General features: G+C 68.0%; 208 protein-coding genes, 1 tRNA gene and 1 riboswitch (3 of these 210 running past the window's edge). Of the genes, 113 read left to right on the top strand and 96 right to left on the bottom strand.

Annotated elements, in window-relative coordinates; translation table 11 throughout:
• Window positions 1-72: the 3' end of an MFS transporter gene (locus tag ACQPYH_RS02625; protein ID WP_432885990.1), read on the top strand. It extends 1,140 nt beyond the left edge of the window; the window shows 72 of its 1,212 coding nt (coding positions 1,141-1,212); the start codon falls outside the window, past its left edge; the stop codon is at window positions 70-72.
• On the opposite strand, the gene ACQPYH_RS02630 is transcribed toward ACQPYH_RS02625, so the two are convergent.
• Both ACQPYH_RS02630 and ACQPYH_RS02635 read right to left on the bottom strand, forming a co-directional pair.
• A protein-coding gene (locus tag ACQPYH_RS02630) for a dihydrofolate reductase family protein (protein WP_432885993.1) crosses the window boundary here: on the bottom strand, window positions 1-521 show its 5' portion. Its footprint begins 46 nt before the window's first position; only the first 521 of its 567 coding nucleotides appear in the window; the start codon lies at window positions 519-521; its stop codon lies off the left edge, out of view. The two genes, ACQPYH_RS02625 and ACQPYH_RS02630, sit on opposite strands and share 118 nt — an antisense overlap.
• Window positions 522-582: 61 nt before the next feature.
• The gene (locus ACQPYH_RS02635) at window positions 583-906 is read right to left on the bottom strand and encodes an ArsR/SmtB family transcription factor (protein ID WP_130445872.1); all 324 of its coding nucleotides are present in this window, start codon (window positions 904-906) and stop codon (window positions 583-585) included.
• 231 nt (window positions 907-1,137) lie between these two features.
• On the opposite strand from ACQPYH_RS02635, the gene ACQPYH_RS02640 reads away from it, so the two are divergent.
• Together ACQPYH_RS02640 and ACQPYH_RS02645 are read left to right on the top strand one after the other, a co-directional pair.
• The gene (locus ACQPYH_RS02640) at window positions 1,138-2,406 is read left to right on the top strand and encodes an aspartate kinase (protein WP_134106040.1); all 1,269 of its coding nucleotides are present in this window, start codon (window positions 1,138-1,140) and stop codon (window positions 2,404-2,406) included.
• A gap of 5 nt (window positions 2,407-2,411) precedes the next feature.
• Window positions 2,412-3,509: an aspartate-semialdehyde dehydrogenase gene (locus tag ACQPYH_RS02645; protein ID WP_432885997.1), complete on the top strand. Its 1,098-nt coding sequence runs from the start codon at window positions 2,412-2,414 to the stop codon at window positions 3,507-3,509.
• 166 nt (window positions 3,510-3,675) lie between these two features.
• On the opposite strand, the gene ACQPYH_RS02650 is transcribed toward ACQPYH_RS02645, so the two are convergent.
• Together ACQPYH_RS02650 and ACQPYH_RS02655 are read right to left on the bottom strand one after the other, a co-directional pair.
• Window positions 3,676-4,665 carry a helix-turn-helix domain-containing protein gene (locus tag ACQPYH_RS02650; protein ID WP_432886000.1) on the bottom strand — a complete coding sequence of 330 codons (990 nt, stop codon included), beginning with the start codon at window positions 4,663-4,665 and terminating at the stop codon, window positions 3,676-3,678.
• A 601-nt stretch (window positions 4,666-5,266) separates the two neighbouring features.
• Window positions 5,267-5,584 (bottom strand): hypothetical protein, encoded by a 318-nt coding sequence (locus ACQPYH_RS02655; protein ID WP_432886003.1) that lies wholly within the window; start codon window positions 5,582-5,584, stop codon window positions 5,267-5,269.
• 447 nt (window positions 5,585-6,031) lie between these two features.
• On the opposite strand from ACQPYH_RS02655, the gene ACQPYH_RS02660 reads away from it, so the two are divergent.
• The 16 genes from ACQPYH_RS02660 to ACQPYH_RS02735 are packed head-to-tail and all read left to right on the top strand — an operon-like array spanning window position 6,032 to window position 24,044.
• On the top strand, window positions 6,032-6,898 hold the full coding sequence (locus ACQPYH_RS02660) for an ABC transporter permease (protein WP_432886006.1): 867 nt from the start codon (window positions 6,032-6,034) through the stop codon (window positions 6,896-6,898).
• Window positions 6,885-7,703 (top strand): ABC transporter ATP-binding protein, encoded by an 819-nt coding sequence (locus ACQPYH_RS02665; protein WP_432886009.1) that lies wholly within the window; start codon window positions 6,885-6,887, stop codon window positions 7,701-7,703. The genes ACQPYH_RS02660 and ACQPYH_RS02665 overlap by 14 nt, the downstream gene beginning before the upstream one ends.
• A gap of 3 nt (window positions 7,704-7,706) precedes the next feature.
• A complete protein-coding gene (locus ACQPYH_RS02670) occupies window positions 7,707-8,801 on the top strand; it encodes a glycosyltransferase (protein WP_432886012.1) in 1,095 nt (364 codons plus the stop codon).
• Window positions 8,798-10,120: a glycosyltransferase gene (locus ACQPYH_RS02675; RefSeq protein WP_432886015.1), complete on the top strand. Its 1,323-nt coding sequence runs from the start codon at window positions 8,798-8,800 to the stop codon at window positions 10,118-10,120. Before ACQPYH_RS02670 ends, ACQPYH_RS02675 begins: the two co-directional genes overlap by 4 nt.
• Entirely contained in the window at window positions 10,117-10,860 is a 744-nt protein-coding gene (locus tag ACQPYH_RS02680; RefSeq protein WP_432886018.1) for a hypothetical protein, read from the top strand. The genes ACQPYH_RS02675 and ACQPYH_RS02680 overlap by 4 nt, the downstream gene beginning before the upstream one ends.
• Window positions 10,861-10,870: 10 nt before the next feature.
• The gene (locus ACQPYH_RS02685; protein ID WP_432886020.1) at window positions 10,871-12,046 is read left to right on the top strand and encodes a hypothetical protein; all 1,176 of its coding nucleotides are present in this window, start codon (window positions 10,871-10,873) and stop codon (window positions 12,044-12,046) included.
• Complete coding sequence (locus ACQPYH_RS02690) at window positions 12,043-12,654, top strand: acyltransferase (RefSeq protein ID WP_432886022.1); 612 nt, start codon at window positions 12,043-12,045, stop codon at window positions 12,652-12,654. Before ACQPYH_RS02685 ends, ACQPYH_RS02690 begins: the two co-directional genes overlap by 4 nt.
• Complete coding sequence (locus ACQPYH_RS02695; RefSeq protein WP_432894308.1) at window positions 12,651-13,742, top strand: DegT/DnrJ/EryC1/StrS family aminotransferase; 1,092 nt, start codon at window positions 12,651-12,653, stop codon at window positions 13,740-13,742. The genes ACQPYH_RS02690 and ACQPYH_RS02695 overlap by 4 nt, the downstream gene beginning before the upstream one ends.
• A 2-nt stretch (window positions 13,743-13,744) precedes the next feature.
• Window positions 13,745-14,746, top strand: a complete 1,002-nt coding sequence (locus ACQPYH_RS02700; protein ID WP_432894310.1) for a Gfo/Idh/MocA family protein — start codon at window positions 13,745-13,747, stop codon at window positions 14,744-14,746.
• Between the two features lie 2 nt (window positions 14,747-14,748).
• Complete coding sequence (gene wecB, locus ACQPYH_RS02705) at window positions 14,749-15,801, top strand: non-hydrolyzing UDP-N-acetylglucosamine 2-epimerase (protein WP_432886024.1); 1,053 nt, start codon at window positions 14,749-14,751, stop codon at window positions 15,799-15,801.
• 4 nt (window positions 15,802-15,805) lie between these two features.
• Window positions 15,806-17,014, top strand: a complete 1,209-nt coding sequence (locus ACQPYH_RS02710; protein WP_432886026.1) for an acyltransferase family protein — start codon at window positions 15,806-15,808, stop codon at window positions 17,012-17,014.
• 25 nt (window positions 17,015-17,039) lie between these two features.
• Window positions 17,040-18,341 carry a nucleotide sugar dehydrogenase gene (locus ACQPYH_RS02715; protein ID WP_432886028.1) on the top strand — a complete coding sequence of 434 codons (1,302 nt, stop codon included), beginning with the start codon at window positions 17,040-17,042 and terminating at the stop codon, window positions 18,339-18,341.
• Window positions 18,338-20,962: a glycosyltransferase family 4 protein gene (locus ACQPYH_RS02720; RefSeq protein WP_432886030.1), complete on the top strand. Its 2,625-nt coding sequence runs from the start codon at window positions 18,338-18,340 to the stop codon at window positions 20,960-20,962. Before ACQPYH_RS02715 ends, ACQPYH_RS02720 begins: the two co-directional genes overlap by 4 nt.
• Window positions 20,963-20,974: 12 nt before the next feature.
• On the top strand, window positions 20,975-22,114 hold the full coding sequence (locus ACQPYH_RS02725) for a glycosyltransferase (protein WP_432886032.1): 1,140 nt from the start codon (window positions 20,975-20,977) through the stop codon (window positions 22,112-22,114).
• Window positions 22,115-22,161: 47 nt separating this feature from the next.
• Window positions 22,162-23,133, top strand: coding sequence for a hypothetical protein (locus ACQPYH_RS02730; protein ID WP_432886034.1), 972 nt, complete (start codon window positions 22,162-22,164; stop codon window positions 23,131-23,133).
• A gap of 17 nt (window positions 23,134-23,150) precedes the next feature.
• On the top strand, window positions 23,151-24,044 hold the full coding sequence (locus tag ACQPYH_RS02735) for a hypothetical protein (protein ID WP_432886036.1): 894 nt from the start codon (window positions 23,151-23,153) through the stop codon (window positions 24,042-24,044).
• On the opposite strand, the gene ACQPYH_RS02740 is transcribed toward ACQPYH_RS02735, so the two are convergent.
• Complete coding sequence (locus tag ACQPYH_RS02740; RefSeq protein WP_432886037.1) at window positions 23,993-24,835, bottom strand: helix-turn-helix transcriptional regulator; 843 nt, start codon at window positions 24,833-24,835, stop codon at window positions 23,993-23,995. The genes ACQPYH_RS02735 and ACQPYH_RS02740 overlap by 52 nt on opposite strands.
• A 102-nt stretch (window positions 24,836-24,937) precedes the next feature.
• Between ACQPYH_RS02740 and ACQPYH_RS02745 the strand changes: the two genes are divergently transcribed.
• Complete coding sequence (locus ACQPYH_RS02745) at window positions 24,938-25,684, top strand: SDR family oxidoreductase (protein ID WP_432886039.1); 747 nt, start codon at window positions 24,938-24,940, stop codon at window positions 25,682-25,684.
• Between the two features lie 45 nt (window positions 25,685-25,729).
• Here ACQPYH_RS02745 and ACQPYH_RS02750 read toward each other — a convergent pair whose 3' ends face one another.
• Together ACQPYH_RS02750 and ACQPYH_RS02755 are read right to left on the bottom strand one after the other, a co-directional pair.
• A complete protein-coding gene (locus tag ACQPYH_RS02750; RefSeq protein ID WP_432886041.1) occupies window positions 25,730-26,605 on the bottom strand; it encodes a hypothetical protein in 876 nt (291 codons plus the stop codon).
• Window positions 26,606-26,663: 58 nt separating this feature from the next.
• Window positions 26,664-27,659: an SPFH domain-containing protein gene (locus ACQPYH_RS02755; RefSeq protein WP_432886043.1), complete on the bottom strand. Its 996-nt coding sequence runs from the start codon at window positions 27,657-27,659 to the stop codon at window positions 26,664-26,666.
• Window positions 27,660-27,738: 79 nt separating this feature from the next.
• On the opposite strand from ACQPYH_RS02755, the gene ACQPYH_RS02760 reads away from it, so the two are divergent.
• The 3 genes from ACQPYH_RS02760 (at window position 27,739) to ACQPYH_RS02770 (ending at window position 29,736) form a co-directional block, all read left to right on the top strand.
• Complete coding sequence (locus ACQPYH_RS02760) at window positions 27,739-28,416, top strand: NUDIX hydrolase (protein WP_432886045.1); 678 nt, start codon at window positions 27,739-27,741, stop codon at window positions 28,414-28,416.
• A 114-nt stretch (window positions 28,417-28,530) separates the two neighbouring features.
• Entirely contained in the window at window positions 28,531-29,184 is a 654-nt protein-coding gene (locus ACQPYH_RS02765) for an SDR family oxidoreductase (protein WP_432886047.1), read from the top strand.
• Between the two features lie 36 nt (window positions 29,185-29,220).
• Entirely contained in the window at window positions 29,221-29,736 is a 516-nt protein-coding gene (locus ACQPYH_RS02770; RefSeq protein ID WP_432886049.1) for a hypothetical protein, read from the top strand.
• Window positions 29,737-29,836: 100 nt separating this feature from the next.
• On the opposite strand, the gene ACQPYH_RS02775 is transcribed toward ACQPYH_RS02770, so the two are convergent.
• From ACQPYH_RS02775 to ACQPYH_RS02820, 10 genes are all read right to left on the bottom strand, one after another.
• Complete coding sequence (locus ACQPYH_RS02775) at window positions 29,837-30,742, bottom strand: carbohydrate kinase family protein (RefSeq protein ID WP_432886051.1); 906 nt, start codon at window positions 30,740-30,742, stop codon at window positions 29,837-29,839.
• A 95-nt stretch (window positions 30,743-30,837) separates the two neighbouring features.
• Window positions 30,838-31,467, bottom strand: coding sequence for a CoA transferase subunit B (locus ACQPYH_RS02780; protein ID WP_432886053.1), 630 nt, complete (start codon window positions 31,465-31,467; stop codon window positions 30,838-30,840).
• Between the two features lie 2 nt (window positions 31,468-31,469).
• On the bottom strand, window positions 31,470-32,228 hold the full coding sequence (locus tag ACQPYH_RS02785) for a CoA transferase subunit A (RefSeq protein WP_432886055.1): 759 nt from the start codon (window positions 32,226-32,228) through the stop codon (window positions 31,470-31,472).
• 90 nt (window positions 32,229-32,318) lie between these two features.
• Window positions 32,319-33,251: a hypothetical protein gene (locus ACQPYH_RS02790; protein WP_432886057.1), complete on the bottom strand. Its 933-nt coding sequence runs from the start codon at window positions 33,249-33,251 to the stop codon at window positions 32,319-32,321.
• Between the two features lie 44 nt (window positions 33,252-33,295).
• Window positions 33,296-33,994, bottom strand: coding sequence for a carbohydrate-binding family 9-like protein (locus ACQPYH_RS02795; RefSeq protein WP_432886059.1), 699 nt, complete (start codon window positions 33,992-33,994; stop codon window positions 33,296-33,298).
• Entirely contained in the window at window positions 33,987-34,391 is a 405-nt protein-coding gene (locus tag ACQPYH_RS02800; RefSeq protein WP_432886062.1) for a hypothetical protein, read from the bottom strand. Before ACQPYH_RS02800 ends, ACQPYH_RS02795 begins: the two co-directional genes overlap by 8 nt.
• A gap of 9 nt (window positions 34,392-34,400) precedes the next feature.
• On the bottom strand, window positions 34,401-35,021 hold the full coding sequence (gene lipB / locus ACQPYH_RS02805; RefSeq protein WP_432886065.1) for a lipoyl(octanoyl) transferase LipB: 621 nt from the start codon (window positions 35,019-35,021) through the stop codon (window positions 34,401-34,403).
• A gap of 9 nt (window positions 35,022-35,030) precedes the next feature.
• On the bottom strand, window positions 35,031-36,332 hold the full coding sequence (locus tag ACQPYH_RS02810) for a DnaJ domain-containing protein (RefSeq protein WP_432886068.1): 1,302 nt from the start codon (window positions 36,330-36,332) through the stop codon (window positions 35,031-35,033).
• Window positions 36,333-36,403: 71 nt separating this feature from the next.
• A tRNA-Pro gene (locus ACQPYH_RS02815) sits at window positions 36,404-36,480 on the bottom strand.
• 9 nt (window positions 36,481-36,489) lie between these two features.
• A complete protein-coding gene (locus ACQPYH_RS02820) occupies window positions 36,490-37,443 on the bottom strand; it encodes a metallophosphoesterase (RefSeq protein WP_432894312.1) in 954 nt (317 codons plus the stop codon).
• 32 nt (window positions 37,444-37,475) lie between these two features.
• Here ACQPYH_RS02820 and ACQPYH_RS02825 point away from each other — a divergent pair, with 32 nt between their 5' ends.
• The 7 genes from ACQPYH_RS02825 to ACQPYH_RS02855 all read left to right on the top strand — a co-directional run bounded on the left by ACQPYH_RS02825 (window position 37,476) and on the right by ACQPYH_RS02855 (window position 44,605).
• On the top strand, window positions 37,476-37,943 hold the full coding sequence (locus tag ACQPYH_RS02825) for a GatB/YqeY domain-containing protein (protein ID WP_432886071.1): 468 nt from the start codon (window positions 37,476-37,478) through the stop codon (window positions 37,941-37,943).
• Window positions 37,944-38,035: 92 nt separating this feature from the next.
• Entirely contained in the window at window positions 38,036-38,344 is a 309-nt protein-coding gene (locus ACQPYH_RS02830) for a hypothetical protein (RefSeq protein WP_432886074.1), read from the top strand.
• Between the two features lie 221 nt (window positions 38,345-38,565).
• Entirely contained in the window at window positions 38,566-42,699 is a 4,134-nt protein-coding gene (locus ACQPYH_RS02835) for a hypothetical protein (RefSeq protein WP_432886077.1), read from the top strand.
• 2 nt (window positions 42,700-42,701) lie between these two features.
• A complete protein-coding gene (locus ACQPYH_RS02840) occupies window positions 42,702-43,010 on the top strand; it encodes a hypothetical protein (RefSeq protein WP_432886080.1) in 309 nt (102 codons plus the stop codon).
• A gap of 3 nt (window positions 43,011-43,013) precedes the next feature.
• Window positions 43,014-43,442: a hypothetical protein gene (locus ACQPYH_RS02845; protein ID WP_432886082.1), complete on the top strand. Its 429-nt coding sequence runs from the start codon at window positions 43,014-43,016 to the stop codon at window positions 43,440-43,442.
• A 293-nt stretch (window positions 43,443-43,735) separates the two neighbouring features.
• Window positions 43,736-44,146, top strand: a complete 411-nt coding sequence (locus ACQPYH_RS02850) for a DUF2690 domain-containing protein (RefSeq protein WP_432894314.1) — start codon at window positions 43,736-43,738, stop codon at window positions 44,144-44,146.
• 18 nt (window positions 44,147-44,164) lie between these two features.
• A complete protein-coding gene (locus ACQPYH_RS02855) occupies window positions 44,165-44,605 on the top strand; it encodes a hypothetical protein (RefSeq protein WP_432886085.1) in 441 nt (146 codons plus the stop codon).
• A 46-nt stretch (window positions 44,606-44,651) separates the two neighbouring features.
• On the opposite strand, the gene ACQPYH_RS02860 is transcribed toward ACQPYH_RS02855, so the two are convergent.
• From ACQPYH_RS02860 to ACQPYH_RS02875, 4 genes are all read right to left on the bottom strand, one after another.
• A complete protein-coding gene (locus ACQPYH_RS02860) occupies window positions 44,652-46,991 on the bottom strand; it encodes a penicillin-binding protein (RefSeq protein WP_432886088.1) in 2,340 nt (779 codons plus the stop codon).
• A gap of 192 nt (window positions 46,992-47,183) precedes the next feature.
• Entirely contained in the window at window positions 47,184-49,475 is a 2,292-nt protein-coding gene (gene lon, locus ACQPYH_RS02865) for an endopeptidase La (protein WP_432894316.1), read from the bottom strand.
• Between the two features lie 149 nt (window positions 49,476-49,624).
• Complete coding sequence (locus ACQPYH_RS02870) at window positions 49,625-50,746, bottom strand: ArsA family ATPase (RefSeq protein ID WP_432886091.1); 1,122 nt, start codon at window positions 50,744-50,746, stop codon at window positions 49,625-49,627.
• The gene (locus ACQPYH_RS02875; RefSeq protein ID WP_432886094.1) at window positions 50,743-51,693 is read right to left on the bottom strand and encodes an ArsA-related P-loop ATPase; all 951 of its coding nucleotides are present in this window, start codon (window positions 51,691-51,693) and stop codon (window positions 50,743-50,745) included. The genes ACQPYH_RS02870 and ACQPYH_RS02875 overlap by 4 nt, the downstream gene beginning before the upstream one ends.
• A gap of 84 nt (window positions 51,694-51,777) precedes the next feature.
• On the opposite strand from ACQPYH_RS02875, the gene ACQPYH_RS02880 reads away from it, so the two are divergent.
• From ACQPYH_RS02880 to ACQPYH_RS02895, 4 genes are read left to right on the top strand one after another with little or no spacing between them, the layout of a single operon-like run.
• The gene (locus tag ACQPYH_RS02880) at window positions 51,778-51,939 is read left to right on the top strand and encodes a DUF4177 domain-containing protein (protein WP_130386959.1); all 162 of its coding nucleotides are present in this window, start codon (window positions 51,778-51,780) and stop codon (window positions 51,937-51,939) included.
• The gene (locus ACQPYH_RS02885) at window positions 51,936-52,397 is read left to right on the top strand and encodes a RidA family protein (RefSeq protein WP_432886098.1); all 462 of its coding nucleotides are present in this window, start codon (window positions 51,936-51,938) and stop codon (window positions 52,395-52,397) included. The genes ACQPYH_RS02880 and ACQPYH_RS02885 overlap by 4 nt, the downstream gene beginning before the upstream one ends.
• A gap of 7 nt (window positions 52,398-52,404) precedes the next feature.
• The gene (locus ACQPYH_RS02890; RefSeq protein WP_432886101.1) at window positions 52,405-53,292 is read left to right on the top strand and encodes an NUDIX hydrolase; all 888 of its coding nucleotides are present in this window, start codon (window positions 52,405-52,407) and stop codon (window positions 53,290-53,292) included.
• Window positions 53,289-54,050: an MBL fold metallo-hydrolase gene (locus ACQPYH_RS02895; protein WP_432886104.1), complete on the top strand. Its 762-nt coding sequence runs from the start codon at window positions 53,289-53,291 to the stop codon at window positions 54,048-54,050. The genes ACQPYH_RS02890 and ACQPYH_RS02895 overlap by 4 nt, the downstream gene beginning before the upstream one ends.
• Here ACQPYH_RS02895 and ACQPYH_RS02900 read toward each other — a convergent pair whose 3' ends face one another.
• Window positions 54,051-54,728 (bottom strand): Crp/Fnr family transcriptional regulator, encoded by a 678-nt coding sequence (locus tag ACQPYH_RS02900; protein ID WP_130445909.1) that lies wholly within the window; start codon window positions 54,726-54,728, stop codon window positions 54,051-54,053.
• 259 nt (window positions 54,729-54,987) lie between these two features.
• On the opposite strand from ACQPYH_RS02900, the gene nth reads away from it, so the two are divergent.
• From nth to ACQPYH_RS02930, 6 genes are read left to right on the top strand one after another with little or no spacing between them, the layout of a single operon-like run.
• Window positions 54,988-55,638, top strand: a complete 651-nt coding sequence (nth, locus tag ACQPYH_RS02905; RefSeq protein WP_432894318.1) for an endonuclease III — start codon at window positions 54,988-54,990, stop codon at window positions 55,636-55,638.
• Window positions 55,635-56,234 carry a TlpA family protein disulfide reductase gene (locus tag ACQPYH_RS02910; protein ID WP_432886107.1) on the top strand — a complete coding sequence of 200 codons (600 nt, stop codon included), beginning with the start codon at window positions 55,635-55,637 and terminating at the stop codon, window positions 56,232-56,234. The genes nth and ACQPYH_RS02910 overlap by 4 nt, the downstream gene beginning before the upstream one ends.
• Window positions 56,231-57,007, top strand: a complete 777-nt coding sequence (locus tag ACQPYH_RS02915) for an NUDIX hydrolase (RefSeq protein WP_432886110.1) — start codon at window positions 56,231-56,233, stop codon at window positions 57,005-57,007. The genes ACQPYH_RS02910 and ACQPYH_RS02915 overlap by 4 nt, the downstream gene beginning before the upstream one ends.
• Window positions 57,004-58,176, top strand: coding sequence for a MarP family serine protease (locus tag ACQPYH_RS02920; protein WP_432886113.1), 1,173 nt, complete (start codon window positions 57,004-57,006; stop codon window positions 58,174-58,176). The genes ACQPYH_RS02915 and ACQPYH_RS02920 overlap by 4 nt, the downstream gene beginning before the upstream one ends.
• 42 nt (window positions 58,177-58,218) lie before the next feature.
• Window positions 58,219-58,716 carry a SigE family RNA polymerase sigma factor gene (locus tag ACQPYH_RS02925; protein WP_432886116.1) on the top strand — a complete coding sequence of 166 codons (498 nt, stop codon included), beginning with the start codon at window positions 58,219-58,221 and terminating at the stop codon, window positions 58,714-58,716.
• A gap of 1 nt (window position 58,717) precedes the next feature.
• Complete coding sequence (locus ACQPYH_RS02930) at window positions 58,718-59,353, top strand: hypothetical protein (protein WP_432886119.1); 636 nt, start codon at window positions 58,718-58,720, stop codon at window positions 59,351-59,353.
• Here ACQPYH_RS02930 and ACQPYH_RS02935 read toward each other — a convergent pair.
• From ACQPYH_RS02935 to nhaA, 3 genes are all read right to left on the bottom strand, one after another.
• The gene (locus tag ACQPYH_RS02935) at window positions 59,322-60,167 is read right to left on the bottom strand and encodes an alpha/beta fold hydrolase (RefSeq protein WP_432886122.1); all 846 of its coding nucleotides are present in this window, start codon (window positions 60,165-60,167) and stop codon (window positions 59,322-59,324) included. The genes ACQPYH_RS02930 and ACQPYH_RS02935 overlap by 32 nt on opposite strands.
• 80 nt (window positions 60,168-60,247) lie before the next feature.
• Entirely contained in the window at window positions 60,248-60,691 is a 444-nt protein-coding gene (locus ACQPYH_RS02940) for a phage holin family protein (RefSeq protein ID WP_432886125.1), read from the bottom strand.
• Window positions 60,692-60,743: 52 nt separating this feature from the next.
• A complete protein-coding gene (gene nhaA, locus ACQPYH_RS02945; RefSeq protein WP_432886128.1) occupies window positions 60,744-61,958 on the bottom strand; it encodes a Na+/H+ antiporter NhaA in 1,215 nt (404 codons plus the stop codon).
• 251 nt (window positions 61,959-62,209) lie between these two features.
• On the opposite strand from nhaA, the gene ACQPYH_RS02950 reads away from it, so the two are divergent.
• The gene (locus tag ACQPYH_RS02950; RefSeq protein ID WP_432886131.1) at window positions 62,210-62,656 is read left to right on the top strand and encodes a CBS domain-containing protein; all 447 of its coding nucleotides are present in this window, start codon (window positions 62,210-62,212) and stop codon (window positions 62,654-62,656) included.
• A 16-nt stretch (window positions 62,657-62,672) separates the two neighbouring features.
• The gene (locus ACQPYH_RS02955; RefSeq protein ID WP_432886134.1) at window positions 62,673-63,962 is read left to right on the top strand and encodes an SLC13 family permease; all 1,290 of its coding nucleotides are present in this window, start codon (window positions 62,673-62,675) and stop codon (window positions 63,960-63,962) included.
• Here ACQPYH_RS02955 and ACQPYH_RS02960 read toward each other — a convergent pair.
• Window positions 63,944-64,630 carry a haloacid dehalogenase type II gene (locus tag ACQPYH_RS02960; protein WP_432886137.1) on the bottom strand — a complete coding sequence of 229 codons (687 nt, stop codon included), beginning with the start codon at window positions 64,628-64,630 and terminating at the stop codon, window positions 63,944-63,946. The two genes, ACQPYH_RS02955 and ACQPYH_RS02960, sit on opposite strands and share 19 nt — an antisense overlap.
• Before the next feature lie 49 nt (window positions 64,631-64,679).
• Here ACQPYH_RS02960 and ACQPYH_RS02965 point away from each other — a divergent pair, with 49 nt between their 5' ends.
• Window positions 64,680-65,261: a TetR/AcrR family transcriptional regulator gene (locus ACQPYH_RS02965; protein WP_432886140.1), complete on the top strand. Its 582-nt coding sequence runs from the start codon at window positions 64,680-64,682 to the stop codon at window positions 65,259-65,261.
• Here the strand turns inward: ACQPYH_RS02965 and ACQPYH_RS02970 are convergent.
• Window positions 65,254-66,201: a glutathione S-transferase family protein gene (locus ACQPYH_RS02970; RefSeq protein WP_432886143.1), complete on the bottom strand. Its 948-nt coding sequence runs from the start codon at window positions 66,199-66,201 to the stop codon at window positions 65,254-65,256. The two genes, ACQPYH_RS02965 and ACQPYH_RS02970, sit on opposite strands and share 8 nt — an antisense overlap.
• Window positions 66,202-66,401: 200 nt before the next feature.
• Between ACQPYH_RS02970 and ACQPYH_RS02975 the strand changes: the two genes are divergently transcribed.
• Window positions 66,402-67,160 carry a GntR family transcriptional regulator gene (locus ACQPYH_RS02975; RefSeq protein WP_432886146.1) on the top strand — a complete coding sequence of 253 codons (759 nt, stop codon included), beginning with the start codon at window positions 66,402-66,404 and terminating at the stop codon, window positions 67,158-67,160.
• Window positions 67,161-68,060: 900 nt separating this feature from the next.
• On the opposite strand, the gene ACQPYH_RS02980 is transcribed toward ACQPYH_RS02975, so the two are convergent.
• Together ACQPYH_RS02980 and ACQPYH_RS02985 are read right to left on the bottom strand one after the other, a co-directional pair.
• Window positions 68,061-68,612 (bottom strand): AAA family ATPase, encoded by a 552-nt coding sequence (locus ACQPYH_RS02980; protein ID WP_432886149.1) that lies wholly within the window; start codon window positions 68,610-68,612, stop codon window positions 68,061-68,063.
• Window positions 68,612-69,286: a sugar isomerase domain-containing protein gene (locus ACQPYH_RS02985; protein WP_432886152.1), complete on the bottom strand. Its 675-nt coding sequence runs from the start codon at window positions 69,284-69,286 to the stop codon at window positions 68,612-68,614. Before ACQPYH_RS02985 ends, ACQPYH_RS02980 begins: the two co-directional genes overlap by 1 nt.
• Window positions 69,287-69,479: 193 nt before the next feature.
• Between ACQPYH_RS02985 and ACQPYH_RS02990 the strand changes: the two genes are divergently transcribed.
• A complete protein-coding gene (locus tag ACQPYH_RS02990) occupies window positions 69,480-69,923 on the top strand; it encodes a MarR family winged helix-turn-helix transcriptional regulator (RefSeq protein WP_350853007.1) in 444 nt (147 codons plus the stop codon).
• Window positions 69,924-69,925: 2 nt separating this feature from the next.
• On the opposite strand, the gene ACQPYH_RS02995 is transcribed toward ACQPYH_RS02990, so the two are convergent.
• Entirely contained in the window at window positions 69,926-70,075 is a 150-nt protein-coding gene (locus ACQPYH_RS02995) for a hypothetical protein (protein WP_432886156.1), read from the bottom strand.
• Between the two features lie 253 nt (window positions 70,076-70,328).
• On the opposite strand from ACQPYH_RS02995, the gene acs reads away from it, so the two are divergent.
• Entirely contained in the window at window positions 70,329-72,263 is a 1,935-nt protein-coding gene (acs, locus tag ACQPYH_RS03000) for an acetate--CoA ligase (RefSeq protein WP_432894320.1), read from the top strand.
• 27 nt (window positions 72,264-72,290) lie between these two features.
• On the opposite strand, the gene ACQPYH_RS03005 is transcribed toward acs, so the two are convergent.
• Window positions 72,291-72,818, bottom strand: a complete 528-nt coding sequence (locus tag ACQPYH_RS03005) for a hypothetical protein (protein WP_432886159.1) — start codon at window positions 72,816-72,818, stop codon at window positions 72,291-72,293.
• Between the two features lie 50 nt (window positions 72,819-72,868).
• Between ACQPYH_RS03005 and ACQPYH_RS03010 the strand changes: the two genes are divergently transcribed.
• From ACQPYH_RS03010 to ACQPYH_RS03020, 3 genes are all read left to right on the top strand, one after another.
• Window positions 72,869-73,309, top strand: a complete 441-nt coding sequence (locus ACQPYH_RS03010; RefSeq protein ID WP_432886162.1) for a hypothetical protein — start codon at window positions 72,869-72,871, stop codon at window positions 73,307-73,309.
• Between the two features lie 129 nt (window positions 73,310-73,438).
• Complete coding sequence (asnB, locus tag ACQPYH_RS03015; RefSeq protein ID WP_432886165.1) at window positions 73,439-75,280, top strand: asparagine synthase (glutamine-hydrolyzing); 1,842 nt, start codon at window positions 73,439-73,441, stop codon at window positions 75,278-75,280.
• 53 nt (window positions 75,281-75,333) lie between these two features.
• Window positions 75,334-75,753, top strand: coding sequence for a MarR family winged helix-turn-helix transcriptional regulator (locus ACQPYH_RS03020; protein WP_432886168.1), 420 nt, complete (start codon window positions 75,334-75,336; stop codon window positions 75,751-75,753).
• A 390-nt stretch (window positions 75,754-76,143) separates the two neighbouring features.
• On the opposite strand, the gene ACQPYH_RS03025 is transcribed toward ACQPYH_RS03020, so the two are convergent.
• The 9 genes from ACQPYH_RS03025 to pseB form a co-directional block, all read right to left on the bottom strand.
• Entirely contained in the window at window positions 76,144-79,722 is a 3,579-nt protein-coding gene (locus ACQPYH_RS03025; protein ID WP_432886171.1) for a discoidin domain-containing protein, read from the bottom strand.
• Window positions 79,723-79,905: 183 nt separating this feature from the next.
• Entirely contained in the window at window positions 79,906-81,522 is a 1,617-nt protein-coding gene (locus ACQPYH_RS03030; RefSeq protein WP_432894322.1) for a solute symporter family protein, read from the bottom strand.
• 29 nt (window positions 81,523-81,551) lie between these two features.
• A complete protein-coding gene (locus tag ACQPYH_RS03035; protein ID WP_396403095.1) occupies window positions 81,552-81,896 on the bottom strand; it encodes a DUF485 domain-containing protein in 345 nt (114 codons plus the stop codon).
• A gap of 83 nt (window positions 81,897-81,979) precedes the next feature.
• Window positions 81,980-82,816: a class I SAM-dependent methyltransferase gene (locus tag ACQPYH_RS03040; RefSeq protein WP_432886175.1), complete on the bottom strand. Its 837-nt coding sequence runs from the start codon at window positions 82,814-82,816 to the stop codon at window positions 81,980-81,982.
• A 38-nt stretch (window positions 82,817-82,854) separates the two neighbouring features.
• Window positions 82,855-83,601 carry a cytidylyltransferase domain-containing protein gene (locus ACQPYH_RS03045; protein WP_432886178.1) on the bottom strand — a complete coding sequence of 249 codons (747 nt, stop codon included), beginning with the start codon at window positions 83,599-83,601 and terminating at the stop codon, window positions 82,855-82,857.
• A complete protein-coding gene (locus ACQPYH_RS03050; protein ID WP_432886181.1) occupies window positions 83,589-84,404 on the bottom strand; it encodes a hypothetical protein in 816 nt (271 codons plus the stop codon). The genes ACQPYH_RS03045 and ACQPYH_RS03050 overlap by 13 nt, the downstream gene beginning before the upstream one ends.
• Window positions 84,404-85,801 (bottom strand): hypothetical protein, encoded by a 1,398-nt coding sequence (locus ACQPYH_RS03055; protein ID WP_432886184.1) that lies wholly within the window; start codon window positions 85,799-85,801, stop codon window positions 84,404-84,406. Before ACQPYH_RS03055 ends, ACQPYH_RS03050 begins: the two co-directional genes overlap by 1 nt.
• 10 nt (window positions 85,802-85,811) lie before the next feature.
• Window positions 85,812-86,936: a UDP-4-amino-4,6-dideoxy-N-acetyl-beta-L-altrosamine transaminase gene (pseC, locus tag ACQPYH_RS03060; RefSeq protein ID WP_432886187.1), complete on the bottom strand. Its 1,125-nt coding sequence runs from the start codon at window positions 86,934-86,936 to the stop codon at window positions 85,812-85,814.
• A gap of 2 nt (window positions 86,937-86,938) precedes the next feature.
• Complete coding sequence (gene pseB / locus ACQPYH_RS03065; RefSeq protein WP_432886190.1) at window positions 86,939-87,922, bottom strand: UDP-N-acetylglucosamine 4,6-dehydratase (inverting); 984 nt, start codon at window positions 87,920-87,922, stop codon at window positions 86,939-86,941.
• Between the two features lie 134 nt (window positions 87,923-88,056).
• Between pseB and ACQPYH_RS03070 the strand changes: the two genes are divergently transcribed.
• Window positions 88,057-89,073: a PseG/SpsG family protein gene (locus ACQPYH_RS03070; protein ID WP_432886193.1), complete on the top strand. Its 1,017-nt coding sequence runs from the start codon at window positions 88,057-88,059 to the stop codon at window positions 89,071-89,073.
• Here ACQPYH_RS03070 and ACQPYH_RS03075 read toward each other — a convergent pair.
• Complete coding sequence (locus ACQPYH_RS03075; RefSeq protein WP_432886196.1) at window positions 89,066-91,294, bottom strand: hypothetical protein; 2,229 nt, start codon at window positions 91,292-91,294, stop codon at window positions 89,066-89,068. The two genes, ACQPYH_RS03070 and ACQPYH_RS03075, sit on opposite strands and share 8 nt — an antisense overlap.
• Before the next feature lie 95 nt (window positions 91,295-91,389).
• Between ACQPYH_RS03075 and ACQPYH_RS03080 the strand changes: the two genes are divergently transcribed.
• Genes ACQPYH_RS03080 through ACQPYH_RS03100 form a run of 5 tightly spaced genes read left to right on the top strand, consistent with a single transcriptional unit; the run spans window position 91,390 to window position 99,205 of the window.
• Window positions 91,390-92,142: an N-acetyltransferase gene (locus ACQPYH_RS03080; RefSeq protein WP_432886199.1), complete on the top strand. Its 753-nt coding sequence runs from the start codon at window positions 91,390-91,392 to the stop codon at window positions 92,140-92,142.
• Window positions 92,143-92,186: 44 nt separating this feature from the next.
• On the top strand, window positions 92,187-94,469 hold the full coding sequence (locus ACQPYH_RS03085; protein ID WP_432886202.1) for a glycosyltransferase family 2 protein: 2,283 nt from the start codon (window positions 92,187-92,189) through the stop codon (window positions 94,467-94,469).
• Window positions 94,469-95,293, top strand: coding sequence for a hypothetical protein (locus tag ACQPYH_RS03090; RefSeq protein ID WP_432886205.1), 825 nt, complete (start codon window positions 94,469-94,471; stop codon window positions 95,291-95,293). The genes ACQPYH_RS03085 and ACQPYH_RS03090 overlap by 1 nt, the downstream gene beginning before the upstream one ends.
• On the top strand, window positions 95,286-97,061 hold the full coding sequence (locus ACQPYH_RS03095) for a hypothetical protein (protein ID WP_432886208.1): 1,776 nt from the start codon (window positions 95,286-95,288) through the stop codon (window positions 97,059-97,061). The genes ACQPYH_RS03090 and ACQPYH_RS03095 overlap by 8 nt, the downstream gene beginning before the upstream one ends.
• Window positions 97,058-99,205, top strand: coding sequence for a glycosyltransferase family 2 protein (locus ACQPYH_RS03100; protein ID WP_432886211.1), 2,148 nt, complete (start codon window positions 97,058-97,060; stop codon window positions 99,203-99,205). Before ACQPYH_RS03095 ends, ACQPYH_RS03100 begins: the two co-directional genes overlap by 4 nt.
• 109 nt (window positions 99,206-99,314) lie before the next feature.
• Here the strand turns inward: ACQPYH_RS03100 and ACQPYH_RS03105 are convergent, their stop codons facing one another.
• Window positions 99,315-100,469 carry a class I SAM-dependent methyltransferase gene (locus tag ACQPYH_RS03105; protein ID WP_432886214.1) on the bottom strand — a complete coding sequence of 385 codons (1,155 nt, stop codon included), beginning with the start codon at window positions 100,467-100,469 and terminating at the stop codon, window positions 99,315-99,317.
• A 575-nt stretch (window positions 100,470-101,044) separates the two neighbouring features.
• On the opposite strand from ACQPYH_RS03105, the gene ACQPYH_RS03110 reads away from it, so the two are divergent.
• Window positions 101,045-101,644, top strand: coding sequence for a hypothetical protein (locus ACQPYH_RS03110; RefSeq protein ID WP_432886217.1), 600 nt, complete (start codon window positions 101,045-101,047; stop codon window positions 101,642-101,644).
• On the opposite strand, the gene pseI is transcribed toward ACQPYH_RS03110, so the two are convergent.
• On the bottom strand, window positions 101,641-102,693 hold the full coding sequence (pseI, locus tag ACQPYH_RS03115) for a pseudaminic acid synthase (protein ID WP_432886220.1): 1,053 nt from the start codon (window positions 102,691-102,693) through the stop codon (window positions 101,641-101,643). The two genes, ACQPYH_RS03110 and pseI, sit on opposite strands and share 4 nt — an antisense overlap.
• A complete protein-coding gene (locus ACQPYH_RS03120; protein ID WP_432886223.1) occupies window positions 102,693-103,199 on the bottom strand; it encodes a GNAT family N-acetyltransferase in 507 nt (168 codons plus the stop codon). The genes pseI and ACQPYH_RS03120 overlap by 1 nt, the downstream gene beginning before the upstream one ends.
• A 98-nt stretch (window positions 103,200-103,297) precedes the next feature.
• Here ACQPYH_RS03120 and ACQPYH_RS03125 point away from each other — a divergent pair, with 98 nt between their 5' ends.
• Window positions 103,298-104,875, top strand: a complete 1,578-nt coding sequence (locus tag ACQPYH_RS03125) for a glycoside hydrolase family 10 protein (protein ID WP_432886226.1) — start codon at window positions 103,298-103,300, stop codon at window positions 104,873-104,875.
• Window positions 104,876-104,878: 3 nt separating this feature from the next.
• Here the strand turns inward: ACQPYH_RS03125 and ACQPYH_RS03130 are convergent, their stop codons facing one another.
• Window positions 104,879-107,299 (bottom strand): hypothetical protein, encoded by a 2,421-nt coding sequence (locus ACQPYH_RS03130; protein WP_432886229.1) that lies wholly within the window; start codon window positions 107,297-107,299, stop codon window positions 104,879-104,881.
• Window positions 107,300-107,473: 174 nt separating this feature from the next.
• Between ACQPYH_RS03130 and ACQPYH_RS03135 the strand changes: the two genes are divergently transcribed.
• Genes ACQPYH_RS03135 through ACQPYH_RS03145 form a run of 3 tightly spaced genes read left to right on the top strand, consistent with a single transcriptional unit; the run spans window position 107,474 to window position 109,714 of the window.
• Window positions 107,474-107,725, top strand: coding sequence for a phosphopantetheine-binding protein (locus tag ACQPYH_RS03135; protein ID WP_130445950.1), 252 nt, complete (start codon window positions 107,474-107,476; stop codon window positions 107,723-107,725).
• Window positions 107,722-108,975, top strand: a complete 1,254-nt coding sequence (locus ACQPYH_RS03140) for an AMP-binding protein (RefSeq protein WP_432886232.1) — start codon at window positions 107,722-107,724, stop codon at window positions 108,973-108,975. The genes ACQPYH_RS03135 and ACQPYH_RS03140 overlap by 4 nt, the downstream gene beginning before the upstream one ends.
• Window positions 108,968-109,714: an SDR family NAD(P)-dependent oxidoreductase gene (locus tag ACQPYH_RS03145; protein WP_432886235.1), complete on the top strand. Its 747-nt coding sequence runs from the start codon at window positions 108,968-108,970 to the stop codon at window positions 109,712-109,714. Before ACQPYH_RS03140 ends, ACQPYH_RS03145 begins: the two co-directional genes overlap by 8 nt.
• Here ACQPYH_RS03145 and ACQPYH_RS03150 read toward each other — a convergent pair.
• Window positions 109,678-111,171: an MFS transporter gene (locus ACQPYH_RS03150; protein WP_432886238.1), complete on the bottom strand. Its 1,494-nt coding sequence runs from the start codon at window positions 111,169-111,171 to the stop codon at window positions 109,678-109,680. The two genes, ACQPYH_RS03145 and ACQPYH_RS03150, sit on opposite strands and share 37 nt — an antisense overlap.
• 124 nt (window positions 111,172-111,295) lie before the next feature.
• Between ACQPYH_RS03150 and ACQPYH_RS03155 the strand changes: the two genes are divergently transcribed.
• Window positions 111,296-111,895: a TetR/AcrR family transcriptional regulator gene (locus ACQPYH_RS03155; RefSeq protein ID WP_432886241.1), complete on the top strand. Its 600-nt coding sequence runs from the start codon at window positions 111,296-111,298 to the stop codon at window positions 111,893-111,895.
• Here the strand turns inward: ACQPYH_RS03155 and ACQPYH_RS03160 are convergent.
• Window positions 111,855-112,373 carry a dTDP-4-dehydrorhamnose 3,5-epimerase family protein gene (locus ACQPYH_RS03160; protein ID WP_432886244.1) on the bottom strand — a complete coding sequence of 173 codons (519 nt, stop codon included), beginning with the start codon at window positions 112,371-112,373 and terminating at the stop codon, window positions 111,855-111,857. The two genes, ACQPYH_RS03155 and ACQPYH_RS03160, sit on opposite strands and share 41 nt — an antisense overlap.
• The gene (locus tag ACQPYH_RS03165) at window positions 112,370-113,575 is read right to left on the bottom strand and encodes a DUF2786 domain-containing protein (RefSeq protein ID WP_432886247.1); all 1,206 of its coding nucleotides are present in this window, start codon (window positions 113,573-113,575) and stop codon (window positions 112,370-112,372) included. Before ACQPYH_RS03165 ends, ACQPYH_RS03160 begins: the two co-directional genes overlap by 4 nt.
• A gap of 154 nt (window positions 113,576-113,729) precedes the next feature.
• Here ACQPYH_RS03165 and ACQPYH_RS03170 point away from each other — a divergent pair, with 154 nt between their 5' ends.
• Window positions 113,730-115,121, top strand: coding sequence for an FAD-binding oxidoreductase (locus ACQPYH_RS03170; RefSeq protein WP_432886250.1), 1,392 nt, complete (start codon window positions 113,730-113,732; stop codon window positions 115,119-115,121).
• Here the strand turns inward: ACQPYH_RS03170 and ACQPYH_RS03175 are convergent.
• From ACQPYH_RS03175 to ACQPYH_RS03190, 4 genes are all read right to left on the bottom strand, one after another.
• The gene (locus ACQPYH_RS03175; protein WP_432886253.1) at window positions 115,096-116,067 is read right to left on the bottom strand and encodes a GNAT family N-acetyltransferase; all 972 of its coding nucleotides are present in this window, start codon (window positions 116,065-116,067) and stop codon (window positions 115,096-115,098) included. The genes ACQPYH_RS03170 and ACQPYH_RS03175 overlap by 26 nt on opposite strands.
• Window positions 116,068-116,107: 40 nt before the next feature.
• Window positions 116,108-117,136, bottom strand: a complete 1,029-nt coding sequence (locus ACQPYH_RS03180; protein WP_432886256.1) for an alpha/beta hydrolase-fold protein — start codon at window positions 117,134-117,136, stop codon at window positions 116,108-116,110.
• Between the two features lie 16 nt (window positions 117,137-117,152).
• Window positions 117,153-118,835, bottom strand: coding sequence for an arginine--tRNA ligase (gene argS, locus ACQPYH_RS03185; RefSeq protein ID WP_432886259.1), 1,683 nt, complete (start codon window positions 118,833-118,835; stop codon window positions 117,153-117,155).
• Window positions 118,836-118,952: 117 nt separating this feature from the next.
• Window positions 118,953-121,100: a bifunctional glycosyltransferase/CDP-glycerol:glycerophosphate glycerophosphotransferase gene (locus ACQPYH_RS03190; RefSeq protein WP_432886262.1), complete on the bottom strand. Its 2,148-nt coding sequence runs from the start codon at window positions 121,098-121,100 to the stop codon at window positions 118,953-118,955.
• Between the two features lie 99 nt (window positions 121,101-121,199).
• Here ACQPYH_RS03190 and ACQPYH_RS03195 point away from each other — a divergent pair, with 99 nt between their 5' ends.
• Entirely contained in the window at window positions 121,200-121,973 is a 774-nt protein-coding gene (locus ACQPYH_RS03195; protein ID WP_432886265.1) for a Fic family protein, read from the top strand.
• Between the two features lie 271 nt (window positions 121,974-122,244).
• Here the strand turns inward: ACQPYH_RS03195 and ACQPYH_RS03200 are convergent, their stop codons facing one another.
• The gene (locus ACQPYH_RS03200; protein ID WP_432886268.1) at window positions 122,245-123,054 is read right to left on the bottom strand and encodes an HAD family hydrolase; all 810 of its coding nucleotides are present in this window, start codon (window positions 123,052-123,054) and stop codon (window positions 122,245-122,247) included.
• Between the two features lie 403 nt (window positions 123,055-123,457).
• On the opposite strand from ACQPYH_RS03200, the gene ACQPYH_RS03205 reads away from it, so the two are divergent.
• Together ACQPYH_RS03205 and ACQPYH_RS03210 are read left to right on the top strand one after the other, a co-directional pair.
• Complete coding sequence (locus ACQPYH_RS03205) at window positions 123,458-125,137, top strand: chitinase (protein WP_432886271.1); 1,680 nt, start codon at window positions 123,458-123,460, stop codon at window positions 125,135-125,137.
• Window positions 125,138-125,139: 2 nt separating this feature from the next.
• Complete coding sequence (locus ACQPYH_RS03210; RefSeq protein WP_432886274.1) at window positions 125,140-126,048, top strand: helix-turn-helix domain-containing protein; 909 nt, start codon at window positions 125,140-125,142, stop codon at window positions 126,046-126,048.
• Here ACQPYH_RS03210 and ACQPYH_RS03215 read toward each other — a convergent pair.
• Together ACQPYH_RS03215 and ACQPYH_RS03220 are read right to left on the bottom strand one after the other, a co-directional pair.
• Entirely contained in the window at window positions 126,045-126,494 is a 450-nt protein-coding gene (locus ACQPYH_RS03215) for an aminoacyl-tRNA deacylase (protein WP_432886277.1), read from the bottom strand. The two genes, ACQPYH_RS03210 and ACQPYH_RS03215, sit on opposite strands and share 4 nt — an antisense overlap.
• Window positions 126,491-127,711, bottom strand: a complete 1,221-nt coding sequence (locus ACQPYH_RS03220; RefSeq protein ID WP_432886280.1) for an MFS transporter — start codon at window positions 127,709-127,711, stop codon at window positions 126,491-126,493. Before ACQPYH_RS03220 ends, ACQPYH_RS03215 begins: the two co-directional genes overlap by 4 nt.
• Window positions 127,712-127,782: 71 nt before the next feature.
• Here ACQPYH_RS03220 and ACQPYH_RS03225 point away from each other — a divergent pair, with 71 nt between their 5' ends.
• A complete protein-coding gene (locus tag ACQPYH_RS03225) occupies window positions 127,783-128,670 on the top strand; it encodes a LysR family transcriptional regulator (protein ID WP_432886283.1) in 888 nt (295 codons plus the stop codon).
• A gap of 88 nt (window positions 128,671-128,758) precedes the next feature.
• Entirely contained in the window at window positions 128,759-129,553 is a 795-nt protein-coding gene (locus tag ACQPYH_RS03230; protein WP_432886286.1) for a hypothetical protein, read from the top strand.
• 35 nt (window positions 129,554-129,588) lie between these two features.
• Here ACQPYH_RS03230 and ACQPYH_RS03235 read toward each other — a convergent pair whose 3' ends face one another.
• Window positions 129,589-131,133 (bottom strand): cellulose binding domain-containing protein, encoded by a 1,545-nt coding sequence (locus ACQPYH_RS03235; protein WP_432886289.1) that lies wholly within the window; start codon window positions 131,131-131,133, stop codon window positions 129,589-129,591.
• A gap of 30 nt (window positions 131,134-131,163) precedes the next feature.
• Window positions 131,164-132,888, bottom strand: coding sequence for a glycosyl hydrolase family 18 protein (locus ACQPYH_RS03240; RefSeq protein ID WP_432886292.1), 1,725 nt, complete (start codon window positions 132,886-132,888; stop codon window positions 131,164-131,166).
• 205 nt (window positions 132,889-133,093) lie between these two features.
• On the opposite strand from ACQPYH_RS03240, the gene ssd reads away from it, so the two are divergent.
• From ssd to ACQPYH_RS03285, 9 genes are all read left to right on the top strand, one after another.
• Window positions 133,094-134,170 carry a septum site-determining protein Ssd gene (gene ssd / locus ACQPYH_RS03245; RefSeq protein WP_432886295.1) on the top strand — a complete coding sequence of 359 codons (1,077 nt, stop codon included), beginning with the start codon at window positions 133,094-133,096 and terminating at the stop codon, window positions 134,168-134,170.
• A gap of 35 nt (window positions 134,171-134,205) precedes the next feature.
• Complete coding sequence (locus ACQPYH_RS03250; RefSeq protein WP_432886298.1) at window positions 134,206-135,381, top strand: TadA family conjugal transfer-associated ATPase; 1,176 nt, start codon at window positions 134,206-134,208, stop codon at window positions 135,379-135,381.
• On the top strand, window positions 135,378-136,196 hold the full coding sequence (locus ACQPYH_RS03255; protein ID WP_432886301.1) for a type II secretion system F family protein: 819 nt from the start codon (window positions 135,378-135,380) through the stop codon (window positions 136,194-136,196). The genes ACQPYH_RS03250 and ACQPYH_RS03255 overlap by 4 nt, the downstream gene beginning before the upstream one ends.
• Entirely contained in the window at window positions 136,189-136,905 is a 717-nt protein-coding gene (locus ACQPYH_RS03260; RefSeq protein ID WP_432886304.1) for a type II secretion system F family protein, read from the top strand. The genes ACQPYH_RS03255 and ACQPYH_RS03260 overlap by 8 nt, the downstream gene beginning before the upstream one ends.
• A 90-nt stretch (window positions 136,906-136,995) precedes the next feature.
• On the top strand, window positions 136,996-137,379 hold the full coding sequence (locus ACQPYH_RS03265; protein ID WP_432886307.1) for a DUF4244 domain-containing protein: 384 nt from the start codon (window positions 136,996-136,998) through the stop codon (window positions 137,377-137,379).
• Between the two features lie 69 nt (window positions 137,380-137,448).
• Entirely contained in the window at window positions 137,449-138,345 is an 897-nt protein-coding gene (locus ACQPYH_RS03270; protein WP_432886310.1) for a TadE family type IV pilus minor pilin, read from the top strand.
• Window positions 138,342-139,067, top strand: coding sequence for a pilus assembly protein TadG-related protein (locus ACQPYH_RS03275; RefSeq protein WP_432886313.1), 726 nt, complete (start codon window positions 138,342-138,344; stop codon window positions 139,065-139,067). Before ACQPYH_RS03270 ends, ACQPYH_RS03275 begins: the two co-directional genes overlap by 4 nt.
• A 183-nt stretch (window positions 139,068-139,250) precedes the next feature.
• Complete coding sequence (locus ACQPYH_RS03280) at window positions 139,251-139,871, top strand: response regulator (RefSeq protein WP_432886316.1); 621 nt, start codon at window positions 139,251-139,253, stop codon at window positions 139,869-139,871.
• Between the two features lie 201 nt (window positions 139,872-140,072).
• Window positions 140,073-140,402 carry a hypothetical protein gene (locus ACQPYH_RS03285; protein WP_432886319.1) on the top strand — a complete coding sequence of 110 codons (330 nt, stop codon included), beginning with the start codon at window positions 140,073-140,075 and terminating at the stop codon, window positions 140,400-140,402.
• A 682-nt stretch (window positions 140,403-141,084) separates the two neighbouring features.
• On the opposite strand, the gene ACQPYH_RS03290 is transcribed toward ACQPYH_RS03285, so the two are convergent.
• From ACQPYH_RS03290 to ACQPYH_RS03325, 8 genes are all read right to left on the bottom strand, one after another.
• Window positions 141,085-142,332: a CehA/McbA family metallohydrolase gene (locus ACQPYH_RS03290; RefSeq protein WP_432886322.1), complete on the bottom strand. Its 1,248-nt coding sequence runs from the start codon at window positions 142,330-142,332 to the stop codon at window positions 141,085-141,087.
• Window positions 142,333-142,490: 158 nt separating this feature from the next.
• A complete protein-coding gene (locus ACQPYH_RS03295) occupies window positions 142,491-143,765 on the bottom strand; it encodes an ABC transporter ATP-binding protein (RefSeq protein WP_432886325.1) in 1,275 nt (424 codons plus the stop codon).
• Complete coding sequence (locus ACQPYH_RS03300; protein ID WP_432886328.1) at window positions 143,765-144,586, bottom strand: carbohydrate ABC transporter permease; 822 nt, start codon at window positions 144,584-144,586, stop codon at window positions 143,765-143,767. The genes ACQPYH_RS03295 and ACQPYH_RS03300 overlap by 1 nt, the downstream gene beginning before the upstream one ends.
• Window positions 144,583-145,491 (bottom strand): carbohydrate ABC transporter permease, encoded by a 909-nt coding sequence (locus tag ACQPYH_RS03305; protein ID WP_130445980.1) that lies wholly within the window; start codon window positions 145,489-145,491, stop codon window positions 144,583-144,585. The genes ACQPYH_RS03300 and ACQPYH_RS03305 overlap by 4 nt, the downstream gene beginning before the upstream one ends.
• Window positions 145,491-146,921: an extracellular solute-binding protein gene (locus tag ACQPYH_RS03310; RefSeq protein ID WP_432886333.1), complete on the bottom strand. Its 1,431-nt coding sequence runs from the start codon at window positions 146,919-146,921 to the stop codon at window positions 145,491-145,493. Before ACQPYH_RS03310 ends, ACQPYH_RS03305 begins: the two co-directional genes overlap by 1 nt.
• 597 nt (window positions 146,922-147,518) lie before the next feature.
• On the bottom strand, window positions 147,519-148,286 hold the full coding sequence (locus tag ACQPYH_RS03315) for a hypothetical protein (RefSeq protein WP_432886336.1): 768 nt from the start codon (window positions 148,284-148,286) through the stop codon (window positions 147,519-147,521).
• Window positions 148,287-148,603: 317 nt separating this feature from the next.
• Entirely contained in the window at window positions 148,604-149,005 is a 402-nt protein-coding gene (locus tag ACQPYH_RS03320) for a hypothetical protein (protein WP_432886339.1), read from the bottom strand.
• Between the two features lie 35 nt (window positions 149,006-149,040).
• On the bottom strand, window positions 149,041-151,350 hold the full coding sequence (locus ACQPYH_RS03325; RefSeq protein ID WP_432886341.1) for a DEAD/DEAH box helicase: 2,310 nt from the start codon (window positions 151,348-151,350) through the stop codon (window positions 149,041-149,043).
• Between the two features lie 173 nt (window positions 151,351-151,523).
• On the opposite strand from ACQPYH_RS03325, the gene ACQPYH_RS03330 reads away from it, so the two are divergent.
• The 8 genes from ACQPYH_RS03330 to ACQPYH_RS03365 all read left to right on the top strand — a co-directional run bounded on the left by ACQPYH_RS03330 (window position 151,524) and on the right by ACQPYH_RS03365 (window position 161,264).
• Window positions 151,524-151,883: an STAS domain-containing protein gene (locus ACQPYH_RS03330; protein ID WP_272948965.1), complete on the top strand. Its 360-nt coding sequence runs from the start codon at window positions 151,524-151,526 to the stop codon at window positions 151,881-151,883.
• Window positions 151,884-152,107: 224 nt separating this feature from the next.
• Window positions 152,108-154,411 (top strand): sodium-translocating pyrophosphatase, encoded by a 2,304-nt coding sequence (locus tag ACQPYH_RS03335; protein WP_130445984.1) that lies wholly within the window; start codon window positions 152,108-152,110, stop codon window positions 154,409-154,411.
• Window positions 154,412-154,538: 127 nt separating this feature from the next.
• Window positions 154,539-155,741 (top strand): DUF4142 domain-containing protein, encoded by a 1,203-nt coding sequence (locus ACQPYH_RS03340; protein WP_432886346.1) that lies wholly within the window; start codon window positions 154,539-154,541, stop codon window positions 155,739-155,741.
• A 270-nt stretch (window positions 155,742-156,011) separates the two neighbouring features.
• Window positions 156,012-157,004 (top strand): ABC transporter ATP-binding protein, encoded by a 993-nt coding sequence (locus tag ACQPYH_RS03345; protein ID WP_432886349.1) that lies wholly within the window; start codon window positions 156,012-156,014, stop codon window positions 157,002-157,004.
• 1 nt (window position 157,005) lies between these two features.
• Complete coding sequence (locus ACQPYH_RS03350; RefSeq protein ID WP_130445987.1) at window positions 157,006-157,770, top strand: ABC transporter permease; 765 nt, start codon at window positions 157,006-157,008, stop codon at window positions 157,768-157,770.
• Between the two features lie 173 nt (window positions 157,771-157,943).
• Window positions 157,944-158,738, top strand: coding sequence for a DUF2785 domain-containing protein (locus ACQPYH_RS03355; protein WP_432886353.1), 795 nt, complete (start codon window positions 157,944-157,946; stop codon window positions 158,736-158,738).
• A gap of 317 nt (window positions 158,739-159,055) precedes the next feature.
• Window positions 159,056-160,360, top strand: a complete 1,305-nt coding sequence (locus tag ACQPYH_RS03360) for a cytochrome P450 (RefSeq protein WP_432894324.1) — start codon at window positions 159,056-159,058, stop codon at window positions 160,358-160,360.
• A 367-nt stretch (window positions 160,361-160,727) separates the two neighbouring features.
• Window positions 160,728-161,264 carry an NUDIX domain-containing protein gene (locus ACQPYH_RS03365; RefSeq protein WP_432886356.1) on the top strand — a complete coding sequence of 179 codons (537 nt, stop codon included), beginning with the start codon at window positions 160,728-160,730 and terminating at the stop codon, window positions 161,262-161,264.
• Here the strand turns inward: ACQPYH_RS03365 and ACQPYH_RS03370 are convergent.
• On the bottom strand, window positions 161,251-162,066 hold the full coding sequence (locus tag ACQPYH_RS03370) for a TIGR03619 family F420-dependent LLM class oxidoreductase (protein WP_432886359.1): 816 nt from the start codon (window positions 162,064-162,066) through the stop codon (window positions 161,251-161,253). The genes ACQPYH_RS03365 and ACQPYH_RS03370 overlap by 14 nt on opposite strands.
• Before the next feature lie 207 nt (window positions 162,067-162,273).
• Here ACQPYH_RS03370 and ACQPYH_RS03375 point away from each other — a divergent pair, with 207 nt between their 5' ends.
• Window positions 162,274-163,830: a diguanylate cyclase domain-containing protein gene (locus ACQPYH_RS03375; protein WP_432886362.1), complete on the top strand. Its 1,557-nt coding sequence runs from the start codon at window positions 162,274-162,276 to the stop codon at window positions 163,828-163,830.
• A 39-nt stretch (window positions 163,831-163,869) separates the two neighbouring features.
• Window positions 163,870-165,438 (top strand): diguanylate cyclase, encoded by a 1,569-nt coding sequence (locus ACQPYH_RS03380; RefSeq protein WP_432886365.1) that lies wholly within the window; start codon window positions 163,870-163,872, stop codon window positions 165,436-165,438.
• Here ACQPYH_RS03380 and ACQPYH_RS03385 read toward each other — a convergent pair.
• Both ACQPYH_RS03385 and ACQPYH_RS03390 read right to left on the bottom strand, forming a co-directional pair.
• Window positions 165,432-166,883, bottom strand: a complete 1,452-nt coding sequence (locus tag ACQPYH_RS03385; RefSeq protein WP_432886368.1) for a DUF7059 domain-containing protein — start codon at window positions 166,881-166,883, stop codon at window positions 165,432-165,434. The genes ACQPYH_RS03380 and ACQPYH_RS03385 overlap by 7 nt on opposite strands.
• Before the next feature lie 43 nt (window positions 166,884-166,926).
• The gene (locus ACQPYH_RS03390) at window positions 166,927-170,580 is read right to left on the bottom strand and encodes an NPCBM/NEW2 domain-containing protein (RefSeq protein WP_432886371.1); all 3,654 of its coding nucleotides are present in this window, start codon (window positions 170,578-170,580) and stop codon (window positions 166,927-166,929) included.
• Between the two features lie 157 nt (window positions 170,581-170,737).
• On the opposite strand from ACQPYH_RS03390, the gene ACQPYH_RS03395 reads away from it, so the two are divergent.
• Complete coding sequence (locus tag ACQPYH_RS03395; protein WP_432886374.1) at window positions 170,738-172,117, top strand: hypothetical protein; 1,380 nt, start codon at window positions 170,738-170,740, stop codon at window positions 172,115-172,117.
• Between the two features lie 285 nt (window positions 172,118-172,402).
• Window positions 172,403-175,054 carry a type I DNA topoisomerase gene (topA, locus tag ACQPYH_RS03400; protein WP_432894326.1) on the top strand — a complete coding sequence of 884 codons (2,652 nt, stop codon included), beginning with the start codon at window positions 172,403-172,405 and terminating at the stop codon, window positions 175,052-175,054.
• 6 nt (window positions 175,055-175,060) lie between these two features.
• Here the strand turns inward: topA and ACQPYH_RS03405 are convergent, their stop codons facing one another.
• Window positions 175,061-175,474 (bottom strand): hypothetical protein, encoded by a 414-nt coding sequence (locus tag ACQPYH_RS03405; RefSeq protein WP_432886377.1) that lies wholly within the window; start codon window positions 175,472-175,474, stop codon window positions 175,061-175,063.
• Window positions 175,475-175,580: 106 nt separating this feature from the next.
• On the opposite strand from ACQPYH_RS03405, the gene ACQPYH_RS03410 reads away from it, so the two are divergent.
• Window positions 175,581-176,012 (top strand): Fur family transcriptional regulator, encoded by a 432-nt coding sequence (locus tag ACQPYH_RS03410; RefSeq protein ID WP_432886380.1) that lies wholly within the window; start codon window positions 175,581-175,583, stop codon window positions 176,010-176,012.
• A gap of 66 nt (window positions 176,013-176,078) precedes the next feature.
• A complete protein-coding gene (locus ACQPYH_RS03415) occupies window positions 176,079-178,850 on the top strand; it encodes a glycoside hydrolase family 2 TIM barrel-domain containing protein (RefSeq protein WP_432886383.1) in 2,772 nt (923 codons plus the stop codon).
• A 101-nt stretch (window positions 178,851-178,951) separates the two neighbouring features.
• Here ACQPYH_RS03415 and ACQPYH_RS03420 read toward each other — a convergent pair whose 3' ends face one another.
• The 3 genes from ACQPYH_RS03420 to ACQPYH_RS03430 are packed head-to-tail and all read right to left on the bottom strand — an operon-like array spanning window position 178,952 to window position 181,081.
• Window positions 178,952-179,359, bottom strand: coding sequence for a type II toxin-antitoxin system VapC family toxin (locus ACQPYH_RS03420; protein WP_432886386.1), 408 nt, complete (start codon window positions 179,357-179,359; stop codon window positions 178,952-178,954).
• Entirely contained in the window at window positions 179,356-179,631 is a 276-nt protein-coding gene (locus ACQPYH_RS03425) for a type II toxin-antitoxin system Phd/YefM family antitoxin (RefSeq protein WP_432886389.1), read from the bottom strand. The genes ACQPYH_RS03420 and ACQPYH_RS03425 overlap by 4 nt, the downstream gene beginning before the upstream one ends.
• A 37-nt stretch (window positions 179,632-179,668) precedes the next feature.
• On the bottom strand, window positions 179,669-181,081 hold the full coding sequence (locus ACQPYH_RS03430; protein WP_432886392.1) for a PLP-dependent aminotransferase family protein: 1,413 nt from the start codon (window positions 181,079-181,081) through the stop codon (window positions 179,669-179,671).
• 63 nt (window positions 181,082-181,144) lie between these two features.
• Between ACQPYH_RS03430 and ACQPYH_RS03435 the strand changes: the two genes are divergently transcribed.
• The 5 genes from ACQPYH_RS03435 (at window position 181,145) to ACQPYH_RS03455 (ending at window position 187,377) form a co-directional block, all read left to right on the top strand.
• On the top strand, window positions 181,145-182,239 hold the full coding sequence (locus ACQPYH_RS03435) for a pyridoxal phosphate-dependent aminotransferase (RefSeq protein WP_432886395.1): 1,095 nt from the start codon (window positions 181,145-181,147) through the stop codon (window positions 182,237-182,239).
• Window positions 182,240-182,248: 9 nt separating this feature from the next.
• On the top strand, window positions 182,249-184,234 hold the full coding sequence (gene tmk / locus ACQPYH_RS03440; protein WP_432886398.1) for a dTMP kinase: 1,986 nt from the start codon (window positions 182,249-182,251) through the stop codon (window positions 184,232-184,234).
• Window positions 184,231-185,439, top strand: a complete 1,209-nt coding sequence (locus ACQPYH_RS03445) for a DNA polymerase III subunit delta' (protein WP_432886404.1) — start codon at window positions 184,231-184,233, stop codon at window positions 185,437-185,439. Before tmk ends, ACQPYH_RS03445 begins: the two co-directional genes overlap by 4 nt.
• Before the next feature lie 138 nt (window positions 185,440-185,577).
• The gene (locus ACQPYH_RS03450; protein WP_130446002.1) at window positions 185,578-186,246 is read left to right on the top strand and encodes a DUF4190 domain-containing protein; all 669 of its coding nucleotides are present in this window, start codon (window positions 185,578-185,580) and stop codon (window positions 186,244-186,246) included.
• Window positions 186,247-186,273: 27 nt separating this feature from the next.
• A complete protein-coding gene (locus tag ACQPYH_RS03455) occupies window positions 186,274-187,377 on the top strand; it encodes a DUF4190 domain-containing protein (RefSeq protein WP_432886407.1) in 1,104 nt (367 codons plus the stop codon).
• Here ACQPYH_RS03455 and ACQPYH_RS03460 read toward each other — a convergent pair whose 3' ends face one another.
• Window positions 187,378-187,941: a hypothetical protein gene (locus ACQPYH_RS03460; RefSeq protein ID WP_432886410.1), complete on the bottom strand. Its 564-nt coding sequence runs from the start codon at window positions 187,939-187,941 to the stop codon at window positions 187,378-187,380.
• Window positions 187,938-188,435 (bottom strand): SigE family RNA polymerase sigma factor, encoded by a 498-nt coding sequence (locus ACQPYH_RS03465; RefSeq protein ID WP_432886413.1) that lies wholly within the window; start codon window positions 188,433-188,435, stop codon window positions 187,938-187,940. Before ACQPYH_RS03465 ends, ACQPYH_RS03460 begins: the two co-directional genes overlap by 4 nt.
• Before the next feature lie 92 nt (window positions 188,436-188,527).
• Here ACQPYH_RS03465 and ricT point away from each other — a divergent pair, with 92 nt between their 5' ends.
• Window positions 188,528-189,622: a regulatory iron-sulfur-containing complex subunit RicT gene (gene ricT, locus ACQPYH_RS03470; RefSeq protein WP_432894328.1), complete on the top strand. Its 1,095-nt coding sequence runs from the start codon at window positions 188,528-188,530 to the stop codon at window positions 189,620-189,622.
• Entirely contained in the window at window positions 189,619-191,160 is a 1,542-nt protein-coding gene (locus ACQPYH_RS03475) for an alpha/beta hydrolase (RefSeq protein ID WP_432886416.1), read from the top strand. Before ricT ends, ACQPYH_RS03475 begins: the two co-directional genes overlap by 4 nt.
• Here ACQPYH_RS03475 and ACQPYH_RS03480 read toward each other — a convergent pair.
• A complete protein-coding gene (locus ACQPYH_RS03480) occupies window positions 191,157-191,789 on the bottom strand; it encodes a hypothetical protein (RefSeq protein ID WP_432886419.1) in 633 nt (210 codons plus the stop codon). The two genes, ACQPYH_RS03475 and ACQPYH_RS03480, sit on opposite strands and share 4 nt — an antisense overlap.
• An 89-nt stretch (window positions 191,790-191,878) precedes the next feature.
• Here ACQPYH_RS03480 and ACQPYH_RS03485 point away from each other — a divergent pair, with 89 nt between their 5' ends.
• The gene (locus ACQPYH_RS03485) at window positions 191,879-192,223 is read left to right on the top strand and encodes a sterol carrier family protein (RefSeq protein ID WP_432894330.1); all 345 of its coding nucleotides are present in this window, start codon (window positions 191,879-191,881) and stop codon (window positions 192,221-192,223) included.
• Between the two features lie 62 nt (window positions 192,224-192,285).
• Here the strand turns inward: ACQPYH_RS03485 and ACQPYH_RS03490 are convergent, their stop codons facing one another.
• On the bottom strand, window positions 192,286-193,077 hold the full coding sequence (locus ACQPYH_RS03490; RefSeq protein ID WP_432886422.1) for a hypothetical protein: 792 nt from the start codon (window positions 193,075-193,077) through the stop codon (window positions 192,286-192,288).
• A gap of 185 nt (window positions 193,078-193,262) precedes the next feature.
• On the opposite strand from ACQPYH_RS03490, the gene ACQPYH_RS03495 reads away from it, so the two are divergent.
• Window positions 193,263-194,549, top strand: a complete 1,287-nt coding sequence (locus tag ACQPYH_RS03495) for an MFS transporter (RefSeq protein WP_432886425.1) — start codon at window positions 193,263-193,265, stop codon at window positions 194,547-194,549.
• A gap of 13 nt (window positions 194,550-194,562) precedes the next feature.
• Window positions 194,563-195,525: a hypothetical protein gene (locus tag ACQPYH_RS03500; protein WP_432886430.1), complete on the top strand. Its 963-nt coding sequence runs from the start codon at window positions 194,563-194,565 to the stop codon at window positions 195,523-195,525.
• Between the two features lie 83 nt (window positions 195,526-195,608).
• On the opposite strand, the gene ACQPYH_RS03505 is transcribed toward ACQPYH_RS03500, so the two are convergent.
• The gene (locus ACQPYH_RS03505) at window positions 195,609-197,144 is read right to left on the bottom strand and encodes a PLP-dependent aminotransferase family protein (protein ID WP_432886433.1); all 1,536 of its coding nucleotides are present in this window, start codon (window positions 197,142-197,144) and stop codon (window positions 195,609-195,611) included.
• Between the two features lie 28 nt (window positions 197,145-197,172).
• Between ACQPYH_RS03505 and ACQPYH_RS03510 the strand changes: the two genes are divergently transcribed.
• Genes ACQPYH_RS03510 through ACQPYH_RS03520 form a run of 3 tightly spaced genes read left to right on the top strand, consistent with a single transcriptional unit; the run spans window position 197,173 to window position 199,630 of the window.
• Window positions 197,173-197,973: a methyltransferase gene (locus tag ACQPYH_RS03510; RefSeq protein ID WP_432886437.1), complete on the top strand. Its 801-nt coding sequence runs from the start codon at window positions 197,173-197,175 to the stop codon at window positions 197,971-197,973.
• Window positions 197,970-198,110, top strand: a complete 141-nt coding sequence (locus tag ACQPYH_RS03515) for a hypothetical protein (RefSeq protein ID WP_432886445.1) — start codon at window positions 197,970-197,972, stop codon at window positions 198,108-198,110. The genes ACQPYH_RS03510 and ACQPYH_RS03515 overlap by 4 nt, the downstream gene beginning before the upstream one ends.
• 32 nt (window positions 198,111-198,142) lie before the next feature.
• Window positions 198,143-199,630 (top strand): CHAD domain-containing protein, encoded by a 1,488-nt coding sequence (locus tag ACQPYH_RS03520; protein WP_432886448.1) that lies wholly within the window; start codon window positions 198,143-198,145, stop codon window positions 199,628-199,630.
• Between the two features lie 281 nt (window positions 199,631-199,911).
• Here ACQPYH_RS03520 and ACQPYH_RS03525 read toward each other — a convergent pair whose 3' ends face one another.
• From ACQPYH_RS03525 to ACQPYH_RS03565, 9 genes are all read right to left on the bottom strand, one after another.
• Window positions 199,912-201,543, bottom strand: a complete 1,632-nt coding sequence (locus ACQPYH_RS03525) for a solute symporter family protein (protein WP_432894332.1) — start codon at window positions 201,541-201,543, stop codon at window positions 199,912-199,914.
• An 11-nt stretch (window positions 201,544-201,554) separates the two neighbouring features.
• Entirely contained in the window at window positions 201,555-201,887 is a 333-nt protein-coding gene (locus tag ACQPYH_RS03530) for a DUF485 domain-containing protein (protein WP_134105906.1), read from the bottom strand.
• 174 nt (window positions 201,888-202,061) lie between these two features.
• On the bottom strand, window positions 202,062-203,600 hold the full coding sequence (locus tag ACQPYH_RS03535) for a cation acetate symporter (RefSeq protein WP_432886451.1): 1,539 nt from the start codon (window positions 203,598-203,600) through the stop codon (window positions 202,062-202,064).
• Complete coding sequence (locus ACQPYH_RS03540; RefSeq protein WP_432886454.1) at window positions 203,601-203,981, bottom strand: hypothetical protein; 381 nt, start codon at window positions 203,979-203,981, stop codon at window positions 203,601-203,603.
• Entirely contained in the window at window positions 203,978-204,724 is a 747-nt protein-coding gene (locus ACQPYH_RS03545) for a LytR/AlgR family response regulator transcription factor (RefSeq protein ID WP_432886457.1), read from the bottom strand. Before ACQPYH_RS03545 ends, ACQPYH_RS03540 begins: the two co-directional genes overlap by 4 nt.
• Before the next feature lie 9 nt (window positions 204,725-204,733).
• Window positions 204,734-205,858: a histidine kinase gene (locus tag ACQPYH_RS03550; RefSeq protein WP_432886460.1), complete on the bottom strand. Its 1,125-nt coding sequence runs from the start codon at window positions 205,856-205,858 to the stop codon at window positions 204,734-204,736.
• A 17-nt stretch (window positions 205,859-205,875) separates the two neighbouring features.
• Entirely contained in the window at window positions 205,876-206,607 is a 732-nt protein-coding gene (locus ACQPYH_RS03555) for a metallophosphoesterase family protein (protein ID WP_432886463.1), read from the bottom strand.
• A 55-nt stretch (window positions 206,608-206,662) separates the two neighbouring features.
• Complete coding sequence (locus ACQPYH_RS03560; RefSeq protein ID WP_432886466.1) at window positions 206,663-207,889, bottom strand: hypothetical protein; 1,227 nt, start codon at window positions 207,887-207,889, stop codon at window positions 206,663-206,665.
• Window position 207,890: 1 nt separating this feature from the next.
• Window positions 207,891-209,051 carry a hypothetical protein gene (locus ACQPYH_RS03565; RefSeq protein WP_432886468.1) on the bottom strand — a complete coding sequence of 387 codons (1,161 nt, stop codon included), beginning with the start codon at window positions 209,049-209,051 and terminating at the stop codon, window positions 207,891-207,893.
• A gap of 113 nt (window positions 209,052-209,164) precedes the next feature.
• Between ACQPYH_RS03565 and ACQPYH_RS03570 the strand changes: the two genes are divergently transcribed.
• A complete protein-coding gene (locus tag ACQPYH_RS03570; protein ID WP_432886471.1) occupies window positions 209,165-210,592 on the top strand; it encodes a serine/threonine-protein kinase in 1,428 nt (475 codons plus the stop codon).
• On the opposite strand, the gene ACQPYH_RS03575 is transcribed toward ACQPYH_RS03570, so the two are convergent.
• Entirely contained in the window at window positions 210,589-211,524 is a 936-nt protein-coding gene (locus ACQPYH_RS03575; protein ID WP_432886474.1) for a hypothetical protein, read from the bottom strand. The two genes, ACQPYH_RS03570 and ACQPYH_RS03575, sit on opposite strands and share 4 nt — an antisense overlap.
• 117 nt (window positions 211,525-211,641) lie before the next feature.
• On the opposite strand from ACQPYH_RS03575, the gene ACQPYH_RS03580 reads away from it, so the two are divergent.
• The 4 genes from ACQPYH_RS03580 to ACQPYH_RS03595 are packed head-to-tail and all read left to right on the top strand — an operon-like array spanning window position 211,642 to window position 215,813.
• Window positions 211,642-212,976, top strand: a complete 1,335-nt coding sequence (locus ACQPYH_RS03580) for a dipeptidase (protein ID WP_432886477.1) — start codon at window positions 211,642-211,644, stop codon at window positions 212,974-212,976.
• Window positions 212,977-213,019: 43 nt separating this feature from the next.
• On the top strand, window positions 213,020-214,141 hold the full coding sequence (locus tag ACQPYH_RS03585) for an NAD(P) transhydrogenase subunit alpha (RefSeq protein WP_432886480.1): 1,122 nt from the start codon (window positions 213,020-213,022) through the stop codon (window positions 214,139-214,141).
• Window positions 214,141-214,446: an NAD(P) transhydrogenase subunit alpha gene (locus ACQPYH_RS03590; protein WP_130446026.1), complete on the top strand. Its 306-nt coding sequence runs from the start codon at window positions 214,141-214,143 to the stop codon at window positions 214,444-214,446. The genes ACQPYH_RS03585 and ACQPYH_RS03590 overlap by 1 nt, the downstream gene beginning before the upstream one ends.
• Window positions 214,443-215,813, top strand: a complete 1,371-nt coding sequence (locus ACQPYH_RS03595; RefSeq protein ID WP_432886483.1) for an NAD(P)(+) transhydrogenase (Re/Si-specific) subunit beta — start codon at window positions 214,443-214,445, stop codon at window positions 215,811-215,813. The genes ACQPYH_RS03590 and ACQPYH_RS03595 overlap by 4 nt, the downstream gene beginning before the upstream one ends.
• Before the next feature lie 351 nt (window positions 215,814-216,164).
• Here the strand turns inward: ACQPYH_RS03595 and ACQPYH_RS03600 are convergent, their stop codons facing one another.
• Window positions 216,165-217,160, bottom strand: a complete 996-nt coding sequence (locus tag ACQPYH_RS03600; protein WP_432886486.1) for a helix-turn-helix domain-containing protein — start codon at window positions 217,158-217,160, stop codon at window positions 216,165-216,167.
• Between the two features lie 8 nt (window positions 217,161-217,168).
• The gene (locus ACQPYH_RS03605) at window positions 217,169-218,152 is read right to left on the bottom strand and encodes a helix-turn-helix transcriptional regulator (protein WP_432886489.1); all 984 of its coding nucleotides are present in this window, start codon (window positions 218,150-218,152) and stop codon (window positions 217,169-217,171) included.
• 337 nt (window positions 218,153-218,489) lie between these two features.
• Between ACQPYH_RS03605 and purF the strand changes: the two genes are divergently transcribed.
• Complete coding sequence (purF, locus tag ACQPYH_RS03610; protein ID WP_432894333.1) at window positions 218,490-219,977, top strand: amidophosphoribosyltransferase; 1,488 nt, start codon at window positions 218,490-218,492, stop codon at window positions 219,975-219,977.
• A gap of 82 nt (window positions 219,978-220,059) precedes the next feature.
• A complete protein-coding gene (gene purM, locus ACQPYH_RS03615; RefSeq protein ID WP_432886492.1) occupies window positions 220,060-221,133 on the top strand; it encodes a phosphoribosylformylglycinamidine cyclo-ligase in 1,074 nt (357 codons plus the stop codon).
• 173 nt (window positions 221,134-221,306) lie between these two features.
• On the opposite strand, the gene ACQPYH_RS03620 is transcribed toward purM, so the two are convergent.
• The 3 genes from ACQPYH_RS03620 to ACQPYH_RS03630 all read right to left on the bottom strand — a co-directional run bounded on the left by ACQPYH_RS03620 (window position 221,307) and on the right by ACQPYH_RS03630 (window position 223,423).
• Entirely contained in the window at window positions 221,307-221,492 is a 186-nt protein-coding gene (locus tag ACQPYH_RS03620) for a DUF3073 domain-containing protein (protein ID WP_130387089.1), read from the bottom strand.
• 194 nt (window positions 221,493-221,686) lie between these two features.
• Complete coding sequence (locus tag ACQPYH_RS03625) at window positions 221,687-222,499, bottom strand: ABC transporter permease (protein ID WP_432886495.1); 813 nt, start codon at window positions 222,497-222,499, stop codon at window positions 221,687-221,689.
• Between the two features lie 33 nt (window positions 222,500-222,532).
• Window positions 222,533-223,423: an ABC transporter ATP-binding protein gene (locus ACQPYH_RS03630; protein ID WP_432886498.1), complete on the bottom strand. Its 891-nt coding sequence runs from the start codon at window positions 223,421-223,423 to the stop codon at window positions 222,533-222,535.
• A gap of 142 nt (window positions 223,424-223,565) precedes the next feature.
• On the opposite strand from ACQPYH_RS03630, the gene ACQPYH_RS03635 reads away from it, so the two are divergent.
• Entirely contained in the window at window positions 223,566-224,756 is a 1,191-nt protein-coding gene (locus ACQPYH_RS03635; RefSeq protein ID WP_432886501.1) for a sensor histidine kinase, read from the top strand.
• The gene (locus tag ACQPYH_RS03640) at window positions 224,753-225,409 is read left to right on the top strand and encodes a response regulator (protein WP_396403200.1); all 657 of its coding nucleotides are present in this window, start codon (window positions 224,753-224,755) and stop codon (window positions 225,407-225,409) included. The genes ACQPYH_RS03635 and ACQPYH_RS03640 overlap by 4 nt, the downstream gene beginning before the upstream one ends.
• A gap of 157 nt (window positions 225,410-225,566) precedes the next feature.
• On the opposite strand, the gene ACQPYH_RS03645 is transcribed toward ACQPYH_RS03640, so the two are convergent.
• Both ACQPYH_RS03645 and ACQPYH_RS03650 read right to left on the bottom strand, forming a co-directional pair.
• A complete protein-coding gene (locus ACQPYH_RS03645; protein ID WP_432886504.1) occupies window positions 225,567-226,412 on the bottom strand; it encodes a C40 family peptidase in 846 nt (281 codons plus the stop codon).
• Window positions 226,412-226,579, bottom strand: a riboswitch (cyclic di-AMP (ydaO/yuaA leader). It overlaps the preceding gene by 1 nt.
• 299 nt (window positions 226,580-226,878) lie before the next feature.
• Window positions 226,879-227,838: a pyridoxal-phosphate dependent enzyme gene (locus tag ACQPYH_RS03650; RefSeq protein WP_432886507.1), complete on the bottom strand. Its 960-nt coding sequence runs from the start codon at window positions 227,836-227,838 to the stop codon at window positions 226,879-226,881.
• A gap of 213 nt (window positions 227,839-228,051) precedes the next feature.
• On the opposite strand from ACQPYH_RS03650, the gene ACQPYH_RS03655 reads away from it, so the two are divergent.
• Window positions 228,052-228,414 carry a YciI family protein gene (locus ACQPYH_RS03655; protein WP_130446038.1) on the top strand — a complete coding sequence of 121 codons (363 nt, stop codon included), beginning with the start codon at window positions 228,052-228,054 and terminating at the stop codon, window positions 228,412-228,414.
• Window positions 228,415-228,476: 62 nt separating this feature from the next.
• Here ACQPYH_RS03655 and ACQPYH_RS03660 read toward each other — a convergent pair whose 3' ends face one another.
• Both ACQPYH_RS03660 and ACQPYH_RS03665 read right to left on the bottom strand, forming a co-directional pair.
• A complete protein-coding gene (locus ACQPYH_RS03660) occupies window positions 228,477-228,662 on the bottom strand; it encodes a YegP family protein (RefSeq protein ID WP_130446039.1) in 186 nt (61 codons plus the stop codon).
• Between the two features lie 80 nt (window positions 228,663-228,742).
• Window positions 228,743-228,948, bottom strand: partial view of a TetR/AcrR family transcriptional regulator gene (locus ACQPYH_RS03665; protein ID WP_432886511.1) — the end only. It continues 457 nt past the right edge of the window; 206 of the gene's 663 nt are visible here — the last part of the coding sequence; its start codon lies beyond the right edge, outside the window — the gene reads right to left on this strand; it ends in the stop codon at window positions 228,743-228,745.

A 228,948-nucleotide genomic window follows, 5' to 3' on the forward strand; every position in this document is an offset into this window, starting at 1 on the left:
TCCCTGCTCCGCGTGCCGCCCCATCGGCCGGCCGAGACAAGTGCAGTGGAGGGTACGGCGGTTGCGGCGTAGCGCACCCGGTAGTTCGCCTCGAGTACGCCGCCGTCGCGCGCGCACATCGATATCAATCGCAGCGGACGGCGATCCAGCAGCATGCCCCGGCCCGCGGCGATCGGGTGGATGAGCAGCGAGACCTCGTCGATCAGTCGCCACCGCAGCAGCGAGCGGACCAGCGACAGACTGCCGATCACGTGCAGGTCGTCGCCCGGCACTGCCTTCAGGGCGGCGAGCACGCGGCGGGTGTCGCCCTGCAGCATCTCGGTGCCGGGGCGGGCGACCACGGGACGGGATCCGATCACGAGGTTCCGGGTGTGCTCGAGGCCGGCCAGCGTTCCGGCGTACCGCTCGAACGTCTTGCGGCCGAGCAGCACCGTGCTCGCTCCGGCGACCAGCTCCCCGAGGGCCTGCCGGGGCTCGGTGAGCCACTGCTCCGGCCGTTCGACGATGCCATCTTCGGACATGCACAGCCTGGCGACGATGTTCCGCATACCAAGCCAGATGCAAACTCCGGCCCGAAGGTTGTCAGTCCTTCCGGCGGCCGCGGTGCAGCTCGGTCTCGAGGGCGTCGAGGCGGTTGATCCAGAACTTGCGGTACCGGTCCAGCCAGGTGTCGATCTCGCGCAGCGGGCCGGGGTCGACGGCGTACAGCCGCCGGGTGCCGTCGACGGTCACGGTCGCGAAGCCGTTGTCGCGCAGTACCCGCAGATGCTGGGAGACGGCCGGCTGGCTGATGCCGAACTCCGCGCCGATCGTGCCGGCGATACTGCCGGCCGGCAACTCGCCGTCGGCGAGCAGCTCAAGGATCCGGCGCCGGACTGGATCGCCGAGAATGTCGAACGCGTGCACCGGGCAAGTATTTCAGCGATGACTTATATGAACAAGTCGCCGGACGGTTTGCGGTTGGCGACGGCCGGTCCCGGGGAACCTTCCCGTACTGACGGTGATCTGCCGGACGGGTCGCCCGGGTGCTGGTCGGCCGGTAGGCAACGGTCAGGTCACGGCTAGAATGACCGACGAGACTACGCCTGGTGCAACGCCGCACGGCGTACCGCAACCAGTGGTTTGAGGAGAAACACTGTGGGACGCGTCGTACACAAGTACGGCGGTTCTTCGGTCGCCGACGCCGATTGCATCAAGCGCGTGGCCCAACGGATCGTCGCGACAAAGAAGGCCGGGAACGACGTCGTAGTGGTGATCTCCGCCATGGGCGACACCACCGACGAACTGATGGACCTGGCCCAGCAGGTCTCTCCGCTGCCCCCGCCGCGCGAGCTGGACATGCTGCTCACCTCGGGTGAGCGGATCTCCGCCGCGCTGCTGGCGATGGCGATCGCCAACCTGGGGTACGAAGCGCGCAGCTTCACCGGCTCGCAGGCCGGCGTGATCACGACGTCCGCGCACGGCAACGCGCGCATCATCGACATCACGCCCGGCCGGATCGAGGGCGCCCTCGGTGAGGGCCACATCGCGATCGTGGCCGGTTTCCAGGGCGTTGCCCAGGACACCAAGGACATCACCACGATGGGCCGCGGCGCCTCCGACACCACCGCGGTGGCGCTGGCCGCCGCGCTCGAGGCGGACTACTGCGAGATCTACACCGACGTGGACGGCATCTTCACCGCGGACCCGCGGATCGTGCCGGCCGCCAAGCACATCCCGAAGATCTCCTACGAGGAGATGCTCGAGATGGCCGCCTGCGGCGCCAAGGTGCTCCACCTGCGCTGCGTCGAGTACGCGCGGCGCTACAACGTCCCCGTCCACGTGCGTTCCTCCTTCTCGCAGAAGGAAGGCACCTGGGTCGTCGATGCCAAGGAAATGGATGAGATGGAACAGGCGATAATCTCCGGCGTGGTCCAGGACCGCAACGAGGCCAAGATCACGGTCGTCGGCGTACCGGACAAGCCCGGTGAGGCGGCCCGGATCTTCGAGACGGTCGCCGGCGCCGAGACCAACATCGACATGATCGTGCAGAACGTCTCGGCCATCGCCACCAACCGCACCGACATCTCCTTCACGCTGCCCCGCGTCGACGGCGCCCGGGCGATGTCCGCCCTCGCCCGGATCAAGGACGAGGTGGGCTACGAGCAGTTGCTGTACGACGACCAGATCGGCAAGGTCTCGGTCGTCGGTGTCGGAATGCGCTCGCATCCGGGCGTTTCGGCGAAGTTCTTCTCCGCACTCGCGAACGCGGGCGTGAACATCGAGATGATCTCCACCTCGGAGATCCGGATCTCGGTTGTGGTGGACGAGAACCTGGTGGATGCTGCCGTGACCGCGGCGCACACCGCATTCGATCTGGACGACGAGCACACCCAGGCTGTCGTGTACGGAGGAACTGGACGGTGACCCCTGTGAGCGCTGTGGAGAACACGATCGAGGACCGGGCGGGCCTGCCATCGCTGGCGGTGGTCGGTGCGACCGGGGCCGTCGGGTCGGTGATGCTGACCCTGCTCTCGACCCGGGAGAACGTCTGGGGAGAGATCCGGCTGATCGCGTCCGAGCGCTCCGCGGGTAAACGGTTGAAGGTCCGCGGCGAGGAGGTCGAGGTCGTCGCGATCAGCGAGGACGCCTTCGACGGGATCGACGTGGCGATGTTCGACGTACCGGACGAGGTGTCCGCGCACTGGGCGCCGATCGCGGCCGCCAAGGGTGCGGTCGTGGTGGACAACTCGGGCGCGTTCCGGATGGACCCCGACGTACCGCTGGTGGTTCCGGAGGTGAATGCCGAGGCGGCCCGGAACCGGCCGAAGGGCATTATCTCCAACCCGAACTGCACGACGCTGTCGATGATCGTGGCGATGGGTGCGCTGCACCACCGCTACGAGCTCGAGCAGCTCGTCGTCGCGTCATACCAGGCCGCGTCGGGTGCCGGGCAGTCCGGGATCGACGCGCTGTACGACCAGCTCGCGAAGGTGGCCGGCAACCGCGAGCTCGGCAGTACGCCGGGTGACGTGCGGCGGGTGGTCGGCAACGACCTCGGTCCGTTCGCGGCGCCGCTCGCGCTGAACGTCGTGCCGTGGGCCGGCTCGCTCAAGGAGGACGGCTGGTCGTCGGAGGAGCTGAAGGTCCGCAACGAGTCGCGCAAGATCCTCGGCCTGCCGGACCTGAAGGTGTCCGCGACCTGCGTGCGGGTCCCGGTCGTCACCACGCACTCGTTGTCGGTGCACGCGCGGTTCGTCCAGGAGGTCGACGCCGACGGCGCCCGGGAGGTACTGCGGGATGCTCCCGGCGTGCTGCTGTTCGACAACCCGGCCGAGGGCGAGTTCCCGACGCCGGCCGATGTCGTCGGCACCGACCCGACCTGGGTCGGCCGCATCCGCAAGTCCCTCGACGACCCGAACGCCCTGGAGCTCTTCGTCTGCGGCGACAACCTCCGCAAGGGCGCGGCGCTGAACACGGCCCAGATCGCCGAGGTAGTAGCCAAGGAGTTCTCTCCGGCGAAGGCCTGACCCCAAACGCAAAAGCCCAAGCACCCGCCCCCTCGCTTCGCTCGGGGGCGGGGTTGTTATGGGCCGGCCCGGCTGGTGGGCGGGGCTGGGTTGTTGTGGGGCCGCCCCCGGCGGGCGGGGGCGGGCCGGGGGGTGCATGGCGCTGCTGACGCCTGCTGGATGCGTTCTAGAGCCAGTTTTCGCGGGCGGCGTGGAGGGCTAGTTGGAAGCGGGTGCTGGCGCCGGTGCGGTTCATCAGGCGTTCTAGGTAGCGGAAGAACGTGCGGCGGCTGATGCCTAGCGTGCGGGCGATGGTGTCGTCCGCGGCGCCGGTTGCCAGGAGTGCGAGCAGGCGGCGCTCGATCGGCTCCAGGCGGTCGTCCTCGGTGCCGACGGACGCGTGCAGCGGCAGCGCGTTGCGCCAGCACAGCTCGAACATCCCGATCAGCGCGGTCAGCAGGCTGCTCGGCCGGATGATCAGCAGCGAACGGTTCACCTCGGTGTCGCGCACCGACATCGAGACGTAGGCGATCGACCCGTCGATGATCGTCAGCTTCGCCGGTACGTCGGGCAGCACGCGAGCCTGCTCGCCCGCCTCCACGCACGGGAGGATGTTCTCGGTCAGGTACCCCGGCACCTCGACGGACTCCGGCGAGTACACGACCCGGTAGGCGACGCCACGCTTCAGGTGGTCGATCTCCTCCTGGTTCGGACCGCCGATGTAGTACGGCGGGGAGTCGATGGCCAGGATCTCGCGCTGCGCGCCGCCCTTGATCTGGTGGATCCGCTCGACGATCGCGCTGCCGGTGACCACCTCGATCAGGTGCGTGGTGGACTCGTTGTGCACGGTCCGGCGGAACTCGTCGTACGCGTTCAGGACGTCGATGCGGGCCTGCTTCAGCTCCGACTCGCGGCGCAGCGTCAGGGCCTCCAGACCGGCGTCCGGGGGCACCGGCAGGTAGCGGGAGTGGTCCGAGCCCGACCGCCGGGCCAGGCCGGCCTGCACGAGTCCGCTCAGAATGGAGTCGATCGGGTGCTCCCGGTCAGCGACCGCGTCGTCCAGTTCGGTGATCGACGACGGTCCGGTCCGCAGCAGGTGCTGGTAGACCTCGATCTCGTCGTCGTTGAGCCCGAGCACCTTCAAATGGCCGGCACGCTCCGTGTCGGTTGTGCTCACGTTGCTCCCCTCCCTTCCCAGTGCTGTCACCGTCCGCTACCGTCCCTCAAGCGTAAATGGGGCGGTCCAGCGCCGTCGGCACGGTCCGTGTCGACGTGTATGCGTGCAGCGATATTTGTTGTTCGATCAACATTCTTGTGCCGTGTCACCATCTGGCCACCATTTCCGCGCAGTTGTGAGCGAGAATTGAGGTCCAGCAGCCCGGCGACGGACCACCTGAGCGCCGCCGGGCTGCTGTTCCAATTCTGGCCTCTGTTCGCTGTCTCGTCAGCGGAGCCTGTTTCGGTTGGGTCTCGATCCCGGCGCATCGGTGCCCTCGCACTTCCGTGCCATCACCCGCTGTGCTGAAGGGTGTACAAACTGTGGCATCTCCAATCGTGAGGCCGATCAGGAGGAGAAGCCCGATGCGACCGGTTCCGCCGTGTGCCGCAACCGCTCGTGTCGATGCTGCCGTCCCCAGCGCGCTGGCATCTTTGCAGGGATTCCAGCCGTCGCTGTCCTCCGCCGGCCTCCGGTCCGTCTCCACACCTGCTGCGCGCACCTGTCGGCGTCCGCAGCCGCTCTGGGGACGGACTGGAGGGCTCGTCTCCCGCTCCCACGCCTACTGCGCGGCACTCGGCACGGCACCTCGCCGCACGGGTGCAAAGGCCACGATGCTCCGCATCGAGACCTTCGCCCCCGCACGCCGATGCACCGCGCCGAGCACCTGCTCGCGACGGCGTGGGAGCGGGAGACGAGCCCTAGGCGCGATGACCGCCGCCCTGGTCATCGTGCCGGCTGATCCGGTATGGCCTGCGTCCGCTTCCGCCCAGCGCGGACGCTGCCCCGGATCGACGGTGGAACCCCGGGAGGTGCAGACCGGTGCTCCGTGGATGGTGAGGCTGTCCATGGGGAGCGCGGATGTGATGTTGCGCGTCACGTCCTCCGCCCGGCTCGCTCCGGCCAGGAAGCATCTTCCGGGGTCCCGCCGATAACACCTGACTCCTGTTTTCACAGCAGTCACGGGACCGGTGTGGCAGGTCACGTCAACTTCGCGTCGGTGCGTAGCGTCGTACCCATGAATTGACGGCGATTTGACTTGGCTGCAAGGCGTTTTGGTCGGCGCCGCCTGTCAAATGTATATTCCGGATAACGATCGGCGAAGGACGACTCAGGTGTTGCTGACGCAGTGTCGTACGGGGTTTCGTAGCCGTCTGTACGTCGTTGCTCACTAAGGAGGACCGCTGTGTCGTCGGCGTTGAAGCCGATCCGCTACTCTGCTTCCCGGTCTGCGTGGCACGCCGCCGTACCCCGGGCGGCAGTCGCCGAAACCCAGGTGCTCGGCCATCGTGGATCAAATTTTCCGGCAGAGAGAGGCGTCGCCTGAATGAACGCGACTAGCGTCGACGAGGAGTTCAACCCGTCGGTGCACGTGTACGAACCACACAAGGTCGGCCTGCCGGCCATGCGCCCGTACTTCAAGGCGCTGTGGCAGCGGAGAGAGTTCGCAGCGGAGATGTCCCGGACCAACATCCGGGGTGCCCACACGAACACCTTCTTCGGTCAGGTGTGGCTGGTGCTGAACCCGCTGCTGCTGGCTCTGGTCTACTACCTGCTCACCGACATCATCGCCGGTGGCGCAACGAAGGTGGACGCCGGACTGCGGTTCGCTCACATGTGCGGCGGCCTGTTCGCCTTCTACTACTTCTCGGGTGCGATGACGGCCGGTGCGGCCAGCGTCGTCGGCGGCGGCAAGCTGCTGATGAACCAGTCGTTCCCGCGGATGCTGCTCCCGCTGTCCGCGGTGCGGACGGCGTTCTTCCGCTTCCTGCCCACGCTGGTCGTGTACCTCGCGATCCACGTGATCGTGGGGCAGAAGCTGCACTGGCAGATGCTGCTGGCGCCGGTGTTCCTGGTCCTGCTGACGATCTTCGCGGCCGGCATGGGCATGATCTTCGCCGCGCTGCAGGTGTACTTCCGCGACACCACCAGCTTCCTGCCGTACTTCGTGCGGATCTGGCTGTACATGTCGCCGGTGCTCTGGTTCGCCGAGCAGGCGCCGGCGAAGTTCAAGGGCTTCATCCAGTACAACCCGCTCTACTCGTTGCTGGGCGGCTGGACCGACCTGCTGGTCAAGGGCCACGTCCCGGAGTGGAAGATGTGGGCGGGAGCCCTGGTGTTCGCGGGCGCGGCGTTCGTGATCGGCTCGTTGTTCTTCATGTCGAGGGAGCGTGAGTTCGTTGTCCGTCTCTGAGACCGAGAAGAAGCCGATGCAGAAGAGTCAGTCCGGTGTGACGGCCGTCAAGGTGCAGGACGTGTCGATCACGTACCGCACCACGTTCGAGCGGGTGCCGACCTTCAAGAGCGCGATCATCCGGCTCGGCCGCGGCGAGCGCGCAGTACGCGAGGTCAAGGCCGTCCAGAACGTGTCCTTCGACGTCAACCACGGCACCACGATCGGCATCATCGGCGCGAACGGCGCCGGCAAGTCGACGCTGATGCGCGCGGTGGCCGGCATCCTGCCGCCGACGTCGGGCCGGATCGAGGTGCACGGCCGGGTCTCCACGCTGCTGTCGCTGGGCGTCGGCTTCAACGCCGCGCTGTCCGGCAAGGAGAACGTGGTGCTGGGCGGCCTGGCGGCCGGCCTGAGCCGCAAGGAGATCGAGGCGCGGTACGAGGAGATCGCCGAGTTCGCCGAGCTCGGTGACTTCATGGAGATGCCGATGCGGACGTACTCGTCCGGCATGTTCAGCCGGCTGGCGTTCTCCGTCGCGGTGCACATGGACCCGGACATCCTGCTGATCGACGAGGCCTTGTCCGCCGGTGACGCGTCCTTCAAGACGAAGGCCGCGGCCAAGATGGGCGAGCTGGTCTCGAACAGCCGGACGATGTTCCTGGTCAGCCACGCGATGAGCAGCGTCCGCGAGATGTGCAACGACTGCATCTGGCTGCACAAGGGCAAGTTGATGATGCGCGGCGAGCCCAACGAGGTCATCCAGGCCTACACCAAGTTCCTGCAGGTCGGGGAAGAAGAAGCCGTCTCACTCGAGGACCTCTGAGCGATGTCACCCAGCACGGCGCCGGACGTGGGGATCATCACGACCGGTCACGACGTGGCCGACGCGCGCCTGCACAAGATCACCGCGGCCCTGCAGAAGCTCGACCTCACGGTCGAGCTCTGGGGTCTCGGTGAGGCGAGCGGCGGGCCTGCGGGTGCGGTCGTACACGCCGGGCCGCGCGGCACGATGGTGCAGCGGCTGGCCCGGACCGCCGTGCTGCCGTGGCGGACCAAGGCGAGGGTGGTGATGACGGTCGATCCGGACATGATCCCGATCGCCCGTCTCGTCACCGGCCTGCGGCGGCGCAAGCTGGTCGTCGACGTCCACGAGGACTACGAACGACTGCTGGCCGACCGCGCCTGGGCCAAGGGCCCGGCCGGCCTGCCGGCCCGGTTGATCGTTCGCGCCGGTTCGAAGCTGGCCGCGGGCGCCGACCTGACCGTGGTCGCCGACTCGCACCTGGCGCCGCACCAGGCAAAGCACCGCTTGGTGGTCCAGAACCTTCCTGACCACGGCTTCCTGGCTCCGGCCCCCGCGACCGGCACACCGCGCGCTGTGTACGTCGGTGACCTGCGGGCCAGCCGTGGGCTGTTCGACATGGTCGAGACCGTCGCTGCGGCGCCGGAGTGGTCTCTCGACCTGGTCGGCCCGGTCGCACCGTCGGACCGGGACAAGCTCGAAGCCCGGATCCAGGAGCCTGAGCTGGCCGGCCGCGTCCGGCTGCACGGACGCCAGCCACCCGCGGACGCCTGGCGGATCGCACAGGGTGCCTGGGCGAGCCTGGCCATGCTGCAGCCGACCCCGGCGTTCATCGAAGCGATGCCGTCCAAGATCTACGAGTACCTCGCCAGCGGTCTTCCCGTGCTCTCCACCCGGCTGCCCCGGCAGACCAGGGTGATCGAGGAGTCCGGCGGCGGAGTCCTGGTGGACTCGGTGGCGGAGGCCGCCGAGACCTTGCGGCGCTGGTCCGCGGACCCCGGTGAGCTGGAGAAGTTGCACGACCATGCACTGCAGTGGGCGGCTGAGCACCTGCCGACCAACACGCCGTACGACGACCTGGCCGACGCGATTCTCAATCTTTTAAGAGGAAGTGCATGACCGACCGCCCTCACCTGCTGTACGTCGCCTGGGGCTTTCCGCCCTGCCGGGGCGGCGGTGTCTACCGGGCACTGGCCACGGCCAACCGGTTCGCCGCGCTCGGCTGGAAGGTGACCGTGCTGACGGCCGACCGCGACACGTTCTTCCGGTTCACCGGTGCGGACCTGACTCTCGAGGAGCGGGTCGACCCGTCCGTCGAGGTCGTCCGGGTGCCGTTCGAGTGGCCGATCCTCGAAGCCGATCTGCGCAAGTGGTCCAAGCGCCGGGCGCAGAACCCGAAGCTGTGGAGCAAGTGGCGCACCAAGCAGGACCAGATCCCGTTCCCGGAGACCGGGTACGGGCCTTGGCGCTCGGTGCTCGAGAAGGCCGCCGAGCAGATCCACAAGGCGCACAAGGTCGACCTGACCGTCGCCACCGCGAACCCGCATGTCGCGTTCACCGCGGCGTACCACCTGCACAAGAAGTTCCAGGTGCCGTACGTGATGGACTACCGCGACGCGTGGCTGCTGGACGTGTTCACCGGCGACCGGCTGCACGAGCCGAACAGCCGCGCGGCCAAGTGGGAGAAGAAGCTGGTCGATTCCGCTCGCGAGGTCTGGTTCGTCAACGACCCGATCAAGGAGTGGCACGAGAAGCTCTACCCGGCGCACGCGTCGAAGATGCACACGGTCGCGAACGGGTTCGACCCCGACCTGGTGCCGGATACCCAGGACCGCGGTGCGGTCACGGATCGCCCGCTGGTCTTCGGGTACGTCGGCACGGTGTCGCCGAAGGTGCCGCTGGCCGACTTCGTCGAGGGCTGGAAGCTCGCCAAGGAGCAGTCCGCGGAGCTGGCCGGCGCGAAGGCCAAGATCTACGGCTACCTCGGGTACTACGCACAGCCGCGGGCCGACATGCTCGCGACGATCAACAGCGCCTCCGAGGCCGGGGTCAGCTACGAGGGCCCGGTCGGCAAGGCCGAGATCGCCAAGGCGTACGACGAGTTCGACGCCCAGCTGCTGATGCTGGGCAAGGGGCGGTACGTGACCAGCGGCAAGGTGTTCGAGTACCTCGCGACCGGGCTGCCGGTTGTGTCGGTGCACGACCCGGAGAACGCGGCGTCCGACGTACTGCGGGGTCATCCGTTGTGGTTCCCGGTGTCGGACGTGACGCCCGAGGCGATCGCGGCGGCGCTGGTCGAGGCGGCGCACGCGGCGCGGACCGCGGACGAGGGGATCCGGGCGAAGGCGCGTGAGTTCGGTGCGTCGTACCGGCGGGACCTGCAGCTGGATCCGCGGATCGAGTCGCTGGCTGCGTCTGTGAAGGGGGTTGCGGCATGAACGCCGTCGTACTGCTGTCCACGCGGCGGCTTCCGCCGACGTACTTCGACCAGGTCCGCGAGGACCTCGGCGACCAGAACATCACCATCGACGTCGTCGGCTGGGTAGCCCCGTCCGCGTGGGTCGCTGACAAGGTCAACACCTTCACCCTCATCGGCCCCGGCCGGATGCCCGCCCAACCGGCGCCCGAGCCGGAGCCGGCTGTCGAAGCATCCGACGAAGCCCCGGACGCCGTCATCGCGCCTGAAGCGGTCGCAGCCCCAGAGACAGTCGTCGCCGACGAGGCGAAGATCGCCCCGGCTGCCGCTGAGGTCGCCGCCGCAGGCAGCTCCTCCGCAGCGCCGAGCGCCGCTGCGCCGACTGCAGCTCCTGCTGCGGCGAAGCCGCGGCCTACTGGGGCCAAGCGCGTGGTGAAGGCGGTTGAGTGGCGGGCTCGGAAGGCGCGGAAGGTTGCTGGGCGGATGTTGCCTAAGGCAATTAAGGCGTCGGCGCCGGTGAAGTTCCTGCGCGGGCAGCGGGCGACGAACGATCTCGGTAAGAACTACTGGGAGCGCGTGCTCAGCCGGCGTGACGTGATGGCGACCATCGACAAGGCCGACGTGGTCGTGGCGCTGGATGCCGGTGCGATCTGGGCCGGCTGGAACCTCGGCCAGCGGAAGGCGAGCACCCCGGTGGTGCTCGGTCTGCCGGCCGCCCGCCGTGAGTTCGACCAGTTGAAGGCACCAGCAGGTAATGGGTGACACGACGACGATGAGTATCCGCGAGCACCTGCCGGCGCCGCTGGCCCGGACCGCGGGAGCGGTCCGGCGGCGGCTCCGGGGCTTGCGGTACTCGTTCACGCAGCTGCCGGCGTTCCCGCCGGCAGCGACGACGCCGGTGCGGATGTGGGTCGGACCGACCAACTCCGCCGGTCAGGGCCACGCCTGGGCACAGGCTGCTCTGACTCTGCCCGACGTCAGCGCCGTCTCGTTCACCCTGCAACGCAAAGGTCAGTTCGAGTTCAAGAACGACTACGGCGTACCGCTGGCCTGGTTCGGCCAGAAGCGCTGGCAGCGCGCCCAGCAGCAGCACATCCTCTCGAACTACACGCACGTGATGGTCGAGTCCCTGCGCCCGGTCTTCGGCTCCCGCGGGTACGCCGACGCATCCCCCGACATCGAGGCGATGCTCGCGAAGGGCACCAACGTCTCGCTGCTCTTCCACGGCTCCGACATCCGCCTGCCCAGCCGGCACGCGAAGCGCGAGCGCTGGTCGCCGTTCAGTCCGGGTGACGAGCTGACCGAGCGGCTGGAGGCACAGGCCCGCCGGCACGCCGAGCTCGTCGAGTCGCTGAACCTTCCGGTCTTCGTCTCCACGGTCGACCTGCTGGACGACGTACCGAACGCGCAGTGGCTTCCGGTCGCGATCGACCCGGCGCCCTGGCAGCAGGCGGCGCGGCCGCTGTTCGGCCACGACAAGCCGGTCGTCGCTCACGTTCCGTCGAACGCGAAGCTCAAGGGCACCGAGGAGATCGACGCCGTCCTCACCGCATTGCACGACAGCGGACAGATCGAGTACCGCCGCATCACCGGCGTACCGCACAGCGGCATGCCGGCCGTGATCGGCGACGCCGACATCGTTGTCGACCAACTCCGGATCGGTCTGTACGGCGTGGCGGCCGCTGAAGCCCTCGCCGCCGGGCGGATCGTCGTTTCGTACGTCGGTGACGGCGTGCGCGAGCGTGTGCGTAGTCTGGCCGGGCGAGAGGTGCCGATCGTGGAGGCGGATCCCGACACCCTGGGTGATGTCGTCAGCGGTCTGATCGCCGATCGTGACGCCGCCGCCGAGCGGGCGGCTGCCGGTCCGGGCTTCGTGACGGAGCTGCACGACGGACGCCGCTCGGCCGAAGTACTGAAACCCTGGCTGACCCAGAAGGAGACCCTGTGACGTCCCGCATCGCGCCGTCCGCCGACGTCGACGACAGCGCCAAGATCGGCGACGGTTCGTCGGTCTGGCACCTCGCGCAGATCCGCGAGAACGCCGTCCTCGGCAAGAACTGCATCGTCGGCCGCGGCGCGTACGTCGGGACCGGGGTCCAGATGGGCGACAACTGCAAGATCCAGAACTATGCGCTGGTGTACGAGCCCGCCTCGCTCGAGGACGGTGTGTTCATCGGACCGGCCGTCGTGCTCACCAACGACTACTTCCCGCGCGCGGTGAACCCGGACGGTTCGCCGAAGAGCGGGCACGACTGGGAACCGGTCGGGGTGACGATGAAACAGGGCTGCTCGCTCGGTGCGCGCAGCGTCTGCGTGGCCCCGGTCACCATCGGTCGCTGGGCCACTGTCGCCGCCGGTGCGGTGGTGACCAAGGACGTGCCAGACTTCGCGCTGGTCGCCGGGGTTCCGGCTCGTCGGCTCAAGTGGGTCGGCAAGGCCGGAGTTCCGCTGCTCGACGTCGGGAACGGCGAGTGGAAGTGCCCGAACACGGGCGAGATGTACATCGAAACCGACGGGCGGCTGCGGCCGGCCGAAGAAAATCTGGAGGAGAACTGATGGTGCAGCCGATTCCGGCCGCGAAGCCGATCATCGGGAAGGAGGAGCGCGAGGCCGTCGACCGTGTCATGCAGTCCGGCATGCTGGCCCAGGGCCCCGAGGTAGCGGCGTTCGAGCAGGAGTTCGGCGCAGCGCTGGTCTCCGGCCGTGCGTGCGTCGCGACGAACTCGGGCACGTCGGGTCTCCACCTCGGCCTGCTGGCCGCGGGCGTCGGACCGGGTGACGAGGTCATCGTCCCGTCCTTCACCTTCGCCGCCACCGCGAACAGCGTCGCGCTGACCGGCGCCACCCCGGTGTTCGTCGACATCGAGCCGACGTACTTCTGCCTGGACCCGAAGGCGGTCGAGGCAGCGATCACCGAGAAGACCAAGGCCGTCATGCCGGTGCACCTGTTCGGTCACCCGGCCAACATGACCGCGCTGCAGGCGATCGCCGACAAGCACGGCATCCAGATCTACGAGGACGCCGCGCAGGCCCACGGCGCCACCTGGAACGGCGCGCCGGTCGGTAGCTTCGGCGAGTTCGCGATGTTCAGCCTCTACCCGACCAAGAACATGACGTCGGGTGAGGGCGGCATGAACTCGGTCGCGAACGCCGACATCGAGCGCCGGATGCGGCTGTTCCGCAACCAGGGCATGCTCAAGCAGTACGAGAACGAGGTCGTCGGCCTGAACAACCGGATGACCGACCTGCACGCCGCCATCGGCCGGGTGCAGCTGACCAAGGTCGGCGGCTGGACGAAGCAGCGGCAGGAGAACGCGGCCTTCCTGGACGCGAACCTCGCCGGTGTCGGCATCCCGGCCGTGGCCGACGAGGCCAGCCACGTGTACCACCAGTACACGATCCGCGTGACCGAGGACCGCGACGGCTTCGCCAACGCGCTGCGGACGGAGTACGGCGTCGGCTGCGGCGTGTACTACCCGATCCCGAACCACCGGCTCCCCTCGTTCCAGCGCGAGCTGGACCTGCCGGAGACCGAGAAGGCCGCGGCCGAGGTGCTCTCGCTGCCGGTCCACCCCTCGCTGTCCGAGGATGACCTGAACCGGATCGTGGCCGCGGTGAACACCGTGGCGAAGGCGGGTGCGTGACCATGGCGAACCTGCGTGCGGGCCTGATCGGCCTGGGCATGATGGGACGGCACCACGCTCGCGTGCTGGCCTCCCTCGAGGGCGTCGACCTGGTCGCGGTCGCCGACCCGGGCGGTGACAAGTTCAACGTGGCCGGCGGTCGTCCGGTGCACGAGAACATCGAGCAGCTGATCGCCGAGAAGCTCGACTACTGCATGGTCGCGGTGCCGACGCAGTACCACGCCGAGATCGCGAAGTCGCTGGCCGAGGCCGGCGTGCACGCGATGATCGAGAAGCCGCTGGCCGGCTCCTCGTCCGAGGCGACCGAGATCGCGAAGGCGTTCGAGGCGGCCGGACTGGTCGGCGCGGTCGGTCACATCGAGCGGTACAACCCGGCGCTGCAGGCGCTGCGGGTGCGCCTCGAGGCCGGCGAGCTGGGCGACATCTACCAGATCACCACGCGTCGCCAGGGCCCGTTCCCGGCGCGCATCGCCGACGTCGGCGTGGTGCTCGACCTGGCCACCCACGACATCGACCTGACCGCCTGGGTGACGCAGTCGCCGTTCGTCACGGTGTCCGCGCAGAGCGCGCACAAGTCGGGCCGGCAGTACGAGGACCTGATCGCGGTGACCGGCAAGCTGGCCGACGGCACCGTCACCAGCCACCTGGTCAACTGGCTGTCCCCGATGAAGGAGCGTCTCACCGTCGTCACGGGTGAGAAGGGCGCCTTCATCGCCGACACCCTGACGGCCGACCTGTCGTTCCACGCGAACGGCACCGTGCAGACCGCGTGGGACGACGTCGCGCACTTCCGCGGTGTCAGCGAGGGCGACATGATCCGGTACGCGATCAGCAAGCCTGAGCCGCTGAAGACCGAGCACGAGGCCTTCCGGGACGCCGTCCTGGGCAAGGAAGCCGACATCGTCACGCTGCAGCAGGGTCTGACCACCGTCGCGGTGGCCGAGGCCGTGATCCAGTCTGCGGCCGAGGATCGAACCATCAAGGTCGCCGGGGAGTCTGCTTAACCATGAAGGTTCTGAGTGTTGTCGGGGCTCGCCCACAGTTCGTGAAGCTGGCGCCCGTCGCGGAGGCTTTTGCCGCGACGGAGCACCAGCACGTGATCGTGCACACCGGGCAGCACTACGACAAGAACATGTCCGACGTGTTCTTCGCCGACCTGCGGATCCCGGCCCCGGACGTCCACCTGGGCGTCGGGTCCGGGAGCCACGGCGTCCAGACCGGCGCGATGCTGGCTGCGATGGACGCCGTACTGGACGAGCACAAGCCGGACTGGGTGCTGGTGTACGGCGACACGAACTCGACGCTCGCCGGCACGCTGTCCGCGGTGAAGATGCACCTGCCGGTCGCGCACCTCGAGGCCGGACTGCGCTCGTTCAACCGGGCGATGCCCGAGGAGCACAACCGGGTGCTGACCGATCACGCGGCCGACCTGCTGCTCGCGCCGACCCAGGTCGCGATGGACCACCTGGCGAACGAGGGCCTGAAGGACAAGTCCCGCCTGGTCGGCGACGTCATGACCGACGTCTGCTTCCGGGTCCGCGACGCGGTGCAGGACAAGCCGCTGGACCTCCCGTTCAAGCAGGGCGAGTACGTCGTCTCGACCATCCACCGGGCCGAGAACACCGACGACCCGGCGCGACTGGCCGGCATTGTCGACGGTCTGGCGGCGGCCGGTTCGCCGGTGCTGCTGCTGGCCCACCCCCGCCTGGTCGCGAAATGTGCGGAGCACGGCATCAAGCTGGAGCGTCCGGACGGTTCGCTGCACGTCCGCGAGCCGCTGGCCTACCCGGAGATGGTCGCGGCCGTCCTCGGTTCGGCCGGTGTGGTGACGGACTCCGGCGGTCTCCAGAAGGAGGCCTTCCTGCTCGGCCGGGTGTGCACCACGCTGCGCACCGAGACCGAGTGGGTCGAGACGCTGGACGACGGGTGGAACGTGTTGACATCCGACGTGAGTAAGCTGCCCGAGTTGGCCGCACGGCCGGCTCCCACGGGGGAACGCCCGATGCCCTACGGCGACGGCCACGCTGCTGAGCGTGTCGTAGCCACTCTCGCGGAGTAACTACATGACGAAGGCCGCCGAAGAGAACCAAACGCCGTCGACCCAGGAGCTGCCTGGGTCGACAGATGTGGGGACCCCGCCGCCCGGCGCGCCTGTCAGTGCCTTCCCCGGGGAGTCCGGCACACCGCCGGCCTCCCGCGTGGGACGGTTGCCACGAGTCGAGTCGCTCACCGGCCTGCGCTGGTGGGCGGCCTTCTTCGTGTTCTGCCACCACATGACCAACCTGGCGCCGCTGCCGATCTTCGACTTCCTGAAGTTCGGCACCTCCGGCGTCACGTTCTTCTTCGTCCTGTCCGGCTTCGTGCTCACCTGGTCTGCCCAGAAGGGCACAAAGATCCGGACATTCTACCGGCGCCGGTTCGCCCGGATCTTCCCGCTGTACTTCCTCACCCTGATCCTCGCGTTCTTCGTCTTCTACCGGGTCGACCCGCCGGCCGGGATGTCCTGGATCAAGCCGATCTCGATCAGCGTGCTGCTGCTGTCGACATTCCTGCTGCACGGCTGGTCGAACAACCCGACCGTCCTGTACGGCGGCAACCCGGCGGGCTGGACGCTGTCGGTCGAGGCGTTCTTCTACGCGTACTTCCCGTTCGTCTGGCGGGCCACGCAGCGGCTGAAGACGGCCGGCGGCCTGATCCTCTGCGTCACGGTGATCGTGGTGGGCGGTGCGTACCGACTGGCGCTGTTCCATCACAAGGACGTCGTACCGATCCTGCCGCAACCGATCCTGCATTCGGTGGCGTTCCTGTTCGGTATCGGCCTGGCGATCTCGCTGCGGTCCGGCTGGAAGCCGCGGATCCCGGTGTGGTTCGCGTTCCTGGTCACCGGCGGCGGTCTGTACATCCTCTGGTACTCCGGTGTGCACGCGGCCACGTTCCCGGGCGCGATCACCATGGGCCTGTGCCAGAAGGAGATTCTGACCTTCCTGTACGGCTTCCTGATCCTCGCGGTCGCGTCCCGCGACACCCGCGGCGGCCGGTCGCTGCTGCGCAGCAAGCCGATGGTCGCGCTCGGCCAATGGTCCTACGCCTTCTACCTGGTGCACGCCACGATCCTGTACGCGATCAAGGAGCACCACGGTGTGGCCGGCCCGATCGGCTGGTCCAACCTGACGTGGTACGCCGGTGTCCTCGTCCTCTCGATCATTGCCTCGTGGCTGCTCTACAAGTTCGTCGAGCACCCGCTGGAACGGAAGCTCCGGGGCCCCCGATGAAGAATCACTACCTAGTGGAGAACCTGTGCGTGTCAGTGTTGTTGCCTTAGGCAAGATCGGACTGCCGTTGGCGGTCCAGTTCGCGTCCAAGGGTCATCAGGTCGTCGGCGTCGACATCAACGAGAAGTTCGTCGAGATGGTGAACGCCGGCAAGGAGCCGTTCCCGGGTGAGGCCCACCTGCAGGAGTTGCTCGCCGAGACCGTGGCCGACGGCCGTCTGCGGGCGACCACGGACTACGCGGACGCCATCCCGAACAGCGACGCGGTCGTCGTGGTCGTGCCGCTGTTCGTCGACGAGAAGACCGGCGAGCCCGAGTTCGGCTGGATGGAGAACGCGACCCGTTCGCTGTCCGAGCACCTGAGCCCCGGCACCCTGGTCAGCTACGAGACGACGCTCCCGGTCGGCACCACCCGCAACCGGTGGAAGCCGATGATCGAGGAGATCTCCGGTCTGACCGAGGGCACCGACTTCCACCTGGTGTTCTCCCCGGAGCGGGTCCTCACCGGCCGGGTCTTCGCGGACCTGCGCAAGTACCCGAAGCTGGTCGGCGGTCTGTCCGAGGAGGGCGCGAAGCGCGCCATCGCCTTCTACGAGGCGGTGCTGGACTTCGACGAGCGTCCCGACCTGCCGCGGGCGAACGGCGTCTGGGACCTCGGTTCCGCCGAGGCGTCGGAGCTGGCGAAGCTGGCCGAGACCACCTACCGCGACGTGAACATCGGCCTGGCGAACCAGTTCGCCCGGTTCGCCGGCGAGAACGGCATCGACGTACATGCCGTCATCGAGGCGTCGAACTCGCAGCCGTACAGCCACATCCACCGGCCCGGTATCGCGGTCGGCGGCCACTGCATCCCGGTCTACCCGCGGCTGTACCTGTGGACCGACCCGGAGGCAACCGTTGTCCGGGCCGCCCGCGAGGCGAACGCCGGTATGCCGGACTACACCATCGGCCTGCTCGAGGGCGCCTTCGGCGAGCTGAAGGGCGCGAAGGTGGTCGTGCTCGGCGCGGCGTACCGTGGTGGCGTGAAGGAGACGGCGTTCTCCGGAGTCTTCCCGGCGGTCGAGGCGCTCAAGGCGCGCGGCGCCGAGGTGTCCGTGCACGACCCGCTGTACACCGACGAGGAGCTCCAGGGGCTCGGCTTCACGCCGTACACGCTGGGTACTCCGGTCGACGCGGCCGTGCTGCAGGCGGACCACGCGGACTACGCGCAGCTGAGCCCGGCAGACCTGCCCGGCGTCCAGGTGCTCGTCGACGGTCGTGACCGCACCGACCCAGCACGCTGGGCGGGTGTCCGTCGGATTGTGATCGGAAGGTCGGTCAGCCAGTGACAACTGCCGACCTGCGGGTCGTGATGATGGTCGCGAACGACGTCACCAACGACAGTAGGGTCCGCAAAGAGGCCGCAGCACTGGCCGAGACCGGAGCAGAGGTAACTGTGCTCGGGGTCTCGGCCAGCGGCCTGCCGTCGAGGGAGATGCTCGACGGCGCGCTGATCGTCCGGGTGGCGGTGCCGTTCGCACTGCGTGAGGAACGGAAACGAAGCCGTACGGCGCGACGCAACTGGCGTCCGCCGTTGGTGGGGTACAAGTACCGCGCAAGCTACGTGGCGCGCAGCGAACGGATCCAGGCCGAGCTGAAGGAGCTCAAGGCCGACTCCGGGCATGCGATCGCGCGGGCGAAAGCGGGCCAGGGAAATCCGCTCAAGTTCAAGGCCGGCGTCGGCACCCGCCTGCTCCGCCGGGCGCGCTGGAAGGCCGCCGAGCGGGCCAGCTGGGTCCGCAAGGGCGTGGGCAACAAGGCCGATGCGCCGTTCAAGTTCAGCTGGCGGGCGTACGACGGTGTGCTGCACCGGCTGCCCTGGCCGGCGCCGTGGCGCAAGCTGCACCCTGAGGCGCTGGACCTGGAGGTCGCGTTCGGCGACCTGATCGACCGCCTCGAGCCGGACGTGGTGCACGCGCACGACATGCACGTGATCGGTGTCGCCACCCGCGCCGCCGGCCGCGCGAAGCTGCGTGGCCGCACGCTGAAGGTGGTCTACGACGCGCACGAGTACGTCGCGGGCCTCTCGCAGTACGGCGCGCGCACCCGGCGTTCGATCGCGGCCTGGGCGAACCACGAGCGCGAGTACATCGGCGACGTCGACCGGGTGATCACCGTCAGCCCGGCGATCGCGACCCGGCTGCAGGCCGAGCACAAGCTCAAGCTCAAGCCGACCGTCGTGATGAACACGCCGAACCCTGCTGATGTGTCGGTCGAGGTGTCCGACATCCGCAGCCAGATCGGCCTGGCTCCCGACGTACCGCTGCTGGTTTACAGCGGAGGGGTGACGCGCGCGCGTGGCATCCACACCGCCGTACAGGCGCTGGTCGACCTGCCGGACGTGCACCTGGCCGTTGTGTGCGTGCCCGGTGTGGCGACGGACGCCGTACGCGCGCTGCAGACGCAGGCTGTGCAGCTCGGGGTGCAGGACCGTCTGCACTGCCTGGACCCGGTCGGGCCGGACGAGGTGGTGGCGTTCCTGCGTACTGCGGACGTCGGGCTGATCCCGATCCTGCGGTACCCGAGCCACGAGATGGCGTTGCCGAACAAGCTGTTCGAGTACGCGTTCGCCGGTCTGCCGGTAGTGGTCAGCGACATGCCGAGCATGAAGGAGTTCGTCGACCGCACGCGCATCGGCGAGGTCTTCACCGCCGAGGACACCAGGGACCTCGCGGCCAAGGTTCGGGCGGTGCTCGCGGACCTCGACAGCTACCGCGAGCGGGTCGCGGACCCGGTGTACCAGCAGGAGGTGTCCTGGGCCGGCCAGGCTGCCAACCTGCGCGCGCTGTACGGCGAGCTCACCGGGCGTCAGCTGGACGTCGTCCGCCGGGGCGGGCCAGTGGAGAAGAAGCGGCCGCACCTGCTGATCGGTCCGGTCAACAGCGCCGGCCAGGCCTGGCTGTGGGCGACCGCGGTCGAGCGCGAGGTGCCGGACGTCAAGGTCGAGTCGCTGACCACGGGCAGCGGCACGTTCGATTTCAAGGTGCACCGCACCGGGACCTACAAGCAGTACCGGACCGACCTGCGCTGGCAGCTCGAGCTGACCGCGTACGCGTTGCGCGAGGTCACCCACGTGCTGTTCGAGGCGGGCCGGCCGATGTTCGGTCAGCTCCGCGGGCAGATGTGGACCACCGACGTACCGATCCTCGAGCAGGCCGGGATCAAGCACGGCGTGCTGTTCCACGGCTCGGAGATTCGCGACCCGGCCATGCACCGGGCGCGCTACCGGTACTCCCCGTTCCGCAACCCCGACGACGAGCTGACCCAGCGGCTGCAGTCCGGCAACGACAACATGCGCCGGCACCTGCAGGGGTACGACGGCCCGGTCTACGTCACCACGCCGGACCTGCTGGAGTTCGTCGAGAACGGCATCTGGATCCCGCTGGCGGTCGACGTCGAGGGATTCGCGTCGAATCGGCCGGTGCTCGAGCGCGAGGTTCCGGTGGTGCTGCACGCGCCGTCGGCCAGCGCGCTCAAGGGCTCGGCGTACGTCGACCCGGTGCTGACCGATCTGGACGCGCGCGGCCTGATCACGTACCAGCGGGTGCAGGGTGTGCCGCACGCGGAGCTGGCCGAGATGGTGAAGGACGCCGACATCGTCGTCGACCAGATGCTGCTCGGTTCGTACGGCGTCTTCGCCTGTGAGGCGATGGCCGCCGGCCGGGTCACCGTCGGCCACATCGCGGACCCGGTCCGGGACCTGCTGCCGAGTGATCTGCCGATCGCCGAGGCGACGCCGGACGACCTGTCCGAGGTGATCGAGCGGCTCGTCAGCGAACGCGACTCAGCCCGGAAGATCGCCGACGCAGGCCCCGGCTACGTCCGGGATCTGCACGACGGACACCGGTCGGTCGAGGTGCTTCGGCCGTTCATCAACAACGAGCTCACCCCACGTGAGGCCGGCGAGTAGGTGCGGATTCTGATGATCGCGCAGTCCCCGATCGCCGGGGACTCGCGGATCCTGCGGGAGGCCACGGCGCTGGCCGCGGCCGGTCACACGCTGCACGTGATCGGCCGCGACGTCCCCTCCGGTTTCGAAGTGGGACCGGGGATCACGGTGGAGTCGGTCTCCCGCTCCTCAGGTCTGCGGAGCGGGAACGGCGGTCTGGCGGTCGGCCACGGGCGGAACGGGCCGAAGGTGCTGGTGCAGCGCTTCGGCCGGTGGCTGCTGTTGCCGGAGCACCGGAACCGCACCGAGAAGCATTGGCGTACCGCTGCGGCTTCGGTTGTGGCTGCGGCGGGGCCTGTTGATGTCGTGCACGCGCATGACTTCAACACGTTGGAGCTTGCCGCGGAGTACGCCGAGAAGTGGTCGGCTTCGCTGGTCTATGACAGCCACGAGCTGTGGTTCGACCGGGCGCTCCCGGGTCGGCCGACGCCGTTGTGGCGGGCGCGCGGGCGGCGGTACGAGGTTTCGCTCGCGTCGCGTGCACGGGTCGTGTTCACGGTGTCCGACGGGATCGCGGAGCGGTTGCGTTCACGCGGGTTGTCCGACGTACGCGTCGTACGGAACACGTTCCCGCGCGCTGACGACGTACCGCCGGCGCCGGATCGGCCGGATGGGCTGTTGTACGCCGGACGCGTCGGCGCCGGCCGGGATCTGCCGACGGTCGTTGCTGCGGCGCGGCAACTGTTGCCGTTCCGAACTGTGTTGATGGGGTCGGTGGATCCCAACTATCGCTTGGATCTGGGCCCGGTGGAGACGGTCGCGGAACGCTCGATCGACGAGGTCGACGACACGCTCCGCACCTACGGCATCTCGCTGGTGACGCTCACGAACACTTGCGAGAACCACCGCCTTGCCCTTCCCAACAAGCTCTTCCACGCGGTCCGCGCCGGCGTTCCGGTCGTCGCCGCCGACCTCCCCGAGCTGCGCGCGGTCGTCACGCAGTACAAGCTCGGCGGGTTGTACGAGCCCGGCAACGCGCAGTCGCTGACCGACGCGGTCCGCTCGGTGATCGACAACTACAGCACCTACACCGACGGCATCCGCAACGCCGCCGCCGAGCTCAACTGGGAGCACGACGCAGCCACCCTCACGGCCGCCTACGCCGAATTCTGACAACCTTTCGTGCTCGCTCTGTATCAGAGTGGGTGAGAGGGGTGGACATGAATCGACGACTGACTGCTTTGGCGGGGTGCGCGGCGCTCGCGCTGACCGCTTTGATGCCCGCGGCTGCACACGCCGCGAAACCTGACCCGACCAAGCCCGGGGCGACGGTGCCGGGTACCAACAAGAAGATCACCCAGGCACAGGCCAACGCCTGCTTCGTCTGGCAGGGTGGTGTGACCGCGAGCGGCGCGCACCACTTCTCCGACCCGACCGCGACGACGCCTCCGACGCTGCCGGACGACTGGACCAGCCCCGGGGTGTACGCGCCCGGCCAGGTCCGCCTGAGCGCGCGGCAGACCATCGAGCCGGACATCTCCGGCACCGACCGCTCCGGGTACGTCGTGATCGGCGACTCGCTCTACTACAGCTACTACCAGGAGTACGGCGACGGCACGATCGACAACAAGTCGCTGAGCCGGGTCGGCGGCGGCTGGGGCAGCTTCACGTTCCTGGAGACCTCGGACTACGAGAGCCCCGACAACGGGACGAAGAAGATCTACCGGTCGACGTCGTACGCGCTGCGCAACGACGGCGTGCTGTACCGCTGGAACATCGGCGAGAAGGGCTGGCGGGCCAGCGGGTCGTACCCGGGCTTCTCGTCCGTCAAGACGATGACGCTGATCGCCAAGACCCCGACGTACGACACCTTCCTCGCGAACACCCGCGGCGGGGCGCTGTACACGATCCGCATCCCGGCTGCGTCTCCGATGAAGCCGATCGTGAAGCAGGTCCGCACACGCACCTGGCAGGGCTTCGAGACGCTGTCGGCGATGGGCTGCGGCCAATACGGCACGCTGCTGCTCGGCATCGACAAGGACACCAAGAAGAACTACCTGTACGCCGTCGGCCACGCGAACGGCCTGTCCACCGTCATCCAATCCCGCGGCGAGGTATCCGGCGACTTCACCGACCCGGTCAACTTCCGCTGGGTAACCATCCCGGTCTACGACACCGCGAACGGCGAATGATGCGTAAGGCGGCAGGATTGACCGGTTTAGCCGGACTCCTCCTGGCCGCGGTGGTGCCGGTGAACGCGCAGGCGACCGGCGCCACCACGACCGCTGCGTGCAACGTCTGGCTGGGATCGGTGGCGGCAACCGGCCTCCAGCGGGAGCTGATGGTGACCGCGAACATCCCGCCGACGATCCAGCAGGGCCAGGACCTGGCGGTCTACAAGCCCGGACAAGTCCGGCTCAGCGCTCGGCAGACGTCTGAGCCCGGACCGGGAGGCACCGACCGCTACGGGTACGTCGTCATCGGCGACGCGCTCTACGAGAGCCGCTACCGCACGGACATGACCGGCGGTCTCGACCCGTCGAACCCGCCCGGCCTCGGCCGGATCGGTGGTGGCTGGACCAACTTCACCGCAATCGAGCTCGCCGACTACGCGAGCCCGGACGGCAGGATCAGCCGCACAGCGTTTTACGGACTGCGCAACGACGGCGTCCTGTTCCGCTGGAACCGGGTGAACGGCGTACTGCGGGCCGGCGGTTCCTATCCGGGATTCGCGTCGGTCAAGTCGATGGCGCTGATCGCGAAGACGCCCACGTACGACACGTTCCTGGCCAACACCCGCGGCGGTGCGCTGTACACGATCCGGATCCCCTCGGCCTCGCCGATGAAGCCGATCGTGACAGCGGTCCGAACCCGCACCTGGCAGGGCTTCGAGACACTCTCGGCGATGGCGTGCGGCAAGAACGGCACACTGCTGCTCGGCATCGACAAGGACACCAAGACCGCCTACCTGTACGCCGTCGGCCACGCCAACGGCACGGCGACCGTGATCCAGTCCCGGGGCCCGGCCCCCGGCACCTTCGACGACCCGGCCTACTTCCGCTGGGCCCCGATCCCACCCTTCGACGTCGCCAACGGCGACTGAGTCGTTCGAGAGTCGAGCCAGGTTTTGGTGGTCGTGTCGGCGGGGGTGTAAGTGAGGACGAACTGGCCGGTGTCGCCCGGGAGCTGGAGGGGCTCCAGGGTGAAGGTTAGGGGGCCGGCCAGTGGATGGTTGAGGGTCTTCGGGCAGTGGGAGCGGTTCTGGACGTCCTGGGAGAGCCAGAAACGCTCGAAGTCGGGGCTGGCGGTGCGGAGTTCCTGGACCAGCGCCGCCAGCTCCGCATCCTCGGCGTACTCCGCCGACGCTCGGCGGAGGAGCGCGACCGCGTCCTCGGCGACGGCTTCCCAGTCCGCGTAGTACGAGCGCGACGAGGGATCCAGGAAGTAGTGCCGGGCGAGGTTTCGTTGCGCTGGATCCTCGAAGTCGGCGATCACCGACAAAGCGGCGGAGTTCCAGGCGAGCACGTTGCTCAGCCGGTCGACGACGATCGCGGGCAGATCCTGCATCGCGTCGAGCATCGCCTTCAGTTGTGGGCGGACCGGGGCCGTCGGAGGTACGGCGGGCGGGGCCGCGCAGGCCAGCGAACGCAGGTGATCGCGCTCCGCCTGATCCATCCGAAGAGCGTCTGCGACGGCAGTGAGCACCGCGACGGAAGGATTTCCGGCGCGACCTTGCTCGAGGCGGATGTAGTAGTCGACGCTCACGTTGGCCAGCAGCGCGACTTCCTCGCGGCGGAGGCCGGTGACGCGACGATCCGGCCCTGGCCGCAACCCGACGTCCTCAGGCCCTACCCGGGCCCGCCTGGTCTGCAGGAACTCTCCCAGTGCACTCACCCGTCCAGTATCCCCAGGGCATTCAATGCACTGGGTGGTACTCCCAGACCTACGGTCGAAGCGGATCTTCTGAGCCACGGCCACGCGGCGGACAGTAGACCCATGAGTACTTCACGCATCGCGCTCGTCACCGGCGCCGCCAGCGGAATCGGTGCCGCTATCGCCACTCGTCTCGCCGCCGACGGCGCATCCGTCGCCCTGCTCGCCCGCCGTCGCGACCGCCTCGAGAAGGTCGCCGCGCAGATCGCCGAGGCCGGCGGTACGGCGTTCGTCGTACCGGCGGATGTCACGTCGGAAGAATCCGTGGCCGAGGCCGCAGCCCAGGTGCAGGAACGTTTCGGCGACCTCGACCTGCTGGTGAACAACGCCGGGCTGATGTCCGTCGTCCCGTTCGCCGACGGCCCGCTCGCGGACTGGCGTCGTACCGTCGAGGTCAATCTGACCGGCGTCATCACCGTCACGCACGCCTTCCTGCCGGCGCTCAGACGGTCGGCCGCGACCCGGACGACCGATCTGATCAACGTGTCCTCGCTGGCCGCGGACCGATTCAACCCGGGCATGGCGGCGTACGGCGCCTCGAAGGCAGGTGTCAGCCACCTGACCCGGACGCTGCGGGCCGAACTCGCCGGCGAAGGCATCCGGGTGACCGCCCTCGAGCCCGGCATGATCGACGGCACCGAACTCGCCGACAGCTTCCCGACCGACCTGCGATCGATGGTCGACGACCTCCGCACCAGCCTCCCCGCCGTCCCGGTGAGCGAGGTCGCCGAGCTCGTCGCGTACGTCGTCAGTCGTCCGCGGGAGGTGAATCTGCCGCACCTGATCATCCAACCGTCGAAGGAGATCTAGCACCCGTTCATCCGCCGCACCGCAGGCTGAGAACGCCAGGCCCCTTCAGACGACGAGGTGCAGCTTCACCGTGGCGACGGTGACCTCGATGCGCTGACCCCAGGTCGCGGTGAGGGTGTCGGACTCGATTCCGTCGCCGAAGACGACCAGGTCGGACTCGGCCGTGATCGTCAGCGAATCCGGTGCCTTCAGCAACCCTTCGGTGTTGTCGGTGCCGGTCGCCGGTGATGGCCAGGCCTCGCGGACGAACCAGCACAGGATCGGATCGGTCGGGGCCGGCAGGCCGAGCGGACTGTGTCGTTCCTGCCAGGCGGATCGGCACCAGCCGGTTGATCCGGTGCCGGTGCCGACCAGGATCCCGGACGACGACTGCCGCTCAGGCAGGCCGTCGGGCGAGCTGAGGCGGTAGCGCGCGGACTGGTGCGTACGGTGGCCGACGTACACCTCGTTCAACGCAAGGAGTTGCTGGCCGTCATCGGTGCTCGCGGCAACCATCGTCCGTTCGGCGACGGTCCGAGTGCTGAGCAGGTCTGCGATCGCGTCCGGTTCGTGCGGCACGAGTACGCCGGGGTTGCGGGCCGGCTCGGGGTTGATACCGATCACCGGCTGACCGTCGAGGTACTTCGCGACGTTGGCGACCAGGCCGTCCTGGCCGACTGTGATCACCACGTCCTCCGGCCCGAACCCGAACCTGTCGAGATCGTTGCGCTCGGCAACAGCTCGGCGCCAGTCCAGCGGGATCGCCGCCGACACCGTGGCCAGCGCGTCCTGCTGGGCCTGGTGCCGCGCGTCGAGCTCGGCCAGGTCGCGCCCGCGCCCGGCCAGGAAGAAGCCGGCCTGCTGCCGCGTCCCGTGCCGGGCGACCAACTCGGTCAGCTCGGTCGCCCGATGCACGATCACCGCCCTGGGTGGGAGGCTCATGAGGAGCCTCCCGTGGCGGGCCGCCCCCGGCGCGGCCCGCCCGCACGTGGCCCCCGGGTCATGCCGTCTGCCCGGTGAGCTTGGTCAGGAGCGGGGTCAGCAGGTCCGGCGTCAGGTTCAGCGTGCCGATCTCCGGCAGCGCTCCCTGCTTGATCGCCAGCGCGAGGATCACGCCCTGGTCCAGGTCGGCGTACGCCTCCAGCAGGGCCTTCTCCGCAGCGGCCTCCGCGGCGCCGATGACCCGCTTCGCGTCGGCCTCGGCCTGGCTCAGCGTTCGCTGCTGGCTCGCTGCCGCCTCGGTCGTGATCGCCTCCGCCGCTACGGCTTCGGTCGCGCGCAGCCGCTCGTTCTGACCGCGCTGGTTGACGAGCTGCTCCTCGCGGCGGGCGAGCTCGATCTGGTTCTGCAGCTCGTTCTCCGCGATCGAACGCTCCCGCTCGACGGCCATCGCGCGACGCTCGTACGTCGCCTTGTCCGCGGCCTGCTGCACCATCTCGCGGGTCGGCGTCTGCAGCGCCTTCTCGACATCTCGCTCCGCCCGTACGGCGACCACGCGCACGTCCTCGACGCCGATGCCCAGACTGGTCAGGCGGTGGTCTTCACGCAGACCAGTGCCGACTGCCTGGCGCAGCGACGTCATGCCCTCGGACAGAGCCTCGGTCAGTGACATCCGGGCGAGCAGGTCCAGCGCAGTCTGCTGGGCAAGCTCGGTCAGCAGACCGCCGAGCTGCTCGAGCGGAGTAGCTCGCCACAGCCCGGTGTCCGGGTCGATCCCGAAATCGAGCCGGCTGGACGCCAGCGCCGGGTCGGTGACGCGGTACGTCACGCTCGCCTGCACGGCGACGTCCTGGAAGTCCTGCGTGCGGCCGTGGAACAGCAGCGGCTGCTCGCGGTCGTCGATCGGGATCTCGCTCAGCGACGAGTTCAGTGCCCGGAACCAGAACGCCTGGCCGGCGCCGTCGTGCGCGACCTTGCCGTTGCGCAGGTGCCGCACGTGGGTGGTCGGGTTCGCTCGCAGGTGGCTGATGAAGCGGAACCGGGTGATGTCTGCCATCTCTTCGTTCTCCTTGTCGTCACTATGACGATAAGTCCGGAGATGACTTCTCGTCAAGATGACGATTAGAGTGGGTTCCATGGACTTCGAGCCGCTCGGCCTGGCCGCCGACCTGGTCATCCTGACCGTGCGCGACGGTCGCCTCCAGGTGCTGCTGATCCGCCGGGGCATCGCGCCGTACCAGGGTCGGTGGGCGCTGCCCGGCGGGTTCGTCCGGCCGGACGAGGACCTCGAGGCGACCGCCCGCCGTGAGCTGGCCGAGGAGACCGGGCTGTCCTCGGAGCGGATCCACCTCGAGCAGGTCGCGACGTACGGCGCTCCTGATCGCGACCCGCGCGGCCGCGTGGTCAGCGTGGCGTACCTGGCGCTGGTGCCGGATCTGCCTGCGCCGGTCGCCGGGTCGGACGCGGCGTCGGCGCACTGGGTCGAGGTCGCCGAGGTCGATGCCGGGCGGCTGGCATTCGACCATCACCGGATCCTGGCGGACGGCGTCGAGCGGGCCCGCGCCAAGCTCGAGTACTCGCCGCTCGCGACGGCGTTCTGCCCGCCGGAATTCACAATCTCCGAGCTGCGCGGGGTCTACGAGGCGGTCTGGGGTACGCCGCTCGACCCGCGCAACTTCCACCGCAAGGTCACCAAGACCGCCGACTTCGTCGTACCCGCCGGCAGCACGACAACCCGCGACGGCGGCCGCCCCGCCCAACTCTTCCACCGCGGCACCGCCACCACCCTCCACCCACCAATGACCCGAGCCTGAGTCCCACCGCGCGCACGGCGTGGGGGTGGGGGGCGGGGCGGAGGCTTGGGTTGAGTTCAGGTTTGGTTGAGGTGGTTGCCTGGGTGGATGACCTTTGCCGGACGACATGTTGTTGTGACTGGAGCTGGACGTGACACCGGCCGCAAGGTCGCACTTGCGTTTGCCGCTCGTGGTGCTCAGGTGCTTGCCGCGGCTCGCACGCTGTCTGCCGCCGAGGAGACGGTCGCGCTCATCCGCGCAGCAGGCGGTACGGCGAGCGCCGCCGTACTCGACCTCTCCGACCCGACCTCGGTCGAGCAACTCCGCGTCGACCGCCTGGACATCCTCGTCAACAGCGGCGCCCGCTACCTCGCCGGCGAGGCGACCCCAGAAGACATCGCCGACACCATCGCCGGCGCAGCGACCGGCACCGTCCTACTCACCGAACGCCTGCTCCCACTCCTGCGAGCCTCAGGCCACCCCGACATCGTCAACCTGATCTCCGCCGCCGGCGAACCCCGCCACCACCGCTCCGAAGCTCACCCAGCCTTCTACGCCGCCAAACACGCCCAGGCCGGGTACGCCGAAATCCTCTCCGAACGCCTTCGCCCGGAGGGCATCCGCGTCATCTCCCTCTACCCGCCAGACTTCGTCCAGGACGGGCCGAGGGACGCCACCTCAAACCTCACCGCCCAGTCGGTCGTCGACTGCGTCCTCTTCGCAGTAAGCCAGCCCCGCGACTGCTTTATCCGAGCCTTCCACTTCGAACAGCTGGCTCTTCGGTCGTGACTTTGTGCTGTCGTAGCAGGCACTTAGAGTTCACACATGCCTCAGCACGTGTTCGTCGACGAGAGCAAGACCAATGGTCTTCTCGTGGCGGCGGTCATCTGTCCGGCAGCTGAGGTGAACGAACATCGCCGAACGATGGCCAGCCTGCTGATGCCTCGCGAACGGCGGATCCACTTCACCAAGGAGTCTCCGGCGAGACGGCGGAAGATCCTCGCCGTCATCGCCGAGATCGGCCTCGTGGCGCGCCTTTACCAGGCGGAGAGGAACGACATCGCCGCCCGTCGGAGTTGTCTGTCGGCCTTGGTCGAAGACATCGCGGGCTCGGCGGAGCGGTTGGTGGTTGAGCGGGACGAGTCAACCGTGACTGTGGACAAGCAGGTGCTGTTCCACGCTGCGCGGCGGCACGACTGCTCGGACAGCCTGCAGTACGAATTGCTCGCGGCGCACACGGATCCGATGTTGTGGACGCCCGACGCGGTTGCTTGGTCCTGGGTGAAGGGCGGGGAGTGGCGTGACTTCGTCGCGCCGTACTCGACCGTGGTCCGGGTTTAGACGCGCGAAACCCGGCTCGCCAACCGTCCGGATGACTGCCGGGTTCACTTCCCGAGGGCTACTGCCCTGAGCTACCCACGATCATACAGACCCCGCACCTTCACAGCGCATCTCGGCTTCGAACAGCTAGGTCCTCGGCGGTGATGAGGTTGGTGTGGGTGCCGGGGGAGGCGCAGGCCCAGGCGCCGGCGATGGTGCCGGCCAGGGCGGCGTCGGGCCAGGGGGCGCCGTCGAGGTAGCGGGCCAGGAAGGCGGCTACGTAGGCGTCGCCGGCGCCGTTGGTGTCGATGACGGGACGGTCGGGGAAGGCGATGGCGGGGAAGTGGCGGGCAGGTTCGCCGCGGACGTGGAGGTAGCTGCCGTCGGCGCCGGCCATCGCGACGACGACCTCGGCGCGGCCGTTGGCGAGGATCCACTCGACGCCGTCGGACGGGAGGGAGCTGGTCGAGACGAAGACGATGTCCGAGGCGGTCGCGAAGTCCTTGTGGTGGTCGTTGCGGCCGTCCCAGTCGTGCAGGTCGGTGGAGATCGAGCGGTCGGCGGCGATCGCGTCGCCGAGGGCGTCGCGGGCGAAGTCCATGATCGAGACGTGGACGTGCTGCGCCTGGCGCATGACCGGTCGCCACAGGCCCGGGTCGACGCGCAGGCCGGCCGGGTGGCGTCCGTCGTACATCGAGAGCCGGCGGCCGTCCGGGCTGACCAGGTTGACCGATCGACGGGTGCCGCTCGGGTGCAGCGCTACCCGCAGCGGGAGGCCCAGCTCCTGGTATGTACGGCGGATGCGGGCGCCTTCGGGGTCGTCGCCGATCACGTCCACCAGACCGGCGTTCAAGCCGAGCAGGTGGCAGCCGAGCGCGACACCGTGCCCGGTGTGCCCCAGGTACGACTCGATCGGATCGACCGCGATCGAGTCGGCATCAGCCAACGGCAGGCTCGGCACCCGCACGATCGTGTCGATCCCCACTCCACCAATTACCAGCACGTCCAACTCCACGGGTCCCGTCATACCCGACTTTCGCCAGGGATTACAGGTGTCTTTCGGAAGCTGAACGCATAGTTGGGCTGCCGCGCACAGTCAGTCCGTGCTCAATCGCCGAAAGTTCACCGCTTGATCGGGGCGCCGGTCTTGTCCTGGAGTTCGTCGAAGGTGACGCCGTCGGCGAGCTCGACCAGCTGCAGGCCGTCGTCGGTGATGTCGAGTACGGCGAGGTCGGTGATGATCCGGTTGACGACGCCGCGGCCCGTGTACGGCAGGTCGCACTCCTCGAGGATCTTGTGCGAACCGTCCTTGGCGACATGCTCCATCAGCACGATCACCCGCTTGGCGCCGTGCACGAGGTCCATCGCGCCGCCCATGCCCTTGACCATCTTGCCGGGGATCATCCAGTTCGACAGATCGCCCTTGGCCGAGACCTGCATCGCGCCCAGGATCGCCGCGTCGATCGCGCCGCCGCGGATCATCCCGAACGACAGCGACGAGTCGAAGAACGACGCACCGGGCAGCGTGGTGACGGTCTCCTTGCCGGCGTTGATCAGATCCGGGTCCTCCTCGCCCGCGACCGGGTACGGCCCGACGCCGAGGATGCCGTTCTCGGACTGCAGCACGACGGTGACGCCGTCCGGGATGTAGTTCGGGACCAGCGTCGGCAGGCCGATGCCGAGGTTCACGTACGAGCCGTCGTCCAGCTCCGCGGCTGCCCGCGCCGCCATCTGCTCACGGGTGAGTGGCATGCTCAGGCCTCCGTCTTCTGTACGGTCAGCTTCTCGATCCGCTTCTCAATATCCTTGCCAACGGCAACCACACGCTGGACGTAGACCCCGGGCAGATGGATCGAGTCCGGGTCCAGCTCACCAGGCTGGACCAGCTCCTCGACCTGCGCGATCGTCACCCGGCCGGCCATCGCGGCCAGCGGGTTGAAGTTGCGCGCGCTCCGGTCGAAGACCAGGTTCCCGTGGGTGTCGCCGCGAAGGGCGTGCACGAGCCCGAAGTCCGTGGTGATCGAGTCCTCCAGCACGTACGTCGTGCCGTTGATCTCCCGCGTCTCCTTCGCCTCCGAGGCCTTCGCGACCGAGCCGTCCGCGTTGTACTTCTGCGGCAGCCCGCCCTCCGCGACCTGCGTGCCGACACCGGCCAGCGTGTAGAACGCCGCGATCCCGCAACCGCCGGCGCGCAGTTTCTCGGCCAGCGTGCCCTGCGGCGTCAGTTCGACCTCCAGCTCCCCGGTCAGGAACTGGCGGGCGAACTCCTTGTTCTCCCCGACGTACGACGAGGTCATCTTGGCGATGCGCTTGTCGGCGAGCAGGATGCCCAGGCCCCAGTCGTCGACGCCGCAGTTGTTCGACACCACGCTGAGCCCGCTCACCCCCTTGTCGTGCAGAGCGCTGATCAGCTGCATCGGGTTGCCGCACAACCCGAAGCCCCCGACCGCGAGGCTCGCCCCGTCCCCGATGTCCGCCACCGCTTCCTGCGGCGACCCGTACGTCTTGTCCATCAGCTGCTCCGTTGCAGTCGTCGGTGCGGATTCGCTCCCGACTCTAACCAGCCGTACCGCCGGCCGCGATGTGGCTGGCACCACACCGTCCTAGGCGGAGGCCTCTGAAGCGTTCAGCACGCGGAGCTCGTGCAGGGCCTCGAAATGAGCGTCCTCGAGGTTGGGGAGCGTCAGGACCGCCGAGAGGTGCGTGCGAGCGGCTGGAGCGTTGCCGGAGTGCCGCGCGGTGCGTGCCAGGCCCAGCCTGGCGGCTGCGACGGTTTCTGTGAGGTCAGCGTGCTCGCCGATGGACAGTGCCCGGCTGTAGTCCGCGTGAGCGTCCTCCAGCTTGCCCAGCCGCCGGTAGAGCTCAGCGCGCTCGCACAGCAGCAGCGCGGTCTCCTCAGCGAGGCACAGCTGCTCTGCGAGCTCCAGCGCCTCCGTGGTGACGTCCAGCGGCTCGTCGACGACCTGGCGGAGCGAGCAGAGCGCCAGGAACATGCCCCAGCGGTCCTCGAGCATCCGGAAGCGGCCCAGCGCCGTACGCAACGCCTGCGCCGCATCGGCCGGCGCAGCCGCGGTAAGGCCCGGATAGCCTCGGCAGAGCTCCACGGCGGCCCGGGCCCACGCGTCGCCGGCCTCGTTGCGCTCCAGCACCTCCTCGACCACACCGGCCGGCTCGAACGGTCCGAAGACCAGTGACCAGAGCAGTACGGTCACGGAGTACTGGAAGGGGCCGGTCGTCGTCAGGACGATCTGCTGGGCGCGCTCCAGTTGCTCCTGCTCCGCCGAGCCGGCGCCGTGGATGACGGCGAGCAGGTACTCCTCGTCCAGCCCGACCGGGACGGTCCGGCCGAGCATGCTCAGGACCCGCTCAGCCGCGGCCGCTGCCTCGTCCTGGAGCCCGTTGGACCACCAGTACGCCGAGTAACGCGCAACGAGCCGGAGGGCGGTCCGCAGGTCGCTTTCACACGCGCGCTCGATCGCGCTGACGACCTGGTCCGCCTCCAGACTGTTCGGTCCTCCGGAGCCCCCCAAGTTCACGTACCTCATTGTTGCGCGGCCCTGTTAACGCCACGTCACAGGGGTCAGAAGCGCAGCACACCCCAGGTGGCCGGACGGTGCATGTCCTCGATGCCCTGCGGCGCCCAGACCCAGAACTCGATCTGCTCACCCTTCACGTACGCACCGTCGACGACCTCGTGCGGCCACTCGCACCGCATCAGGTTCATCCGCCACTCGTCACCCGGGTTCGGCGGGGTCGCCCGACCCCCGTTGTACGGCGCCAGATCAGCCCACGGTACGGCGAGTTCGACCGACCAGGCGGTGTCGGTGTCGGATGGGTCGTTGACCGTGCCGTCGAGGTGGATCGCCGTCCGCAGACCGGGCAGGTTCGTCGGGTCGATCGGCAGGCCGCCGTCGACGTACGGCTTGGGCAGCGTCAGCTCCCAGATCGTGCCGAGCGGGTTGATCTCGAACTCGTAGTAGTTCAGCCCGTCGCCGTCCGGGTCCAGGAACAGCTCGAAGTTGTTCTCATGGAAGAGCTTGCTGTTCTTCTCGGTCATCGTCGACCACAGGTGCGGCTCCTCGAGCAGGCCGCCGACGTACAGGTACCGGTCGTCGTACATCAGCTTCGCCCGGGTCCGGAACCGCGGCGCGGGGCCGTCGTGGATCGGGACGAAGTCGGTGGTCCAGGGCGCGGCCTCCCAGGCGGGATCGGTCAGGGTGCCGTCGAGATTCGGCGCGGTCGCGGTCCGCGGGCACTCGTAGACGGGCAGGTCAGGCATCGGCACGCTCCAGCAGTCTGGCGATGAGATTGGCGAGCAGGAAGGTGATCGCGGTCACGGCCGGTACGACGGCGATGATCCACGGCGAGTCCAGATGACCGGTCAGGAACGCGATCACGAGCGCCACCATGAAGGCGACCCCGAGGAACGGGACCAGTTTCGGGTGCGGTATCGCCAGCCGGCTGAGGGCGAGGCCGCCGAGCACCATCGTGACGACCACGATGACGACCAGAAGCGGGAGCCCGAGGGCACCGCAGTTCGTGGTGTCGCGGAACCGGTCGCAACTGCGCTCACTCAGCCAGACGAAGGCGATCGTCGCGAACCCGCTCAGCAGGCCGACAACGGCCAGGATCAGCGCCGGCGGCAGCGGCGGGGCGTCGTACCGTCCCTGACTCATTCCCGAAGGCTATCGGGCTCCCAGGGAGTTCGCGATCGCGTCACGCACCGCCGCGTCGGTAGGCGTGGGTACGCCGCGTTCGGCCGCGAGCTCGGCCAGCGAGGTCATCGTGACGTCGTGCAGCCCGCAACTCGTGAATGTGTGAAACACGGTCATGTCGGGATCGACGTTGACCGAGAAGCCGTGGCTGGTCACGCCGCGCCGGATCCGCATCCCGATCGAGCACAGCTTGCGGCCGTCCTCGGTCCACACCCCGACCAGGCTGCTCGCGCCCTTCGGCGTTTCCCGGCGTACCAGCGGGAAGCCGAGCGAGCCGAGCGCGTCGATCAGCCCGTTCTCGACCCAGCGGACGATGTCGACCGGCCCGCGCTGCTTCAGGTCGATGACCAGGTACCCGACCAGCTGGCCCGGTCCGTGGTACGTCGCGAAGCCGCCGCGATCCACTGCGATAGCCGGAGTACCGGCGGGCAGGTCGTCCGGGGACGTCCGAGGCCCGTGCGTGATCACCGGCGGATGGCTCAGCAGGAACAGGCGGTCCTCGGCCTTGCCTTCGATCCGCTCCTCGACCCAGCCGCGCATGTCCTTCGCGGCGACGTCGTACTCCACCTCACCCAGCTCAACTCGCTGCATGCTTTCAGCCTAGACATACGGCGCGCGGTGCAAGATGTCGTACAGCGTCAGGCGGTCGAGCAGGAGGCCCTCCGGCTGCAGCCAGGCCTGGAGTTGGCTGGCCGCGGTCTGCGCGGGCAGGCAGGTGATGGCGGCCTCGGACCCCAGCGCGGCAGTGATGCCGCCCTGGCCGTCGACCGGCGGGTGGACGACCAGGAAGCCGCGAACCTCGACCGGGTCGAGCCGCTTCCGCCAAGCGGCGACGGCGGAGTCCAGACCTGACACCGGGCTGTCGAGGGGTACGCCGTTCAGCTGCAGCGCGCCGTACACGTCCAGCGTGTAGTGCCCCGGCGGGCCGACGACCGATGAGATCAGGGCGACGCGATGGCCGTTGAGGAGCAGGTGGCTGACCGCCATGTCGCCGATCCGCGCGCCATGCACCAGCTTCGACGCCGGGAGCGCCTCGACCACCGAGTCCAGGAGTCGGGCGGTGCGCCGATGCCGCAGTACGTCGGCCGGCGCGATCCACGCCGTACGTCCGTCGTCGACCAGCGGCTCGCCCGGACGGCCCCAGAGGTTGAAGTCGTACGTCGCCGTCGCGTCGATCGCCCGATCCAGTTTGTGGACCTTCGACCAGCGGCCGGTGAGGAACCGGACGAGCACCAGGCCGACGAGGAGCCCGATGATCGCGACCCGTTCGAGCGCAGTGATCCCGCTCTTCGACGACGGGAACAGCACCACCAGGAAGCCGATGCCGATCAGGATGCCGAACGCCTTGATCACGCCGCGGAGCGGGATCCGGCGGCTCCAGTGCGGCGGCATCGCGACCACGATCATCCCGACGATGCCGACGGCCAGGACGATGTCCCAGGTGTCGTGGATCCCTGAGCTGAGGAACACCCCGATGATCAGGAGGCTCCAGACCACCAGGGACACGAGTGCGGGGATCTTCCAGCGGCCGAACGGCGGCAGGACCTCGATGCTGCCGGCGAGCGGCGGCTGTGACGGCGCCTGCTGCTGAGACGACGTCTGTGTCTGCGTCCAGGTGAAGGGATCCGGCGCGGGCTCCGGCTCCGGCTCGGGTTCGGGGCGCGGGGTGTACGTCGGCTCCTCGTACGTCGGCGTACTCGTCTGGCCATCCAGCGTGCGGTCGTACGCCGCGCGCTTGGCAGGATCGCCGAGCGTCGTCCACGCCTCCTGCACGAGCCGGAACAACGCAGCGTTGCCGCCCTGGTCCGGGTGGACCTGACGAACCAGGCGCCGGTACGCCGACTTGATCTCCGCCGTCGTGGCGGTCCGCTCGACGTTCAGCACCTCGTAGTGGTCAGACACCCCAGCGCACCTCCACGACATGCCCTAGTACGCACTCAGGGCCAGCCACCTAAGTGACTGGCCCTGAGTGTTGGTCGGGCTGACAGGATTTGAACCTGCGACCTCTTCGTCCCGAACGAAGCGCGCTACCAAGCTGCGCCACAGCCCGAAGTCGCGGTTAGCTTACATGGGCCGAGCGCCCGGACGAAATCGGGTTAATCCGTGGGACGAGGGTGAGCAGCGTCGCCTCCGGCCGGCACGCGAATCGCACCGGCGCGTACGGCGAAGTACCGAGGCCGGCCGACACGTGCAGGGCTGCCTGGCGGCCGTCGTACCCCCAGGTGGACAGGCCCTTCACGCGGGACGTGTCGAGGTCGCAGTTGGTCACCAGCGCGCCGTACAACGGCACCGCCAGCTGACCGCCGTGCGTGTGACCCGCGAGGACCAGGGGATACCCGTCGCCGACGAACCCGTTCAGGACCCGCTGGTACGGCGCATGCGTGACGCCGACGGACAGGTCGGCCGTCGGGTCGATCTCGCCTGCGACCTCGTCGTACCGGTCGCGCTTGATGTGCGGGTCGTCGGTGCCCGCGAAGTCCAGGCGCAGGCCGTTGACCTTGAGGGTCGCCTTGGCGTTGTTCAGGTCCGTCCAGCCGGCGCCGGTGAACGCGCGGCGCATCTCCTCGTACGGCAGGTCGGGGCCGTGCGGCTTGTGGCGCTGCTTGTGGGCCGGCAGCAAGTACTTGCCCGGGTTCTTGAAGTGCGGCTTCCAGTAGTCGTTGGAGCCGAACACGAAAACGCCGGGCAGGTCGAGCAGATCGCCGCACGCGCGGAGCAGCGGGCGGACCGAATCCTCGTGCGAGAGGTTGTCGCCGGTGTTGACGACCAGGTCGGGCTCGAGCGCGGCGAGCTCGTTGACCCAGCGGATCTTCTTCTCCTGCGTCGGCCACAGGTGCAGGTCGGACAGGTGCAGCACCCTCAGCGGGTCGCTCCCCGCGGGCAGCAGCGGCACCGTGACTCTGCGCAGTGTGAACCAGCGCACCTCGATCGCAGCCGCGTACGCGACGCAGGCAGCACCCACGGCACCCACGACGGCCGTGGTCTTCAGGGTGGTACTGGCGATCCCGCGCAAGCTCATTCCTCCAGCCTGCCACAATCGTGGTCATGTCCAACTCCGGAATGAAGCAGCGCCTGCACGACGACATGACCGCGGCCTTGAAGGCACGCGACGATATCCGCAAGTCGACCCTGCGGATGGCGCTCACCGCGATCACCAAGGCGGAGGTGGCCGGCAAGGAGGCCCGCGAGCTCAGCGACACCGAGGTCGTCGACGTGCTCAGCTCCGAGGCGAAGAAGCGCCGCGAGTCCGTCGTCGCCTACCGAGACGCCGGCCGCGCCGAACTCGCCGACAAGGAACAGGCCGAGGCGGACATCCTCGCCGAGTACCTCCCCGAGCAGCTGACCGAGGACGAGATCAAGGTCCTGGTCACCGAAGCCATCGCCACCACCGGCGCCGCCGACCTGGGCCCCCGAGGCATCGGCAAGGTCATGGGCGCCCTCCAACCCAAGGTCAAAGGCAAAGCCGACGGCGGAGCCGTCTCCGCCGAAGTAAAACGCCAACTCGGCGCCTGAGTAAACCACCTCTGCAACAACCTGCAATTTCCTGCGGAGTCGTTGCTACGTCAACGGCAGATCCCTACCTTTCTTGTGGATGCATCGCCCGGATGCAGACAAGGGGGACCAGTGTCATACCGCCGAAAGATCATTTCCGCCGTCATTGCCACTGTGCCCGTCACGGCCGGTTCGATTCTCGGTGCGGCGCCGCCTCGGCCGCGCCGTGCACCTATTCCGCGTGCAACGGCCTGGACCCGGAAACCACCGGCTCCGCGAACGACGCCGTCGCGAAGCTGGATCTGTTGTCGATGTACGGCGGCTACCTGGCCGAGCTCGGGTGGTCGCCGAGCTGTCAAGCGTTCTGCACCAGGCTGCGCTACGACCCGAGCACCTCAGGTGGCACCGGGGAGTACGCCTAGCTCGCGGGCGGTGTCTACGACAGCGCCGGCACCCCGGTCACGAAGATCGTCTACACCTCCGACGCCAACGGTGGTCCGTACTGGACCAAGATGATTTCCCAGGCCTACCCGTGGGAACGGTTCTGCGTTGTCGACGCATGTCACGACAACGGCTGCAAGATCACGACCTTGTGAGTATTTGAACAGTCTTTCTGTCCGCCCTTACAGGAAAGGCTCCGCCGATGTTCGCCCGCTCATTTCGTCATGCCCTTTTCCTGGTCCTGCTCGCCCTGATCTGCGGCGTCGCCGCCCTGGGCGCACCCACCGCCCAGGCCCACGACGACCCCGATCACCCGGCGACTGCTCCGCCCGGCGGCCCATCCGTCGCGCCGGCCGCCGGTTCCGGCGTACAGACCGTCAGCCCGAGCTGGTGGAAGGGCGACGACGTCTTGATCACCGGCCGCGGCACAGCGGACGGGTACACGGTCTACATCGCTCTGGAGAAGGAGAAGTACGTCCTTCGTCCGTTGGCGACCATTCGGCCGGCCGGGTACGACGGTGACGACTGGCTCGGCTACACCTGTCTGACCGGCGATCGGCGGTTCGCCGTCGCCACGGTGATGCCGCGGTGGGCGGTCAACGTGCCGCGGTTGCGGGATCGTGGTGCGCTCGCGTACGTCGTTTCGACCGCGAACGGCAAGATCTGGCCGCTGGCCAACGAGGTGGCGTTCAAATACCACGCCACGAACTGCGGAGCGGGCTCGAAGGTGGCGCTGATGCGCAACCTCGGCGACGACCAGCAGCAGAGCGAAGTCCTCGTCGCAGACGCAGCGAACAGGCGAGTGGCCAGCCTCGGGATCGTGAAACAGCAGCTGACCTCTCCGGTGCCGGACGGCGCGGCCGCCGTTGCACTGGGACGCGGCGGCATCCTCGCCGTACAGCCCGGTGGGAAAACCGCGCTGCGGACCAAGATCGTGGGCGGAGTACCGTACCGGCTGGTCGCGAGGGGTGCAGGGCAGACTGTCGCCGTACTGCGTGGCGACGCCGTCGATGCCTACGCCGTTCAGGGATCCGACCTTCTGCTCGCCGGCTCGGGTGACAAGAGCAGCGCGCAGATCTACGCCTCGGAGTCCGCGGCTCCTCGCTTGGCAGGTCTTCGGGCACCGGCCAAGCGCTCCATCGCGGCGAACTTGGTCTCTCGGCCGCATCTTGCCGCGAGCGACGGGTCCGGGGTGACTGCGCGTGACCTCGCCGTGGACGCGGTGAGCGCCGAGAACAAGGTCGTTCTGGCCACCACTACCGTGGGATCGACCAACCAGCGCACGGTTGCTCCGGGCGAGCCGGAGTCGGAGAGCACCCAGGCAACACCCGCGGCGGAGGAGAAGCGACTGTTCTCGGCAACGACCGGACAGCTCCTCGCCGGCCGCTTCCCGGCCGAGTCGGCCGCGTCGGTGACCGAGGCCGTCCCGGCGACGGTCACCAAAGCCAAGCAATTCGCCCCGGCCGGAAACTTCACCACCCCGAAATGCGGCGTGCCGCGGAACGAGCCGACCCGGATGGCGTACGGCGCGAACGACGTGCAAGCCAGATGGGCGGTGGAGCAAGCGAGCCGCAACTCGCTACCGACCCGTCCCGCCGACTACCTGAAGAGCGGGCTGCCGTCGTACAACCCGAGCAGTGACTTCGGGCTGCAGGCGATCAAGCCGTCCGGTGGGAATGTGCCGCCGGCCGTCTTCAACGGGGTCCTCGCGCAGGAGTCGGCGTACCGCCAGGCGTCCCGGCGCACGCTGCCTGGCTCCGGTGGCAACTCGGTGATCGGCAACTACTACGGCGCCGGCGGCACGCTCGACGTCATCGACTACAACAACGCGGATTGCGGCTACGGCATCTCCCAGGTGACCTCCGGGATGGCGGCCTCCGAGACCTCGATCACGCCCAACGGCAAGGCAAAGATCGCGATCGACTACGCCGAGAACATCCAGGCCGGCATGAACATCCTGGTGAAGAAATGGAACCAGTTGCAGGACGCGGGTATCAAGCTGAACAACAGCGACCCGGCCGCGGTCGAGAACTGGTACCTCGCACTGTGGGCGTACAACTCCGGTGTCCAGCCGGATGCACGCTTCGGCAACACGACAGGATGTACTCCGAGCCCAAGTTGCACCGACGAGTTCGGCAACTGGGGCCTGGGCTGGAGTAACAACCCGCGAAACCCCGACTACCCGCCGACCCGTAACGTCTTCCTCCGCGCCACGTACGCCGATGCGGAGCACCCGTCGGACTGGCCGTACCAGGAGCGGATCATCGGATGGGCCGAGACACCGATCAAGAACTACCTGGGCGAGGACGCGTACCAGCCCGCGGCGCCGGGCACCAACTACCCGTACCCGAACATCAACACGTTCTGTACCGCCGCCAACTCGTGCGATCCGGCGACGGCGACCGGCTGCACGCGCACCGACTACCGGTGCTGGTGGCATCTCCCGGTCAGCTTCAAGAGTTGCGCACCGCTGAACCTCTGCGACACCTCGGCCTTCACCACCGCCTCCGGGGCGGCTGAGCCCTCGGCCCCCAACCCGTGGGAGCCGGCCTGCAACTCCGAGCTCGGGCCGGACGCGATCATCGTCGACGACATCCCGGATCCGTCGAAGAACATCTTCTGCCCGAACCGCAACTGGACCAATCAGGGCACCTTCAGCTACGAGGTCGGCAAGGACACCTCCGGGGCTCCGCTGGGCGTCATCGACTTTCACCAGGCTGCTGTCGGGTTCGGCGCGCACATGTTCTTCACGGGCAACCGGGTCGCCAGCGACACCGCGCACAAGGTCACCGGAACCTGGAAGCCGAGCAACCTCGCCGGCGGGTACCTGGTCCGGGCGCACATCCCACGCGCAGGGGCGAGCGTCTCGTCAGCGGTGTACAAGATCACGACCGCCGACGGCAGCGTCAGCGAGAAGGTGATCAACCAGCATGAGCACTTCAACCACTGGAAGACGCTGGGAGCCTTCCAGTTGGGTCCCAACGCCCAGGTGCAGTTGACGAACGTCACCCGGGACGACGTCATCGGGGGCGCCGGTACGCTCGCGTTCGACGCGATGGCGTTCATCCCCGTGTTGGGCGTCCCGGTCACCGAGGACGTCGATGCCTACGCCTACTTCGACCCCGACACCGACGTCACCACCTCCGGTACGACGTCGTGGCTGTCCGGACCGATGGCAGGCCCGCAGGCGCTGTACGAGTGGGGTGCCGAACGGGCGCCTGGACTGATCCAGGACGGAGGGCCCGCGACCAGGCTCATGGGCACCGTGTGGCGCGACGAGAACCAGGCCGCCCACGACAGCCCGGACGCAGATGACGACGGCATGAGCCCGGCTGTCCTGCTGGGCGAGGCGAACAAGCTCGAGTACCGGCCGACAATCGCCGCCAAACCGCCGGAGTTCGACACCGATGCCGACGCGTACAAGGTGCGGACCACCGCGAGGGTCAGCTTCGTCAGGACTGGTGTCAACGAGATCCTGGAGGGATCGGCGGATGTCGACTACGACCAGCGGGCAGGCAACACCTACCTGCCGCGGCTGATCACCGACTTCTTCGGCGCGGTCGCGCAGGACTACGCGATCCCGAAACCGGACCTCAGTTACTCGACGACGAATTTGAACACCTTCGACCACCAGATCAGGTCGGTCACCGCCAACACGACGTTCTTCCCGGCGCGTGCCTTCAAACCTGCCGGCAGAGCACCGCTGCTGGTGAACGAGGCCGGTCAGCCCGGGTCGGACTGCATCTTCGCGATCCACACCTTCGGCGGGGTGGACGGGTTCCGCCCGATGCTCGGCGTCGGCTACGTGTCGAGCCGGGTCGAGGCCTGGAAACAGCAGATCGCCGATCGCACGGACATCCCGGCCTCCGTGAAAAACGTGGCGAAGGACATCTACGACGTCTGGTTCGACACCGGCGCCCTGAACGGGGCTCCGCCGGCATCGGTCTTCAATCAAGCGCCGCCGATCTGGCAGGAGCTGGCTTTCACAGTGTGCGCCAACGGCGACCTGGTCGCCCCGCAGAGCCAGGGACATGTACTGCGCGCGTCCTGGATGACGGACCAGTACCTCTACCGGAACGGCAGCGCCATCGAGAACACCGGCGAATGGCGGTATTCGCCCGATCCTCTGATGCGAGGAGATTTCGTCAAGTTCAGCCGGATCCCCGATCCCGGCAGCCTCTGGGACAACCCGTTCGGCGACTGCGACACCGACACCGGCAGGTCGGGTAATCCCTGGGGCCTCATCGCCGGGTTCAACTCCCCAGGCGTCGACCCATCGAGCGTGCACTTCTGCATCGACAAGGACCTCGGCGTCGACCCGGACGCGGGTGGCTGACCGTGGCGCTCTGGCTCTACATCCTGAGTGTGCCGGTGCCGGGTCTGCTGCTGGCCTGCGTTCCGGTTCGGCGAGCGCGCTGCAACGCGCTCGCCGAGCCGGCGGTGCGCTGGAAGTACCTGCTCAGGCTGACGATTCTCGCTGCGGTTCCGATCGTGCTGGCAGCAATCGCGCTGTCGCACGTCCTGGACAACACCGACTCCAAGCAGTTCTGGCTGGTCGCCTGCGTCCCGGGCCTCGCGCTGGCAACTGTGCGCCTCGCAATCGAGGCCAGACACCTGAAGAAGTTCCGTCCACGTCCTGTGAGGTGAACAATGCGATTCCTGAAAGTGCTTCCAGCAGGTGCGGTGATGATCACCGCCGTCTTCGCGCTCGGTGCTCCAAGCGCGTACGCAGTCGGCTGCGTCGGCGAGTCCTGTTACAACAAGGGACCCGTGTCGATGGGATGCACCAAGGATCAGCGCTCGATAGCCAACAGCGGCTGGAGCCTTCAGGTCTATTACTCGCCTGCGTGTCAGGCGGTCTGGGCGATCGCTTTCACGGATTCCTCGTGGGATCACTGTGTCTCCATCGATCTCGAACGAGCACGTAGTGACCGGATCGTCCAAGGCAGGCTGACCCAGGAACTGTGCCCCGAGGAAGCCTCCGACTGGACGAACATGTTCCCGAAGGGCTGGTACTTCCGTGCCGTGTACAACGACCCGGTTCAGGACGACTTCTATACGCCGTGGGTCTTTCGTTGACCTTCACTAATGCCTCTCTCCGGCACCCTGTAGGTCTGGTCACGTTCCGTCGATGTTCTGTGAGGTGAACCGTGCGGTTCCTGGAGGTGCTTCTGATAGGTGCAACGAGACCTATGTCTACTCGTCCGTCTGCCAGGTGGTCCGTGCGATCTCATTCTCCAGGTTTGACGCGGATCACTCTTGTCAAACGACACTGGTCAACATCAGGGAAAGGATGGCGCGTGTCCGAAAGACCCTGGTGACGGAAATTTCAACAGTCAGGCGCCGTAGTTACGGTCTCGGCCTTGAACGCAGTGCCGGCGCAGGCGGCTTCGTGTACCTATGCCGCATGTGGCGGCCTCGACCCGGAAACCATCGGCTGTTCGAACGATGCCGTCACGAAGCCGGACTTGTTGGCGACCTATAGCTTGTATTTGGTGGAACTCAGGTGGTCGCCGAGTTTCCACGCGTTCTGGACGCGCATCCATCCGAAAGAGTCCGGAGGCGGTAACGGTACATATGCCTACATTGCAGGTGGTGTCTACGATGCCAATGGCACTCCCGTCACGAGGATTGTTTATACCTCTAATCCCGCTGGGTCAAGCTGGACGAAAACGACCTCTCAGGCGTATCCGTGGGAGAGATTCTGCGCATTTGCTACAGGTTATGGCTCGGGATGCAAAATGACCACTTCGAAGCTATCTGATCGGTCTCTCTGTCCGTGATCTTGAAGGAGGCGTTCGATGAAGAAACACCTGAGTGCTGCATTAGCGATGATTTGCTCCGTTGCCGGTCTGACGGTTGTGACTTCCCAGACAGCCAGCGCAGTCGGCTGCGTCGGAGAGTCGTGCTACAACAAAGGGCCTGTTTCGATGGGGTGCACGGCCGATCAGCGGTTGATCTCTGACCCGCGATGGAGCCCCGACCTGCAAATCTTGTACTCGCCGGCGTGCCAAGCTGCCTGGGCAGTCTCGCTTGCGCCTCCCCTGGACCAGTGCATCGCTGTACAGATCGAGCGGTCGCGGAGCGATCACATCGTGCAGGCACGGCTGTCCCAGGAGTTCTGCCCTGAAGAGACCAAAGAGTGGACGAACATGATGCCACGTGGGTGGTACTTCCGGGCCGTGTGGAACGACTATTCACCGGGATATTCGGACTTGTACACACCTTGGGTGTTCCGCTGATGGAATGACAAAGGGCCTCGTCCGGTTGGACGAGGCCCTTTGTCGTCTACCCGTGGCCGCGGCCGCCGCCGCAGTTGGGGTACTTCGGGTTCCACGGTGGGCAGTTCGGGTTGATGGTGGTCGGACCGCCCGGCGGTTTGGTCGTGTTCTGCGGTGGCTTCGGATCGTTCTTCTTGCTGCCGTTGGAGACGTAGATCGTCACCAGGGAGCCGTCGGGGGCGCCGTCGCGTTGGCGGGGGTCGGTGTAGGCGACCGTGCCGGCGGTCTCCTCGGAGTTGACCGTGCCGCTGGCGATCGCGACGTCGAAGCCTGCCTGACGGAGCTTGTTTGCGGCGTCGTCGGGGTTCATGCCGTTGACGAACGGGAGGCTCTTCACGTCGCCGCGCTGGATCTTGTCGGACGGCGCGACGAAGTGCGTGGTCGGGTAACCCTGCAGGGCGGCCTTCATCGCGGCCTCCCAGATCGGACCGGCGGTGCCGGAACCTGTCGGGTCGTGGATGCCGTGACCGTTCAGCGTCTGACCCTGCAGAGGCGAGTACGGCAGCGAGGCGTCGGCCACCGTGGCGGCCGCGGCGAGCCTGGTCGAGTAACCGGCGTACCAGACAGCCTTGGCATCGTTGATGGTTCCGGTTTTACCGGCCAGGTCGCTATTGCCGAACTTCAGCTTGCCGCCGGTGCCGTTCGGCTCCATGACCTGGTGCAGGACCGCGTTCACGCCGTCGGCGACCTCCGGTGCCAGCGCCTGCTTGCAGTCCGCGCCGCGCGTGTTGATCGACTTTCCGGCCGAGTCCTTCACCGAGGTGACCACCCACGGGTTGCAGTACATGCCGCGCGCGGCGAAGGCGGCGTACGCGCCGGCCAGCTGCAGCGGGGTGACCAGGTCGACGCCCAGCGTCATGGACGGAACCTGCTGCAGCGGTCCCAGCGACTGGGCGTTGTACATGCCCAGGGAGGCTGCGATCTTGGCGATCGGGCACAAGCCGGTCCGCTGCGAAAGCTGCAGGAAGTAGGTGTTGGTGGACTTCTGCGCGGCCTGGATCATCGTCGGATCCGGGACGTTCGACGTCGAGTTCTTCGGCGAGTAGTCGTCCGGGGTCTTCACCGTGCCGTTGCAGGTGCTGAACTTCGTGCCGCCCAGCGGCAGCGGGCTGGGCGAGTTGATCTTGTAGGTGAGCGGAATCCCCTTCTGGATCGCCGCCGCGATCGTGAAGGCCTTCATCGTCGAGCCGTTCTGGAATCCGCCGAACCCGCCCGCGTAGGTCTTGGGTGCGTTGTAGTTGTACGCCGTCTGGCCGCGCTTGCTGCCGTACTTGCGGCTCTGCGCCATCGCCTTCACCAGACCGGTGCCCGGCTCGACGATCGTGATCGCCGCGATCGCCTGGTCGGTCGGCTTCGAGTGGGTGTCGATCGAGCGTTGCGCGTCGGCCTGGATCTTCGGGTCGAGCGACGTCCGGATCGTCAGGCCGGCGGTCTTCAGGTAGTTCGCGCGGTCGGTCTTCGTCTTGCCGAACGCCGTGTTGTTCTCGAGCTCGGAGACGACGTACTCGCAGTAGAACGGGTACGGGCCGTTGCCGCAGCCGAGCTTGTTCGAGCGGACCTTGGCCGGGTTGATGACCGGCGTCTTCAGCGCCGAGTTGGCCTGGGAGACCGAGATGACGTGGAGCTCGAGCATCCGCTTGATGACCACGTCGCGGCGGTCCTTGGCGCGCTTGGCGTTGTTGGTCGGGTCGTAGCCGGTCGGGTTCTTCACCAGGCCGGCCAGCATCGCGGCCTGCGGCAGCGTCAGCTGGGAGGCGTTCACCGAGAAGTAGTGCTGGGCCGCGGCCTGGATGCCCCACGCGCCGTCGCCGAAGTTGGCGAGGTTGAGGTACTTCTCCAGGATCTCCTGCTTGGAGTACTGCTTCTCGACCGCGATCGCGTACCGCAGCTCGGCGACCTTGCGCTGGTAGTTGTCGGCGGTCGCATCAGCGACCTCCTCCGGCGTCTTCGCCTTCTCGACCAGGCTGATCTTCACGTACTGCTGGGTGATGCTCGAACCACCCTGCTGCACCGAACCGGCGGACTGGTTCTGCAGCAGCGCGCGCAGCGTGCCCTTGAGGTCCAGCGCGCCGTGCTCGTAGAACCGGTCGTCCTCGATCGCGACGATCGCCTTCTGCATGATCGGCGCGACCAGCGCGAGCTTGACCGGCACCCGGTTCTGCTCGGCCAGCGTCGCGATCACGGATCCGTCCGCGGCCAGGATGGTGCTCTTCTGTTTGAGCGGCACCTCGTCGAACTGCTGCGGCAGGTCTTGCAGAGTGGTCGATGTCTTCTCTGTGGTGAACCCGGCGAGGCCGGCGAACGGGATGGCGAGACCGGCGGCCAGGGCCCCCGAAAGCACGCTCACCCCAAGGAACAGAACCACAGATTGGACGACTCCCCGGTCACCCTTTTCCCTGACGCGCATGGTTATAGAGACTACGGGATGCGCTGTTTGGGTTACCGCTGCGCGTATGACTTCAGTCACACTGGCTGGACAAAGTTCATCCAAAAGAATGAGGGCCCGAGCATCGCGCTCGGGCCCTCGATCTGTACTGCGTTACGCGGCGTACTGGTGCGCCTGTACCTCGGCCGGCTCCAGGGCCAGCTCCAGCACCTCGCGGACGTCGCTCACCGGGTGAACGGTCAGCTCCGCGAGCACGGACGCGGGCACGTCCTCCAGGTCCGGCTCGTTCCGCTTCGGGATCAGGATCGTGGTCAGCCCGGCCCGGTGGGCGGCGAGCAACTTCTGCTTCACCCCACCGATCGGGAGCACCCGTCCGGTCAGCGACACCTCACCGGTCATCGCGACCTCCGAACGGACCGGCCGTCCGGACAGCAGCGACGCCAGCGCCGTCGTCATCGTCACACCCGCCGACGGGCCGTCCTTCGGGACAGCACCGGCCGGTACGTGGATGTGAGTGTTGCGCTCGGCCAGGTCGCCTACCGGCAGCCCCAGCTCCGCACCGTGTGAGCGCAGGTACGACAGGGCGATCTGCGCCGACTCCTTCATCACGTCACCGAGCTGTCCGGTCAGCGTGACTCCGGTCGGGCCGGTCTCCTTGTCAGCCAGCGACGCCTCGATGAAGAGCACGTCACCACCCGCACCGGTTACTGCCAGTCCGGTCGCCACACCCGGAAGCGCCGTACGCTCGGCCGACTCCGGAGTGAACTTCGGCGAACCCAGGTACTCCTTCAGGTTGTCGCCGCCGATGGTCAGCGCGCCGAGCTCCTCGCCCAGAGCCAGCTTCGCCGTCACCTTCCGCAGTACGCGGGAGATCGACCGCTCCAGCTGCCGTACGCCGGCCTCCCGGGTGTACTCACCCGCGAGTACCCGCAGGGCCGAGTCCTCGATGGACACCTCGTCCGCCGTCAGGCCCGCCCGCTCCAGCTGACGCGGGAGCAGGTGGTCACGGCCGATGATGACCTTCTCGTCCTCGGTGTACCCGTCCAGCTGCACCAGTTCCATCCGGTCCAGCAGCGGCGCCGGGATGGAGTCCAGCACGTTCGCAGTGGCCAGGAAGACCACGTCGGACAGGTCCAGCTCGACCTCCAGGTAGTGGTCCCGGAAGGTGTGGTTCTGCGCCGGGTCCAGGACCTCCAGCAGCGCGGCCGTCGGGTCGCCCCGGTAGTCCGCACCCACCTTGTCGATCTCGTCCAGCAGTACGACGGGGTTCATCGAACCCGCCTCGGTGATCGCCCGGACGATCCGGCCCGGCAGCGCACCGACGTACGTACGCCGGTGACCGCGGATCTCGGCCTCGTCCCGCACACCACCCAGAGCGACCCGGACGAACTTCCGTCCCATCGCACGGGCCACGGACTCACCCAGCGAGGTCTTACCCACACCAGGAGGACCGACCAGGGCCAGTACGGCGCCACTGCGGCGTCCGCCGACCACTCCGAGACCACGGTCCGCGCGGCGACGCCGTACGGCCAGGTACTCGGTGATGCGCTGCTTCACGTCGTCCAGACCGGCGTGGTCCGCGTCCAGCACGGCCCGCGCCTCGCGGATGTCGTAGCTGTCCTCGGTCCGCTCGTTCCACGGCAGCTCGAGAACGGTGTCCAGCCAGGTACGGATCCAGCCGACCTCGGGAGACTGCTCGGCAGTCCGCTCGAGCTTGTCGACCTCGGAGAGCGCGGCCTTGCGGACGTGCTCCGGCAGGTCGGCCGCCTCGACGCGGGCCCGGTAGTCCTCTTCCTCGGACTCGGCCTTACCGTCCAGCTCGGCCAGTTCCTTGCGGATCGCGGCCATCTGCTGGCGCAGCAGGAACTCCCGCTGCTGCTTCTCCATACCCTCCTGGACGTCCTTCTGGATCGTCTCGGAGACCTCGAGCTCGGCGAGGTGGTCCTTCACCCAGCCGATCAGCTTCTCGAGCCGCTCGGACACGTTCGCGTTCTCGACCAGCCAGGACTTCTGCTCGTTGTTGAGGTACGACGCGTAGCCGGCCAGGTCGGACAGCTCGGAGGGGTCGTCGACCTGCTTGATGGAATCGATGACCTGGTACGCACCGCGACGCTGCAGCACGGAGGTCGTCAGAGTCTTGTACTCGCGGGCCAGCTCGACGGAGCGGTCGTCGGTGATCTCGTGCATCACCGTCGCGCCCACCCAGAGCGCCGCACCCGGTCCGGTCGTCCCGGCGCCGATGCGGACCCGCTGGGTCCCGCGGATCACGGCCGCCTGGGCACCGCCCGGCAGCCGGCCGATCTGCTCGATCTCACCGAGCGTTCCGGCCTTGGCATATTTACCGTCCAGCCGTGGCACCAGGAGCACCTGGTCCTGACCCGCGGCCTGCGCGGCGTCGATGGCCGCCCGGGCCTCGCTGTCGGCGAGTCGGACCGGCACGACCATTCCCGGCAGGACCACGACGTCGTCCAGCGGCAGTACCGGAAGATTCAACGTATCGGTCACGCTGTCACACCCTTTTCCAAGTTGAGTCTGACAGGCTCAACCATGGGTGTAAGCAAGTAATTCCCGGCGTTCGCTGAGGGTGAAACGAATCACGCGGTGAGCAGGTCGCCGATCTGGCGTAGACCGGTCAGGTCGTGCACATCGTCGGCCAGGGCCGGCACTTCGACGGTCCGGATCGCGCGGTGGCCACGGCGGAAGCGGTCGGCGCGGCGGTGGTCGCCCACGACCTGTTGCATCTTGTCCGCGTGCAACCGCAGTACTGCGGCCGTCAACGGCGACTTGTCCGCTTCCTCGAGCTTCTCGGCTGCAGCCAGTGACCGCTCCGCCGACAATTCCGTGGCCTGCGAGTTCGTCACCCGGTTCAGCACGACGCCGGCCAGCGGCATTCCCTCGGCCCGCAACCGCTCGGCGAAGTACGACGCCTCGCGCAGCGCATCGTTCTGCGGGGCGGCCACCACGAGGAATGAGGTGTGCGGCTCCCGCAGCAATGCGACCGTCTGCTCGGCCCGCTGCCGGAACCCGCCGAACAACGTGTCGAACGCGGCGACAAACGTTTGTACGTCGGTCAGCACCTGCGCGCCGAGGACCTTGTTGAGCACCGACATCGCCATGCTCACGCCGGCCGACATCAGCTTGAACGGCCCACGCGCCGGCGCCAGCAGCAACCGGAGGAAGCGGCCCTCGAGCAGCGATGCCAGCCGCTCGGGCGCGTCCAGGAAGTCCAGCGCGGACCGCGACGGCGGGGTGTCGACGATGATCAGATCCCAGTCGCCGGTCTGCTCGGCCTGCTGGTGCAGCTGGCCCAGCTTCTCCATCGCCATGTACTCCTGCGTCCCCGCGAACGACGAGGAAAGCGCCTGGTAGAAGGGATTCGCGAGGATCTGCTCGGCCTTGTCGGGCGTTGCATGCTGCAGGACGACGTCGTCGAACGTCCGCTTCATGTCGAGCATCATCGCGTCCAGCCGCCCGCCGTTCGCGGCCTTCACCCCGGCCACCGCGCGCGGGGTGTTGTCCAGCTCGGTCAGCCCGAGCGACTGCGCGAGCCGCCGCGCCGGGTCGATCGTCAGTACGACGACCTTCCGCCCGCGCTCCGCCGCGCGCAGCCCCAGCGCCGCGGCCGTGGTGGTCTTGCCGACCCCGCCCGCACCGCACGTGACGATGATCCGCGTCCCCGCATCGTCGATGAGCGCATCCAGATCGAGCTCTGTCATGCGCGCAACTCCTCGGCCAGGTCGAACAGGGCGCCGTGGTCGATACCCTCGGGCTGCAACTCCAGCTCGACGACTTTCTTGCCCAGGGCATCGATCCGGTCGCGGTTCTCGCGTTCGAGCCCGACCCGGATCGCGTGGTCGTGCGCCTCGGTCGCGAGCGTCTCGACCAGGTCGGCGCCGATCGTGATCCCGGCCGCCTTGAGGCCTCGCGTCAGCTCGGCGGTGGGCAGTTTCTCCTTCACCGCAAGGGCAAGCGCGTCATCGTCGAGCGGGCTGTTGCGGACCATGTTCACCACGATCGACCCGATCCGCAGATCGATCTTCTCCAGCTGTTCGACCGCGTCCAGCGTCTCCTGGACCGGCATCTCCTCGAGCAGCGTGACCAGGTGGACGCGGGTGACGTCCGAGCGCAGCATGCCCATGATCGCGTCCGCCTGGTTGCGGATCGGTCCGACCTTGGCCAGTCCGGCGACCTCGTGGTTCACGTTCAGGAAGCGTCCGATCCGCCCGGTCGGCGGGGCGTCCAGCACCACGGCGTCGTACGCGAGCCGCCCGTGCGCCTTGCGGCGGGTCGCCTCGTAGACCTTGCCGGTGAGCAGTACGTCGCGGAGCCCCGGGGCGATCGTGGTGACGAAGTCGATCGCGCCGACCTTCTCCAGCGCTTTCCCGGCGCGGCCGAGGTGGTAGTACATGTCGAGGTACTCCAGCAGCGCGGCCTCGGCGTCCACGGCCAGCGCGAACACCTCACCGCCGCCGGGGCCCTGCGCGATCCGGCGTTCGACGTACGGCAGGGGAGGTACGTCGAACAGCTGGGCGAGTCCTTGGCGGCCCTCGACCTCGCAGAGCAGGACCCGCTGACCTTCGTCGGCCAGCGAAAGAGCCATCGCGGCCGCAACAGTCGTCTTCCCGGTCCCCCCTTTACCGGTGACCACGTGCAGTCGCGCCATAGGTCCCAGGGTAGGACGTGTCCCAGAGCACACCGTTCCTGACCGGGGCGGTGGGGCGGGGAAGGTATCAGTAGAGTCCCCTTCATGAAGAAGTTCGAGTACTTCACCGCGCCGCTGCTGGTCCACTCGACCAAGGAGATCCTGGACAACTTCGGCCAGGACGGCTGGGAGCTGGTCCAGGTCGTCCCGGGGATGAACCCGGAGAACCTGGTCGCCTACTTCAAGCGGGAGATCGAGGACAAATGAGCCACCCCGAGGAGAAGCTCGCCGAGCTCGGCCTGAAGCTGCCCGACGTGGCCAAGCCAGTCGCCGCGTACGTCCCGGCGGTCCGGACCGGTGACCTCGTCTACACGTCCGGTCAGCTGCCGCTGCGCGAGGGCACGCTGATCGCCACCGGCAAGGTCGGCGGCGAGGTCAGCGCCGGGGTCGCCAGCGAGTGCGCCCAGCAGTGCGCGCTGAACGCGCTGGCCGCGGTCAAGGCCGAGATCGGCGACCTGGCGAACGTGAAGCGCATCGTCAAGGCGGTCGTGTTCATCGCGTCCACGCCCGACTTCACCGGTCAGCCGCAGGTCGCCAACGGCGCCTCCGAGCTGTTCGGCCAGGTCTTCGGCGAGGCGGGGCAGCACGCCCGCAGCGCGGTCGGCGTACCGGTCCTGCCGCTGGACGCCCCGGTCGAGGTCGAACTCATCGTCGAGGTCGGTTAACCCGATCGTGCGGGACCTGAAGTCCGAACTGATGACCGGCCGGATGGCCGAGACGGCCCTCGAGCACGTCCGGGCTGGTCGTACGCCGGTCACCTCCCGCCCCGCCTCCACCGTCATCCTCCTCCGCGACACACCGCCAGCAGGCGGAGAGCCGGCGGCAGGAGCCGGTGGTGGGGAGTCGGCGGCGGGATTCGCCTCTGGGCCGGAGGTCTACTTGTTGCGGCGGCAGCGGACTATGGCGTTTGCGGCTGGGATGACGGTGTTTCCGGGCGGGCGGGTCGATCCGGCCGACTCGGCGATCGCCGGCTCCTGGTCGGGTCCGCCGCCGGAGGACTTCGCCGCCCGGCTCGGGTGCTCTGCGGAGCTGGCGGCGGCGTATGTCGCCGCCGCCGTCCGTGAGACGTTCGAGGAGTCGGGCGTCCTGCTCGCCGGCCCGTCGAGCGAGACGGTGGTCGGCGACACCACCGGCGCGGACTGGGAGGCCGACCGGGTGGCGTTGGAAGCCGGACAGCTGACGTTCGCCGATTTCCTCCAGCGCCGCGGGCTCGTCCTCCGCGCGGATCTGCTCCGCGCGTGGGCGCATTGGATCACGCCGGAGTTCGAGCCCAAGCGGTACGACACCGCCTTCTTCGTCGCCGCGCTCCCAACCGGTCAGCTGACCCGGGACGTGACGAGCGAGTCCGATCAGGTCGCGTGGGTCAGGCCGGGAGACGCGGTGGCCGCGGTCGACGCGGGCGAGACGCTCATGCTGCCCCCGACGTACCTGTGCTGCCGCGACCTCACGCAGTACGACGACGTCGCCGAGGTGCTGGCCGGTGCAGGCGACCGTGAGATCCGGACGATCATGCCGACTGTGCGGATCGACGGCGATCAGGCTTATCTGGAGACGACATGACCGAGTACGCGACGCTCGTGCGGGCGGACAATCCCGGCCCGATGACGCTGGACGGGACCAACACCTGGATCCTCAAGGCGCCGGACGGGGAGCGCTCGGTCGTCGTCGACCCCGGCCCGATGCTCGAGGAGCACCTCACCGCGGTCCTGGAGGCGGCCGGCAAGGTGGCCGTCGTACTGCTGACGCACAAACACCCGGACCACTCCGAGGGCGCTGCCTGGTTCGCCAACCGGGCCGGTTGCGGCGTACGGGCCGTGGATCCAGCCTTCCGGATCCCGACCGATCACGCCCACGGGCTGTCCGAAGGCGACGTGATCACCGCCGACGGCCTGCGGATCGAGGTCCTGCCGACGCCCGGCCACACGCTCGACTCGGTCTGCTTCTGGCTGCCGCAGGACGGCTCGCTGCTGACCGGCGACACGGTCCTCGGCCGCGGTACGTCGGTCGTCGCGCACCCGGATGGTGCCCTGGGCCCCTACCTCGACTCCTTGAACAGCCTCCGCGCCTTCGCCAACTCATCGGCCGGCGTGGCGCGCCTGCTGCCAGGCCACGGGCCCGTCATCGACGACCCCGCCGCCGTACTCACCTACTACCTCGACCACCGCGAGGAACGCCTGAACCAGGTCCGCGCGGCCGTCGCCGAGGGCCACACCACGCCCGAGGCGATCGTCGAACACGTCTACGCCGACGTGGACAAGACCCTCTGGCCCGCCGCCGAACGCTCGGTGCGGGCCCAGCTCGACTACCTGAACCGCTAGCTAGCGCGCCCGCCGCTGCAGGCGGTCGACGTCGAGCAGTACGACGGAGCGCGGCTCCAGGCGGACCCAGCCTCGGGAGGCGAAGTCGGCCAGCGCCTTGTTCACGGTCTCGCGGGAGGCGCCGACCAGCTGGGCCAGCTCCTCCTGGGTGAGGTCGTGGTGGACGTGTACGCCGTCGTCGGCGGTGCGCCCGAACCGGCTGGCCAGGTCGAGCAGGGCCTTGGCGACCCGGCCCGGCACGTCGGAGAAGACCAGGTCGGCCACCACGTCGGAGACCTTGCGCAGTCGCCCGGCCAGCTGCAGCAGCAGGCCGCGGGCCACCGCGGGGCGCCCGTCCAGCCAGCGGAGCAGCTCGTCATGGGTCAGCGACATCAGCTGGGCGTCGGTGACGGCGGTGACGGTCGCGGACCGCGGTCCCGGGTCGAACAGCGACAGCTCGCCGAACATCTGGCCCGGGCCGAGCACGGCGATCAGGTTCTCCCGGCCGTCGGCCGACGTACGCCCGAGCTTGACCTTGCCCTCGACCACGACGAACAGCCGATCACCCGAGTCGCCCTCGTGGAACAGCACCTGGCCGCGCCGCAGCCGGCTCTCGGACATCGATGCGGCCAGGGCGTCGGCCGCCTCGTCGTCGAGCTGACTGAACAGCGGTGCCTGTCGGAGCACTGCGGCATCCACTTTGGGCCTCCTAGGACCTTCGACCACGACTGCGGGCGGGGGATCTGCCCCGTCCGGCACCGGGTCGTTCACACCCGGTCGCCACAAAACCGTAGCCCCTCGGGTGTCGGCACCGCCACGTAGGCTTGCCTCCATGCCATCCCCGCGTGTCGCGGAACCAGTCCCGGGAGCCCTCCCGACGGTCTCGCTGAACCTCCCCCGCAAGGCCCCCGTGGTCGTCGACGAGACCCATACCCAGCTCGTCCGCCGGGCCCGCAAGATGCACAAGGTGCTCACCGACACCTACCCGGACGCCCACTGCGAGCTGGACTTCGCCACCCCGCTCGAGTTGCTGGTGGCCACGATCCTGTCGGCCCAGACCACCGACGTCACGGTGAACAAGGTGACCCCCACGCTCTTCGCGAAGTACCCGACCGCCCTGGCGTACGCCGAGGCCGACCGGGACGAGATGGAGGCCATCCTCAAGCCGACCGGCTTCTTCCGGGCCAAGACCAACAGCGTGATCAAGCTCGGCCAGGCCCTGGTCGACGACTACGACGGTGTCGTGCCCGGCAAGCTGACCGAGCTGGTGAAGCTCCCCGGCACCGGCCGGAAGACGGCCAACGTGGTCCTCGGCAACGCCTTCGGCGTCCCGGGGATCACGGTCGACACGCATTTCGGCCGCCTGGTCCGCCGGTTCGGCTGGACCGCCGAGGAGGACCCGGTCAAGGTCGAGCACATCATCGGCGAGCTCTTCCCGAAGAAGGACTGGACGATGCTGTCGCACCGGCTGATCTTCCACGGCCGCCGCCGCTGCCACGCCAAGAAGCCGGCCTGCGGTGCCTGCCCGATCGCCCAGTGGTGCCCGTCGTACGGCACCGGCCCGACCGACCCCGAGGTCGCCGCGAAGCTGGTGAAGGTCCCGGCGTGAACCTCCCGGCACGATCGCGTACGACGTCCCGCCGCCGGCCACTGGTCTGTGCGGCGACGGGCGTCGCGCTCGCGATCCTGCTGGCAGCGTGCGGCACGGAGAAGCCGGGAGCCACGTCGACAGCGACCCCGGTCGCAGGCTCGGACAAGCTGATGGCGTGTCCGTCGACGCCCTCGAAACCGCCGACGACCAACGGTCTACCGGACGTCAGCCTGCCGTGTTTGGGCAGCGGCCCGGACATCCGGCTCGCCGACCTCCGCGGTCCGCTCGTGATCAACGTGTGGGCGCAGTGGTGCGGTCCGTGCCGCGACGAAGCGCCGTACCTGGCCGAGCTGGCCAAGGCGGGGACGGTCAAGATGCTCGGGATCGACTACGACGACCCGCGGCCGGAGCTGGCGGTGAAGTTCGCGACCGACGAAGGGCTGACGTATCCGCACGTCGTCGACCGGGACAAGGCGATCCAGCGTGCGTTGAAGATCGGCGGTCCGCCGCTGACCGCCTTCATCGACTCTGACGGCGCTGTCGCCTTCGTGCATCGCGGCGTACTCACCTCGCAGCAGCAGCTCGATCAGCTGGTGGAGGAGCACGCGCGATGACGTTCGATGTGGAGATCCCGGACTGGCTGCATCCGTTGGCGAAGGCGTCCGATGACGTCGACCCGAACCAGTTGTCCCGCTTCCTGCCGCCGGACGATCCGTCGGTGCGCAAGTCCGCCGTCCTCATCTTGCTTGCTGAGGGCAACGACGGGCCCGAGGTGCTGCTGACCGAGCGGGCGTGGACGTTGCGCAGTCATGCCGGGCAGATGGCGTTCCCCGGCGGCGGCGCCGATCCCGAGGACGGGACCGGTGACGAGGGTCTGGTCCGCACCGCCTTGCGCGAGGCCGAGGAAGAGACCGGGCTGGACCCGGCCGGCGTCGTACCGTTCTCGATCTGGCCGGCGCTCTGGGTGCCGGTGAGCAACTTCGGGGTGTCGCCGGTGCTCGCGTGGTGGCGGGAGCCGTCGCCGGTCGCGGTGGTCGACCCGGCCGAGGTCGCGTCGGTGCACGAGGTGCCGATCAGCGCGCTCGCCGACCCGGCGAACCGGATCAGCTGCGTGCACCCGTCCGGATTCACCGGGCCGGCGTTCGTCGTCGACGACCTCTACATCTGGGGATTCACGGCCGGCTTGCTGGATAAATTGCTCCTTCTCGGCGGATGGCGCCGCGACTGGGACCCCTCGGTCGTCGTACCGTTGCCCGACCGACTGGTCGAGGCGGCCTGGCGGAGCGAGGGGCGACGGCCCGAGGACGTGCGGCGGATGACCGCCATCGAGCACGATCTCGGCGGCGAGCACAAGGCGCACGGTGACAAGTCGGAAGGCGTGGAATGAGCTGGCTCGACTGGGCGGTGCTCGGCACCGCGGCACTGGTGGCGATCTCGGGGTACGTCGAAGGGTTCGTGCTCGGGGCCTGCGCCACGCTCGGCCTGCTCGGCGGCGCCGCGATCGGCGTCTGGGGCGTCCCCAAGATCCTGGACCACTTCTCACCGAGCGTGACGGTGTCGTTCGCGGCGCTGGTGCTGGTGGTGGGACTGGCCGCGCTCGGGCGAATGCTCGGGGCGATGGTCGGGACCAGGGTGCGCAACCGGCTGTCCTGGAAACCGATCCGGTTCCTCGACGCGCTCGGTGGCGCCGCGCTGGCCGCCGCCTCCGTGCTGATCGTCGCCTGGGTGCTCGGTGTCGCGGTCAGCGGCGCACGGATCCCGAGCGTGACGTCGGCGGTCCGCGGGTCGCAGGTGCTGGCGAAGGTCGACGAGGTCCTGCCGGACAGCGCCGATCGCGCGTTGCAGTCGTTCAACGACGTGGTGAACACCGATCTGTTCCCGCGGTTCCTCGACCCGTTCGTGCCGGAGCGGATCCGGGAGACGCAGCCGCCGGACAGCGCGATCGCGCGGCAGCTGCCGGTGCGGTCGGCGTACACGCGGATCGCGAAGGTGACCGGGGTCGCGAGTTGTTCGCGCGGCCTCGAGGGCAGCGGGTTCGTGTACGCACCGCAGCGCGTGATGACGAACGCGCACGTCGTCGCCGGGGTCAGCTCGCCATCGGTCGAGGTGAACGGGAAGAAGTACGACGCCAGGGTCGTCGTGTTCGACCCCGAGACCGACATCGCGGTGCTCTACGTGCCGAACTTGAAGGAACAGCCGCTGACCTTCGACTTCGCGGGTAAGGCCGACGACTCGGCGGTCGTGCTCGGCTACCCGGAGAACGGCCCGTTCGACTCCGAGCCGGCCCGGATCCGCTCCGAGGAACGGCTCCGCGGTCCCGACATCTACGGCGACAAGACCGTCACCCGCGACGCGTTCTCGATCTGGGCCTCGGTCCGCCCCGGCAACTCCGGCGGCCCGCTGCTGTCCTCCAAGGGCACGGTGTACGGCGTGGTCTTCGCCGCCTCGGTCGAAGACAACCGGACCGGCTACGTCCTCACCGCCGAACAAGTCTCCACCGACGCCCGCACCGGCACCACCGCAACCCAAGAGGTCTCCACCCAGTCCTGCACCTGATGCAGCAGAATCCGCCGTACGCCGCATTGAAGGGGTGTGACGGTGACGACGAAGGCGCTCCCCTTCGATGAACTGGTGCAGTCGAGCGAACGCCGGCTGCTGCGGCTGGGGCTGATGCTGAGCGGCAGTCTGCACACCGCCGAGGATCTGGTCCAGGCGGTCTTCGCGCGCGCACATCGCCGCTGGGACCAGATCGGCGTACTCGAACACCCTGAGGCGTATCTCCGCACGATGGTGGTGAACGAGTACCTCAGCTGGCGCCGTCTCCTGAAGAACCGCGAGGTACCGCTCGCCGAGCCGATCGAGCGGCCGACCACCGAAGACCTCAGCGCCCGGCAGGCTCAACGCGACGCCACCTGGCAACTCCTGTCCGGCCTGCCCCGCAAACAACGCGCCGTCCTGGTGCTGCGGTACTACGAGGACCTGCCGGACAGCGAGATCGCCGAGATCCTCGGCGTCGCACCTGCCACTGTCCGGTCGAACGCCGCCCGCGGGCTGGCGACCCTGCGCGAAAACCTGCCCGCCGAGGAGGAGAACTGACATGTCCAGGCTGACCGACGACGAACTCGGCGTCCTGCTCCGCGAGACCTTCACCGAGCGCGAGGACCTCGCCGATCAACTGCCCGAGGAAACCAGGCGCGCGCGTCGGGCGCCGGTCCTGCTCGCCGCCACGGTTCTCGCCGTCGTCGCCGGGGTCCTGTACGGCGTCCATCGCGCCGCCGCACCGGATCCGGTCGAGCCGGCCGCGACCGCCGCCGATCGCACCAGCCGGGACGCGCGGGTCTGGGCGCTCGCGATCGAGACGATCGTCCGCAAGGACGAGCCGAAGACCGGTTGGACGAAGGCGATCGTGATGGACCTGTCCGACGTCGGGAACCACCATCTGCGGAAGGGCCCGTCGATCTCCGGGCAACAGCGCAAGCTGATGGGCGCGATCGTGCACCCGACGGTGCCGCTCCAGTTCGCGGACGACGATCCTTCGCCGGCCGCGGTGACCTGTCCCGACCCCCGAGCGGCTGTGCTTCAGGTCAGTGACGTGGTCGAGAAGAGCGGTCATCTCGAGGTCAGCGTCGGGATCTTCTACGGCTGCACGCGGGCGGAGACGGCGAAGTACAAGATCGAGCGCAAGGGTCAGGATTGGGTCGTCACCGCGAACCTGGGTCAGTGGGGGAACTGACACCGCGCAGCCAGTCGACCAGCAGCGTGTTGAACAGGTCCGGCGTCTCCTCGTGGGGGAAGTGGCCGGCTGGGGCGATCAGCTCGTAGCGCAGGGGTGCGGTGACCAGTTGCGGCGGAGTGGTCGCTGTGGGGGAGATGGCGGTGTCCTGTGCGCCGTGGAGCTGCAGCACGGGTACGGCGACCGGCGTACGCATCCTGTGTGAGTACTTGCGGCCGTCCGGGCGTAGCCGTGAGCGAGCGAACCAGCGGTGGTACTCGAGGGCGCAGTGCGGCGCCGGCCAGACCTGGAGTGCTGCCCGGTAGCGGCGAGCCGCCTCCGCGTCGGGGAAGGAGGCGTCCGGCGCGGCCCAGGCGCGAAGGAGGCCCTCGATGTGGATGCCGTCCTGCGCCAGCAGCCGCCGCTCCGGAAAGATCGGCAGCTGGAACCATGCCGTCCGGCTCAACGCCTTGGCTCGGCCGGCGCGGGCCAGCACGAGCGGGTGTGGCGCCGACACGGCGGCCAGTCCGCGGACTTGCCGGGGTGCGAGTACTGCGGCGGACCAGCCGATGAAGCCGCCCCAGCCGTGCCCGACGACCACTGCGTCGGTGGCACCGAGAGAGCGGATCACGCCGGAGACGTCAGCTGCCGCGGTGTACGGATCGTATCCGCGGGGCGTCTTGTCGCTGGCGCCGTACCCGCGCAGGTCCATCGCCACCGCGCGGTAGCCGGCGGCCGCGACCACCGGCAGTTGGTGTCGCCAGGCCCACCAGAACTCGGGAAAGCCGTGCAGGAACAGAACGAGCGGGTCGTCCGCCGCGCCGCACTCGGCCACATGGAACCGGGCCCCGTTGGCCGCGACCAGTGAGTGCGACCAGGGGCCGTCGACCAGCAGGTCGACGACTCCCGCCGGGCTCAGCGCCGTACGCCCGGCTCAGGCAAGGCCGCGTGCTCCTCGTCGCCCTTGCCGATCGCCTTGAGCACCTCGACCGACTGCTTCGAGGTCTCGATCGTCCGCTCCGGACCCTTCGCGCTCTTCAGTGCGCGCATCCCGATGAAGACCAGGATCGCGCCGATCAGCAGGTAGGCGCCGGCCACGATCAGGAACGCGATGGCCGGGTGCAGACCGGCGGCGGTCAGACCGTACGCCGCGGCGATGCTCAGCAGGATGACCGCGAGCAGCGCCAGGAATGCAGCCGCCGCGAACATGCCGGCGCCGGTCCCGGCCGCGATCGCGGTCTTCTTCAGCTCGGTCTTGGCGAGCTCGACCTCGCTGCGGACCAGGCTGGACAGTTCCTTGCTGGCATTCGCGACAAGCTGGCCGACCGTGGGCCCGTCCCCGTTCTGCCCCATCGACATCGCAACTCCTTCCCACACGTCCGTGACCCGACACTACAGTCCGTACCCGTGGTCAATCGGCGTACGCGCGGTTTCGGCGAGCCAGCAGGAGCGCCGCGATCAACGCGGCCAGCACCGAGGCGACCAGTACGGCGGCCTTGGCGCGCTCGACCTGCGCAGCATCGGATCCGAAGGCGAGCTGGGCGATCAGCAGCGCGACCGTGAAACCGATACCGGCCAGCACGGAAACCGCGGCGACATCTCGCCAGGCCAGGTCGGAGTTCAGCTCGGCCCGCGTGAAGCGTGCGGTCAGCCAGGACCCGCCGAACACGCCGATGGATTTGCCGACCAGTAGCCCGGCGACCACACCGATCGCGACCGGGTCGGTCAGCATCTGCCGTACGGCGGACCCGCTCAACGTCACGCCCGCTGCGAACAGCGCGAACACCGGTACGGCGAGGCCCGCGGACCACGGCCGCAGGCGGTGCTCGATCCGCTCCGCAGGGGCGTGCTTCTCGCCGGGATCGGCGACGACGCGGGTGACGAGCCCGAGCGCGACGCCGGCGATCGTCGCGTGAATGCCGGACTCGTGCATGAACCACCACGTCGCGAGAGCGATCGGTACGTAGAGGAACGGCGTACGGACGCGGCGTCGCTGGAGGAAGTACCAGAGCGCGATCAGGACGATCGCGGCGAGCAGCGAGAGCAGGTGGAAGCCGTGTGAGAAGAACACCGCGATCACGAGGATCGCGCCGAAGTCGTCTACCACCGCCAGCGTGAGCAGGAACGCGCGCAGAGCACTCGGCAGCGACGACCCGACGATCGCGAGCACAGCCAGTGCGAACGCGATGTCTGTTGCGGTCGGCACCGCCCAGCCGTGCGGTTTGCCGTCTTTCGCGACCAGGTTGGTGATCAGGTAGATGATTGCCGGGAGCACCATTCCGGCGATCGCGGCGGCCACCGGGACGACTGCCTCGTTGAGCTTCGACAGGGTTCCGACGACGAGCTCGCGCTTCAGCTCGACACCGGCCAGGTAGAAGAACAACGCCAGGGCCCCGTCGGACGCCCAGGCCTCGACCGTCAGCGGGCCGAGCTGCGCGTCGCGGAGGTGGTGGTACGCGTCCTGCCACGGCGAATTCGCCCAGACCAGCGCGATGACGGCCGCCGCGAGCAGCAGCAACCCGCCGGTCGTCTCGGCGCGCAACGTGTCGGCGAGGAAGGCACGCTCGCTGCCGAGGATGCGCGGGAAGGCGCGTTTGCGTTGCCGGATCCGTGGGTGCTCGCTCATGGACGGCCCTTCATTCGGGGTCGGTCGGACGGACTGCCGACCAGACTTCCCGGCGCACCAGCCCTCATCCTAACGGTTGGTGTTTGCCCGTGGCAGCTTGTTGCGGCAGGGTTGGGCCCGGTGCGCCGGGAAGTCTGGTCGGCAAACTCGTGCCCAGATCCGGGGTACGAGTCCGCTGCGATTGCCCGAGAGGTGCCAGAGCCCTGTGAGAGACATCACCGGACCACGCGGACCCGGCGTACGCTGCGAGCGTGCGCGGAGAGCAGATAGCCGAGGACTTCCCGGTGGTCGGGCTGGACGACGACGCCCGTCAGGCGGTCGAGCTGCTGGCGTCGCACCGGCTGCCCGGGCTGATCGTGGCGCAGGCCGACGGCAGCCCGTGCTGTGTGCTGCCGGCCTCGCAGGTGGTCCGCTTCCTGGTCCCGTCGTACGTGCAGGACGACCCCTCGCTGGCCCGGGTGATCGACGAGTCGCTGGCCGATCGGGTCGCGGACAAGCTGGCCGGTCTCACCGTCCGCAAGCTGCTGCCGGACGAACCGCGGGAGATCCCGGTCGTCAACCACGACGACACGATCCTGGAGATCGCCGCCGTGATGGCGCGGCTGCGCAGCCCGCTGGTGGTCGTCGTCCGCGACCGGCACATCCTCGGCGCGGTCACCGCGTCCCGCCTGCTCGAGCTGGCCGTCACTCCGCACTGACCCACGGGACGGCCGGATGACGGTCGTCGCGGTCGCGGTGTTCGTGATCGCCTACGTGCTGATCGCGACCGAATGGACGCACAAGCTGCTCGCCGTACTCGGCGCGGCCGGGGTGCTGTTCGCGCTCGGGGTGACCGACTCCGAGCACGCGTTCTACTCCCCGGACACCGGCATCGACTGGAACGTCATCTTCCTGCTGTTCGGGATGATGGTGATCGTCGGCGTGCTCCGCCGTACCGGGGTGTTCGAGTACGTCGCGATCTGGGCCGCCAAGCGGGCCAAGGGATCGCCGTTGCGGATCATGATCCTGCTGACCCTGATCACCGCGACGGCGTCCGCTTTCCTGGACAACGTGACCACGGTGCTGCTGATCGCACCGGTCACCCTGCTGGTCTGTGACCGGCTCGGGATCGACCCGGTCCCGTTCCTGATCGCCGAGGTGATGGCGTCGAACATCGGCGGCGCCGCGACCCTGATCGGTGACCCGCCGAACATCATCATCGGCAGCAAGTCGGGACTGACCTTCAACGACTTCCTGCTGAACCTAACGCCGCTGGTCGTGATCGAGCTGGTGGTGTTCTGCCTGGTGCTGCCCTGGCTGTTCAAGGGCTCGTTCGCCGTCGACCCCGAGCGGGTGAACGATGTGATGCGGCTGAACGAGCGGGAGGCGATCGAGGACCGCACGCTACTGATCAAGAGCGGGGCCGTGCTGCTGGTCGTGTTCGTCGGCTTCGTCGGGCACTCGTTCCTCAACATCGAGCCGTCGATCGTGGCGCTGCTCGGCGCCGGTGTGCTGGTGCTGATCTCGAAGGTGCCGACCCGGCACTACATGGCCGCGGTCGAGTGGCAGACGCTGCTGTTCTTCGCCGGGTTGTTCGTGATGGTCGGCGCGCTCGTGAAGACCGGGGTGATCGCGAACCTCGCGGATCGGCTCGGCTCGGTCATCTCCGGGCACGCCCTGCTGGCCACGATGCTGATCCTGGTCGTCTCGGCGATCCTGTCCGGCGTGATCGACAACATTCCGTACGTCGCCACGATGAGTCCCGTCGTACTGGAGCTGACCAAAGGGATCGCCGATCCCGGGCAGGCGCACGCGCTGTGGTGGGCGCTCGCGATCGGCGCCGACTTCGGCGGCAATGCCACCGCGGTCGGCGCCAGCGCGAACGTCGTGGTGATCGGCCTCGCGCTACGGGCCGGGTCACCGATCAGTTTCTGGGCGTTCACCCGCAAGGGCGTGGTGATGACCGCGATCACGATCCTGGTCGCCGCGCCGTACCTCTGGCTGCGCTACTTCGCCTTCTCCTGAAGGCCATCCGCGGTGAGCTTCTGGGCCAGCGCTTCGAAATCGGGTGCGACGACGTCCGGTGCGAGGAACGACTTCGGGTACGGCGTTCCGCGCCGGTCGACGTACAACCCCTGAAGGCCGGCCCGGCGGGCGCCGTCGATGTCCCACGGGTGGACCGCGGCGAGCCCCATCCGTTCCACGGGCACCCCGCAGACCTCGGCGGCGTACCGGTAGGCGTCCGCGTGCGGCTTCCAGCGCTGGGGTGTGGCGACTCCGAGGCGCTGCTCGAGGTACGGCATGATCCCGCCCTTCTCGAAGACCTGCTTCGACATCGCCGCCGACCCGTTCGTCAGCGTGACGATCCGGATGCCGGCCCCATGGATCCTTTGCAGTCCCGGTTGGACGTCGGGGTGCAGCGGCAAGCGGGTGAATCCGGAGAGCACGCTCGCGACCGTCTCGTCGTTCGGCTCGATCCCGACGGCGATGAGCTGCGCCTCCAGGAGTTCGGCGGCGAGTTCGCGGAAGTCGGCGTACGCATCGACCGCGGTCAACGCGAACCCGTCCCGCAGCGTCGCCGCGAACCACGCGTCGAGGCTGTGCCGGGGTAGGCCCACCGCCTCGAACCCGTCCCGCAGCGGCTCCATGTCCGTCAGGGTCTCGTTGACGTCGAGCACCAGTACGTCGATCATCACGACTCCTCATATCTTGGATCGGTCGTTCCAAGATATGATGCCGGGTATGGCGGATGTCAAACATTTCGACGAGGCGGAAGCGCTGGCCACGGTCGAGCAACTGTTCTGGCGTCGTGGGAGCGCGGCCACCGGGATCCAGGACGTGGTCGCGGCGACCGGGCTGAGCCGGTCGAGTCTGTACAACGCCTTCGGCGGCAAGGACTCGCTCTATGCGGCGGCTGCACGCCGGTACCTCGAGCACCGGTCGCGGCCGATGTTCGACCAGTTGGCTGCGGACGGCCGTGGGTTGGCGGCGGTGCGGGCATTCTTCGATCGGCTGCTGCGGATGCGGCTGTCGGGGGAGTACGCCGGGTGGGGCTGCATGATGGCGAACGCGAACGCCGAGAACCCGCCGGACGCCGTAAGGACGGTGCTCGCGGAGCATCACGCCGTACTGCGGGATTCGCTGGCAGCTGCGTTGACGGTTGCTCAGAGCAACGAGGAGTTGCGGTCCGGGGTCGAGGTTGCGGGCGCGGCGGAGCTGCTGACGCTGCTCGCGTACGCGGTGAACCTGCGTTCACGATCCGGTGCGACGCGGGCCCAGCTCAGGTCGGCGGTCACCGCGGCACTGGCTGCGCTGGCTAGCTGATCCAGACGCGCGGATCGGGGCCCTTCGGGATGATGCCCGTCGGGTTGATGTTGTGGTGGGTGACGTAGTAGTGCCGCTTGATCTGGTCGAAGTCGACGGTCTCGCCGAAGCCGGGGCGCTGGTACAGGCGGCGCGCGTACGCCCACAGGTTGGGGAACTCGGTCAGCTTCTGCCGGTTGCATTTGAAGTGCCCGTGGTACACCGCGTCGAAGCGGACCAGAGTCGTGAACAGCCGGATGTCCACCTCGCGGAGCGTGTCACCGAGCAGGTACTCACGGTCCTGCAGCCGTTCCTCGAGTACGTCGAGACGCGCGAACAGGGCGTCGTACGCGGCGTCGTACGCCTCCTGGCTGGTCGCGAAACCGCAGCGGTAGACGCCGTTGTTCACGTCGCGATAGATCTCGTCGATCAACTGGTCCATCTCTTGGCGCTCGGCCGGGATCAGTTGTGGGGCGTCGGGCTTGTGGAAATCGGTCCACTCGGTGGAGAGGTCGAGCGTGATCTGTGGGTAGTCGTTCGTGACCACGTCGCCGGTGTTTGTGTCGATGATTGCCGGCACGGTGACGCGTCCGTCGTACGACGGGTCTGTGCGCAGGTACGCCTCGGAGAGGAACTTGATGCCGAGCACCGGGTCGGTGGCGTCCGCGTCGAGGGTGAACCGCCAGCCGCGCTCGTCGCGGACCGGGTCGACGATCGCCAGGCTGATCGCGTCCTCCAGGCCGAGCAGCCGGCGGACGATGACGGACCGGTGCGCCCACGGACAGGCCAGGCTCACGACCAGCCGGTACCGCCCCGGCTCGACCGGCCAGCGACCTTGATCATCGGGGCCTTCGCCCGGCCGCGAGGCGGAGTCTCGGGTGATCCGGCCGGTGAATCTGTTGCCCTGCCGCTTCCATTCGCCTGCCGATGACGTCTCCTGCACGAACTGTCCCGAGGCCATAACGATAAAACTACCCCTGCTGCGAATTGGCTGGGCCTGTGGATCGTCACTGGCCGTGAGACGGCACAGGACGTTACAGTCGGGCTGACAAGGTCGTTCGGGACAAAGTGGTCACGAGCGTCTTGCGCGGTACGACTGACCGCGGCCCGCGTACCCCGGCAACCGGTTTGCCGGGCAGATTCCCAGGGATACTTGAGCTCATGGCCCGCCCACGGAACAACCCCGGCGATCTCGCCGAGCTCCCTACCGAGCTGCGGACCGATCGTCCGAAGGGTGACCAGATTCGCGAGATTCTGGAGAACCTCACCCGCTCGCTGGCCGTCGGCACCGTGCTGCCGTCCGAACGCGTCCTGGCCGAGCGCTTCGGCGTGGCCCGGATGACGGTCCGGCAGGAAGTGGACCGGGTCGTGGCCGAGGGCCTGGCCAACCGCCGCCCCGGCGGCGGCACTTTCGTCTCCGAGCCCCGCCCGTCGCGGATGCTCGCCTCGTCGTTCACCCAGGACATGATCAACCGCGGCATCCAGCCCGGCGCCAAGGTCCTCGAACACCGCGTCGGCGCCGCCGACGAGGACCTGGCCCGCGAGCTCGAAGAGCCGATCGGCACCCCCGTCCTGCACCTCATCCGCCTCCGCACCGCCGACGGCGACCCGATGGCAATCGAACGCACCGCCCTCTCCCTGCAGCGCTACCCCGGCCTCGACGACATCGACTTCGCCGAGAAGTCGCTCTACACCGAACTCTCCACCCGGTACGGCGTAACCCTCGGCATGGTCTCCGCCTCCATCGTCGCCGCCCCACCGGAGCCCGGAGACGCCGAACTCCTGGAGATCGACAACTCCACCCCCTGCCTCATCATCACCTCAGCCCCCCGCACCGCCACCGACCAGGTCATCGAATTCGGCCGCTCGGTCTACCGCTCAGACCGCTACGACATCACAGTCGCCTACCGCGCCACCTGAGGTCTCGGGGAAGGTAGCCAGCCCCTCGCGTGCTGGCAGCCAGCCCCCGCACGCTACGCAGCCGCCACTCCTCGCTCCGCTCGTCGCCGCGGCTGCTTCGCGCGCAACCCGCCCACCCCCCGGCTACCGCCGGTGCATCCTTTCCGGCTATCGCCGGGTGTTGCGGGCTACCGCCCGCGGTCGACTGCTAGCTGGTCCGTCCCGCGTGCTTGTTGATTGCGGTGGCGGGGAGTGGGACCAGCCCCGCGTGCTACGCGGCCGCCTCTCGTCGCTGCGCTCCTCGGCGCGGCAGCTCCGCGCGCTGCCCACCCACCCCCGGGCTCATCGCCCGGAACATTCCTTTCCGGCTATCGCCGGGACTTCCGGCTGCCGCCGGGACTTCCGGCTGCCGCCGGGACTTCCGGCTGCCGCCGGGTTGCCGGCTTATCGCCGGGTGTCCGGCAGGCGTCGCGATCTGCGGGCTGCCGCCGCGTTCTGCTCGCTGACGCTCGCGTGTGACTGCTAGCTCGGCGTCTTGTTCGCCGGGCGACTGCGGGGGGACTGGCCCGTCCCGCGCGTGCTTCGCAGCCCCGCCCGCTCCCGGACGCCTGCCCCACGATCGGCTTCACCACGATCGCGTTCACGACGGGACGCCGGCCTAGGCGCTCACTCGCGAGCGCCGCGAGCGAACCGCGGGCGCCAGCCCGCCACTTGCCGGCGATAGCCGGAAACCCCGGCGGCAGCCGGAGACCGCGGCGGCAGCCGGAGACCGCGGCGGCAGCCGCAGATTCCCGGCGATAGCCGGAAGGGATGCACCGGCGGTAGCCGGGGGGTGGGCGGGTTGCGCGCGGAACAGCCGCGCCGAGGAGCAACGCGACGAGAGGCGGCTGCGGAGCACGCGGCGGAGTCCTCTCGCGGGGGCTAGAGCTCGAGGTAGGTCTCGACCTCGGTCAGGATTAGGTCTATTGGCTTTGCGGCGTCGACCCGTAGGTAGTCGTTGGTTGGGCGTTTTGTTCGTTGGAGCCAGGTTTGGAATAGCTGTTCGCCGTCGGTGTCTGTGTCGCCTGCGTCTACGACATGCAGGTTGATGGCTCGGCGTTGGCTTCGGAGCGGGACGCGGGTTCTCAGCCGATCATCGATCAGCGTGAGGTCGTCCGTGTGGGATTCGACGTACTTGTAAGCGACCTCCCGCTCATCAGCAATCGCCCGCCCCGTCTCAAGAATCTCGTCGTACCCGCACGGGCTGTCGATCACCACGCTCAAACCCTGGTCCAACACACTTCGGGCCAGCGAATACATGACCGGATACGCAACCCGGCCGCTCGCCTCAACGGATACGCCACCGTCGAGCACGGCACTCCGGATGACATCGAGATCCACGACGATCGCGCCGTACCGCGAGCCGACCTGGCGGGCGATCGTGGATTTCCCGGATCCCGGAAGGCCGGACATCTGCAGCAGGAATTGCCTCATCACACGTTCTGACTGCGGAGGACGTTCGGGGTTTCGCCGCGCTCCGCCAGGCGCGCAACGACCTCGACGGTCAGCGCCTGCACGAGCATCGCTCCCACCATCGTCGACGTCGCGCCGGTGAGTTCCGGCGACCCCGGGACCTCGATCAGCGCGTCCCCAGGTACGCCGCAGTTGTCGATCACCACATCCGCGGTCTCGAACAGCCGCTGACCGCCCGGCGCCCGCGAGGTCGTGGAGGTCGTGTGCGCAAGAGACGTCAGCGCGATCACCTGCGCACCCCGCTGCCGTGCACCGAGAGCGAACTCGACCGGTACGGCGTTCCGCCCTGAGTTCGAGGCGATGAGTACGACATCGCCGGACTCCACCTGATTGATCTCCAGCAGAACCTCGGCCAGCCCAGGCAGCCGCTCAAGCAGCGAGCTCTTCTGCAACCCCTCGTGCAGCATCAGTCCCGGTTCGAGAATCGCCCGTACGTCGGCCAGCCCGCCGGCGCGCCCGTACAGCTCCTCGGCCAGCGCGTGACTGTGCCCCGTCCCGAATGCCCAGAACCGCTTCCCGCCGGCGAGCGCCTCCGCGACCAGCCCCGCCGCCACCCGGATCGCCCCGAGTTGCGTCTCGGCCGCCTGGTGCGCGATCGCCAACGCCTTACCGAAGTACTCCTCAGCCCCAGCCATACCCCGAACCTATCGCCCCCGCGTACCAGCCCGCGAGCAACCCGACTAGACCACTATTTCCGGCGACCGCAGCATCACCCGTCGGCGGAGGACCGGAATCTTGCTCACCGCAACGACGGGCCGCGGGCGAATCGTAGGTGCGGCCAACGCTGAGGTCACGGACGACGGCCCTGTCTCCGCTTAGACTGCCCGGGTGGACGAGCAGACTCCGACCGCCCTGACTCAGTTGCCGAGCTGGCTGCTGACCCAGAGTGCGGCCCAGGCGCACCGGATCGTCACCGAGTCGTTCGCTGCCGGGGGTGCGCGGGCGTACCACTTCCGGCTGCTTGCGACCCTGGTGGAGTTCGGTCCGGCCAGTCAGGCAGAGCTCGGGCGGCGCAGCTGCATCGACCGCAGCGACGTAGTTGCCGCGCTCAACGAGCTGGAGGGCGAGGGGTACGTCGAACGCAGCCCGGACCCGGCCGATGCCCGGCGCAACATCATCACGATCACCACGGCCGGCAAGCGCCAGTACAAGCGGCTCACGAACCTGGTCGGCAAGGCGCAGGAGGAGATCTTCGCGCCGCTCTCGGCCACCGATCGTGCCCGGCTGACCACGATCCTCACCAAGCTCCTGGGCTATCACCAGGACCTGTAGGACTACATGTCCGGCAGCTGGGCGCGAGCCGCCCGCTGAGTACGGCGTACGCGCAGTTCGCGAGCGTGGACCCGCCGGCGCGCGGCCCGCGAGATCTTCCGGCGTTCCTCGGTCAAGGGGGTCGGCTGGGAGTCGGTCTGCATCGCGTTCACGTCAGGTCCGATGCGCGGTCGGCCGCAATGGTTCCGCCGTACGCCGAATTTCTGCTCCGCCGGGCCCGGAATTGGTCCTGTTCGGCGCAGATTCGAAACGACTCGGCGATACCCCGGTTCCGTGGCAGAGTCAGCGTTGGTAGAAAGGTAGCCGGGCGCGCCGGCGCGCCGAAGCCAGCGATGAGGAGTCGTCGACGTGACGAATGCAGAGTCACCCCAGCCCGAGGCCCAGTCCGAGGCGCTGTCGAACCTGATGCACGAGGAGCGCCGCTTCGAGCCGCCCGCCGAGCTCGCCGCGAACGCGAACCTCAAGGCCGACGCGTACGAGCGGGCCGCGGCCGACCTGGAGGGGTTCTGGGCCGAGCAGGCCAAGCGCATCACCTGGGCCACCGAGCCGACGGAGACGCTGGACTGGAGCAACCCGCCGTTCGCCAAGTGGTACGCCGACGGCAAGCTGAACGCGGCGTACAACTGCGTCGACCGCCACGTCGAGAACGGTCTCGGCGACAAGGTCGCGTACTACTTCGAGGGCGAGCCCGGTGACACCCGCGAGATCACCTATGCGCAGCTCAAGGACGAGGTCAGCAAGGCAGCCAACGCGCTGCTCGAGCTGAACGTCCAGGCCGGCGAGATCGTCGCGATCTACATGCCGATGATCCCCGAGACCGTGGTCGCGATGCTCGCCTGCGCCCGGATCGGCGCGCCGCACACGGTCATCTTCGGCGGCTTCTCCTCCGAGGCGCTGAAGGACCGGATCCTGGACTGCGACGCTCGCATCGTGATCACGTCGGACGGCGGGTACCGCCGGGGCGCGCCGGCGGCGCTGAAGCCCGCGGTCGACGCCGCGCTGGTCGATTGCCCGGACGTGCGCAACGTGCTTGTGGTGAAGCGCACCGGCCAGGAGACCGCGATGGTCGAGGACCGCGACCTGTGGTGGGAGGACTTCGTCGCAAAGCAGTCCGCGGACCACACGCCCGAGGCCTTCGACGCCGAGCACCCGCTGTACGTGATGTACACCTCCGGCAGCACGGGCAAGCCGAAGGGCATCCTGCACACGACGGGCGGCTACCTGGTCGGCACGTCGTACACGCAGTGGGGTGTATTCGACCTCAAGCCGGACACCGACGTGTACTGGACCGCCGCCGACATCGGCTGGGTCACCGGCCACAGCTACATCGTGTACGGCGCACTCGCGAACGCGACCACCTCCGTGCTGTACGAAGGCACCCCGGACACCCCGCACCAGGGCCGCTGGTGGGAGATCGTGCAGAAGTACAAGGTGTCGATCCTGTACTGCGCTCCGACCGCGATCCGCACCTTCATGAAGTGGGGCGCGGACATCCCGGCGAAGTTCGACCTGTCGACGCTGCGGGTGATCGGGTCGGTCGGCGAGCCGATCAACCCCGAGGCGTACATCTGGTACCGCGAGAACATCGGCGGGAACAAGGCGCCGGTCGTCGACACGTGGTGGCAGACCGAGACCGGTATGCACATGATCTCGCCGCTGCCGGGCGTGACCGCCGGCAAGCCGGGCGCCGCCATGAGGGCGATCCCGGGCGTGTCGGTCGACGTGGTGGACGACGCCGGCAACTCGGTGCCTGACGGGTCCGGCGGGTACCTCGTGATCACCAAGCCGTGGCCGGCGATGCTGCGGACGCTGTGGGGCGACGACCAGCGCTTCATCGACACGTACTGGTCCCGCTGGCCGGGCATGTACTTCGCCGGCGACGGCGCGAAGAAGGACGAGGACGGCGACCTGTGGCTCCTCGGCCGCGTCGACGACGTGATGAACGTGTCGGGTCACCGCTTGTCCACGACCGAGATCGAGTCCGCCCTGGTCTCGCACCCGAAGGTGGCCGAGGCCGCCGTCGTCGGTGCCTCCGACCCGACCACCGGTCAGGCGATCGCCGCCTTCGTCATCCTCCGCTCCGAAGCTGGTGACGGCGGCCCGGACGTGGTCCAGGAGTTGCGCAACCACGTAGCCAAGGAAATCGGCCCGATCGCCAAGCCCCGCCAGATCATGGTCGTCTCCGAACTCCCCAAGACCCGCTCCGGCAAGATCATGCGCCGCCTCCTCCGCGACGTAGCCGAAAACCGCGAGGTAGGCGACGTCACCACCCTCGCCGACTCCACCGTCATGGACCTCATCAAAACCAACCTCGCCGCCGGCAAATCCGACGAAGAATAAGCGTTGGTATTCGACGGGCCCTCGGTTCTATCGGGGGCCCGTTGTCTTGGGTTCTTCGAAGAAGCTTGGGAGGGCCTCGAGGGTGGTGACGGTGGGCGGCGGGAAGTGGTGTTGGGGGCCGTTGGGGCCTTCTTCGGGGCGGCGGAGGTAGTGGTGGATGAATTGCTGGGTTTTGGTGAGGGCGGTGGCGCATTGGGATGCGGTGAGTCTGCCCTCGCGGAGGGCGTCGCCCAGCTCGTCCAGGTCGAGGATCTGGTAGCGGTCCACCGCGGGTGGGATCAGGAAGTCGACGTACGTGTCGTGCACGATCAGGCCGGCGTCGGTCGGTTCGATTTCGACGACGTCGACGTACCACCAGCCTTCGATCTGATCCTCGAAAACCGCGGGCTTGGTCAGTTGGACACCCTCGCCGAGCAGGAGGAAACACCGATCGACCGTCGGCCGCCCCGCCACCTGGTACTCGGGCAGGATCTTCACGTCGTACGCGACAACATCCCCGATCCGCCGCCCAGGACACCACTGCCCGCTTCGATGAAACACCTGGATCTCGTCCACCGCGTGACTCTTTCACAGGCGTGGACCCGGGTGGGGCTTATTTTCGGGGCATGACGGCGGTGCTTGCGATCATTCACGCGGGGTTGGCTGCGGCGTGGGTCGGCGGTATGGCGTACTCGTTGTTCGTGGTGCAGCCGAAGCTGAAGCGGTACTTCGGAACAGACAACGACGGGCGCGAGCAGCTCACCGCAGTGATTGCCTCGGGCAACCGGTGGAAGGTGGTCGGGCTGATCGGCGCGATCGCGGTCACCGGGATCGCGATGCTTCTGATCGACCACCACGACTGGTGGATCCACGCGGTGAAGGGTCTGCTGCTGCTGATTGCCAGCGGGATCTTCTGGTACGTCTCCTGGCGCCACTGGCCGCAGCGCGTGTTCGCGACCGCGGCCGAGCTCCCGGCACTTCAACGGCGGCTCATCATCCTCGCAACTACGATGCTCGCCCTGGCCGGATCAGCCTTCGCGCTCGGCGTTCTCGCAGTACACCTCTGAACCGGCCAGCTTAGGCGCGGCGGCCGTCGCTGGCGCTGAGAGGTTGGTCACGGAAACGATCGCTTGTGTCACTCATTGCGAGAAATACATTGGAATGGAATGCATCTCGCGAGGGAGAGGAGCGACCGTATGTGTGGCATCACCGGGTGGGTGGCGTACCGGCAGGATCTCGGCGCGGAGCGGGAGGTCGTCGACGCGATGACCGAGACGATGTCGTGCCGCGGGCCGGATGCGAGAGGCACCTGGTACTCGCGGCACGTCGCGCTCGGGCACCGCAGACTCGCGGTCATCGACCTCCCCGGCGGCGAGCAGCCGATGACCACCGAGGTCGCCCACGACGGGCGCACGGTCACACTCGGGATGGTCTACAGCGGTGAGGTCTACAACTACACCGAGCTGCGCGACGAGCTCCGCCGCCGTGGGCACGCGTTCACGACCGACTCCGACACCGAGGCCGTTCTTCGTGCGTACGTCGAGTGGGGTACTGCGTTCGCCGAGCGGCTGAACGGGATGTACGCGCTCGCCATCTGGGACCCGCGGACCGAGACCCTGGTGATGGTCCGCGACCGGATGGGTATCAAACCGTTCTTCTACTACCCGACCGCGGACGGGCTGCTGTTCGGTTCCGAGCCGAAGGCGATCCTGGCCAATCCCGCCGTACCGGCCGTCGTCGAGGCCGAGGGCCTGCGCGAGCTGCTCACGGTGTCGAAGACGCCCGGCAAGTCGCTGTGGGCGGGGATGTTCGAGGTCGAGCCGGGCACGGTGATCACGGTCGACCGCGCCGGCATCCACCGCAGTACGTACTGGCGCTTGGAGACCCGGCAGCACATCGACGACCAGGACACCTCGGTCGCGCACATCCGCGAGCTGCTCGACGACATCACGCGGCGGCAGCTCGTGGCCGACGTACCGCGGTGTGTGCTGTTGTCCGGCGGGCTCGACTCCAGCGCGATCACGGCGCTCGCGGCCGGTCAGCTCGCAGAGGAGGGGAAGAAGGTCCGCAGCTTCGCGGTCGACTTCGTCGGGCAGGAGGAGAACTTCCAGCCGACAGAGCTCCGCGGTACGCCGGACACGCCGTACGTGCATGACGTCGCGGATCTGGTGCACTCGCAGCACTCGGACATCGTGCTCGACAACGCCGTACTGACCGATCCGGAGATCCGCCGGAAGGTGGTCCGGGCGAACGACGCGCCGCTCGGCGGGGACATCTTCAACTCGCTGTACCTGCTGTTCGCTGCGATCCGGGAGCAGTCGACGGTCGCGCTGTCGGGCGAGTCGGCGGACGAGGTGTTCGGCGGGTACCTGTGGTTCCACGACCCCGAGGTGCGGAACCGGCCGATGTTCCCGTGGATCGCCTATGCGTTGTCGCGGCGGGAGAGCGGTCAGGTCCACGTACTGCGCAAGGACGTGCTGAAGCAGCTCGATCTCGGCGGGCACCTGCGGGACCGGTACGCCGAGGCGGTGGGCGAGGTCGAGCGGCTCGAAGGGGAGTCCGACGACGAGTGGGCGATGCGGAAGGTCTGCTACCTGCACCTCACCCGGATGGTGCGGATCCTGCTCGATCGGAAGGACCGGATGAGCATGGCGGTCGGGCTCGAGGTGCGGGTCCCGTTCTGCGATCACCGGTTGGTTGAATACGTATACAACACTCCGTGGTCGATGAAGACGTTCGACGGGCACGAGAAGAGCCTGCTGCGGGCGGCGACCAGCGACGTACTCCCGCAGTCGGTGGTGGACCGGCGCAAGTCGCCGTACCCGCAGACGCAGGACCCGGCGTACATCGAGGCGCTGGCGGGCCAGGTCCGCGAGCTGGTGGCGGATCGTCACCCGGTGTTCGAGCTGGTGGACCGGGAGACCGTCGATCAGGCGGCGCGGTCCGCGGAAGCCGTGGGGCGGCGCCAGTTGGAGCAGACACTGTCGCTGGCGACCTGGATTGACCTGTATCACCCGGACATCAAGGTTTCGCTGTAGGAGTTGTTTGGCTGGCTGTGCCAGGATGGCGCTTCCCCTCGGAGGTGATCGACATGGCGGCGGCGGAGACTCTGCTACTCCTCGTGAGCATGCACCGGATCGTCAGGCACCTGCGCCGGAGCAGGACCACCGCGGTCATGCACCCGACGCAATTCCTGGCGCTGATGCTGATCGCCGACGAGCAACCGATCCGGATCGGCGAGATCGCCACCCGGGTCCCCTGCTCCCAACCCACCGCGACCACAACGGTCGCCGCCCTGGAACAAGCAGGCCTGGTACGCCGCGAGCCGGACCCGGTCGACGGCCGCGCAACCGCCGTAGTCCTCACCGACGCCGGCGCCGCCACAGTCCAAGCCTCCGGCCAACAAGCCGCCGACGAACTCTCCAGCCTGCTCAACCGCCTGGACGACACCGATCGAGCCCTCGTCCTAAAAGCCGGCCAAGCCCTCTCCCGAATAACCAAAGACCTATAACCAGGGCATCCCGGGGCAGATAACAGAAAACGGCTGCCGAACCCGTCGGCAGCCGCTAAGGTAGTAATTGCTCGCGGAGAGAATAGTCCCTTGAAGTGGACCCGGCAGCTCACCGGACGGTGGACGAGCCGGGTCTCGCGCTTTCGGCCAGGGGTGAGCTTCACACGTGGACAGAGCGGTTGTCCGGCGTGACGCCGGGGCATCTCGGGGCAACCTGGGGCAGATTGGAGAATGCCCCAGACGCCCGCAAAACAAGGGCTTATGGTGGTGGTGCCTCGGGATAGAAGAATCCCTTGGAAGTTGGCCGGGCAGCCTACCGGACGGTGGGCGAGCGCGGTCCGCGCACAAGGGAGCCGCCGGAGGGGACGAGTCTCCGGCGGCTTCCGGTTGTTAGTGGCGGTTGATGGTGAAGGTGGTGGTTGTGTTTTGGATGTCGGTGGTGTTGTTGGTGAGGGTTAGGTTGTTGAAGGTGGCGGAGCCTACTGCTGGGCCTTGGCCTGGTTCTGGGAGTTCGTTGGCCCAGATGCCGAAGCCGGACTTGGAGTCGAAGGCGTCGCCGGACTTTCGGGCTCCGGTGATTGTGGTGTTGGTGAAGATGGTGTCGGCGACCGGGAACTGTGGTTGGCCGCCGACGTAGTTGGTCTGGAACATGATTCCGCTGTACGTCGGATCGACGACGTCCAGGTCATTGACGCGAATGCCTTGGAAGACCTTCGACGCCGAGAAGATCCACACTCCGGGGAAGGCTTGATTTCCCCAGAAATGTCCGCCGGAGCGCACCACCGAAGCATTCTCGAACACGGTCGGCGGCGTCGCGCCGAAGCCGTTCATCGGAATGCCGAAGTCGAGCGAACTGATCGTGATCCCGGGGTACGTGAGCATGTCCGCCGCGTACAGATTCCGGAAGATGTTGTTGGTCCCGCCGTACACCGCGAAGCCGGCCGCACGCCATGTCAGTGACGCGGACAGGTTCTCGAAGACGTTGTCTCGGACCTCCCCGCCGCCGTTGTCGGTGGCGTTGAAGAGCGCGAAACTGTCGTCTCCGGTCGACCGGGCGTCGTTGTTGCTGACGGTGTTCCCGGCCGATCCGTTCGTCATGTTGATGCCGTCGGCGAACGTGTCCCGGATCCGCGAGTTCTTGATCACCGAGTTGTCGGTGTTCGCGCCCCAGTACATGCACATCTGATGCTCGACCCAGATGTTGTCGATCGTCATGTTCGACGTACCCGCGAAGTTGAACACCTTCCCGGGGCCGTCGTTGCGGCTGTCGTAGTTCCCGAAGTACGAGAATCCGCTGAACGTCGACCCGTTCGCCGACGACTGCGAATCGAACCCGACGTCGGTGTTCGACTGGTTCTGCGGCGCCACGAACCGCGTGAACCACGGCCCCGCCCCGACGACCCGAATCGCACGGCCGTAGACGTTGAACTTCGACGACGTCTGGTACTCACCCGCCGGCAGGTACACACCCTGCAGCGTGGTGTCCTGCCGCACCCGGTCGAGCGCACTCTGCACGTCCTGCTGGGTGAACCCGGCCGGCGTCACATACCCGGCGCCCGGATTCGCAATAGCCGTAGCAGCCTCGGTGTCGATGAAGTCGATCGAGTACGTCGAACCGTTCGACGGATCCTTCTGCAGCCGGATCTTGGTCCCGGCCGGATACGTTTGGTCGAGCATCAGATTGGCTTCGTCGTAGATGTGCCGGGCCGGCCCCGATCCGGGCGAGTTGTTCGGCGACGCCTCCGCGCCGTACAACCAGGCGTACTTCGATGTCAGTGGCAACGTCTTCGCGAAGCTGCCGTTGATGTACACGCTGATCGACGAGCTCTGGCCGCCGCCGCCGGAGGAGTCCGGCATCGAGAACCGCGTGACAAGCGTGTTCGTCGACGCTCGCGTGGTGAACTCGACGTACGAACCGTTCGAGTTGAGCGTCACCGCACGCCGACCGGACGCCTCGCCGGCCAGGTCGCCGATCGTCCGGTTCGGGCCGATGACGGCCGCGCCACCGCCGACTGAAGCGTCCTCGGCCTCGAGGTGGTCGTACGGCATGTTCGCACCACGACCGACGAACAGCGGCCGCTCACTCGTGTTGTTCGTCCGCTTCACAGGCAGTTCGTTGGCGTCGTCTGCAATCACCACGCGCACGGTGTAACGCCCGTTCGCCGCCGTCCAGTTGCCCAGAGCAACAGCAGAAGTGGTTGCACCGGCCGCGATCGCACCGTTGTACGAACCGGTCAGCGTCGTGACCACAGACGACCCGTTCAGCACCGTCAGCGTGATCCCATGCGCACCAGACGCAGAGGCGACACTGCCTTGGTTCTTCAACGACACCGAGAAGGCGACCGAGTTGCCCGCCGACGGGTTCCCCGGCGTCCAGTTCACAGCGGCCGCGACCAGGTCGGAACTCGCAACCGGCGTCACCACGAGCGGCCCGGAAGCGGCCGCGGTGTTGTTCCCGTCGTTCTGCTCGATCACCGTGTTGGCCTCGTCGACCTTGGCGCTCAACGAGTACGACCCCGCGTCGCGCGTTCCGATCGACGCGCTGACCGTCGTCGACGCCCCGGCCGCGAGGGCGCCGACCGCCGCCGTACCGACCTTGGTCGCGCCGAGGTAGAAGTTCACGTCGGTCGCCGCGGAGCCCGCCGTACCGCCGTTGTTCACCGTCGCGCGGACCGTGATCGCGTCCGTCTCAACCGGCGACGTCGGCGTCCAGCTGACGCCCGACAAGGTGAGGTCCGGGTTCGGTGCCGGTACGCCGAGCACCTGCAGCTCGGCGACCTGTCCCGCCGGTGCGCCGGTGTTCCCGGTGAAGTTCAGCCGTACGTCGGCGACCCGCGCCGTGACCGGGATCGTGACGCTGTTGCCGCTCGACGGGTTGAAGGCATACGACGCCGAGGCAACGATCGTGGTGAAGGATGACGAGCTCTGCTCGCGGCCCAGGATCGAGAACGTCTGAGTGCGAGGACCCCACGCCGCGTCCGGGTTGAGCCGGACCACGATCGAGCTGAGGTCCGCGTTCGCGCCGAGCTGCGTGGTCAGCGTCGCCGGGTTGGCGTTGCCCTCCCAGTACGTCGTCACGTCGTCGTCGTTCGCGTTCGCCGGCACGTAGGTGAACGTGTACCCGGACGCGGTGATCGGCTTGTGCAGCGCAAGGTTGCTGCCCGGACCGCCGCTGCCGTTCCGCGTGACCGTGTTGCTGTTCGCCGATTGGTTGCCAGCAGCATCCTTTGCGCGAACGAAGTACGACACCGACGCGTTGGCCGGCTGGTTGTCGGTGTACGTGAGCACGTTGCCGGCCACGCTGGTGCGGAGCTGACCGTTCGCGTAGACGTCGTACCCGGTGACACCGACGTTGTCGGTCGAGGCGTTCCAGGTGAGGCGGATCTGGCCGGCGCCGGGCTCGGTGAAGGCCAGGCCGCCCGGGGCGGTGGGAGCCTGGGTGTCACCGGTCGCTGGCCCGTAGACCTCGAGCTCGGACAGTTGCCCGGCCGGCCACCCGGTGTTCGCGGTGATCCGGATCCGGACGTACCGCGTGGTCGCCGTGCCGAAGTCGACCGTCACGGTGTTGCTGGGCGGGCTGAACGTGCGCGCCGCAGAGGCGGACAGGTCGGTGAAGTTCTGCCCGTCGACGCTGCCCTGGACCGCGAGGGTCTCGTCGCGGGCACCCCAGCTCGCGGTCGGCAGCTTGAGCACGACCTGGTTGGTCGCGACGGACGACCCGAGGTCGACCTGAACCCACTGCGGGAACGCGTTGTTGGCGCTCTCCCAGTAGCTGCTCTGATTGCCGTCGGTCACGTTCGACGCGACGTAGGTCTGGGTGCTGCTACTGGCCGAGGCCGCTTTGCCGGCGGCGAGATTGGTTCCGGCGAGTACGGCGGCCTGGGCGGCGGGCGCCGGCCGGACGAGGGGTGCCGCTGCGAGACTCGCAGCCAGCAAGGCGGTCAGAAACCGCCATCTCGGAATACGCATGGGCCTCTCCTGGTGGGCGGGTCAGGGAAGAGCTGCCGCGCAGGAGTTCAAAACTTTCGCTGACTTGCTCATTTCTTGCGCGGCGATGGCTCATTGTTACGGCACCATCACGCAGGCGTCAACGGTTCAGGAACGACGAAGGCCCGGCTCGCACGCAGCGAGCCGGGCCTTCGAGGAACAGCGTCAGTGCTTGGCGGGACCCTCCGCGCCGGCGCCGGTGAGCGCGCGGACCGAGAGCTCCTTGTAGCGCTCCTCGCTGGACTTGTCCCGGCCGAGGTACGTGCCGAGAATGCCGAACAGGAAGCCGAGCGGGATCGACACGATGCCCGGGTTCGACAGCGGGAACCAGTGGAAGTCGGTGCTGGTGATCATCGACGTCGGCTTGCCCGACACCACCGGCGAGAACACCACCAGGACGACCGCGGAGATCAGACCGCCGTAGATGCTCCAGGTCGCGCCCGCGGTGTTGAACCGCTTCCAGAACAGGTTGAACAGCAGCGCCGGCAGGTTCGCCGAGGCCGCGACCGCGAACGCCAGCGCGACCAGGAACGCGATGTTCAGCTTCTGCGCCGGGATCGCCAGCGCGATCGACACCGCACCGATCCCGATCGCCGCGAACCGCGCCACCCGCAGCTCGGACTTCTCGGAGGGCTTCTCCTTCGCGATCACGTTCGCGTAGAGGTCGTGCGCGAACGACGACGCCGAGGTCAGCGTGAGCCCGGCGACCACCGCGAGGATCGTCGCGAACGCGACCGCCGCGATCAACGCCAGCAGGATCGCCCCGCCGATCGAACCGGCCCCACCGCCGACGGACTCCGCCAGCAGCGGCGACGCGACGTTGCCCTTGGACTCGGCCACCGCCGAACCCTTGCCGGTGTCGAGCAGCGCCGCAGCGCCGAACCCGAGGGCCAGCGTCATCAGGTAGAACACGCCGATCAGGCCGATCGCCCACTGCACCGAGCGCCGGGCAGCGCGCGAGTCCGGCACGGTGTAGAAGCGGATCAGGATGTGCGGCAGACCCGCCGTACCGAGGACCAGAGCGAGGCCGAGGGACAGGAAGTCGATCTGGCCGGTGAGGTCCTTGCCGTACAGCAGACCGGGCTGCAGGAACGACTCGCCGTGGCCGGACTTCGCCGCCGCCGAGCCGAGCAGGTCCGAGATGTTGAAGTGGAATTTCAGCAGTACGAGGAACGTGATCACGACCGTGCCGGCCATCAGCAGGACGGCCTTCACGATTTGCACCCAGGTGGTGCCCTTCATACCGCCGATCGTCACGTAGATGATCATCAGCGCGCCGACCAGGACGATCACGGCCGCCTTCAGGCCCTCGCTCTTCACGCCGAGCAGCAGCCCGACCAGCGAGCCGGCGCCGACCATCTGGGCCAGCAGGTAGAAGATCGACACCACGATCGTCGAGGTGGCGGCCGCCGTACGAACCGGCCGCTGCTTCATCCGGAACGCGAGCTGGTCGGCCATCGTGAAGCGGCCCGAGTTCCGCAGCAGTTCTGCGACCAGCAGGAGCGCGACCAGCCAGGCGACCAAGAACCCGATCGAGTACAGGAAGCCGTCGTACCCGTAGAGGGCGATCTGGCCGGAGATGCCGAGGAAGGACGCCGCGGACATGTAGTCGCCCGCGACGGCCAGACCGTTCTGCGGGCCGGTGAACGAGCGGCCGCCGGCGTAGTAGTCGGCCGCGGTCTTGTTCTGCCGGGACGCCCACCAGGTGATGTACAGCGTCACGGCAACGACCGCGCTGAACAGCGAGATCGTCAGCGCCCGGTTACCCGGCTCTGCTGCCATCGGAATGGCCAGGGGGATGAGAAGCGAGTTCACCGGCGGCGCTCCCTCTTGTACTTGGCGTTCAGGCCGTGGGCCAGCGGATCGAGCTTGCGGTTGGCGAACCGGCCGTACAGCGCCGCGATCACGAACGTCGACACGAACTGCAGCAGGCCGAAGATCAGCGCGACATTGATGTGGCTGTCGCCGATCCGGTGGCTCATGAAGCCGCGGGCCCAGTTGTTGCAGGCGACGTAGGCCAGGTACCAGGCCATGAAGGCGATGGTCCACGGCACCACGAAGTTCCGGTAGCGCCGTTTCAGCTCGGTGAAATCGGCCGCCTCGTGCACAGCCTCGTATGCGCGGGCATCCCGCTCACGCACCGCCTGGTCGTCCATCAGATCCCCTTTTGCCCGCGACACGAACAGATGCACGTTAGCCGCAAGTCTCCGTTTTGTGACCTACCGCAACCAAAACGTTTCTAGAGATGCGGTGCGACCGGCCCGTCGACGGTACGGCGGTAGTTGGCGAACTCGCTGGGATGAGCCCGGAAACAATCGGTGAAATACGGCATCCGCAGGGCCTCGGGGGGCCGGGCGGTGTTCTCGTAGATCAGCTCGATCTGGTCGAGGACCTGGTCGCGCCGGGTGTCCTTGAGTACGGCGACCCGCGAGTGCGACTGGGCCAACTGCCGCAGGCCCTCGCGGTTCAGGTCGTGCCAGTGCCGGAACCGGACGAACTCCGGCGTGGTGAACAGGTTCGACTGGTCGAGGATCGGCACTGGGTCGAACCGGTCGCTGCCACCGACGCCGTCGCCCTGGATGACCTGGAAGATCCGGCGGACCCACGGGACCACGGTGTCCGCGTTGTTCCAGAGCAGCCCCAGTACGCCGTTCGGCCGCAGGACACGGGCGATCTCCGGCAGCGCGCGAGCGTGGTCGAACCAGTGGAACGCCTGCCCGACGATGACCGCGTCGACCGAGGCGTGCGCGAGCGGGATCGATTCCGCGGCGCCGACCATCGTGTCGATGCCGGAGCGCCGGCGGCAGACCTCGAGCATCTCCTGCGACGGGTCCACCGCGATCACGTCGTGTCCGAGCTCCGCGGCGACCGCGGCGAGCTTGCCGGTGCCGGCCCCCAGATCGAGGACCTGAAGTCCACGCCCGGGGCCGAGGATCCAGGTCAGCGCCTCGGGCGGGAACGTCGGCCGGCCGACGTCGTACGCCGCCGCGACGGCGCCGAACGCCTTCGCCCGGGCCGCGTGTGCGCCGTTGGCCGGGGTGTCCGCGGCATCCCCGGCTGGATCATCGGTGGTCATTACCGTAAATCATGCCGTAGTGGACGGCCTGTGTGCTGTCACTCGCCGAGCTTCTTCTGCTCGATGTGCGCGTTGAGCGCGGCCAGCTCCGGGTGGGCGTCCAGGATCGCGACCAGTTCGGCGCAGCTGAGCCGGGGTGCGTCGAAGTCCTCGATGAGGGCGTCGAGCAACTTCCAGTCGTCGGCGGTGTCCAGTGTCAGCCGGTACTGCGCTGCGTTCTTGGAGCCGCCCGACCAGGGCAGATTCAGCAACCGCATCTCGCCGGACCGGTTCTGATGCAGGTACGGCGTGACGTGCTCGCGGTCGGCCTTGAGCGTCGCCTTCGCCTCCGCGTCGTACAACCGGGCGGTGGAGAAGATCTCGAAGTCCATGCCGCGCGGGTAGGTCCGCTCCAGGCAGTTCGAGATGTACAGGTCGAGGTCGTTCTCGGCCCGCCACCGATCGACGCCCGCGGCAACGATCTCCGGGTCGATCAGCGGACAGTCGGACGTCACCCGGACGATCGCGTCCAGCTCGTGCTCGCGGGCGGCGCCGGCGAACCGGCTCAGTACGTCGTCCTCGCTGCCGCGGAACACCGGGATGCCGTCCTCATGACACACCTGCACCACCAGGTCGTCGTGGACGTTGGTGGTGGTGGCAACGATCACCGGCAGGCCGGTGCGGCTCAGCCGATCGAGGTGGTGCTCGAGGTACGAACGGCCCGCGACGCTCAGCAACACCTTGGCCGGCAGCCGCGTGCTGGTCACGCGCACCTGCGTGATGATGCCTACCTTCAGAGGTTCCATCGGAACATCTCCCGGATCTCGGCCGGACCGGCGACATGGTCGACGCCCAGCTCTGTTTCGGTGAACTCACGCGCGACCGCCGCCGGGACGAACGGCTGGTCGAGCTCCGGCCACAGCCGTTTGATCCGCGCCTGGCCGCCGAACGACGGGTGCTCGTTCTCCAGCACCATGGGATCACCGTAGACCCCGGGCTGCAGGCCGAGCGAGGCGCCGTACAGAACGGCGGAGCTGAGCCGGTTGGACGCGACCCGCTCATGCTTGCGGAGCTCGCGAAGCTGGTTGACCAGGAACTTGGCGTTGGTACGCCGCCAGTGGAGGCCGCGGTAGCCGTGCGTGATGACGCGGAATCCGGCGTCCTTGTAGACGTTGCGGATCGCCGGCTTGTCGTACTCGTTCCAGTACAGGCAGACGGTGACCGGGCCGGTCTCGTGCTCGTTGATCGAGGCAACGATCCGGCCGTGGTCGCCGAGCACGTGCTGGCCTTCCCAGCCGTGGAACGGGTAGAAAATGGTGCCCTTGGCACGTTTCGCGGGGGTGGCGAGCTCCGGGTGCACCTTGAGCAGGTACAGCCAGACCGAGCCGATCACCGAGTAGTTGCGCAGGCCCAGCGCGTGCCCGCGGCGGCGGACGCTGTCGGACCAGACGAACTTCGGCATCCCCGGCGCGAAGTTCGTGCCGTGCGCGAACCCGTCGAGGATGTTCCAGCCGTGCTGCAGGTAGCCCCAGATCCGCGGTGGCTTCGAGAGTCCGGCGTACGACGCCATGATGTTGGCGTGGCCGTAGAAGTGGTTGGCGTGGTGCATCAGCGCCGGACCTTCCGCAGTACCCGCTTGAGGCGGCGGCGGATGACGCGAGCCGGGTTGAGGACGGCGTGGCCGACGCGATACGGGAGCGAACGACGGATGCCGCTGACGGTCCCTTCGAAGAGGATCGCGCGGGCGCTCGCGTGGGCAAGCTCGTCGGCGAGCCTGGCGACTGTCGCGAGCTGCTCGGCGCTGCCGCGCGGGCGGATCACTTCGTCCGGGGTGAACTCCTGCTCCGGCACGGTGATCCCGGCCATTGCGGCCAGGCGCGCTGTCAAGGCGTGCGGGTCGGCTGCCGCGGGCCATGGTTGCCGGGAGCCACTTTCCAGCGCCCGCTTCGCGAACCGCGCCAGGTGCTCCACGATGTCGAGCTCTTGCGGCTCCCCGAACAGCCGGTACGACGCCCCATCCAGAATCACGTTGTCCGGCGAGCCTGCGCCTCCCGCCGCCAGCCAAGCGACGTACCCGGGAATCACCCGCCGAAGCTCCGCCTGATCATCACATCGCAGGGCCGCCAAAAGGTGCTCCTCCAACAAAACACCTTCGCCCTCGGGCACAACCCCTTCAGGCAACACCGCCGGAGTGTCCGCCCCCACCACGAAGTACCAAGCCGGCGCCAACTCCACCCCCAGCCCAGCCGCACCCGCATCAAGCACCACCCGATACGGATCCATCAACACGGGCCCTTCGTTGCACGCAGCAACCGCTCGCGCGGCGACAACACCGGCAAACCGGTCAACCGCCCCGAGCGCAACCTCCGCCCGAGTCAACGACGGAAACACCGCATAAGTCTGTACACCGGCGAACCCGGCTGCCTCGAGCGCGGCCGTCAGCGGCTTCAACCCAGCAGGCGCGCGATCACCAATCTCCCGCCCCCAGTCCTCATCCCGCGGAATCGCCGCCCCAACATCAGGCTGCACCAACCGCTGAACCCCAAACCCGTTCTCGGCCCCGACCAGCAACCGCCCACCAGCCGCAAGTCGCCCTGCGAGCCGCCCAAGCGCCTCATCCCACCCGAAGCCAGCCGTATCGGGCCCCACCAACCGATCCAGCCCATCCAACACAACAACCACGTCATACCCACCGCTCTTTTCGTCGAGCGCGAAGTGGTCGATTGAGCCGCAGTAGACCTGGCCTTTGGTTTCGGAGAGCAGTTCTGCGAGTTCTTCGGCGTCTGGGGCTGAGCGGACCAGTAGGTCCACCGACGCCACCTGGGAAGCGACAGCGGTGATGAGGTCGGCGGCGTGGGGGCCGGCGATCAGGACGGAGTCCTCCGGCTGGAGGGTGGCGGCCAGGAGTGCCGTCGCGGCGGGTCCGGCGGCCGCGGGGCGGGCGTCGCCCGGGTGCAGGTCCGACCAGTTGAGCATCTCTCCGCCGATCAGATTCGATCGGGTCACATCACTCACGTTAGCTAACCAACTCCACGAGGGTTTCGATCACTCGGTCTACGTCACCGTCGGTGAGGGCCGGGAAGAGCGGTAGCGACAGCTCCTCGGCGTAGTACCGTTCCGCGTTCGGGCATAGGCCGCGCTGGTAGCCCTGCCGCGCAAACACGGGATGCCAGTAGACGGGAATGTAGTTCACCTGTACGCCGATGCCCGCCGCCCGCATCCGCTCGAAGACCTCGCGTCGGCGGCCGCCGAGCACCCGGATCGGGTAGAGGTGCCACATGGGATCGACGCCGTCGCGCTGCACCGGCGTACGCAGTCCTTCCACATCGGCGAAGGCCTTGTTGTAGCGCGCAGTGATCTCCGTGCGGCGGCGCTTGAACTCCGCGAGGCGGGCGAGCTGTGAGAGGCCGAGCGCTGCGCCGAGGTCGGTGAGGCGGTAGTTGACGCCGTACTCGTGGACCTCCTGGTGCCACGGGCCCTCGTCGGTGAGCTCGAAGCGTGCAGGGTCGCGGACGAGGCCGATGAAGTGGAACTCGTGGGCGCGCTGAGCGACGGCGGGGTCCTTGCAGACGACCGCGCCGCCCTCGCCGGTGGTGAGGTTCTTCGTCGGGAAGAACGACATGGTGGTCACATCGGCGAGGTCGCCTACCGGGCGGCCCTCAAAAGATCCGCCGACCGAGTGGGCCGCGTCGGCCAACGTCCGAGCGCCGACCCGATCCGCCAACGCCTGCAAAGCGGGGTAGTCGGCGGCTTGGCCCGCATAGTCGACCGCAGCGATGACCCTGGAACGGTCAGAAAGCGAGGCCTCGACAGCCGCAGGATCCAACAACGCGGTGTCGTAGTCGACGTCGGCAAAGACGATGCGAGCGCCGAGCATGGCAGCGCAAGAAGCCGTGGCTACGAAGGTCATCGGCGTGGTGATGACCTCGTCGCCCGGTCCTACTCCGAGGGCGGCGTACGCGATGTGCAGCGCCGCCGTGCCCGACGTACAGCTGACGGCGCGATGTCCGCCGGCGAGCTCCGACACCGCCTCCTCAAAGGCAGTAACCGCAGGCCCGGTGGTGAGCCAGTCACCCCGCAGTACTGCGGTGACCGCCGCGATGTCCTCTTCCGAGATCGACTGGCGTCCGTACGGAAGCACGGTCAGACGTCGCTCTCGAGGATCTTCCGGATCTCCTCGATCGAGTACCACTGGTCGTTGGTGTCCGACGCGTAGTGGAAATCGCCCGCGACCGGCCGACCGTCGGCGGGTGGCTCGTAGCCCCACGTAGCCAGGTCGGGCTGCAGCACGAAGCGGTTGCCGAGGGACAGCGCGCGGCGACCTTCCTCCGGGCTGATCATCTCCTCGTGCAGCTTCTCGCCCGGGCGCAGGCCGACGTCGTGCATGGTCGCGCCCGGCGCGATCGCCTCGGCCAGGTCGGTCACCTTCATCGACGGGATCCGCGGCACGTACAGCTCGCCGCCGGTCATCAGGTCGAACGAGTCGACGACGAACTCGACCGCCTCCGGCAGCGTGATCAGGAACCGGGTGCAGCGCAGGTCGGTGATCGGCAGCGACTGGCCGGCCGCGTGCAGCGCGCGGAACTTCGGGATGATCGAGCCCCGGCTGCCCATCACGTTGCCGTACCGCACGACGCTGAAGCGGGTGTCGTACGCCGCCGCGTAGTGGTTGCCGTTGATGAACAGCTTGTCCGCGGTCAGCTTGGTCGCGCCGTACAGGTTGATCGGGCTCGACGCCTTGTCCGTCGACAGCGCCACGACCCGCTTCACACCGCAGTCGATCGCCGCCTCGATGACGTTCTGCGAGCCGATCACGTTGGTCTGGACGAACTCCCACGGGTTGTACTCACCGCTGTCCACCTGCTTCAGCGCCGCGGCGTGTACGACGTAGTCGACCCGGTGCATCGCCCGCAGCAACCGGGATCGGTCGCGGACATCGCCGAGGAAGAACCGCAGCCGCGGGTCGTCGCCGAACAGCTGGCGGACCTCCCACTGCTTCAGCTCGTCGCGGCTGAAGACGATGATGCGGCGCGGGTTCAGCTGGTCCAGGGCGTGCCGTACGAAGCTCCGGCCGAACGACCCGGTGCCGCCCGTGACCAGGATGTCTGAGCCGGTAAGGATTGACACGCGAGCGGGACCCTTCTGACGGACAGTTCCGAACCGCACACACGCGGTACGGACCTCGAAACAATAGCTGCCCCGTGAGCAAGCCCTTCAATCCACCGTCTCAGGCCGGCGTGATCAAACGTACGCTGTGCGCCGTGAAACGCGTCGGAGTGCGATGTGATGTGGGGCCCGCCCGGGGCATCGGGCACGTGATGCGCTGCCTCGCGCTCGCCGAGGAGGTACGCCGCCGCGACGTCGAACTGCTCTTCATCTGCGACGCGCACACCGTGCCGTGGGCGGCGGACCAGATCGCAGCGCGCGGCATCGACGTACATCCGGCGGTCTGGACACCCGCCGAGCATCTCGAGCTCTTCGAACAGCTGGGCCTCGACGCGATCGTCTTCGACTCCTACGACCTGGACGCATCCGTCTACTCGGCGGCCCGGGCGCTTCCCACGCTGGCGATCGTCGACGGCGACTTCCGGGGCGCAGCGGCGGACGTTTTGGTCGACCAGAACCTCGCCGCAGAGCTCGACCATCCCACGCTGCCGCGGGACTCGGTCCGGCTGGCCGGTCTGCCGTACGTGATGATCCGCGACGAGGTCCTCCATCACCGTCCGGCCCAGCCGCCCATGGCCCGGCAGACCGCAGTACCGAAGGTGTTCGCGTTCTTCGGTGGCACAGATGCCTTCGGCGCCGGCCCGTACGTCGCACGCGCGCTAGCGGCGACCGGCCTGCCGTTCGAGGCCACCGTGGTCGCGCCCAGTCCCGATCTGGCCGCACGGATCGCCGCGGTCGAGCTGCAGCCGCATCAGCACCTCCGGATCATCGGTCCGACCAATCAACTGGCCGCCGAGGTGCGTGCCGCTGACCTGACCATCAGTGCGTCCGGTACGTCGACCTGGGAGCTGCTGTGCCTCGGGGCGACGACCGGACTGGTCTGTGTGGTCGACAACCAGGTCATGGGCTACGAGCGCGCAGTCGGTACCGGTGCGGCGGCTGGGCTGGGTCTGTTGAGCGCACTGGAGACGGACACGTCATCCGCCGTCGCGATACTCAAGCGATTGCTCACCGACTCGTTGGAGCGTGGCAGGTTGGCGACTGCGGGCTGGCAGCTGGTCGACGGTAGAGGGCGGGAGCGGGTGGCCGACGCCCTGCTGCAGCTCATTTGAGTTCGTAGATCGTTGCGTCCAGAGTGGCGTGGCGCAGCCGGACGTAGTTGCGGAGCGCGGGCGACACTCCGCCGGCGCGGGTGTCGGCGTACAGCCAGCGCACGCCGGCCTGGCGTAGTCGCTCGATCGACGCGGGCGTAGGTGACTTGAAGGCGATGTCGTTGGCGGCCAGCTCGCTGCTGTCCCAGTACGGGATGAGGCTCGGGTTGCCGCCGGTGGTGAGGGCGATCCGGTTGGCCTGGTTGGAGTACGACCAGCCTTCGATGAGCACTGGGCGCTCCGACAACGCAGCCAGCCAGAAGTGCCGGCTGTCACAGATGCCGTTGCGTTGGATGATGCAGTGCGCGTTGGTCGCGACCAGATCGCCCGGCGTGCTGTTGCGCTGAAGCCACTGCGCAGCACCTGCTTCAGCAGCCGTAGCACCGCCGCGGAACGGATGCGCGAAGACCAGATTCGATGCTTTGTCCGACACGAACGCCTGCAGAGGCACCAGCGCTGCGCCGATCATGCACGCTGCGACCGCAGCACCCAGCAACGCGATAAAGAAGTTGCCCGGCCGACCGGTCAGCTTCCAGACAACGGCCACCAGCACAGCAACTCCCAGGACGGCCGCCAGCGTCCACAGCCATGGTGCCTTGATACCGGGCAGATCAGCGGACTGCCATCGAGCGATCGCCAGCGCGACCAGACCGAGCAGTCCGGCCGCACCGACGAGCACCACGGCCCGCCGATCGCCGAGCCGCCCGACCAGGTTCGCCAGCCCGACAGACGCCAATACGGCGACCACGGGGAACGCCGTACGCAGGAAGTAGAGCTGACTGACACCCGACTGGGTCGTCAGCAACGTCCCCAGCAACCCAGCGACCACGAAGCCGGCTAGGAACACCGCACCGGTGTCCCGCCAGCGACGGCCGAGGAAGAACACCCCTGACGCGGCCAACGCCCAACTCAGCAGAGTCGTTGCCCCAGACAACAACTGTGCATGCGGATTCGAGTGCAGCAGCGGGTACGGCGCCAGCTGCACGAACGTCTCGAACGGCTTGATCTCCGTCCCCCACGTGCTCCCGCCGAAGATCGTGATCAACGCCGCCACGAACACCGCGAGCGACAACAATCCACCCCAGAACGCAGGCCGAGTACTCCGCCGCGCCAGCCCCAACTGCAGGAACGCGAACGCGAACCCGACGCCCACCAGCGGCAGGATCGTCGACTTCGCCCCGGCCGCAACCAGCGCGAGCAGCACCAGCAACACCCACCGGCTGCGTGGCTTGCCGTCGGACCGCAACACATCCACCGCCACGATGCACACGGCCAGTGCGATCAGTACTCCGAGGTTCTGCGTCGGACTCAGGTACGCCGCGACCGCAGTCGACACGCCGCCCAGCCCAGCCCCGGCCAGCGGCTGCATGGCACCACCGAGGCCAGCGACGAACACAGCGAGCGGCCCGGCCCACGTGGCGCCCGACTCCGCCGTCGGAGCGAGCCGGGTGGTCAGTGCGAACACCAGCCCGCAGCCAGCGAGGAACAGCGGCAGCCAGCTCAGTGAATGGATCAGATCGGTCAGATCGATCCGCGTACCCCACTGCGTCGCAGCCGTCGCCTGGTGGAAGAACGTGTGGTACTTCATCGGCTCCCCGCCGAGCCAGAACGTCGAGATCGGTACGTCGTACTTCGCACTCGCGGCCAGCGCCTGCTGGAACGCCAGATCCGGGTACGCCCGCAACGGATCCGTGTACGCCGGGAGGAACTGCCCCGGACCCCGCCGGTACACGATCAGCAGCACCACTGCGGTCGACGCCGCGAGCAGCCACGCCTGCAGCGGTCGCAGCGGCTTCTCGACCCGTCGCCAGACCCGCGCTCGGGCGTCACTGTCGACGAACGCGACCACCAGCACGACCGGCGCCCACACCCACGACCACGCCTGCAGACCGATCGACGCACTGGCCAGGTAGACCAGCACCTGCCCGGCCGTCCCGACTGCGAACCCCGCGGACAGGTCCTCGACCAGGTTGCGCCCGTACCCGCCGATCAGCCGCCACAGCGCGAAACCTGGCAGCATGACCACGACGCCGGTGAACAGCACGAACCGGACGAGCTCGAAGAACGTCGCATGCAGCGCGAGCAGGACCAGCGCCAGCACCATGACGGTCAGCCCGGCGACCAGACCGGAAAGGGAAGGCCCCGCAGTACGCGGCCCCCGCCGCCTCGCTCTCGCGCGCATGCCGTAACACTAATGTGAATTTCGCCCCGGAGCGTGCCCGGCGATTCACGGGTGGTCACCGCCAGGCCACCGCCATGCCTTAAGCTCGACGCCCTATGAGTTGGTACGACGCTCTCGAGGCCGGTGAGCTGACCGTCCGGCCGTCCGTTGACGCGGCGAAGCGGTTCGGGGTCTCGATCGACCGGATGTCCGTCTCGGCGTCGGCCGGCACGCCGCTCGCCGAGGTGCTGGGCGCGGTCGAGGCGTCGACCGCTGACGTGATCGTGCTGCGCTACCCGGCCCGCGAGACCACCTGGTTCGCCGCGCTGGCCAGCGGACCGCGGCAGGCGCTGCTCGCCGACACCGTCGTCTACTGGTCGCTGCCGACCGGCAAGGGCCGCCGCCCGGCGCCACTGGCCGGATTCAGCGCGCAACTCGAGCCCGCTGCCGACGACGATCTGGTCGACGACCTGGTCGCGGACGTCTTCGGCGACTCCGGCAATCACTACTGCGCCAACCCGATCTTCGACCGGACGCTCGCGCTGGCCGGTCGGCAGGACTGGGCGCGGCGGCGTATCGCCGACGCAGGTGCCGTCGTACTGCGGGGTCCGGACCGGCGGGTGCTCGCGCTCGCGGCGATCGACCAGCAACGCTCGTGGACCGAGATCGAGTTGGCCGGCGTCGTACCGGCTGAGCAGGGCCGCGGGCGGTACGGTCACCTGCTCGCCGCGATCGAGGACGCGTGTACGTCCCGGCGGCTCGTCGTCTCGACGCAGGGCCACCAGACCGGCATCCAGCGGATCTGGGCACGTTACGGGTTCGAACCCGTGCATAACCTCCTGACGGTTCACCTCGTTGCCGCTACGTAGTCCCCTGGGGCCCGCGTACTGCTGTCGAGGGAGGAAACACCGGAGTGACGCCGCGGCTGAGCGTGGTGGTGCCCTTCTACGGCGTCGGCGACTACCTCGGAGACTGTCTGGAATCGATTGCCCGGCAGGCATGGTCCGACTTCGAGGCGATCCTCGTCGACGACGGTTCCCCGGACGACAGTGCCGTCGTCGCCAAAGAATTCTGCGCCCGGGACCCGAGGTTCCGGCTGATCCAGCAGGACAACGCCGGCCCCGGACCTGCCCGCGACCGCGGTATCAGCGAGGCGACCGGTGAGTACTTGGCGTTCGTCGACGGCGACGACCTGGTCTCGCGGTACGGATTCGCCGCCCTGGTCCGGACCCTGGACCGAACCGGTTCAGACTTCGCCGGCGGCAACGCGCGGCGGTTCAACAACAGCTTCGGCGTCCGGCCGTCCTGGCTGCACAAACAGCCGTTCGCACGGGTCCGGCACGCCACGCACGTGACCGAGTTCCCCGACCTGGTCCTGGACCGGATGCTCTGGAACAAGGTCTACCGCCGCTCGTTCTGGACCGAGTACGGCTACACGTTCCCCCCGATCCGCTACGAGGACTACCCGGTCGCGCTCAAGGCGCACCTGGACGCAGTCACCGTGGACACGATCACGCAGGCCGTCTACTACTGGCGAGAGCGGGAGTCCGGCGAGTCGATCACCCAGCAGAAGTTCCAGCTTGGCAACATCCGCGACCGGGTCACCTCGGCCGGCATGGTGATCGACCTGGTCGAGAACGCCGTACCGGTGGTCCGCCGCCGTACGCACGCGCACCTGGCGCAGATCGACGTACTGACGCTGATGTCCGCGTTCGGCACCGTCCCGGTCGAGGAGGAGCAGCACCTGGTCGACCTGTCGCGCGAGCTGCTCGACCGCATCGACACCGACGTACTGGCTGTCACCCATCGGTACGACCGCATCCAGCACGCTGCTCTTCGCGCCGGGGATGTCGAGCTGCTTCGTCGGCTCGCGGTCTTCCGCAACTCCGGCGGGCTCCGCGGCGGCGCTCGGGCCGTTCCGCGCGGCAGGCGTTCGCGGCAGTTCGACTACAACTACCCGGGGCAGGGCGAGACCGTCGTACCGCGGCGGCTGTACGGGCTGCGCGAGCAGGACCTGACCCTCGCGACGAGCGTGCGCGAGGTCGTCTGGGTCGACGGCAAGCTGTCGGTCAAGGGCACCGCCGAGATCCGCCACCTGGAGACGGATCGCTCGTCGAACCTGCAGATCGCCCTGGTCGTCGACGACACCTCACATCCCCTCGAGGTACGCCGGTATGCCGCGCTGGACCTGCACGGCGACAAGTCGCTCGTGGGATTCGAAGTACTGCTGGATCCTGAACTGCTCGCTCGCTGCACGGGCGCGCCCGCGCACTTCGAGGTGCGGATGCGGTCGGGGCGGCGGGACCGGAAGGGCATGCTCGGCGGCCAAGGACCGGGGAGTCCCGGTTGGGCGCCGGGTGCGTGGATCGACGAGACGAACTGGATCCAGCCGGGGCCGGGCAAGTACGGCTGGTTCTCGCTGCGGCGGTTGACGGACCCGTGCCGGTTGACTGCGGTCGAGCAGACCCCCGACGAGCTCGTGCTGCACGGTCGGGCGTCGTTCGACGAGCCGGAGCTGCACCTCAGCCGGCCGGTCGTCGGCGGTGAGGAAGAGATTCCGCTGCAGGTCGACGGGCGTGACTTCACCGCCCGGCTGCCGATCCGGGACATCCTCGCGGCGGCGAACCACGACGATCCCTTCGGCCAGCGGACGACCCGGTCGTTCCGGGTTCACGGTCCGGATCGGCAGCAGCGCGTGCTGCTGTGGACGGCCGGCGACTCGGCCGTCTCGCGCGTCGTCGACGATCGGGTCGTCACGCTGACCCGGTCGACCGGCGGGTATGTGAACCTGCACGAGTCGCCGATCCGGACGACCGCGGCCCATGCTGTTGCTGAGGGCAATCAGCTGGTCGTGCGCGGGTCCGAGGGCTGCGACGTCACCTTCAGCTGGCGGCGGTACCTGGCCGACTCCGACGATCACCTGGACGTCGTGTGCCGTCGTACCGTGGCCGCGGACGGGTGGTCGGCCGCGGTCGACGTCGACGCGTTGATCCCGGTGACGGCGGTGAAGCTGTCGGTCGACCCGCTCGCCGCACTGGCCGACTGGATCCTGTTCGCAACCTCCCCCGACGGTGCGGCACACGCCGTACAGTGCGAGCCCTTCCTGTGCAGCCGGTTGCCATTGGCAATCACACACGGGACGCACGCGCTCGCCGTCCGACCCCATGCCGGCACTCTGCACGTCGAGGTGCGCTGATGCATCATCACAACCACTACTACGGTCAGACGCACATCCTGTCGCGGTACGCCGGGTTCGACTTCGACCACCCGCCGCGGCTCCGGGGATACCTGCAGCACGGCTGGAACATCGGCTGCGGCTGGAACCCGGTGCACGAGTTCTACGACGGCGCCTGGCGGTTCACCTGGAGCGATGCGCCGCGGCGTCGCGGGCACGCGCTCGGCCGGCGGAACTACCACAGCATCGGTGCGCCGTTCCTCTACCTGACAGAGCTCGAGCCGGAGAACGAAGAACCTGTCGAGCGTGAGGGCACACTGTGGTTCCTCTTCCACGGGTGGGAGGGCGGCAAGATCCACGGCGACCACCGGCGGCTGATCGACGAGATCCGCGAGACCGAGGACGGTCCGGTCACGTTCAGCCTGTACTACACGGAGTACGACCGGCCTGAGGTGCGCGGGTTCTACGAGGACGCCGGGTTCCGCGTGGTGTCGTTCGGGCGGCGCGGGTTCTCGTACGAGGGGACCGATCGGCGCTTCCTGTTCAAGCAGCTCGCCGAACTGCGCAAGCACAAGCGGGTCGCGGCCAACCGGCTGTCGACCGCGATCTTCTACGGCATCGCGGCCGGCTGCGAACCGGCGGTGTACGGCGATCCGATGGAGATGGAAGGCGAGAACCCGCTGTTCGGCGGGCAGAGCCGGATCGAGCGGCTGTGGCCCGAGCTGCTCGGCAAGTCGATCGACCTCGAGGCCGCCCGAGCCACCACCGACCTCGAGCTCGGAAAACCCTGGATGATGCCCGCCGCCGAACTGCGGAGCCTTTTCGATTGGAGAGAGCGTGTCTGACGTCCAGGTGGTCCTCGGTGAGATGCAGCCGTGGACCGATCACACGACGCCGCGGCCGGCGCTTGCGGCGCTGCTGACCGACGTGGTCCCGGCCAATCGCCGGACGCTGATCCTCGGGCCGCATGCGCCGCAGCAGATCGAGTCCGTGCTGGCGCACTCATCCGAGGTGACGATCCTGGTCCGCTCGGTCGCTGACGCGCAGCAGCTCGGCGAGGACTTCGGCCCGTGCCTGCAGGTGATTGCGGGCGCACTGGACGGGCTGGAGGGCGAGCCATACGACGTCATCATCGCGACCGACGGCTTGGATCGGGTCCTGGGCTACGACAGCACCGACCTGTCGTGGACGGAGCGGCTCGCTGCGTTGTCCCGGCTCGCGGCGCCGGACGCGGTCGTCGTACTGGCGCTGGAGAACGAGTTCTCGCTCCTGAACCTGCTGGACAGCCGGCCCGCGCACGAGCGCCATGGCGACGACGAGTGGCGCCCGCTCCACGACGACCCCACCCGCCCGGTCTCCGTCGACCAGCTGAAGGCTGCCCTGCCGTGGCGAGCCGAGGTGTACGCCGACTTCGCGTCTCGCACCTTCATTCGCGCCGATGTTTCCGCCGCCGCCCGTCCCGGCGAATTGCCGACCCGCTTGGCGGTCGGTGCGCTCGAGTCGGACGACACCCCGCTCTTGTCGCCCGCCGCTGAAGGGGTCGACACGGCTGCACGGGCGGGCCTACTGGGCTCCATCCCAACGGGCTGGTTGGCGATCGCCGGAGCCGGCGCCACGCATGACGTCTACGCCCAAACTGCCCAGGCGGTCCTGTCCGCCGACCAAACTCTCACCGGCTGGGACACCACAAGCACCATCGGCCCATCGACCACTGAATCCACCGGCTCCGGCTCCGGCTCCGGCGAGCCTGCGAGCTCTGGCTCCGCCGGAGCCGCCTCCTCGGGTGCCCCAAGCGCCGAGGCTTCCAGCGCCTCCGCTCCGCGCAGCGCACTCTTGTTCGACCCGTCCGTCGTCCCGACGACGATCCCCTCGGGTGTCTCGGTTGAGACCGTGCTGTTCCGGCTTGCCGCAGCTGAGGACGTGCCGGCCTTCCGCAAGTTGGCGGCCGACTTGGGTGAGTGGGTGACTGAATCGCGCGTGATCGTGCGGTGGGACGACATCATCTTCGACGGCGAATCCTTCGCGTCCGGTGTCTCGCCGTGGGTGGCCCAGGACTGTGTGGACAAGGACGATCTCCTGGCGGCTGCTTGGGTGCGGTTCCAGGATCGGTTGATGGGGCAGCATCGGCGGCATCCGTGGCCGCCGTGGATGGTGGGCGACGACCTGGTGTCCGCGTGGCTCGGGATGTCCGGGGTCGAGCCGCCCGAACAGCTCCAGGCGACCTCACCCGACACCGCACCGGCGACCGCGCAACAAGTTGCTCGCGGCAAGGAGTTGGCGGCGGCGCTGGACGTCGTACTCGAGACCCGCACGGGTACGGTCGACGTACGCACGGCTCTGGCGGCGGCCGAGGACGCCAAGCAGGAGCTGTTCGAGCTCAAGGGTCACGTGTACGGACTCGAGCGGACGCTCGGCTTCCGCAACAAGGCGATGAAGACGCGCGAGAACCGCATCCGCGAGCTCCGCGGCCAGCTGCAGCGGCTCACGAGCGCCCACGAGCGCATCCGCGGTTCCAGGACGTACGCCGTCTCGCGGGTGATCTTCCACGCCGCCCAGGTCCGCAAGCCCAAGACAGTTGCCCGCAAGCTCGCCCGCCGGATCCGGAAGCGATGAGCAGTCCCCGCCTGACTGTGGTGGTGCCGTTCTACAACGTCGGCGCGTACATCGGGGACTGCCTGGACTCGATCGCGCGACAGACCTGGGGCGATTTCGAGGCGATCCTGGTCGACGACGGTTCGCCGGACGACAGCGCCGTCATCGCGAAGGAGATGTGCGCCCGCGACTCGCGGTTCCGGATCGTCGAGCAGGACAACGCTGGGCTCGGTCCCGCCCGCAACACCGGGGTGGAGCACGCGACGGGGGAGTACCTCACGTTCGTCGACAGCGACGACCTGGTGACCCGGCACGGCTTCGGGCTGCTGATCAAGTCGCTCGACCGGACCGGTTCGGACTTCGCCGGCGGCAACGCGCGACGGTTCAACAACAGCTACGGCGTACGGCCGTCGTGGCTGCACGGGCAGACGTTCACCGAAGACCGGTTCGCGACGCACATCTCGGAGACACCGCAGCTCGTGCTCGACCGGATGGTGTGGAACAAGGTCTACCGGCGGTCGTTCTGGGACGAGTACGGGTCCCGCTTCCCGGCGATCCGGTACGAGGACTACCCGGTCACTCTCAAGGCGCACCTCGACGCGGTCACCGTCGACACGATCGCGGCGCCGGTGTACTTCTGGCGCGAGCGCGAGTCGGGTGACTCGATCACGCAGCAGAAGTTCCAGCTCGCGAACATCCGCGACCGCGTCGCCTCGGCGGGCCTCGTGCTGGACGAGATCGAGGACGCGCTGCCGGAGATCCGCCACCGGGTGCACGCGCACTTCCGCCAGATCGACCTGCACTCGATCCTGTCCGCGTTCGGCACGGTCCCGCCCGAGGAGGAGCAGCACCTCGTCGAGCTGACGAGCGAACTCCTCGGCCGGCTGGACGACGCCGTACTCGAGACCTCGCCGCGGGTCGCCCAACTGCAGTATGCGGCCGTCCGCGCAGGCGACGTCGAGCTGCTGCGCCTGGTCGCCCTCGACCCGGACGCCGCGCAGGAGCAGTTGCCGCTGACCAAGACCGACTTCACGCTCGCGACGAGCATCCGCGAGGTGACCTGGATCGACGGAGAGCTGTCCGTGCGGGGCACCGCCGAGATCCGTCACCTGCAGTCCAAACCGTCGAGCCTGCGGATCGGTCTCGTCATCGCGGGCCGGAACCATCGACTGCCGGTACGCCGGTTGCCGGCGACCGACCTTCGCGGCGAGGAGAGCCTGGTCGGGTTCGAGGTCCGTGTCAGCCGGGAGCTGCTCGCCAAGTGCCCGGCGGGCCCTTCGCAGTTCGACGTACGGATGCGTGTGGGCGGGATCCGCTGCCGGGACATGCTGCGTGGGCAGAAGGCCGGCAGCCCGGGATGGCCGCCGGGGATGTGGATCGACGGAACGAGCTGGATCCAGCCGGGTCCGGGCAAGGAAGGCGCATTCGCCGTACGGCGGTTGGCGGACCCGTGCCGGCTGACCTCGGTCGAGCAGACGCCCGATGCGCTCGTGCTGCACGGCCGGTCCGCGTTCGACGAGCCCTCGTTGTTCGTCAGCCGGCCGTTGTCGGGCGGCGAGGAGGAGCTGCCGCTCGAGGTGCACGGGCGCGACTTCACCGCGCGGCTTCCGATCCGGCCGATGCTCGAGGAGATCAACCCCGACGATCCGTTCAGCCAGCGGACGACGCGGGCGTTCCGGATGCGTGGGCCGGAAGGCCGCGAGCAGGTGCTGCTGTGGACGGCGGGCGACCGGTTGGTCTCACACGCCGAGGGTGGTCGCGTCGTCATGCTGACCAGATCGACCGGCGGCTACGTGAACCTGCACGAGTCCCCGATCCGGATGACCGCAACCGCAGCAGTTGCTGCTGGCAACATGTTGGTTGTGCGGGGCCCTGATTGGGGTCACGTCGACTTCAGCTGGCGACGGTACCTGCCTGATTCCGACGACCACGTGGACGTTGCGTGCCGACGTACCGTGTCCGACGACGGCTGGGCTGCTGTCGTCGAGATGGCGGCTTTGGAACCGGCAGACTGGATCCTCTTCGCGACGGCCCTGGACGGTACGTCGCATGCCGTCCAGTGCGAGCCGTTCTTGTCCAGCCGGTTGCCGCTCATGATCACGCGCGGGCGGCACGCGTTCGCCGTACGTCCGCTCGCCGGCACCTTGCATCTCGAGGTGAGCTAGCGCCTCCCCGCCCGGCGCAGTCTGGTGGGTATACCCACCAGACTGTGGGTTGGCCAACCTGATTCCGGTTGGCCAACCCCCTTTTTCGTGGGCATACCCACCAAACCGGCTAGCGTCGTGCGACGAGGAGTTGGTGGGTGATCGGCCAGTCGAGCGCGGTGCCGTCGGGAGTGGTGATGGAGGCGACCGGCGCGATGCGGTTGTCGATGACCCAGTCGTTGCGCCACGCCTTCGACGCCGGGTCGACCGTGAAGCCGGCGCGCTCGGCGACCGCGGACCAGCCGGCGAAACTCAGGCCGCAGAACTGTTCATGCGTCTCGCTCAACCAGTTGTCGACGTAGTCCTTGCGGGTCAGGAAGTCCATCGCGTCGGCCAGCCGGAGCGTGAGCTTGTCGCCGGTGACGTCGAACTCGAAGGCGACTTTGGCGTTGCGCCGGAAGTCGTGTGCGAACTGGAAGAACCGTGCGCGGGTCGAGAGCTTGGTGATGTACGCCGCTGGATCGTCGAGCAGTTCGAGTTCGGTGACGTCTTGCGGGTTCTCGCCGTCGCTGTCGTCGAGCTGGAGTACGACCGGGCGGTCGGGCTCATCGGGGCCGCAGACGTCGGAGTTGATCCAGACGCCGTGCGGTGCCGTGTGTGCGAAGAGCGCGTCAGCGAAGCGCTGGACCGTGTCGGGACGCGAGCCGTCGGCGTACGACCAGATCTCGTGGGTGAGTGCGAGCGTCAGCGTGGTGTCGATCGACCGCGGCGGGAAGACAGTCGAGCCGAGCATGTTGCGTTGGTAGAAATAGACGTTCGGGTTGGTGAAGAGGCCCTGCTCTTTCTTGTGCACGCATTCGGCGTACAAATGCCGAGCGACCTCAACGCCGATCAGATCCGATTCGTGAAAGCGCGGGTCCGCGTCGACCAGTTGTAGGGTCGCGCCGGTCGCGCAGCCGATGTCGAGAATGCGTCCGGGGCGGACAAAGCCCTTTATCTGCTGCCATTTCCGGTCCGTTGCGGTTTCGAACGCGTCTGCGTACGTCTTGTAGTCGCGGGTCGTGGTGAGCCCGCCGTCGTCGCCCACCACCGGGTCGTTCACGCACCGCGCGACGTACGCGTCCAGGGCGTACCGCTCAAACACATCCACGGTCGCGGGATGCGCCAGTTCCTTCCACTGATCATTGCCCTCAGCAATCATCAGCAACACGTCCCAAGGCCGCGCGACACCCTCGGGCTCGACCCCGATCACGCTGAACCCGAGCTGCTCGTACAACTTACTCACCGCCGGCGTAGAACAAGCCACCACCGTATTCCCCGGCGTCAACCGCACAAGATCATCGGTCCCCGCCTCGATAGCCTTCACCGTCACTTCAGCAAAGTCATCCGTAGGCGGCGTATCCACCACCCCCACCACCAACGACCGAATCCCACTCGCCACACTCAACCGCTCGATCGCAGCTTCCCGCCGATCAAACGCCACCGGATTCCGCTTCGTCGTCTGATGATTAGCCGACGTAACCGCCCAAACCACCGTCCGGTCGGTGAATTGAGCCAGGAACCGCGCCTGGAAACGGGTCAACACATGATGCCGCCCCGGAAACAACAAGTACTCGCTCACGCCGCGCCCTTCCCCGCTACCATGCCTCGACACCACATGATCCCAGGAGGAGGGGCCTCGGGATGCACCCCCTGACGCGCCAGCTAGCTGTCGCTGTTTGCTTGCTGCTGGCCCTTTCGGCCTGCACCAGCTCGACATCTGCGACCCCACCAAGCCAGGTCCCGTCGACATCAGCCCCGTCGAGAACGCCTCAGCCGCCCGAGCCGACGGTCTACGTGCAGCCGTCGTACCGGTACACCGTGTTCGACTTCGAAGCTCTGCCACGGGTGCGGTACGGGAGAGCCAGGCTCGAATGGTCAACCGTGATCTGGCCGGTGAACCGGACGCCGACGCCGAGACCCGACCCGTTGGCCGGGCACTCGGTCGAGCCCGAGGTTTGCCGGACCCTGATTCGCACCGGTGGGGTCACCTCAGACATCGGGGAAGTGGTGCCGTCGGACACCCCGGGGGCCGACGCGCAGACCGGGATAACAGCTCCGGTCAACGGCCAGTACCCATTGGCCGACGCCATGATCGTCGACCTGACCGGAGCGGCAGCGGACCGATACATCGACCGGTACGGCAAGACGCCCGCCGGGTGCGCGAACATCCTGGTCGACGGCACCCAGCGCGCGGCCGTCATTGACCGGCCGCTGACCGGGTTCGGAACGCGGTCCCGCTATCTGACCCGCAGCTACCCGCTGGCGGTTGGGCGGTGGACGGAGCGGATCCTGCTCTATCGCACTCCGACGTACCTGATGGACATCCGGGTGTATGGTCCCGGCGGATCGGACGCCGGGTTTCAAGCGTTCGCGCGGCAGGTTCGCGACCTGGTCAAGGCGAACCTGAAAACTACCTAGAGCAGGTCCCAGGTCAGTGGGGTGCCGGCCTTGGCGGCTGTGCGGAAGGGGCGGCCGTTGACCTGTTGGAAGAGGTCGGGGGCTAGGCCGCCGGCGGGGCGGATGGAGCGGACGTTTTCGGGGGTTATGGGGTCGCCGGCTTGGACGTCTCGGGTGACGTAGAGGGAGCGGCGGAAGCGGAGGACGTTTTCTTCGGCTTGTTTCGGGCCGATGACCGGTTTGCCCAGTGAGAGTTGGGCGACGCGGGTGCTTTCGACGAGGAGCTCGAGTTCCCACGGTTCGAGTGAGAACGCGGAGTCGACGCCGCCGTCGACCCGCTTCAACGTCACGTGCTTCTCGATCACCGTTGCGCCGAGCGCCACGGCAGCCACGGCCGCGCCGATGCCCATCGTGTGGTCCGACAGGCCGACCTGTACGCCGAGGGCGTCGCGCAGGACCGGGATGCCGCGCAGGTTCGACTGCTCGGGCGGGGCGGGGTAGCTCGCCGTACACGACAGGACGATGATCTGCTCGTTGCCGGTCGAGCGCGCGGCCCGGACCGCGGCGTCGATGTCGGTCAGCGTCGCGGAGCCGGTGGAGATGATGATCGGCTTCCCGGTCTCGGCCATCCCCCGGACGAGCGGAAGATCACCGATCTCGTTCGACGCGACCTTGTACGCCGGGACGTTCAGCTTCTCGAGGAAGTCGATCGCGGTCTGGTCGAACGCGGACGAGAACGCCACGAGCCCGAGCGACGTCGCCAGCTCGAAGATCGGCTCGTGCCAGGCCCACGGGGTGTGCGCCTCCTCGTACAGGTCGTACAGCCGCGCCTCGCTCCACAGCTCGTGTTCGACCGGCAGCCGGAACGCCGGCAGGTCGAGGTCGAGCGTCATCGTGTCCGCGGTGTACGTCTGCAGCTTCAGCGCCTGCGCGCCGGACTCCGCGACCGCCCGGACGATGTCCAGCGCACGCGCGAGATCGCCGTTGTGGTTGCCGGACATCTCGGCGATGACGAACGGCTGGTGATCCGGCCCGACCGGCACGCCGCCGATCTCGATGGTGGTGCTCATCATTTCCCCTGGGTTCTACGGTCCTGCTTGCGCAGGCTGATCGGTATCACGGTGAGTTCGCGCCCATCGGCGTACCGGACCTCCGGCGTACCTTCGACGAAGCGGAAGCGCCGGTTCATCTGCCGGACCACCGCGTTGTGCTCGAGCACCTCGCCGGCGAGTACGTCGAGGCCGAGCTCGTCGAACGCGTACGCCGTGGCCTCGCGCATCACCTCGATCCACGCCGGCAAGGTCTCCCCGCGCTCGGCGAGCCCGTCGGCGTCCAGGAAGAACCCCCACGCCCCGGACACGCCTTCGAGGTCGAAGAAGTTCACGACGCCGGCGGTCTTGCCATCCCGTTCGTAGATCAGGACGCGGCGGCTCGGGTCCTTCGACGTCTTCGCCCACCACGCAGCGTGTTCGTCCGCGGAGATCTCGTGCGATGTGATGCTGACGTCACGATTGGCCTGCTGGTTTCGCAACCGCCGGATGATGTCGACATCGGCTTCAGTAGCGGTGCGCAGCATGTACCTAACCTAGCGCCATCTCAGCAAGCACTGTTCTTCAAGCGGCTTGATGTGTAAACATCTTTCGACTTCACGATGAATGACGGTCGGAGAGTGACATGAGAGTCTGGCGAGCAATGGGTGTTCTCGGTGTGGCGGCGGGCCTGGTGCTCGGCGGTCTGACAGGTACGGCGTCGGCCGCGCAGGCGCCCGCGGACCAGCAGAAGTGTGCGCCGAGCGCGACCACTCCGCTGCGGCAGTTCCGGGCGAGCTGGATCTCGACGGTGGTGAACATCGACTGGCCGTCGAAGACCGGTCTGAGCGCCGCGCAGCAGCAGTCCGAGCTGATCGGCTGGCTCGACGACGCAGTACGGCAGCACCACAACGCGGTCATCCTGCAGGTTCGCCCGACCGCGGACGCGTTCTGGCCGTCGAAAGTGGAGCCCTGGTCGCAGTACCTGACCGGAACGCAGGGCGGCGATCCCGGCTACGACCCGCTGGCGTTCGCGGTCGCCGAGGCGCACAAGCGGAACCTCGAGCTGCACGCCTGGTTCAACCCGTACCGGCTCTCGATGGGCACCGACATCAACGCGCTCATCCCGACGCACCCGGCGCGGCTGCACCCGGACTGGGTCGTCACGTACGGCGGGAAGCTCTACTACAACCCCGGCATCCCGGCCGCTCGCAAGCTGGTCGAGGACGCGATCATGGACGCGGTCTCGCGGTACGACATCGACGGCGTGCACTTCGACGACTACTTCTACCCGTACCCGGTGGCCGGCCAGACGTTCGACGACGCCGCGACCTTCGCGCAGTACGCCGACGGCTACACCGACCTGCAGGCCTGGCGGCGGCACAACATCGACCTGCTGATCCACGAGCTGACCGAGAAGATGCACGCGATCAAGCCGTGGATCAAGTTCGGCATCTCACCGTTCGCGGTCTGGCGGAACAAGGCGACCGACCCGGAGGGCACCGACACCACGGCCGGCGTCCAGACGTACGACGACCTCGCGGCGGACACCCGCAAGTGGGTCCGCGAGGAGTGGATCGACTACATCGTCCCGCAGGTCTACTGGGCCGGCGGGTTCGCACCGGCCGACTACAACAAGATCGTCCCGTGGTGGGCCGACCAGGTCCGCGGTACGCACGTCCACCTCTACATCGGCGAGGCGACGTACAAGGTCGGTACGTCGACGCAGTCGCCGGACTGGTCGGACCCGCAGGAGCTGAGTGACCACCTGGCGTTCGACAGCGCGATCCCCGAGGTGAAGGGCAACATCTACTTCTCCGCAAAGGACGTACGCGCGGACCGGCTGGGTGCGACCACTCTGCTCAACAACACCTGGTACACCAAGCCGGCGCTGATCCCCGCGATGCCCGCACTCGACTCACGCCCGCCGCTTCCCGCGCACGCGGTCCACGCCTCGCGCACTGCGAGCGGCGTACAGCTGAAGTGGTCGCGCACATCAACGGACACCACGTCCTACGCGATCTACCGCCGTGAGCTCCTGGGCAGCGACCACTGCCCCGACAACGACGCCCGCAACCTGCTCACAACCCTCCGCTCCACCGGCGCCGCCCAGTCCTACGTCGACCCAACCGCAACCCCCGGCAAGGCCTACCTCTACACAGTCACCGCCCTAGACCGCCTGTCCAACCAAAGCATCGGCATCCCAGCCGTCTCGCTCCACTGAGTCCTACGGGCTTCTGACTCCCGGCGTGGTGGTTTGCTGCGTCGGGAGGGAGCCTGTGGGGGAGGTTGGCAGGGTGCCGGTTGGGAGGCTGCCTGTTGGGAAGGGCTGGGTTTGCTGGGTCTGGCCTGGGGGCTGGCTGGTGGTCGGGAAGCTGGATGTGCTGGTCGGGCTGGTTGGGAAGCTGGGGGTTTGGGTGGGGGTGCCGGTCGGGGAGGGGGTTCTTGTGGGGAACGGGTTTTCCGGCGGGGGCGGGTAGATCTGGTAGACGCGGACCGTGCCCAGCTGGAACCTGAGCTCGGTTAGCTTGTCCAGGTTCTTCGGGGGTGCGCTGACTCGTGCGTCGAGCAGCAGCCATTGCACGTCGTACTTCGTGCGCAGCGTCTCGATCAGCTGGCGGGTGGGGTTGCTGAACACCTCGTCGTTGATCTGCAGCTGCTCCTGGTCCGAGTACGGCCCCTGCACGCCGGCGGGATAGGTGTCGTCGACACGGGTCTGGTACGACCACCCCTCGACCAGCACGCGCCGCTCGGCGTACCCGGCGATCCAGTACGACCCGGTCTGGCAGTGCGACGCCCGCGCCTGGTGGCAGTGCACGTTCGTGGCGATCCGGTCGTCCGACCCGGAGTTGCGCCGGATGAACCGGGCCGCCTCGATCCCGCCCGGCGCGATCGACGCGTACGACGTCAACGGCGGGCTGGCGAACTTCCGTACGGACGCGACCGTCGGCGACACCGTCGTACCCACCAGCACTGCCACCGCGATGACAGCCCAGGTACGCCGGGAGCCGCGCAACACCAGCCCGAATACGCCGATGCCGATTGCAGCGATCACCAGCGCGACAACGAGGCCCTGGCCGAAGCAGTTGCTCGCCGTACACGACGTGTCCGAGCGGTAGCGACCCCAGTAGATGGCAGCCGCGCCGATCGCGAGTGCGACGGCAGCCATCCAGTACTGACGCCGTTCCAGCGACCCAAGCCCCCACGTCGCAAGCAATACGCCGAACATGAACCCGGTCCGCACGAAGAACAGTGGCGTCTCACCGCGATCCGCCAACAGCGACGCACCCAGCACCGCTGCAACGAATCCGGCCAGCAGGAAGACCACCATCGGGTCGCGCGCCACCCGCCGCTTGATCAGCAACGCGCCGACAACAGGCATCACCCACCCGACCACAACAACCGCAGCGATCACCGGGACAGCGGATCCGCCGCCCATCCGATCCGCCAGGCTGTCGAACGTCGCCCCCGGATCGAACCGCACGCTCGACGCCGCACCACGCAGTACGAAGAAGAACGTCAACGCGTACGCCGCCGCGACGCCCACGCCGAGCACCAGCGCCCGCAGATTGAGGCGGCCGGCCCGGACCGTCAGATAGATCCACGCAACCGCCAGACCGGTCGCGTAGACGGGCAGTGCGGTCGCTTTGGTCAATGCCAGCGCGGCAACGAGCACACCGGCCGCAACGTAGAGCCGAAACAACTCACCTCGCGTCTTGGGCGACTGGCGCCGCAGAAGCAACGCAGTGACCGCGATCAGCGGCAGCAGCAACACCGTGGAGAACGCCTGCGGCGGATTGGTCAGCTGTCCAAGGGAAAACGGCCCGTCCGCGAACACCCGGTCAGACACTGCCCACGGCCAGGCAACCAGATCGCCTCCGGCCACCACGAGCCCTGCAGCGATCGGTGCGGCCACAGCACGACCAGTCAGCATCATCCCGACCGCGGCCGCACCCAGCACCGTCAACAGGATCCAAGCGAACGGCACCATCCGATGCGTCAGTACGTCGAGCGGCACACTCGTGATCCAGTGGACGGACGCGATGTGGTCGTACGCCGTCCAGTGGCTCGTCAGCCAGTCGCCATCGGCGTACGGGACACGCGGCGGGAAGTGATGCGTCACTTCACCCGCCAGTGCGAGGTTGTGCGGTGCATCCGAGTTCGGCCGCAGCGCCTCCGACCCGTCGAGCGGGATGAGCCGCGACCCGACACGTACGAACCACGCGGCCGCGACGCCGACCGCGACCATCGCACCGGCGATCGACCACCACGGCGTCGGCCGCTCGGGCAGCTTGCGCCGCGGCAACGCCCGCCACACCCCGAGCGCCAGCGCCGGCATCAGCAACGCGGCGAACGGCATCTTGAACAGCATGCCGATCGGGTAGAGCAGCGCCTCGACGGCCAGGCCGAACGCAGTACCGAGGACGATGTCGGCCGAGAACCACCCGACGCCGCCGGTCAGCCGGCGCCAGAACATCGTGCCCGGTACGACGATCACGACCAGCAGATAACCGAGGTACGCCGCGGGCATCCAGGGCGGATGCTCCTGCAGCGCCACGAACCAGGCCACTGGCAGGACGGGCAGGCTCGCCAAGGCTGCGATCCGCTTGCCACGTCCCGCGGCACGGCGCCTGCCCGCTCTGATCATCGCGCAAGTGTATGAGTCCGACGAGTCGCGTTCGTGGCCGGTGAGCCGTTTACCACCGTGAAGTTCGCATTTACACTCAGTAACCTCCCAGACCCCTCAGCCGCCCGGGAGGTCCCGATGGTCAAACGGTTGACAGCCTGGGTGCCCGATGGTGACCCGCTAGGCTTCGGGACTATGAGTTCGGTGGCGCGGGGTCGGGTCAGGGAGATGATGGGTGAGGTGATGACGGCCCAGGGCCGGTCATTGCCGACCGACGACACAGCGGATCTCCGCGAGATCGGGTTCCGATCGCTGGACTTCTCCGAGCTGGCCCTCCGGGTGGAGGACGAGCTCGGCGACGAGCTGAACTTCGATGCCCCTGGGCTGCGCCGGATCGCGACGGTCGGCGACGTACTGGACTTCATCGAGCATCTTCAGTCTGCGTGACGGCCGCCGTGACCAGCCGCCGCCGGACCACCGCCCTGATCGGTGACGACAACACTGTCGTCGTCGCCGGTAAGCGCCTGACCTGGCGGACGCTGCACAAGCTGCCGCAACTGCCGTCGCCCGCAGCAGTCCTCGTCGACAGCGGCGCCGACGCGCTCGCCGCACTTCGCCACCATGCGGTCCACGGCACCGAGTTGCTCGTCGCCACCGAGTCCCGCGTCGACATGCGGATGCGCGAGGAGCTGGGCGAGTCCGGTTTCGCGATCGTCCTGCCCGATGGGGAAGTGACCCCGGCCAAGCTGAAGCGCGTCGAGGAGTCCGGCCGCGCCTGGCTGCTCACGTCCGGTTCGACCGGTCGCCCGAAACGCATCGGCCACACTCTCGAATCTCTGACCACGGTCACCGGGGATCAACCGCCGCGCACCTGGCTGCTGCCGTACTCGCCCGGGACCTACGCGTGGTGGCAGGTCGTCACGCTCTCGCTGACCCAGGCCGACCAGGGCCTGGTCGTGATCGAGCCCAGCGAGCTCGACGAGTGGCCGGCGATCGCGGCCGAGCACGGCGTCACAGCCGCCTCGGGTACGCCGACCTTCTGGCGGCAGGCCATCTACCGCGACGCCGAGGCGCTCGCCGCCGTACCGCTGGAGCAGATCACTCTCGGCGGCGAACCGGTCGACCAGGCGATCCTCGACCAGCTGCGCGAGATCTTCCCGAAGGCCCGGATCTCCTGGATCTACGCGTCCTCCGAGGTCGGCGCCTCGATCGTGGTGCACGACGGTAAGGCTGGGTTCCCCAAGTCCTGGCTGGACCGCGAGCCCGATCCGGAGCGTCCGATGCTGACGGTCCAGGGCGACGAGCTGGTGATCCGCTCGCCGCATCACGGCGCGGGCCTGGTCGGCGCCGTACACACCGGCGACCGGATCGAGTACGACGGCGACCGCGTGCTGATCACCGGACGCCTGGACACCGACGAGATCAATGTCGGCGGATCGAAGGTGTCGGCGGGCGTGGTCCGCAACGTGCTGATGGGTCATCCGGGTGTCTCGTGGGCGCGGGTATTCGCGCGCAAGGCACCGTTGGTCGGCCGGATGGTCGCGGCCGAGGTCGTCCCGAACCGTGCGCTCGGCCCGATCACGGACGCCGACCTGGTGCTGTGGTGCTCGACCCGGCTGCCCGATTACGGCGTACCCCGGAGGATCAAGTTCCTCGACGAGATCCCGCAGAAGGAAACCCTGAAGAGTGATGTCTGAAGTCAGTCTTGTCCCGCCGGCCTCGGTCGTGCTGGTGTCGGGCGGCTCGCGCGGTCTCGGCCTGGCGATCGTCACCGACCTGCTCGCAGCCGGACTGAAGGTCGCCGCGTTCGCCCGGACCGTCACGCCGGAGCTCGCAGCGCTCAGCGAGAAGTACCCGGACCACCTGCACTACGGCTCGGTCGACATCAACGACGCCGAAGCCGGTCAGGCCTTCGTCAAGCAGGTCGAGGAGGTCCTCGGGCCGATCGATGCCTTGGTCAACAATGCGGCGATCGGCCAGGACTCGTTGCACGTCCACACCTCGGCCGATCACCTGGCCGAGATCATCCGCACCAACCTGACGTCGCCGTTGATCCTGACCCGCTTCGTCCTGCGCCGGATGCTCGCCAGGGGCCTGAAGGGCCGGATCGTCAACATCACCTCGATCTGCGCGCAACGCGGCTATCCCGGCCTCGTGGCCTACTCGGCCACCAAGGGCGGCATGGACGCGGCCACCCGCTCACTCGCTCGTGAGCTCGGTGGCCGCATCCTCGCCAACTCGGTCGCGCCGGGCTTCTTCGCCTCGGAGATGTCCGCGGTCCTAGGTCAGACCCAGCTCGACCAGATCGTCCGCCGTACGCCGACCGGTCACCTGACCGAGCCGGAGGACGTCCTGCCCGTGGTCCGCATGCTCCTGCTGGAGAACACGAACATCAACGGTCAGGTGCTGGTCGTGGACGGCGCCGCCTCCATCTGAGTCAGGCTCTCGACCGGCTCCGGTTCGGTGCGGAACCAGTTCCACGGGCGGACGCTGATCACGATCATCGCCAGGCTCAGCCCGGCGTACACCAGCGAGCCGATGAAGGCCGCGTGGACGCCGTCGACCAGGACCTCCCGCGGTACGACCGAGGTCGAGTTGCGGCTCGCCGTACCGAAGATCGTGACCAGGATGCCGAGGCCCAGTGCGCCGCCGACCTGCTGGACCACGTTCAACATTCCGGACGCCGCGCCCGAGTCCTGCGGTGCGACACCGGAGATAGCCCGGCCGACCAGCGGGATGAAGATCATCCCGGCGCCACCGCCGAACAGCAGCAGCGGACCGACCACGTCGTGCAGGTAGGTGCTGTGTGCGTCCAGTCGAGTCAGCCACACCGTGCCCAGTGCGACCAGCGTCGACCCGGTCAGCATCAGCTTCGCCCCGTCGATCCGGGCGACCAGCCGCGGTACGACGCGTGACGCGGTGAACAGCAGACCGGTCATCGGCAGGAAGGCCAGACCGGCAGCCAGCGGGCTCAGCTCGAGCACGCCCTGCAGGTACTGGGTCAGGAAGAAGAACATCCCGAACATCGTCCCGACGACGAGCAGCATCGTCAGGTACGACGTCGACCGGGCGGCGGACTTGAACAGCCGCAGCGGCACGATCGGGTGACTGACCCGGCGCTCGATCAGGACGAACGAGACCAGCAGCACCACGCCGACCGCGAAGGAGGCCAGTACTTCGGCCGACGTCCAGCCGGCCTCAGCGACCCGGATGAAGCCGTAGACGAGTGAGGTGATGCCGAGCGTCGACGTGAGCGCACCGGCCACGTCGAACCGACCGGTCTCAGGCTCGGTCTCGGTCAGCACGCGTCGTGCGGCGAAGACCAGCGCGATGCCGATCGGGACGTTCACGAACAGGCCCCAGCGCCAGGACGCCCACTCGGTCAGCATGCCCCCGAGGACCAGGCCGACGCTGCCGCCACCGGACGAGACGAGGCTGTAGTAGCCGAGCGCCTTCATCCGCTCGGGGCCTTCGCGGTACGTGAGCATGAGCAGCGTCAGCGCGGCCGGAGCGGCGATGGCGCCACCGATGCCCTGCAGTACGCGGGCGGCGAGCAGCAGCTCCGCGTTCGGCGCGAGACCGCCGAGCAGCGAGGCGAGCGTGAAGACACTGATACCGGTGATGAACACCCGGCGACGGCCGAGCAGGTCGCCGGCGCGGGCGCCGAGCAGCAGCAGACCGCCGAACGCGAGTGCGTAGGCGTTCTGCACCCACGACAGGCTGGACGGGCTGAAGTGCAGGGCCTGCTGGATGTGCGGCATCGCGATATTCACCACGGTGCCGTCGAGGATCACCATCAGCTGGGTGACCAGGATGACTGCGAGAACTACCCCCGGCCGCCGAGCGGGCGTGCCGGATCTGGCGCCGGCCGGCGCCGCGGCTGTTGCCGACATATTGCTCCTTACCCCGGAGGGGTTACAGTTGTGAGAGGAAAGCGGAGCGCTCCTCCGGATACGATACGGAGGCATCCTCCGCTTTGCAAGCGATATTCTGGGCGGACCTGTGCGAGGAGGTTGGATGGCGCCGCAACCGCTGCCGTGTGCGCGGCCGAGCCGTGCGGACGCGGCCCGGAATTACGACCGCCTGGTGACCGCCGCCCGGGAGACCTTCGCCGAGCACGGCACCGACACCTCGCTGGAAGAGATCGCCCGCCGCGCGGGCGTCGGCATCGGCACGCTGTACCGCCGGTTCCCGAGCCGGACCGCGCTGCTCGAGGCGGTCTACGTCGAGGAGATCCAGTCCGTCTGCGATCGCGCGTACGACTTCGACCGTGAGTTGGAGCCGTTCGATGCGCTGGCCGCGTGGCTGCGAAGCTTCCTCGGGTACGGCCTGTCCAAGGGCACCCTGGCCAGCGAGCTTACGGTTGCCCTAGGCAAAGACTCGCCGTTCTTCAAGGCCTGCAAGGTGAACGTGCAGGAAGCCGGGAAACTCCTGCTGGACAAGGCGAAAGCCGCCGGTGAAGTGCGGTCGGAGCTCGAGCTGGCGGATGTGATGCGGCTCGTCGGCGGAATCAACATGGGTCGCGACATCGAGCCCGAGCAGGCGAACCGCTTGCTCGACATCGTGCTGTGCGGGCTCAGGCCCGCTGCTCCCGCAGCTGCGCCAGCGAAGGGTTAGCCGCGTCCCGCTCGGTGTAGTTGAGCTCCTGGACCGGCCACTCGATCGCCAGCTCCGGATCGAACAGATCCACGGCGACTCGCTCCGGAGACCAATGCGAGTTCACCAGGAAGTTGTACGTCGTGTGCGGCGTCACCGTGCAGAACGAATTCCCGACGTCACGCGGCACATACAACGCCTGCTCCGGACCGAGCTCGAACGTCTCCACCCGGCCGAAGGTCTCGTTGTCCCGCAGGTCGACGATCGCCGCGAACACCCGGCCCGATGACGGGGACATGTACTTGTCCCACGGCTCGGCATGGATGCCGCGGACGATCCCGGCTTCGGCGAAGTACGCGACGTTGTGCTGTACGACGTCCATCCCGAGCTCGGCCAGCTTCTCGCGGTGGAAGTTCTCCTTGAACCATCCGTCGTCGTTGGGCTTCACCTCCAGCGCGATCCGCAGTACTCCGGGGATCGTGGTCTCCTCGACCTTCACCGGCGCACCTGCCGGCGGGCGTCGAGCTGGGCCTGGTCGGCGGCGGTCAGGCCTGCGTGCCATCCGGCGCCGTTGGTGATGCGCGTCCGCCGGGTCGTCGTGTTCGGGAACAGTTGCGCGAACAGCGCGTCCGCCTGCTCCTCCCGCTTCGCCAGCACCGGCAGCAGCCGACCCGCATCCGCTTCCGGTACGGCGGCCTGGGTCGCGGCGGCGGTCTGCTCCAGCCGCTCGCCGATCCGCAACGCATACGCCATCAGGAACGACTGCCGGAACGACCGCGTCCTGGACTCACCCCGATGGCCGATGTGCTTGCCAGCGGCAATCATCGCCCGATTCGCCTGCACGAGCAGGGAGGTGCTGAGGATCTCGGTGTGCTGCAGATCCACCTCGGCGCCGACGATGGTGACCACGGCCAGGTCGTCGATCACGACCGTCCGGCACCGGTTCGCCGAGGCGACCGCGCCGACCAGTTGAGCCTTGGCGGAGACGTACGGCGTCTCGACCCACAGCCGCCGCGCAGCCGAGTCGTCCGGGATCTCCACGTCCGCCTCGACCAGCGCACTGTCCAGCGAGAACTTGGCCATCAACTCCTGCGCCTTCCCGGACAGCGCCTCCGCCTCATCCGGGAACTCGGTCGCCTCCGCCTTGGCGAGCAGCGCGCGAATCCGCGCCAGCATCTTCCCGTTCGCCGGCACGACGTGGTGCGCCTGGCGGACCGTCGTACCAGGCAAGGGAAAGATCCGAGCCAGCACCGGGAGCGTCTGGAGGAAACCGGCCAGGGACAGCGCGTGGTGCAAGGTGAGGTAGCGGCCGACGCGGGCACCGGCGGCCCACGCGGTCAGGCTCAGCGCGGTGAAGGGCTGAGGCACGCCCAGGTCAATCAGTTGCTCGAGCCAGCGAGAGTCGATCGTCGCGGCCTTGTATCCCACGTGTTCAGCGGAGATCGCGGCCAGCAGCAAGGGCTCGACGCCCGGATCGAGACTGCGACGGCCGTGCTGTGCGACATCAGCGGGTGTCCAGCCGCGCTCCCATGTGGTGCGGAGGAGGCCGGTGAGGAACGCCTGCAGGCAACGATCCACCTGCGCCTGGTCGCGTTCGTCGTACGCGCCCAGGCGGGCCAGGTGTTCGTCGGCGCGATCGTCGCGCACCGCCACGACCGCGGCCGTGATCGGTAACAATCGCAGGATTTCCTCGTCACTCACGTCGTCGAGTCTGACACTCACCGAAGTTCCTGCCCAAACGGGAATCCGTTCCCTTGTGGATAACCCCCGTCACTCTGCAGGCTGCCCGAAAGGACGCTGACGCAGCGGAGCCGGGCACCTAGCCTGGCGGCAAGACATCGGGGAGGGGACTGTAATGACGCAGACTGTGGGGGAACTGCGCGCGGCCGTGAGCGGAGCCGTGTTCGCACCGGAAGATGACGGGTACGACACGGCACGCCGGCTGTGGAACGCGGAGCACGTCCGGGAGCCGGCGGTGATCGCCCAGGTTCATTCAGCCGAGGACGTGCAGGCAGCCGTCCGGTACGCGGTGGCCGAGGGGCTGGAGATCGCCGTACGCGGCGGTGGCCACAGCATTGCCGGGCTGTCGTCGGTCGACGGCGGACTGATGATCGACCTGAGCCGGCTCAACCAGGTCACGGTCGATCCCGAAGCGCGGCGTGCCCGCGTCGGCGGCGGAGCGCTGCTGCGGGATCTCGACGCTGCTACGCAGGCGCACGGCCTCGCCGTGCCGGCCGGGCTGATCGGCCACACCGGTGTCGGCGGGCTGACGCTCGGCGGCGGCATGGGCTGGCTGACCCGGATGCACGGGCTCACCATCGACAACCTGGAGTCGGTCCAGCTGGTCACCGCGGACGGCAGCATCGTGCGGGCCGCGGAGGACGAGAACACGGACCTGTTCTGGGCCGTGCGTGGTGGCGGCGGCAACTTCGGCGTGGTCACCGAGTTCGAGTTCCGGCTGCACCAGGCCGGGCCGATCGTGAACTTCGGCCTGGCGTTCTGGGGGCAGGACCAGGGTGCGGAGCTGCTCCGGGCGGCCCGCGAGGTGATCCCGGCGCTGCCGCGTGAGGTCAACGTGGTGATCGCTGCCTTGAACGCGCCGCCGGCGCCGTTCGTCCCGGAGGAACACCACTTCAAGCCAGGGTTCGCGCTCGTGGTGGTCGGGTTCGGTTCGCCCGAGCAGCACGCCGACGCGGTGGCTCAGCTGCAGGCAACGCTGCCGCCGCTGTTCCAGATCGTCACGCCGATGCCGTACGTCGCCGTACAGCAGTTGCTCGACGAGGCGAACGGCCCAGGCATGTACCACTACGAGAAAGGCGCGTACCTCGAGACGCTGTCCGACGAAGCGATCGACGTGTACACCTCACAGCAGGTGCACAAGACGTCGCCGATGTCGGCCGCGATGATCTACCACCTCGACGAGGGCTATCTCGAGACCGACGACGACGCCACCTCGTTCGGCGGGCAACGGACCGAGCGCTATGCGATGTTCATCATCGCCACTGCGCCCGTTCTCGAAGCCCTCGAGCCGGAGCGCGCCTGGGTGCGGACCTTCTGGGACGCCATCCAGCCGCACGCGGTCAACATCGGCAGCTACGTGAACGGCATGGCCGATCCGGACCCGGCCCGGATCCGGGCGTCGTACGGCGACAAGTTCGAGCGGTTGGTGGAGCTGAAGCGGAAGTACGACCCCGACAACGTGTTCCACCGGAACCAGAACATCAACCCAGCGGCAGTTGGTAGCTGATGAACTTCTTGTGAGTGACGAAGCCGAGGCCCTCGTACAGCCCGAGGGCTCCGGTGGGGTTGTCGGCGTCGACGCCGAGCGCGGCCCGCTGGTACCCGGCCTCTGCGGCCTTGGCGAGCACCTTCGCCAGGGCCGCACGGGCCAGTCCGCGCCCGCGGTAGGCACGCCGGGTGCCGACCTGACCGATGTACAGCTCCCGGACCCCGGTCACCTCGGTGTCGGCGTCCCACTCGAAGGCGTTGACGTACGCCGCGATGGTGTCGCCGTCGAGGACGTAGTACGACTGCTGGCCGCGGAAGTTGCGTGAGCCGATGCTCCGGGCTCGCCACGCCTCTGGAGTGGGTGGCGACCAGCCCCAGTGGTCGGAGAAGGCCTCGTAGTGGGCCTGCCGCAGCGCCTCCTCGTAGGACGTGTCGTACGACCTGAGCTTGAGTCCGTCGGGCACCGGCGCGTCGGGGACCGGCTGGTCGAGCGGCCGGCGCATGTCGAAGAAGTAGCGCTCCTCCTCGAAGCCGAGGTTGCGCAGCATCTGGTTCGCACCGGCGTTGGTGTCGCTCACGCCGGTGCCGACCAGACCGGGGGAGTCCGGGTGCGTGGCCGTGTGCACCTCGCCGGCGCGCTGGATCAGCCAGCGCATCAGCGTCGTGCCGAGGCCCTGCCGGCGCCATTCCGGGTGGATGGCGCCGTCGGTGTTGACCCGGTCCACGTCCACCACGGCGGACTTCCCGTACACGATGCCGTAGCCGATCATCCGGTCGCCCGACCACAGTCCGATGGTGTCCCGGGCCAGGTCGAGGTTCGGATGCTCAAGCTCCTCGGTGAGGTCCTCAGGGCCGAAGTTCTCCCCGTTCTGGTCGACACTCTCCTTGGCGGCCACCAGCTCCGCCCACGCTTCGACGTCACCCTTGTCGATCGGGCGCGCCTGAATCCCCTCCGGCCAACTCATGGCACGAAGGTACGACGTCCATGGTGCCAAGGCACGTCAATTAGCTCAGTTGTTCGGCGAGCCATCGCACCGCCAAGGGATAGCGGTACTCGATACCGCCGTGGGTGCCCTCGAACAGCTCGAAGTGGATCCGTCCGTCCGGTAGACCGGCCTGCTGGGCGGCGCGGTGGAACGCGGTCGCGCCCAGGTCGAGGTAGTACTCGTCCTGCTTGCCCGCATCGATCCACACTGCACGCAGCGAGCGCAGCGCATCGGCGTACTGCGGCTCCTTGACCATCTCGACCGGGTCCCGCGACAGCCAGCGCGCCCAGACCTCCGGGACGATCGACCCCAGGTCGTCGAACGGCAGTAGTACCGTGCCGTCGGGCTCAGCGGAGTACGCCGACGCGTAGCCGTACATCTCCAGCAGGTGCAGGTCCTCGTTCGTCGTACGGCCGGTCCGAGTGGCCAGCTCCTCGAAATATTTCTCGTAGCTGCCGTCGTACTTGTCCCGCAGCGTCCGCGCACGCTCCGGGAACTCCGGCCGGTAGCAGACGTCGAAGAGCGCGTCACCGGCGTGGGTAGCCAGCGCCCCGAACACGTCCGGCCGCAGCAACGGCATCACCATCGCCGTGTACCCGCCACTCGACTTGCCGGTGACGGCGCGGTGGTCGCGGTCGGGGATGGTCCGGTACGTCGCGTCGATCCACGGCACGATCTCGTCGCACAGGTACGACTGGTACTGCCCGGTGCCGGGTGAGTCGAGGCACTGGCTGCCGCCGTACTTCGTCCAGGAGTCGACGAACACCACTACTGCCCGCGGCACGCTCTCGTCCGCGAACATCGCGTCCAGCAGCTCCGGGTACGGCTGGCGGAACGGAGTCCGGTTGAACCACATCCCGACGTGACCGGTGTACCCCATCGTCACGTAGATGGACGGGTAGCGGTCCTCCGACTCGTCGTACCCCGGTGGCAGGTAGACCAGCACCGGACGCTCGTGCGGATCGCCGAGCGGGTTCCCGCGCAGCAGTTCGCTCGTGAACGTCAGTTGGTCCAGGCGTCCGTTGAGTTCAGCCGACCACGGCAGCATCCGTACCTCCAGTGAGTCACATCGCGTCAGGGGCCTCGATACCGAGTAGGCCGAGTCCATCCTGCAACACGGTGCGGGTTGCGGTGCAGAGGGCGATCCGGCTTGCTCTGGTCGTGCCTTCGCTGCCGAGAACCGGGCACAGCTCGTAGAAGGTGGAGAGGGCGGACGCTACGTCGTACAGATAGGTGCAGAGTCTGTGCGGCTGGAGCGTCTCGGCGACCTGTGCGGCGGTCGCTGCGAAGCCGGTGAGGAGGAGGGCCAGCCGCTGCTCGGCGGGGTCCTTGAGTTCGGTGACCTCTGTCGACGCCTCAGCCTTGGACAGGAGTCTGGTGAGCCGGGCGTGCGCGTACTGGAGGTACGGTCCGGTGTTGCCGGTCATCGCGACCATCCGGTCCAGGTCGAACACGTAGTCGTTACCCCGGTCGCTCGACAGGTCGGCGTACTTGACCGCGCCGATACCGACTGCCCGTGCGGTTGCAGTCCGGTCGACGCCGTCTCTGCCTTCTAGTAGCGAGTCGGCCCGGGCAACTGCACTGTCCAGTAGTTCGACCAGCTTGACCGTGCCGCCGGCTCTTGTTTTGAAGGGCTTTCCGTTCGGTCCGAGGACGGTGCCGAACTCCACGTGCTCTGCCGGCACGGTCTCCGGTAGCCAGCCGGCCGTCCGGGCCAGGGTGAAGATCATGTCGAAGTGCAGCGCCTGCCGGTGGTCCACGACGTACACGATCCGGTCGGCGTGCAGGGCGCTGATCCGGTGTCTGATCGCGGCCAGGTCTGTTGCGCTGTAGCCGAATCCGCCGTCGGACTTCCGGACGATCACGGGGAGCGGACTCCCATCGCGGCCCAGGAATCCGGGGAGGAACGCGCACATTGCGCCGTCCGATTCGGTCAGGAGGCCCTGGTGGTCGAGTTCTGCGACGATCTGCGGGAGGTCGTCGTTGTAGGCGCTTTCGCCGACTACGTCTTCTCTTGCCAGGTTTGAGCCGAGCAGGGCGTAGACCTTCTCGAAGTCATCCAGGGAGACATCGACCATGTGTTGCCAGCCGGCCAGCGTCTCCGGATCGCCGGACTGTAGTTTGACGACCCGCAGTCTGGCCTTGTCGGCGAAGTTGCCATCAGCATCGAAGTGCTTCCGAGCCCGCTCGTACAGGTGCTGCAATCCCTCCAGATCAAGGGATTCCGCGGTCCTGCCCTCCTCGAGGAGCTGCTCGATCATCATCCCGTACTGCGTTCCCCAGTCGCCGACGTGGTTCTGCCGGATCACGTCGTACCCGACGTACGTCAGCACGTTGCACAGCGCGTCGCCGATGACCGTCGACCGGAGATGACCGACGTGCATCTGCTTCGCGACGTTCGGCTGCGAGTAGTCGACGACGACCCGCTGGCCGTTGCCGGTAAAGGATTCGGGCTCGTTGACGGCCTTGGCCAGTGTCGACGGCAGCAACGTCAGGTTGATGAAGCCGGGTCCGGCGATGGACGGCTTCTCGCAGAGGTCGTCGATCTGCAGTTTCTCGATGAGGCGCGCGGCGACGTCCCGCGGAGACAGCTTGAGTGCATTACCGATCCGCAGGGCCAGATTGCTCTGGTAGTGGCCGAACTCCGGCTTGGTCGCCGCCCGCAGTTCCGGGTCGTACGGCGTACCGAAGGCGGCCTCGGCGGCAGCGGACAGTCTGGTGGCAAGGACAGGCAGAACTGCGGACATAACGGGGTCCTTCGAAGAGACGCGACTGGAACAGGCTGGGGTGTTCAGACAGCGCGTCGTCGTCGCAGGCTGAAGCTCACGCGCGCGGCGTGGATGGGCTTCAGGCTGATCGACATGTCAGCCATTATGCACGAAGTACGCCGAGGGTGCCGGTGACCGGTCGGCCAACGGCACGATCGCCGGTACGTCGGTCTCGCCCAGGAAAACCCGCCGTACGACGCGCCCGGCCGCCTGCCCGTCGTCGAACTCGCAGAACTTCTCCCGGTAGAGGTGCCGGTGCTTGGCCGCCTCCGGCGTCGCGAACGTGCCGTTCCGCAACGCGGCGAACAGCTCGTCGGACGACCGCGCCACCACCCCGGGCGGGAAGTCGGCGACGTCGAAGTACGTCCCGCGCCGGCCGTTGTAGAAGCCTTGGTCCTCGACGTGCAGCATGATCGGCCGGTCGAGGTTCGCGTAGTCGAAGGTGATCGACGAGTAGTCCGAGATCAGTACGTCGGCCGCCAGCATCAGGTCCTCGACCCGCGGGTGCCGGGACACGTCGATCACCTTGCCGTCATGCAACTCCGGTGCCTTGGACAACGAGTAGTGTGTCCGCACCATCACCCGGCCATGGTCGCCGGCGGCGTTCGCCAGCTGGTCCAGGTCGAGCTGGATGCCGCTGCCGCCGAGATCCATCAGCCCGGTCGGCAGGCGGACGGAGTCGACCCCGTCGCGGAACGTCGGCGCGTACAGGATCACCAGGTGCGAGTCGTCGTACCCGAGGCTCGCCCGGATCGCCCGGACCTCGTCGAGGGTCGCGGTGAGCAGCCGGTCGTTGCGCGGATAGCCGTACTCGAGCTCCTCGAAGTACGCCGGGTAGGTGCGTTCCCAGATCTCCGAGGAGTACCGGTTCGAGGAGAGGTTGTAGTCCCAGCGGTCGACCTCGCGCATCAGCTCTTCGAGGTCCAGGCCCTTCCCGGCCTGCGGGAAGTTGCGCAGATCGGTGCCCATCGTCTTGAGCGGCGTGCCGTGCTGGGTCTGCAGGTGGATCTGGCCCTCGCGCTTCTCGAGCTCCTTCGGCCAGTTCATGTTGCTGATGAAGTACGTCGCCTTGCTGAGCAGCTTCTCGTACGCCGGGGAGTCCGCGACGACGTACTCGATGCCTTCCGGGATCGCGCTCAGGTGATCGTTGTCGACCACCCACACCCCGCGAATGTGCGGCGCGAGCTCGGCCGCCTTCTCGTAGATCGCCCGCGGGTTGCAGGCGTACTGCTTGAACCAGTACGCCGTGTACGCGGCCAGGTTGGGGTCGAGCTTGCCGCGGCGCAGCATCTTGCGGACCGTCTTGCGCGGGCTCTGGCCGTGCAGCATCCGCGAGCTGAGCTTGAGGGTCGAGTACGTCGCGTAGTCGTCGTGGATCAGCAGCCAGCGTTTGAATCCGCGTGCCGTCCGGTCAGTGGTGTAGCCCTCGGGCTTCCAGCGCTTGGCGAACGCGTGGGCCGCGTGGAAGAACTCGGCCCGGTCGTCGGTGTCGATCCGCTCCGGCTTCGCGAGTACGGCGACGATGTGGTCCAGCGACCGGTCGAACACGAACCTGCGCCAGCCGGCCAGCTCCGGGTCGGACTGGATGAACGCGTGCACCCGGTCGTACTGGTCGAAGATGTCCCACTGCCGGCGCCCGCTGGTGGCGTGGATGTTGCCGCCGGTCCGGTGCTGCCGGTAGTGCACGACGACCCGGTCCAGGGTGGCGATGCGCTCGGCGGTCAGCATCGTCGAGTACGTCCAGGGCGCGTCCTCGTAGAAGCCGGAGGTGAACGCGAAGCTGTGCCGGGTGAGGAACTCCCGCCGGTACGCCTTGTTCCAGACCACCTCGAGGAAGGTCAGGAAGATCGGCCGCTCGGCCGCGGTGAACACCCCGGCGCCCTCCCGCGCGAACGCCTCCTGGCGCTGACTCGCGACCACGCGGCCGTCCCAGAAGATCCGCTCGTAGCCGAACAGCACGATGTCCGGCTCGTTCGTGTTGTCGATCCGGGCGGCGATCGCGTCCAGCGAGCCCGGCGTATAGCTGTCGTCGGCGTCCAGGAACAGCACGTACTCGCCGCGGCACTCCTTCAGCCCGGCGTTCCGGGTCAGCCCGAGCCCGATGTTCTCGTCCAGGTGCAGTGCCCGGACCCGCGGGTCGGCCGCGGCGTACTCGTCCAGGATCCGGCCGGAGCCGTCCGGGTCCGCGTCGTCGACCCCGATCACCTCGAAATCGGTGAACGACTGGCTCAGCACAGAGTCCAAGCACGGCCGCAACCATGCCCGCGAGGCATGGCAGGGGACCACGATGCTGAACCTGGGGACGGTGCCGAGCGCCATACGACGTCATCCTAGGGTGCTGGCATGAGTACTGATGTGTTCGAGCCGTTGGCTGGGCTGGAGGGGGTCGGGTCGGCGGCGGCTGCGGCCCGGGATGCGGTCGACGTACTGCTCCGGGACCGGGGGCTGCGCCGGGTGGGTTCGGACATGACTGCCGAGGCCCTGCTGCGCGGCGCCCACGCGTCCGCCGCCCTGGCCGGCAGTACGTCGACGCCCGACGAGGTACGCCGGGGCGCAGCCGACGGGCTGGCCTCCGGCGCGGTCCGGCTGACCGGCGAACTGATGGCGCTCGCGCCGCAGCTGGACAAGGCTCCGGTGCAGGTCTGGACCAGACTGCACCAGTTGGCGGCGGCGGATCTGAGCGGCGAGGACCAGTTGGGTCATCTTCGGACCAGTCGGGAGCCGGTGCCTGACGACATCCCGGGGCTGCCGCCGGCGCCGGGCGCGGACGAGATGTGGGAGCGGTTGAGCGCTCTCGCGCAGAACCTGACCCGCCCGACCAAGGCTCCCGGCCTGGTCGTGGCCGCGATCGTGCACGCCGAGCTCGCCGTCCTGCGCCCGTTCCCGAGCGCCAACGGACTGGTTGCCCGGGCCGCTGAACACTGCCTATTGGTTGCCCGAGGCATCGATCCGGTGGCGGTCACGGTGCCCGAAGGCGGTCACTATGTGTTGCAGGCTTCGTATGCGAGCGGGTTGACCGACTACGCAGTGCAAGGATTGACCGGAGTCCGTGATTGGCTGCTGCGGTCCTGTGAAGTCGTGACAAAAGGTGCCGAGCTGTCGCCGCTCGTGTCCTGAGCCCACATGCGGACGGCGTTCTCAGATTGAGAACGCCGTCGCTGGCACAACATCCTGGTTACCATGCGTGCACCGGTTTGCCGCCACAGGTCTGGCCTGGGTCGCGCTGCCCGTTTGGGATGGGCTGGTCGCCGCGTGGGTGCCTGGTTGCCGTGCAATCTCTACCGGACCCGAAAGTCCTTTGTGCTTCCTTTGTACTCCTGAAACCCCTTTCTGGGAAGGGGATGCGGTGTCTTCATGGAGTTGAGAACAATGAAGCTATCTTCAGCCTTCAAGCACTCCGCGAACGCCGGCGCGAGGCCAGCAACAGTGCCCCGGCGGCGAGCGCCGCGATCACGCCGGCGGCTACGGCGGGTCGCCGTACGCCATGGAAACCCGCGCGTTCGACCGGCTCGGCGAACTCCAGCACCGGCCATCCGCGTTCGACCGCGATGCGCCGCAACGCCTTGTCCGGGTTGACCGCGAACGGGTGCCCGACCGCGGCCAGCAGGGGCTCGTCGGTGATCGAATCCGAGTAACCGTAGGAGGTTGGGAGGTCGTAACCCTCGGCAGCGGCCAGCGCCTCGATCGCGGTCACCTTGTTCGGACCGTACGCATAGTCGGCGATCTCACCGGTGTACTTGCCGTCGGCAACTACCATCCGGGTGGCGATCACCTTGTCGGCGCCGAGCATCGCGCCGATCGGCTCGACCACCTCGGCGCCGGACGACGACACGATCACCACGTCCCGGCCGGCCGCGTGGTGCTGCGCGATCAGCTCGACCGCCTCGGTGTGGATCATCGGCCGGACGATGTGGTCCAGGGTGTCGGCGACGATCGCCTTGACCGTCGCGACGTCCCAGCCGGTACACATCGCCGAGATGTACTCGCGCATCCGCTCCATCTGGTCGTGGTCCGCGCCGCCGAGCAGATAGACGAACTGGGCGTACGCGCTACGCAGCACCGTACGGCGGTTGATCAGTCCGCCGGCGTAGAACGGCCGGGAGAACGCAAGCGTGCTGGAGCGCGCCAGAATGGTCTTGTCCAGATCGAAGAAAGCCGCCGATCGAGCCATCCCAGGGTGCGCCATGGGACCGAGCATAGGCAGCTGAGAGAAACGCCGAGGGACCCGGGCTTTTGCCTGGGCCGGTATCCCGTTAGACTGGGTTTCAGTGTGACAGTGACACTGGCCGGAAGTGCTCGATCGAGCACTACTAGCGCTCGGGTGACACGTGATCGGTTGAAATCGAACTGAGATGTGTGGATCCTGGTTTCGGGGGGTACATACCTCCTGACAGTGGCAGACTGTCGCCTCCTGAACGGCCCCCGGCTCCTCCCCCCGAGCCCGTGGCCGAAGACGGCCCCCGGTCACCCCCCCGCCGGGGGCCGTCGCCTTTCTCCAAACAGCCAAGTAAGCGTAAAGATTCTTGCTTTCTGGGCGTGAGAGCGTTCCCACTTTATGCAGGGTCTTGACAATGTAATTGCCTGGTCACAGGTTGTAGAACATGAAACCGCCTGCGTACCGCCCCCAGGCAGCGGTCGTCATCAGCCTGCTCGCCGTACTCATGGCCTTCCTGGCCCCCGGTTCCGCCTCCGCGGCTACCAATCTCGTCACGAACGCCGGCTTCGAGTCCGGCACGCTGTCGGGCTGGTCGTGTCCGGCCGGCGGCGTCACGACGTCCGCTCCGCACTCCGGCTCGTACGCCCTCCAGGCGACCCCGAGCGGAAGCGACATCGCCCAGTGTTCGCAGTCGATAGCGGTACAGCCCAATACGGCGTACACGCTGTCGGCGTGGGTCAAAGGATCGAATGTCTACCTTGGTGTGGACGGTGGTCCCAGTACGTGGACAACCTCGTCCGGTTGGAGCCAGTTGACCGTTCCGTTCACCACGAGCGCCTCGGCGACGTCGGTGACGATCTACGTCCACAGTTGGTACGCGCTCCCGGCGTACCAGGCGGACGACGTCGTACTGGATGGTCCTGGCGGCACGCCGGACACCACGGCGCCGTCGACGCCAGGTGGTCTGACGGTCGGCAGCCCGACCTCGAGCTCGCTGAAGCTCAACTGGTCTGCTGCGTCCGACGCGAACGGGATCGACCACTACGACGTGGTCCGCGGGACCGGAGCCGCCCAGAGCGTCGGCAACGTCACCAGCTGGACCGCTACCGGTCTGACTGCTTCTACGACGTACTCCTTCAAGGTGCGGGCGTGCGATCCGAGCGGCAACTGCTCGCCGTACGGCGCAACCGTGTCGGGCACGACATCGGATGGTGGCACCAACCCGCCTGTCGGCAACCTGCCCGCCCATGTGCTCACCGGCTACTGGCAGAACTTCAACAACGGCGCGACGGTGCAGAAGATCTCCGATGTGCCCGCGGCGTACGACCTGATCGCAGTGGCCTTCGCTGACGCCGACTCGTCCCGGACGGGTGCCATCACGTTCAACCTGGACAGTGCTGGGCTCGGTGGTTACACAGTCGCGCAGTTCAAGGCCGACATCGCGGCGAAGCAGGCGGCCGGTAAGAAGGTCATCCTGTCTGTCGGCGGCCAGAACGGCACCATCTCGGTTGCTGATCCCACCGCGGCGGCCAACTTCGCATCCAGTGCACTGTCGGTGCTGCGTACCTATGGATTCGACGGGATCGACATCGACCTGGAGAACGGGGTCAACGCGCAGTACATGGGTCAGGCGCTGCGTAGCCTGCAGAGCCAGTTCGGCAGCGGACTCGTGATCACGATGGCGCCGCAGACGATCGACATGCAGAGCACGTCGTTCGAGTACTTCAAGCTGGCGCTGGCGATCAAGGACATCCTGACCATCGTCAACGTGCAGTACTACAACTCCGGCTCGATGAACGGCTGCGACGGACAGGTCTACTCGCAGGGCTCGGTCGACTTCATCACCGCCCAGGCCTGCATCATGCTGCAGGGCGGGCTGCGTCCCGACCAGGTCGGCCTCGGCCTGCCGGCGTCGTCGCAGGCGGCGGGTAGCGGGTACGTCTCGCCGACCGTCGTCAACAACGCCCTGGACTGCCTGACCAAGGGCACCGGCTGCGGCAACTACAGGCCGAGCTCCCCGTGGCCCTCGCTGCGCGGAGCGATGACCTGGTCGACCAACTGGGACGCGTCGAACGGTAACCAGTTCGCGAACCAGGTCGGCAGCCACGTGCACTCGCTGCCCTGATCATGCACAGCTATCGACCGGCTCCGGTGCTGGAGGCGCTCGGCGTCTGCTCGGAGGACGAGCAGCTCTACCGGGCGCTTCTGGCCCGACCGGAGTCCACAGCCACTGACCTGACCACGTTCGTCGACTGGCCCGCCAACCGGGTCGGCCGGCATCTACGCTCCCTGCTGTCGCTCGGCCTGGCGTCCCGTACGCCAGGCCGTCCGGCCCGCTACGTACCCGCAGTACCGGAGGCTGCGGTCGAGCTCCTCGCGCTACGGAAGCAGACCGCGATCGTCGAGGCCCGGCTGGGTGCTTCGGTGCTGACTGCCGAGTTCCGGCAGCCGGACGCGTTCACCGTGATCCGGGGCGCCGAGGCGCTCGCGCAGCGGTTCTACCAAGCGCAGCAGTGCGCCCAGGACGAAGTACTCGTGCTGGACCGCATGCCGTACGCCGTGGAGCCGCGTCGGGCGCATGGCGTGAGGTACCGAACGATCTACGACATGGCGTCCTTGTCGGAGCCCGGCGATCTGATTGCGGCCCGATCGTCGGGCAGCTGTCGGATGCTGCGCGACGTGCCGCTCAAGTTGATCGTCATCGACCGCCGGACCGCTCTGCTCCCGACGTCTTCCGATGTGGTCGTTGAGCTGGGGCCTTCCAGCCTGCTGGACGCACTGCTTCGTCTCTTCGACCTCTTGTGGCAGCAGGCGAGTCCATTGACGCCGGCGGTCTCCGAAGGCCCGCTGACGTCGGACGACCAGCAGCTCCTGTCCCTGGCTGCGGCAGGCCTGACAGACCAAGCGATAGCCCGCCGTCTAGGAGTCGCTCAACGAACCGTAGAACGCCGAATGCAGCGCATTCTCAAGGCACTGGACGCCACCACTCGCTTCCAGGCCGGACTCCGCGCTGGACAACGCGGTCTGCTCGTCTAGTCGGTGACGTCAGCCACCGTTGCGTTCAGCGCCTCGGCGAGCGCCTGGGCGTCCACGGTGATGCCGACGCCGTGGTCCCCACCGCCGATGGAGATGGTGCCGGTGATCCGCTCGTCCACGATCACCGGCCAGGCACGCGTGCTGCCGAGCGGCGTGATCGTCCCGCGGACGTAGCCGGTGACGTCGAACGCAGTGTCCTTGTCCGGCATCGAGATCCGGTTCACGCCGAGCAGCGCCCGCAGCTTCGGCCACGCGATCTCGCGGTCACCTGGCACCAGGATGAACCGGTAGTCGTCGTCCGACAGCCGCACGACGATCGTCTTGATCAACCGGGCCGGCTCGATACCCCGCGCCGCCGCGGCCTCCTCCAACGAGTTCGCCCGGCCGTGCCTGGTCACCTCGTAGGTGAGCCCCAACTGGTCAGCCGCATCCGTCGCCTTCGTCACCCGGCTAGTTTCGCATTCGTCTGCTTGAGCAGCACGGAGAGGACGAGGCTGATTGTGAACAGAGCCCCGGCCTCGAGTGCGACCCCGGTCCAGCCTCCGTGACTCCACGCCGTACCTGCCAGCCCGCCGAACACCGACGACCCCAGGTAGAAGGAGAAGAGGTACATGCTGGACGCCTGTCCGGTCCCGACTCCGCTTGCGTGCGCTCGAGCCGGCACCCAGCCGCTGGCCACTCCGTGTACCGCGAAGAACCCGGCTGTCATCACTGCCAGTCCCAGCACGATCAGCGGCAGCGGAGCGGCGAGCGTGATGGCTACTCCGGCCAGAGTGATCAGACACCCGATCGGCACGACTGCGCGTCGCCCATAGCGGTCGGCGAGGGTCCCTGCCGTCGCTGAGCCGGCCGATCCGAGCAGATAGACACAGAAGACCAGCCCTGCTGCTCCAGCACTCAGCTGGTACGGCGAGCCGGACAGTCGGAAGACCGCTCCGTTGTAGACAGCGACGAACGCACCTACAGCCGTGGCGGCGATGCCGTAGAGCGCTAGCAGGGCCGGATCCTTGAGTACCTGGACCGAGAACAGATCGCGTCGGCGAGGGGCTGGGCTTGGACGGAAGTTCCGCGACGCGGGGAGAAGCAGCCAGACGACCGCGGCGCACAGTACGCCGACCGCGGCGATCCCAGCGGTCGCGAACCGCCAACCGCCGAGGTCTGACAAACCTCCCGCGATGAGGCGCCCGGCCATGCCGCCAACCGCAGTACCGGCGATGTAGAGGCCGCTGGCTCGCGCGTGACTGTCCTGGTGCACCTCCTCGCGCAGATAGGCCATCGCGACAGCGGGCAGACCGGCCATCGCGATTCCCTGCAGACCCCGCAGCGCCAGCAGCGTGTGCCACGTCGGAGCGAACGCGCTGAGCAGTGCGAACCCGGTGGTTGCAGCGACCGACCAGCGCATCAGGTTGGTACGGCCGAGGACCTCAGACGCCGGACCGGCGACCAGAAGCGCGAGACCCAGTCCAAACGTGGCGAACGACACGCTGAACGCACTCTGGCTGGGGGAGACATGGAACGCGTCGACGAGCTGGGGCAGCAGTGGCTGCGTGCTGTAGAGGAGAGCGAACGTGGCCAGTCCGGCCGCGAACAGTGCGACGGAGAGCTTGCGGTACTCCGGGTCTCCGGGCAGGTACCCGGTCTGGCGGACAACGGACTGGTGCATGTCTTCGACAGTCGCACGCCCGGAGCGATACGTAAAATGTCAATCCCGGCAGAAATCGATACGCTTTCAGTATGCATATCGAGGATCTGCGGTGGTTCGCCGTACTCGCGGAGACCGAGCACCTGACCGAGGCAGCCGCGGCGCTGGGCACCAGCCAGCCGAATCTGTCCCGGTCGCTGCAGCGGGTCGAGCGAGCGTTCGGGGTGGCGTTGTTCGAGCGGGAACGCCGTGGCGTGCGGCTGAATCCGTACGGTCGGCTCGTGCTCGAGGCCGCGCGGGCCGGGACGGCTGCGGTCGACACCGCTCGTAGGCGCATTGATGCGCTCGTCGACCCGGAGTCCGGGACCGTGCGGCTGGCGTTCCTGCACTCGGTCGCGACGAGCCTGATGCCGGACCTGCTGAAGGCATTCCGCGCGGACGCGCCGAATATCGGGTTCGCGCTGCGGCAGGAGCCGGCGCACGACATCGTCCAGGACCTCGAGACCGGTGAGGCCGAGATCGCGATCGTCGCGCCGCGGCCGGACCCCGCTCACTTCGGCTGGCATTTGCTGGAGCGGCAGCGGCTGTGCCTGCACGTGCCGCCTGGGCACGCTCTGGCTTCTCGGCATCGGGTCGAGCTGGAGGAGGTCCGGGACGAGCCGTTCGTCGCTCTACAGCCCGGCTTCGGCTTCCAGAGGGTGACGGACCGGTTGTGCCAGGCCGCGGGCTTCACTCCGCGGTTCGCATTCCAGGCGACTGACCTCGCGACGATCGACAGTCTGGTCGGTGCGGGCCTCGGCGTGGCGATCCTGCCGGCCGGTGCGGTCCGCGGGAACGACAGCGGCGCGGTGTCTGTCCCGCTGGCCGGCGTACAGGCCCGTCGGGAGATCGGGATGGCGTGGCGGCTGAGTACGCCGCTGACGCCTGCGGCGGAGCGTTTCCGGACGTTCGTCCGATCCCGGCGGGTCACGTCCAGCTGACTGTTATGACAACGACTTCCGTAGCGTTCGTCCAATTTTCCAGGTGTCGACTTGCAGAGAGAGGCCTTTCCACCGCACTCTTTCCTGCGTGAGGAAGCGCCTGGGTTCGTTCCGACCGAGTCGCCGGCTGCTGTTCGCAGCCGGGACGGCGGCGGCTGCGTCGACGGTTGCGGCGGCATCCGCGGCCTCCGCGGCTGAGGCGGTCCCGGTCTCCCCGCAGTCAGAGGCCGATGGTGCGACCGGACTGGCCTATCTGGGTAACTACGGCTCCGGTGTGCTCGGCGCCTGGGCACGCCAGGCCAGGGCGATCTCGAACGAGGCGCAGATCCGCAGGACGCGGGAGAACGACGGCGTCTTCATGTTCGGCGACAGCATCGGCGTCCAGGACGGACCTGCGTTGGTCCGGCAGTTGGCGAAGCTCGGCATCATGACCGCCGTTCACAACTGGGCCGGCCGCCCGGTCACGCCCGCGGTCGACGCGCTGGACACCTGGGCCCAGGACTACGGTCTGCCCCATCGGATCCTGATGTCGGTAGGCTCCAACGACATCTTCACCCCGCCGGCGCTCGCTGCCCAGGTCGACCGCACCCTGCAGATCGCCGGCCCGGAGCGGACCGTCTACTGGGTCAACGTCCAGGCCGCCCGGACCGCGTTCATCCCGGAGATCAGGCTCGCCGACCAGCGCAACAGCGCGTGGATCAATCTGCAGCTCGCCGAGGCAGCTCGACGCTACGACAACCTGCGGATCATCCACTGGGCCGAGCACCTGGCTTCCAGCCCGAACCGGCTGGCCCGCTACCTCCGCGATGGCCTGCACCCGTCGGTCCCACTCGGACAGAACGCCCGCAACAGCCTGATCATCGAAGCGATCAAGGCCGGCTGAGCGCGGCTCGTCGCCGCACCCAGCCGGACCCTGTCTCAGAAGCCCGCGGTAATGCGGGTGAAGTCCCAGTCGCCCTGGGCGATGCCGCTGCAGTTCGAGACCACACCGCCGCCGGCGCAACCGCGGTCGCGGTTGACCGACCAGAACGCCAGCCGGCCGAGCCCGTTGCTCTTGGCCCAGTTGGTGATGTTCTGCCAGGTCGCCGTCGTGGTCATCTCCTGCTGGTCGGACAGACCGTTCATGCCGGAGATGCCCTGGTGCGCGTACGCCTCCGCGGTGGACCAGCCGAAGGTGGACTTCAGCTTGTTGTTCAGGCCCTGGGACGCGCCGACCGTGTCGTTGTAGATGTTCGAGCTGCCGAAGTCGAACGGCATCAGCGTGAAGATGTCGATGTTCGCGCCGAGTGCCTTGGACTGGTCGATCAGCCGGTTGCCGTAGTACGTCGGACCGGTCGTCGACGTACCGAACGTGACGATGGTCTGGATACCCGGGTTGTTCTGCTTGACGATCTTCAGCGCGGTCAGGATGCGGTCCTGCACGGCCTCGTTCTCGAACTCGTCGGAGTTCTCGATGTCGATGTCGATCGCCTTCAGGTTGTAGGCGCTGATGACCTGCTGGTACGCACCGGCCAGCGCCTCGGGGGTGCTGCAGTTCGGGCCGAGCTTGTTGCCGCTCCAGCCGCCGAACGACGGTACGACGTCACCGCCGCCGGCCCGGATCGCCGCGATGGCGCTAGCGTCCGCCCCGCCTTGGAGCGGCCGGGTGCTGTCCCAGGCCGGGCTGCAGCCGCCACCCGACAGGACGAACGCCATGGTGAACCACTTGATCCCGGTGGCGTTCATCACGGTCGACGGGCTCGGCGGGTCGCCCCAGCCCATGTAGAGGTACGGAGCGGCCTGCTTGGTGCCGGTGTTGCCGCCGCCGGTGCCTGTCGTGACCGAGACGGTGTTGCTCTTCGGCCCCTCACCCGCGCTGTTGGATGCGCTCACCTGGTACGAGTACGCCGTGTTCGCGCTGAGGCCGGAGTCCGTGTAGGACGTGCCGCTGGGCGAGCCGACCTTCGAGCCGTTGCGGTAGATGTTGTAGCTCGTGGCGCCTGATGCCGCGGACCAGGACAGGTTGACCGACGTACCTGACGCCGTACCCGAGAGGCCTGTCGGTGCACCTGGTGCGGTGCCGCCACCGCCGCCTGAGCAGGAGCCGCCGTTCAACCGGCAGGACGCTACGCCGGCGAAGTTGCCCGGACTGCCGTTGAAACCGAAGCTGACTGTCGCACCAGGAGCGAGCGGGCCGGCCCAGCTCGGCGGAGTGAACGTATGCGTCTGTCCGCTGCTGGTGTGGTTGGCGTCCCAGGTGCTGGTGACGGTGTAGCCGGACGGGAAGTCGAGCGCGACCGACCAGGTGCTGAGGGAGCTGGTGGTGCCGTTGGTGACAGTCACCTTGCCCTCGAAGCCGCTGCCCCAGTCGGACACTTTGGTGAAGGTGGCAGAGACTCCTGCCGCGCTGGCCGCCTGTGCGGTCAGCAGAGCGATGACCACGGCCGAGATGGCCGCTATCGCCAGGGTGATACGTCGTTTCATGATGCTCCGATCAGTTGGGGCGGTACGTGATCAGACCTGGCCCCAGAGTGCGGGGACGTTCGGTGGCTCCCAGCCGGTCAGGGATGTGTGGCCCTGGATGCACCTGTAGGTGACGCCGTTGTAGGTCACCAGCGCACCGGTTGCGTACGTCGTGTTCGGCGCCCACGGAGTGGCCGATGTGGGCGGCGTCGTCGGCGGCGTGGTGGGAGGCGTGGTCGGGGGAGTTGTGGGAGGCGTTGTGGGCGGAGTGGTTGGTGGCGTGGTGGGCGGCGTCGTCGGAGGGCCGCTGCAGCCGGCGGTGTCGGCGTTGACCGAGTCGACCACGTTGTTGAAGAGAGTCACACCCGGGTCGAGTGCCTCGAGGGAATACATCATCGCGCCGGCCAGACCGTTGCAGTGCTGGTAGTCGGCCTTGGCCTTGATCGACTGGGCGTTGTCACCGGACCAGAACGTGCCGTTGCTGTAGAACCACGAGGACTTCGTCGCGTCGTCGAAGTACGTCGACGACGGGTTGTCGACGAAGCCGGTCAGCTCCTTGTAGAACGAGACACCTGGCACGTTGCCGCTCAGCGCATGTCCGTCGGCCGGTCCGGTCGCGGTCTGGTACTTGCCGTTGGCAGTGGCCGGCACACCCTTCCATCCCCTGTAATAGAAGGGGTATCCGATGCTCAGCTTGTTCGCCGGGAACCCACCGGGGATGCCGTACGCCGAGTCGCCGGTCGTCCACGCCTTCACCGCAGCGTCGACGGAGTACTTGCCCTGACCAGGTGGGATCGGGTTGCTCGGGTCGTTCGGTGCTGTGTAGAGCGGGTCCTGGAAGTTCGTCGGCCCGGCGGCTTCCCAGCCGCCGTGCATGTCGTACGTCATCACGTTGTTGTAGTCGAGGTACTGCCCGATCTTGTTGGTCTCGATCGTGGCGATCTTGTCCTGGCCGGCCGGGGTGGCGGCGGTCAGGTAGTACCGCTTGCCGGTCTGGCTGCCGTACGCAGTGAGCTGGCTGCGGAACTCGGCCAGCAACGACGTGAAGTTCTGCTTGTCGGCAGCGCTGTAGTGGTTGCCGACGTGACCGTTCGGCGAGCCCGGGTACTCCCAGTCGATGTCGACGCCGTCGAAGATGCCTGCTGCAGAACCAGCGCCGCCGAAGCCGTCGATGACCGGCAGGTCGCCCTTGAGGAACATGTTCACGCAGGAGCTCACGAGCGCCTTGCGCTTGGCGTCGGTGGAGGCGGCGTCGGAGAAGTACTTCGAGTACGTCCAGCCGCCGATCGAGATCAGGATCTTCAGGTTCGGGTACTTCGCCTTGAGCTTCTTGAGCTGGTTGAAGTTGCCCTGGATCGGCTGGTTCCACACATCGCCGACCCCGTCGACGCTGATATCCGCGCCGTACGACTTGCCGTAGTCCGCGAACGCGTCACCCGCGCCGTCACCGGCGCTCGGGTTGTTCTCGTCCTGCGAGGCGGCCTTGTTGGCCATGAAGCAGGTGTGGTTCGTCGGATCGATGTTCGCGAACGCGTAGTTCAGGAAGTCCAGCTTGCCGGCCGCGCCGGTGGTGATCAGGTTCTTGGGGTAGAAGCCGTTGGCGTAGATACCCCACTGGGTGAAGTACGCCGTCTTGACGCCGCCGCTGGACGCCTGCGCTGTCGTCGCGGCGTTGGCAGTGGTGGCGTCCTGGCCGGCGAGCGAGACGCCGGCGGCGGTGAGCAGGGCGGTGGCCGCGACAGCTGAGGTGGCGGCAAGCATGCGTAATCGACTCATCAGAGATCCTCCGGAGCGATGGGACGGAAGCGGTCCGGTGAAATTTAGTTAAAGACGCTTCGAAAGGAACCGTAACCGTTCCCGGCTAGTTGGTCGCCGCCTCGTCGTGGCGGGTTCCCGCTGCTGACGGAAACCCGACAACGCTTTGTCCACAGGGATTCCACTCGCGTGCCCGAAGCGGGCCGAACAACGGCATCTTCTTGGCATGGACACGAAATCACCAACCACCTCGGTGCTCATGGCAACTACCAACGAAGCCCTACTCGACGATCTGTTGCGGTTGGCTGCGGCCGCTTCGGTCACACCCCTGGTCGAGCCGGACCTGCACGGCCTCCGGCGCAACTGGCAGACCTGCTCGCTGGTTGTGATCGGCCGCGACCTGGCCGAGCCGTTGGCCCGCCTCCAGCCCGCCCAACGACCGGGAGTCGTCGTGGTCGGCTCCGCCCTCGACGGCGACGATCTCTACCGCTGTGCCTTCGATGTCGGCGCTGATGTGGTGTGTCGGTTGCCTGACGACGAGTCCTTGCTCGCCGGCAAACTGAGCGACGCGCTGGACGGTGTGAATCGCAAGGCCGTCACGCTGGCCTTCGTCGGCGGCTGCGGGGGAGCGGGAGCCACCACGCTCGCCGCCGCGGTCGCGGTCCTTGGCAATCGGCGCGGATACCGGACGATGCTCATCGACGGCGATCCACTCGGCGGCGGCATAGAGCTTGCCCTAGGCATCGAACGCGATCCCGGCGACCGCTGGCCGAAGTTGTTGAACGCTTCGGGTCGCGTCAGTGCAGCGGCCCTTCGCTCTGCGCTGCCATCCGTCGACGGCCTCGCCGTACTGTCCTGGGATCAGTCCGACGTCACCGTGCTGCCGCCGGACACCATGAGCTCCGTCATCGGTGCCGCCCAACGGAGCAACGACCTCGTCGTCCTGGACCTACCTCGTCGCGCCGACCCGACCGTCGAGGAAGGCTTCATCCGCTCCACCGCGACCCTCCTGGTCGTCCCCTGCGACGTCCGCTCTGTCGCGGCAGCCAAACGCCTCTCCGGCCCTCTCCGCTCCGTCGCCGGCGACCTCCGCGTAGTGGCCCGCAGTACCCGCCCCGCCCTGTCGGCTGCCGACGTATCCACTCACCTCTCCTTGCCTTTAGCAACAAAACTGGGTATCGACCGCGCCCTCCCCGCCGCCATGGATCAGGGCCGCTTCACCCCCAGTCCTCGAAGCCCTCTGACCCGAGCCGCCACCACCCTGCTGAACCTCTTCAACCTGGCCGACCCGGCAGCGGCATGAGCGTCCCCGTCCTACCTATCCGAGTTGGTGATTCTGTGACCACCGCAGTCGTCCCCGCCGACCTGCTCGACCGCGTCCGCGGCACGCTGGCGGTCACCGGCGCCGAGCCCAGCCCCGTCCAGGTAGCGGCAGCCCTCCGCGCCGACGGCACCATCTGCGGCGACGCCATGGTCCTCGCTGTCGTCACCGCGCTCCGCCGAGAAGCCCTGGGCGCCGGCCCACTCGACAGCCTCCTGGCCGAGCCAGGCGTAACCGACATCCTGGTGAACGGTCCCGACGAGGTCTACATCGACCGCGGCAGAGGCCTCGAGTTCGTGGCCATCCGCACCGGCGACGAACGCGCCATCCGCCGCCTAGCCACCAGACTCGCCGCCGCCGCAGGCCGTCGCCTCGACGACTCCACGCCGTACGTCGACGTCCGCCTCTCCGACGGCACCCGCTTCCACGCCGTACTCGCCCCGATCGCCGCCCCAGGCACCTGCCTGTCCCTCCGCGTCCCCTCCCGCAAGGTCTTCACCCTCGACGACCTCGTAGCCGCCGGCGCACTCCCGCAGGCCGGTGTGACAATCCTCCGCGACCTCCTCGACTCCCGGCTGGCGTTCCTCATCAGTGGCGGCACCGGCACAGGCAAGACGACCCTCCTCAACTCCCTGCTCTCCCTCGCCGACCCGTCCGAACGCCTGGTCCTGGTAGAAGACGCCAGCGAACTGCGTCCCGACCACCCACACGTAGTCCGGCTGGAAGCGCGCCCGCCCAATGTGGAAGGCACCGGCGAAATCTCGCTCCGAGACCTCGTCCGCCAAGCCCTCCGCATGCGCCCGGATCGTTTGGTAGTAGGCGAGGTCCGCGGTCCCGAAGTCGTAGACCTCCTGATCGCGTTGAACACCGGCCACGAAGGAGGCTGCGGCACCATCCACGCCAACTCGGCCGCCGACGTGCCGGCTCGCCTAGAAGCGTTGGGTGCCCTGGCCGGCCTCACCCGAGAAGCCATCCACAGCCAGATCACCTCAGCCCTGCACGCCGTGATCCATCTGACGCGAACTCCTACCGGCCGCCGCCGGATAGCCGAGATCCACACCTTCACTGCTCATCCCAGCGGCCCACCAACCACCCACCCAGCCGTCACCTTTCACCCTGACAACACCCTCACCCTCCACCCACCCGCCCACCTCTTCACCAAGCTCCCCGCGACTGCGGTGGATGCGGCATGACCCCAGCCTTTCTCGCCGCTGTCCTGACCCTCCTGACCTGCGCGCTCGCGCTTCCACCGCCAGCCGCAGCCCTCCACCGCCTGCAAACCCACACCGGCAAGCGCCCCAACCTCACCCGCAGCCCGCTACGAACCCGACTAACCCGAGCTGCCCTCGTGGCCCCTCCAACCGCCTTGGCCACCGCGGTCCTCGGCCCTCAAGCCCTCGTCTCAACCCTCGCGGTCGCCGCAGTACTGATCCTGATCGCCAACCAACGAGCCCAACACCAGCAGCAGAAGTCCACTGCCACCCGCCGCGCCACCATCATCGAAGCCCTCGACGTACTGGCCGCCGACCTGTCTGCCGGCCGCCCACCTATCGCTGCCCTCGAAGGCGCAGCCTCTATCAGCCCCGACCTAGAAGTAGCTCACGCCGCAGCCAAGCTCGGCGCCGACGTCCCCACCGCCCTGATCCGAGCATCAACCAAGCCAGGCGCCGCCAGCCTCCGAGCTCTCGCTGCCGCCTGGCGAGTTACCGAGGAATCCGGCGCCGCCTTCGCCGCCCTCGCTGAACGCCTCGCCAACTCCCTCCGAGCCGACGAAGCCATCCACCGCCAAACCGAATCCAGCCTCGCCGGCGCCCGCTCCACCGCCCGAATCCTCGCCATCCTCCCCGCCTTCGGCATAGCCCTCGGCTACGCACTAGGCGCCCACCCCCTCACCTTCCTCACCGCCACCCCACCCGGCTGGCTCTGCCTAGCAGCAGGCCTGACCCTCACCACCGCAGGCCTCCACTGGACCACCCGCCTCTCCCGAACCGAAGCTCCGCATGTCTGAGGCCTTGGCCGCCGCCACGGCAGTTGCCCTAAGCACCTATCTGGCACTCCCGCCCCGCCCCAACCTCCGCCGCCTAACCCGCCCCCAATCCCGCACCAGCCCGCGAACCCCACCCCACCACCGCCTAGCCGCAGCCACCACAGCCCTAGGCGCCCTACTCGTCATCGGCATCCCCTGGGGCGCGATCCCAGCAGCCATCGCCCTGTACGCCGTCCCGCGAGCCCTCGCCCGCCTGGAACCAGCCGCCACCAAACAACGCAACGCCCAACTGGCCCGCGACCTCCCACTAGCCATCGACCTACTAACCGCCTGCCTCCGAGCCGGCCGCCCACCCCAACACGCACTAACCCTCGTAGCCGAGGCCCTCCCCGGCCCGCTGGCCGACCTCTTCACGAAGATCGCCCACCACCTGGCTCTCGGCGCAGACCCAGCCACCGCCTGGGCTCACCTACGCGCCGAACCCGCCTGCGCCCCCATGGCCCGAGCCATCACCCGCTCACTCCGCTCCGGCGCCCCACTCTCGAAAACCCTCGAACACCTAGCCGACGAAACCCGCCGCTCCCACCACCACACCGCCGACCAACAAGCAAGAGCCACCGAATCCCGAGCCGCCCTCCCCCTAGGCCTCTGCTTCCTCCCAGCCTTCGTCTTCCTCTCCATAGTCCCCACCATCGCCGACTCCCTGATCCCGTACCTCCTGACCCCGTAATCCACAACCCCAAAAATCCTTCAAGAAAAGCCCACCCAACAACGGCATGTTCTCAACAAAGCAACCCAGCCGAATCCCAGGAGATTTCAAATGGCCACCCCAGTAGTAGCCCTAAGCAACCACCTCGACCCCGTCCACCCCTTCGACACCCCAAACCCCCACGACCCCCAAACCACTCACTCCGACTCCCGTACTCCCGAGCACGTGCCCCACACCCGCGAGCACGTGCCCCACACCCGCGAGCACCGCCGCGCCCGCACACTCCGCCGCGTCCACTCGCGCACCTTCCGAGCCCTCCGCACCCGCACAGAACGCGGCGCCGCAACCGCCGAGTACGCCGTCACCATCGTCGCCGCCTGCGGCCTAGGCGGCATCTTGGTAGCCCTCCTCAAATCCCCCGTAATGCAGAACGCCCTCAAAGCCCTCATCAACTACGCCCTGAAAATCGCCGGCGTAGAAGGCGTCCACCTCTAACCCACCCCACAATCAGGCGACCGGTCGGCCCACCCCTCCCCGACCGGTCGCCACCCCAAGGAGCCCCCAATGCCCCGCCCCCCAGCCCACCACCCCAGCCCCACAACCGACCCCAACGCCCTCCACCCCACCGCGGCCTCCAACCCCACCACCTGCCCAAACCGCACCGCGGCCTCCAACCCGACCACGGGCTCCGACCGCACCGCGGGCTCCGGCCACACCACCTGCTCCAACCATCCCAACCGCCTGGACCGCGCCGCGGCCTCCAACCCGACCACCTGCTCCGACCGCACCGCGGGCTCCGGCCACACCACCTGCTCCAACCATCCCAACCGCCTGGACCGCGCCGCGGCCTCCAACCCGACCACCTGCTCCGACCGCACCGCGGGCTCCGGCCACACCACCTGCTCCAACCATCCCAACCGCCTGGACCGCGCCGCGGCCTCCAACCCGACCACCTGCTCCGACCGCACCGCGGGCTCCGGCCACACCACCTGCTCCAACCATCCCAACCGCCTGGACCGCGCCGCGGCCTCCAACCCGACCACCTGCTCCGACCGCACCGCGGGCTCCGACCGCACCACCTGCTCGCACGGTGCCAGCAGGTTCCACCGCAGCGACCAAGGCGCGGTGACAGCCGAGCTAGCGATCGCACTCCCCGTCCTGTTTTCCCTGCTCCTACTGGGCATCTGGTCCATCGGCCTCGTCGTACTCAACATCCGATGCATCGACGCAGCCCGAGACGTAGCCCGAGCAGTAGCTCGAGGCGAACCACCCGATCAAGCAAACGCCATCGGCCACCGCACCATCCCCACCGGCACGATCACCATCACCCGCGACTCCTCAGACATCCACGTAACCGTCACCGCAACCCCAACCCACACCCCTCCACTCCTCACCCTCCTAACTCCCACCCGCCTAACAGCAACCGCCACCCTCCAAGCCGAACCAGAGACAGCCCCATGACCCGTTCGGAACGAGGCAGCGCCACCATCCACACCCTCCTAGCCGCCGTACTCCTCGCAACAGCCCTAGCCGCAGCAACCCTCTGGTCCACCATCTCCACCGCCCGCCACAAACTCACCACCGCCGCAGACCTAACCGCCCTAAGCGCCGCCCAATCCCTAGCCACACCAACCACCCAATCCCCGACCTTCGCCCCGCCCCCGACCTTCGCCCCGCCCCCGACCTTCGCCGTGACCTCCGCCTTCGCGCAGACTCCGACGCCGGCCTTCGCCCTGCCCCCCGCCTTCACGCAGACTCCAACCCCGACCTTCGCCCTGACCTCCGCCTTCGCGCCGACTCCGGCGTCCGCCTCGGCTCCGGCATCCGCACCGCTCGCCGGGCTGGTCCTGTCTGCGGGCTCGGAGTCCCCAACGAGGCCGACGCCGAGGACCCGGACTCGACCTGACGCCCCAGCACCTAGCACCGACTCCGCGCACACCGACACTTCACTGACCACGCAGCGACTTCGAGCCACCCACACGTCAAACGCCGATCAACGGCCGACAGCCACCACCCCCGCCACGCCGTGCGAAACCGCCGCCCGCATCGCGATTCTCAACAAGGTGCACCTCACCAACTGCAACGCGACAACCGACGAAGTAACCGTTGAGGTATCGCTCGAGCTGGATCTTCCGCTGGCCCATCCGACCCTCAGCGCAACTGCCCGGGCCGGTCAACTCTGATACCGCCCCACACGGCAAACTTGAGCCTGGTTCTGGTGTGGTCGCGATCTGGTCGCAATCTGGTAGAGATGCCGCGTTGATGTGGACTACTCGTGTTGCCGCGCTCCATGATCTGGAACCGAGTCCAACTCATCTTCCCGGACGTACTTCCCCGACGCCCGGACGGTTACCTCGGAGGCAAGCTTGCCCGACCGGATTCGGCTGTTGCTGGTCGACGACCAGATTCTCAGCCGAGGCTTGCTCCGCAGCGGTCTGGAGCGCGAGCGCGATCTGGAGATCGTTGCCGAGCTCAACAGAACCGACGACGTCGTAGGCGCGGCGAAACGACACCGCGCCAACGTCGCTCTGCTCGACGCGGGCGGACCGGGGAACCACAGCATCACCGTCACCACCAAGCTCCGCACCTCGATGCCGGAATGCCGCGTAGTCATGCTCACCACCTACGGCCGGCCAGTACACCTCCGCCGCGGCCTAGACGCCGGAGCCAAAGGCTTCGCGCTGAAGGGCTGCCCCGCACCCCAGCTCGCAGACGCAGTACGCCGCGTGCACCTAGGCCTCCGCGTAGTCGACGCGAACCTAGCCGCCGAGACCCTCCAGTACTCCGAAACCCCACTCGACCAAAACGAAACCGACACCCTGCGCGCGGCCCGCGAAGGCGGCTCCGTAGCCCTCATGGCCCGCAAACTGCAGGTCTCCGAGCGCGTCGTCCGTACCCGCCTCTGGTCCGCAATAGGCAAAACCGGAGCCCGCACCCGCTCCGACGCCATCCAACGAGCCGAACAAAACGGCTGGCTCCTCGACTAACCCAACCCGAGCAACGCCGTACTAGCAGGTCGTGGAGTACGTGTTGGTGCTGCGGCAGTGGGCTTGTGATGGGTGTGGTGGGCGCGTGGGTGGGGCGGTTAGGGGGAGACTGGGGTGGTGGATGGTGGGCGGAAACGAGTGGTTGTGGTTGATGCTGCCAACGTGGTGGGGTCTCGGCCGGATGGGTGGTGGCGGGATCGGGTGGGGGCTGCTCGTCGGTTGCTCGTTCGGCTGGCTGCGTTGCAGGAACGGTTGGCCGATACGGACTTGGTCGTCGTACTCGAGGGGGCTGCTTGTCGCGCGGTGGCTGGGGAGGATGCGCCGGATACCGGGGATGTTCGCGTGGTGCTGGCGCCGGGGTCCGGGGACGACACGATCGTTCGCGTGACTGCTGAGGTTGTTGGGCAGGCCGATCGTCCTGCAGTCACGGTCGTCACGGCAGACCGCGGCCTCCGCCACCGAGTCGAACCCGAAGCTGCGACCGCCGGCCCGCGCTGGCTCCTCGACCAACTCGACGACCTGCCGAAGTAACCGGGCCATCTCGTGCCTCCTCGGCGCGCTGACGCTGCTCGAGCTGACCACGGTGATGAGCCACGCCGGGTAGGCCCAGCCGTGGCTCGCCGGGTGGGTGTCAGTCGGCGGGAATGTCCGATGGGTCGGCTGCTGCGTCGGTCAGGTCGTGCCCGTGTGCTGGCGCTGGTCGGGCTGGGCGCTGCGGTGCGCTGTGCTGTGCCGGTTCGGCCTGTGTATGGCTGGCCGTGTGAGTGTCCGTCGGTGGGAACTCCCACCGGCCGAGCTCCTTCATCGGCTCGCTTGTACGTCGGCTCGCTCGTGCGCCGGCCTGCGCCTGCGTCGGCTGGCTCGGCCTTGTTCCAGTCCGAGCAGGAAGCATGCTTCGCACAGCGAGTCGGCACCAGCCGGCAGTAGGTCTAGGCCCAGCATCCGAACACGCTGCGGTCCACCCGATCGGCATACGCGCCAGCGCGAGCCCGGCGTTGGCGGCGGTTGTGTTTGCTCGCTGTGTGCGACTCGGCATGCGAACGCTGCCGTCCATCAGAGTGTCACTCCGCGCCGGTACGAGCGCCAGCGCGATGCCGCCGTCGGCGGCAGTTGTGCCTGCTCGCTGCGTGCGACTCGGCATCCCAACACGCTGCCGTCCAGAGCGCCAGCCCCAGCGCGAGCCCGCCGTCGCCGGAGGGTTGGCCTGTTGCGGTTAGGCGCAGGCGGACAGGAATTGGCCGCTGTGGGTTATGAGGAGGTGGGGGCCGGGGGTGGCGGGGAGGCGGGTTTGGGCGGAGCGGATGGGGTGGCGGGTGCCGTTGGGGGTGATTACGAGGGTGTTGGGGGCGTTTAGGGCGACTAGTTCGTTGTCGGCTCGGAGTAGGAGGGGAGAGGTGGGGGACCAGGAGAGGGCGGTTCGGCCGGCGGATAGGGCTTCTAGGGTGGCGGCGGGGAGTTCGTGTGGGCCTTCGGCGTTGGCGTCTACGGCGATCCAGGTGGTGGGGCTGCCTGGTGGGGTGAAGGAGGTGGGGTTGTGCCAGTCGCTGCCGCCGATGGGGGTGGTGCCTTCTAGGCCCCAGGCTTGCCACCAGGCGATGGGGCCGCCCCAGGTGTGGTCGAGCCAGGAGGAGTGCCAGATTTCGGCCAAGGGTGGGTGTTCGGGGAGCGGGTGGCGCCAGGCGCAGTCGCCGCCGAGGGGGTGGTTGATCGAGAGGAGGCCGCCGCGGCGGGCGACCTCGGATACCCAGGTGACGGCGGGTTTGCGGAAGTCGATCGCGCCGATTTCGCCGAATGCGTTGGCGTGGCCGGTGTCGGTGGTGACTTCCTGGCCGGGGATGAGGCCGATGCCGAAGCGGCTGCTGAGTGACGGGAGTTCGGCGTGGTGGGCGACGGTGTTGTGGTCGGTGACGGCGAGTACGTCGAGGCCTGCCGACACCCCGAGTGCCGCGAGGTTGGCTACTGGGGTGGAGCCGTCGGAATGGAGTGAGTGCGCGTGGAAGTCGCCCGCGATCCACTTCAGTCCGGAGGAGGCGGGGAGGGTACGGCGTGGTGGTCGCGGGGGTACTGCGATGGCGGCGGTTGCGTCGGCGTACTCGTTCAGGCCGGGGATGTCGGCGACGGGGCCGGTGGTGGCTTCGACGAGGAGTTCGACGCCTTCGAGCGGGATGCGGTGAAGGCCGAGGACGATCCACCAGGTGCCCGGTTCGAGTTCGCCTGGGAGGTAGCCGGGGGTGGCGGCCTCGGGGGTGATGGCGAAGGTTTGGCGTGCGCCGCCGGACCAGCCGCGCCAGCCGGCCGCGCCTTCGCAGCCGATGTCGATGACGGCGCCTTCGACCGGCGGGATCGTGAGCGCGACGAGGAGGCCGGGGCAGTCAGCCGGGATGTCGACGGGGAGCGAGTGCCAGGGGGACTCGGCCCGGTCGTCCAACGTCCAGCGCCGACGGTACGACGTCACGGCCATCAGACGATCTCCCAGCTGTCCGGTACGGAGCGTCGGTACGACGTGACAGCCATCAGACGATCTCCCAGGTCCGCGGTACTGAGCGGTGGTGGGACGCGGTAGCCATCAGGCGATCTCCCAGGTCCGCGGTACTGAGCGGGGGTACGACGTGAGAGCCATTAGGCGACCGGGGCTGGTTGGCGGGATAGGAGTTCGCCGGATTCGTGGTCGTAGAGGAGGACTCGGGTGGCGGGGGCGGTGAGGGCTACTGCGGTGCCTGGGGCGGGTTCGGTTTCTTCGGGGACGGTGACGCCTACGAGGGTGCCGTCGCAGTCGACGGTGACCAAGGACTGGGTGCCGAGGTTTTCGGCGACGACGACAATGCCGCGGAGGGCAGGTCCGGTGACGTCGCCCGGGGCGACAGTGAGGTACTCGGGGCGGATGCCGACCGTGACCTCGGCGCCGACGGGGGTGGAGAAGGTGGCTGCAGGCAACGATCCGCCCGCTACCGAGACCACGCCGACGGCAGCGCTGGAGGCGGCCGAGCGGTTCTGGCGCGACGTGGTGTCGGTCGGGCGCGGGGCGCCGTCCACTCCGGACGACGCTGCAGCCACGCCGGACGAGGCGGTAGCCACGCTGGACGACGCGACGTCCACTCCGGACGATGCGGTAGCCACGCCGGACGACGCGAGGTCCACTCCGGACGATGCGGCGACTTTGCCGGGGAGGAGGTTCATGGGGGTTGAGCCGATGAAGTTGGCTACGAAGGTGTTGGTGGGGCGGGCGAAGACCTCGCGCGGTGAGCCAAGCTGGCGGAGCTTGCCGGAGTCCATGACGGCGATGCGGTCGGCGAGGGCGAGGGCCTCGGCCTGGTCGTGGGTGACGAAGACCGTGGTGATGCCGAGGTCGCGTTGGAGCTTCTTCAAGAAGGTGCGGGCTTCGAGGCGGAGCCGGGCGTCGAGGTTCGACAGCGGCTCGTCCAGCAGCAGGACCTTGCCCTTGGATGCGATGGCACGGGCGAGCGCGACACGCTGTTGCTGCCCGCCGGACAGTTGCGCCGGCTTGCGTTCGAGCAGCCCCTGCAAGGACAGCTCGCCCGCGGTGCGAGTAGCAACATCAGCACGCGTAGACGCGGCGACCCGGCGTACCTTCAAGGGGTAGGTGATGTTCTCGGAGACGTTCATGTGGGGGAAGAGCGCATAGTCCTGGAAGACCATCGCGACCCCGCGCTTGCCCGGCTCAACCCGCGTCACATCGACCGAGTCGATCCGAACCGTGCCCTCGCTCGCCGCTTCCAAGCCGGCGATCGTCCGGAGCAGCGTCGTCTTGCCGCAACCGGACGGGCCGAGGAGGGCGAAGAACTCGCCGTCGGCCACGTGCAGGTCCAGCCCGTCGACGGCGCGGACGCCGTTCGGGTAGACGGTTGCGAGGCCTTCGATGTCGATGCCCGCCATCAGCTCTTGATCCCTCCATGGAAGCGGAACCCGTATCGCGAGTTCACCAACAGGTACAGCACGACGACCGGGATCGAGAACAGCAGCGAGAACACCGGCAGCACCTGCAGGTTCACGCTGCCGCCTTCGTCGGTGAGGGTCTGCATCAGCACCGCACCGGGCTGCTTGTCGATCGACCGGATCAGCAGGAAGGGCACCAGGAAGTTGCCCCAGGAGTTCACGAACGCCCAGACTATGATCGTCGCGAGCCCGGGCCGTGCGACCGGGAGTACGACGTCGCGCAGGATCTGGCCGGTCGACGCACCGAAGACCCGCGCCGACTCCTCGTAGGATTTCGGCACCGCGTCGACGAAGTCCTTCAGGATGAAGATTGCCGCTGGCAACAACCCGCCGGTCATCACCAGCGCGACCCCGAACCGCGAGTCGATCAGCCCGAGCTGGAACATCATCACGAAGATCGGCACCATCGCCGCCGTACCGGTGACCACCGACGACAGCAGTAGCAGCCCGTAGAGCAACGCGTCCCGACCCGGGATGCGCACCCGGGACAGGGCGTACGACGCCAGCGCGGCGAACGCCGTCACGGCAACAGCCGTCGTCACGCAGATCAGCAGCGAGTTGACCATCGAGTGCATCGCATACGGATGCTCGAGCGTCTTCCGGAAGTTCTCCAGCGTCCAGTCCGGCCAATGCACGCCGAGACCCGGCGAAGCGTCGAACGGCGCCGACGCGATCCACAGCATCGGTACGGCGAAGAACAGCGTGATCGCGCAGATCAGCACGTAGAACCCGATCCGCCGCAAAACATAGGCCGGAGTCATGAGCGCCTCCGAAGCAACCGCAGGTAGACCAATGAGACCAGCAGGTTCGCGATCAGCAGCAGGAACGAGATCGCCGACGAGTACCCGAGCTCACCGCCCTGCAGCGCCACGTTGTAGATGTAGACCGGCACCGTCTCGGACTCGTGGTTCGGCCCGCCCTTGGTGAGCAGGAACGGCGAGAAGTCGTTCGCCGTCCACAGCGAGATCAGCAGCGTGTTCGTCAGCACATGTCCGCGGATATGCGGGAACACCACGTCCCGCAGCGTCTGCCAGCCCGATGCGCCGACCATCCGCGCCGATTCGAGCTGCGACGGCGGGACAGCCTGCAGCGCGGACGAGTAGAGCATCATCGAGAACGCCGTACCGCGCCACGTGTTGAAAACCACGAGGCAGGCCATCGGGTAGTCGATCAGCCACGCGGTTCCCTGTGTGCCCAGCAGACCATTCAAAGTCCCGCCGTCCCGGTCGTAGAACGCGACCCACAGGTACGCGACCACCGTCGACGGTAGGATCCACGCGAGCAGGACGAAGGCCTCGACGGTACGGCGTACGGCGGGACGGGTACGCCGCATGATCCAGGCCAGCGTGAAGCCGAGGATGTTCTGCCCGATGATCGCCGAACCGAGGACGAACACCAACGTCAGCCACAACGCGTTGTGGAACAGCGCGTCGTTCAAGGCCTTGGTGTAGTTCGACAGCCCCACGATCGACGGCGACACGGCCTCGACGCCGGTCAGCCGGTAGTTCGTGATGCCGATGTAGATCGTCCAGACCGCGGGGAAGATCAGGAACGCGCCGATCAGCAGGAACGCGGGCGCGACGAAGCCGAGGGCGCGGCCGACGCCGAGCCCCGCGACATCCCGCGCGGGAGCACGTCCCCGCGCGGGAGCAGATGCGGAAGCCATCAGTTACTGGTGACCTTGTCCTTGCCGCCGGCCGCGGTCTCGACCGCCTTCTGGTACGCCGATGCCGCGGCGTCGGTGCTCTTGCCGGCCACCACGTCCGCGGTCGCCTGCTGCAGCGCCGCCGAGATCTTCGGGTAGTCCGCCAGACCCGGACGGAACTGCGTGATCGGCAGCACCTTGTCGGCGATGAAGCTCAGCATCGGGTCGCTCGCCAGTACTTCGCTGTTCACGTCGGACCGCTGCGTGATCTTGGCGGCTCCGTCGAGCGACGCCTTCACCATCTCCGCGGAGTTCATGAACTGGAGCAGTTCCCACGCCTGCTGCGGGAACTTCGTGTTCGGGTTGATCACGGTCGCGCCGCCGCCGGACATCGAGACGAAGTCCTGGCTCTTCACGCCGGAGCCCGGCTTCATCGCCGGGATCAGCGCCCAGCCCACCGCGGTGTCGCGGTCGGCCATCTTGGCGACGCCCTCCTTGGGCTCGACCACGCTGCGCCAGAAGTAGTCGCTCTCGCCCAGGATCCCGATCTTGTTGGCGGCGAACTCGGCGAACGACTTGTCCCGGCCCTTGGCCTCCTTCTGCAGCACGGGGTCACCCAGACCGGTGCCGTAGATCTGGTGGTAGAAGTCCAGCACCTGGCGCAATTGCGGTGTGTTGCCCAGCCACTTGCCGTCGGTGTTGACGGTCGCGCCGGTGCCGACCAGCAGCGGCAGTACGCCCTGCATGCTGGTGGCCTCGCCCATCGCCGTACCGGCGTTGATCTGGATCGGCGTCACGCCGGGCAGCTTCTTCAGCGCCTGGCCGGCCGAGATGATGTCGTCCCACGACTTCGGCTGCCAGTCGGCCGGCAGTCCGGCCTGCTGGAACAGCTTCTTGTTGAAGTAGAGCACCCGGCCGTCGGTGCCGCCAGGTACGCCGTACCGCTGGCCGTTGAAGCTGCCGAGCGCCTGGACCGACTCGGGGATCTGCTTCCAGCCGTCCCAGTCGTTCACCTTGGCGGCGTCGCCGACGGTGTCGGTCAGCGGCTTGATGTAGCCGGCCTGCGCGAACTCGCCGACCCAGATGCCGTCGATCTGGAACAGGTCCGGTCCGGACTTGTTCGACAGGTCGAGGGACAGCTTCTGCTTGTAGACCTCGTCGTCGGAGCCGTCACCCTGGAACTTGACCGTGACGTCGACGCCCTTGCCCTTCTGGTCGGCGACGAACTTCGGGATCAGCACATCCTCGAGGAAGGTCGCCCCGGCGCTGCTCTTACCGCCCTTGACCGAGTTCGAGCCGATGGTCAGCTCGACCTTCTTGGCGTCGGCGTTCCGGTTCGCGTCCTGGCCGCTGCTGTCCGAGTCCGACGACGAGCCGAGGCATCCGGTGAGCAGCGCAAGGGCGGCGGCGCCGAGGACGCCGGCGGTGGTGAACCGCGAGAGAGATCGCATCAGGGCTCCTAGCGAAAGTGGGACGGCGACAGTGCCAGTGACATGCCGGTCAAAGATTGTCACTATCAAACGACTATGTGAAGACTTTTTTCCAACCCTGCGGAGAACGTTGTCGGGTGCTGTCGGCAACCAAGTGCGAGCTGTCAAGCCGGGATTCCGCGCAACGCATTGCAGAAGAGTTAAAGGATGCTCAAGGTTCTGTGGCAACAGGTAGCTGACTAGATACAGAGCGTGAGATTCGGAGCTACTGTCTTGCCGACCGGTTCAGTGGATCGGAGGTGACAGACATGGGACTGCTTCACGGCGTTGCTTGCCTTCTCGACGACCTGCTTGATCACTGCCATCACTGGTGTTGGTGGTGACCGCCGCCGCCTGGTGACGGCCGCGGACCTGACGGCCGAGCGGTGACGACGACGCCGGGCTCCCGCTGACGCGCAAGCAGCGGGGAATCCCGAAGTCATCCCCGAGCACCGAGCAACCGTCGTTCGATTCACCAGAGACAACTGAATGCTCACGTCGATCCGAAGGAGTGAGAAAAACGGCCGGCCCCGACATGATGTCGGGGCCGGCCGTCTGTCTGGCTGGAACCTCCTCAGGTCAGCTCTGCGCCAGCTCCATCATCTGCTTCGGCAGCACCGTCATCTGGGACGGGATCGGCAGCTGCGGCTGCAGCAGCGACAGCAGGCTGGCTGCCGCGCCCGCGATCGGCAGCGGCAGGGCCAGGCCCAGCGACGACAGCAGCGCGTTCACGAGCGCCAGTACTGCGCCCAGGATGTCCAGGCTCGGTACCGGGAGTCCGGCCCAGGCCTGGATCGGCGTGCCGGCACTGCTGAAGCTGCCGGTCGGTTGTGCCTGCTTGGCCTTCCCCTTGCCAAGCATGGACGTCAGGGCGAGACCGCTGGCGGCGTTCACGAACGTGCCCGCGCTCTCGTCATAGCTCCACTTCTGCCCGTCGCCGTTGCGGCAGGGCAGAACCAGCAGTGGCGCGGAGGCCGGAACCTTCGCCAGGTCCGCACCGCTGTCCAGGCAGGCTCCGGTCTTGGCAAGGGCGCCACCGACGCTCTTGCTCATCGCGACCTGCAGCTGGCCGGACTCGGTGTAGATCCACTCCTGGGTCTTGCCCTCCTTGCCTGGAGCACACGCCATCATGACGGCCATCGGGACCTTGGCGGCCGCGACGAACGTCAGGCAGTAGCGCGTGTCGGAGCGGGTGGCGATCTGTTGTGCCACGCCCACCGTGACGCCCGGTGTCTTCGAACCGCCGGAGACGGGGTTCGCGGCCTGGGCCGGTACGGCGGTGGCGAGTGCGACGCTGACCGCGAGGACTGCCACGCCGGTGCGGCTGAACAGCTTACGGATGATCAAGACAACCTCCAGAGGTCGTGCTATCTCGCAGGCGTCAGGTCGTCGGGACCCCGTGCGCAGCCGGTACGCCGGCAGTGACTCAGCGCGACGTTGACGCCACAACAAGTAAGGCACAGGTGTGGCGGGGGAGGTTATGGCGATCTCGCGAAACTTGATGCCAATGGCAACTAACTGCCAACCCGATCTCGTTGCGCAAGGCATCGAAATCGGGCTGCCGGGTCGCTGTGCGACCGCTGTGAGGTGATCGAGATCTTACGGCAATCCAGTGATATTGCGGTAGCTCAGCGGGATAGTTGATGCCGTAGGCAACAGAGTGGTCAGTGCGGTTGTTTGGTGTCGCTGGGGTCCGGTGCGAGCTCCTGCTCGGTGGCCAGGCGGTCGTCGGCAGGCGTATCCGCAGTGGTCTCGAGGGCGGGCTTGGTTGCGTCACCCTCCGTGATCTCGCCGCCGACGGTGTCACTCGGCGTGCTCGTCGACTGGGCGCGCAGTTCGCGCATCTCCTTGCGCCGGCGGTAGCCCCGGCCGAGCCCCTTCTTCAGCAGCCACAGCCCGAAGATGAGCGCGGCGCCGGCCAGCGCGCCGAGGAAGAACACGGTCGGCACCGAGACGCCGAAGTCGACGCCGAAGACCTCGAGTTTGGTGGACGCGGTCGAGGAGACCGAGACGCCCAGACCAAACAGCACCGCGAGGGCGATCAGAACAATTCCGAGGATGGCCATGGCAAGCTGCCTTTCCGCCGGCCCGAGCCGGCCCTTCAGGCCTCACTACTCAGTAATGCAGAGAGCAGCGTCACCGCGCCGCTCTTGTCGAGTGGGTTGTTCTGGTTCCCACACTTTGGCGACTGTACGCACGACGGGCATCCATCCGTACATTCACAGTGTGCAATCGCCTCGCGTGTCGCCGTCAACCACTCGGGCGCCGCGGCGTACCCGTGTTCTGCGAATCCGGCCCCGCCCGGGTGGCCGTCGTACACGAAGACGGTGAGGCAGCCGGTGTCTGCGTGGCGGGCGGTGGAGACGCCGCCGATGTCCCAGCGGTCGCAGGTCGCGAACAGTGGGAGCAGTCCGATCGATGCGTGCTCGGCCGCGTGCGCAGCTCCTGGTACGTCGGACAGGCCCAGGTCGGCGACCGTAGTGTCGGGCATCGTCCACCAGACTGCCTTGGTCCGCAGTGTGCGCTCGGGGAGGTCCAGCGGCTGTTCGTCGAGTACGTCGCCGGTCGCGATCAGCTTGCGCTGGTACGAGATGACCTGGCTCTTCACCTGGACCCAGCCGCGCGACAGCTCCGCCGTACCCCAGCTGCACGTCTCCTCGGTCGCCAGGATGCTGATCTCCGTCGTGTCCCGCGCGAACGTCGTGTAGTCGGGAGAGGCCGGCTCGACGACAGCGGCGTGCTCCTCGAGGTCGAGCGACCGGACCAGGTATGACTCGCCGGCGTGGACGTAGACAGCGCCCTCATGGACGGACGAGTGCGCCGAGCCGCCGTCGACCGTGCCGAGTAAACGACCGGTCTGGTCCTCCACGATCTGCACGGTCTTCCCGCCGGCCGACCGGATGTCGATGGCGTCGACGGCCCGCTCGCGGCGCGTCCAGAACCAGCCGTGCGGCCGCTCCCGCAGCGCGCCTTGGTGCACGAGCTGTGCGATGACCCGCGGAGTCGTCTCGCCGAAGATCTCGAAGTCGTCCGCGGTCAGCGGCACCTCCTGCGCAGCCGCACACAGCTGCGGCCCGAGGACATAAGGGTTCTCCGGGTTGAACACGGTCGCTTCGACCGGGCGGCCGAAGATGGCGCGTGGATGGCGCACCAGATAGGTGTCCAGTGGATCGTCGCGCGCGATCAGCAAGGCCACTGCGTCCCCACCGGCTCGGCCGGCGCGCCCGGCCTGCTGCCACAGCGATGCGCGCGTGCCAGGCCAGCCAGAGAGCAGTACGGCGTCCAGTCCGGCGATGTCTATGCCCAACTCAAGAGCATTGGTTGCCGCAACGCCTGTCAGCTCACCGCTCTGCAACATCCCCTCGAGCCGTCGGCGTTCCTCCGGCAGATAGCCCGCCCGGTACGCCGACACCTGGTCGATCAGCGTCGGGTCGACCTCTGCGAGGTTCTCGCGAGCAGTCAGCGCGACTGACTCCGCACCGCGGCGCGAACGGACGAAGGCAACAGTCCGGACACCTGTGACGACCAGATCGCTCAACAGGTCGGCCACCTCGGCTGTGGCGGAACGCCGTACCGGTGCGCCGTTCTCACCATGCAGCCCGGTCAGTGGCGGCTCCCAGAGACCAAAGGCGATCCCACCGCGCGGAGAGCCGTCCTCAACGACCTCCACCATCGGCAGACCGGTCAAGCGTTCGCCTGAGACCGCTGGCTCGGCAACAGTTGCCGAAGCGCAGATGAAGATCGGATGAGCGCCGTACTGCGCGCAGACCCGGCGCAGTCGTCGCAGTACGCCGGCGACGTGCGCACCGAAGACGCCGCGGTAGTGATGACACTCATCGACCACGACGTACTGCAGGCAGCCCAGGAAACGCGCCCAGCGTTGGTGATTCGGCAGAACCGACCGGTGCAACATGTCCGGGTTGCTCAGCACGTACGTCGCGTGGTCGCGCGCCCAGTCCCGCTCGCTGCGCTCGGAGTCGCCGTCCAGCGTCGTCGCCCTCAGCCCAGGCACGGTGTACGACGACACCGCGCGCAGCTGGTCGTGGGCCAGCGCCTTGGTCGGAGACAGGTACAACAAGGACGCCGTACGGCGATGCGGTGACGCTGCCTGCGCAATGCTCAGCGTTGCAAAGGCCGGCAACAGGTAGCCGAGTGACTTGCCCGATGCGGTCCCGGTCGCGACGACGACATGCTTCCCGGCGTACGCCGCTTCGGCCGTGGCGACCTGGTGGGTCCAAGGAGCCGTGATGCCGGCGTCGCGCAGCTGGCCGAGCACCTCGTCCGGGACCCAGCGCGGCCAATCACACGTTTGCCCCAACCGGGCCGGCACGGACTCGACATGCGTCAACCGGTCGTCACGACCGGCGGCCAGGCGTTTCAGGACAGCCTCCGCCTCACCACCTGCACGCATACCGTGAGCCTAGTGCGCCGTACGGACAGCAATCTGCTGAGGACGAGCTGAGATGCACGTGCGGCGTGCACGGTCGGATGCACACGGCTTTTTCCGGAGGGGAATCGACTTCGGTCTGACGAGATGAAAGAGTTTTCGGTAGCGGGTCTCACTCACGGTCCGTACATGGTTGAATGCAGCAGTTCACGGGATCGGAGGCCGAAGTGGATCTGTCGCTGACCGCGCGCGCCGAGGGCGGGCGGACCGTCATCGAGGTGGCGGGGGAGATCGACGTCTACACCGCACCGAAGCTCCGCGAGAAGATCGCCGCGCTCGTCGATGAAGGGGTCTACGACCTGGTCATCGACCTGGAACGCGTGGAGTTCCTGGACTCCACCGGCCTCGGCGTACTCGTCGGCGGGCTGAAACGGGTGCGCACCCACGACGGCTCGCTGTCCCTGGTCTGTACCCAGGAACGGCTGCTGAAGATCTTCCGGATCACCGGCCTGACCAAGGTGTTCGACATCCACCCGGACGTCGCCTCGGCGATCTGACCGCAGCGAATCGAAGCGAAAAGGTGTCCGTAGGGCTACGAAGAGTGAGCTGCTTGCTCAGACACTCGGGTATGGCGTAGACCACCCTGTCGTCAGGTCTGGTCGGATACCCGTTAGAGTGACCCACCGCGTCAGTTCCTGGCGCTATGTCGTATTTCCTCAACCCCTCGGTTGCGGCAGATGGGGGCCGTCAAGCCTCGATGGGTTGCCTACAAGGAGGACGGATGTCCGCGCTGCTTGCTGCACAAGCGGTGGATCTTTCGTCGAGCAACACCACACTGGTGATCGTCGTCGGGGTGATCGCGATCCTCGCGGTCGTCACCGCGATGGTCTTCCGGGGCCAGGTGCTTGCCGCGAACGATGGCACCGAGAACATGAAGACGATCGCCGCGGCGGTCCAGGAAGGCGCCTCGGCCTTCCTGAGCCGGCAGTTCCGGACATTGTCGATCTTCGCTGTGGTCGCGTTTCTGTTGCTGTTCTTGTTGCCGGCCCACACCGACGGCGACAACGAGACGACGCTGAAGATCTTCCGCTCCGTATTCTTCCTGGTCGGCGCGGGTTTCTCCGCCCTGATCGGCTACCTGGGCATGTGGCTCGCGACGCGCGCCAACGTCCGCGTCGCCGCTGCCGCCCGCGACGAGGGCCGCAACCCGGCGATGCGGGTCGCGTTCCGCACCGGCGGCACCGTCGGTATGGCGACCGTGGGCTTCGGCCTGTTCGGCGCCGCGCTGGTCGTGCTGCTGTTCAAGGGTGACGCCCCGACCGTGCTCGAGGGCTTCGGTTTCGGTGCCGCGATGCTCGCCATGTTCATGCGGGTCGGCGGCGGTATCTTCACCAAGGCCGCCGACGTCGGCGCCGACCTGGTCGGCAAGGTCGAGCAGAACATCCCCGAGGACGACCCCCGGAACGCGGCGACGATCGCCGACAACGTGGGCGACAACGTCGGTGACTGCGCCGGTATGGCGGCCGACCTGTTCGAGTCGTACGCCGTCATGCTGGTGGCCTCGCTGATCCTGGGCAAGGCCGCGTTCGGCGAGCAGGGCCTGATCTTCCCGCTGATCGTGCCGGCCATCGGCGTGATCACCGCGGTCATCGGCGTCTTCCTGACTCGGCCGCGGACCGGTGAGAACGGACTGCGCACGATCAACCGGGCGTTCTACATCTCCGCCGTGATCTCGGCGGTCCTGTGCACGGTGGCGGCGTTCGTCTACCTGCCGAGCAGCTTCAAGGATCTGACCGGTGCCTCCGGCGCGATCGCCGCGTACGACGGCGACCCGCGCCTGATCGCCACCTTCTCGGTGATCATCGGCATCGTGCTGGCGGCCATCATCCTGGCCCTCACCGGTTACTACACCGGCACCGAGGACAAGCCGGTCCGCGACGTCGGCAAGACCTCGCTGACCGGTGCCGCGACCGTCATCCTGTCCGGTATCTCGGTCGGCTTCGAGTCCGCCGTCTACACCGCCGTGGTGATCGCGGCGGCCGTGTACGGCGCCTTCCTGGTCGGCGGTTCCGGTGTGGTCGCGCTGTTCGCGATCGCGCTGGCCGGCTGTGGTCTGCTGACGACCGTCGGCGTCATCGTCGCGATGGACACCTTCGGTCCGGTCTCCGACAACGCGCAGGGCATCGCCGAGATGTCCGGTGACGTGGACGGCGAGGCGGCCCAGATCCTGACCGAGCTGGACGCCGTCGGCAACACCACGAAGGCCATCACCAAGGGCATCGCGATCGCGACCGCCGTACTGGCCGCGACCGCGCTGTTCGGCTCGTTCACCGACGCGATCCGGACCTCGCTGGCCGACAACTACCCGAAGTTCGAGGCCGACGCACTGGTCTTCAACCCGGGCACGCTGGTCGGCATCATCCTCGGTGCGGCCGTCGTGTTCATGTTCTCCGGTCTGGCCATCAACGCCGTCGGTCGCGCCGCCGGTGCGGTCGTCTACGAGGTACGTCGCCAGTTCCGCGACATCCCCGGGATCATGGAGGGGACGGGCAAGCCGGAGTACGGCAAGGTCGTCGACATCTGCACCCGGGACTCGCTGCGGGAGCTGGCCACGCCTGGTCTGCTCGCGCTGACCGCACCGATCGCCGTCGGCTTCGGTCTCGGGGCCGCGCCGCTGGCCGGCTACCTGGCCGGTGCGATCGGCGCCGGCACGCTGATGGCGGTCTTCCTGGCCAACTCCGGTGGGGCCTGGGACAACGCCAAGAAGCTGGTCGAGGACGGCAACTGGGGCGGCAAGGGTTCGCCGGCTCACGAGGCCACCGTCATCGGTGACACCGTCGGCGACCCGTTCAAGGACACCGCCGGTCCGGCCATCAACCCGCTGATCAAGGTGATGAACCTGGTCTCGGTGCTGATCGCTCCGGCCGTCGTCGGGATGTCCGCGATCGGCGACGACCCGAACAAGGCGCTCCGGATCATCATCGCGGTCGTCGCGGTGGTCATCCTGGCCGCTGCGGTCTACGTCTCCAAGCGCCGGGAGTCGGTCATCTCCGACACCCCGGCCGAGGTGAACGCGGCCGCGTAGTACGCAGTAGCTGATGAAACGGCCCGTCGATCTGATCGGCGGGCCGTTTCGCATGTCTGGACCCAGACCGGTCGCCGACTTACTGTCGGTACGACGAAACGTTTGTTGGGGGGAGGTGGCACGAGCTATGTCTCCCCGGCGTTCGGCGATCGCCTTGCTGTTCCTCGTCGTCGCGTGTCTGGTGGGTACGGCGCAGTCGGCGTACGCCGCGACACCCGATGCCACGTACCTCAACACTGCCCACAAGCTGAACCTGACGATCATCCAGGCGGCCCACGCGGCGAACGCCGACGGCCAGAGCTCGTGCGTGCGAAGCGTCGGCACGGTGATGGAACGCGATCACCTCAGGCTCGCTGCGCAGGAGTCCGAGCTCGCCGGCCGGTTCGGCATCAAGCTCGCGACCTTGCCTTCACCGGCACAGCGCGAGGAACTCGACGCGCTCGGATCCAAGGCCGACAGCCCGACGTACGACGAGGCTTGGCTCGCGTTGCAGCGGAAGCTGCACCAGGAGTACCTGGCGTTGATCGAGGGCGACGTGCCGAAGAGCGCGTCACCTGCCGTCGAGTCACTGGCCGAGGGCGCCAAGCCGGTGGTGCAGATGCACCTGGACATGGTGACCCCCTCCTGTCACATCGTGACGAGCAAGCCAGTGGTGCCGACCGGCAACGGAGGCCAGGTGGGTGACGCCCAGAAGGCCCGCTCGCGCGCGGCATTGATCCTGCTCGCCATCGGAGCGTTCCTCCTGCTGGTTGGCAAACAGAAGTCGATGCGACGGCGGGTCATCGGTGTGGCGGCGGTGGCAGCCGGCCTTCTCATGGTGTTCGGGTCGCCCGGCAATTCGGGGAAAGTGCCACAGGCCGGCACCTCTGACGCGGAGCGGGAAGCCGCCGTACCGCCGGTCCGGTTGAAGCTGCAAGGCGTTCAGAACGCGGCGGTGCAGGCGGTCGCGACCGGAAGCGACGGCCAGCTGCAGATGCCGGCGTCGCCTGACGCTGTGGGTTGGTGGGCTGCGGGTGCGGCGCCGGGCTCGGACGGCGGGACAGTGCTGCTCGCGGGACATGTGGACACAGCCCGATCGGGACGCGCGGTGTTCGCAGGGCTTTCCGAAGTACCGGTCGGTGCCAAGGTCTCGGTGACAGGTGGGGACGGACACGTGCACCGGTACAAGATCGTGGCTCGGCGCACCTACCTGCAGAGTGCATTGCCACGCGATCTTTTCCAGGGTGCTGGGAAGCCGCGGCTGGTGCTGGTCACCTGCACCGGTTCGTACGACCACAAAGCGAATCGCTACACGCACAACCTCGTGCTGTACGGCGTCCCGGTGGTCTGAGCCGTTTGGTAGTCACTTCCACCTGCCACCAACCGAAGTACGTCCGTCCGTCGACTTTCGGCTGATGCGGGAAGACCCGCGCATAGGGGATCGTCGGGGTCGTGGTCAGGGCTTTAACCGATAGCAGCCGGCGACCGCCGGACGGCAGAATCAACCCACGGGTGGACACACCGGATCCGCCCGGGGTCCGATGATCGGGACCCCGGAAACCTCGATACTGAGTGCTACACAGTCCACAACCAGGTGCGCCACCGAAAGAGGAGTACGGCGATGATCGAGGCAACGGGCCTCACCAAGCGATACGGCGCAACAGTTGCCGTTGACAACCTGTCTTTCGAGGTGAAACCGGGGCGGGTGACCGGCTTCCTCGGCCCGAACGGGGCCGGCAAGTCCACCACCATGCGGATGATCCTCGGTCTGGACACCCCAACCGGCGGCACCGTCACGATCGACGGCCAGCGGTACCGCGATCTGCACCAGCCGCTGACCAAGGTCGGCGCGCTGCTGGACGCCAAGTGGGTGCACCCGAACCGCTCGGCGCGCGCTCACCTGACCTGGATGGCCGCGTCCAACAAGCTGCCGAAGGACTCGGTCGACAAGGCCCTCGAGATGGTCGGCCTGACCGCGGTCGCGAACAAGCGGGCCGGCGCCTTCTCGCTGGGTATGTCCCAGCGGCTCGGCATCGCCGGCGCACTGCTCGGTGACCCGGAGGTGCTGCTGTTCGACGAGCCGGTCAACGGCCTCGACCCCGAGGGCATCGTCTGGATCCGGACCTTCATGCACCGGCTGGCCGACGAGGGCCGGACCGTGCTGGTCTCCAGCCACCTGCTGTCCGAGATGGCGCTCACCGCCGAGGACCTGGTCGTCATCGGCCGCGGCAAGCTGATCGCGCAGAGCACCACGCAGGAGTTCGTCGACCGCGCCAGCGGCACGACGGTCAAGGTCCGTACGCCGCAGCTCGACCAGCTGGCCGGCGTACTGCACCAGCAGCAGCTGGTCACCCGGATCGAGGACGTCGAGAACGAGGGCAAGGTCCTGTTCGTCGAAGGCGACCTGAGCACCGACCAGATCGGTGAGACGGCTGCCGCGCACGGCATCGTGCTGCACGAGCTGACGCTGCAGCGCGGTTCGCTGGAGCAGGCGTTCATGCAGATGACCGGTGACTCGGTCGAGTACCACGCGCACGACGAGATCGCTGCCGTGACCCAGCTCGACGCGCCGTCGGGCGCCGAGGTGGCCGCGGGTCCGAAGGAGGACAACTGACATGTCGGTGATCACAGTCGAGCGGATCAAGCTCTTCTCCACCCGCTCGCCGTGGTGGTGCATGATCGTCGCCGCCGTGCTGACCGTCGGGTTCGCGGCACTGACGACCGGCTTCCTCAAGGGCGCCGACGAGCAGCAGGCGACGATCTTCATCACCCAGCCGGGCGCACAGCTCAGCCAGATGGTGATGATGGTGATGGCCGCGCTGGCCGTCACCACGGAGTACCGGTTCGGCACCATCCGGACCAGCTTCCAGGCCGTTCCGCAGCGCGCCGCGCTGCTGCTCGGCAAGACCGCGGTGGTCGCGTTCCTGTCCGGTGTCATCGGCCTGATCGCGTCCTTCGGCGCGTGGGGCGTCGGCAGCCTGTTCGCCAGCAACGCCGACCTGTCGATCAACACCGGGGCCGAGTGGCGGCTGCTGGCCGGTCAGGGCCTGGTCTTCGCGATCTCCGCGGTGATCGCGGTGGCGGTCGGCATCCTGATCCGGCAGAGCGCCGGTGCGATCGCGATCCTGATCCTCTGGCCGCTGCTGGTCGAGAACCTGGTCAACCTGATCCCCAAGGTCGGCGACGACCTGGCCAGGTGGGCGCCGTTCGCGAACGGCAGCTCGTTCCTGAACCAGGGCCAGGACTTCGGTCTGGCCGGCGCCGGCGCCGGGGGCAGCGACTTCGCTCTCAGCCCCTGGTGGGCACTGCTGTACTTCGCCGGCTGGGCGGCCGCGCTGATGGCGATCGCCCTCTTCTCGGCGAGCAAGCGCGACGCGTAGACGAACCCCGGCCAAGGTTAAGTGACCCTGGCCGGGGCAGGGAGCCCGGTCGGGCTGAGGGGTCCTGGCCGCGACGGCCCGTGGTACATCCGGGAGACCGGATGCACCACGGGCCGTTTCTCCTGTTGATCAAAGGTTGGCGGGTGGCCCGGCGAGCGTCTACGGTGCCGCGCATGACCGATTGGGCGCAGGTGCGCGAGGCGGGCTACACGGTCCCTGAGGGCCGCTCCACGGACGAGTTGGTGGCCGAGCTGGTGGGCATGCTGCGATCACCGGATCCCGTCGTACGGGACCGGTACGGGTACTCCGTACTCGCGACCTGGATCGGCCGCGGCGTACTGACGGCCGATCAGCTGCGGGCGCTCGGCGACGAGATGGTTCCGCGGTTCGGCGACCCGGAGATCCAGGTACGGACGTTCGCGCCGTTGATCCTCGACTCGATCGTGACCGCGGGCGTCTTCGAGCCGCACTGGGTGCCGCCGTTCGAGCGCTGGTACGTCGCCGAGGAGGACCTGCGCGGGTACAACGAGAAGCTCGGCTGGCTGCACGCGGTGGCGCATGGGGCCGACCTGCTCGGAACACTCGGACAGCACGCGGCGGTCGAGCCGATGCAGATGCTCCGGCTCGGGATCGGGCGGTTGCTGACGCCCACGTCGTACGTGCTGCGGGACATGGAGGACGATCGGCTCGGGTACGCGCTGGCCGCGACGCTCACCCGCGACGACCTGACCGAGTCCGACGCCGTCGACTGGCTCGACCCGGCGATCCGCGCGCTGTCGAACCCGCCGGTCGAAGGGATCACGCCCGAGGTGACGAACACGATCCGGACGTTGCGGGTTGTATACGTGTTGGCCGATCACGGTCTGCGGGTCGGTGATGAGAAAAAGCTCACGCCGATCCCGCGACGCGAACAGGTCAAGACAAAGCTGGCCGACGTGTTCCGCATCGTCACGCCGTACTATCTCTGAGCGCTCTCAGGTATTGCAGGGCTCGGGGCAACTACCTGGTGGGGTACGACGCATCCGACTTTCGTCTTGTTTTTCCCTGAATCCTCCCCGAGCAACGGCATGTCGAGGTCCAGGGCGGAGTACAGGTGAAGTCAGGTGGCAGTGGAGGGCTCGTCCATGACAAGGTCTCTGCTGGCAGGCCATGGCCCCCTCCCATGGTGGTGCCAACGCCACTACCTGAGTAGTGCCAACACCATCAGATCTGGTCCCCGGCGAGGTTAGCTTTGAGGTACAAAGCCGTCGGGGGCAGCGGGTTCTAGAGAGGGCGCGTGGAAGTCATGGTTGCGACATACCTGAAGAGATGGGTCGGCAACCGCATTCTCAATAGGACCACCCGCAAGGGTGGTCTCGACCTGTCGAAGATGCGGATGTTCCCCAGCTCGGTCTCGATGCCGCTGCGCCGGCAGGGTCTCGACCCGGTGCCGGAGCTCGCGGAGGTGCGGGAGACCGAGCCGGTGCACAAGCTGGCCCACCTGTTCGGGCTGAACGTGTGGGTGGTCAGCGGGCATGCCGAGGCGAAGGTCGTGCTCGCCGACACGACGAACTTCAGCAACGACATCCGGCCGCTGGTCGGCTCGGACCCGAACAAGCCGTCGGAGGGTATCGGCGGGCTCGGGTTCACCGATCCGCCGGACCACACGCGGCTGCGGAAGCTGCTGACCCCCGAGTTCACCAAGCGCAAGCTGGCCCGGCTCGAGCCGGCGATCGAGAAGATCGTCAACGACCAGCTGGACCTGATGGAGGCCAAGGGTCCGGTCGTCGACATCGTGTCGGACTTCGCCTTCAACGTGCCGTTCCTGCTGATCGCCGACCTGCTCGGCGTGGAGGAGCAGGACCGCGATCGCTTCCGCGCGCTCGGGCCGGCGCGCTTCGACCTGTCCGGTGGCGGGATCGGGGTGTTCGGGTCGGCTTCGGAGTCTCGGGACTTCCTGTTCGAGATCGTGCGTAAGCAGCGGACGAACCCGGGTGAGGGGTTGATCGGGTCGATCATTCGGTCGCAGGGTGATGACCTGGATGACATCGAGCTGGGCGGGCTTGCCGACGGGGTGTTCCTGGGTGGGTACGAGACGTCGGCGAGCATGCTCGCGCTCGGCACGCTGGTGCTGCTGCGCGACCCGTCGAACTTCGAGCTGATCCGGAACGAGCCGGGCGCGGTCGATGTGATCGTCGAGGAGCTGCTGCGGTACTTGACGGTTGTCCAGGTCGCGTTCCCGCGGTTCGCGCGGCACGACCAGGAGCTGTTCGGCCAGCAGGTGAAGAAGGGCGACCTGGTCGCGGTATCGCTGTCCGGTGCAGACCGCGACAAGCAGATCTTCGGCGCGGACGCCGAGGACTTCTACCCCCGCCGTACGGTGTCCGCCGCCCACCTCGCCTTCGGCCACGGCATGCACCGCTGCGTCGGCGCCGAGCTCGCGCGGATGGAACTGCGGGCTGCGTTTACCGCGCTGGCCCACCGTTTCCCGGACCTGTCCCTCGCCGTACCCGAAGAACAACTCCGCTTCCGCGACTTCTCGATCGTGTACGGCGTCGAATCCCTCCCCGTCCAACTCCACGCAGCATCAACCAACCAAGCCGCCGTCTAAACGGACACCGCTCCGCGGCGGCTGTCTTTTCAGCCGCTCCGCGGCGGCCACGATCGCACATCCGCCTCGCCCCCACCGGGCGAGGCGGATGTGTTTCTGGGGCCGGCCAAAGGTCACCGCGCCAGGTCGGCAGAACTGCGGACAGGTGCTGGTGACTGTGGATAGGCAATTGCCTATCCACAGTCACCACCGGGTGTTCGCAGTCGCGGCCGGTCAGGACAGGTTGAAGCGGTGGGCGAAGTTGGTGAGGTCGTCCAGGGATCGGGGGTTGATTACCAGGCGGGTGACGCCCTCGCGTTGGTAGGAGTTGAGGGCTTCGGGGGCTAGGTCGGGGGTGAGGGCGCCTAGGGGCAGTGGAATGGCTGGGGTGAACTCTGGGGTGGGGCTGGGCGTCTACCGGCTGATGCGGAGGGGTGTGGTGGACGTGGATGCGGAGTACGCGGCTGGGTTGCCGCGGAAGCGGGTTGTGGCTGGGGTGGTGTTTCGGGCGGGGGACGGGCGGGTGTTGCTGGTTGAGCCGTCGTACAAGCCGAACTGGGAGATACCAGGGGGAGCGGTTGAGGCCGACGAGTCGCCGTGGGACGGGGCCGTTCGCGAACTGCGGGAGGAGCTCGGGTGGGAGCGCGCCGTCGGGCGGCTGCTGGTGGTTGACCACGTGCACGCGTACGACGGTCGGCCCGAGGCGATTGTGTTCGTGTTCGATGGCGGGGTGCTGAGCGAAGCTGAGGTCGAGGAGTTGGAGTTCCCCGACGGGGAGATCGTGTCGGCCGGGTTCTACGACCCGGCCGAGACACGACACCTGGTGAAGCCCTTGCTGGCTGATCGCGTCGAGGCAGCCCTGGCCGCGGCGCGGGAGGGCTCGGTTTGGTTCTGTGAGGGTGGGAAGGCGGTTAGGACAGGTTGAAGCGGTGGGCGAAGTTGGTGAGGTCGTCCAGGGATCGGGGGTTGATTACCAGCCGGGTGACGCCCTGGCGTTCGTAGGAGTTGAGGGCTTCGGGGGTTAGGTCGGTGGAGGCCCAGCGGGTGTATTCGAGGTTGTCGTGGGGCGAGGTCTTTCGGGCCAGGGCCCATTGGGCTGCGCGTTCGGTGGGGGTGAGGTTGCCGCCGGGGAAGTAGCCGGTGCCGCGGAGGCCGGCGCGGCGGGCGGCGGCTCGGGATGAGCCGCCTATGTGGATGGGGAGGGGAGCCAGCGGGTGGGGGTAGCTGGTCAGGTTGTCGAAGTTGTAGAACTCGCCGGAATAGCTCACCCCGTCCGGCCCGCCTGACCACAGCAGGCGCAGTACGTCGATGGCCTCGTCCGTACGGCGACCGCGTGTCGCGAAGTCGACGCCGACCGCGGACGCCTCACCGGGCAGACTGCCCAGACCGACGGTCAGTAGGCGCATCCGGCCCTTCGAGAGCACGTCGATCGTGGCGAGGCGCTTCGCGAGGGTGACCGGATGGTGGTACGGCAGCAGCAGTACTGCGGTACCCAGCAGGAGACGTTCCGTCGAGGCAGCGACGTACATGAGCAGGTCGAACGGATCGGCGTACTCGAGTGTGGTCGGTAGTTCGAAGCCGCCCAGGCTCGCGCCGCGGTAGAGCGCGACGTGCTCGGGCACGTACAGCCCCTCGAAGCCGCACGCCTCCGCGTGCTGGGCGAACTCGACCAGCCGCTCCGGATCCATCCCCTGCCCTGGAGTGCTGTAAGTAACGGCGAATTTCACCCCGCCGACCCTAGAACCCTGCCCCTGAGGGCAACGCAAATTCCGGCACTGGCGGTTCTCGTGAGTAGTGTCTTTGTGGCACTAGGTGGTCGTTGGCCGGATCGGGTCGTGACAGGATGCGGGGTGGGTGGTCACAATGGGCGGTCCGGCCCGAGGTGCGGGTGACGGAACAGGGAAGGGCCGTCGGCGGGTATGGGGATTGGGGAGATGGCGACGGGCGATGTGCTGACTGCCCGGATCGCCGCCGCGATGACCGCCGCGCAGTCGGGTGGGCATGCGAGTGCTGCGGCGGAGATCGAGGCGATCCGGTCCGAGCTGGGTGCGGAGCCGAGCTACCGGCTGGCCGCCGTCGAGTACGTGCGCGGCGTGTCCGCTCATCACGCCAGTGACGCCGACGAGGCGCTGCGGGCCGTCGACGCCTGTGTCGAGGTCGCCCGGGCGATCGACGAACCCGGCTGGGAAGCGAACGCGCTCCCGATCCGCATCATCAACCTCGCGCGCAGCGGCCGCGGCGGCGATACCGTGAACGACCTGGTCGCGGCTGAAGCGGCCTTGAGCCGGACCAAGGACCTGGGACTGACTGCCTGGGCGCACACCGGCCTCGGCTATGCGTACGACGTCCTCCGGCTGTTCGAGCTCTGCATCCCGCATTACGAGCTCGCGACCGGGCTCGACGAGGACGTGTTCGAGCTGGCCGAATCCGAGGCGATCGATCGCTTGAACCTCGCCGAGACGTACCTGCGCTGGGCGCACGAGCTCGAGCGCCTCGGCGATCCTTTGTATACAAGGGAGATCGAGGAGCGCCTGGCGTCAGCGGCGTACTGGGCGCGTGAGGCCGAGCGGGTGATAGTGGATGACGAGACCCAGGAGTTCTGGCGTCTGAGCGCCCGTCTGTGGCTTGCTGCGGCCGCTACCGCCGAGGACCCGGCCCGTGCGGTCGCCGACCTGACCGAGATCCGCGACCAGATCAGCAAGCTCGGCGAGACCGAGCGGCTCGCGATCGCCGGCGCGTACCTGGCCAGGGCCCTGAAGGCGCAGGGGAAGTTCGAGGAGGCCAAGGCCGCGGCGGACCGGGCGGCCGACGACCTGATTCCGTTGGCCGACCCATCGACGCATGTCCTGGTCCTGCAGACGCGTTCGGAGATCGATGCTCTCGACGGGACTCCGGGGGCCTTTGCCGGCTTGGAGTACGCGCGTTCGGTCGCGCGCGGATGGTGGAAGGAGCGGCAGCGGGCGCTGAACGCCGTACGGCATGCGCTTGCTGTGCACGATCTCCCGGCCCGGCACGACGCCGAGTGGCACGCTGCGCGACAGGATCCGCTGACCGGCGTGGGGAATCGCCGCGCGCTCGACGAGCGGCTGACCGCGGCCCGTGACTCCGGGCGTGCGGTCACCTTGCTGGCCATCGATGTGGACAACCTGAAGATCGTCAATGACACCTTCGGGCACGCCTGCGGGGACGAATTGCTGCAGGTTGTGGCAAATCTCCTGGTAGAACAGGCGCGAGCGACTGATGCCGTGGTTCGATCGGGAGGCGACGAGTTCTTCGTGGTCCTCGACCAGCCCGACGCCAAGGGCGGTGCCCAGTTGGCCGAGCGGATCCGGATCGCCGTCGGGGCGATCGCGGCGTCGACGGAGAAACCGTGGTTGCGCCGGCTCGGGCTGAGCCTCGGGTACGCCGCAACCGCCGAGGGTCTCGGCGTCGAGCAATTGATCGCGCGGGCGGATCTGCGCCTTTACGAGGACAAGCGCCGCAATAGGTGATGGGCACTGTAACAACGTGAGTCTGGTATTGGAGGTGTGGTGCGCGAGACGTCGGGGGTGACGGCACGGATCGCAGCGGCGATGACGCGGGCGCAGTCGGGCAGTCCGGCCGAGGCTGCGCTCGAGCTCAACGAACTGCTGGCCGAGCTGGATCCGGAGCCGAGTCACGAGCGGGCAGCGGCCGAGTACGTGCGGGCCGTCGCGGCGCATCACGCCACCGATTCGGTCGAGGCGCTGGACGCCGTGGACGGCTGTATCCGGGTCGCCCGCGCGATCGACGAGCCGGGCTGGGAGGCGAACGCGATCGCGCTGCGGATCGTCACCCTGATCCGCACCGGCGAGGGCGGTGACTCGGTCGCGGACCTGGTCGCCGCGGAGAACGCCCTGTCGCGGACCCGCGATCTCGGTCTGGCCGGCTGGGCGCACACCGGCCTCGGCTATGCCTACGACCTGCTCCGGCTGTACGAGTTGTGCATCCCGCACTTCGAGCTCGCCGCGGAAGGCGATCACGATCCGCTCGGCCTGCTCGAGGCGCCCGCGATCAACCGGCTCAACCTGGCCGAGTCGAACCTGCGCTGGGCTCATGAGCTCGAGCGGCTCGGCGACACGTCGTACGACGAGGAGATCACGGTGCGTCGGCGGGCTGCGCATCGGTGGGCGGGTGAGGCGGTCGACGCGATCCTCGCGGCCGATCTGCTCGGGTACTGGCCGATGGTCGGGCGAATGTGGCTCGCGGCGAGCAATGACACCGGGGACGCGGCCGAGGCGGCGGTGATCCTGAAGGACTGCCGGGACCAGCTGGCGAAGCTCGGCGATCTCGAGCTGGCCGCGATCGCGGGCACGTACCTGGCGAGGGCGTACCTGACGCTCGGCCGGGTCGACGACGCGATGGAGGCCGCGGGACGGTCAGCAAGTGAGCTGCCGCCGACATCGGATCCGCCGGTCGAGGCGCTGATCCGGCACACCGCCGTACGGATCGTGGCCGAGTCAGGTGACGTCGGTGCGTCCAGTGGGTTGCAGTACGCGCGGGCGATCAGCAGAGGGTGGTGGGCGGAGCGGCTGCGCGGGCTGTACGCCGTACGGACTGCGCTGGCGAGCCATGAGCTGTCGATCCGGCACGACGCCGAGTGGCGGGCCGCTCGGGAGGACCCGCTGACCGGTGTGGGCAATCGGCGCGCGTTGGACGAGCGGATGTCGGTGGCGCGGGACTCCGGTCGATCGGTCGCGGTGATCGCGATCGACGTGGACAACCTGAAGGTCGTCAACGACAGCTACGGACATGCGTGCGGAGACGAGGTACTGCGGCGCGTCGGCCAGCTGCTGAAGGAGCAATGCCGCGCGGAGGATGTGGTGGCGCGGGCGGGCGGGGACGAGTTCGTCGTCGTACTGGACAACCCGGACGAGCGCGGCGCGCCTGAACTCGTCGAGCGGATCAAGACCGCAGCAGATCGGGAGGCGGCGCACGCGCTGGCGCCGTGGTTCGCCATGCTGCGGCTGAGCGTGGGGCAGGCGAGCAGCACCGACGGTACGTCGGTCAGTGACCTGCTGACCGAGGCGGACCGGCGCATGTACGCCGAGAAACGCCGACGTCGGCGGGCTGCTCAGTAGTTCAGGAAGCCTTCCACGATGAGGTTCCTGATCTGCGGGAGGTAGTCGGAGAGTACGTCGACCACCGGGCGGTCCATCAGGTCCGCGAGGGCCGCGAGGATCTGGCCGGTGCTCAGGTCGCCGTCACACGCACCCACGAAGCCCGCCAGGACAGTGTCGACCTGCTCTGCGCGGCGCATACCACGCTGGCGTCGTAGAACGATCGTGGCTGGGTCCTCAGCGCCTGGTTGACCAGTGGTCTCCTGGATGACGTCGTCCGCGACGCGCAGGTGCAGAGCGGTCAGATCGGCGGGGAGGCCTTCCAGACGCTCGAAGCGGTGCAGGACGTGCGGACCGATCGGGCGCTCGATCTCGTACGGCCATGACTCCGCCGCGAGGGTGCCTTCGACGTTGTGGAGAGTGATCCAGCCCATGCCGATCGCTTCGACGCTGTGGTCGTCCAGATAGCGCATCCACTCGTCGTACCGGGTGGTGTACTGCGGTGAGCCGTGAAGGCCGGCGTCGCGCAGCCAGAGCTCGACGTACTCGGACGGGTCGAGCTGCTCGCGCTGGACCGCCCAGGCGGAGCGGTCCGCTGTCCAGGTGGCGATGCGGTCCTGCCAGTTCTCGCCGCGGACACAGGTCCAGTTGGCGAGCAGCTGGCACCAGCCGCCGTCGGTGAGGTGGTCCGGCGCTTGCCTTACCAGCTGCTCGACGACGGCGTCACCGGCGTACCCGGTCTCGCGGTAGGTCAGATCGCCGCCGGGCGGGGAGATGACGTACGGCGGATTGCTGACGATCAGGTCGAACCGCTCGCCGCGCACCGGCTCGTACAGGCTGCCGTCGCGTACGTCGAGGTCGATGCGGTTCAGCGCCGCCGTCCAACGGGCCAACTGGAGCGCACGCGGGTTGACGTCGGTGGCGACGAGCTGGTTGACGCGGTCGGCGAGGTGGAGCGACTGAATGCCACACCCCGTGCCGATGTCGAGCGCACGATCTGCCTTGATCGGAACAGTGAGGTGGATCAGGCTCAGGCTGGCGGGCGCGATCCCGAGCACGTAGTCGGACCGCATCGCCTCCCGACGTCCGTCGAGCCCCGGAGTGGGGTCGGCAACCACCCACCACTCCCGCTCATCCTCCGCGAACGGCCGGATGTCGAGCACAGCCCTCGCCTCGCCGCCCGAGATCGCGATGATGCCTGGAGCAACTAGGTCGATTCCTGGAAACGCCTTGTTTACGAGCCCTTCCGGCACGGTCCGCTGCAACAAGAACAGCCGGATCATCGTGTCAAGCGCATCCCCCGAGTCCGTACGCCGAGCCGCCGGCGCCGTCTCGTTCCGCCCCAACGCCCCGTTGGCCTGCTTCCCGAGCCGCTCGGCAACCCCGTCCACGGTGTACCCCGCGGACCCGAACGCCGCCCGCAGCCCCTCCACCACACTCCCCGGCAACTCCTGCATGCCCGACATCCTCCCACCTCTCATCGAGAGAGGCGGGAGGATGCCCGGCCTGCTATGGATTGCAGGTGAGTTTGGCGTCGGCCCAGTCGGCATGGTCGCTGGTGTTGCCGTCGCCTCCGTCGGTGACTTGGAGGGTCAGGGTTTGGGCGCCGGCGACGTCGACCGTGGTGGTAGCGGTCGGGGACGTGCCGGTCAGCTGATCCGACGTGTACTTCGCGGTGCCGTCGGTGAGGACCTTGAAGGTGACTTTGCCGCGGTCCTCCATCTCGTCGTCGATGCCCAGTTTGCTGGTGAACGTAGTGCAGTTGCCACCCAGCCGGACGCTCACCGACGAAGGAGCGTGTGCTCCCAATCCCTTCGCGTACGTGACCCCGTCCAGCGTGATCGGGCCGCCGTCGCCGGTGCCGTCCTCGCCGTTGCTGTGGTCGCGTTCGACCGGGCCCCAGCCGTTGCTCGAGTCGAGGAACTCCAGGTCACTGACCCAGTTCTCCCCAGTGGGTGCCGGGGGCAACGGTTTGTCGGCGATCGTGGCGGCGAAGAATCCGAGCCCGCCGCCGGGCAGCTTGATCGCCTTCACGGTCTTGCCGGGATCGAGCGGTACGGCGGTGTAGAAGACGCGATAATCCGTCGTCGTATTGCCCAGACCGGCTGGTGTGTAACGGCCCTTGACCGAGACGGCGAGAGCGGCGCCGCCGGTGGTCGGGTCCTGGCAACACCAGTTCGGCAACTGGAAGGTGCCTTCGGACGTGGAGCCGTCGGTGTAGATGATGGTGACGGTCCCGCGAGCGTTGAGACTCGCACCGGCGCCGAGTAGTGCGAGGTGCGAGCCGGTGCCCGAGACCAGGATCGGCGCGGACTGGTTCTTCACCACGTTCGGTGTCCCCGGCGCTCCGGTTGGCCAGGTGAACTTGGCGTCCTGGACCGTGACCTCAGCCCCCGGCGAGTAGCCGGCGGCCGCGAGCGCTTCGCCGTTGAAGCTGTCACCCGAGCCGTCGAAATTGCCTTGTTTGTAGGTGTTCGCATCGGTGATGCCGACCAGGTTGGATGCCTGGGACAACGATGCGTACGGCAGTTCGGCTGTTGCCGAAGCGGAGTTGGAATAACTCTTGCCTTGGGCAATATAACTTGCCTTCAGTTGCAGGGTGAAGCTCGCCGGCTTGACATCCGCACCGGGTGTCACCTGCAGCTTGGCGGCGACCGTCTGGCCGGAGCCGACCGAGGCGAACCGGTTGGCGCCGGTGACAGTCCAGCCGGCCGGGACCTGCATGGCCAGGTCGACGTTGCGGACCGTGCCGGGGGTGCTGTTGTGGAACGTCGCGGTCACCTCGGTTGCCTGGCCAGGCGCGTTCCAGAGCGATGGTGTGGTGAGCTCTGGGGTGCCGAAGGTGTTGCTGACGTCCGCTCCGCCCACCGAAGAGGTGCCGGAGAGGCGGACTACGGCGGATCGCGAGGTGGCGATCGACCCGGTCTGCACGGTGACGACACCGTTGGCGAAGCTCCACTTGGCGGGGCGCCCGTCGATGGTGACGTTGTGTGGCGCGGTGCCGGTGTGGAGAGTCAGTTCGTACGGGCGTGCCGTGGGCTTGCCGTCGTACGAACCGTTGCTGCGGCCGATGTTCACGCTGATGTCGCCGCGGCCGTCGGTCGGTGCGTCGACGGCGAACGTCTGCGTGGCGGACTTCGTGGAGCGGGTGACGCGGTCGTCCTCATAGAGATTGAACGACGACTTGCCCGACGGGTAGATGTCGACGGTGACGGGGTCGCTCGGCTTCTGCTCGGCGGCGTTGTTGAGGCCAGACTTCCACATCGGTACGACGGCGCCCGCCTTCACGAACAGCGGCAACGTGTCGAGTGCTGCGTGGTAGCCATTGACCGTCGTCGGGCCTTGGTACACCCGACCGGTCCAGTAGTCGACCCACCGGCCTGCGGGCAGGTAGATGCCGTTCTTCACCTCGTCCGCGCCGTACATCGGCGCGACCAGGAACTCCTTACCGGCCAGGAATTCGTACTTCGTTGTGTCGTCCCACGTCTTCAGGTCGTTCGGGTACTCGAGCACCAGCGATCGGTTCAGCGGTGCGCCGGTCCGGTGCGCCTCAGCGGCGTACGTGTAGAAGTACGGCAGCAGCCGCTCGCGCAGCTTCAGGTACTTGCGGTTGATCGAGGTGTACGGGTCGCCGTACGCCCAGGGCTGCTTGTACGCCGGCGTCGACCAGCCGGACATGCTCATGAACGCCGGGTTGAACACCTTCCACTGCAGATCACGCACGTACGACGTGGCGCTGCCGCCGAAGATGCCGTCGACGTCGCCCGCGCTGTACGCGATACCCGAGTTGCCGGACCCGGTGATCGCCGGGATCTGCCACTTGATCGCGTCCAGCGAGCCGCTGTGGTCACCGGTCCACTGCACGGCACACCGCTGCGCGCCGGCCCAGCCCTCGACCATCCACGCGAACCCGCGGGCGTTGCTGTACTGCTCGATGCCGTCATGCGCGGTGTCGCAGGCACTCAGCGCGTAGCGGTAGCCCGGACCGACCCACGCCACGTCCAGCTTCCGTACGCGCACACCGGCGTCACCGACCTCGGCCGGCTGCCGGTCCAGGTTGGACTGGGTCCACAGGCCCATCTGGATGTTCCGTGCCCGCAGTTCGTCGCCGGTCTGCTTCAGCGCCGGGATGTCGCGCTTGCCCCACCAGGTGCCGTCGACCTGCTCGGAGTCGGTGTTGGCGGAGTACCCACAGCCGTAGTCGTCGTTGACGAGCATCCAGCCGCCTGGCATGTCCTCGTCCTTGAACCGCTGTGCGACCTTCACGGCGTCCAGCGTGGTCACCTTGTCCGGGTTGACCTTCCAGTCATTGCTGGGGTCCGGGTCCGTCCCGTAGTGACCGCGGTTGTAGCAGTCGGAGTCGCCGTACTCGAGGCCGTAGATCGGCGGCATGAACGGCCGGCCGGTCAGCTCGGTGTAGCGGTCCAGCGAGGTCTTCAGATCGCCGACGAAGTAGTACGCGTCGAACCGCTTCTCGTCGTGAGTAGTTACAACCGGACTAGTGAAGCTGTAACTACCCGGGTCGAACGTGTTCCGCAGGACGCCGTACCCCGCGGTGCTCATGTAGTACGGCGACGCGTTCGGGTTGCCGCCGTCCTCCCAGTTGAAGTCCTTGGAGATCTTGATCGTCTGGTCGCGGTGCGAGAAGCGGCCGTTCTGCATGCCGCCGCCGAAGAACTGCTCGTTCGCACCACGCGCCAGGGTCTGAGTGGTGGAGGTGTCGGTCCAGGACAGCGGTGCAGCCTCGGACCAGACCAGCTGCCCGTTCGACCGGTACAGAGAGAACTTCAGCGGGCTCTTCTGCGCACGGACCTCGATCTTGCCGGTCGTGAGCGAGTAGTAGGTGCCGCGGTCGCGCCAGGAGGTCTTCGGCGTGCCGTAGTCCGTCTTGGTGACGATGTTGGACGCCGGGGCGCCCGGATCGGTGGGCGGAGTGTTCGCGGGGTCGGTGAAGTTCCCGTCCGGCGCCATCCACAGCCGGAAGACGTCGTCCTTCAGGAACACCACCCGCACCTTCGCCGCGCCGGCGCTGAGGGTGTACGTCGCCTTGTCGGCCGCGAAGCCGGTGACGTCACCGAGCGTGGTGGCCGCGGCCTGTGCGGGAGCCGCGGTGTACACGAGTGCGCCTGCTAACAGAGCTAGGGCGACTACTGAACGTTTCATGCGGACAAAGATGCTCACGAGTGCCTCACTTCACGCATCAATGAACAAGATGTGCACAGTGAAGCGCACCGGAGACCCGTTGTCATCAGGTCACCCGTGACGAAGTTGAGACGGTGTCGCCATCACGGGGTGAAACAAGGCGATGACGATGAGTCGCATGAGCAACCGGCGTCCCAGCAGCCCCAGCAGTCACGTCTTCACCAGGCGTCACCTCCTGGGAGCCGGCCTGACGGCCGGCGTCGCGGCGGGTGTTGCCGCCGCCTGGCCGGGGTTGGCGCAAGCCGCCCCGATCGATCCCGACGCGCCGGCCGGCGTCGCGCCAGGCCGCGCGCCGGACCGGCTCCGCGCGCAGGACGACCCGAACTTCCATCCGGTGAAGTTCCGGCTGCCGGCGCCGACCGGTCGGAAGGCGCTCGGGACGACCGCGGTCCACCTGATCGACCGGTCGCGGCCGGACCCGACCATGCCCAGCGGCCACCGCGAGTTGATGATCAGCCTCTGGTACCCGGCCGGGATGTTCGGGTCGGCACCGTTCGCGAAGTACATGCCGCCGCGGACCTCGGTCGAAGTCGACGACGCGTGGACGGGTGAGTACGGGCTGGCGCTGCCGAGCGGGTCGTTCGACTTCGCCAACACCGAGACGCACGCGCGGGTCGACGTACCGGCGCAACCGATGCGGCATCCCGTCGTACTGTTCTCTCCCGGTTTTCAGTACAGCCGGTTCGTGAACACCGCACAGGTCGAGGATCTCGCCAGCCGTGGGTACGTCGTGGTGACGATCGACCACTCGCACGAGACGCCGGTGGAGTTCCCCGGCGGGCGGTTCCTGCCGGGGGCGCCCGAGTCGGAGCCGCCCGGTGCGGACCAGATCCGGGCGGCGGTCGAGACGCGGACCGCGGACGCGCGGTTCGTCCTGGATCAGCTCGAGCGGATGGCCGACGGCCGCAAGGTCGATGCCGATGGCAAGGATCTTCCGAAGGACCTCGCGGACGGGCTCGACCTGCGCAAGGTCGGCATGTTCGGTATCGGGCTCGGCGGCTACGCGACCGCGAACACGATGCTGCAGGACCAGCGGATCTCGGCCGGGATCGACCTCGACGGCACCCTCCAGGACGACCGGGCGAAGGGACCGCTCGGCGACGTCGCGGAACGTGGTCTGGACCGGCCGTTCCTGCTGTTCGGCTCGGGTGAGACCCAGCGGACCGATCCGGCCGGGGACAACTACGACGCGTCCTGGGCGAGCTTCTGGAAGGCGGAGCGCGGCGGCAAACTCAACCTGGCGCTGGCCGGCACCAAGCAGAAAGCGTTCACCGACTACCAGTTCATCTTCTCCCAGCTCTTCCACGACATCTACGGCGAGGACCCGATCATCACCTCGGTGATGAAGGCGCTCGTCGGCAGCGCGAAACCGGATCGGAGCGTACTGGCGCAGCGCGAGTACATCGCTGCATTCTTCGACCAGACGCTGCGTCGCCGGCCGTCGCTTCTGCTCCGCGGTGGCTCTCCGAAGTTCCCGGAAGTTCAGTTCGTGCGCTGAGTCGGCGTACTCTCGACTGAGGTTCGCCACGCTGCCGTGGCGGCATCGCGACGCGCGGTGACGATGCATGAGGGGGAGGGCACCGGTTACCGTGCGTTGAGAAATGCGTTGCCGTCGGCCGTACTCTGTCCTCGGGTGGGGTCGGTCTGTGCCCGGGGGAACAGAGTTGAGGGCGGGCGCGATGTCGGCAGGACGAGAGTAGGGAGCGCAGTGGCAGGGGCAGCAGGGACCAAAACAGCGGCCGGGACCCGTCTGGTGATCGTCGAGTCGCCGAAGAAGGCGCGGATGATCGCCGGCTTCCTGGGGTCCGGGTACGTGGTGGAGTCCAGCTTCGGCCACATCCGTGACCTGCCGAGCGGGGCGGACGAGATCCCGGCGAAGTACAAGGGCCTGCCGTGGGCACGCCTGGGTGTGAACGTCGACGAGCACTTCGACCCGCTGTACGTCGTACCGGCCGACAAGAAGGCGCAGATCCGTAAGCTCAAGGACCTGCTCAAGGGCGCCGACGAGCTCTTCCTGGCGACAGATGAGGACCGCGAGGGCGAGGCGATCGCCTGGCACCTGCTCGAGGAGCTGAAGCCGAAGGTCCCGGTCAAGCGGATGGTCTTCCACGAGATCACGCCGAAGGCGATCCAGGACGCGGTCGGCAACGCCCGGGACATCGACGAGGACCTGGTCGACGCCCAGGAGGCGCGCCGGATCCTCGACCGGCTGTACGGGTACGAGGTCTCCCCGGTGCTGTGGAAGAAGGTCATGCCGCGGCTGTCGGCGGGCCGGGTGCAGTCGGTCGCGATCCGGATGGTGGTCGACCGGGAGCGCGAGCGGATCGCGTTCCGCAGCGCCTCGTACTGGGATCTCGACGCAACGCTGGACGCCGGCGAGGACCGGAACCCGCGACTCTTCCCCTCCCGCCTGGTCTCGGTGGACAGCAAGCGGGTGGCGCAGGGCCGCGACTTCAGTTCGGTCGGCGAGCTCAAGGGCGCGAACACCGTCCATCTGAATGAGGCGACCGCGACCGCGCTGGCCGGCGCGCTGCGGGAGTCGCAGTTCACCGTCCGGTCGATCGAGTCCAAGCCGTACACGCGCAAGCCGTACGCGCCGTTCCGGACGACCACGCTGCAGCAGGAGGCCGGCCGCAAGCTCGGCATGTCCGCGTCGCAGACCATGCAGGTCGCCCAGCGGCTGTACGAGAACGGCAACATCACCTATATGCGTACCGACAGCGTGACGCTGTCGGACACCGCGATCACCGCCGCCCGGGCCCAGGTCCGCGAGCTGTACGGCGCGTCGTACCTGCCGGACAAGCCGCGCGTCTACACCTCCAAGGTGAAGAACGCCCAGGAGGCGCACGAGGCGATCCGGCCGGCCGGCGAGACGTTCCAGACACCGGCGCAGACCGGTCTGAGCGGCACCGAGTTCCGGCTCTACGAGCTGATCTGGATGCGGACGATCGCGTCCCAGATGCGGGACGCGGTCGGCAACAGCGTCTCGATCAAGATCGACGCGACCGCATCGACCGGCGAGCAGTGCGAGTTCACCTCATCCGGCCGGGTGATCACCTTCCACGGGTTCCTCAAGGCGTACGTCGAGGGCGCGGACGACCCGTCCGCCGGGACGGACGACCAGGAGACGCGGCTGCCCGACGTGACCGAGGGCGACGTACTTCCCGCCTCCGAGGTGGTCGCGTCCGGGCACGAGACCAAGCCGCCGGCGCGCTACACCGAAGCCACGCTGATCCGCGAGATGGAAGAGCGCGAGATCGGACGCCCGTCGACGTACGCGACGATCCTCGGCACCAACGTGGCCCGCGGGTACATCTACAAGAAGGGTCAGGCCCTGGTTCCGGCCTGGCTGGCGTTCGCGGTCGTCCGGCTGCTCGAGGAGCACTTCACCCGGCTGGTGGACTACGCGTTCACCGCGACGATGGAGGACGTGCTCGACGAGGTCGCGGCCGGTGACCTGCAGCGCGAGGGCGTGCTGTCGCGGTTCTACTTCGGTGACGACCAGCTCGAGGGCCTGAAGTCGATGGTCACCGATCTCGGCGACATCGACGCCCGGCAGATGTCGACGTTCCCGGTCGGCGGCGCCGACACCGGGATCGTGCTCCGCGTCGGCCGGTACGGGCCGTACGTCGAGGACAAGGACGAGCGGCGCGCGAACGTGCCGGAGGACCTGCCGCCGGACGAGCTGACCGTCGACAAGGCCCACGAGTTGCTGGCCCAGCCGTCGGGCGTCGAGCTCGACCTCGGGACGGCGCCGGACACCGGCCTGCGCGTCGTCGCCAAGGCGGGGCGCTTCGGGCCGTACGTGACCGAGGTGCTGCCGGAGGACGCGCCGAAGAGCGCCAAGCCGCGGACCGGGTCGCTGCTGAAGTCGATGACGCTGGAGAACGTCGGCCTCGAGGACGCGATGAAGCTGCTGTCGCTGCCGCGCGTGGTCGGCAAGGACCCGGAGTCGGGCGACGAGATCACGGCGCAGAACGGACGCTACGGGCCGTACCTGAAGAAGGGCACGGACTCGCGGTCGCTGGCGACCGAGGAGCAGATGTTCGACATCACGCTCGACGAGGCGCTGAAGATCTACTCCGAGCCGAAGCAGCGCGGTCGCCGTGCTGCCGCCCCGCCGCTCAAGGAGCTGGGTGAGGACCCGGAGTCCAAGAAGCCGGTGGTGGTGAAGGAGGGTCGTTTCGGCCCGTACGTCACCGACGGGGAGACGAACGCGACGCTCCGCAAGGACGACGCGGTCGAGACGATCTCGCTGCTCCGCGCGGCCGAGCTGCTGGCGGACAAGCGAGCCCGCGGCCCGGTGAAGAAGACCGCGAAGAAGTCGACTGCGAAGAAGACGACGGCCAAGAAGACCGCCGCCAAGAAGACGACGGCGAAGAAGGCCACCGCCAAGAAGACGACGACCAAGAAGGCGCCCGCCAAGAAGAGCTGACGGGCGTCAGCCGCCGAAGCTGCTGAAGCCGCGGACGACGAAGTAGAGCACGAACGCGAAGAACGCGGCGAAGATGATCGCGACCGGCACGGCCACCCACAAGGGTGGCCGCCGGGCGCGAACCGCGGCACCGGTGGACTGGCTGACGATCTCCTTGGCGACGATGCGTCCGCTGCGCCACTTCCCGGTGACGGTGACCTCTTCGCCGTCGACGACCTGACCCTCGAGGGCCGTCGCACGCAGCTCGACGAGTACGGGCTGCTGCGGGGTCCCGACGTTGTCGTGCTGGGCGAGCCGGAAGGTCAGCACCTGGACCGAGCCGTTCTCGGAGCGGCCCTCGGAGCGGTACTGCACGTTCTGCGCGACGCCGCGCAGCTCGGCGGCGCCCCGGCGGGCGACTGCGTTCGACTGGTCACTCATCGGAGTTCCCCCAGGTGTGAGACGTAGTACCCGGAAAGTACATTGGGTTCGGGCCTGCAGGTGGCCGCAAGCCAGGACGAGACGCAATCGCAAAAGGAGCGCGCGGATGACGAGTGCTGTTGAGGTCAGCGCGCAGCGGTTACGGGAGCGGGGCGAGCGGGTCACGCCCGCCCGGCTCGCGGTGGTCGAGGTGCTCGCCGGGACCGAGGAGCACCTGAGCGCGGAGCAGATCGGCGAGCGGGCCGAGCAGTTGCGCCCCGGGATCCACCGCGCGACCGTGTACCGGGCGCTCGACGCGCTCGGTGAGTTCGGTCTCGTCACGCACGTCCACCTCGGGCGCGCCGGTACGACGTACCACCTGGCCGGGGATCTGGCCCCGCGCCACCTGCACCTGCGCTGCTCGGAGTGCGGCACGGTGTACGACGCGCCGGGCGACGTCCTCGAATCGGCGCGGAAGAAGCTCGCTCGCGAGCTCGGCTTCCACCTCGCCCCCGAGCAGGTGGCCCTCGTCGGAGTGTGCAAGAACTGCCGGCCGTGAGGTCCGCTGTCCATATCTGTTCATCGGTGTGGATTCATGAACAGAGTTGGCTTAAGGTCGGGGGCTGTGACCTATGTCGAGGACTTTGCCTCCGGTGAGAACGTGCTGGCGCCGCGCGCCTGGCTGGACGACGACTCCGGGCGGTTGGCGCTCAGCGGGGACTGGAGCTTCCGCCTGTCGCCGACGGTCGCGGACGCGCCGGACGACCTGAAGGACCCGGACACGTCCGGCTGGGACACGATCGCTGTCCCCGGTCACTGGCAGTTGAGCGGGTACGGCGCCCCGGCGTACACGAATGTGGTCTACCCGTTCCCGCTCGAGCCGCCGTACGTGCCGACCGACAACCCGACCGGCGACTACGTCCGGACCGTGACGGTGCCGGCGAACTGGGACGGCGCGCGGATCGTGCTGCGGTTCGAAGGCGTCGACTCGCGGTTCGCGGTCCACGTGAACGGCTCGGAGGTCGGCTGGTCGTCGGGGTCGCGGTTGGCCTCGGAGTTCGACATCACCTCGTTGGTTGCCCCGGGCAAGGAAGCGCGGATCGCGGTCCGCGTGCACCAGTGGTCGGTCGGCAGCTACGTCGAGGACCAGGACATGTGGTGGCTGTCCGGGATCTTCCGCGAGGTCAACCTGCTCGCACTCCGTCCGGACGCGCCGACCGACGTCTTCGTCAAGGCCGCGTGGGACCACATCGACGGCGCGGGCACGCTGCTGGTCGAGTCCGACGTACCCGGCACTGTTTCGGTGCCTGAGCTGGACCTCTCGGTGGCGACGGGTGAGCATGTGCGCATCGACGGCGTGCAGCCGTGGAGCGCCGAGGTGCCGCGGTTGTACGACGCCGTACTGCGGACCGCGGGCGGCGAGGTGCGGCTGCGGATCGGGTTCCGCACTGTCGCGGTCGTCGACGGGATCTTCACGGTCAACGGCAATCGCGTGCTGTTCAACGGCGTCAACCGGCACGAGTTCCACCCGGACCGGGGTCGCACGCTGACCGAGCAGGACATGCTGGACGACGTACTGATCATGAAGCGGGCCGGGATCAACGCGGTCCGCACGAGCCACTACCCGCCGCACCCGCACTTCCTGTCGCTGTGCGACGAGTACGGGTTGTACGTGATCGACGAGTGCGATCTGGAGTCGCACGGGTTCGGGTACGAGCCGCAGCCGCCGAAGCTGCCGAACCCGGTGATGGATCCGCGTTTCCGCGACGATCTGGTCGATCGGATGCGGCGTACCGTGCACCGCGACAAGAACCACCCGTCGATCGTGATCTGGTCGCTCGGCAACGAGTGCGGGATGGGCTCGAACCTGAAGGACATGTACGACCTGGTGAAGGAGCTCGACCCGTCGCGGCCGGTGCACTACGAGCGTGACACCGAGGCGGAGTTCGTCGACATCTACTCGCGGATGTACACCTCGCCGGAGGGGTGCGCGGAGATCGGGGCGGATACTTCGAAGTACCGGAATCTGCCGTTCATCCTGTGCGAGTACGGGCATGCGATGGGGAACGGGCCGGGTGGGCTGCTCGACTACCGCGAGGTGTTCGAGAAGTACCCGCGGTGCCAGGGCGGATTCATCTGGGAGTTCATCGACCACGGTCTGCGGACGACGATCGACGGGCGCGAGGTCTACGCGTACGGCGGGGACTTCGGCGAGACGATCCACGACGGCAACTTCGTCTGCGACGGGCTGCTGTTCCCGGACCGGACGCCGTCGCCGGGTATGCACGAGTACATCAAGGTGATCGAGCCGCTGCGAATCGTTGCTGACGGCAACCGCGTGTCGATCACCAACCACTACGAGGTGCTGGACACGAGCCACCTGAACTTCATGGTGCGGGTCGAGGCGGAGGGCGAGTTGGTCGCCGACGGCAACTTGCCGGTCCCGGCGATCGCCCCAGGTGAGACGGTCTCGATCGAGCTCCCGCCTGGTGTCCTGAAGCAGCGTGAACGCTCGGAGAGCTGGCTCACCGTGACGGCCGAGCTGAAGGAAGCGACCTCGTGGGCGGACGCTGGGCACCGCATTGCCTGGGGCCAGATCCGCCTGGACGAGCCGGCTCCCGCAGCAGTCATTCCTGCTGGTTCGCCGGCCGAAGGAACTGCTGGTGTGCAGGGCATCAACATCGCTGGCCTGCAGAACATTCAGTTGGATGTTTGGCGGGCGCCCATCGACAACGATGCGATTCCGGGGGTTGCGGCGGCCTGGCGTGAGCAGGGGCTGCACCGGGTGCAGCACCGGATTGTTTCGCAGGGCGAGCGTGACGGTGCCTGGGAGGTTGTGACTCGGACCGCTCCGCCGGCGCTGCAGTGGGGTCTGCGTAGTACGTGGCGATGGACGGCCGTCGACAACGGCGTGGTGCTCGAGCTCAGCGTCGTACCGGAAGGCTTGTTCCCGGAGGTACTGCCGCGGCTCGGCATCACGTTCGAGCTGCCGAAGGTGGAGCGGGTCGAATGGTTCGGCACCGGCCCAAACGAGGCGTACCTCGACACGCGCGAAGCTGCCGCCGTCGGCAAGTACTCCGCCACGGTCGCGGAACTGCAGACGCCGTACGTCCGCCCCCAGGAAAACGGCCAGCGAATCGACACCCGCTGGACCCAACTGGACGGTCTACGCATCGAGGCAGTCAACGAACTCTTCGGCCTGACCGTCCGCGACTGGACCACCGAAGCCCTCGAGTCCGCGAAACACACCCCGGACCTGATCCCCGGCGACACCACCTACGTCACCCTCGACATCGCCCAAACCGGCGTAGGCACCGCCGCCTGCGGCCCAGCCCTCCCCGACCGAGACAAACTGAAGACCGCCCCCGCAACCCTCACCCTCCGCTTCACCAGCTGACTGGATCCCCAGGCCATCACAATCCCGCGCCGACCAGCCACCCCGCGGCGGCCGCCGGGAACCCGCGGAATGTGATGGCCTGGAGATCCGTAGGAGGAAGCTCAGCTGGCGCCCGGTGCTGCCGTCGGCAGGCCCACGTCGTCGGCAGCCGCCAGGAGGCGCTTGTCGTAGGTGACCAACGCCGTCAGAGAGATGCCTTCGAGGACGAGGGACTGCGCCGTCGCCAGGTGGATGGCGTCGAGGGTTCGTAGCATCGGGTCTGAGTAGGCAGCCGCCGTCGCAAGGACGGTGTCGTCGACAGGGACTCGGTCGAGCCTGGCCAGGACGGTCGGCACGGCTGCGAGCCGGCCGGGATCGGATCGGCGCAGTGCACGAGGAACCTCGGTGAGCACCAACGACGAGGCCACCAGTTCCTTGTCCTCCTGGTTCCCCAGCCAAGCCTCGAGTGCCGCACTTTCCACCTCGCGGCGGATCATCTTCACGATCGCGGCTGAGTCGAGGAAGATCACAGACGCTCCTCGCGAAGATCCGAGATGACTTCGGTGGAGTCGATCGTCAGATCCGGCTCGCCTGGCGGAAGGACGAGCGGGCCACGATCGGTGGCAGGAATCAACCGGCCGCGACGAATAAGATCGGCCCGGAGGCTCGTGTTGTCGTCGATCGGGACCAGCCGGGCGGCCGGACGGCCGCTGACGGTGATCTCGAGAGATTCACCGCTGGCGACTCGTGCCAGCACCGCGCTGGTGTGCTGGTTGAGTTCGCGTACCGGAATGCTGTCCATGAATGAAGTGTAGAACATTGTGTTCTACACCCGCTAGTCAGATCGCGATGGTTGGGCGGGGGCGTAGGCGGTGTGTGGGTGGGTGGTAGGCGGACCAGGCTTTGGTGAGGCGGTGGACGGCTTCGGTTAGGGCTGGTTCGGGGGCTCGGAAGTGTAGGCGGATGTGGGAGTCGCTGGTGCCGGTGATGTCGAGGCCGGCGCCGGGGAGGATGGCTAGGCCGTGGCGTAGGGCGGTTTGGGCGAAGGATGTGCCGTCGCCGTACGGGAGGCGGACCCAGAGGCATTGGCCGCCGGTGACCGTCGGGACGTCCCACGTTGGGAAGGCCTGCGTGAGGAGCTTGTGTAGGTGGTCGTGCCGGCACTTGAGGGTGTGGTGGAGGTCAGGACCGTCCAGGAGTGGCAGCAGGTGTACGGCGGCCAGCTGGGTGGGGACGTTGCCACCCAGGTCGTTTACGGCGCGGAGACGGGCCAGGCGGTTGACCAGGGGTGTCGACGCACGGATCCAGCCGATGCGCAGGCCGCCCCAGATGCTCTTGCTGAGTGAGCCGACCGAGATGACAGAGTCCGAGTACGCCGCCAGTGGCGTGGGCTGCACCTCACCAGGGAAGCCAAGATCCGCCGGCACCTCGTCCTCGATGAGTGGGATGCCGGCGCCGGCCAACCGCTGGCGGGGCAGCGCAGACATCACCGAGCCGGTCGGGTTCTGGTACGTCGGGATCACGTAGGCAAGCGCAGGAAGCCGCTCCCGCACTGCCAACTCGAACCCCTCCAGTCCGACCGGCAGACCACGCAGTACTGCGCCCTCCTCGCGGAACACCTCCAACGCGCCCGGGTACGTCGGTGCCTCGACGAGCACCTGGTCGCCAGGTGACACCAGTGCATGAGCCAGCAATGACAGGGCCTGTTGGCCGCCGTTGGTGATCATGATCTGCTCGAAGGACGTCCGTACGCCGCGAGCCGTGTAGCGCGCCGCCAGCGCCTTCCGCAGCGCCGGGTGACCGTACGGGTAGTAGCCGATGTCGTCGCTGATCCGACTGAGCTCCGGCACGATCTCCACAAACGCCTCGGCAAGCTGCGGCGGCGGATCGCCGGGGGCGGCGCAGACGGCGAGCAGTACGTTGCCGTCGCGCGCCTCCAGTGAGTCCATGAAGATCGGGTCGACCGGAGCGTCCTCGACAGGACCTCCGGACGGTACGCCGGCCACGCGTGTGCCGCTGCCCTGTCGACGAGTGATCCGGCCCTCGGCGCGGAGCAGGTCGTACGCGGCGACCACCGTCGTACGGCCGACTGCCAGCGCACCGGCGAGGGCCCGGTCCGGCGGTAGAGGCACGCCCGGCGGGAGTTCGCCGTCGTCGATCAGGTGGCGGAGGCGGGCCGCGAGCAATAGGTACAGCGGGCCGCGGCCGGATGACCAGCGGCCCAATCGGTCGACTACCTCGATTGGTCTCATCTGCGAACCAATTCTGCCGGATTGGCTCTGGGGTCGCTAGTGGAAGCCCAGAACGATGGAGGTATGGCCATCTTTCCGCGCAACGAGATCGTGTCCCTGACCGCCGAGCAGGCCCAGCACGAGCTGGGTGAGAGCTACGGGCCGGACCTCCGGCTCGCCGACCTGCTGACCCCGGAGCTGGGGGATCTCGAGCTCGGCTACGGCACCGCGGCCGGTGACCCGCGGCTGCGCGCCGCGATCGCGGACCGGCACGGCGTACGGCCGGATCAGGTTGTCGTCACGATCGGCGGGATGCACGGGATCTTCCTGCTGTCCTACCTGCTGCTGGAGCGTGGCGGGCAGGTCGTGACGACCAACCCGCTGTTCCCGAACACACGCAACATCTATGCGTCGCTCGGCGCTGACGTGCGGGTGGTTCCGCTGACCTTCGACGACGGGTACCGCGTGACAGCTGACGCCGTACGGGCGCAGCTCACACCGGAGACGAAGCTGGTCAGCCTGACGACTCCGCAGAACCCGTCAGGCGTCGCGATCTCGCTGGAAACCCTGCAGGAGATCGTGATCGCGATGGGCGAGGTGTGCCCGGACGCGTATTTGATGGTCGACGAGACGTACCGGGTCGCGGCGTACGGCGATGACCCGATCGCGCAGACCGCGGTGTCGCTGGGGTCGAAGGTCGTGTCGGTGGCCTCGCTGTCGAAGTGTCATGGGGCCGCCGGGTTGCGGATCGGTTGGGTCGTGAGCACAGATGACGAGCTGGTGGACCAGTTGACGACCGGGAAGTTCAGCACGGTTGTGTCCGCGGCGCCGCTGAGTGAGGCGTTGGCGGTGCGGGTGCTCGAGCAGGAGGACCAGATCCTCGGGGTACGAAGGTCCTGGCTGGCGGAGAACCTTCAGATTGCCGAGAACTGGGTGAAGGAGAACGCCGATGTGGTCGAGTGGGTCCGACCGGATGCCGGGGCTTTATGTGTGGTGCGGTTGAAGGTCGATCCCGTGCGGTTCAAGCAGGCGGCCGCGGAGCGGGGTGTGCGGCTGGCGGACGGGGGTTGGTTCGGGGATGAGCCGCAGGTGTTCCGGCTGGGGTTCGGGTACCTGGCGGCGGGTGAGCTGAAGGCGGCGCTGGATGCGCTGCGTGAGGCTGTCCATGCGGCCCACTAGTCTTTAGGCGTGCCGGAGGCTTACGACCCGCTGACCGATCCTGCACCGGCGCATGATGTGCGCGCGGTGTTGCGGATCCGCGCGTTCCGGCGGCTGTGGATCGCGTTCGGGCTGTCGAGTCTGGGCGACTGGATCGGGTTGCTGGCGCTGACCGCGATGGCGAAGTCGTTCGCCGGCGACAACTACCAGGCGGCGAACTTCGCGATCGGCGGCGTGCTGTTCCTGCGCGTGCTGCCCGCGCTGGTGATGGGTCCGGTGGCCGGCTGGATCGCGGACCGGCTGGACCGGCGATGGACGATGATCCTCGGCGACCTGATCCGGGCGGCGTTCTTCGTCACGATCCCGATCATCGGCACGCTGACCTGGCTGCTGGTCGCGACCGTGTTGATCGAGATCGTCAGCCTGATCTGGGGTCCCGCCAAGGACGCCTCGGTGCCGAACCTGATTCCACGGCACCGGCTCGAGGCGGCCAACCAAGTCAGCCTGATCACGACGTACGGCACGGCTCTTCCCGCCGCGGTGATCTTCACCGCGATCACCCTGGTCACGCGCTGGGCCGGCGATTTCTCCATCGATCTTGCCGTGTACGTGAACGCCGCGACGTTCGTGGTCTCCGCGTTCGCGATCGTGTCGGTCTCCGAGATCGGCCGCGCGGTCCATGACCACGAGGACCATCCGACGCTGTGGCGGACGATGGTCGAGGGCTGGTCCTACGTCACCGGTACGCCGGTGGTCCGCGGCCTCGTGGTCGGCATCTCCGGCGCGTTCGCGGCCGGCGCGGTCGTGATCGGATTGGGTCGGACGTACGTCGAGGATCTCGGCGCCGGCGACCCCGGGTATGGCGTGCTGTTCGGTGCTGTCTTCGGTGGTCTGGCGCTGGGGATGGGGTTCGCGCCGCGGATCTTCTCCGGATTGTCGCGGCGGCGCTTGTTCGCGGCCGGGCTGGTCGGGTCGGGCATCTGCCTGGCCGGGCTGGCGTTGATCCAACAGATCGAGATCGCCACGATGATCGCGATCCTGCTCGGGTTCTGCGCCGGCGGATCGTGGGTTTCCGGGTACACGTTGCTCGGCCTCGAAGTGCCGGATGCCGTTCGTGGGCGGACGTTCGCGTTCGTGCAGTCCGCCGTGCGCACGGTTCTTGCGGTCACGCTGGCGATCGCGCCGTTCGCCGCCGGTGCGATCGGTCGGCATACGTGGACGATCCGCGGCCACTCGGCGACGTACAACGGTGCTTCGATGACGATGCTCGCGGCGGCGATACTGGCCGGGGTGATCGGTCTGCTCGCCTGGCGTCAGATGGACGACCGCCCGGGTGTGCCGTTCTGGCGCGACGTACGGCGGAGTTTCGGCAAGACACGGGGTGACTACCCGACCACGGGCCTGTTTATTGCCATCGAGGGCGGCGACGGGGCCGGCAAGTCGACGCAGTCCGCGCTGCTCGTGAAATGGCTTGAGGAGCAGGGGCAACAAGTCCTGCTGACTCGCGAGCCGGGCGCGACCGAGCTCGGCAAGACGCTGCGGCAGATCGTCCTCGACCCGGCGACCGGCGACATCTCGCACCGCACGGAGGCTTTGCTGTACGCCGCTGACAAGGCCGAGCACGTCGACTCCGTGATCAAGCCGGCTTTGAAGGCGGGAGCCGTCGTGATCACCGATCGGTACGTCGACTCCGCGCTGGCATACCAGGGCTCCGGGCGCGATCTGGACGTGTCCGATGTCGAGCGGGTGAACCGCTGGGCCACCGACGACCTCCGGCCGAACCTCACGATCCTGCTCGATCTGCCACCGAAGCGCGGTCTCGGGCGGTTCGAGGAGCGGGACCGGATCGAGGCCCAGTCCGACGAGTTCCACGAGCGAGTGCGGCACGCGTTCCTCGAGCTGGCGGCCGCGGAGCCGCAGTACTACCTGGTCATCGATGCATCCCAGGACCGCGAGGACATCGCCAAACAGATCCGCGCCCGTCTCCAGCCGATTCTCCCGAAGGTGGGCCTATGAGCGTGTGGGACGACCTGGTCGGACAGGACCCGGCAGTCGCCGTACTGCGGAAGGCTGTCGACGGCGCCGCCGGTGTGCTGCGTGGGGAGCGGGGCGCTGCGGTCGCCGGCATGACGCATGCCTGGCTGATCACCGGCCCACCGGGATCGGGCCGGTCGAATGCGGGCCGGGCGTTTGCGGCCGCATTGCAGTGCGCGAACCAAGGCTGCGGCGAGTGCAACGAATGCCGTACGGCGCTCAGCGGCGCGCACCCCGACGTGTCGTTGATCCGGACCGAGCTGTTGTCGATCCGGGTCAGCGAGGTCCGCGAACTGGTCCGCCGGGCCGCGATGAGCCCGACGCAGGGCCGGTGGCAGGTGATGGTGATCGAGGACGCGGATCGCCTGACCGAGCAGGCCGCGGACGCTTTGCTGAAGAGCATCGAGGAGCCGGCGCCGCGGACCGTTTGGGTGCTGTGCGCGCCGACCGTCGAGGACGTCGTACCGACGATTCGTTCGCGCTGCCGCCTGCTGGTGCTGCGTACGCCGCCGGTCGCCGCGGTCGCGGAGATGCTGGGCCGCAAGCTCGAGGTGGATCAGGATCTGGCCTGGTTCGCCGCGCGGGCTGCGCAGGGGCATATCGGCCGGGCGCGGGCGTTGGCTCGCGACGAAGAGGTCCGCGAGCGGCGGAACAAGGTGCTCGAGGTTCCGTTCGCGTTGCGGGACCTCGGAGCCTGCCTGAAGGCGGCGCAGCAGTTGCTCGACGCGGCCAAGGTCGAGGCGAAGGCCAGCGCCGAGAAGGTCGACGAGAAGGAACGGGCCGCGCTCGAGCAGGCGCTCGGCGTCGGGACGAAGGGCGCCAAACCGCGCGAGGCGAACGCCGCGCTGAAGGAGCTCGAGGACCAGCAGAAGGCCCGCGCCAAACGCTGGGAACGCGATGTGCTCGACCGATCACTCGTGGATCTGATGGCGCTGTACCGCGATGTGCTGGTCGTGCAGACCCGATCCGGTAGTGAGCTGATCAACGCAGAGTTGCATCGGAACATCGAGCAGCTCGCGGCGCGGACCACGCCCGAGCAGACGGTGCGCCGGATCGACGCGATCGGGATGTGCCGCGAAGCGATCGAGGCGAACGTCGCGCCGTTGGTCGCGCTGGAGGCGATGACGGTCTCGTTGTTCGAGGGACGCAGCGACGGGTTCACGATTCCGCGCCGGGTGCTGCGCTGAGGCTTAGGTCCTGTCTGGTCACGTTCCGGGATGCACGTCCGATAACTGGGCAGATGGTGTAACACCGAGACCGGCGGGTCCGATGACTGGGTGTCCGGGTGAAGCAGATCGCTCGGCACTTTCGCCGAACGGACGCCGATGAACCAGCCGCCCTCCGAGATCCAGCCTGCGCGGCAGCCGTTGCCGTCGGCTGAGTCATGGCTCGAGGGCGTACCGACCCCGGCACAGCAGAAGCAGGACGGGTACGCCGTCGCGGCGCTCGCGACCAGCCTGCCCGGGATGGTGCCGATCGCCGTCGTGCTCGCCGGGATCGCGTTGCGGCGGATCAAACGGTCCGGTGGCCGCGGGAAACGGCTTGCATACGGTGCGTTGCTGGTCTCGTTGTGCTGGGTGATCGCGACCGCGGTCGCGGTGACGCTCAACCTGGTCGGTGAGCACCGGGCCGGGATCGGCCGGACGGTGTCGATCTCGCAGGTGGCTGTCGGCCGTTGTTTCGACGCGGACCTGGACGCCGATGCGCTGAAGCTGGTGCGGATCGCGGACTGCGCCGCGCCGCACACCGGCGAGGCGTACGCGAAGGTGAGCGCGGCGCTGGCCGGGCTGTCCGTCGCGGAGACCGGGACGGTGGCGACGCAGCAGTGCGCGGGGGCGTTCGTCGAGTTCGTCGGGAAGCCGTACGAGCGGTCCGAGCTGGACATGTACTACGTCGTACTGGAAAATCGTGACGTTGCTGACGGCAACGTCCTGTGTCTGGTCGGGATGCCGGGGACCAAGCTGACGGGTACGATGCGCGGATCACAGCGGTAATGCCCGCGGGGGAGCAGTGGGGGTAGCGTGACTCAGCCACCGTACGAACCAGAACGTCCGCAGGACAGGCCGCACGACGCCACCCAGGACGCCACCCAGTCGTTCCCGACCCAGGACCCGACCCAGGTCTTCCCGGCGCAGGACCCGACGCGGGCGTTTCCGACGTACGGGCGGGCCGGGCAGGAGCATTCGCAGCAGACCGGTTCGTCGCAGGCCGGGGCGCCTTGGGTGGCTCCGGGACAGCCGCAGCCGGCTCCGGGGCAGCCGCAGTACGGGCAGCCGGGTCCGGGGCAGGCGCAGTACGGGCAGCTGGCTCCTGGGCAGGCGCCTTATGGGTCGCAGCCGCAGTACGGGCCGCCGGGGAGTTATGGGCAGCCGTCATACGGGCCGCAGGCGCCGCAGTCGGCGTACGGGCAGGGGTATGGGCCGGCGCAGTATCCGGCGCAGTACGGGCAGGCGCCGGCGCCGTACGGGTATGGGTACGGCTACACGGGGTCGGGCGGATCGAACGGGCTGGCGGCCGCGGCGCTGGCGACCGGGATCGGCGGGATCTTCATCGGCCTGTCCGCGCCGGTCGCGATCGGTCTCGGCATTGCCGCGCTCGTGCAGATCAAGCGCCGCCAGCAGGCCGGCAAGGGGATGGCGATCGCCGGGCTGGTGATCGGTTCGCTCGTGACGATCGGGTACGTCGCACTGATCGGGTTCCTGATCGTGCTCGGCTCGACGTACGACGAAGGCTCCGGATCGCCCGAGCCGGTCTCGTCGTACTCCACCGGCCCGACGACCAGCGTCGACGACCTGGCCGTCGGTGAATGCTTCGACGACGGCAGCGAGGAAGCCGAGGTCGTCCGCCAACCGTGCACCCTCGCCCACGACGGCGAGGTCATCGCCGACGTCACCCTCCCCGAGGGCCCGTACCCGGGCGACAACGGCGTAGACAAAGCCGCCGACCGCGCCTGCACCCCCCGCTTCACCAGCTACGTCGGCAAATCCCCCGACGACTCCGAACTCGACCTCTCCTACTGGACCCCCACCCGTTCCATCTGGGACGACGACCGCCTGGTCGTCTGCGCCACCTACGGCCCCAACCACGAAAAACTAACCAGCACAGTAAAAGACAGCCACCGCTAGCTACCGCCGGGCGCTGATGCCGCCGACCATCCACAGATGGCCGCCGGTTGCGCACTCGCGGCCCGTCCAGGTGTTCTGGAACCTGTCTGCACCTCCGCCGCCGATGCTGATTGGTACGCCGGACCGCGCGACAACCTTGCCGATGGCGTCGAGGATTTCGAAAGCTTGTGAGTCTCCGCGGACGGTGTACCCGCGGGGCCACACGAGAGTCACCGCGGATTCCCCCGCCTGCGCTCGAACGCAGCCGTTCGCGTCGGCGGTCAGCGTGGCTACGAGGAGCGCCTCCATGCCACTGGGACCGGCGAAGTCGGACGTGACGATTCGAGGCGGGATGGCGGCTGCAGACGGCCCATTTGCTGTCGGCTGGTGTCCACCGCCGGGGTAGACGGTCCACGTGGTGCCCGCGATGACCGCGGCGGCGACCAGCGCCGTACCGGCGACCGTGAGGCGTTGGGTTCGGGTGCGGCGGTGACGGATGCGGTCGGCGACGGCGTTCTCGGCTAGGTCGACGGTGTTGCTGCCCTCGGCGGCGGTGGTTCGGAGTAGGTCTTGGAGATCTGTCATGGGGTGCTCTCTTCGGTGACGCCGAGTTGGGTGGCGAGCTTTGCTCTTGCATCGGCTAGGTGGCGCTTGACGGTGCCTTCGGCGCAGCCGAGTTCGTCGGCGATCTCGGTGACTGGCAGGTCTTCGTAGTAGCGGAGTACGACGCACGCGCGCTGCTTGGGTGACAGGGTCGCGAGCGCTCGCCGGACCTCGTCCGCGACCGCCAGTCGGTCGTCGTCGTGGTGCGGTACGTCGACCAGCAGGTGGCGGGTCGCGTTCCAGCGCCGGAGTCGGCGGCGGCTGTCGATGTACTGGTTGAGCATCGCGCGGCGTACGTACGCCTCGAGTTCGTTGACGTCTCCACCGATCCGCCGCCGGCTGAACACCCGCGTGAGCGCTTCCTGGACGAGGTCGCCGGCTGTACTCGCGTCGCCGGTTAGCAGGTAGGCATAGCTCCGAAGCGCACCACCCCGCGAAGCCAGCAACGCCCGAAACGCGGGCTCCCAGTCAGCCACCCCACCACCCCTCTCACTCACCCAGACGAACAACAGGTCCGCGACGTTGGGGGTCGACCAGAACAATCTGCAAGTACTCTGACGGCGTGGGCATGGTCATGGCGGTGTCGTTCGAGCGGTACGGGCGGCTTTATTACCTGGACCCGGGTGAGTTTCGGCCCCGGGTCGGGGAGAAAGTGCTCGTGCCTACTGACGACGGGCCTGAGGTGGCTGAGTGCGTGTGGGCGCCGCAGTACGTCACCGAGGAGGTTGGGGGGCTGCCGCTGTGTGAGGGCATCGCCACCGCGAAGGACCTGGATCGCGACGAGCAGAACCGGCAGCGGCGGGCTGACGCACGGGTGATCGCTAAGCGGACGATCCGGCAGCACGATCTGCCGATGAAGGTGGTCGGGATCGACTTCGTCGACCGGCGGCCGGATGTCGATCAGCTGGTGATCGTGTACTTCTCGGCCCCGCACCGGGTGGACTTCCGCGAACTCGTACGGGATCTGGCACGGGCGCTCAGAGCCCGCATCGAGCTCCGGCAGGTCGGTGCCCGCGACGAGGCGCGGTTGCAGGGCGGGATCGGGCCGTGCGGGCGGGACTTGTGCTGCGCGACGTTCCTGAAGGATTTCGAGCCGGTCAGCGTGCGGATGGCGAAGGACCAGGACCTGCCGCTGAATCCGCTGAAGATCTCCGGCGCGTGCGGCCGGCTGATGTGCTGCCTGAAGTACGAGCACCCGCTCTACCAGGAGTTCAACGCGAAGGCGCCGGCTCTGGGGAGCGCGGTGGAGACCCCCGCGGGTGATGGAGTGGTGGTCGGGCACAACGTGCCGAGCGACACCGTGGTCGTCCGGCTGGCGGCCTCGGGCCGGCGCTGCGCCTGCAGCCGCGCGGACGTGTGCTCGCCGCGGCAGCAGTACGAGGCATCCGGTACGACGACCCCGGACGCCGCCCCGATCGAACCAGCCGGTACGCCGGCCATCACGCCCGCAGCCGACACCGTGCCCGCACCACACGCTGGACCCGCACCGCACGCTGGACCCGCACCGCACGCTGGACCCGCACCACAGGCCGAAGCCGCACCACACGCCGAACCCGCAACACCAGCCGCACCGGAAGAAGAGGCCCGCGAGGAGCGGCGGGTTCGGAAACCGCGCCGGCGCCGCCGCCTGCACCACGACGACGAGGGAGAAACCGCGCAGTGAGATTCCGCAGGTCGACCGTACTGGTAGCAACTCTTGCGGTCCTGGCGAGCGGATGCGGAGTGGCCAGTCGCGCCCAGAACGCGGGCAGCGGCACCGAGGTGCCCGGCATCGGCACCAACCCGCCGAGCGCACCTGTGGGCCCGATCCCGGCCGGGCTGGAGAAGTTCTACCAGCAGAAGCCGGACTGGGAACGCTGCGGCTCCAACCAGCAGTGCGCGACCATCCTCGTCCCCCTCGACTACACCAAGCCGGCCGGCCAGACGATCGAGTTGCGGGCGCGGAAGGTGCTGGCGCGGGATCGCGGCGGTCGGCTCGGCACGCTGTTCATCAACCCGGGCGGTCCGGGTGCGTCCGGGCAGGACTTCGCCGGGCAGGCGCCGCTGCTGTTCGGCTCCTCGCTGCTGCGGAAGTTCGACATCATCGGCTGGGACCCGCGCGGCGTCGGGGAGTCCACCCCGGTCAAGTGCCTGGACACCGAGCAGCTGGACACGATGATCGCCGCCGACGGCAGCCCGGACAACGCGGCCGAGATCGCGGACCTCGACAAGGAAGCGAAGACCTTCGCCGCCGGCTGTGAAGCACGTTCCGGTCGCCTGCTGCCGCACCTGTCGACCAAGGACGCCGCGCGCGACATCGACGTACTGCGAGGCATCGTCGGCGACCCGCAGCTGTACTACATGGGGATGTCGTACGGCACGTACCTCGGAGCGACGTACGCCGAGCTGTTCCCGAAGAACGTCGGCCGGATGGTGCTGGACGGCGCGGTCGACCCGTCGATCACCAACGAGCAGATGGGGATCGCGCAGGCGAAGGGCTTCGACAAGGCGCTGGACGCGTTCGCCGAGGACTGCGCGCAGCGGTCCTGCAAGCTCGGCAGCAGCAAGACCGAGGTGCTGGCCAAGGTCGACCAGCTGATCAAGGACAGCGACGCGAATCCGCTGCCCGGCGATGGGAATCGCAAGGTCACGCAGGCCCTGGTCGTCCTCGGCCTGATCTACCCGCTGTACCTGAAGGACTTCTGGCCGCGCCTCGAGGACGCCGTCGCCGACGGGCTCGCGGGGGACGGCGCCCGCCTGCTCGCACTCGCCGACGAGTACACCGACCGTCAGCAGAGCGGGTACGCCGACAACTCGAACGAGGTCAATATCGCGATCAACTGCCTCGATCACCCAGACTTCACCTCGATCGCGCAGATCGAGGCGAACCTGCCGGCGTACAAGACCGCGTCACCGCGGTTCGGTGAGTTCCTCGCCTGGTCGTCGGTGTCCTGCGCGAACTGGCCGGTGAAGCCGGTCAACCAGCCGCACAAGATCAAGGCGGCCGGCGCGAAGCCGATCATGGTCGTCGGTACGACGCGTGACCCGGCCACGCCGTACGAGTGGGCCGTCAGCCTGGCGCACCAGCTGGAAAGCGGTGTCCTGGTCACGCGCGACGGCGACGGGCATACGGCGTACCTCTCGGGGAACGCGTGTGTGAAGAACGTCGTCGAGAGCTACCTGGTGCAGGGCAACACCCCGGCCACCGACATCAAGTGTTAGTTGGGACGGGTATCGCCCGGTGCGACCGGCAGTTTGAGCGTGTCGGTCGCCTGCTGGAGTACGGCGCGGAGGCCGGCCTCGTCCTGCGGGCGGCCGCCGACGGTGATCTCCACCGCTGACGTCTTGCCGCCGTCGAGCGAGATCCAGCGCGAAAGACCCATCCGCGGCCCGCGGGCCTGATCGGTGTAGGTGTAGACCAGCGTGCCGTTGTCGCGGCTGAGCACCTTCAGGTTGTGCTCGTCGATGCTGTGCTCGCGGCCGGCGACCAGCTGATCGGGCGTCTGCTTGCTGCCCCGCGTATCGAACCGGACCTGCCAGACGCCGGTCGGGTCGAGGAACTTCGGCCGCGTGCCGTCCTGGGCGCTCTTCCAGCCGGCCGGGACCTCCGCGGACACCGGATCGTCGTCGGTGCCGAAGTCCTGCACGATGTATTGCAGCGAGCCGGGCGCGAGACAACCGGCACAGGCAGGCGTGCTAGGTGGAGCCGGGCTCACGATCCCCACCGAGGTGTTGTTGTCGGTGGCGAACGGATTGCCGCCGTTGATGGCGAGCACGGTGCCGAACACGGCTACGCCGACGGTCATTCCCGCCAGCGTCATCAGCAGCGCCTGGTGCCTGGGCGTGAGCATCCCGACCTCGCTTCCCTCTCTCCCGGCCGATTATCGCTGACGAGAGGGGCGTCACCGCAAACCCGCGCGTACGCTGGCACGTCGTGGAGATGTCCGAACCCCCGTTCCAGCAGGCCTTGCAGCGCTACAACGACAGTACGGCGGACCGCGCCGACTTGAAACTGCTCACCAAGGAACTGCTGAAACTCTTGGTGGCAAAGGCGCCAGGTCACGCCGTCGAGGTGCGCGTCCCGCCGTACGGCGCGGTGCAATGCATCGAAGGCCCGCGCCACACCCGCGGTACGCCGGGCGCGGTGATCGAACTTCCGCCGGAACTGTGGATCGATGTCGCACTGGGCCGCACGACCTGGGCCGACGCTCGATTGAGCGGCAAACTCCGCGCCAGCGGCGAGCGCACCGACCTGACCGGGCTACTGCCGTTGATCCGGGCGTGAAGGGAGCCGCGGCGCTCCCCTGCAGCACCGCGGCTCACGTTCTTCGGATCGACAGCGTTCGGTCAGTGGGCCGAGGTGGACCAAACCGCCGTACGGCCGTACACGATCACCAGGCGGCCGTCGTCCCGCATCTGCAGCACGGAGCCCTTGCGGACGGTCTTGCTGGACCACAGTGCCTTCTTGGCGGCGCTGTAGACGACGAAGTTGCCGTCCTGCTGCATGACGGCGAACGCGCCCTTGCTGACCGTCTTGGTGGACCAGACCGGGGTCTTGCCGTTCTTCACCATGACGAGGTTGCCGTCGGTCTGCATCTGCAGGCGATAGACCCGGCTCGGCGAGAACAGCATGTCGTAGGGGTTCAGCAGCCGGCCGGAGCCGAGCGTGCCGATCACCATGTGCCGGAACCAGACCGCCTTGTTGCGGACGTTGTAGATGACCAGGTTGGAGTCGTTCTGCACGGCCAGGTACGCACCGGTGCTGCCGCCGGTGTTGCTGGCCCAGACCGGCGTACGGCCGGAGATGACGACCAGGTTGCCGTCGCGCTGCATGATCAGGCTGGAGGCCTTGCGGTTGGTCATCGAGCCCCACAGCGCGGTGCGGCCCTTGTAGAGGACGGCGTTGCCGTCGGTCTGCATGAGGAGCGTGTAGATCCCGTTGGGCGAGCGACGGTACTGGCCCGGCTTCAGGTACTCACCCGGCTTGAGCAGCGACGACACGGCGGTCGTGCTCGTAGCGGCCGTGGTCGCCGTACCAGTGGCCTGGGCGGCCGGGGGAACAAGCAGGGTGGCACCGGCGGCAGCGCCTACGGCGAGCGTGGCGAGCAGCCGGGTGCGTGCCGACCTGATCGAGATCATGCGGTTCGTCTCCGTTTCCCGAGAACCGGCCGGGCGTTCCCAGCCGGTGAGATTGACGCCTTAGGCAACCAATCGGTTCCACGCTAGGGCGCTGCGAGGGTCGCGGCCGGACGTTTCGACGGTGATCGAAAGGGTGGCCGAAAATCAGGTTCGTTCCTACCGGTAGGACCTGTCAGTATGTTCCGGTGGCAGCAAGTCTCCGCACGCGACTGGCCCGGTTGCGCGTCGATCTGACCCCGTGGCGTGGTTCCCGTGACTTCCGCATCCTGCTGGTGTCCGGATCGGTGTTCTTCCTCGGAGGAATGGTCGGGTACGTCGCTCTGCCGTACCAGCTGTACCAACTCACCGGATCGAACTTCGCCGTCGGCGCGATGGGTCTGGTGACGATCGCACCACTCGTCGTGTTCGGCCTGTACGGCGGTGCGCTGGCCGACCACGTCGAACGCCGCAAGCTGCTCGTCGGCACCGGGATCGCGCAGGTCGTGATCTCCGCGCTGATGGTCACCAACACCCTGCTGGCGCACCCGCAGATCTGGCTGATCTACGTCTGCGGCGCGCTGAACGCCGTCGCCTCCTCGCTGCAGCGGCCCTCGCGGGAGGCGCTCCTGCCGCGCGTGGTCCGCCATCAGGAGATCCCGGCGGCGGTCGCGCTGAGCTCGCTGACCTCACAGGTCGGTCAGCTCGCGGGTCCGGCGCTGGGCGGTGTTCTGGTCGGTACGGCGGGCGTGACCTGGGCGTTTGCGATCGAGCTGACCGGGATCGTGTTCGCGACGTTGCTCTACTCCCGGCTCGGCTCGTACAAGGCGGGTGACCACACCACCGCGCCCAGTCTGCGCGCGATCGGCGGCGGGATCGTGTACGCGTTCCGCCGTAAGGACCTGCTGGCGACGTACCTGGTGGACATGGTCGGGATGTTCCTGGCGATGCCGATCGTGCTGTTCCCGGCGTTCGCGACGGACATCCTGAAGGAGCCGAAACTGCTCGGTCTCCTGTACAGCGCCGAGGCGATCGGCGCGATGTGCGCGAGCCTGACCAGCGGCTGGGCGAAACACGTCCATCACCAGGGGCGGGCGGTGGTGCTGGCCACGATGGGCTGGGGCGCCGCCGTCGGCATCGCCGGGCTCGCGCCGAACATCTGGTTCGCGATCGGGTTCTTCGCGCTGGCCGGAGCGGCCGACATGGTGTCGGTGCTGTTCCGCTCGGTGATCTGGAACCAGACGATCCCCGACGAGATGCGCGGCCGGCTGGCCGGGATCGAGATGCTCGGGTACTCCCTCGGCCCGCTCGGCGGCCAGGCGCGGTCCGGTATCGTCGCCGACCTCACCGGCGTCCGTACTGCGATCGTCAGCGGCGGCGCTCTGTGCGTCATCGGCGTGGCCGGCACCGCCGCTTGGCTGCGCGAGTTCTGGCGGTACGACGCCCGCACCGACGAACACGCCGTCCGCGAAAGAGACCTCCGCGCAGCCCGTTAGGCTTCAAGGCATCATGCGTACCCTGATCGCTGCCGGGCTGGCCGTCGTACTTCTCGCGGGTTGTAGCGGTCCCGGTCAGGAGGACGCGCCGAGTGCGCCGCCGCTGGTGTCGGTTTCGCAGACTCCTTCCGAGACCCCGTCGGAGACGCCGTCCGTGACGCCGTCGTCCGGTTCGAAGGTCGCGGACACGCTGTGCGTGCGGATGGACGCCACCCTCGTGCAGTCGACGCTCGCGGTGCCAGTTGCGAACATCCAGCCCGAGACGCCACCGGTCGATTTCGGCCTTCCGACGTACGACGTCTGTCAGTTGACGCTCAGCACGGCTCCGAACGGGCCGGTACTGAAGGTCGAAACTTCGGTGCTTCTGGCAACAAAGGCGACGTTGGCGGCGACGCAGAAGGCGTACGCGGCGACGAAGAAGGAGCCGGCCAAGCCTGTGCTGCTGGGCGAGGGCGGGTACGGGACCAGCACCTTCGTGGTGTTCCTGCTGGACGGGAAGCTGTACAAGATCGCCGGGCCCAAGGCCACGCTCGCGAAGTACGTCGTCCTCGGTCAGGAAGCGATCCGGCAGGTGCCGGGGCTACCGGCGGCGGACCTGCTGATCACCCGGCAGGACTGTGAGCGCGGTTCGTCCGCGGCCGAGAAGGTCATGGGTGGGCCGGCGGAGGCCCGGCGGGACGGCGAGACGCTCGTCGGCGACCCGGTCTGCGGCTGGGTCAGTACGACGAGCGTGCTGTACACGTCGGTTCGCCGGACGACGCAGGCGAAGGCGTTGATGGTCCCGATCCGCAAAGCTGCGACCTCCCAGCCGATCCCGCTCGGCGACGAGGGGTACGTCGACACCGCCACCGGCCGCACGACGATCCGCGTCGGCGACGACAAGCTTGTCGACCTCGTGCCGCTTCCGGCACGCGCGATCAACCCGGACCTGATGACCCAGTTCGCCCTCGCGATGGCGCCGCTTTATACGCGCTAAGGACAGGAGGTAGTCCCTTGGCAGCCCCCGTTCCCGCGGGGCCCGCGCCGACGCGGCAGGCTCGAGCCGACTACCTCCTGTCCTTATGCACCCGCGATGGTGGCGATGGCTTCGGTGATCTCGGTGGGGGTGCGGGCGGCGTAGCCCAGGACGAGGCCGGGTGCGTGGGGGAGTTGGCTGTGCCAGGACAGGGGGTGGGTTTTGACCCCTTTGGCCAGGGCAGACGCGGCCAGGTCGGCGTCGTCGGTGCGGTCGTCGAAGGTGATCGTGAGGTGCAGGCCGGCGGCGGCGCCGTGGATGGTTGCGGTGGGCAAGTAGTTGTGGATGGCGGTGACCATCGCGTCGCGGCGGACCCGGTGCCGGCGGCGGAGGAAGCGGAGGTGGCGTTCGAGTTCGCCGGACTCCATCAGGTGGGCGAGCGTGAGTTGCGGGAGCGCCGCGTTGCCGAGGTCGGCCAGGCGTTTGCGGCCGACGAGCTCGTCCTTGTACTGCGGGGGCGGGAGCATCCAGCCGATCCGCAGCGACGGTGCGAGGAGCTTGGAGATGCTGCCGGCGTAGATCACGTGGTCGGTCAGCATCGCGTGGAGTGCGGGCACCGGCAGGCGGTCGTACCGGTGTTCGGCGTCGTAGTCGTCCTCGATGATCAGCCCGCCGTCCGCGGCCCACTGGATCAGCTCACGACGGCGTTCACCGTCGAGCACTACCCCGGTCGGGAAGTGGTGCGCAGGCGTCACCATGACCACCCGGGCGGCGGACTCCCGAAGTACGTCGACCTGTAGGCCGCGGTCGTCGACGGGGATGGGCGGGGTGCGCATGCCCCAGTTCTGCAGGTGCTGCCGGGATCCCAGCGAGCCGGGATCCTCGACGGCGATCTCGTGTACTCCGCGCTGCGCGAGCACCTGCGCCGCCAGCCCGATCGCCTGCGCAACACCAGCCACGATGATCAGGTCGTCGGGGTCGGCCGCGATCCCGCGATTGCGCGCGAGCCAGTTCGCCACCGCCCGTCGCAGGGCAGGCGTCCCCGCCGGATCGCCGTACCCAAAGCTCGCCGACTCCAGATCGCTAAGCACCGCCCGCTCAGCCCGCAACCAGGCCGCCCGCGGAAAGGAGGCCAGATCCGGCACCCCCGGCGTGAGGTCGATCCGCGAGGGGACCGCCCGCAGGTCGTCGAAGATCGCGAGCCCGGCTTCGAACAGATTTTCTGCAGGACGACAGGAGGTGTCGCCCAATCCGGCCTCTTCTCGCAGTGCCCCAGGCGGGCGAAGGGGTATACGTAGACGACTACGTCCTGTCGAGATGTCGGCCGATGCCGGCGTCGTGCTGATTGGTGCGCCGACGACGACGGTGCCGGCGCGGCCGTGGGTGGTGATGTGGCCGTCTTCGGTTAGGCGTTGGTAGGACTCGGTGACTACGCCTCGGGAGATGCCTAGGTCGGTGGCGAGGGTGCGGGTGGCGGGGAGGCGGGTGCCGACCGGGAGGTGGCCGGTGGAGATCGCCGTGCGGAGGCGGTCGGTGAGCCAGTTCGCGAGACCGCCGGGCGGCGCCTCGGCCGGATCCAGTTGAAGGAAGTCCGCGCCTCCATTGGACCGACCACTTCTCCCCGGATTGGACCTGTTCACAGGACCATTGTGGCTGGATCTTAGAGGTATGGGAACTGACTACGTCCACGGCTACACCCCGGCAGAGACCCGCCGCCTGGCGGACCAGGCCGGAACGCTCGCCGACCTCCTCCACGGCGGCACCACCTACCCAGCCGGCAGCCGAGTGCTGGAAGCGGGCTGCGGGGTGGGCGCGCAGACCGTACAACTGGTGACCCGCAGCCCCGGCATCGAGCTCGTATCGGTCGACGTCTCCGAAGACTCGCTCGCCCAGGCGAAGGCCCGCGTCGCCGTACATGCTCCGGACGCCGCAGTCGACTGGCGCCATGCAGACCTCCACGACCTGCGCGGCGAGAAGTTCGACCACATCTTCGTCTGCTTCGTCCTCGAGCACCTCACGGATCCGGGCAAGGCTCTGGTCAGCCTGCGCGACCTACTGAACCCCGGCGGCACGATCACGGTGATCGAAGGCGACCACGGTTCCGCCATCTACCACCCGCGCAGTGCGCAGGCCCAGGCCGCCGTCGACTGCCTCGTTGACCTCCAGGCCGAGGCGGGCGGCGACTCGCTCATCGGCCGGCGCCTCCAGCCGCTCCTCGATCAGGCCGGGTACGACGACGTACACGTCGAGCCACGCACCGTGTACGCCGACCAGACCCTCCCGCACCTCGTCGACGGGTTCACCCGCAAGACGTTCATCGCGATGGTCGAATCCGTCCGCGAACGCGCGATCGCGGCCGGCCTGCGTACCCGGGCCGATTGGGACACAGGCATCCGCGACCTCGAGAAGACCGCCGAGCCCGGCGGCACATTCCACTACACGTTCTTCAAGGGGGTCGGTCGGACATGATCGCTCTACTCGTCCTCGTCGCCGCGGTCTGCCGGGCACTCAATCGCAACCAGCGCAAGCAGATCCGCCCGACCGTCAACGGCATCGAGGATCGTGACCTGCAACGACTTGTGGCCGATCTCCGCGCACTCACCTGACCAGTTCATGAACTCCTGGTAAACAAGAGGGTATGCACCCGACCGAGCAGCTTGAGATCGAGACGAAGTACGACGTCGACGACAGCGTGATCCTGCCGGCGCTGCACGAGCTGCCCGGGGTCGCGAGCGTCGCCCAGCCCGTCGAGCTCGACCTGGAAGCGGTGTACTACGACACCGCCGCGCTCGACCTGGCCGCGAACAAGGTGACGTTGCGCCGCCGCACCGGTGGTGAGGACGACGGCTGGCACGTGAAGTTCCCGGTGTCGTCGGGCGAGCGGCTCGAGGTCCATCACCCGCTCGGGCGATCGGTGCGTACCGTGCCGATCGCGGTCGTTCGCACGGTCCGCGTGCATGCGCGCGATCACGCGTTGGTGCCGGTCGTCACGCTGCAGACGAGGCGCGTCGTACACCGCCTGCTCGACGCGGACGGCGCCGTACTCGCGGAGGTCGCCGACGACAACGTCACCGCGACGGTCGAGGGCGGCGAGCCGGAGAGCTGGCGCGAGTGGGAGGTCGAGCTGGTCGGCGGGGACAAACTGCTGCTCGAGGACGCCGGTGAGCTGCTGAAGTCGGCCGGCGCGCGTCCCGCGAGCGGTCCGAGCAAGTTGGCGCGGGCGCTCGGCAGTCGGGTGCCGTCGTCCGTGGACTGGACGCTGCCGAAGAAGCCGCGGACCTCCGACCTGTTCCGCGCGTACGCCGCTGCGCAGGTGACGGCGATCCACGAGCGGGACCCCGAGGTACGGCGTGATGTCCCGGACTCGATCCACAAGTTCCGGGTCGCGACGCGGCGTCTGCGGTCGGCGCTGGCGACGTACCGTCCGGTGATCGATCGCGAGGCTGGTGACGAGATCCGGGCGGAGCTCAAGTGGCTCGCCGGTGAACTCGGCGTCGCGCGCGATGCGGAGGTGCAGCGCGAACATTTCGCGGCCGAGGTCGCGGAGCAGCCGGTCGAACTCGTGATCGGCCGCGTCGCCGGGCGGATCGACGACCACCTGCGCCGGGTCTACAAGGACGGCCGTGCGGGTGCGCTCGCGGCGCTCGAGAGCGAGCGGTACTTCCGGTTGCTCGATGCTTTGGACGAACTGCTCGCGAAGCCGCCGGTGACCGGCGACGACCGCAAGGCGAGCAAGCAGATCGACGACATCCTCCACCACGACCGCAAACGGATGCGCAAGGCGGTCAAGCGCTCCCAGGCCGCGGAGACGGTTGCTGAGCAGGACCACGAGCTTCACGAGGTCCGCAAGGCCGCCAAACGACTCCGGTACGCCGCGGAGTCCGCCGTACCTGTGCTGGGCGACGATGCGACGGCACTGGCTGCTCAGGCCGAAGAGGTCCAGGAGATCCTCGGTGAACACCAGGACTCCGTCGTCTCCCGCGATCTCCTCCACCACCTGGCCCTCGAAGTCTTCGCCGACGGCGGCAACCCCTTCACCTTCGGCCGCCTCCACGCCACCGAAGAAGCCCGCGGCAACACCTCTCGAGCCGCCTTCTACGAACTCTGGCCAACCCTCAAGTTCTGACTGCCGGCCGGCCCCGGACATGGAGCCGGGCGGTCAGGTACTCGCCTACCTGGCCGCCCGGAGTTGGGGCTGTCAGGCAGGTCCGCGTCGATTCAGCAGGGCCTGCCTGACAGGTCTTGAGTGGCCTGGGTCGGAGGTTCGACGGCGCTTTCGGCGCCCAGGCACGCACCTCGCGGCACTTGTCCAGCGCCCACGATGCTCCGCATCGAGGCCACTGACCAAGCACCACGATGCACGCACCTGAACACCGAAATCGCTCGCCGAACCTCCGACCCAGGCCACTAGTGGTTGACCGCCTTCTCGGCGCCGGCGCCGGTAAGGGAGCGGACTTCCATTTCGGCGAAGCGGTCCACGTCGACCGGCTCCTTGCTGGTGATGGTTCCCAGCCAGCCGAGGACGAAGGCCAGCGGGATCGTCACGATGCCGGGGTTGTCGAGCGGGAACCAGTGGAAGTCGATGCTCGTGTCGGTGATCATCGACAGGCTCGCGCCGGTCTTCTTGTCCACCTTGCCGGAGACGACCGGGCTGAACACGATCAGGATGATCGTCGAGGCCAGGCCGCCGTAGATGCTCCACAAAGCGCCGCGGGTGTTGAAGCGCCGCCAGAACAGCGAGTACAGGATCGTCGGCAGGTTCGCACTCGCCGCGACCGCGAACGCGAGCGCCACCAGGAACGCGATGTTCTGGCCGTTCGCGAAGATACCGCCGATGATCGCGACGATGCCGATCACGACCGCGGTGTACCGTGCCACGCGGACCTCGCCGTCGCCGCTGATCTGGCCCTTCTTGATGATCTGGCCGTAGATGTCGTGCGCGAACGACGTACTCGCGGTGATCGTCAACCCGGCCACGACGGCGAGGATCGTGGCGAAGGCGACCGCGGAGATGACGCCGAGCAGGACCTCGCCGCCGAGTTCGAAGGCGAGCAGCGGGGCGGCCGAGTTCGCCTTACCCGGTGCGGCCTTGATCCGGTCCGGTCCGACGATCGCGGCAGCGCCGTACCCGAGGACCAGCGTGAACAGGTAGAAGATGCCGATGATCCAGATCGCCCAGCTGACGCTGCGGCGGGCTTCCTTGGAGTCCGGGACCGTGTAGAAGCGCATCAGCACGTGCGGGAGACCGGCGGTGCCGAGCACCAGCGCGAGTGCCAGCGAGATGAAGTCCAGCTTGGTGACGCCGGTGGCGCCGTACTGCAGGCCTGGCGACAGCAGCTTCTCACCGGCGGCCGGGCTCTTGTCGACCGCTGCACCGAGCAGGTTGGACAGGTTGAAGGCGTACTTCGCGAGCACCCAGATCGTCATGATGCCGGCGCCGATGACCAGCAGCACGGCCTTGACGATCTGGACCCAGGTGGTGCCCTTCATGCCGCCGACCAGGACGTAGGTGATCATCAGGATGCCGACGACGGCGATCACGATGCTCTGCCCGGCCCGGTGGCTGACGCCGAGCAGCAGCGCGACCAGACCGCCGGCGCCTGCCATCTGCGCCAGCAGGTAGAAGAAGCAGACGACGAGGGTCGAGATCGCGGCCGCCATCCGGACCGGCCGTTGCTTCAGCCGGAACGACAGTACGTCGGCCATCGTGAAACGGCCGGTGTTCCGTAGTAGCTCGGCAACTAGTAGCAGTGCAACTAGCCACGCGACGAGGAAGCCGATCGAGTACAGGAAGCCGTCGTACCCGTTCAGCGCGATCGCGCCGGCGATGCCGAGGAACGACGCGGCGGACAGGTAGTCGCCGGAGATCGCGATACCGTTCTGCGGGCCGGTGAAGGACCGGCCGCCGGCGTAGAAGTCGGCCGCGGTCTTGTTGTTGCGGGAGGCCCGGAACACGATCGCCAGCGTGGCCACGACGAACAACCCGAAGATGACGATGTTGACCGTCGGGTTTCCGATGTCTGTTGCCAGCGGCAACATCAGTGGGGCGGTCACTGGGCTTCTCCCTCGATCTGGTGGCGCAGCTTCTCGGCGTCCGGGTCGAGCCGGCGGTCGGCCCAGCGGACGTAGATCAGCGTGATCGCGAACGTCGACACGAACTGGCCGAGCCCGAACAGGAGGGCGACGGTGATGTTGCCGCCGACCTTGTGCGACATGAAGTCATGCGCGTAGGCGGCGAGCAGGACGTAGACGAAGTACCAGACCAGGAACAGTGCGGTCATCGGGAACACGAACCGCCGGAACCTGCGACGCAGTTCGGAGAAGTCCGGTGACAGCTGGACATCCCTGTACGTCGTGAGGTCCGGATCGCGCGTATCACTCATCGGCGAGCCTCCAGATGGATCGAGCCGGGCGGAAGAGGCCGGGCACGTCGTACTGTGGCCTGGGTCACGAGCCGCCGACAGCACCGGCACGCATCGAGCGCTCAGCGGAGCAGACCAGTCGCTCGGTGGATCGGTCAGCTGCGCCGAGCGGTAGGAATCACACGACGAGCGGTCTCACCGAGGCGGCAGGCCGCGGTCCACGTCGACGGCCTCCGGGGTGTGCAGTCGGACCATGCTGCGGGCGGTGCCGGCCGGGATGCGGTCCGGGGTGAGCTTCGAGACCACGATGACGGTGATGAACGCGAGCGGCATCGTCCACGCCGCCGGCTGGCCGACGAGCGCCCGCGGCCAACCTCCCTGCGGTGCACCCGCCACGTTGATCAGAGCGGCAGCGCTGGCCGCGATCCCGCCGACGACCAGCCCAGCCGCCGCGCCCGTGGTCGACATCCGCCGCCACCAGATCCCCAGCACCAACAGAGGGCAGAACGTCGACGCAGCAAGGGCAAACGCGAGCCCGACGGTGTCGGCGAGGCTCAACGCGCCCGTCACCGTGAACGCCAAGTACGGCACGACCATCGCGATCAACGCCGCGATCCGGAAGCTGTTCACCGCGACGTAATCGCCGCCGGTCCACTCGCGCAACCGGCTCCGCAGCAGGTCCTGGTCGATCACCCCGGCGATCGCGACCGTCAACCCCGACGACGTCGACAGGAACGCCGCGAACGCCCCGGCGGCGACCAGTGCGCCGAGCAGATCCCCTGCTGTACCAGGGAAAACTCGCCCGGGCAGCTCGAGTACGACGGTGTCTCCGCCGCTGGCCACCAGGTCGGGCGCGAACGTCCGCCCGAGGACGGCGTACATCGGCGGGAAGAGGTAGAACAGGCCGAGCAGCGCGAGGACGACGACCGTCGTACGGCGGGCCGCGCGGCCGTCCGGGTTGGTGTAGAAGCGGACGAGGACGTGCGGGAGCCCCATCGTCCCGAAACAAAGGGCCAAGAGCAACGAATACGTCGCGTAGAGGGGATGGTCCCGACCGCCCGCACGCGACAACGGCTCGGCCCACCCGGCGGCCGCGCCGTGCAGTGAATCGAGTACGCCGGTCGGCTGGTGCCACGCGAGCAGGATCACGAAGATTGGTGCTGCCAACGCTGTCAGCTTCAGCCAGTACTGGAACGCCTGGACGAACGTGATCGAGCGCATTCCGCCGGCGGCGACATTGATCACCACGATCACGGCGACGATCATCGCCCCGACCTGCGGCGGAGCGCCGGTGACGGTCTGTACGGCGAGACCGGCTCCGTGCAGCTGCGGGAGGAGATAGAGCGTCCCGATTCCGACCACGAGACCGGCGCAGATCCGGCGTACGGCGGCGGACTCGAAGCGAGTCTCGGCGAAGTCAGGCAGGGTGTACGCACCGGACCGGCGCAGCGGAGCTGCCACCAGGACCAGCAGCATCAGATACCCGACCGTGTAGCCGACCGAGAACCACAGCATGTCGGCGCCGTTCACCAGCACCAGACCGGCGACGCCGAGGAACGACGCGGCCGACAGGTACTCGCCGCTGATCGCCGAGGCGTTCCAGCGCGGCGTGATGGCGCGGCTGGCGACGTAGAAGTCGCTGGTGGTCCGGGAGATCCGCAACCCGAACAACCCGATCCCGATCGTTGCCGCGACCACCAATCCGATCGCGCTCAAACTGATTGCCGACGACATCTATTGCCGCCCGACGAATTCGGTGAACTCGGCTTCGATCCGTTCGGCGTTGCGGACGTAGATGCGGGCGGCGATGTAGACCACCGGGTAGACCAGGATGCCGAGGATCACCCAGGGCAGCGGTAGGCCGAGGACGGACAGCGTGCGGGTCGGCGGGACGAGCCAGAAGAGCAGGGGGATGCTGCCGAGGACGAGTAGTACGCCGCCGATGACGGCCAGCGTGAGTCGCAGCTGGGACTGGACCAGCGAGAGCATGTAGATCTCGCCGAGCCGCGTCTGCTCATCGATCTCGCGGGTACCGGTGGGGATGATCGGACGCCGTGCCGCACTGGTCCGCGGGCTGGTGACCCGAACCCTGCGCGGTCCCTCCGGAGTGCTCATCGCAGGGAGGTCGATCGGACCAGGAGGTCGCGCAGCTCGCGGGTGTGCCGCCGGCTCACCGGGAGCCAGTCGCCGCCGACCCGGACCGCGCACCGGCCGCCGTCGACCCGCATCTCGTCGATGTGGGCCAGCGCGACCAGTGTGCTGCGGTGGATCCGCGTGAACCCGGCGTCGCGCCAGCGCTCCTCAAGTGTGCTGAGCGGGATGCGGACGAGGTGCGAGTTCTGGCCGGTGTGCAGGCGGGCGTAGTCGCCCTGCGCCTCGACGTACCGGACTGTGGAGCGCTGGACGAACCGTGTGATGCCGGCCAGCTCCACCGAGATCGTCTCGTCCTCGGTGTCGTCCGGTGACTGCAGCGCAGCGGGTGCGCCCGCAGTGACCACCCGGCGGACCGCCTCGGCCAGGCGTTCGGCGCGGACCGGCTTCATGACGTAGTCGGCGGCGTCGAGCTCGAAGGCGGCCACGGCGTGTTCGTCGTACGCCGTGACGAAGACGATCCGAGGACGCGGCTGGCGGAACTTCGACAGCACACTGGCCAGGTCGATGCCGTCCAGGCCGGGCATCTTGATGTCGCAGAACACCACGTCCAGGTCGGAGGCCTGCAGGATCTTCAGCGCCTCCGGGCCGTCGGATGCGGTCTGGATGGGCCCGATCCGGGGGTCCTGGCTCAGCAGGTACACCAGCTCCTCACGGGCGGGCTCCTCGTCGTCCGCGACCAGCGCGCGCAGCGGAGTGTCGGCCATACCTTCACCCTAGGGGGACGCATGCACTCCTGAGGAGTATTTGGGGATGCGGAAAGTAACCTTCGTGCCGGCCTCGAGCGCGGTCTCCACGACCAGGCCGTACGTGTCGCCGTACACCTGCCGCAGCCGCGCGTCGACGTTGCCCAGGCCGACCGAGTCGCCGCCGGTCTCGCCGGACAGGGCGGCGCGGATCACCTCAGGGTCGCTGCCGGCGCCGTCGTCCTCCACGCTGATCTCTGCCTCGTTGATCCGGTCCCGCGCGCGGATCGTGATCGATCCGGCCCCGGCCTCGAGTCCATGTCGTACTGCGTTCTCCACCAGCGGCTGGACGACCAGGAACGGGATGACCACCGGCAGCACCTCCGGCGCGATCTGCAGCGACACCTTGAGCCGATCACCGAAGCGGGCCTGCTCCAGCACCAGATAGCGCTCCACGTTCCGCAGCTCGTCGGCCAGCGTGGTGAACTCACCGCCACGCCGCAGTGCGTAACGGGAGAAGTCAGCGAACTCCAGCAGGAGCTCACGCGCTCGCTCAGGATCTGTGCGGACGAACGACGCTATAGCGGCCAGAGCGTTGTAGATGAAGTGCGGGCTGATCTGGGCGCGCAGTGCACGCAGCTCGGCCTCCATAGCCCGCGTACGTTCCTTGTTGAGCTCCGCAAGCTCCACCTGGCCGGATACCCACCGGGCGACCTCTTCGGTCGCCCTGACCAACGCAGCGGAGGTGTTGTTGCTGTACGCGACCAGTACCGCGACCACGCGCTCCTCGGTGACGATCGGTGCGACCACCGCCGTACGGATCGGGCACTGTGGATCGCGGCAGGCCACGTCGTGTGCACCTAGTACTGCGGTTCGGCCCGAGCGGAGCGTCGGCGCGGCGAGGTCCTTGGCGTCCCGACGGTGATTGCTCTCGTACGGTCCGCCGATGCCGTCCCACGCCAGTACGCCGGACGAGTCGCAGATCGCGATGGCCGCCGTACCGAGGAGGTCCCTGAGGTGGCGGCTCGCTTTGCCTGCCGCTGCAGGTGTCAGGCCTTCACGCAGGTGCGGGCTGGCCAACGAGGCGGTATGCAGGGTCGCATACGTGGCCTTGTCGGCCGGAGTCCCGAAATGCTTCCTCCGCCGCGCGAACACCCCCTGACGGTAACCGCTCAGCCCTCCGCACGCGGCCTGAACGCCTCCAGCGCCTCCGTGTCGGAGTACGTGCTCAGCAGGTACTCCGCAACCCACGCCTCCCGGCCTGGGTACGTCGACTCGCGCACGATCCGGTCCGCTGCTGCAGCAGCGTCCAACGCGGATCGACGCAGTTGTACGCCGTCTGCGGTGAGCAGCGCCCAGCTCGGCCCAGGTGCGCCGTACGGCATGCCGACGCTGCCCGCGTTCACTACTAGACGCCGATCGACCTGACGCGCGAACGGCATGTGCGTGTGGCCACACACAACCGTCCTGACGTCAGCCGGCAAGCCGCTGAACACTGTGGACCACCGTGAGATCGGGCTGTCGACCAGCACCATCTCCTCGTCATCGCCTGGAGTGGCGTGGCAGAACAGCGCGTCTCCGATGGTCACAGTGGTAGGCAGTCCGGCCAGCAGTTCGACCTGGTCCGGCCGCAGCTGCTCCGCTGCCCACGGACTCACCTCATCCGGTGGCTTGGCGTCGTACGTCCCCCGAGCCATCTCTACCAGTTCCCGGTCCGCGTTGCCGCGCACCCACACGGCCCGATCGCCCAACGCCGTCAAGACATCCAGCGTCTCGACCGGCTGTGGCCCACTGGCGATGTCCCCGGCCAGCACGATCACATCAGCGTCCTGAGCGTCGGCCAGCACGGCCTCCAACGCAGGCAGCACCCCATGAATGTCAGCCAGTACGGCAACCGTCGTCATACCCGCAGTCTGCCGCGAAAACCCTTGCTGCAAAGGGACATCTGCTCAGAGCAGATCAGCGGGCGAAGTCGACCTGCTTGGCGGCGACGACCTCGGTCGCGCGTTCACACTCCGCGGTGTCGAGGGAGCAGCGCACGACGGTGGTCTTCGTGTTCGGATCCTGACCGCCTCCGGCCACGACGGCGACCATCAGCAGGTGCTGTTCGTCCTCAGCGACGGCCTCGTAGAAGCAGCCACTCCACTGGCGCTCTACGGCGCCACTGCGCGAGTCCAGCGCGGTGATGATGTTGCTGCAGTAGCTGTCGCCGTACGCCGGTGTGCCGATCGCGACGCTGCCGTCGGGGGTGAATCCGGTGACCCGGTAGTCGCAGGTCTTGAACCGCTTCTTACCGGTGGCGATCTCGACGACCGTGGAGCAGCCGTCGCCGGTGTTGTTCGCGGGCAGTGCGGACGCCAGGCGGCCGTCCTCGGACACAGCCATCGCGTCTCCGGTGACTGTCTTCACCAGAACGGGTTTGGCCGCACCCGGTGTCCACGAGTAGAGCTTCAACGTCTGCTCAGCACCCTTGACGGAGGCCTTGTAGTAGATCGTGTCCTTCGTGTACGCGAGCACATAGATGCTCTGGACGTCCGGGAGCTCCACGGACTTCACCGAGGCGCCGTTGTCCGCGTAGAGCGTCGCGCCGTACGTCTGCTCTCCAACAACTACCGGTGGGGTGGTCGCGTACGCCACGGCCGACTGGTCGGCCGTCCCCGCGAGGGTCATGACATGTGGCGTACGGCGAATCACTGTGCCGCTGGAGCCGACCTTGAGCAGCTCGCCGCCGGAGGTCGTTGCGAGCACGCTGGTGCCCAGCCGGGCGACCTCCATGAGGCTGCCGGTGCTCGGGACCTTCAGCTCCTTGCCGGCGCCGAGCACTGTGCGGTCGAAGCGATAGGCCAGCTGAGGACCTCGCCCCTGCGTCAGCTTGGCGGCCTCGAGAGCAACCGGGCCGGGGGGCGCCTGGGGTGTCGTCGTCGACGGAGGCTTCGGCGTGAGCGACGGCTTCAGCGTCGGCTTCGCTAGTACGACCGGGGTCGAGGTGAGCATCGGGGTCGGCGATGGCGTCGGTGACGGTGTGGGGCTCAGGGTTCCGCCCAGTGGTGCGGCGAGGGCTGAGGAGGCTGACTCGGGCCGCTGACGGTAGGCGAGGGCTCCGCCGACCGCGACAGCAGCAACAGCGACGGCCGCTACGACAGCGATGAGACGGCCGTTCAGCTGTCGCTTGGGCGGAGTCGTCAACTCAGTCCCCGATCAGTAGTGCGCCCTTGGCAAGGGGCGTGGCGAGTTCGCAAGCACCGGTCGAGATCGTGCAGCGGATGATGGAAGCAGGTGTCGCTTCGCCGGTGTCGGCGAGCAGGAGGAGGTGCTGGTCGTCTTCGGGGACCCACTGGCGGAACACTCCGGACCACTCGTGCAGCAGAGTGCCCTTCTTGGCGTCCAGTACAGCTGCGATGCCGTTGCCGTACCCGTCCTGGTACATCGGACCGGCGATCGCTGTAGCGCCGTCCGGGGTGAAGCCGACGATCTGGTAGTCGCAGGTGCGCCAGAGGCGTTTGCCTGCCGGCACCGTCAGGAGACTGCTGCAGCTGTTCTGGTCAGCCAGTGTGGTCAGCGAGCCCGCCGTACCGACGCTGGAGACAGCCATCGCCTTCGGGACTGCCTTGATCAGCGTCGCCTTCGACTCACCCGGAGTCCACTCGTACAGGCTGGTCGAACCAGCCTCGGTCGTCCCCGCGTCGAAGTACACCTTGCCGTTGAGATAGCCCAGCAGGGAGGTGTTCCAGACGTCCGGCACAGTGACCTTCTGTACTTCGGCGCGGCCCTGGTCCTGCTGTGCGTAGATGGTCGCTCCGGCCATCGACTCGCCGGTGTCCTTCAGGCGCGAGCCGACGTACGCCGCGCCGAGGCCGTCGTCGGTGGTGACGATCTGGTTGATGTCCGGGGTCCGGGCGGTGATCTTGCCGTCGGTGTTGATCGTCAGCATCTCGGTGCCATAGCCCTTGGTGACCACCGCGAGGGCCGACGAGCCGAGCCGTGCGACCTCCTGGATATCGGCGGTGCCCGGGACCTTGACGTCTCCGCCGGCGCCGCCGCGGATCGTCCGGCCGGTCAGGTACGCGATCTGCGGCGCGCGGCCGGGCGGGAGCTTGTCGAGGACGATCTTCGTCTTCAGCGGTCCGGCAGGCGGCGTACTGCTCGGGGTCGGCGTCTTGGCGGGCGTCGGTGTCGGCTTGGCCGTCGTCGGTTTGCTGGTGACCGGGGACGGCGAGGTGGAGAGCGGGGCCGCCTCGGCCTCGGCGGTCTCCGGGCCCTGGCGGTAGGCGAGGGCTCCGCCGCCCGCGATGGCGGCCACGGCGACAGCTGCGACGAGGGCGACCAAGCGGCCGTTCTGCACTCGCATCGGCGATCTCCTAACAAACCTCAAGGCCCGCTGTCGGGAGATGTGACGTCGGGAAACACCGCTTTGTTCACTCCAGCGAACGGGTCGCAGGAGGGATCGAGCATAATTGCGCCATGGACCAGCCACCCCGGATCGGCCGGTACTCCCTGGTCCGCCGGGTGGGTGCCGGAGGTTTCGCGACCGTTTGGCTGGCCCGGGACGAGCAATTGGATGCCGAGGTCGCGGTCAAGATCCTGTCCGAGAACTGGGTCGAGGACGAGGACGTCCGCCGTCGCTTCCTCGCCGAGGGCCGGTTCCTGCGCAAGGTCGACTCGCTGTACGTCGTCGGCGTCCACGACATCGGCGAGGCCGACGACGGCCGCCCGTTCATGGTGCTGACGTACGCCGACGGCGGCACGCTCGCCGAGCGGATCAAGGCCGGGCCGCTCGAGTTCGGCGAGGCGGTCCGGATCATCACGCAGGTCGGGCGCGGCCTGAAGCACCTGCACGCGCGCGGCGTACTGCACCGGGACGTGAAGCCGGCCAACGTGCTCTTCCGCTCGGACTCGGCCGCTGGCGATCGCGCCATGCTGTCCGACCTCGGACTGGGCAAGTCGCTGGCCGAGGTATCGCGGATCACGATGCCCGGCGGCACTCCCGCGTACGTTGCACCAGAGCAGGTGATGGGCGACCGGCTGGACCACCGAGCGGACCTGTACTCACTGGGCGCCGTCGCGTACGCCGCCTTCACCGGTCAGGCTCCGCATGGCGTTGCCAGCCTCGGTGCGGTCATGCAGATCGACGCACCGCCGCCGTCGATGACCACGCTGCGCGAGGACGTGCCGGACGCGATCGACGTCGTCGTACGGCGTGCTCTCGAGCCGGACCGGGACCAGCGCTGGCCCGACCTCGACAGCTTCCTCAATGCGCTGCGAGAGGCGCACACTACGGGCAAGGTGCCGGCTGGGCTGGTTCCAGCCGCGGAGATGCCCCCACCTGCACCGGCGGCCGCTCCGGTCGACCAGGCGACCGCACTGGCCAGTTCGAACGAGCAGACCGTTCCGGTGAAGCCAAAGCGCCGCCGGCGTGCTGCAGTGATCACTACGCTCGCCGCCCTGGTTCTTGCAGCAGGTGGTGGGTACGGCGGCTACGAGTACGTCCTGACCCGCCCGATCAAGGTGGCCGACAAACCGCTGTCGGTCGAGGTCCCGCGCTCGTGGAAGCAGAAGGCCGTTGACGGACAGCAGTCGCTCCTCGTCAGCACCAATACGTCCACATGGCAGACGAACTCTACGATCGAAGGCGTGTTCGTCGGCGTGGTGAACGCGACCCAGCTGCCGACGAGCGTCACGGCGCCTGACGGCTGCACCGTGGGCCCAGGGGCTCAGAGCACCATCGATGGCCAGCAGGCAGTCACGTTCCAGCTCAGCTGTGGGACCAGCCCGAGCATCGTCGAGCAGTACCGGCAGGTGAATGCCAGCACGCAGCTCCGGATCCAGGTCAGGGCTACCGACGCAGGGACCCGGACCAGCGTGCTCGACTCAGCGGCGTACAAGCCTTAAGGCACCAGCGACGTCAGCGACGAGATGGATGCCTTGTGCATGCGCGGGATGACGTTCAGCGTGGCCGGGTCCGACGCGTACAGGTGCGATCCGGACTCGTAGACCAGGTACGCCGTCCCGTTGTACTCCGTGATGCCCTCGGTCATGCTCGGCGCGCGGAAGCAGCTCAGTGCGGCGGCGTCCAGATCCTTCTGGCCGCGCTTGACCACATAGATGTTGCTGCGGTTCCCACGCCCGTACGACGTGCTGTAGATGAAGTGGTTCGCGGTGACGGTCAGGCCCTGCGTCTTGGTCGGGATCTCCCACGCACCGGACTGAGTGGTCAGCGTGCCGTCGTCCGCGATCTTGTACTCGTACATGGTCCCTCGGCCGGTGTCGTTGAATGTCCCGGCGAACAGCGAGTCGCCGTAGCCCCCGATGAAGGAGGAGCCGGCGACGTCGCGCGCAGTACCGACCTGTGCGAGGTACGGCGTACCAGCGGCCTTCAGGGCATCGCGTAGCTCGGTCAGCCGGTACTTGCGGATGCTGCTGCCCTGGCCGGCCACGAAGGCCCAGCCCTTGCTCACGGTGATCCCGCCGACGTGCGATTCGGCGATCGCGACCACGCCGACCGTGGAGCCGGTGGACGGGTCGATGCCGTAGATCTCGGAGTCGGCGCCTTCGCGGTACGCCGCGACGAGGAGCAGGTTCTTGCCGGAGCCGTCCCAGTTGTACCAAGTGCCCGCGCCTTGCGGCGTGTACGTGCTGAGGTTCGGGATGCTTGCGCTGTTGCTGAACCGGGCGTCGTACTTCTTCGACGCGGACGGTCCGTCGTAGAACGTCGCGCCGCCGGTGGTGGCGGTGTCGCAGCTGATCGCGGCGTGCGCCGGCAGGGCTGCGGTGAGGGCGGCGGCTGTGGTCAGAAGGGCGGTCGAGATGGCGAGAAAGCGCATAGTGACCTCCGGAGGCTGGGCGGAAACCTACGAGAACCCCAGAGTAAATCGGCAGTGAGTAACGATCCAGGGCTCACCGGGCGGCAGATCGGCGAACGGACGCCGTACGGTTGTCGCATGACCGATCTGTCCGCGGCGATCGACCGCGTTCTGCCCAGCGTCCGTGCCGACCTCGAGGACCTCATCCGGATCCCGTCGGTCAGTTACGAACCGGCCCGCGCGGCCGACGTCCAGCGGTCCGCCGAGGCGACCGCGGCGCTGTTCGAGGCCGAAGGCTTCACGGTGAAGATCGTCCGCGCCGGCGACGGTGCGCCGGCGGTGATCGCGAAGAAGCCGGCCCCGGCCGGGAAGCCGACCGTCCTGCTCTACGCGCACCACGACGTCCAGCCGACCGGATCGGTCGAGCAGTGGACCTCGGACCCGTTCGAGCCGACCGAGCGCGGCGACCGGCTGTACGGGCGGGGTGCCGCCGACGACAAGGCCGGGATCGCCGCGCACCTCGCCGCCGTACGGGCCTTCGGCAACGATCTGCCGGTGGGCGTGACGGTGTTCGTCGAGGGCGAGGAAGAGATCGGCTCGCCGACCCTGCTGCAGTTGCTGGACGAGTACACGGAGGACCTCGCCGCCGACGCGATCGTGATCGCGGACTCCGGCAACTGGGAGGTCGGTACGCCGGCCCTGACCGTCTCGCTACGCGGCCTGGTCGAGGCGTACGTCGAGGTGCGGACGCTCGATCACGCCGTACACTCCGGTCTTTTCGGCGGGCCGGTCCCGGATGCGCTGTCGGCGCTGTGCCGGCTGCTCGCCACCCTGCACGACGACAAGGGCGACGTCGCGGTCGACGGGCTGCACGCGTCCCGCGCGGCGGATGTGGTCTACCCGGAGGATCGGCTGCGGGCCGAGTCTTCGGTGCTCGATTCCGTTCGGCTGACTGGCTCGGGTTCGCTGGTGGACCGGCTGTGGACCCGGCCGGCCGTTGCGGTGGTCGGCATCGACGCTCCGTCGGTCGCGGAGGCCAGCAACACGCTGGTGCCGGTCGCGCGGGCCAAGGTGAGCCTGCGGGTCGCGCCCGGCGACGACGCGATCAAGGCCAGCGCAGCATTGCGTGAACACTTGGAGAACCACGCGCCCTGGGGTGCGCAGGTGACCGTGACCGAGGGCCAGAACGGCCAGCCGTGCAGCGTGAACGCGCGCGGCGCCGGGTACGAAGCGGCCCGGTCGGCGTTCAAGTCCGCCTGGGGTGTCGACCCGATCGACATGGGTATGGGCGGCTCGATCCCGTTCATCGCGGAGTTCCAGCAGGCGTTCCCGGAGGCAACGATCCTGGTCACCGGCGTCGAGGATCCCGACACCCGAGCCCACGGAATCGACGAGGGCCTCCACCTCGCCGAGTTCTCGAAGGTGTGCCTGGCAGAAGCTCTCTTGCTTCAGAACCTGGCGAACCAGGCGTGAGCGGGCTTTCCGGCGACCCAGTGTTTGGCATAGGTTTCGGCGAGTGAAGATCGCAGTCGTACGGGAGACGAGACCGGCGGAGCGCCGGGTCGCGCTGGTGCCGGAACAAGTCGCGAAACTGATCGAGCTCGGCTACGAGGTCGCGGTCGAGCCGGCCGCCGGTGAACGCGCGCTGTTCTCCGACGACCAGTACCGCGATGCCGGCGCCGAAGTGGCCTGGGGCGCCGACCACGCGTCCACGATCGTGGCATCGGTCCAGCCGCTCGAACGCGAGCGCCTGCAGCGGTTGCACGCCGGTACGGCGCTGATGTCGTTCCTGCCGACGAACCCGCCGGATGTGGTCCGGACCGCCACTCGCGCCAAGCTGACCGCGTTCGCGATGGAGCTGATCCCGCGGATCTCCCGGGCCCAGTCGATGGACGCGCTGTCCTCCCAGGCGCTGGTCGCCGGATACCGGGCGGCGATCGTCGCCGCCGAACGACTCCCGCGTTTCTTCCCGCTGAACATGACGGCAGCCGGCACAGTCCCGCCGGCCCAGGTCGTCGTACTCGGAGCCGGCGTCGCCGGTCTGCAGGCGATCGCGACCGCCAAGCGCCTCGGCGCGGTGGTGAAGGCGTACGACGTCCGTACCGCGGCCGCCGAGGAGATCGCGTCGATGGGCGCCGTACCGATCGAGCTCGAGCTGGGCACGCTGGACGGACCCGGCGGATACGCCCGCGAGATGACGCCTGAACGCGCGCAGCTGCAGCGAGAACTGCTCACGCCGTACGTCGCCGCAGCGGACGCGCTGATCACGACAGCCGCCGTACCGGGCCGGACCGCTCCGATGCTCGTGACGCGATCGATGGTCGAGCAGATGAAGCCGGGATCGGTCGTGGTCGATCTGGCGTCCGAGCAGGGCGGCAACGTCGAAGGATCCGTCGCCGGGACCGAGCTGACCATCGGCGAGGCGCTCGTCTGGGGTGGTGCGAACGTGCCGTCGCAGATGGCCGGTCCGGCATCGCGGCTCTACGGTCAGAACATCGCGAACCTGATCCGGCTGATGACCCGCAACGCCGCCTTCGATCCCGACTTCACCGACGAGATCGTCCGCGGCTGCTGCGTCACCCACGACGGCAGCGTGCTCCACGAGCCCACCCGCGAGCTCTTGAAAGGCCAGGCTTGATGACCGAGTCCATTGCGCTGCTGACGATCTTCGTCCTCGCGGCGTTCGTCGGGGTCGAGGTGATCAGCAAGGTCTCCTCGACGTTGCACACCCCGTTGATGTCCGGAGCGAACGCCATCCACGGCGTCATCCTGGTCGGCGCCATCATCGTCACCGGCTCGGCCGACTCCGTCATCGTGGTGATCGTCGGGCTGCTGGCCGTCGTACTCGCGACCGTGAACATGGTCGGCGGGTTCGTGGTCACCGACCGGATGCTGGAGATGTTCAAAGGTCCGGGGGCTCGTAAGAAGGAGCTGCACAAGTGATCCCCACCTGGGCCCAGATCGGGTATCTGGTCTCCGCGGTCTGCTTCATCGTCGCGCTGAAGGCACTCTCGTCGCCGCGGAGCGCACGAACCGGCAACCTGATCGGTGCCGCGGGCGCGGTGCTCGCGGTGCTCATCACGTTCGCGGCGTACAAGCCGGACCACCTGGCGCCGATCCTGATCGCGCTGATCATCGGCACCATCGGCGGTGTGGTCGGGTCGCGGCGGGTGCAGATGACCCAGATGCCGCAGCTCGTTGCCTTGTTCAACGGTGTCGGCGGCGGCGCGGCCGCACTGGTCGCACTGCTCGAGCTCGACGAGGTCTCGTCCGACGCCACGGTGGCGGCGATCGCTTCGGCGTTCACGATCCTGGTCGGAGCCGTGAGCTTCTCCGGATCGGTGGTGACGTTCACCAAGCTGCAGGAGCTGATGACGACCCGGCCGGTGACGTTCCCCGGTCTGCCGGTGCTGTTCGTTGCGTCGATCCTCGGCGGGTTCGCATTGGGCATCTGGCTGGTGTCGGACCCGCGCGTGTGGGTCGGCGTACTGCTCTGCCTCGTGGGTCTCGCGATCGGTGTGATGCTGGTGCTGCCGGTGGGCGGTGCCGACGTACCGATCGTCATCTCGTTGCTCAACGCCTTCACCGGTCTGACGGTGGCCGCGAGCGGCTATGTGCTGGGCAACACGCTGCTCCTGATCGCGGGCACGCTCGTCGGCGCCGCCGGTACGTTGCTGACCAAGCTGATGGCGGACGCGATGGGGCGGTCCGTGTTCAACATCCTCTTCGGCGCTGTGCGGGGCGGGTCCACGTTGGGCGCCGGTACGGCGTCCGAGCGGCCGGTGATCTCGGGCGGGCCGGAGGACGTGGCGATCCTGCTCGGGTACGCGAACAAGGTCATCATCGTGCCCGGGTACGGTCTTGCGGTGGCGCAGGCGCAGCACGTCCTGCGTGACCTGGTCGAGGAGCTGCAGTCGCGGGGCGTGAAGGTCGACTACGCGATCCACCCGGTCGCGGGTCGCATGCCCGGCCACATGAACGTGCTGCTCGCCGAGGCCCAGGTCCCGTACGACCAGCTCCGCGAGATGGACGACATCAACGGCGACTTCAAGACCACCGACGTCGTCCTCGTCGTCGGCGCCAACGACGTGGTCAACCCCGCCGCCCGCAACACCCCGTCGGCCCCGATCTACGGCATGCCGATCCTGAACGCCGACGAGGCCCAACGAGTCATCTTCCTCAAACGCTCGATGCGCCCCGGCTTCGCCGGCATCGAGAACGAACTCCTCTACGACCCCCGCACAACCCTGCTCTTCGGCGACGCCCGGGACTCCCTCACCAAGCTCCTGGGCGCATTGAAGACCGTCTGAGCCTGGGAAAACGTTGTCATAGGGAAAGCCGCGCACTAAACCACGCCGCGGCTTTCCCCGCAACCATTTGACACCTTCCTGCCGGACAATTCCCCATCCGGTCCAGACCGCTCCAGAGGTGTGGTCTCGTGACGCCCAAGCAGCCGTCACCATCTTCCATTCCCCTGGCCACCCCCGGCCAACGACCTACCCCGGCCACCACGCTTCGTTGCTCGCCCACTCGGTCAGCTGTTTGACTTTCCCCCACGAGAGGCCCGGGCGGCGCACCCATTTCCCCTCTCCTTCCCCCTCGCCCCAAGGAGACCCCATGCCCCGCCCCCACCCACCCCTTTCCCGAGCCTGGGACTGGGGCTAATCCACCCACCCCCGCTGAGCCGCCCGAACCCCCAACTCAAACCGCCCCGAAGCCCTCACCTGATCACTGAGCTTCGAGACGATCCGGCGTACGGTGCGCATCGAAACGCCCAGTCGCCTCGCGACCTGCTCGTCCGTGGCACCCTGCACCAGCAGCTTCAGCAGCTCGATGTCTTGGGCTGTGATCCCGTTGCCTTCGCGTGGGGCCGAGGGTGCAAACGCATCCTCGGCGGCGATCCAGTATTTCAGGAATAATTCCTGTGCCAGATTGACCACGGCGCGACTGTGATGCACGACCGCGCCGACAGAAACGTCGTCGGGATCGATTCCCATGACTGCGGATTCGCCGTCGAAAATGATCAGCTTCATGGGTATTGACGGTGTGGTGCGAACCTTTGCGCCATACTTCTCGAAGAAATACAAATAACCGTCCTTGGATGCGCGGTGTTTCATCTGGGATTCCGTGACGAGGTACCGGACGTCAATACCGCGCTCCAGGAACGGCCGATCGGGACTGTCACTCGGATCCCGATCGGTGATCTCGCTGCTGTACGGCAGCATGCCCCAGGTCGATTTGGTCGGCTGGAAATGCTGCATCCGTGCGTAGGCTCGTTCCCGCCCTTCGAGTACCTCGACATCGCGTGCTGCCCGCTGGACCAGGAGTTCGGTGTAGTCGGCGACGAACTGCCCTGCCGAGAGCTTGTCCGCCTGCAGTTCGTTGGCGAGTACGTCGATCTGCTCCTGCCGCCGCGCAGCCAGCCGCTCCAGCCCCAGGGTCGGGTGCAACGGGTATTCCTCGTCGGGGATGTTCCAGCGCGGCACGAGCAACCCGAACTCACGCAGCCGATCCAGCTCGGCCCGGACCTCTTCCTCTGTCAGGTCCAGCTTGGCGGACAGATCACCCACCCTGGAGCGCCGGACCAACATCGGATCCTGGAGCAGGGTGCGATAGAGCCCCAGCGTGCGCTGACTCAGCCCCAGCGACTCGAACAACGCAGAACTCAGACCCAGCCGCGCTTGGCGGCGGCTACGCCCAGCTCGAAGCGGCTGGCGGCGTCGAGGCGTTCGGAGAGGTTGGCGGTGATGCGCCGCGCTGTGCGGAGGGAGATGCCGAGGAGACGAGCAACCTGCTCGTCCTTGGCCCCGCCGGCGAGAAGCCGGAGTACTTCGGCCTCGTGCGGGGTAAGCGGGGCGTCGTCGTCGCGGTCGTCGGGGTCGAACATTTCGCTTGCCCGCGACCAATAGGCGTCGAACAGCGCTATTGCGACGGACACCACGGCCGGGGTGCGGTGGATCACTGCGCCTGCCGTCGGGCTCATCGGATCCATCGGCATGATCGCGAGCTCCTGGTCGAAGATCAGCAGGCGCATCGGAAGTGTGGGCGTGGCCCGTACCTCGCCACCAAGACGGTGGATGGTGGCGGCGTAGTCGAGTGCCTGCCTCGAGGCTGACATGCTCTGCAGATATACGGTCCGGAGCTTCAGCCCGCGCTCCAGCAGTGAGAAATCGGGGGACTTCTCGGTCGGATGCACGGTGTCGTCAAGGTGTGCCGGGACCAGGCACCAGAACGTATCGCGGGCCTTGAGCGCCAACTCCTCGATGCGTCGTGATGCGTTCGAGCGTCCTTTGATGACCTCGACGTCGCCGCTACTGCGGGCCGTCAACAGCTCGTTGTACTGCTCAGCCACCACGTCGGCGGATGCTTCAGCCTCCTTCAGCTCGCCCAGCATCTGGGTCAGCTCGGTGCGCCGACGCTCGGCCAGGCTCGTCAGGCCGACCCGTGGATGAACTGCGTGCTCCGCCTCGGGGTTCGTCCACGTCGGAACTAGTAACTCGAGCTGCCGCAGCTTCTCCATCAGTTCCTTGACATCGGCTACCGAACGATTTACTAGCGCGGCAATCTGGTCCGGCGTACTGTCTGGGTGGCTGAGAAGGGCGTGGTAGACCGCAAAAGTGGCTTCGTCCACCCCCAGCGGTTCGAGCACGATCCCTCTCCTCCAGAACTTGTCGGAACCGACCATATACAGACAGCGTCTACAAAGAGCACCCGAAGGCGGTTTCGAAGCTATTCGAAGGGACAGGTTGTGATCAAGAAGTTGCTGATTGTCGTGGCGGCCGCAGTCGCTCTGTCAATCGCGTCGCCGGTCGTGGCGTCGGCCTCCACGGGCCAGGAGCCTGCCTGCGGCGCCATCAACGCCTGCTGGTAGACGCTTGGTCCTGACTCCGCAGCGCGTCCCGTAGACTGCTGGTGTGGCTCGTGGCGATGGTCGGCTTACTCATGAACTCGACCCGCAGGATCTGGGTCCGCAGGATGCTTGTGGGGTGTTCGGGGTTTGGGCGCCTGGGGAAGAGGTTGCCAAGCTCACCTACTTCGGTCTGTATGCCTTGCAGCACCGGGGGCAGGAGTCGGCAGGGATTGCGGTCAGTAACGGGTCGCAGATTCTGGTCTACAAGGACATGGGGCTGGTCAGCCAGGCCTTCGACGAGGCGACCCTCGCCAGCTTGAGAGGGCACATCGCGATCGGCCACTGCCGGTACTCGACCACTGGTTCCAGTGTGTGGGCCAACGCGCAGCCGACGTTCCGGTCCACGGCGACCGGTTCGATTGCGCTCGGCCACAACGGCAACCTGACCAACACCAGCGAGCTCGCCGCGAGTCTGAACGGCGAGGGTGACCTGGATCTCGGTCTCGACGCCGACGTCGACCATGCGAAGGCGAACGCCAAGCACGGTGCGTCGTCCGACACCGACATCCTCACGTCGATGCTGGCCGGCTACCCGGACCTGACGATCGAAGAGGCCGCCGCCAAGATCCTCCCGAAGGTCAAGGGCGCGTTCAGCCTGATCTTCATGGACGAGAACACCCTGTACGCCGCCCGCGACCCGCAGGGCATCCGCCCGCTGGTCCTCGGTCGGCTCGAGCGCGGCTGGGTGATCGCCAGCGAGACCGCCGCCCTCGACATCTGCGGTGCGAGCTTCATCCGCGAGGTCGAGCCGGGTGAGATCGTCGCGGTCGACGCCGAAGGTCTCCGCTCCACGAAGTTCGCCGAGCCGGATCCGAAGGGCTGCCTCTTCGAGTTCGTCTACCTGGCCCGGCCGGACACCCAGATCTCCGGCCAGCGGATCTACTCGACCCGCGTCGAGATCGGCCGCAAGCTCGCCAAGGAGCACCCGGCGGAGGCCGACCTCGTCATCGCGACCCCCGAGTCCGGCACCCCGGGTGCGATCGGGTACGCCGAGGAGTCCGGCATCCCGTACGGCTCCGGCCTGGTCAAGAACGCGTACGTCGGCCGCACGTTCATCCAGCCGAGCCAGACGATCCGCCAGCTCGGCATCCGCCTCAAGCTGAACCCGCTGCGCGAGGTGATCGAGGGCAAGCGCCTGGTCGTGGTCGACGACACGATCGTCCGCGGCAACACCCAGCGCGCGGTCATCCGGATGCTGCGCGAGGCCGGCGCCAAGGAGATCCACGTCCGCATCACCGCGCCGCCGGTGAAATGGCCGTGCTTCTACGGCATCGACTTCGCCAGCCGGGCCGAGCTGATCGCCAACGGGCTGAACACCGAGGAGATCTGCCGTTCGCTCGGCGCCGACTCGCTCGGGTACATCAGCCTGGACAACCTGGTCGAGGCGACGACGGTCCCGAAGGAGCGGCTCTGCCGGGCCTGCTTCGACGGCGTCTACCCGGTCGCCCTGCCCGACCCGGAGCACCTCGGCAAGCACCTGCTCGAGCTGCCGGTGACCGACGTCGACGGTCTGGCCACGGTCTCCGGCGGTGGCGGAGCCGCCGACGCCCTGAGCCGTCCGTGATGCCGAACCGCCCGTAATCCAGTCCCCGGGAACACGGCGGTACGCCGGACGCCCGGAGTACCGCCGTACCGAGGAGAAGAACGTGAGCGAAGGCGCGAGCTACGCGTCCGCCGGGGTCGATATCGAGGCCGGTGACCGCGCCGTCGAGCTGATGAAGGAGTGGGTGGCGAAGGCGACCCGCCCCGAGGTGGTCGGTGGGCTCGGCGGGTTCGCCGGCCTGTTCGACGCGACGGCCCTGACGTCGTACCGCCGGCCGCTGCTGGCGACCTCGACGGACGGGATCGGGACCAAGGTCGCGATCGCGCAGAAGCTGGACAAGCACGACACGATCGGGTTCGACCTGGTCGGGATGGTCGTCGACGACCTGGTTGTGTGCGGCGCGGAGCCGCTGTTCATGACCGACTACATCTGCACCGGCAAGGTGGTCCCGGAGACGATCGCGCAGATCGTGAAGGGCATCGCGGAGGCGTGTGTCGAGGCCGGTACGGCGCTGGTCGGCGGCGAGACCGCGGAACACCCGGGTCTGCTGAAGGCAGACGAGTACGACGTGGCCGGCGCCGCGACCGGTGTGGTCGAGGCGGACGAGGTGCTCGGCGCGGAGCGGGTGCGCGCGGGAGACGTCGTACTGGCGATGGCGTCGTCGGGACTGCACTCGAACGGGTACAGCCTGGTCCGGCACGTGTTCTTCGACCGGGCCAAGTGGACGCTGGACCGCGAGGTGCCGGAGCTCGGTACGACGCTGGGCGAGGTGCTGCTCACGCCGACCCGCGTGTACGCCAAGCACTGTCTGGAGCTGATCCAGGAGCTGAACGACGGGGACGGGCGGCCGCTGCACGCGATGTCGCACATCACCGGCGGCGGATTCGCCGCGAACCTGGCGCGCGTGATCCCGGCCGAGCTGTCGGTCCGGATCGACCGGTCGACCTGGACGCCTGCGCCGATCTTCGGGCTCGTCGGGCTGCTCGGCGACGTGGTGCTGCCGGAGCTGGAGAAGACGCTGAACATGGGCGCGGGCATGGTCGCAGTACTCGACCCGTCGGCCGCCGATGCGGCGATCCAGGCGCTGGCCGCCCGCGACATCCCCGCCTGGGTATGCGGCGAGGTCACCGCGACACCGGGCGGCACCGTCACCCTCGAAGGTGCATACGCCAAGTAGGCCTGCATCCAGCACCACCTGGGAGCGGCTCTGGAACGAGCTGTCCGACGCCTCGGGCAGCTACGACCGTTGATCCGCCACAGGTGGTGCTGGTGTGGGTTCTCGTCGGACGCACGGTGAACTGCTCAGTCACCCCGAAGGGCGCCTGAGCAGCTCAGCCGGGCTGATGTTGCTTACCGACGGGGGTGGTAGTCGTCGGCGTCGTCTCCGTCGCCGTCGTTCTCGCCGTTCGCAGAACGGTCGCCACCCTGGTCACCGGACAGCTCACGCTTGAGCTGGTCCAAGTCGGTGTCCCAGGTGCGGTACTTCAGGTCGCGTGCGACCTTCGTCTGCTTGGCCTTTGCACGGCCGCGCCCCATAGCGTCGACCCCCTCGCACAAGTCAACCGGGTACGCTGCGTGGCGCCCACGGATCAGTCGTCAGTAATCGTGGTTCAAGGATACCCGGCGCGCGGGATCGACACACGCACCGCCCCCGTCCAGAGGTCCGATCACAGCATCGGCGGGGTGGGCCGATCCCCTCAAACCGGCCCACCCCGCCGCGTCCGGCCCCGTTACTTCACTTCGCGACGTGAGCTAGCCCACAGTCCGATGATGGTCGGAAGGACGATCCAGACCCCGACCGCGGTCAGCGTCTCGGGCACCATCCCGTGCAGATCCCGCTCCGCGATCCGGCCGAGCGCGCCGAACACGTCCAGGTAGTTCGCGTTGTCCTTGAACAGCGCCGGCCCGGCCAGCGACCACGCGGTCGGCGCGATGAAGAACGCCAGGATCGCGACCGCGGTCTGCGGGATCACCGCACCGAACGCGGCGCCCATCACGACGTTCAGCGCCACAGTCAGGTAGGCGCCGGCGAGTTGCCCGCCGAGTCCGGCGTACGACGCAGCGTGGTCGGTGATCCCACCGGCGAGCGCGGTGCTGGCGAGCGCCAGCGCGACGACCCCGGTCATCACGACCGCACTCAGTACGACGGCGGAGACGAACTTGGCCAGCTGCACCCGGACCCGGCGCGGCGACAGCGTGAACGTGGTCAGCGCGGTCCGCTGCGTCCACTCCGACGTCATCGCCATCACGCCGATCACCGGCAGCAGCAGCATGACGCCGGTGGACGCGGCGCCGAGGAAGCCGTCGAATCCGGCTGCTCCCTGCGGCAGGTGGGTGATCTGCCAGGCCAGTGCGGCCACTGCGATCAGCAGGACCGCGGCGATCAGGACCCGGCCACTGCGGGTGTTGACGGATTTGCGTAGTTCGATTGCAACTAGTTTCAGGAACGACTGGCCGCGGGCGGGCGGCAGCGCGGTCGCTACCTCGGCCCGGTGCTTGGCCGGTGCGGTGGTGGTCGGGACGTCTTCGGTCACGATGGTCATAGCGATGAGCTCCAGAAGAAGAAGTAGGTGTGATCAGGCGGCCGCGGCGGTCGGCGCTGCGGTCAGCTGGAAGAACAGGTCCTCCAGGCCGGCGCCGTCGCTCTGGCGGAGTTCGATCAGAATCTGACCGGCAGCGGCGGCGGCCCGCCCGACCTGCTCGGCGGTGGCGTCGACGCGCAGCGAACCGTCGGCGAGCGGCTCGAGGTTCAGGCCGGCCGCGGTCAGGGCCTCGTTCAGGCGGATCGGGTCGAGGCCGCGGACGAGCGTGCCGCTCCCGGCGAGCAGTTCGTCCAGCGAGCCGTCAGCGACGATCCGGCCGCCGCCGATGACGACCAGGCGGTCGACGGTCGCCTGCACCTCACCGAGCAGGTGGCTGGACAGGATCACGGTGCCGCCGCGGGCGGCGAAGTCCTGCAGCAGCCCGCGCATCCACCGGATGCCCTCCGGGTCCATCCCGTTGGCGGGCTCGTCGAGGATCAGTACGGCGGGGTCGCCGAGCAGCGCGGCCGCGATCCCGAGCCGCTGCCGCATACCGAGCGAGTACTGACCGACGCGGCGCTTCGCGGCGTGGCTGAGTCCGACCGCCTCGAGCATCTCGTCGGTGCGGCTCTTCGGCACCCCGAGCAGGCTCGCGTTCAGCAGCAGCGTCTCGCGGCCGGTGCGGCCCGGGTGCTGCGCCGCGGCGTCCAGCATGACTCCGACGACCCGGCCCGGGTTCGGCAGGTCGGCGTACCGCTTGCCGGTGATGGTGGCGGTGCCGGAGGTCGGCGGCGTCAGGCCGGTGAGCATCCGCAGCGTGGTCGACTTGCCGGCGCCGTTCGGGCCGAGGAAGCCGGTGATGCTGCCGGGCTCAACGGTGAACGACACGTCCTGGACAGCCGTGGTGCTGCCGTAGCGCTTGGTCAGATTCTCGACGGTGATCATGACATCGAGTCAACCGCCGGCGACCCCCTTCGCACATCGGACGAGCGGCTGCGGCTACCCCCTACGAAAGTTGCCTCCGGCGACCAGGAACCCACCCGGAAGGGGGACGTGATCGCGTCGACCGTCGAACTACAGTGACGGAATGCGACGGTTGCGCCGGTGGTACGCCTGGTGGGTCAGGCATGCCCCGCGCGTGCGCGACTTCCTGTACGTCGCCTTCAGCCTGCTCACGATCGTCGCGCAGGCCGCGTCCGGCGGGGGCGGGTGGAGCCCCAAGGACTGGTACGTCCTCGGCGCCGGCATCGTCGCCTCGGTCGCGCTGCTCTGGCGCCGGCGCTTCCCCGTGACGGTCACTGCGATCGCCGTCGTCGCGATGCTGACCGGCGGGATCTTCGTCCCGATGGGGCTCGCTCTGCTGACCCTCTCGATCCGTCGCCGCGACCTGGCACTGGCGATCCTCGGCCTCGCGTCGTACGCCGCCTATGTACTGAACTCCTGGAGTGGCCAGGGATCGATCTGGGTCCCGATCTTCACCGGCCCGTTCCTGGTCGGGACGTGGATCGCGATCGGCGCGTACGTCGGTGCGCGCCGCGACCTGATGGCGTCGCTGCGGGACCGGGCCGAGCGCGCCGAGGCCGAGCGCGAGCTGCGCAGCGAGCAGGCCCGGCTCGGCGAGCGATCCAGGATCGCGCAGGAGATGCACGACGTACTCGCGCACAAGGTCTCGCTGATCGCCCTGCACGCAGGCGGCCTCGAGGTGAACCCGGCGGTCGGCGCCGACAAGGTCGAAGACTCGGCGAAGCTCATCCGCGAGACCGCCCGGCAGGCCATGGAGGATCTCCGCGAGGTTCTCGGCGTACTCCGGTCCGACGTCAGCGTGGCCGGTGCGGACCTGTCGCCCGTGCCCCACGCCGCGGATCTCGAGCGGCTGATCGAGGCCTCCCGCAACGCGGGTGTGACCGTTGGGTACGACGTTGCGTTGCCGGCCGACGTACCAGATTCGCTCGGGCGGACTGTCTATCGGCTGGTGCAGGAGTCACTGACCAATGTGCATAAGCACGCCCGCGGCTCGGCGACCGAAGTGTGGGTCCATGGCGCGCGGGGCGAGGGCGTGACGGTGAGGGTGAAGAACGTACGGCCGGTGGCTGCTGGTTCACTGCTTCCTGGCGCCGGTGCGGGCCTGGTCGGGCTGCGCGAGCGGGTGCAGCTGGTCGGTGGCCGGCTGACCACCGGGCCGACGCCCGAAGGCGGCTGGCAGGTCGAGGCCTGGCTGCCGTGGGATGACCGCAAACAAGATGCCGAGCCTGTGTTCGTAGATGAAGGGGAACGATGACGCGGCTGCTGATCGTGGACGACGAGGCGCTGGTCCGGGCCGGGCTGAAGATGATCCTCGAGTCGGACGACGAGCTCGAAGTGGTCGCCGAGGCCGAGGACGGCGCCGACGCCGCGGCGATGGTGAAGGAGCATCGGCCGGACGTCGTACTGATGGACATCCGGATGCCGCGGCTGGACGGGCTGGCCGCGACGCGGGAGGTTCAGGCGCTGCCGGATCCGCCGAAGATCGTCGTACTGACGACCTTCGATCTGGACGACTACGTGTTCCGCGCTCTGCAGGCCGGGGCGAGCGGATTCCTGCTCAAGGACACCCCGCCGCGCGAGCTGGTGCAGGCAATCAAGGTCGTCGCGGCCGGGGACGCGATGCTGTCGCCGGCGGTGACGCGGCGTCTGATCGGGCACTTCGCCGGCGACCCGCGGACGGACCGGCGGCGGGTGGCGCGCGAGCGGATCAGCAAGCTCACCGAACGCGAGCGCGAGGTGCTCGTCGAGGTCGGCCGCGGCCTGCAGAACGCCGACATCGGCAGGAAGCTCTTCATGAGCGAGGCCACGGTGAAGGCGCACGTCTCCCGGGCCCTGGTGAAACTCGACGCCACGAATCGCGTACAGGTAGCGATCCTGGCGTACGAAGCCGGCCTGCTCGACGACTAGTCGCGCGAGAAGAAGGCGTGCAGATAGGAAACCGGCCCGGCCGTCGGAGGGGTGGGGGATCGACGGCCCGGCCGGTTTCATGGCCAGCGTGCCTGGGGGGATAGGACGCTGACGACCAGCGGCACCCGATGGGGGGAAGGGCGCCGCTGGTCAGGACTCAGATGCGGCCGAAGGCCACGCTGCTGGTCCAGATCTTCGCCTTGGCGACCGGGCGACCCGGCTTCGAGGCGTGCCACAGCATGTTCCCGCCGGCGTAGATGCCGACGTGGTACACACCGCCGCCACCGTTGCGGAAGAACACGAGGTCACCCGGCTTGGCGGCCTTGCGGCTGATGTGCTTGGTCGCGCTGTACTGCTGGCGCGACGTGCGCGGCAGCTTGTGACCGGCCTTCTTGTAGACGAAGCCGGTGTAGCCGGAGCAGTCGAAGCCGCGGGTGGTCGTGCCGCCGTAGCGGTACGGCGTGCCCTTGAGCTTGGCCGCCTCCCGGAGCACCTTGGCCCGGAAGGTGGTGGTGCCGGTGCTCGCGCCGGCCTTGCCGTAGAGCACCTTGTGCTTGGCGGCCCAGGTCAGCCGGCCCCAGGTGTTCTTGTCCATGTAGCCGGTGGCCTTGAGGCCCCAGGACGCCTGGAACTTCTTCAGCACCCGGACGGTGCTGGTGCCGAAGTAGCCGTCCGGCCCCAGGTGCAGGGCGCGCTGGACGTACTTGACGGTCGGGCCGGAGTCACGGAACCGGAGCAACGGCCGGCTCGGGATGCTCGTGTGGCCGCGCAGCTGAGCAGCGGTCATGGTGGCCGCCGAGGCGGTCGCCGGGGTGGTGCCGATGCTGAGGGCGGCTCCACCGCCGACAGCGAGGCCGACCGAGAGTACGGCGGCTGCGGCGCGAGGGGCGCCGGGCTTGCTGGTCCTACGGTGCTTCGCCAGGGTCCGGCCGGTAGGCCGGTCGGTACTGGAAAGCTGGCTGACGGCGCGCGAAAGCGACGTCCGTCGGGCAGTGACGGGCATGGTTGTCTCCCGACGCCTGTGAAGTTAGCTGTCGGGTTCGGGCTGGGATTCATAGCCCGGTCCGCTCCCGCGGACTTCACCCCAGGGTTTCGACCACTCACGGTCGAGACCCAACTTCCTGGGTTCCCCACCCCTGCCATGGTGTTCGAGGGGAGCACATGGGCCCTGGCAGGGCTCGGCGTTGACCCACGTGCGGTTCGTGTTGTTTACCGAACCGCCGACGACTGTATAACAGAACGATCACGACGCAAACCCTCAGATCCACAAAGACCCTCCGGAATGCCCTTGAGAGGGCATCTGACGGATCAGCGAGCCTGGGTGAACACCAGGTGTCCTGAGCGCGTCTGAGCGGGGCGCAGGCAGGAACTGAGAGCCTCGATGTGACCTCGGTCACAATCGATGGTTGCTTTCTGTGACAACGGGCACAGAGGGTGGTCAGGGCACCCTAAAATCCTTGCGAATTCAGCTAATTTCCGAGCAACTCGCGGAACCGCTCCAGCCCCAAGTTCCCGCCCGACAGCACCACTCCGACGCGCTCGGGCATCCCGTGGATCCGTCCGGCCAGCACTGCGGCCAGCGCACTCGCCCCACTCGGCTCGAGCACGATCTTCAGCCGCTCGAACGCGAACGCCATCGCCGCCACGATCTCCTCGTCGCTGACCAGCTCGAACGACTCCACGAGCCGCCGGTTCACCGCGAACGTCAGCTCGCCCGGTGTCGAGATCGCCTGCCCGTCCGCGATCGTCCGCGGTACGGCGATCTCCACCCGCTCGCCCGCAGCCAGTGAGCGGGCGTGGTCGTCGCCCGCCGCCGGCTCGACCCCGATCATCCGGATCCCCGGGCACATCAGGGTCGCCGCGGTCGCACAGCCGGCCATCAGCCCACCGCCGCCGACCGGAACCAGCAGGGCGCCGAGATGCCCGACCTCCTCGAGCAACTCGAGCGCGACGGTCCCTTGCCCGGCCATCACGTCGTAGTTGTCGTACGGCGGGATCAGCGTGCGCCCGCGTTCGGTCGCCAGCTCCTGCGCGAGGGCGGCCCGATCTTGCGTGTAGCGGTCGTACGTGACCACCTCAGCGCCGTACCCGCGGGTGGCAGCGACCTTCGTCGGCGGCGCGTCCTCCGGCATCAGGATCACCGCGCTCGTCCCGGCGAGCCGCGCGGCCAGCGCGACCGCCTGCGCGTGATTGCCGGAGGAGTACGCCGCGACGCCCGCCTCGAGCTGCTCCGCCGTGAGCCGGCTGATCGCGTTGTACGCGCCCCGGAACTTGAATGCACCGATCCGCTGGAAGTTCTCGGCCTTCAGGAACACCTCCGCCCCGACCCGCTCGTCGAGCGTCCGCGACGTGAGGACCGGCGTACGGTGTGCGACACCCTTCAGGCGCTCAGCGGCGGCCCGGACATCTGTGAGACTCAGCACGGTCATGGGGCCTCCCGGCCTGGACTGAGGAGCGGAGGGAGCGAAGCGACCGGAGCGACGAGGGAAGGCCGGGAGTTACAGCCCCATGACCCGCCGCGCCGGAGGCGTGGCATCCAATACTGCCGACGTTATCTGCGGGCGATGTCAAAGTGCGCCTGCCCGCTCCGTACTGATGGACGAGAGGCACCCACTCCGGGGGCCGCGGGTGAAGGAGACACCGTGAAGTACCTACTGGTTCTGAACATCAACCCCGACGTGCTCGCCGCGCTGCCCGAAGCCGAGCAGCAGGCCATCGGTTCCGGTCACCAGAAGTTCATGGACACGATCAAGGCGTCGGGCGAGTTCCACAGCACGGTCGCGCTGCAGCAGCCGGCCCAGTCCGCGGTCGTCACCGTCCGGGGCGGTCTCCCGGCGGTGACCGACGGGCCGTTCGTGGAGTCGAAGGAGTTCCTCGGCGGCTACTACCTGGTGGACGTGGCGTCCCGGGAGCGCGCGCTGGAGCTGGCCGCGATGATCCCGGACGCGGCGATCGAGGGCCTCGGCGTCGAGGTTCGCGGGGTCGAGTTCGCGGACGGTCTCTGACCGCAGCGAAACGAAGGGGGTTCTCCACAGACTGTGGAGAACCCCCTTGTTTTGTTGACGTTTCAGTCGGTCTGGTCGTCGACGTTCGCGTCGCCCGCGTTCCGCTTGACCGAGTCGATCCCATTCTGCGCCGCGGCCTTGGTCGTGTAGCTCTCGCTGCTGGTCGCGATGATCTCGCCGTTACCGGCCTTCAGGCGAAACCTGAACTCGCCGGACTTGTCCTTGTACAGCTCGAACTTCCCCGCCATCGATGTACCTCCATAGAGAGTGGTATCGCTCCGTCTCGGAGCGTAGTCCTCTCGACCCTCTGGCGGGGTGCGTACACGCCCTACTCTCGGATGCCGCGGATGCCTGCCACAACGAGGTCGAGGCCGATCTCGTAGTACCGGTCTCGTGACTCGGGGCAGATCAGTGCGCCGGCGGCGGACGTGATCAGCGGGTAGCGCTCGGGGGACAGCGCGCCGAGGGATGCCCGCTTGCGCCGGAGGGAGGCCTCGCGAGCCTCTGGGTCGCTGACCTCGCGGGCGACCGGGT

Origin of the sequence: Kribbella sp. CA-245084 (assembly GCF_050942355.1) — a bacterium.
Taxonomy (GTDB): domain Bacteria; phylum Actinomycetota; class Actinomycetes; order Propionibacteriales; family Kribbellaceae; genus Kribbella.

What these genes read in the sequence shown, in the direction of transcription:
- ACQPYH_RS02660 (WP_432886006.1), top strand. Translation starts at nt 6,032, where the DNA reads ATGAACGCGACTAGCGTCGACGAGGAGTTCAACCCGTCGGTGCACGTG.
- ACQPYH_RS02670 (WP_432886012.1), top strand. Translation starts at nt 7,707, where the DNA reads ATGTCACCCAGCACGGCGCCGGACGTGGGGATCATCACGACCGGTCAC.
- ACQPYH_RS02675 (WP_432886015.1), top strand. Translation starts at nt 8,798, where the DNA reads ATGACCGACCGCCCTCACCTGCTGTACGTCGCCTGGGGCTTTCCGCCC.
- ACQPYH_RS02680 (WP_432886018.1), top strand. Translation starts at nt 10,117, where the DNA reads ATGAACGCCGTCGTACTGCTGTCCACGCGGCGGCTTCCGCCGACGTAC.
- ACQPYH_RS02685 (WP_432886020.1), top strand. Translation starts at nt 10,871, where the DNA reads ATGAGTATCCGCGAGCACCTGCCGGCGCCGCTGGCCCGGACCGCGGGA.
- ACQPYH_RS02700 (WP_432894310.1), top strand. Translation starts at nt 13,745, where the DNA reads ATGGCGAACCTGCGTGCGGGCCTGATCGGCCTGGGCATGATGGGACGG.
- wecB (WP_432886024.1), top strand. Translation starts at nt 14,749, where the DNA reads ATGAAGGTTCTGAGTGTTGTCGGGGCTCGCCCACAGTTCGTGAAGCTG.
- ACQPYH_RS02710 (WP_432886026.1), top strand. Translation starts at nt 15,806, where the DNA reads ATGACGAAGGCCGCCGAAGAGAACCAAACGCCGTCGACCCAGGAGCTG.
- ACQPYH_RS02725 (WP_432886032.1), top strand. Translation starts at nt 20,975, where the DNA reads ATGATCGCGCAGTCCCCGATCGCCGGGGACTCGCGGATCCTGCGGGAG.
- ACQPYH_RS02730 (WP_432886034.1), top strand. Translation starts at nt 22,162, where the DNA reads ATGAATCGACGACTGACTGCTTTGGCGGGGTGCGCGGCGCTCGCGCTG.
- ACQPYH_RS02745 (WP_432886039.1), top strand. Translation starts at nt 24,938, where the DNA reads ATGAGTACTTCACGCATCGCGCTCGTCACCGGCGCCGCCAGCGGAATC.
- ACQPYH_RS02750 (WP_432886041.1), bottom strand. Translation starts at nt 26,605, where the DNA reads ATGAGCCTCCCACCCAGGGCGGTGATCGTGCATCGGGCGACCGAGCTG.
- ACQPYH_RS02755 (WP_432886043.1), bottom strand. Translation starts at nt 27,659, where the DNA reads ATGGCAGACATCACCCGGTTCCGCTTCATCAGCCACCTGCGAGCGAAC.
- ACQPYH_RS02760 (WP_432886045.1), top strand. Translation starts at nt 27,739, where the DNA reads ATGGACTTCGAGCCGCTCGGCCTGGCCGCCGACCTGGTCATCCTGACC.
- ACQPYH_RS02770 (WP_432886049.1), top strand. Translation starts at nt 29,221, where the DNA reads ATGCCTCAGCACGTGTTCGTCGACGAGAGCAAGACCAATGGTCTTCTC.
- ACQPYH_RS02775 (WP_432886051.1), bottom strand. Translation starts at nt 30,742, where the DNA reads ATGACGGGACCCGTGGAGTTGGACGTGCTGGTAATTGGTGGAGTGGGG.
- ACQPYH_RS02780 (WP_432886053.1), bottom strand. Translation starts at nt 31,467, where the DNA reads ATGCCACTCACCCGTGAGCAGATGGCGGCGCGGGCAGCCGCGGAGCTG.
- ACQPYH_RS02785 (WP_432886055.1), bottom strand. Translation starts at nt 32,228, where the DNA reads ATGGACAAGACGTACGGGTCGCCGCAGGAAGCGGTGGCGGACATCGGG.
- ACQPYH_RS02795 (WP_432886059.1), bottom strand. Translation starts at nt 33,994, where the DNA reads ATGCCTGACCTGCCCGTCTACGAGTGCCCGCGGACCGCGACCGCGCCG.
- ACQPYH_RS02800 (WP_432886062.1), bottom strand. Translation starts at nt 34,391, where the DNA reads ATGAGTCAGGGACGGTACGACGCCCCGCCGCTGCCGCCGGCGCTGATC.
- lipB (WP_432886065.1), bottom strand. Translation starts at nt 35,021, where the DNA reads ATGCAGCGAGTTGAGCTGGGTGAGGTGGAGTACGACGTCGCCGCGAAG.
- ACQPYH_RS02825 (WP_432886071.1), top strand. Translation starts at nt 37,476, where the DNA reads ATGTCCAACTCCGGAATGAAGCAGCGCCTGCACGACGACATGACCGCG.
- ACQPYH_RS02830 (WP_432886074.1), top strand. Translation starts at nt 38,036, where the DNA reads ATGCAGACAAGGGGGACCAGTGTCATACCGCCGAAAGATCATTTCCGC.
- ACQPYH_RS02835 (WP_432886077.1), top strand. Translation starts at nt 38,566, where the DNA reads ATGTTCGCCCGCTCATTTCGTCATGCCCTTTTCCTGGTCCTGCTCGCC.
- ACQPYH_RS02845 (WP_432886082.1), top strand. Translation starts at nt 43,014, where the DNA reads ATGCGATTCCTGAAAGTGCTTCCAGCAGGTGCGGTGATGATCACCGCC.
- ACQPYH_RS02855 (WP_432886085.1), top strand. Translation starts at nt 44,165, where the DNA reads ATGAAGAAACACCTGAGTGCTGCATTAGCGATGATTTGCTCCGTTGCC.
- lon (WP_432894316.1), bottom strand. Translation starts at nt 49,475, where the DNA reads ATGGTCGTGCCGGTCCGACTCGCCGACAGCGAGGCCCGGGCGGCCATC.
- ACQPYH_RS02870 (WP_432886091.1), bottom strand. Translation starts at nt 50,746, where the DNA reads ATGACAGAGCTCGATCTGGATGCGCTCATCGACGATGCGGGGACGCGG.
- ACQPYH_RS02875 (WP_432886094.1), bottom strand. Translation starts at nt 51,693, where the DNA reads ATGGCGCGACTGCACGTGGTCACCGGTAAAGGGGGGACCGGGAAGACG.
- ACQPYH_RS02880 (WP_130386959.1), top strand. Translation starts at nt 51,778, where the DNA reads ATGAAGAAGTTCGAGTACTTCACCGCGCCGCTGCTGGTCCACTCGACC.
- ACQPYH_RS02885 (WP_432886098.1), top strand. Translation starts at nt 51,936, where the DNA reads ATGAGCCACCCCGAGGAGAAGCTCGCCGAGCTCGGCCTGAAGCTGCCC.
- ACQPYH_RS02895 (WP_432886104.1), top strand. Translation starts at nt 53,289, where the DNA reads ATGACCGAGTACGCGACGCTCGTGCGGGCGGACAATCCCGGCCCGATG.
- nth (WP_432894318.1), top strand. Translation starts at nt 54,988, where the DNA reads ATGCACAAGGTGCTCACCGACACCTACCCGGACGCCCACTGCGAGCTG.
- ACQPYH_RS02915 (WP_432886110.1), top strand. Translation starts at nt 56,231, where the DNA reads ATGACGTTCGATGTGGAGATCCCGGACTGGCTGCATCCGTTGGCGAAG.
- ACQPYH_RS02920 (WP_432886113.1), top strand. Translation starts at nt 57,004, where the DNA reads ATGAGCTGGCTCGACTGGGCGGTGCTCGGCACCGCGGCACTGGTGGCG.
- ACQPYH_RS02930 (WP_432886119.1), top strand. Translation starts at nt 58,718, where the DNA reads ATGTCCAGGCTGACCGACGACGAACTCGGCGTCCTGCTCCGCGAGACC.
- ACQPYH_RS02940 (WP_432886125.1), bottom strand. Translation starts at nt 60,691, where the DNA reads ATGTCGATGGGGCAGAACGGGGACGGGCCCACGGTCGGCCAGCTTGTC.
- nhaA (WP_432886128.1), bottom strand. Translation starts at nt 61,958, where the DNA reads ATGAGCGAGCACCCACGGATCCGGCAACGCAAACGCGCCTTCCCGCGC.
- ACQPYH_RS02955 (WP_432886134.1), top strand. Translation starts at nt 62,673, where the DNA reads ATGACGGTCGTCGCGGTCGCGGTGTTCGTGATCGCCTACGTGCTGATC.
- ACQPYH_RS02960 (WP_432886137.1), bottom strand. Translation starts at nt 64,630, where the DNA reads ATGATCGACGTACTGGTGCTCGACGTCAACGAGACCCTGACGGACATG.
- ACQPYH_RS02965 (WP_432886140.1), top strand. Translation starts at nt 64,680, where the DNA reads ATGGCGGATGTCAAACATTTCGACGAGGCGGAAGCGCTGGCCACGGTC.
- ACQPYH_RS02970 (WP_432886143.1), bottom strand. Translation starts at nt 66,201, where the DNA reads ATGGCCTCGGGACAGTTCGTGCAGGAGACGTCATCGGCAGGCGAATGG.
- ACQPYH_RS02975 (WP_432886146.1), top strand. Translation starts at nt 66,402, where the DNA reads ATGGCCCGCCCACGGAACAACCCCGGCGATCTCGCCGAGCTCCCTACC.
- ACQPYH_RS02980 (WP_432886149.1), bottom strand. Translation starts at nt 68,612, where the DNA reads ATGAGGCAATTCCTGCTGCAGATGTCCGGCCTTCCGGGATCCGGGAAA.
- ACQPYH_RS02985 (WP_432886152.1), bottom strand. Translation starts at nt 69,286, where the DNA reads ATGGCTGGGGCTGAGGAGTACTTCGGTAAGGCGTTGGCGATCGCGCAC.
- acs (WP_432894320.1), top strand. Translation starts at nt 70,329, where the DNA reads ATGCACGAGGAGCGCCGCTTCGAGCCGCCCGCCGAGCTCGCCGCGAAC.
- ACQPYH_RS03010 (WP_432886162.1), top strand. Translation starts at nt 72,869, where the DNA reads ATGACGGCGGTGCTTGCGATCATTCACGCGGGGTTGGCTGCGGCGTGG.
- asnB (WP_432886165.1), top strand. Translation starts at nt 73,439, where the DNA reads ATGTGTGGCATCACCGGGTGGGTGGCGTACCGGCAGGATCTCGGCGCG.
- ACQPYH_RS03020 (WP_432886168.1), top strand. Translation starts at nt 75,334, where the DNA reads ATGGCGGCGGCGGAGACTCTGCTACTCCTCGTGAGCATGCACCGGATC.
- ACQPYH_RS03025 (WP_432886171.1), bottom strand. Translation starts at nt 79,722, where the DNA reads ATGCGTATTCCGAGATGGCGGTTTCTGACCGCCTTGCTGGCTGCGAGT.
- ACQPYH_RS03030 (WP_432894322.1), bottom strand. Translation starts at nt 81,522, where the DNA reads ATGGCAGCAGAGCCGGGTAACCGGGCGCTGACGATCTCGCTGTTCAGC.
- ACQPYH_RS03035 (WP_396403095.1), bottom strand. Translation starts at nt 81,896, where the DNA reads ATGGACGACCAGGCGGTGCGTGAGCGGGATGCCCGCGCATACGAGGCT.
- ACQPYH_RS03040 (WP_432886175.1), bottom strand. Translation starts at nt 82,816, where the DNA reads ATGACCACCGATGATCCAGCCGGGGATGCCGCGGACACCCCGGCCAAC.
- ACQPYH_RS03045 (WP_432886178.1), bottom strand. Translation starts at nt 83,601, where the DNA reads ATGGAACCTCTGAAGGTAGGCATCATCACGCAGGTGCGCGTGACCAGC.
- ACQPYH_RS03050 (WP_432886181.1), bottom strand. Translation starts at nt 84,404, where the DNA reads ATGCACCACGCCAACCACTTCTACGGCCACGCCAACATCATGGCGTCG.
- ACQPYH_RS03075 (WP_432886196.1), bottom strand. Translation starts at nt 91,294, where the DNA reads ATGCGCGCGAGAGCGAGGCGGCGGGGGCCGCGTACTGCGGGGCCTTCC.
- ACQPYH_RS03080 (WP_432886199.1), top strand. Translation starts at nt 91,390, where the DNA reads ATGAGTTGGTACGACGCTCTCGAGGCCGGTGAGCTGACCGTCCGGCCG.
- ACQPYH_RS03090 (WP_432886205.1), top strand. Translation starts at nt 94,469, where the DNA reads ATGCATCATCACAACCACTACTACGGTCAGACGCACATCCTGTCGCGG.
- ACQPYH_RS03100 (WP_432886211.1), top strand. Translation starts at nt 97,058, where the DNA reads ATGAGCAGTCCCCGCCTGACTGTGGTGGTGCCGTTCTACAACGTCGGC.
- pseI (WP_432886220.1), bottom strand. Translation starts at nt 102,693, where the DNA reads ATGAGCACCACCATCGAGATCGGCGGCGTGCCGGTCGGGCCGGATCAC.
- ACQPYH_RS03120 (WP_432886223.1), bottom strand. Translation starts at nt 103,199, where the DNA reads ATGCTGCGCACCGCTACTGAAGCCGATGTCGACATCATCCGGCGGTTG.
- ACQPYH_RS03125 (WP_432886226.1), top strand. Translation starts at nt 103,298, where the DNA reads ATGAGAGTCTGGCGAGCAATGGGTGTTCTCGGTGTGGCGGCGGGCCTG.
- ACQPYH_RS03130 (WP_432886229.1), bottom strand. Translation starts at nt 107,299, where the DNA reads ATGATCAGAGCGGGCAGGCGCCGTGCCGCGGGACGTGGCAAGCGGATC.
- ACQPYH_RS03135 (WP_130445950.1), top strand. Translation starts at nt 107,474, where the DNA reads ATGAGTTCGGTGGCGCGGGGTCGGGTCAGGGAGATGATGGGTGAGGTG.
- ACQPYH_RS03145 (WP_432886235.1), top strand. Translation starts at nt 108,968, where the DNA reads ATGTCTGAAGTCAGTCTTGTCCCGCCGGCCTCGGTCGTGCTGGTGTCG.
- ACQPYH_RS03150 (WP_432886238.1), bottom strand. Translation starts at nt 111,171, where the DNA reads ATGTCGGCAACAGCCGCGGCGCCGGCCGGCGCCAGATCCGGCACGCCC.
- ACQPYH_RS03155 (WP_432886241.1), top strand. Translation starts at nt 111,296, where the DNA reads ATGGCGCCGCAACCGCTGCCGTGTGCGCGGCCGAGCCGTGCGGACGCG.
- ACQPYH_RS03170 (WP_432886250.1), top strand. Translation starts at nt 113,730, where the DNA reads ATGACGCAGACTGTGGGGGAACTGCGCGCGGCCGTGAGCGGAGCCGTG.
- ACQPYH_RS03175 (WP_432886253.1), bottom strand. Translation starts at nt 116,067, where the DNA reads ATGAGTTGGCCGGAGGGGATTCAGGCGCGCCCGATCGACAAGGGTGAC.
- ACQPYH_RS03180 (WP_432886256.1), bottom strand. Translation starts at nt 117,136, where the DNA reads ATGCTGCCGTGGTCGGCTGAACTCAACGGACGCCTGGACCAACTGACG.
- argS (WP_432886259.1), bottom strand. Translation starts at nt 118,835, where the DNA reads ATGTCCGCAGTTCTGCCTGTCCTTGCCACCAGACTGTCCGCTGCCGCC.
- ACQPYH_RS03195 (WP_432886265.1), top strand. Translation starts at nt 121,200, where the DNA reads ATGAGTACTGATGTGTTCGAGCCGTTGGCTGGGCTGGAGGGGGTCGGG.
- ACQPYH_RS03200 (WP_432886268.1), bottom strand. Translation starts at nt 123,054, where the DNA reads ATGCTCGGTCCCATGGCGCACCCTGGGATGGCTCGATCGGCGGCTTTC.
- ACQPYH_RS03205 (WP_432886271.1), top strand. Translation starts at nt 123,458, where the DNA reads ATGAAACCGCCTGCGTACCGCCCCCAGGCAGCGGTCGTCATCAGCCTG.
- ACQPYH_RS03210 (WP_432886274.1), top strand. Translation starts at nt 125,140, where the DNA reads ATGCACAGCTATCGACCGGCTCCGGTGCTGGAGGCGCTCGGCGTCTGC.
- ACQPYH_RS03220 (WP_432886280.1), bottom strand. Translation starts at nt 127,711, where the DNA reads ATGCACCAGTCCGTTGTCCGCCAGACCGGGTACCTGCCCGGAGACCCG.
- ACQPYH_RS03225 (WP_432886283.1), top strand. Translation starts at nt 127,783, where the DNA reads ATGCATATCGAGGATCTGCGGTGGTTCGCCGTACTCGCGGAGACCGAG.
- ACQPYH_RS03235 (WP_432886289.1), bottom strand. Translation starts at nt 131,133, where the DNA reads ATGAAACGACGTATCACCCTGGCGATAGCGGCCATCTCGGCCGTGGTC.
- ACQPYH_RS03240 (WP_432886292.1), bottom strand. Translation starts at nt 132,888, where the DNA reads ATGAGTCGATTACGCATGCTTGCCGCCACCTCAGCTGTCGCGGCCACC.
- ssd (WP_432886295.1), top strand. Translation starts at nt 133,094, where the DNA reads ATGGACACGAAATCACCAACCACCTCGGTGCTCATGGCAACTACCAAC.
- ACQPYH_RS03255 (WP_432886301.1), top strand. Translation starts at nt 135,378, where the DNA reads ATGACCCCAGCCTTTCTCGCCGCTGTCCTGACCCTCCTGACCTGCGCG.
- ACQPYH_RS03260 (WP_432886304.1), top strand. Translation starts at nt 136,189, where the DNA reads ATGTCTGAGGCCTTGGCCGCCGCCACGGCAGTTGCCCTAAGCACCTAT.
- ACQPYH_RS03265 (WP_432886307.1), top strand. Translation starts at nt 136,996, where the DNA reads ATGGCCACCCCAGTAGTAGCCCTAAGCAACCACCTCGACCCCGTCCAC.
- ACQPYH_RS03270 (WP_432886310.1), top strand. Translation starts at nt 137,449, where the DNA reads ATGCCCCGCCCCCCAGCCCACCACCCCAGCCCCACAACCGACCCCAAC.
- ACQPYH_RS03275 (WP_432886313.1), top strand. Translation starts at nt 138,342, where the DNA reads ATGACCCGTTCGGAACGAGGCAGCGCCACCATCCACACCCTCCTAGCC.
- ACQPYH_RS03290 (WP_432886322.1), bottom strand. Translation starts at nt 142,332, where the DNA reads ATGGCCGTGACGTCGTACCGTCGGCGCTGGACGTTGGACGACCGGGCC.
- ACQPYH_RS03295 (WP_432886325.1), bottom strand. Translation starts at nt 143,765, where the DNA reads ATGGCGGGCATCGACATCGAAGGCCTCGCAACCGTCTACCCGAACGGC.
- ACQPYH_RS03300 (WP_432886328.1), bottom strand. Translation starts at nt 144,586, where the DNA reads ATGACTCCGGCCTATGTTTTGCGGCGGATCGGGTTCTACGTGCTGATC.
- ACQPYH_RS03305 (WP_130445980.1), bottom strand. Translation starts at nt 145,491, where the DNA reads ATGGCTTCCGCATCTGCTCCCGCGCGGGGACGTGCTCCCGCGCGGGAT.
- ACQPYH_RS03310 (WP_432886333.1), bottom strand. Translation starts at nt 146,921, where the DNA reads ATGCGATCTCTCTCGCGGTTCACCACCGCCGGCGTCCTCGGCGCCGCC.
- ACQPYH_RS03320 (WP_432886339.1), bottom strand. Translation starts at nt 149,005, where the DNA reads ATGGCCATCCTCGGAATTGTTCTGATCGCCCTCGCGGTGCTGTTTGGT.
- ACQPYH_RS03325 (WP_432886341.1), bottom strand. Translation starts at nt 151,350, where the DNA reads ATGCGTGCAGGTGGTGAGGCGGAGGCTGTCCTGAAACGCCTGGCCGCC.
- ACQPYH_RS03330 (WP_272948965.1), top strand. Translation starts at nt 151,524, where the DNA reads ATGCAGCAGTTCACGGGATCGGAGGCCGAAGTGGATCTGTCGCTGACC.
- ACQPYH_RS03335 (WP_130445984.1), top strand. Translation starts at nt 152,108, where the DNA reads ATGTCCGCGCTGCTTGCTGCACAAGCGGTGGATCTTTCGTCGAGCAAC.
- ACQPYH_RS03340 (WP_432886346.1), top strand. Translation starts at nt 154,539, where the DNA reads ATGTCTCCCCGGCGTTCGGCGATCGCCTTGCTGTTCCTCGTCGTCGCG.
- ACQPYH_RS03345 (WP_432886349.1), top strand. Translation starts at nt 156,012, where the DNA reads ATGATCGAGGCAACGGGCCTCACCAAGCGATACGGCGCAACAGTTGCC.
- ACQPYH_RS03350 (WP_130445987.1), top strand. Translation starts at nt 157,006, where the DNA reads ATGTCGGTGATCACAGTCGAGCGGATCAAGCTCTTCTCCACCCGCTCG.
- ACQPYH_RS03355 (WP_432886353.1), top strand. Translation starts at nt 157,944, where the DNA reads ATGACCGATTGGGCGCAGGTGCGCGAGGCGGGCTACACGGTCCCTGAG.
- ACQPYH_RS03360 (WP_432894324.1), top strand. Translation starts at nt 159,056, where the DNA reads ATGGTTGCGACATACCTGAAGAGATGGGTCGGCAACCGCATTCTCAAT.
- ACQPYH_RS03375 (WP_432886362.1), top strand. Translation starts at nt 162,274, where the DNA reads ATGGCGACGGGCGATGTGCTGACTGCCCGGATCGCCGCCGCGATGACC.
- ACQPYH_RS03385 (WP_432886368.1), bottom strand. Translation starts at nt 166,883, where the DNA reads ATGTCGGGCATGCAGGAGTTGCCGGGGAGTGTGGTGGAGGGGCTGCGG.
- ACQPYH_RS03390 (WP_432886371.1), bottom strand. Translation starts at nt 170,580, where the DNA reads ATGAAACGTTCAGTAGTCGCCCTAGCTCTGTTAGCAGGCGCACTCGTG.
- ACQPYH_RS03395 (WP_432886374.1), top strand. Translation starts at nt 170,738, where the DNA reads ATGAGCAACCGGCGTCCCAGCAGCCCCAGCAGTCACGTCTTCACCAGG.
- topA (WP_432894326.1), top strand. Translation starts at nt 172,403, where the DNA reads ATGATCGCCGGCTTCCTGGGGTCCGGGTACGTGGTGGAGTCCAGCTTC.
- ACQPYH_RS03405 (WP_432886377.1), bottom strand. Translation starts at nt 175,474, where the DNA reads ATGAGTGACCAGTCGAACGCAGTCGCCCGCCGGGGCGCCGCCGAGCTG.
- ACQPYH_RS03410 (WP_432886380.1), top strand. Translation starts at nt 175,581, where the DNA reads ATGACGAGTGCTGTTGAGGTCAGCGCGCAGCGGTTACGGGAGCGGGGC.
- ACQPYH_RS03425 (WP_432886389.1), bottom strand. Translation starts at nt 179,631, where the DNA reads ATGGACAGCATTCCGGTACGCGAACTCAACCAGCACACCAGCGCGGTG.
- ACQPYH_RS03430 (WP_432886392.1), bottom strand. Translation starts at nt 181,081, where the DNA reads ATGAGACCAATCGAGGTAGTCGACCGATTGGGCCGCTGGTCATCCGGC.
- ACQPYH_RS03435 (WP_432886395.1), top strand. Translation starts at nt 181,145, where the DNA reads ATGGCCATCTTTCCGCGCAACGAGATCGTGTCCCTGACCGCCGAGCAG.
- ACQPYH_RS03445 (WP_432886404.1), top strand. Translation starts at nt 184,231, where the DNA reads ATGAGCGTGTGGGACGACCTGGTCGGACAGGACCCGGCAGTCGCCGTA.
- ACQPYH_RS03450 (WP_130446002.1), top strand. Translation starts at nt 185,578, where the DNA reads ATGAACCAGCCGCCCTCCGAGATCCAGCCTGCGCGGCAGCCGTTGCCG.
- ACQPYH_RS03460 (WP_432886410.1), bottom strand. Translation starts at nt 187,941, where the DNA reads ATGACAGATCTCCAAGACCTACTCCGAACCACCGCCGCCGAGGGCAGC.
- ricT (WP_432894328.1), top strand. Translation starts at nt 188,528, where the DNA reads ATGGTCATGGCGGTGTCGTTCGAGCGGTACGGGCGGCTTTATTACCTG.
- ACQPYH_RS03480 (WP_432886419.1), bottom strand. Translation starts at nt 191,789, where the DNA reads ATGCTCACGCCCAGGCACCAGGCGCTGCTGATGACGCTGGCGGGAATG.
- ACQPYH_RS03485 (WP_432894330.1), top strand. Translation starts at nt 191,879, where the DNA reads ATGTCCGAACCCCCGTTCCAGCAGGCCTTGCAGCGCTACAACGACAGT.
- ACQPYH_RS03490 (WP_432886422.1), bottom strand. Translation starts at nt 193,077, where the DNA reads ATGATCTCGATCAGGTCGGCACGCACCCGGCTGCTCGCCACGCTCGCC.
- ACQPYH_RS03500 (WP_432886430.1), top strand. Translation starts at nt 194,563, where the DNA reads ATGCGTACCCTGATCGCTGCCGGGCTGGCCGTCGTACTTCTCGCGGGT.
- ACQPYH_RS03510 (WP_432886437.1), top strand. Translation starts at nt 197,173, where the DNA reads ATGGGAACTGACTACGTCCACGGCTACACCCCGGCAGAGACCCGCCGC.
- ACQPYH_RS03515 (WP_432886445.1), top strand. Translation starts at nt 197,970, where the DNA reads ATGATCGCTCTACTCGTCCTCGTCGCCGCGGTCTGCCGGGCACTCAAT.
- ACQPYH_RS03520 (WP_432886448.1), top strand. Translation starts at nt 198,143, where the DNA reads ATGCACCCGACCGAGCAGCTTGAGATCGAGACGAAGTACGACGTCGAC.
- ACQPYH_RS03525 (WP_432894332.1), bottom strand. Translation starts at nt 201,543, where the DNA reads ATGTTGCCGCTGGCAACAGACATCGGAAACCCGACGGTCAACATCGTC.
- ACQPYH_RS03530 (WP_134105906.1), bottom strand. Translation starts at nt 201,887, where the DNA reads ATGAGTGATACGCGCGATCCGGACCTCACGACGTACAGGGATGTCCAG.
- ACQPYH_RS03535 (WP_432886451.1), bottom strand. Translation starts at nt 203,600, where the DNA reads ATGTCGTCGGCAATCAGTTTGAGCGCGATCGGATTGGTGGTCGCGGCA.
- ACQPYH_RS03540 (WP_432886454.1), bottom strand. Translation starts at nt 203,981, where the DNA reads ATGAGCACTCCGGAGGGACCGCGCAGGGTTCGGGTCACCAGCCCGCGG.
- ACQPYH_RS03545 (WP_432886457.1), bottom strand. Translation starts at nt 204,724, where the DNA reads ATGGCCGACACTCCGCTGCGCGCGCTGGTCGCGGACGACGAGGAGCCC.
- ACQPYH_RS03555 (WP_432886463.1), bottom strand. Translation starts at nt 206,607, where the DNA reads ATGACGACGGTTGCCGTACTGGCTGACATTCATGGGGTGCTGCCTGCG.
- ACQPYH_RS03565 (WP_432886468.1), bottom strand. Translation starts at nt 209,051, where the DNA reads ATGCGAGTGCAGAACGGCCGCTTGGTCGCCCTCGTCGCAGCTGTCGCC.
- ACQPYH_RS03570 (WP_432886471.1), top strand. Translation starts at nt 209,165, where the DNA reads ATGGACCAGCCACCCCGGATCGGCCGGTACTCCCTGGTCCGCCGGGTG.
- ACQPYH_RS03575 (WP_432886474.1), bottom strand. Translation starts at nt 211,524, where the DNA reads ATGCGCTTTCTCGCCATCTCGACCGCCCTTCTGACCACAGCCGCCGCC.
- ACQPYH_RS03580 (WP_432886477.1), top strand. Translation starts at nt 211,642, where the DNA reads ATGACCGATCTGTCCGCGGCGATCGACCGCGTTCTGCCCAGCGTCCGT.
- ACQPYH_RS03590 (WP_130446026.1), top strand. Translation starts at nt 214,141, where the DNA reads ATGACCGAGTCCATTGCGCTGCTGACGATCTTCGTCCTCGCGGCGTTC.
- ACQPYH_RS03620 (WP_130387089.1), bottom strand. Translation starts at nt 221,492, where the DNA reads ATGGGGCGCGGCCGTGCAAAGGCCAAGCAGACGAAGGTCGCACGCGAC.
- ACQPYH_RS03625 (WP_432886495.1), bottom strand. Translation starts at nt 222,499, where the DNA reads ATGACCATCGTGACCGAAGACGTCCCGACCACCACCGCACCGGCCAAG.
- ACQPYH_RS03630 (WP_432886498.1), bottom strand. Translation starts at nt 223,423, where the DNA reads ATGATCACCGTCGAGAATCTGACCAAGCGCTACGGCAGCACCACGGCT.
- ACQPYH_RS03635 (WP_432886501.1), top strand. Translation starts at nt 223,566, where the DNA reads ATGCGACGGTTGCGCCGGTGGTACGCCTGGTGGGTCAGGCATGCCCCG.
- ACQPYH_RS03640 (WP_396403200.1), top strand. Translation starts at nt 224,753, where the DNA reads ATGACGCGGCTGCTGATCGTGGACGACGAGGCGCTGGTCCGGGCCGGG.
- ACQPYH_RS03645 (WP_432886504.1), bottom strand. Translation starts at nt 226,412, where the DNA reads ATGCCCGTCACTGCCCGACGGACGTCGCTTTCGCGCGCCGTCAGCCAG.
- ACQPYH_RS03650 (WP_432886507.1), bottom strand. Translation starts at nt 227,838, where the DNA reads ATGACCGTGCTGAGTCTCACAGATGTCCGGGCCGCCGCTGAGCGCCTG.
- ACQPYH_RS03660 (WP_130446039.1), bottom strand. Translation starts at nt 228,662, where the DNA reads ATGGCGGGGAAGTTCGAGCTGTACAAGGACAAGTCCGGCGAGTTCAGG.